At 70.4% G+C, this 230,686-nt stretch carries 185 protein-coding genes, 4 tRNA genes and 2 pseudogenes (2 of these 191 running past the window's edge); 105 read left to right on the top strand and 86 right to left on the bottom strand.

The window, feature by feature from the left end; all coding sequences use genetic code 11:
- From OHB49_RS26935 to OHB49_RS26965, 7 genes are all read left to right on the top strand, one after another.
- Window positions 1-1,176, top strand: partial view of a HAMP domain-containing sensor histidine kinase gene (locus OHB49_RS26935; RefSeq protein ID WP_329163612.1) — the 3' portion only. Its footprint begins 243 nt before the window's first position; only the last 1,176 of its 1,419 coding nucleotides appear in the window; its start codon lies off the left edge, out of view; the stop codon is at window positions 1,174-1,176.
- Between the two features lie 361 nt (window positions 1,177-1,537).
- A complete protein-coding gene (locus OHB49_RS26940) occupies window positions 1,538-3,019 on the top strand; it encodes a cellulose binding domain-containing protein (RefSeq protein ID WP_329163615.1) in 1,482 nt (493 codons plus the stop codon).
- An 814-nt stretch (window positions 3,020-3,833) separates the two neighbouring features.
- On the top strand, window positions 3,834-5,162 hold the full coding sequence (locus OHB49_RS26945; protein WP_030970881.1) for an ABC transporter substrate-binding protein: 1,329 nt from the start codon (window positions 3,834-3,836) through the stop codon (window positions 5,160-5,162).
- 209 nt (window positions 5,163-5,371) lie between these two features.
- The gene (locus tag OHB49_RS26950; RefSeq protein ID WP_030970879.1) at window positions 5,372-6,370 is read left to right on the top strand and encodes a carbohydrate ABC transporter permease; all 999 of its coding nucleotides are present in this window, start codon (window positions 5,372-5,374) and stop codon (window positions 6,368-6,370) included.
- Window positions 6,371-6,385: 15 nt separating this feature from the next.
- Window positions 6,386-7,306, top strand: a complete 921-nt coding sequence (locus OHB49_RS26955) for a carbohydrate ABC transporter permease (RefSeq protein WP_030970877.1) — start codon at window positions 6,386-6,388, stop codon at window positions 7,304-7,306.
- 169 nt (window positions 7,307-7,475) lie between these two features.
- Window positions 7,476-8,951 carry a GH1 family beta-glucosidase gene (locus tag OHB49_RS26960; RefSeq protein ID WP_329163618.1) on the top strand — a complete coding sequence of 492 codons (1,476 nt, stop codon included), beginning with the start codon at window positions 7,476-7,478 and terminating at the stop codon, window positions 8,949-8,951.
- A gap of 298 nt (window positions 8,952-9,249) precedes the next feature.
- Complete coding sequence (locus OHB49_RS26965) at window positions 9,250-10,281, top strand: LacI family DNA-binding transcriptional regulator (protein ID WP_030970874.1); 1,032 nt, start codon at window positions 9,250-9,252, stop codon at window positions 10,279-10,281.
- 121 nt (window positions 10,282-10,402) lie between these two features.
- On the opposite strand, the gene OHB49_RS26970 is transcribed toward OHB49_RS26965, so the two are convergent.
- From OHB49_RS26970 to OHB49_RS26980, 3 genes are all read right to left on the bottom strand, one after another.
- Window positions 10,403-10,475, bottom strand: a tRNA-His gene (locus tag OHB49_RS26970).
- 126 nt (window positions 10,476-10,601) lie between these two features.
- Window positions 10,602-11,204: an oligoribonuclease gene (gene orn, locus OHB49_RS26975; protein ID WP_329163620.1), complete on the bottom strand. Its 603-nt coding sequence runs from the start codon at window positions 11,202-11,204 to the stop codon at window positions 10,602-10,604.
- 10 nt (window positions 11,205-11,214) lie between these two features.
- Window positions 11,215-12,444, bottom strand: a complete 1,230-nt coding sequence (locus OHB49_RS26980) for a helix-turn-helix domain-containing protein (RefSeq protein WP_329163622.1) — start codon at window positions 12,442-12,444, stop codon at window positions 11,215-11,217.
- A 516-nt stretch (window positions 12,445-12,960) separates the two neighbouring features.
- On the opposite strand from OHB49_RS26980, the gene OHB49_RS26985 reads away from it, so the two are divergent.
- The 3 genes from OHB49_RS26985 to OHB49_RS26995 all read left to right on the top strand — a co-directional run bounded on the left by OHB49_RS26985 (window position 12,961) and on the right by OHB49_RS26995 (window position 14,689).
- Complete coding sequence (locus OHB49_RS26985; protein ID WP_329163624.1) at window positions 12,961-13,119, top strand: hypothetical protein; 159 nt, start codon at window positions 12,961-12,963, stop codon at window positions 13,117-13,119.
- A 299-nt stretch (window positions 13,120-13,418) separates the two neighbouring features.
- Window positions 13,419-13,940 (top strand): universal stress protein, encoded by a 522-nt coding sequence (locus OHB49_RS26990; RefSeq protein ID WP_030923407.1) that lies wholly within the window; start codon window positions 13,419-13,421, stop codon window positions 13,938-13,940.
- 176 nt (window positions 13,941-14,116) lie between these two features.
- The gene (locus OHB49_RS26995; protein ID WP_030970869.1) at window positions 14,117-14,689 is read left to right on the top strand and encodes an acetate uptake transporter; all 573 of its coding nucleotides are present in this window, start codon (window positions 14,117-14,119) and stop codon (window positions 14,687-14,689) included.
- Window positions 14,690-14,791: 102 nt separating this feature from the next.
- Here the strand turns inward: OHB49_RS26995 and glmS are convergent, their stop codons facing one another.
- Window positions 14,792-16,621 carry a glutamine--fructose-6-phosphate transaminase (isomerizing) gene (gene glmS, locus OHB49_RS27000; RefSeq protein WP_030970867.1) on the bottom strand — a complete coding sequence of 610 codons (1,830 nt, stop codon included), beginning with the start codon at window positions 16,619-16,621 and terminating at the stop codon, window positions 14,792-14,794.
- A gap of 44 nt (window positions 16,622-16,665) precedes the next feature.
- Entirely contained in the window at window positions 16,666-16,941 is a 276-nt protein-coding gene (locus OHB49_RS27005; protein ID WP_030970866.1) for a hypothetical protein, read from the bottom strand.
- 327 nt (window positions 16,942-17,268) lie between these two features.
- Between OHB49_RS27005 and OHB49_RS27010 the strand changes: the two genes are divergently transcribed.
- Window positions 17,269-18,903 carry a beta-N-acetylhexosaminidase gene (locus OHB49_RS27010; protein WP_030970865.1) on the top strand — a complete coding sequence of 545 codons (1,635 nt, stop codon included), beginning with the start codon at window positions 17,269-17,271 and terminating at the stop codon, window positions 18,901-18,903.
- An 88-nt stretch (window positions 18,904-18,991) separates the two neighbouring features.
- Here OHB49_RS27010 and OHB49_RS27015 read toward each other — a convergent pair whose 3' ends face one another.
- From OHB49_RS27015 to OHB49_RS27070, 12 genes are all read right to left on the bottom strand, one after another.
- Entirely contained in the window at window positions 18,992-20,767 is a 1,776-nt protein-coding gene (locus tag OHB49_RS27015) for an IucA/IucC family protein (protein ID WP_329163628.1), read from the bottom strand.
- Window positions 20,764-21,315 carry a GNAT family N-acetyltransferase gene (locus tag OHB49_RS27020; protein ID WP_329163631.1) on the bottom strand — a complete coding sequence of 184 codons (552 nt, stop codon included), beginning with the start codon at window positions 21,313-21,315 and terminating at the stop codon, window positions 20,764-20,766. The genes OHB49_RS27015 and OHB49_RS27020 overlap by 4 nt, the downstream gene beginning before the upstream one ends.
- The gene (locus OHB49_RS27025; protein WP_329163632.1) at window positions 21,312-22,589 is read right to left on the bottom strand and encodes a lysine N(6)-hydroxylase/L-ornithine N(5)-oxygenase family protein; all 1,278 of its coding nucleotides are present in this window, start codon (window positions 22,587-22,589) and stop codon (window positions 21,312-21,314) included. Before OHB49_RS27025 ends, OHB49_RS27020 begins: the two co-directional genes overlap by 4 nt.
- Window positions 22,573-24,021, bottom strand: a complete 1,449-nt coding sequence (locus OHB49_RS27030) for a pyridoxal phosphate-dependent decarboxylase family protein (RefSeq protein ID WP_329163633.1) — start codon at window positions 24,019-24,021, stop codon at window positions 22,573-22,575. Before OHB49_RS27030 ends, OHB49_RS27025 begins: the two co-directional genes overlap by 17 nt.
- A gap of 158 nt (window positions 24,022-24,179) precedes the next feature.
- Window positions 24,180-25,031, bottom strand: coding sequence for a siderophore-interacting protein (locus OHB49_RS27035; RefSeq protein WP_329163634.1), 852 nt, complete (start codon window positions 25,029-25,031; stop codon window positions 24,180-24,182).
- 136 nt (window positions 25,032-25,167) lie between these two features.
- Entirely contained in the window at window positions 25,168-26,196 is a 1,029-nt protein-coding gene (locus OHB49_RS27040) for an ABC transporter substrate-binding protein (protein ID WP_329163636.1), read from the bottom strand.
- A gap of 113 nt (window positions 26,197-26,309) precedes the next feature.
- Window positions 26,310-26,669 (bottom strand): hypothetical protein, encoded by a 360-nt coding sequence (locus tag OHB49_RS27045; protein WP_329163638.1) that lies wholly within the window; start codon window positions 26,667-26,669, stop codon window positions 26,310-26,312.
- Complete coding sequence (locus tag OHB49_RS27050; RefSeq protein WP_030970857.1) at window positions 26,666-27,307, bottom strand: GNAT family N-acetyltransferase; 642 nt, start codon at window positions 27,305-27,307, stop codon at window positions 26,666-26,668. Before OHB49_RS27050 ends, OHB49_RS27045 begins: the two co-directional genes overlap by 4 nt.
- Before the next feature lie 95 nt (window positions 27,308-27,402).
- Window positions 27,403-28,563: an acyl-CoA dehydrogenase family protein gene (locus OHB49_RS27055; protein WP_030970856.1), complete on the bottom strand. Its 1,161-nt coding sequence runs from the start codon at window positions 28,561-28,563 to the stop codon at window positions 27,403-27,405.
- An 8-nt stretch (window positions 28,564-28,571) separates the two neighbouring features.
- A complete protein-coding gene (locus OHB49_RS27060) occupies window positions 28,572-29,516 on the bottom strand; it encodes a hydroxymethylglutaryl-CoA lyase (protein ID WP_329163641.1) in 945 nt (314 codons plus the stop codon).
- Window positions 29,513-31,600, bottom strand: a complete 2,088-nt coding sequence (locus tag OHB49_RS27065; RefSeq protein ID WP_443079671.1) for an acetyl-CoA carboxylase biotin carboxylase subunit — start codon at window positions 31,598-31,600, stop codon at window positions 29,513-29,515. The genes OHB49_RS27060 and OHB49_RS27065 overlap by 4 nt, the downstream gene beginning before the upstream one ends.
- 14 nt (window positions 31,601-31,614) lie before the next feature.
- Complete coding sequence (locus OHB49_RS27070) at window positions 31,615-33,222, bottom strand: carboxyl transferase domain-containing protein (protein ID WP_329163645.1); 1,608 nt, start codon at window positions 33,220-33,222, stop codon at window positions 31,615-31,617.
- Window positions 33,223-33,331: 109 nt separating this feature from the next.
- Here OHB49_RS27070 and OHB49_RS27075 point away from each other — a divergent pair, with 109 nt between their 5' ends.
- The 5 genes and pseudogenes from OHB49_RS27075 to OHB49_RS27095 all read left to right on the top strand — a co-directional run bounded on the left by OHB49_RS27075 (window position 33,332) and on the right by OHB49_RS27095 (window position 37,317).
- A complete protein-coding gene (locus OHB49_RS27075) occupies window positions 33,332-33,934 on the top strand; it encodes an SACE_7040 family transcriptional regulator (protein WP_030970852.1) in 603 nt (200 codons plus the stop codon).
- 606 nt (window positions 33,935-34,540) lie between these two features.
- Complete coding sequence (locus OHB49_RS27080; protein WP_329163650.1) at window positions 34,541-34,888, top strand: hypothetical protein; 348 nt, start codon at window positions 34,541-34,543, stop codon at window positions 34,886-34,888.
- Between the two features lie 228 nt (window positions 34,889-35,116).
- Window positions 35,117-36,064: a hypothetical protein gene (locus OHB49_RS27085; protein WP_030970848.1), complete on the top strand. Its 948-nt coding sequence runs from the start codon at window positions 35,117-35,119 to the stop codon at window positions 36,062-36,064.
- A gap of 63 nt (window positions 36,065-36,127) precedes the next feature.
- Window positions 36,128-36,388: pseudogene (locus OHB49_RS27090) on the top strand (GNAT family N-acetyltransferase); the annotation flags it as partial.
- A 149-nt stretch (window positions 36,389-36,537) separates the two neighbouring features.
- Window positions 36,538-37,317 carry a phosphatase gene (locus OHB49_RS27095; protein WP_329163653.1) on the top strand — a complete coding sequence of 260 codons (780 nt, stop codon included), beginning with the start codon at window positions 36,538-36,540 and terminating at the stop codon, window positions 37,315-37,317.
- Window positions 37,318-37,330: 13 nt separating this feature from the next.
- On the opposite strand, the gene OHB49_RS27100 is transcribed toward OHB49_RS27095, so the two are convergent.
- From OHB49_RS27100 to OHB49_RS27115, 4 genes are all read right to left on the bottom strand, one after another.
- Window positions 37,331-38,323, bottom strand: a complete 993-nt coding sequence (locus tag OHB49_RS27100; protein WP_329163655.1) for a cation diffusion facilitator family transporter — start codon at window positions 38,321-38,323, stop codon at window positions 37,331-37,333.
- A gap of 38 nt (window positions 38,324-38,361) precedes the next feature.
- Window positions 38,362-39,237, bottom strand: a complete 876-nt coding sequence (gene tesB, locus OHB49_RS27105) for an acyl-CoA thioesterase II (RefSeq protein ID WP_030970840.1) — start codon at window positions 39,235-39,237, stop codon at window positions 38,362-38,364.
- A gap of 19 nt (window positions 39,238-39,256) precedes the next feature.
- Window positions 39,257-40,414, bottom strand: coding sequence for an acyl-CoA dehydrogenase family protein (locus OHB49_RS27110; protein WP_030970839.1), 1,158 nt, complete (start codon window positions 40,412-40,414; stop codon window positions 39,257-39,259).
- 280 nt (window positions 40,415-40,694) lie between these two features.
- Window positions 40,695-42,179 carry a PucR family transcriptional regulator gene (locus OHB49_RS27115; protein ID WP_329163658.1) on the bottom strand — a complete coding sequence of 495 codons (1,485 nt, stop codon included), beginning with the start codon at window positions 42,177-42,179 and terminating at the stop codon, window positions 40,695-40,697.
- 133 nt (window positions 42,180-42,312) lie between these two features.
- Between OHB49_RS27115 and OHB49_RS27120 the strand changes: the two genes are divergently transcribed.
- From OHB49_RS27120 to OHB49_RS27140, 5 genes are all read left to right on the top strand, one after another.
- Window positions 42,313-43,779, top strand: coding sequence for a sodium:solute symporter (locus tag OHB49_RS27120; protein ID WP_030970836.1), 1,467 nt, complete (start codon window positions 42,313-42,315; stop codon window positions 43,777-43,779).
- A gap of 178 nt (window positions 43,780-43,957) precedes the next feature.
- Window positions 43,958-44,935, top strand: a complete 978-nt coding sequence (speB, locus tag OHB49_RS27125; RefSeq protein ID WP_329163659.1) for an agmatinase — start codon at window positions 43,958-43,960, stop codon at window positions 44,933-44,935.
- Window positions 44,932-46,617, top strand: coding sequence for a thiamine pyrophosphate-binding protein (locus tag OHB49_RS27130; protein ID WP_329163660.1), 1,686 nt, complete (start codon window positions 44,932-44,934; stop codon window positions 46,615-46,617). The genes speB and OHB49_RS27130 overlap by 4 nt, the downstream gene beginning before the upstream one ends.
- Before the next feature lie 228 nt (window positions 46,618-46,845).
- The gene (locus tag OHB49_RS27135) at window positions 46,846-47,811 is read left to right on the top strand and encodes a serine hydrolase (RefSeq protein ID WP_329163662.1); all 966 of its coding nucleotides are present in this window, start codon (window positions 46,846-46,848) and stop codon (window positions 47,809-47,811) included.
- A gap of 113 nt (window positions 47,812-47,924) precedes the next feature.
- The gene (locus tag OHB49_RS27140) at window positions 47,925-51,665 is read left to right on the top strand and encodes an ABC transporter ATP-binding protein (RefSeq protein WP_329163663.1); all 3,741 of its coding nucleotides are present in this window, start codon (window positions 47,925-47,927) and stop codon (window positions 51,663-51,665) included.
- Window positions 51,666-51,673: 8 nt separating this feature from the next.
- Here the strand turns inward: OHB49_RS27140 and OHB49_RS27145 are convergent, their stop codons facing one another.
- Complete coding sequence (locus OHB49_RS27145; RefSeq protein ID WP_329163665.1) at window positions 51,674-52,159, bottom strand: hypothetical protein; 486 nt, start codon at window positions 52,157-52,159, stop codon at window positions 51,674-51,676.
- 177 nt (window positions 52,160-52,336) lie between these two features.
- On the opposite strand from OHB49_RS27145, the gene OHB49_RS27150 reads away from it, so the two are divergent.
- Together OHB49_RS27150 and OHB49_RS27155 are read left to right on the top strand one after the other, a co-directional pair.
- Entirely contained in the window at window positions 52,337-52,777 is a 441-nt protein-coding gene (locus OHB49_RS27150; protein WP_443079567.1) for a hypothetical protein, read from the top strand.
- A gap of 95 nt (window positions 52,778-52,872) precedes the next feature.
- A complete protein-coding gene (locus tag OHB49_RS27155; protein ID WP_329163667.1) occupies window positions 52,873-54,363 on the top strand; it encodes a S28 family serine protease in 1,491 nt (496 codons plus the stop codon).
- Between the two features lie 74 nt (window positions 54,364-54,437).
- On the opposite strand, the gene OHB49_RS27160 is transcribed toward OHB49_RS27155, so the two are convergent.
- Window positions 54,438-56,267 carry a glycoside hydrolase family 3 protein gene (locus OHB49_RS27160; RefSeq protein ID WP_329163669.1) on the bottom strand — a complete coding sequence of 610 codons (1,830 nt, stop codon included), beginning with the start codon at window positions 56,265-56,267 and terminating at the stop codon, window positions 54,438-54,440.
- A 201-nt stretch (window positions 56,268-56,468) separates the two neighbouring features.
- Window positions 56,469-57,377 carry a LysR family transcriptional regulator gene (locus OHB49_RS27165; RefSeq protein ID WP_329163670.1) on the bottom strand — a complete coding sequence of 303 codons (909 nt, stop codon included), beginning with the start codon at window positions 57,375-57,377 and terminating at the stop codon, window positions 56,469-56,471.
- A gap of 100 nt (window positions 57,378-57,477) precedes the next feature.
- On the opposite strand from OHB49_RS27165, the gene OHB49_RS27170 reads away from it, so the two are divergent.
- Complete coding sequence (locus OHB49_RS27170; RefSeq protein ID WP_329163672.1) at window positions 57,478-58,386, top strand: EamA family transporter; 909 nt, start codon at window positions 57,478-57,480, stop codon at window positions 58,384-58,386.
- 10 nt (window positions 58,387-58,396) lie between these two features.
- Here the strand turns inward: OHB49_RS27170 and OHB49_RS27175 are convergent, their stop codons facing one another.
- Both OHB49_RS27175 and OHB49_RS27180 read right to left on the bottom strand, forming a co-directional pair.
- Window positions 58,397-59,185: a sugar phosphate isomerase/epimerase family protein gene (locus OHB49_RS27175; RefSeq protein ID WP_329163674.1), complete on the bottom strand. Its 789-nt coding sequence runs from the start codon at window positions 59,183-59,185 to the stop codon at window positions 58,397-58,399.
- 121 nt (window positions 59,186-59,306) lie between these two features.
- The gene (locus OHB49_RS27180; protein ID WP_329163677.1) at window positions 59,307-60,371 is read right to left on the bottom strand and encodes a LacI family DNA-binding transcriptional regulator; all 1,065 of its coding nucleotides are present in this window, start codon (window positions 60,369-60,371) and stop codon (window positions 59,307-59,309) included.
- A 107-nt stretch (window positions 60,372-60,478) separates the two neighbouring features.
- On the opposite strand from OHB49_RS27180, the gene OHB49_RS27185 reads away from it, so the two are divergent.
- The 3 genes from OHB49_RS27185 to OHB49_RS27195 are packed head-to-tail and all read left to right on the top strand — an operon-like array spanning window position 60,479 to window position 63,599.
- The gene (locus OHB49_RS27185) at window positions 60,479-61,630 is read left to right on the top strand and encodes a Gfo/Idh/MocA family protein (protein WP_030970810.1); all 1,152 of its coding nucleotides are present in this window, start codon (window positions 60,479-60,481) and stop codon (window positions 61,628-61,630) included.
- A complete protein-coding gene (locus tag OHB49_RS27190; protein ID WP_329163679.1) occupies window positions 61,627-62,772 on the top strand; it encodes a dihydrodipicolinate synthase family protein in 1,146 nt (381 codons plus the stop codon). The genes OHB49_RS27185 and OHB49_RS27190 overlap by 4 nt, the downstream gene beginning before the upstream one ends.
- Window positions 62,769-63,599, top strand: a complete 831-nt coding sequence (locus OHB49_RS27195) for a sugar phosphate isomerase/epimerase family protein (RefSeq protein WP_329163681.1) — start codon at window positions 62,769-62,771, stop codon at window positions 63,597-63,599. The genes OHB49_RS27190 and OHB49_RS27195 overlap by 4 nt, the downstream gene beginning before the upstream one ends.
- Before the next feature lie 269 nt (window positions 63,600-63,868).
- On the opposite strand, the gene OHB49_RS27200 is transcribed toward OHB49_RS27195, so the two are convergent.
- Window positions 63,869-64,336, bottom strand: a complete 468-nt coding sequence (locus tag OHB49_RS27200; RefSeq protein ID WP_371796176.1) for a transglycosylase SLT domain-containing protein — start codon at window positions 64,334-64,336, stop codon at window positions 63,869-63,871.
- 442 nt (window positions 64,337-64,778) lie between these two features.
- Here OHB49_RS27200 and recD2 point away from each other — a divergent pair, with 442 nt between their 5' ends.
- Both recD2 and OHB49_RS27210 read left to right on the top strand, forming a co-directional pair.
- The gene (recD2, locus tag OHB49_RS27205) at window positions 64,779-67,079 is read left to right on the top strand and encodes an SF1B family DNA helicase RecD2 (protein ID WP_329163683.1); all 2,301 of its coding nucleotides are present in this window, start codon (window positions 64,779-64,781) and stop codon (window positions 67,077-67,079) included.
- A gap of 129 nt (window positions 67,080-67,208) precedes the next feature.
- Window positions 67,209-68,498, top strand: a complete 1,290-nt coding sequence (locus OHB49_RS27210) for a citrate synthase (RefSeq protein WP_030935925.1) — start codon at window positions 67,209-67,211, stop codon at window positions 68,496-68,498.
- A 511-nt stretch (window positions 68,499-69,009) separates the two neighbouring features.
- Here the strand turns inward: OHB49_RS27210 and OHB49_RS27215 are convergent.
- Both OHB49_RS27215 and OHB49_RS27220 read right to left on the bottom strand, forming a co-directional pair.
- Complete coding sequence (locus OHB49_RS27215; protein ID WP_329163685.1) at window positions 69,010-71,412, bottom strand: heavy metal translocating P-type ATPase; 2,403 nt, start codon at window positions 71,410-71,412, stop codon at window positions 69,010-69,012.
- Window positions 71,413-71,559: 147 nt separating this feature from the next.
- A complete protein-coding gene (locus OHB49_RS27220; protein ID WP_030977090.1) occupies window positions 71,560-71,868 on the bottom strand; it encodes a heavy-metal-associated domain-containing protein in 309 nt (102 codons plus the stop codon).
- A gap of 304 nt (window positions 71,869-72,172) precedes the next feature.
- Here OHB49_RS27220 and OHB49_RS27225 point away from each other — a divergent pair, with 304 nt between their 5' ends.
- Window positions 72,173-73,219 (top strand): zinc-dependent alcohol dehydrogenase family protein, encoded by a 1,047-nt coding sequence (locus OHB49_RS27225; RefSeq protein ID WP_329163688.1) that lies wholly within the window; start codon window positions 72,173-72,175, stop codon window positions 73,217-73,219.
- 111 nt (window positions 73,220-73,330) lie between these two features.
- Here the strand turns inward: OHB49_RS27225 and OHB49_RS27230 are convergent, their stop codons facing one another.
- From OHB49_RS27230 to OHB49_RS27240, 3 genes are all read right to left on the bottom strand, one after another.
- Window positions 73,331-73,528 (bottom strand): helix-turn-helix transcriptional regulator, encoded by a 198-nt coding sequence (locus OHB49_RS27230; protein WP_030935124.1) that lies wholly within the window; start codon window positions 73,526-73,528, stop codon window positions 73,331-73,333.
- Window positions 73,529-73,749: 221 nt separating this feature from the next.
- Complete coding sequence (locus OHB49_RS27235; protein WP_329163689.1) at window positions 73,750-74,133, bottom strand: peptidoglycan-binding domain-containing protein; 384 nt, start codon at window positions 74,131-74,133, stop codon at window positions 73,750-73,752.
- 85 nt (window positions 74,134-74,218) lie between these two features.
- A complete protein-coding gene (locus OHB49_RS27240) occupies window positions 74,219-75,169 on the bottom strand; it encodes a sugar phosphate isomerase/epimerase family protein (RefSeq protein ID WP_329163691.1) in 951 nt (316 codons plus the stop codon).
- 134 nt (window positions 75,170-75,303) lie between these two features.
- Here OHB49_RS27240 and iolC point away from each other — a divergent pair, with 134 nt between their 5' ends.
- From iolC to OHB49_RS27315, 15 genes are all read left to right on the top strand, one after another.
- The gene (iolC, locus tag OHB49_RS27245) at window positions 75,304-76,350 is read left to right on the top strand and encodes a 5-dehydro-2-deoxygluconokinase (RefSeq protein ID WP_329163693.1); all 1,047 of its coding nucleotides are present in this window, start codon (window positions 75,304-75,306) and stop codon (window positions 76,348-76,350) included.
- On the top strand, window positions 76,347-77,234 hold the full coding sequence (locus tag OHB49_RS27250) for a Cgl0159 family (beta/alpha)8-fold protein (protein ID WP_329163695.1): 888 nt from the start codon (window positions 76,347-76,349) through the stop codon (window positions 77,232-77,234). Before iolC ends, OHB49_RS27250 begins: the two co-directional genes overlap by 4 nt.
- Window positions 77,235-77,265: 31 nt before the next feature.
- Window positions 77,266-78,210, top strand: coding sequence for a 5-deoxy-glucuronate isomerase (gene iolB, locus OHB49_RS27255; RefSeq protein WP_329163697.1), 945 nt, complete (start codon window positions 77,266-77,268; stop codon window positions 78,208-78,210).
- A complete protein-coding gene (gene iolD, locus OHB49_RS27260) occupies window positions 78,207-80,117 on the top strand; it encodes a 3D-(3,5/4)-trihydroxycyclohexane-1,2-dione acylhydrolase (decyclizing) (RefSeq protein ID WP_329163698.1) in 1,911 nt (636 codons plus the stop codon). Before iolB ends, iolD begins: the two co-directional genes overlap by 4 nt.
- Before the next feature lie 20 nt (window positions 80,118-80,137).
- The gene (gene mmsA, locus OHB49_RS27265; protein WP_030977107.1) at window positions 80,138-81,637 is read left to right on the top strand and encodes a CoA-acylating methylmalonate-semialdehyde dehydrogenase; all 1,500 of its coding nucleotides are present in this window, start codon (window positions 80,138-80,140) and stop codon (window positions 81,635-81,637) included.
- A 211-nt stretch (window positions 81,638-81,848) separates the two neighbouring features.
- Entirely contained in the window at window positions 81,849-82,301 is a 453-nt protein-coding gene (locus OHB49_RS27270) for an SRPBCC family protein (protein ID WP_329163700.1), read from the top strand.
- 273 nt (window positions 82,302-82,574) lie between these two features.
- Complete coding sequence (locus OHB49_RS27275; RefSeq protein ID WP_329163702.1) at window positions 82,575-83,471, top strand: phosphotransferase family protein; 897 nt, start codon at window positions 82,575-82,577, stop codon at window positions 83,469-83,471.
- 175 nt (window positions 83,472-83,646) lie between these two features.
- On the top strand, window positions 83,647-84,465 hold the full coding sequence (locus OHB49_RS27280) for a maleylpyruvate isomerase family mycothiol-dependent enzyme (RefSeq protein WP_329163703.1): 819 nt from the start codon (window positions 83,647-83,649) through the stop codon (window positions 84,463-84,465).
- Between the two features lie 123 nt (window positions 84,466-84,588).
- Window positions 84,589-87,345: an alpha/beta fold hydrolase gene (locus OHB49_RS27285; protein ID WP_329163705.1), complete on the top strand. Its 2,757-nt coding sequence runs from the start codon at window positions 84,589-84,591 to the stop codon at window positions 87,343-87,345.
- A complete protein-coding gene (locus OHB49_RS27290; protein WP_329163707.1) occupies window positions 87,342-88,217 on the top strand; it encodes an ABC transporter permease in 876 nt (291 codons plus the stop codon). The genes OHB49_RS27285 and OHB49_RS27290 overlap by 4 nt, the downstream gene beginning before the upstream one ends.
- A 139-nt stretch (window positions 88,218-88,356) precedes the next feature.
- On the top strand, window positions 88,357-89,970 hold the full coding sequence (locus tag OHB49_RS27295) for a vWA domain-containing protein (RefSeq protein WP_329163709.1): 1,614 nt from the start codon (window positions 88,357-88,359) through the stop codon (window positions 89,968-89,970).
- A 112-nt stretch (window positions 89,971-90,082) separates the two neighbouring features.
- Window positions 90,083-90,553 (top strand): anthrone oxygenase family protein, encoded by a 471-nt coding sequence (locus tag OHB49_RS27300; RefSeq protein ID WP_329166642.1) that lies wholly within the window; start codon window positions 90,083-90,085, stop codon window positions 90,551-90,553.
- A 162-nt stretch (window positions 90,554-90,715) separates the two neighbouring features.
- Window positions 90,716-92,026, top strand: a complete 1,311-nt coding sequence (locus OHB49_RS27305) for a sensor histidine kinase (RefSeq protein ID WP_329163711.1) — start codon at window positions 90,716-90,718, stop codon at window positions 92,024-92,026.
- Window positions 92,026-92,658 (top strand): response regulator, encoded by a 633-nt coding sequence (locus tag OHB49_RS27310; RefSeq protein ID WP_030977123.1) that lies wholly within the window; start codon window positions 92,026-92,028, stop codon window positions 92,656-92,658. Before OHB49_RS27305 ends, OHB49_RS27310 begins: the two co-directional genes overlap by 1 nt.
- Before the next feature lie 506 nt (window positions 92,659-93,164).
- On the top strand, window positions 93,165-96,194 hold the full coding sequence (locus OHB49_RS27315; RefSeq protein WP_329163713.1) for a SpoIIE family protein phosphatase: 3,030 nt from the start codon (window positions 93,165-93,167) through the stop codon (window positions 96,192-96,194).
- Between the two features lie 159 nt (window positions 96,195-96,353).
- Here OHB49_RS27315 and OHB49_RS27320 read toward each other — a convergent pair whose 3' ends face one another.
- From OHB49_RS27320 to OHB49_RS27340, 5 genes are all read right to left on the bottom strand, one after another.
- On the bottom strand, window positions 96,354-96,527 hold the full coding sequence (locus tag OHB49_RS27320; protein WP_329163715.1) for a hypothetical protein: 174 nt from the start codon (window positions 96,525-96,527) through the stop codon (window positions 96,354-96,356).
- Window positions 96,528-96,693: 166 nt separating this feature from the next.
- Window positions 96,694-97,785, bottom strand: a complete 1,092-nt coding sequence (locus OHB49_RS27325) for an ABC transporter ATP-binding protein (RefSeq protein WP_329163717.1) — start codon at window positions 97,783-97,785, stop codon at window positions 96,694-96,696.
- Complete coding sequence (modB, locus tag OHB49_RS27330) at window positions 97,782-98,639, bottom strand: molybdate ABC transporter permease subunit (RefSeq protein WP_030977129.1); 858 nt, start codon at window positions 98,637-98,639, stop codon at window positions 97,782-97,784. The genes OHB49_RS27325 and modB overlap by 4 nt, the downstream gene beginning before the upstream one ends.
- A complete protein-coding gene (modA, locus tag OHB49_RS27335; protein ID WP_329163720.1) occupies window positions 98,636-99,466 on the bottom strand; it encodes a molybdate ABC transporter substrate-binding protein in 831 nt (276 codons plus the stop codon). Before modA ends, modB begins: the two co-directional genes overlap by 4 nt.
- Window positions 99,466-99,588, bottom strand: coding sequence for a hypothetical protein (locus OHB49_RS27340; protein ID WP_267881603.1), 123 nt, complete (start codon window positions 99,586-99,588; stop codon window positions 99,466-99,468). Before OHB49_RS27340 ends, modA begins: the two co-directional genes overlap by 1 nt.
- Before the next feature lie 184 nt (window positions 99,589-99,772).
- Between OHB49_RS27340 and OHB49_RS27345 the strand changes: the two genes are divergently transcribed.
- Window positions 99,773-100,237 (top strand): molybdopterin-dependent oxidoreductase, encoded by a 465-nt coding sequence (locus OHB49_RS27345; RefSeq protein WP_329163724.1) that lies wholly within the window; start codon window positions 99,773-99,775, stop codon window positions 100,235-100,237.
- 187 nt (window positions 100,238-100,424) lie between these two features.
- Here OHB49_RS27345 and OHB49_RS27350 read toward each other — a convergent pair whose 3' ends face one another.
- Together OHB49_RS27350 and OHB49_RS27355 are read right to left on the bottom strand one after the other, a co-directional pair.
- Window positions 100,425-100,820 (bottom strand): TOBE domain-containing protein, encoded by a 396-nt coding sequence (locus OHB49_RS27350; protein ID WP_313937349.1) that lies wholly within the window; start codon window positions 100,818-100,820, stop codon window positions 100,425-100,427.
- A 175-nt stretch (window positions 100,821-100,995) separates the two neighbouring features.
- Window positions 100,996-101,520 (bottom strand): hypothetical protein, encoded by a 525-nt coding sequence (locus tag OHB49_RS27355; RefSeq protein ID WP_329163726.1) that lies wholly within the window; start codon window positions 101,518-101,520, stop codon window positions 100,996-100,998.
- 858 nt (window positions 101,521-102,378) lie between these two features.
- Between OHB49_RS27355 and OHB49_RS27360 the strand changes: the two genes are divergently transcribed.
- The 7 genes and pseudogenes from OHB49_RS27360 (at window position 102,379) to OHB49_RS27390 (ending at window position 108,551) form a co-directional block, all read left to right on the top strand.
- Window positions 102,379-102,723 (top strand): hypothetical protein, encoded by a 345-nt coding sequence (locus OHB49_RS27360; RefSeq protein ID WP_329163727.1) that lies wholly within the window; start codon window positions 102,379-102,381, stop codon window positions 102,721-102,723.
- A gap of 222 nt (window positions 102,724-102,945) precedes the next feature.
- Window positions 102,946-103,143 carry a hypothetical protein gene (locus OHB49_RS27365; RefSeq protein WP_030977141.1) on the top strand — a complete coding sequence of 66 codons (198 nt, stop codon included), beginning with the start codon at window positions 102,946-102,948 and terminating at the stop codon, window positions 103,141-103,143.
- Window positions 103,144-103,207: 64 nt separating this feature from the next.
- Window positions 103,208-103,972, top strand: a complete 765-nt coding sequence (thyX, locus tag OHB49_RS27370; RefSeq protein WP_051878126.1) for an FAD-dependent thymidylate synthase — start codon at window positions 103,208-103,210, stop codon at window positions 103,970-103,972.
- A 30-nt stretch (window positions 103,973-104,002) separates the two neighbouring features.
- Window positions 104,003-104,563, top strand: coding sequence for a TIGR00730 family Rossman fold protein (locus OHB49_RS27375; RefSeq protein ID WP_030977143.1), 561 nt, complete (start codon window positions 104,003-104,005; stop codon window positions 104,561-104,563).
- A 17-nt stretch (window positions 104,564-104,580) separates the two neighbouring features.
- The gene (locus OHB49_RS27380; RefSeq protein ID WP_329163730.1) at window positions 104,581-105,630 is read left to right on the top strand and encodes an isopenicillin N synthase family dioxygenase; all 1,050 of its coding nucleotides are present in this window, start codon (window positions 104,581-104,583) and stop codon (window positions 105,628-105,630) included.
- Window positions 105,631-105,689: 59 nt separating this feature from the next.
- Window positions 105,690-106,925 (top strand): ATP-grasp domain-containing protein, encoded by a 1,236-nt coding sequence (locus OHB49_RS27385; RefSeq protein ID WP_329163731.1) that lies wholly within the window; start codon window positions 105,690-105,692, stop codon window positions 106,923-106,925.
- A gap of 115 nt (window positions 106,926-107,040) precedes the next feature.
- A pseudogene (locus tag OHB49_RS27390) lies at window positions 107,041-108,551 on the top strand (uracil-xanthine permease family protein).
- A 79-nt stretch (window positions 108,552-108,630) separates the two neighbouring features.
- Here OHB49_RS27390 and OHB49_RS27395 read toward each other — a convergent pair.
- The gene (locus OHB49_RS27395; RefSeq protein ID WP_329163733.1) at window positions 108,631-109,680 is read right to left on the bottom strand and encodes a LuxR family transcriptional regulator; all 1,050 of its coding nucleotides are present in this window, start codon (window positions 109,678-109,680) and stop codon (window positions 108,631-108,633) included.
- Between the two features lie 250 nt (window positions 109,681-109,930).
- Window positions 109,931-110,983, bottom strand: coding sequence for a helix-turn-helix domain-containing protein (locus OHB49_RS27400; RefSeq protein WP_329163735.1), 1,053 nt, complete (start codon window positions 110,981-110,983; stop codon window positions 109,931-109,933).
- A 142-nt stretch (window positions 110,984-111,125) separates the two neighbouring features.
- Here OHB49_RS27400 and OHB49_RS27405 point away from each other — a divergent pair, with 142 nt between their 5' ends.
- The 6 genes from OHB49_RS27405 (at window position 111,126) to OHB49_RS27430 (ending at window position 117,742) form a co-directional block, all read left to right on the top strand.
- Window positions 111,126-112,418 carry an ATP-grasp domain-containing protein gene (locus OHB49_RS27405; protein WP_329163736.1) on the top strand — a complete coding sequence of 431 codons (1,293 nt, stop codon included), beginning with the start codon at window positions 111,126-111,128 and terminating at the stop codon, window positions 112,416-112,418.
- 75 nt (window positions 112,419-112,493) lie between these two features.
- Entirely contained in the window at window positions 112,494-113,690 is a 1,197-nt protein-coding gene (locus OHB49_RS27410; RefSeq protein WP_329163739.1) for an MFS transporter, read from the top strand.
- Between the two features lie 48 nt (window positions 113,691-113,738).
- Window positions 113,739-114,995, top strand: coding sequence for an ATP-grasp domain-containing protein (locus tag OHB49_RS27415; protein ID WP_329163741.1), 1,257 nt, complete (start codon window positions 113,739-113,741; stop codon window positions 114,993-114,995).
- Window positions 114,996-114,999: 4 nt separating this feature from the next.
- Entirely contained in the window at window positions 115,000-116,286 is a 1,287-nt protein-coding gene (locus tag OHB49_RS27420) for an ATP-grasp domain-containing protein (protein WP_329163743.1), read from the top strand.
- Window positions 116,287-116,405: 119 nt separating this feature from the next.
- Window positions 116,406-117,131, top strand: coding sequence for a 2OG-Fe dioxygenase family protein (locus OHB49_RS27425; protein ID WP_329163745.1), 726 nt, complete (start codon window positions 116,406-116,408; stop codon window positions 117,129-117,131).
- A gap of 170 nt (window positions 117,132-117,301) precedes the next feature.
- Window positions 117,302-117,742, top strand: a complete 441-nt coding sequence (locus OHB49_RS27430; RefSeq protein ID WP_329166643.1) for a PPOX class F420-dependent oxidoreductase — start codon at window positions 117,302-117,304, stop codon at window positions 117,740-117,742.
- An 81-nt stretch (window positions 117,743-117,823) separates the two neighbouring features.
- Here OHB49_RS27430 and OHB49_RS27435 read toward each other — a convergent pair whose 3' ends face one another.
- Together OHB49_RS27435 and OHB49_RS27440 are read right to left on the bottom strand one after the other, a co-directional pair.
- Window positions 117,824-118,096, bottom strand: a complete 273-nt coding sequence (locus OHB49_RS27435) for a hypothetical protein (RefSeq protein WP_329163747.1) — start codon at window positions 118,094-118,096, stop codon at window positions 117,824-117,826.
- A gap of 380 nt (window positions 118,097-118,476) precedes the next feature.
- A tRNA-Arg gene (locus tag OHB49_RS27440) sits at window positions 118,477-118,549 on the bottom strand.
- Window positions 118,550-118,867: 318 nt separating this feature from the next.
- Between OHB49_RS27440 and OHB49_RS27445 the strand changes: the two genes are divergently transcribed.
- From OHB49_RS27445 to OHB49_RS27460, 4 genes are all read left to right on the top strand, one after another.
- Window positions 118,868-120,511 carry a dynamin family protein gene (locus OHB49_RS27445; protein ID WP_329163749.1) on the top strand — a complete coding sequence of 548 codons (1,644 nt, stop codon included), beginning with the start codon at window positions 118,868-118,870 and terminating at the stop codon, window positions 120,509-120,511.
- 5 nt (window positions 120,512-120,516) lie between these two features.
- Window positions 120,517-122,532, top strand: coding sequence for a YfjP family GTPase (locus OHB49_RS27450; protein ID WP_329163751.1), 2,016 nt, complete (start codon window positions 120,517-120,519; stop codon window positions 122,530-122,532).
- Between the two features lie 93 nt (window positions 122,533-122,625).
- Window positions 122,626-123,225: a single-stranded DNA-binding protein gene (locus OHB49_RS27455; protein ID WP_329163753.1), complete on the top strand. Its 600-nt coding sequence runs from the start codon at window positions 122,626-122,628 to the stop codon at window positions 123,223-123,225.
- A gap of 191 nt (window positions 123,226-123,416) precedes the next feature.
- The gene (locus tag OHB49_RS27460) at window positions 123,417-124,871 is read left to right on the top strand and encodes an LAETG motif-containing sortase-dependent surface protein (RefSeq protein ID WP_329163754.1); all 1,455 of its coding nucleotides are present in this window, start codon (window positions 123,417-123,419) and stop codon (window positions 124,869-124,871) included.
- 310 nt (window positions 124,872-125,181) lie between these two features.
- Here the strand turns inward: OHB49_RS27460 and OHB49_RS27465 are convergent, their stop codons facing one another.
- Both OHB49_RS27465 and OHB49_RS27470 read right to left on the bottom strand, forming a co-directional pair.
- Window positions 125,182-126,279, bottom strand: coding sequence for a CU044_5270 family protein (locus tag OHB49_RS27465; protein ID WP_329163756.1), 1,098 nt, complete (start codon window positions 126,277-126,279; stop codon window positions 125,182-125,184).
- Window positions 126,276-127,022 (bottom strand): RNA polymerase sigma factor, encoded by a 747-nt coding sequence (locus OHB49_RS27470; protein WP_329163758.1) that lies wholly within the window; start codon window positions 127,020-127,022, stop codon window positions 126,276-126,278. The genes OHB49_RS27465 and OHB49_RS27470 overlap by 4 nt, the downstream gene beginning before the upstream one ends.
- 281 nt (window positions 127,023-127,303) lie before the next feature.
- Between OHB49_RS27470 and ettA the strand changes: the two genes are divergently transcribed.
- From ettA to OHB49_RS27485, 3 genes are read left to right on the top strand one after another with little or no spacing between them, the layout of a single operon-like run.
- Window positions 127,304-128,968 (top strand): energy-dependent translational throttle protein EttA, encoded by a 1,665-nt coding sequence (gene ettA, locus OHB49_RS27475; protein WP_329163760.1) that lies wholly within the window; start codon window positions 127,304-127,306, stop codon window positions 128,966-128,968.
- 5 nt (window positions 128,969-128,973) lie between these two features.
- Window positions 128,974-129,396 (top strand): acyl-CoA thioesterase, encoded by a 423-nt coding sequence (locus OHB49_RS27480; RefSeq protein ID WP_030921448.1) that lies wholly within the window; start codon window positions 128,974-128,976, stop codon window positions 129,394-129,396.
- Entirely contained in the window at window positions 129,393-130,091 is a 699-nt protein-coding gene (locus OHB49_RS27485) for a hypothetical protein (RefSeq protein ID WP_329163763.1), read from the top strand. Before OHB49_RS27480 ends, OHB49_RS27485 begins: the two co-directional genes overlap by 4 nt.
- 37 nt (window positions 130,092-130,128) lie before the next feature.
- Here the strand turns inward: OHB49_RS27485 and OHB49_RS27490 are convergent, their stop codons facing one another.
- The 4 genes from OHB49_RS27490 to OHB49_RS27505 form a co-directional block, all read right to left on the bottom strand.
- Window positions 130,129-131,091: an ABC transporter ATP-binding protein gene (locus OHB49_RS27490; RefSeq protein ID WP_329163765.1), complete on the bottom strand. Its 963-nt coding sequence runs from the start codon at window positions 131,089-131,091 to the stop codon at window positions 130,129-130,131.
- Window positions 131,088-133,913 (bottom strand): FtsX-like permease family protein, encoded by a 2,826-nt coding sequence (locus tag OHB49_RS27495; RefSeq protein ID WP_329163767.1) that lies wholly within the window; start codon window positions 133,911-133,913, stop codon window positions 131,088-131,090. The genes OHB49_RS27490 and OHB49_RS27495 overlap by 4 nt, the downstream gene beginning before the upstream one ends.
- 1 nt (window position 133,914) lies before the next feature.
- The gene (locus OHB49_RS27500) at window positions 133,915-137,235 is read right to left on the bottom strand and encodes an ABC transporter permease (protein WP_329163770.1); all 3,321 of its coding nucleotides are present in this window, start codon (window positions 137,233-137,235) and stop codon (window positions 133,915-133,917) included.
- Between the two features lie 210 nt (window positions 137,236-137,445).
- Window positions 137,446-137,850: a globin gene (locus tag OHB49_RS27505; RefSeq protein WP_030977190.1), complete on the bottom strand. Its 405-nt coding sequence runs from the start codon at window positions 137,848-137,850 to the stop codon at window positions 137,446-137,448.
- Window positions 137,851-137,961: 111 nt separating this feature from the next.
- On the opposite strand from OHB49_RS27505, the gene OHB49_RS27510 reads away from it, so the two are divergent.
- Complete coding sequence (locus OHB49_RS27510; protein WP_329163773.1) at window positions 137,962-138,954, top strand: methyltransferase domain-containing protein; 993 nt, start codon at window positions 137,962-137,964, stop codon at window positions 138,952-138,954.
- A 9-nt stretch (window positions 138,955-138,963) separates the two neighbouring features.
- Here the strand turns inward: OHB49_RS27510 and OHB49_RS27515 are convergent, their stop codons facing one another.
- The 4 genes from OHB49_RS27515 to OHB49_RS27530 all read right to left on the bottom strand — a co-directional run bounded on the left by OHB49_RS27515 (window position 138,964) and on the right by OHB49_RS27530 (window position 145,502).
- Entirely contained in the window at window positions 138,964-140,082 is a 1,119-nt protein-coding gene (locus OHB49_RS27515; protein ID WP_329163774.1) for an FHA domain-containing protein, read from the bottom strand.
- 97 nt (window positions 140,083-140,179) lie between these two features.
- Window positions 140,180-141,541 (bottom strand): vWA domain-containing protein, encoded by a 1,362-nt coding sequence (locus OHB49_RS27520; RefSeq protein ID WP_329163776.1) that lies wholly within the window; start codon window positions 141,539-141,541, stop codon window positions 140,180-140,182.
- 83 nt (window positions 141,542-141,624) lie between these two features.
- Window positions 141,625-143,058, bottom strand: a complete 1,434-nt coding sequence (locus tag OHB49_RS27525; protein ID WP_329163778.1) for a PP2C family serine/threonine-protein phosphatase — start codon at window positions 143,056-143,058, stop codon at window positions 141,625-141,627.
- Window positions 143,059-143,060: 2 nt separating this feature from the next.
- Window positions 143,061-145,502: a tetratricopeptide repeat protein gene (locus OHB49_RS27530; RefSeq protein ID WP_443079672.1), complete on the bottom strand. Its 2,442-nt coding sequence runs from the start codon at window positions 145,500-145,502 to the stop codon at window positions 143,061-143,063.
- Here OHB49_RS27530 and OHB49_RS45865 point away from each other — a divergent pair.
- Window positions 145,462-145,776, top strand: a complete 315-nt coding sequence (locus tag OHB49_RS45865) for a hypothetical protein (protein WP_420706703.1) — start codon at window positions 145,462-145,464, stop codon at window positions 145,774-145,776. The genes OHB49_RS27530 and OHB49_RS45865 overlap by 41 nt on opposite strands.
- Before the next feature lie 105 nt (window positions 145,777-145,881).
- Here OHB49_RS45865 and OHB49_RS27535 read toward each other — a convergent pair whose 3' ends face one another.
- The 10 genes from OHB49_RS27535 to OHB49_RS27580 form a co-directional block, all read right to left on the bottom strand.
- On the bottom strand, window positions 145,882-147,207 hold the full coding sequence (locus tag OHB49_RS27535) for a hypothetical protein (RefSeq protein ID WP_329163780.1): 1,326 nt from the start codon (window positions 147,205-147,207) through the stop codon (window positions 145,882-145,884).
- Between the two features lie 50 nt (window positions 147,208-147,257).
- Window positions 147,258-148,289: a glutamate ABC transporter substrate-binding protein gene (locus OHB49_RS27540; protein ID WP_329163781.1), complete on the bottom strand. Its 1,032-nt coding sequence runs from the start codon at window positions 148,287-148,289 to the stop codon at window positions 147,258-147,260.
- Window positions 148,290-148,300: 11 nt separating this feature from the next.
- Window positions 148,301-149,695, bottom strand: a complete 1,395-nt coding sequence (locus OHB49_RS27545) for a hypothetical protein (protein WP_030977203.1) — start codon at window positions 149,693-149,695, stop codon at window positions 148,301-148,303.
- Between the two features lie 325 nt (window positions 149,696-150,020).
- Window positions 150,021-151,004 carry an N-acetylglucosamine kinase gene (locus tag OHB49_RS27550; protein WP_329163782.1) on the bottom strand — a complete coding sequence of 328 codons (984 nt, stop codon included), beginning with the start codon at window positions 151,002-151,004 and terminating at the stop codon, window positions 150,021-150,023.
- Window positions 150,995-152,260, bottom strand: coding sequence for a 6-phospho-beta-glucosidase (locus tag OHB49_RS27555; RefSeq protein WP_329163784.1), 1,266 nt, complete (start codon window positions 152,258-152,260; stop codon window positions 150,995-150,997). The genes OHB49_RS27550 and OHB49_RS27555 overlap by 10 nt, the downstream gene beginning before the upstream one ends.
- Before the next feature lies 1 nt (window position 152,261).
- On the bottom strand, window positions 152,262-153,164 hold the full coding sequence (locus OHB49_RS27560) for a carbohydrate ABC transporter permease (protein ID WP_030921393.1): 903 nt from the start codon (window positions 153,162-153,164) through the stop codon (window positions 152,262-152,264).
- Window position 153,165: 1 nt separating this feature from the next.
- Window positions 153,166-154,134 (bottom strand): carbohydrate ABC transporter permease, encoded by a 969-nt coding sequence (locus tag OHB49_RS27565; protein WP_329163785.1) that lies wholly within the window; start codon window positions 154,132-154,134, stop codon window positions 153,166-153,168.
- 7 nt (window positions 154,135-154,141) lie between these two features.
- Entirely contained in the window at window positions 154,142-155,479 is a 1,338-nt protein-coding gene (locus tag OHB49_RS27570) for an ABC transporter substrate-binding protein (protein WP_329163786.1), read from the bottom strand.
- Between the two features lie 101 nt (window positions 155,480-155,580).
- Window positions 155,581-156,804: an ROK family transcriptional regulator gene (locus OHB49_RS27575; protein WP_329163788.1), complete on the bottom strand. Its 1,224-nt coding sequence runs from the start codon at window positions 156,802-156,804 to the stop codon at window positions 155,581-155,583.
- 195 nt (window positions 156,805-156,999) lie between these two features.
- Complete coding sequence (locus OHB49_RS27580) at window positions 157,000-158,067, bottom strand: mechanosensitive ion channel family protein (RefSeq protein ID WP_329163790.1); 1,068 nt, start codon at window positions 158,065-158,067, stop codon at window positions 157,000-157,002.
- 364 nt (window positions 158,068-158,431) lie between these two features.
- Between OHB49_RS27580 and OHB49_RS27585 the strand changes: the two genes are divergently transcribed.
- Entirely contained in the window at window positions 158,432-158,968 is a 537-nt protein-coding gene (locus OHB49_RS27585) for an HNH endonuclease (protein WP_018552807.1), read from the top strand.
- Window positions 158,969-159,021: 53 nt separating this feature from the next.
- Here OHB49_RS27585 and OHB49_RS27590 read toward each other — a convergent pair whose 3' ends face one another.
- From OHB49_RS27590 to OHB49_RS27605, 4 genes are all read right to left on the bottom strand, one after another.
- Entirely contained in the window at window positions 159,022-160,362 is a 1,341-nt protein-coding gene (locus OHB49_RS27590) for an FtsX-like permease family protein (RefSeq protein WP_329163792.1), read from the bottom strand.
- On the bottom strand, window positions 160,352-161,095 hold the full coding sequence (locus OHB49_RS27595) for an ABC transporter ATP-binding protein (RefSeq protein ID WP_052189412.1): 744 nt from the start codon (window positions 161,093-161,095) through the stop codon (window positions 160,352-160,354). Before OHB49_RS27595 ends, OHB49_RS27590 begins: the two co-directional genes overlap by 11 nt.
- Window positions 161,092-161,652, bottom strand: coding sequence for a PadR family transcriptional regulator (locus tag OHB49_RS27600; RefSeq protein ID WP_030970016.1), 561 nt, complete (start codon window positions 161,650-161,652; stop codon window positions 161,092-161,094). The genes OHB49_RS27595 and OHB49_RS27600 overlap by 4 nt, the downstream gene beginning before the upstream one ends.
- Before the next feature lie 113 nt (window positions 161,653-161,765).
- Window positions 161,766-164,759, bottom strand: a complete 2,994-nt coding sequence (locus tag OHB49_RS27605) for a beta-N-acetylglucosaminidase domain-containing protein (RefSeq protein ID WP_329163795.1) — start codon at window positions 164,757-164,759, stop codon at window positions 161,766-161,768.
- Between the two features lie 311 nt (window positions 164,760-165,070).
- Between OHB49_RS27605 and OHB49_RS27610 the strand changes: the two genes are divergently transcribed.
- The 5 genes from OHB49_RS27610 to alc all read left to right on the top strand — a co-directional run bounded on the left by OHB49_RS27610 (window position 165,071) and on the right by alc (window position 170,144).
- Window positions 165,071-165,301: a hypothetical protein gene (locus tag OHB49_RS27610; RefSeq protein WP_030970019.1), complete on the top strand. Its 231-nt coding sequence runs from the start codon at window positions 165,071-165,073 to the stop codon at window positions 165,299-165,301.
- Window positions 165,302-167,611 (top strand): 4-alpha-glucanotransferase, encoded by a 2,310-nt coding sequence (gene malQ / locus OHB49_RS27615; RefSeq protein WP_329163797.1) that lies wholly within the window; start codon window positions 165,302-165,304, stop codon window positions 167,609-167,611.
- Window positions 167,612-167,631: 20 nt separating this feature from the next.
- Window positions 167,632-167,862: a hypothetical protein gene (locus tag OHB49_RS27620; RefSeq protein ID WP_078852643.1), complete on the top strand. Its 231-nt coding sequence runs from the start codon at window positions 167,632-167,634 to the stop codon at window positions 167,860-167,862.
- Window positions 167,863-168,006: 144 nt separating this feature from the next.
- On the top strand, window positions 168,007-168,927 hold the full coding sequence (locus OHB49_RS27625; protein ID WP_329163799.1) for a LysR substrate-binding domain-containing protein: 921 nt from the start codon (window positions 168,007-168,009) through the stop codon (window positions 168,925-168,927).
- Window positions 168,928-168,992: 65 nt separating this feature from the next.
- A complete protein-coding gene (gene alc / locus OHB49_RS27630) occupies window positions 168,993-170,144 on the top strand; it encodes an allantoicase (protein WP_329163800.1) in 1,152 nt (383 codons plus the stop codon).
- Window positions 170,145-170,237: 93 nt separating this feature from the next.
- Here the strand turns inward: alc and pepN (OHB49_RS27635) are convergent, their stop codons facing one another.
- Window positions 170,238-172,814 carry an aminopeptidase N gene (pepN, locus tag OHB49_RS27635; RefSeq protein ID WP_329163802.1) on the bottom strand — a complete coding sequence of 859 codons (2,577 nt, stop codon included), beginning with the start codon at window positions 172,812-172,814 and terminating at the stop codon, window positions 170,238-170,240.
- Between the two features lie 103 nt (window positions 172,815-172,917).
- Between pepN (OHB49_RS27635) and OHB49_RS27640 the strand changes: the two genes are divergently transcribed.
- On the top strand, window positions 172,918-173,142 hold the full coding sequence (locus tag OHB49_RS27640; protein ID WP_030921349.1) for a ribbon-helix-helix domain-containing protein: 225 nt from the start codon (window positions 172,918-172,920) through the stop codon (window positions 173,140-173,142).
- Window positions 173,135-173,482, top strand: a complete 348-nt coding sequence (locus tag OHB49_RS27645; RefSeq protein ID WP_030970032.1) for a type II toxin-antitoxin system PemK/MazF family toxin — start codon at window positions 173,135-173,137, stop codon at window positions 173,480-173,482. Before OHB49_RS27640 ends, OHB49_RS27645 begins: the two co-directional genes overlap by 8 nt.
- A gap of 96 nt (window positions 173,483-173,578) precedes the next feature.
- On the opposite strand, the gene OHB49_RS27650 is transcribed toward OHB49_RS27645, so the two are convergent.
- The 4 genes from OHB49_RS27650 to pepN (OHB49_RS27665) form a co-directional block, all read right to left on the bottom strand.
- Entirely contained in the window at window positions 173,579-174,607 is a 1,029-nt protein-coding gene (locus OHB49_RS27650) for an aspartate-semialdehyde dehydrogenase (protein WP_030921345.1), read from the bottom strand.
- Between the two features lie 185 nt (window positions 174,608-174,792).
- Window positions 174,793-178,092: a S8 family serine peptidase gene (locus OHB49_RS27655; protein WP_329163803.1), complete on the bottom strand. Its 3,300-nt coding sequence runs from the start codon at window positions 178,090-178,092 to the stop codon at window positions 174,793-174,795.
- Window positions 178,093-178,260: 168 nt separating this feature from the next.
- Window positions 178,261-179,316, bottom strand: a complete 1,056-nt coding sequence (locus OHB49_RS27660; RefSeq protein ID WP_030970036.1) for a hypothetical protein — start codon at window positions 179,314-179,316, stop codon at window positions 178,261-178,263.
- A 249-nt stretch (window positions 179,317-179,565) separates the two neighbouring features.
- Window positions 179,566-182,187, bottom strand: coding sequence for an aminopeptidase N (pepN, locus tag OHB49_RS27665; protein ID WP_329163804.1), 2,622 nt, complete (start codon window positions 182,185-182,187; stop codon window positions 179,566-179,568).
- 131 nt (window positions 182,188-182,318) lie between these two features.
- Between pepN (OHB49_RS27665) and OHB49_RS27670 the strand changes: the two genes are divergently transcribed.
- Window positions 182,319-182,969: a mycothiol-dependent nitroreductase Rv2466c family protein gene (locus OHB49_RS27670; protein WP_030970041.1), complete on the top strand. Its 651-nt coding sequence runs from the start codon at window positions 182,319-182,321 to the stop codon at window positions 182,967-182,969.
- Between the two features lie 248 nt (window positions 182,970-183,217).
- Here OHB49_RS27670 and OHB49_RS27675 read toward each other — a convergent pair whose 3' ends face one another.
- On the bottom strand, window positions 183,218-184,036 hold the full coding sequence (locus OHB49_RS27675) for an NAD(P)H-binding protein (protein WP_329163805.1): 819 nt from the start codon (window positions 184,034-184,036) through the stop codon (window positions 183,218-183,220).
- Window positions 184,037-184,115: 79 nt separating this feature from the next.
- On the opposite strand from OHB49_RS27675, the gene OHB49_RS27680 reads away from it, so the two are divergent.
- Complete coding sequence (locus OHB49_RS27680; RefSeq protein WP_329163806.1) at window positions 184,116-184,694, top strand: TetR/AcrR family transcriptional regulator; 579 nt, start codon at window positions 184,116-184,118, stop codon at window positions 184,692-184,694.
- A gap of 6 nt (window positions 184,695-184,700) precedes the next feature.
- Here the strand turns inward: OHB49_RS27680 and OHB49_RS27685 are convergent, their stop codons facing one another.
- The 5 genes from OHB49_RS27685 to OHB49_RS27705 all read right to left on the bottom strand — a co-directional run bounded on the left by OHB49_RS27685 (window position 184,701) and on the right by OHB49_RS27705 (window position 188,257).
- Window positions 184,701-185,540, bottom strand: a complete 840-nt coding sequence (locus tag OHB49_RS27685; RefSeq protein ID WP_329163807.1) for an MOSC domain-containing protein — start codon at window positions 185,538-185,540, stop codon at window positions 184,701-184,703.
- Window positions 185,537-186,196 carry a CatB-related O-acetyltransferase gene (locus OHB49_RS27690; RefSeq protein WP_329163808.1) on the bottom strand — a complete coding sequence of 220 codons (660 nt, stop codon included), beginning with the start codon at window positions 186,194-186,196 and terminating at the stop codon, window positions 185,537-185,539. The genes OHB49_RS27685 and OHB49_RS27690 overlap by 4 nt, the downstream gene beginning before the upstream one ends.
- A gap of 195 nt (window positions 186,197-186,391) precedes the next feature.
- Complete coding sequence (locus OHB49_RS27695; protein WP_329163809.1) at window positions 186,392-187,123, bottom strand: DUF2071 domain-containing protein; 732 nt, start codon at window positions 187,121-187,123, stop codon at window positions 186,392-186,394.
- Window positions 187,120-187,458, bottom strand: coding sequence for a metalloregulator ArsR/SmtB family transcription factor (locus OHB49_RS27700; protein WP_030970052.1), 339 nt, complete (start codon window positions 187,456-187,458; stop codon window positions 187,120-187,122). Before OHB49_RS27700 ends, OHB49_RS27695 begins: the two co-directional genes overlap by 4 nt.
- A 157-nt stretch (window positions 187,459-187,615) precedes the next feature.
- Complete coding sequence (locus OHB49_RS27705; protein ID WP_329163810.1) at window positions 187,616-188,257, bottom strand: superoxide dismutase; 642 nt, start codon at window positions 188,255-188,257, stop codon at window positions 187,616-187,618.
- A 339-nt stretch (window positions 188,258-188,596) separates the two neighbouring features.
- Between OHB49_RS27705 and OHB49_RS27710 the strand changes: the two genes are divergently transcribed.
- Both OHB49_RS27710 and OHB49_RS27715 read left to right on the top strand, forming a co-directional pair.
- A complete protein-coding gene (locus OHB49_RS27710) occupies window positions 188,597-188,830 on the top strand; it encodes a hypothetical protein (RefSeq protein WP_329163811.1) in 234 nt (77 codons plus the stop codon).
- Window positions 188,827-189,459, top strand: a complete 633-nt coding sequence (locus OHB49_RS27715; RefSeq protein WP_030970057.1) for a histidine phosphatase family protein — start codon at window positions 188,827-188,829, stop codon at window positions 189,457-189,459. Before OHB49_RS27710 ends, OHB49_RS27715 begins: the two co-directional genes overlap by 4 nt.
- On the opposite strand, the gene OHB49_RS27720 is transcribed toward OHB49_RS27715, so the two are convergent.
- Complete coding sequence (locus OHB49_RS27720; protein ID WP_030970059.1) at window positions 189,449-190,891, bottom strand: amino acid permease; 1,443 nt, start codon at window positions 190,889-190,891, stop codon at window positions 189,449-189,451. The genes OHB49_RS27715 and OHB49_RS27720 overlap by 11 nt on opposite strands.
- A gap of 159 nt (window positions 190,892-191,050) precedes the next feature.
- Window positions 191,051-192,442 carry an amino acid permease gene (locus OHB49_RS27725; protein WP_030970061.1) on the bottom strand — a complete coding sequence of 464 codons (1,392 nt, stop codon included), beginning with the start codon at window positions 192,440-192,442 and terminating at the stop codon, window positions 191,051-191,053.
- Between the two features lie 262 nt (window positions 192,443-192,704).
- On the opposite strand from OHB49_RS27725, the gene OHB49_RS27730 reads away from it, so the two are divergent.
- Window positions 192,705-193,298 carry a biotin transporter BioY gene (locus OHB49_RS27730; RefSeq protein ID WP_313937276.1) on the top strand — a complete coding sequence of 198 codons (594 nt, stop codon included), beginning with the start codon at window positions 192,705-192,707 and terminating at the stop codon, window positions 193,296-193,298.
- Window positions 193,299-193,746: 448 nt separating this feature from the next.
- Here the strand turns inward: OHB49_RS27730 and OHB49_RS27735 are convergent, their stop codons facing one another.
- The gene (locus tag OHB49_RS27735) at window positions 193,747-195,216 is read right to left on the bottom strand and encodes an amino acid permease (protein WP_052189414.1); all 1,470 of its coding nucleotides are present in this window, start codon (window positions 195,214-195,216) and stop codon (window positions 193,747-193,749) included.
- A 250-nt stretch (window positions 195,217-195,466) separates the two neighbouring features.
- Between OHB49_RS27735 and OHB49_RS27740 the strand changes: the two genes are divergently transcribed.
- Complete coding sequence (locus OHB49_RS27740) at window positions 195,467-195,955, top strand: ribose-5-phosphate isomerase (RefSeq protein ID WP_030970066.1); 489 nt, start codon at window positions 195,467-195,469, stop codon at window positions 195,953-195,955.
- Between the two features lie 81 nt (window positions 195,956-196,036).
- On the top strand, window positions 196,037-196,846 hold the full coding sequence (locus tag OHB49_RS27745) for an Fpg/Nei family DNA glycosylase (RefSeq protein ID WP_329163812.1): 810 nt from the start codon (window positions 196,037-196,039) through the stop codon (window positions 196,844-196,846).
- A 181-nt stretch (window positions 196,847-197,027) separates the two neighbouring features.
- On the opposite strand, the gene OHB49_RS27750 is transcribed toward OHB49_RS27745, so the two are convergent.
- The gene (locus OHB49_RS27750) at window positions 197,028-198,263 is read right to left on the bottom strand and encodes a GNAT family N-acetyltransferase (protein WP_329163813.1); all 1,236 of its coding nucleotides are present in this window, start codon (window positions 198,261-198,263) and stop codon (window positions 197,028-197,030) included.
- A 105-nt stretch (window positions 198,264-198,368) separates the two neighbouring features.
- On the opposite strand from OHB49_RS27750, the gene OHB49_RS27755 reads away from it, so the two are divergent.
- Window positions 198,369-199,514 (top strand): PP2C family protein-serine/threonine phosphatase, encoded by a 1,146-nt coding sequence (locus tag OHB49_RS27755; protein WP_329163814.1) that lies wholly within the window; start codon window positions 198,369-198,371, stop codon window positions 199,512-199,514.
- A 101-nt stretch (window positions 199,515-199,615) separates the two neighbouring features.
- Window positions 199,616-200,122 (top strand): HD domain-containing protein, encoded by a 507-nt coding sequence (locus tag OHB49_RS27760; RefSeq protein ID WP_030970073.1) that lies wholly within the window; start codon window positions 199,616-199,618, stop codon window positions 200,120-200,122.
- A 4-nt stretch (window positions 200,123-200,126) separates the two neighbouring features.
- On the opposite strand, the gene OHB49_RS27765 is transcribed toward OHB49_RS27760, so the two are convergent.
- Complete coding sequence (locus OHB49_RS27765; protein ID WP_030970075.1) at window positions 200,127-201,281, bottom strand: acyltransferase family protein; 1,155 nt, start codon at window positions 201,279-201,281, stop codon at window positions 200,127-200,129.
- A 480-nt stretch (window positions 201,282-201,761) separates the two neighbouring features.
- On the opposite strand from OHB49_RS27765, the gene OHB49_RS27770 reads away from it, so the two are divergent.
- Complete coding sequence (locus OHB49_RS27770; RefSeq protein WP_030921275.1) at window positions 201,762-201,956, top strand: hypothetical protein; 195 nt, start codon at window positions 201,762-201,764, stop codon at window positions 201,954-201,956.
- 75 nt (window positions 201,957-202,031) lie between these two features.
- Here OHB49_RS27770 and OHB49_RS27775 read toward each other — a convergent pair.
- Window positions 202,032-202,105 (bottom strand) — tRNA-Gly (locus OHB49_RS27775).
- Window positions 202,106-202,264: 159 nt separating this feature from the next.
- Between OHB49_RS27775 and OHB49_RS27780 the strand changes: the two genes are divergently transcribed.
- The 5 genes from OHB49_RS27780 (at window position 202,265) to clpX (ending at window position 206,937) form a co-directional block, all read left to right on the top strand.
- Window positions 202,265-202,341: transfer RNA gene (locus OHB49_RS27780), tRNA-Pro, on the top strand.
- A 150-nt stretch (window positions 202,342-202,491) separates the two neighbouring features.
- The gene (gene tig / locus OHB49_RS27785) at window positions 202,492-203,880 is read left to right on the top strand and encodes a trigger factor (protein ID WP_030970078.1); all 1,389 of its coding nucleotides are present in this window, start codon (window positions 202,492-202,494) and stop codon (window positions 203,878-203,880) included.
- A 264-nt stretch (window positions 203,881-204,144) separates the two neighbouring features.
- Window positions 204,145-204,750: an ATP-dependent Clp protease proteolytic subunit gene (locus OHB49_RS27790; protein WP_018551584.1), complete on the top strand. Its 606-nt coding sequence runs from the start codon at window positions 204,145-204,147 to the stop codon at window positions 204,748-204,750.
- A gap of 47 nt (window positions 204,751-204,797) precedes the next feature.
- Window positions 204,798-205,481 (top strand): ATP-dependent Clp protease proteolytic subunit, encoded by a 684-nt coding sequence (locus OHB49_RS27795; protein ID WP_030921266.1) that lies wholly within the window; start codon window positions 204,798-204,800, stop codon window positions 205,479-205,481.
- A 157-nt stretch (window positions 205,482-205,638) separates the two neighbouring features.
- Window positions 205,639-206,937: an ATP-dependent Clp protease ATP-binding subunit ClpX gene (gene clpX, locus OHB49_RS27800; protein ID WP_030970081.1), complete on the top strand. Its 1,299-nt coding sequence runs from the start codon at window positions 205,639-205,641 to the stop codon at window positions 206,935-206,937.
- 76 nt (window positions 206,938-207,013) lie between these two features.
- Here the strand turns inward: clpX and OHB49_RS27805 are convergent, their stop codons facing one another.
- Window positions 207,014-207,994, bottom strand: coding sequence for a hypothetical protein (locus tag OHB49_RS27805; RefSeq protein WP_329163815.1), 981 nt, complete (start codon window positions 207,992-207,994; stop codon window positions 207,014-207,016).
- A 138-nt stretch (window positions 207,995-208,132) separates the two neighbouring features.
- On the opposite strand from OHB49_RS27805, the gene OHB49_RS27810 reads away from it, so the two are divergent.
- The 11 genes from OHB49_RS27810 to OHB49_RS27860 all read left to right on the top strand — a co-directional run bounded on the left by OHB49_RS27810 (window position 208,133) and on the right by OHB49_RS27860 (window position 223,523).
- Window positions 208,133-210,754 carry a valine--tRNA ligase gene (locus OHB49_RS27810; protein ID WP_329163816.1) on the top strand — a complete coding sequence of 874 codons (2,622 nt, stop codon included), beginning with the start codon at window positions 208,133-208,135 and terminating at the stop codon, window positions 210,752-210,754.
- Window positions 210,755-210,884: 130 nt separating this feature from the next.
- Window positions 210,885-212,408: a bifunctional tetrahydrofolate synthase/dihydrofolate synthase gene (gene folC, locus OHB49_RS27815; protein WP_030970086.1), complete on the top strand. Its 1,524-nt coding sequence runs from the start codon at window positions 210,885-210,887 to the stop codon at window positions 212,406-212,408.
- Window positions 212,409-212,412: 4 nt separating this feature from the next.
- Window positions 212,413-212,754, top strand: coding sequence for a DUF4233 domain-containing protein (locus OHB49_RS27820; RefSeq protein ID WP_329163817.1), 342 nt, complete (start codon window positions 212,413-212,415; stop codon window positions 212,752-212,754).
- A gap of 200 nt (window positions 212,755-212,954) precedes the next feature.
- Window positions 212,955-213,368: a nucleoside-diphosphate kinase gene (gene ndk, locus OHB49_RS27825; protein ID WP_037698740.1), complete on the top strand. Its 414-nt coding sequence runs from the start codon at window positions 212,955-212,957 to the stop codon at window positions 213,366-213,368.
- A gap of 292 nt (window positions 213,369-213,660) precedes the next feature.
- Window positions 213,661-214,680, top strand: a complete 1,020-nt coding sequence (locus OHB49_RS27830; RefSeq protein ID WP_030970092.1) for a rod shape-determining protein — start codon at window positions 213,661-213,663, stop codon at window positions 214,678-214,680.
- A gap of 108 nt (window positions 214,681-214,788) precedes the next feature.
- A complete protein-coding gene (mreC, locus tag OHB49_RS27835; protein WP_030970094.1) occupies window positions 214,789-215,814 on the top strand; it encodes a rod shape-determining protein MreC in 1,026 nt (341 codons plus the stop codon).
- An 11-nt stretch (window positions 215,815-215,825) separates the two neighbouring features.
- Window positions 215,826-216,488, top strand: coding sequence for a rod shape-determining protein MreD (gene mreD, locus OHB49_RS27840; RefSeq protein ID WP_030970097.1), 663 nt, complete (start codon window positions 215,826-215,828; stop codon window positions 216,486-216,488).
- 61 nt (window positions 216,489-216,549) lie between these two features.
- The gene (mrdA, locus tag OHB49_RS27845; protein WP_030970099.1) at window positions 216,550-218,724 is read left to right on the top strand and encodes a penicillin-binding protein 2; all 2,175 of its coding nucleotides are present in this window, start codon (window positions 216,550-216,552) and stop codon (window positions 218,722-218,724) included.
- Window positions 218,724-219,914: a rod shape-determining protein RodA gene (rodA, locus tag OHB49_RS27850; RefSeq protein ID WP_030970101.1), complete on the top strand. Its 1,191-nt coding sequence runs from the start codon at window positions 218,724-218,726 to the stop codon at window positions 219,912-219,914. Before mrdA ends, rodA begins: the two co-directional genes overlap by 1 nt.
- 61 nt (window positions 219,915-219,975) lie before the next feature.
- A complete protein-coding gene (locus OHB49_RS27855) occupies window positions 219,976-221,517 on the top strand; it encodes a CYTH and CHAD domain-containing protein (protein WP_329163818.1) in 1,542 nt (513 codons plus the stop codon).
- 50 nt (window positions 221,518-221,567) lie between these two features.
- On the top strand, window positions 221,568-223,523 hold the full coding sequence (locus OHB49_RS27860; RefSeq protein WP_030970105.1) for a TIGR03960 family B12-binding radical SAM protein: 1,956 nt from the start codon (window positions 221,568-221,570) through the stop codon (window positions 223,521-223,523).
- A gap of 80 nt (window positions 223,524-223,603) precedes the next feature.
- Here OHB49_RS27860 and OHB49_RS27865 read toward each other — a convergent pair whose 3' ends face one another.
- Entirely contained in the window at window positions 223,604-224,281 is a 678-nt protein-coding gene (locus tag OHB49_RS27865) for a GAP family protein (RefSeq protein WP_329163819.1), read from the bottom strand.
- Window positions 224,282-224,813: 532 nt separating this feature from the next.
- On the opposite strand from OHB49_RS27865, the gene OHB49_RS27870 reads away from it, so the two are divergent.
- The 3 genes from OHB49_RS27870 to OHB49_RS27880 all read left to right on the top strand — a co-directional run.
- Window positions 224,814-226,043: a hypothetical protein gene (locus OHB49_RS27870; protein WP_329163820.1), complete on the top strand. Its 1,230-nt coding sequence runs from the start codon at window positions 224,814-224,816 to the stop codon at window positions 226,041-226,043.
- 123 nt (window positions 226,044-226,166) lie between these two features.
- Window positions 226,167-226,949, top strand: coding sequence for a TIGR03936 family radical SAM-associated protein (locus OHB49_RS27875; RefSeq protein WP_329163821.1), 783 nt, complete (start codon window positions 226,167-226,169; stop codon window positions 226,947-226,949).
- Window positions 226,950-227,181: 232 nt separating this feature from the next.
- Window positions 227,182-230,686, top strand: the 5' portion of a protein-coding gene (locus tag OHB49_RS27880; RefSeq protein WP_329163822.1) for an Rne/Rng family ribonuclease. The gene runs 524 nt beyond the window's last position; 3,505 of the gene's 4,029 nt are visible here — the first part of the coding sequence; its start codon is at window positions 227,182-227,184; its stop codon lies off the right edge, out of view.

Consider the following 230,686-nt stretch of genomic DNA (forward strand, 5'->3'; position numbering starts at 1 on the left):
TCCGAGGAGTCGGACAGCCGGCCGGTGGAGATCGGCACCCGGCGCGCCACCCGCAAGGACGTGGAGACCGTACGCACCTCGGGGCGCGCCTCGATCAGCGAGGTCACCGGCGGTTCCGCACTGCTCCAGCCGACCGCGCTGGGATCCGGGGGCATCGCCGTCGTCGAGGTGTTCGTACCCGAGGGCGAGGAGTCCAACGGGGTCGCCACCGCCTGGCTGATGCTGGCGGGCGTCGGCATCGCGCTGATCGTCGGCTCGGTCGCGGTCGCCGACCGGCTCGGCGTACGGATGGTGAAGCCCGCCCAGCGGCTCGCGGGCGCCGCCCACGACCTGGGGGAGGGCCGGCTGGGGACCAGGGTCCGCGAGGAGGGGCCGACGGAACTGCGGTCCGCCGCCGTCGCGTTCAACTCCATGGCCGACCAGGTCGTCCAGCTCCTCGCCAACGAACGGGAACTGGCCGCCGACCTCTCGCACCGGCTGCGCACCCCGCTCACCGTCCTGCGCCTCAACGCCGCCTCGCTCGGCGAGGGCCCGGCCGCCGAGCAGACCCGGACCGCCGTCGAGCAGCTGGAGCACGAGGTCGACACGATCATCCGCACCGCCCGCGAACAGCGCCCGCAGACCCAGGGACTGAACAGTGGGCCCGGGGCCGGCTGCGATGCCTCCGAGGTGATTCGCGAGCGGATGGACTTCTGGTCGGCGCTCGCCGAGGACGAGGGGCGCGAGGTGCGCCTCGCGGGAGTGGACCGTACGGTACGCATCCCTGTCGCCCGGCCCGAACTCGTCGCCGCACTCGATGCGTTGCTCGGCAACGTCTTCCGGCACACCCCGGAGGGCACCGCCTTCGCCGTCGACGTGCACCACAGCGGCGAAGCCGTGATCGTGCTGGTCTCGGACGCGGGCGGCGGCATAGCGGACCCCAAGGCGGCGCTGGCGCGCGGCGGAAGCGGTGGGGGAGGTGCGCGGGCCTCGGTGGGCTCGACCGGGCTCGGGCTCGACATCGTCCGCCGCGTCGCGGAGTCCACCGGTGGCGATGTGCGGATCGGACGGTCGGTGCTCGGCGGCACGGAGGTCCGCATCTGGATCTGGCTCGACGGGCGTGGGCCCGGGCAGGGCGGCCGCCGCCGGCGGGTGGGCCGGCAGCGCCGCCGCCTCCGGTCCGCGGTCCGGTCTTAGACCGACCGGCAAATGGAGGGCGGCGTCGCGGGGCTGGGCACGCACTCCCCCAACGCCTTATGGGCCAGGGGGGACCCCCTCCCGCGTTGTCGTCAGTCTTCCCCAAGCTCTCGGCTTCGCTCGAGCAGGGGAGACCCCATTCGCGCTCCGCGTTGACTCCCTCCTCCGCCTTGCAGCTGCACGCACCCGGCCCCGCTCCTTCTTCCACCCCCATTTGCCGGTTGGTCTTAACCAGCACCGATGCGTCCCTTAAGCGAACCCTAAGAACATCAACTCGTGCCCGGTACAGCCTATTTGCCGGTTTCGGGGCCGCTAGCGTGCTCCCGCACCCACACCCCCGTACGACAGAGGCAGGCACGCAATGGGCACCAGTACGCACCGGCGCACGGCGAGCACCAGGACCAAGGCGATCGGCGCCGTTGTCGCCGCGGCAGTGATCGGCTCCGCGGTCTTCGCCCTCACGGGCACGGCACAGGCCGCCTCGGTAGGCGCCGCGTACACCAGGACCAGCGGCTGGACGGGCGGCTACACCGGGCAGTACGTCGTCACCAACGACACCGACAAGGTGCAGACCGACTGGACACTCGAATTCGACCTGCCCGCGGGCACGAGGATCAGCTCCCTCTGGAACGGCGAACACACCGTCAGCGGCAACCACATCACCGTGAAGCCCGCCGGCTGGAACAAGGAGCTGGCGCGCGGCAAGTCGGCCACTGTCGGCTTCGTCACCACCTCGGACGGCACGGCGGCGGACCCGACCGGCTGCCTGATCAACAACGCCAAGTGCTCCGTCGACACGGGAGCGACTCCGGAGCCCAGCGGACGCCCGACCGGGACCTCGACCCCGACTCCCACGGCCACCCCCACGGCCAAGCCCTCGCAGACCGCCACAGCGACCCCCACGCCCACCCCCACACCCACCGCGACCGAGGGCGGCGGCGGTACGGCGGGCGGCGCCGGCTTCGCCCCGTACGTCGACACCTCCCTCTACCCGGCGTACGACCTGGTCGACACCGTGACCAAGACCGGGGTGAAGGAGTTCAACCTCGCCTTCATCACCTCCGGCGGCAGTTGCGCCCCGCTCTGGGGCGGCGTCACCGCCCTCGGCGACGACCACGTCGCTTCCCAGATCGGCGCGCTGCGCGCCAAGGGGGGCGACGTCCGGGTCTCCTTCGGCGGCGCGGCAGGCTCCGAACTGGCGCTCAACTGCACCTCCGCCGCCGACCTCGCCGGCGCGTACGGCAAGGTCATAGACACGTACAAGCTCACCAAGGTCGACTTCGACATCGAAGGCGGCGCGCTGCCCGACACGGCGGCCAACTCCCGTCGCGCCCAGGCGATCGCGCAGCTCCAGAAGTCCCACCCGGACCTCGATGTGTCCTTCACCCTGCCGGTCATGCCCGAGGGCCTCACCCAGCCGGGCGTGGACCTGATCGCCGACGCGAAGAAGAACGGCGTCAAGGTCGGCGCGGTCAACATCATGGCGATGGACTACGGCGCCTCGTACAGCGGTGACATGGGCTCGTACGCGATCCAGGCGGCGACCGCGACGCAGGCCCAGATCAAGGGCGTGCTCGGGCTGTCGGACGCGGCGGCGTGGAAGGCCGTGGCGGTCACCCCGATGATCGGTGTGAACGACGTCAGCACCGAGATCTTCAAGGTCGAGGACGCCACGCAGCTGGTGAAGTTCGCCCAGGAGAAGGGGCTGGGCCGGCTGGCCATGTGGTCGGGCACGCGGGACAAGGCGTGCGCGGGCGGGGCGAAGCCGTCGGCGGATGCGTCGTGCAGCTCGATCGTGCAGGAGCCGCTCGCCTTCACGAAGGCGTTCGGCGCGTACAAGTAGCTCTCTCCACCCGCAGACCGCCACCCCCTGCGCGCACCCCGGCCGGCCCCACACCCCCCACATCCGGCCGGGGTGCGCCCCCTTTCTTCGGCGAACCGTTCCGTCCTCGGTCGCCGGGCGGGGCTGATCGGCCGGCCCGTCCGGCGATCGCGGACCACGCGTGGCCGCAGTCCGCGCCGTGGTGGCGGGCGACGCGGAGTCGGCCGGCCGGGCCCCCGGACCGAACCGGAGACCACGCTGAGCCGGCTGCGCACGGCCTGAGCCCACTTCGGCGACCGGTGGGCCCCAGCGCGCCGCTTCGCCTCGGCCGCACGGTTCGGAGGGAGAACGCGGATGCGGCCCAACATGCCCCCTGGCTCCGCACCCTGTTCACCTTCCGGTGGGCGGACGAGCAAAATCCGGCCGTGGTGGAACCGGCCCGATGGCGCACGCCAAAACAGCGCGCCTGGTCTGCTTCCGCCGGATCCCTGCATCTTGTCCCGCCCCAGCACCTCGCCGGCCTGGGTGTATTCATGAGCGCGCGCTGTCCAGGGGTGGCGCCCGAACGCTTAGGCAAGGCTTCGACCGGACACGGTCGCGTGACTTGCAGGACACACTCGGGCAACGGAACCGTCTTCAACTCTTGACACCCACCCCCTTGAGGCAGCAACCTTCCGGCATCGGCGCATGGGAGCGCTCCCACATCGCACGGGAAATTCTCGTGCGGACGGCACTGCCCGTGTCTTCCCCCCTGCACCATCTGGCACTTGCAGTCACCTGCGCGTATGGCGCGCAGTCAGAACGCCAGTCCCACCCTGGAACAAGGAGTAGTGGAATGCGTATCACCCGCACCGTCGCCGGCCGGCGTCGCAGAGCCGCGCTGGTGGCCACCACGGGCCTGACGGCCACCGCCCTGTTGCTGACCGGATGCAGTGACTCGGACTCATCGGACGCCGGCGGGAGCTCCGACGCCAACGGGAAGATCACGTTGACCGTCGCCGACTTCGGGCAGTTCGGTTACAAGGAAGCCGGTCTCTTCGCCAAGTATCACGAGCTCCACCCGAACATCACGGTCAAGGAGGACGTCACCGCCGACGAGAAGGTCTACTACCCCAAGCTGCTCCAGCAGCTGAACTCGGGCAGCGGGCTGGCGGATGTCCAGGGCCTCGAGGTCGGCCGGATCAAGGAGCTCGTCGACACCAAGGCGGACCAGTTCGCCGACCTCAGCAAGGTGATCAACGTCGGCGACTGGGTGTCCTGGAAGGAGAAGCAGGCCACCACGCCCGACGGAAAGGTGATCGGCGCCGGTACCGACATCGGACCGATGTCGCTCTGCTACAACACCGACCTCTTCAAGAAGGCCGGTCTGCCGACCGACCGCGAGGAGGTCGCCGCGAAGGTCGCCGGGGGCTGGGAGGACTACCTCAAGCTCGGTGAGGAGTACAAGAAGAACGCCCCCAAGGGCACCTTCTTCATGGACTCCGCCAGTGCGATGTACAACGCCGTGGTGAGCTCCAACCCGAAGCAGTACTACGACGAGAGCGGCAAGCCGATCTACAAGGAGAGCCCCAGCGTCAAGCAGGGCTGGGACCTGGCGGCCGAGGCCGCCGACAAGAAGCTGAGCCAGGGCCTCGCCCAGTTCAGCCCCCCGTGGAATGCCGCACTGCGCAAGAGCACCATGGCCACCGTGGTCTGCCCCGCGTGGATGGCCGGTCAGATCTCGGTCAACGCCGGTGACGCCAACAAGGGCAAGTGGAACATCACCACCGCGCCCGGGACGACCGCCGCCAACTGGGGTGGCTCGTTCCTCGGCGTGCCCAAGTCGGGCAAGAACGTCGACGAGGCCACCAAGCTCGTCAAGTGGCTGACCGCCCCCGAGCAGCAGGCCGCCGTCTTCAAGGCGATCGGCAGCTTCCCGTCCAACAAGCTCGCGTACGACCTGCCGGACGTGAAGACCGCGAAGCTGCCGTACTTCAACGACGCCCCGATCGGTGAGATCTACGCCGGCGAGGCCAAGTCGATCCCCGAGACCGTTCTCGGCCCGAAGGACGGCGTCATCAAGGACACCATCTCCACCCAGATCAACAACATGGAGCAGCGCGGCACCAGCCCGGACGACGCCTGGAAGGCCGCGACCACCGCGATCGACAAGGCGATCGGCTGACGGTCGCAGCAGCGGGCGGCCCCCGGCCGCCCGCACCTGCGTGTCCCCACCCGCGGGGCACCGGGGCCGCGCACAGCCTGTCTCCCGAGGGGCGTGCACGGGGCGGCCGGGTATCTCCCCGGCCGCCCCGTGCGAGCCCACCGCACGCGCCTTCGGCCCATCCAGCCCCGTACCCGGGTAACCAGCAATCCAGGGAAGGACTCCCGCCCGTGGCCACCTCGACTCCCACCCGGGATGCATACGCCCCGCCACCCCGCGGTTCCCAGCAGACACCGGCGAACGCTCGTCGACAGACGTGGCGGAGCCGGATCTGGCGGTTCGACGACAAGGCATCGCCGTACGCCTACATAGCCCCGTTCTTCCTCGTCTTCGGTGCTTTCGGGCTCTATCCGCTGGTCTACACCGGCTGGATCGCCCTGCACCGGGTGGAGATGACCGGGCTGAACCAGATGGAATGGGTCGGCTGGGACAACTTCGACAAGATCCTGCACGACTCGGAGTTCTGGACGGCCGTCAGCAACACCTTCCTGATCGGCGTCATGTCGACGGTTCCGCAGCTGCTCGTCGCACTGGGCCTGGCCCATCTGCTGAACTACAAGCTCCGCGCCAGCACCTTCTGGCGGACGGTCGTCCTCACCCCGTACGCCACCTCGGTGGCCTCCGCCGCCCTCGTCTTCGCCCTGGTCTTCCGGGCCGACGGCGGTCTGCTGAACTGGGCGCTGCACTTCGTCGGCCTCGGTGACACCAACTGGGTCAACGGGCACTGGACGTCCAAGATCGCCATCTCGGTCATCGTGATCTGGCGCTGGACCGGCTACAACACCCTGATCTACCTGGCCGCGATGCAGGCGGTACCGACCGATCTGTACGAGGCGGCCTCGCTCGACGGAGCCTCGCGCTGGCAGCAGTTCCGCAAGGTGACCATTCCCTCGCTGCGGCCCACGATCCTCTTCACGATCGTCATCTCGACCATCGGTTCCATGCAGCTGTTCGGCGAGCCCCTGCTGCTGGAGGGCGGCACCCTCGGTGCGACCGGAGGCAACGAGAATCAGTACGAGACCCTCAGCGTCTACCTCTACAACTACGGCTGGAACCTGGGGCATCTCGGTCCGGCCGCCGCAGTGGCCTGGGCGATGCTCGCCCTCCTGCTGATCATCGCCGCGGTCAACTGGCTCATCGGCCGCTTCGTACGCAAGTCCGCGGTCTGACCGGGAGCGATATCCATGACCATGACCAGCCCCACCAAAGTCCCGGAGCTCGGCCTCCCGGCACGTTCCGCAGACCGCCTTCCGAAGCGCCCGAGCCGCTTCAAGCCCGGCGCCGGCAAGCAGCTGCAGGGCGGTCCGTTCGCCTACATCGCGCTGGCCGTCGTCGGTATCGGCTCGCTGCTGCCGCTGTACTGGACCCTGGTGGCCGCGTCCCACACCCAGGACGAAGTGCTGGCCTCCACTCCGCCGTTCCTGCCGGGCGGCCGGCTGCTGCACAACCTCGACGCCGCCTGGAGCCAGGCCAATCTGGGCAAGGCGATCGTCAACAGCATCATCGTCTCCAGCTGCATCACGGCGGCGACGCTCTTCTTCTGCACCCTGGCCGGATACGCCTTCGCCAAGATGCGGTTCCGGGGCCGCGGCGCGCTGATGACCGGAGTCATCGCCACCCTGACCATCCCGCCGCAGCTCAGCGTCGTCCCGCTGTTCATGATGATGTCCGACATCGGCTGGGGCGGGAACCTCGAGTCGGTGATCTTCCCGACGCTGGTCAGCGCGTTCGGCGTGTTCTTCATGCGCCAGTACCTGAGCGAGGCGCTTCCGTACGAGCTGATCGAGGCCGCCAAGATCGACGGCGCGAACAACTTCCGCATCGTGCGGAGCCTGGTGCTCCCGGTGGCCCGCCCGGCGATGATGGTGCTCGGGATGCTCACCTTCGTACAGGCGTGGAACGACTTCTTCTGGCCCTATCTGGCCCTTAACCAGCAGAACCCGACGCTCCAGGTGGCCCTCGGCCAGCTGAGCGCCTCCTACACGCCCGACCAGAGCATCGTCATGGCCGGTGCGCTGATCAGTACGCTGCCGCTGCTCGTGGTGTTCGTGATCTTCGGCAAGCAGATCGTCGGAGGGATCATGTCCGGCGCCGTCAAGGGCTGACCGGACGGCACCCGGTCCGCCGGGTGATGCGCCGTCACCCGCCGCCCTCCGTCCCGGACGTCCCGTACGGCCTGCCCCAGACCGCAGGCCGTACGGGCCCGGAGCCCCACTCCGTACCTTCTCTCCCTCCCCCTGCCTCTGTTCCGTCCACAAATGGGAGCGCTCCCGCATGACTGCCGTACGAACTGACATCACCCCGAAGCCGGCATCCGAGGCGACGAACTCGCCGGCACTCTTCCCGACGGGCTTCGTCTGGGGGGCGGCCACGGCCGCCTACCAGGTCGAAGGCGCGGCTGCCGAGGGCGGCCGCACCCCATCCATCTGGGACACCTTCAGCCACACCCCCGGCAAGGTTCTGGCAGGTGACACCGGCGATGTCGCCGCCGACCACTACCACCGATACCAGGACGACGTGGCGCTGATGAAGGAGCTGGGGCTGAAGGCCTACCGCTTCTCCGTCTCCTGGTCCCGGGTGCAGCCCACCGGCCGCGGCCCCGCCGTCGAACGCGGCCTGGACTTCTACCGCAAGCTCGTCGACGAGCTCCTCGAAGCGGGCATCACCCCCGTCGCCACCCTCTACCACTGGGACCTTCCCCAGGAGCTGGAGGACGCGGGCGGCTGGCCCGAGCGGGCCACCGCCGAGCGTTTCGCCGACTACACCGCCATCATGGCCCGCGCCCTCGGCGACCGGGTCCCCGTGTGGACCACCTTCAACGAGCCGTGGTGCTCGGCCTTCCTCGGTTACGGCTCCGGCGTGCACGCCCCCGGCCGCACCGAACCGGCGGCCACCCTGCGCGCGGCACACCATCTCAACCTCGCCCATGGACGGGCGATCGAGGTACTGCGCGGTCAACTCCCCGCTGGAGCGCAGACCTCGGTCACCCTCAATCTGCACCAGGTCCGCCCGCTGACCGACAGCGCCGCCGACGTGGACGCCGCCCGCCGGATCGACGCCGTCGGCAACCGGATCTTCACAGGCCCGATGCTGCGCGGCGCGTACCCCGAGGACCTGATCGCCGACACCTCGCACGTGGTGGACTGGTCGAAGCTGGTCCACGACGGCGACCTGGCCGCCATCTCCCGCCCCGTCGACGTGCTGGGGGTGAACTACTACACGCCCACGATCGTCTCCATGCCGGAAGAGGGCAGGGGCGACTCCCGCGACGACGGCCACGGCAACAGCGACCACTCCCCGTGGACCGGTTCCGAGCAGGTCGCCTTCCACCTCTCCGAGGGCAAGAAGCGCACCGCGATGAACTGGGCGATCGACCCCGACGGGCTGTACGAACTGCTCATGGACGTCACCCGCGACCACCCGGGCCTGCCCCTGATGGTCACCGAGAACGGTGCGGCCTTCGATGACCAGGTCTCGCCCGACGGCCGGGTCGACGACCCGGAGCGGATCGAGTACCTGCGCGGCCACCTCGACGCCGTCCAGCGGGCCGTCGCCGACGGCGCGGATGTCCGCGGCTACTTCCTGTGGTCGCTGATGGACAACTTCGAGTGGGGGTACGGATACTCCAAGCGCTTCGGCGCGGTCTACGTCGACTACGAGTCCCAGCGCCGCATCCCCAAGGCGAGCGCCCACTGGTACGCCGATGTGATCCGCCGTCACGCGCTTCCCCCGGCCCCCGAACTCCCCTGACTTTCCTGGGGGCTGTCCCGCGGGCAGACACGCGTGACAGACGACGGAGACCCGGCCCCGTGCCGGGTCTCCGTCGTTTCCGCAGCTCCCGTTGTTCCGGCCGGCTCCCGGATGTGCATCCGCAGATCCGGTACCCCATGGCCACCTGCACCGGGCGCCGCCATCCCGTAAGGTGGGAGCGCTCCCATAGTTGGGGCCCGGCAGGCCTTCCGAGGTCGGACAGGTGTCACGGGGTCCAACAGGTGGACTTGGTTTGGTTATCTGACTATGAGAAGTTGACCGCGAACGGGAGGCAGCCATGGCGGCAGCGCGAGTACGGAGCGGCGGGCGGCCCACGCTCGAAGAGGTCGCGGCACGGGCCGGAGTCGGGCGTGGCACGGCCTCACGGGTCATCAACGGCTCGCCGCGGGTCAGCGAGCACACCCGTGAGGCGGTCGAAGCCGCCGTCGCCGAGCTGGGATACGTACCCAACCGCGCGGCCCGCGCACTCGCCGGAAACCGCACGGACGCCATCGCCCTCGTCGTACCGGAGCCCGAGACCCGGTTCTTCGCCGAGCCGTACTTCTCGGACATCGTCCGCGGGGTCGGCGCGGCCCTGGCCGACACCGAGATGCAGCTGCTGCTCACCCTCGTCGGCAACGACCGCGAGCGGAAGCGGCTGGCCCAGTATCTGACCGCGCACCGCGTCGACGGCGTGCTGCTGGTCTCCGTGCACGCCGACGACCCGCTGCCCGACCTGCTGGAACAGCTCGGCATGCCGGCCGTGATGAGCGGCCGCAGATCCGCCTCCGAGACGCTCGCCGCGGTCGACTCCGACAACTTCGAGGGTGCCCGCGGCGCCGTCGACCATCTGATCTCCCGCGGGCGCCGCTCCATCGCCACGATCACCGGGCGCCTCGATGTGTACGGCGCGCAGCGCCGCCTCGACGGCTACCGCAAGGCGGTCGCGGCGGCCGGTCTCGGCCCGGACGAGCAGCTGATCGCCCCCGCCGACTTCACCGAGGAGGGCGGCGCCCGTGCCATGCGGGAGCTGCTCGCCCGCCGCCCCGATGTGGACGCGGTCTTCGCCGCCTCCGACGTGATGGCCGCGGGCGCCCGTCAGGTACTCCGCGAGGCGGGCCGGCGCATCCCGGACGATGTGGCGCTGATCGGCTTCGACGACTCGGCCGTGGCCCGTCACATGGACCCGGCGCTCACCAGCGTGCGCCAGCCGATCGAAGAGATGGGCCGGGTGATGACGCGGGTGCTGCTCCAGGAGATCGCGGGCGAGAACGAGGAGCGCCCGCAGATCGTGCTCCCGACGGAACTCGTCGTCCGCGATTCGTCCTGACGGCCGCCCCGGGCCGGAAGCCAGGGGTGATGACCGTCACATAGGGGCCTCGTGAGGGAGGCTCAGTCGCACGGGCACACGAGAAGGGCCCCGGTCCGAAGACCGGGGCCCTTCCCTTCAGGGTGAGTAACGGGACTCGAACCCGCGACATCCTGGACCACAACCAGGTGCTCTACCATCTGAGCTATACCCACCATGTCCGGTCTTTTTCTGACCGGCCGAGAAAAAGTGTACAGGGTCCGAGAGGGTGCTCGCGCCCTTGTTGTTGAGCCGCTGATCCCAGGCCTTGAAACACTCGTGACCAGCGGCTTCCCAAGATCCTAAGCCGACTGCTGCGTCAGGCGTGTCGCAATGGCCTTCGCCTGCTCGGAGTCGGGCCCGGGCTGCGGTACGAAGACCGCTTCCCGGTAGTACCGCAGCTCCGTGATGGAGTCACGGATGTCCGCGAGCGCCCGGTGGTTGCCGTTCTTCTCCGGGCTGTTGAAGTACGCCTTCGGGTACCAGCGGCGGGCCAGCTCCTTGATCGAGGACACATCGACGATCCGGTAGTGGAGGTAGCCCTCCAGAGCCGCCATGTCACGGGCCAGGAAGCCACGGTCGGTACCGACCGTGTTTCCGCAGAGCGGGGCCTTGCCCGGCTCCTTCACGTGCTCGCGCACGTAGGCCAGCACCTGGGCCTCGGCGTCGGTCAGGGTGGTGCCGCCGGCCAGCTCGTCGAGGAGGCCCGAGGCGGTGTGCATCTGCCGCACCACCTCGGGCATCGTCTCCAGGGTCCTGTCCGGCGGGCGGATCACGATGTCCACCCCTTCGCCGAGCACGTTCAACTCCGAGTCGGTGACCAGTGCGGCCACCTCGATGAGTGCGTCTTCCGTCAACGAGAGCCCGGTCATCTCGCAGTCGATCCACACCATGCGATCGTTCATACGCCCCACCCTACGGGGCCCTGCGCTGCCCCGGCAGGGTCGGGCGCCCCGTGGCGTACGCATCGGACCCCGGCTTCCCGTGCTCCGGCTGACCCGTACCGACCGCCGTGGAGGCCGCGGCGCCCGACGGGGTCCCCGTCGCACCGGGCCGTCGGCTCGCGGACGTGCCCTGTGCGGGCACGACCGTCTCGATCGCGGTCGCCACCGGGTCCAGCGCCCCGGCCTGCGGACGGCGGGCCCGGTAGGCGGCCCGGTACGCGGCCGGGGAGGAGCCCAGCTGGCGCCGGAAGTGTCCGCGCAGCGCGACCGGCGAGCGGAAGCCGCAGCGGCCCGCGACCTCGTCGACCGAGTAGTCGGACGTCTCCAGCAGCCGCTGCGCCTGCAGCACCCGCTGGGTGATCAGCCACTGGAGCGGTGCGCTGCCGGTGAGCGAACGGAACCTGCGGTCGAAGGTCCGCCTGCTCATGTAGGCGCGCCCGGCCAGCGTCTCCACGTCGAACTGCTCGTGCAGATGCTCCAGCGCCCAGGCCACGACCTCGGCGAGCGGGTCGGAGCCGATCTCCTCGGGTAAAGACCTGTCGAGGTAGCGCTCCTGACCGCCACTGCGCCGCGGCGGGACCACGAGCCGGCGGGCCAGCGCACCGGCGGCCTCCGTGCCGTGGTCCGTGCGGACTATGTGCAGACAGAGGTCGATGCCGGCGGCCGTCCCGGCGGAGGTGAGCACATCACCGTCGTCGACGAACAGCTCACGCGGATCGACATGGACCGACGGATAGCGCTTGGCCAGCGTCGGTGCGTACATCCAGTGCGTGGTGGCCGGGCGGCCGTCCAGCAGGCCCGCGGCGGCGAGCACGAACGCCCCGGTGCACAGCCCGACGATGCGGGCCCCCTCCTCGTGGGCACGGCGCAGCGCGTCCAGCGCCTCGGCGGGCGGCGGAGAGGTGATCGAACGCCAGGCGGGCACCACGACGGTGCCTGCCCTGCTGATCGCCTCCAGCCCGTAGGGCGTGGTGAGTTCGAGTCCCCCCGTGGTCCGCAGCGGTCCCTCTTCCCCGCCGCAGACAAGCAGTCGGTAGCGCGGAACTCCCGCGTCCTGGCGGTCGATTCCGAACACGGAGAGCGGGATGGAGCTCTCGAAGATGGGGCCGCCGCTGAACAGCAGCACGGCGACGACTTCCCGACGTCGTCGTCCGCTGAGCTTTCGTACAGCCTCCGTTGCGGCGGCGGAGTCCTGGCTCATGACGCTAAGCCCCCCTCGGTGTTCGCGTCTCCCTGGTCCTTACGGGCCTGTCGCTCCTGCACATTTCCCCTCGGTCTTGCGCGAGTCCCCAGTCTTCGGCACCCAAGATCGAATCTACTGCGTCCCGCGGTGCCGGCGTGACAAGTTGACCAACCAGGACTATGTCGACAAGGCAACTTGGCGGGAAGCATTCGATCACGAAGCGTTTCACTCAGAAGCCGTGCAGGGAAGTACGCCTCGCATTCGTGGCCCGTCCCCGTCGGGTGGAAGCGTACCGCCTGGTCTCTTCTTGCCTGGTGGCAAGGGGGTTGATCGGCCAATTCCCCAAGGAATGGGCAGGGGTGAGAAGTTGGCTGAAAATATACGGTTGCGCAAGTCTGAATCCGTCGTTTGACCGGCGCACAACCCCGACGATACGACTGCGCCCGTACGCCCCCGTGGTCCGGTGGGTGCGGCGGGATCCGGCAGGCCGCGAGGGGGGACGGCGGAACCGGCACGGATGGCGGCATCCGGTCGGTGGGTGTACCGGCGGACGGGTCGGCGGATGTGCCGAACGCCACGCGGGCGACCGGCGCCGGTGAACAGCTGAACACCGCCGCGGCGACGGTTTCCGGCATCGCTCCGCCGTGGCGCCCCCGGGTGCTGCTCTTCGGTGCGGAGCGTGCGGTGCCGTAACTCTGCGGCGCCGGCGTGTGGCCGATGGCGCCCTCCTACCCGCCGGTCGCCGAGTGCGGTCTCCTGCTCACGCAAGCTTCGATGTACTACGCAACCGGCATTGCCATACGGGGCCGCCTCGGGCATGCTCCCTGGAACGTCGCACGCGCTTTGCGGGGGTCTGGGCAGTGGAGGAGTGGCGCCGTACCCTTGGGGGTAAGGGGTTGGGAAGATGATTCCCGGACACCACATCACCGCCCGCTGATACACCTTCCCCAAGCCGCTCACTCCTCACGAGGACTCTCTTCGCCGAGACACCGATGGCCGGTCACGAAATCCCCGAACCCGCGGACCGCAAGCAGGTAGCCGACCCTCTGTCGGACCAGCAGGCGGTCGAAGAAACACGTCATTCCTGCGATCCCGCCTTCCGGCATGGGGTCGTGGTCGGCTTCGACGGCTCCACGTCCAGTGAGCGAGCCCTCGCCTATGCCATCGGAATGGCCCGGAGATCAGGTTCCGGTCTGATCATCGTCCATGTCGCCAACCGGTTGCCGACCACGGTCTGGGCAGGCTGTGAGCCGCCCGTCTTCGTCGACGTTCCCGACCACCGCACCGAGGTCCTCGGGCTCGAGCTCGCCTGTGCGGACTACCTCTCCGAGGTGCCGTGGGTGCTCGTCGAGCGGGGCGGCGACATCTGCCACGAGCTGGAGGACGTGGGCCGGGAGTACTCGGCCGACGCGATCGTCGTCGGCTCCACGCACGGCATCGTCGGCCGGATCTTCGGCTCGGTGGCGGGGCGGCTGGCGCGGCGCGCGCAGCGCCCCGTCGTGGTCATTCCCTAGCGCGGGCTCCTGGCGGACCCTCGGTGATCGCTCGCTGCACCCTCGTTCTCCGACGTGGCGTCAACTCGCCGTTGGAAACAGGCAATCTACTCGCCCGTAGAGGTGGATTGTGCGCTTGTGAAGGGTACATAAAGGTCGCTGGGAAACAGCATCACTGCCTTTGAAGGGAGCCCGCCGTGGACAATGACGTCTCTGCGGGGAACAGCAGCACCTCCACCCTCGGCCATCTCGCCCTGGGACTCACCCTGTTGGCGTTCGGTATCGGTCACACCGGGGTCATCGACGGTGTGACGGCGGCCGACGCCGTCTCGCTCGCGCTGTATGTCGGCGGTATAGCCCTGTTCGTCGCCGGACTGCTGGAGTTCCGCGCCGGCAGCGGTTTCACCGGCACGGCCTTCGTCGGACTCGGCGCCTTCTGGTTCACCTGGGGCACCGGTGCCGATGCCCAAGTCTCCAGTCATGCGGCGGGCCTGTTCCTGCTGCTCTGGGCGCTGTTCGCACTGAGCCTGGCCCTCGGGTCGGCCGGCGGCGGTCTGCTCGCCCAGGGGACGTACGGACTGCTCTTCCTGGGGCTTCTGCTCCTGGGCGTCGGGCAGTTCGCCGACAGCGACGGGCTCGGCAAGGTCGGCGGCTGGCTCGCCGCGGTGGCCGGTCTCGCCGCCTGGTACGGGGCGACGGCGGCACTGGCCAAGTGGCCGACGGTGCTCCCGAAGCGCGCTGCCGGCCGAGGTGTGACGGCCACCGGCTGAGGCAGCCGTCGGCCGGTGCGACCGACCGACGCGAGAGAGCGGCCCCGTACCCGTGGTGGCGTGGTGCGGGGCCGCTGTCTGTCCGGCGTACTGCCGCGCGTGCTACTCGACCGTGACGGACTTCGCGAGGTTCCGCGGCTTGTCGATGTCGCGGCCCATGGCCAGCGCCGTGTGGTAGGCGAAGAGCTGGAGCGGGATACCCATCAGGATCGGGTCCAGCTCGTTCTCGTTCTTCGGTACGACGATGGTGTGGTCGGCCTTCTCCTGCACCTGGTGGGCGACCGCGAGGATCCTGCCGCTGCGGGCCTTGATCTCCTCCATCGCGGCGCGGTTCTTCTCCAGCAGCTCGTCGTCCGGCACGATCGCGACGGTCGGCATCGCGGGCTCGATCAGGGCCAGCGGGCCGTGCTTCAGCTCGGACGCAGGGTAGGCCTCGGCGTGGATGTACGAGACCTCCTTGAGCTTCAGCGAGGCCTCGCGGGCGACGGGGTAGCCGCGCACCCGGCCGATGAACATCATCGACTTGGCGTCCGCGTACTCCGCGGCCAGCTTCTTGATCTCGTCCTCGTTCTCGAGGATCTCGGTGATCTGGGCGGGCAGCTTGCGCAGACCCTCGATGATCCGCTTGCCGTCGGCGACCGACAGGTCGCGGATCCGGCCGAGGTGCAGGGCGAGCAGCGCGAACGCGACCACCGTATTGGTGAAGCACTTGGTGGAGACGACGCAGACCTCGGGGCCCGCGTGGACGTACGTACCGCCGTCGGCCTCCCGGGCGATCGCCGAGCCGACCACGTTGACCACGCCGAGGACGCGGGCGCCCTTGCGCTTGAGCTCCTGGACGGCGGCCAGTACGTCGTAGGTCTCACCGGACTGGGAGACCGCGACGTACAGGGTGTCGGGGTCGACGACCGGGTTGCGGTAGCGGAACTCGGAGGCGGGTTCGGCGTCCGCGGGGATGCGGGCCAGCTCCTCGATCAGCTGGGCGCCGATCTGGCCCGCGTGGTACGAGGTGCCGCAGCCCAGGATCTTGATCCGGCGGACCCCGCGCGCCTCGCGGGCGTCCAGGTTGAGACCGCCCAGGTGGACGGTGGAGAACCGGTCGTCGATCCGGCCGCGCAGCACCCGGTCGACGGCGTCGGCCTGCTCGGAGATCTCCTTGTGCATGTACGTGTCGTGGCCGCCCATGTCGTACGACTCGGCCTCCCACTCCACGGTGGTCGGCGTGGCCGTCGTGCGGGAGCCCTCGGTGGTGTACGTACGGAAGTCGTCGGCCTTGAGGGTGGCCATCTCGCCGTCGTCGAGGGTGACGACCTGGCGGGTGTGGGCGACCAGCGCGGCGACGTCGGAGGCGACGAACATCTCCTTCTCGCCGATGCCGAGGACGACCGGGGAGCCGTTGCGGGCGACGACGATGCGGTCGTTGAAGTCGGCGTGCATGACGGCGATGCCGTATGTGCCCTCGATGGAGCGCAGGGCCTCGCGGACCTTCTCCTCCAGGGTGTCCGCCTGCGCGCGGGCGATCAGGTGGACCAGCACCTCGGTGTCGGTCTCGGAGAGGAAGACGACGCCGTCGGCGACGAGCTTCGCACGGAGCTCGGAGGCGTTGTCGATGATGCCGTTGTGGACGACGGCGACCTTGTGGTCGGCGTCCAGGTGCGGGTGCGCGTTCTCGTCGCTCGGGGCGCCGTGGGTGGCCCAGCGGGTGTGGGCGATACCGGTGGTGCCGGTGAAGCGCTTGGGGATACGGGCCTCCAGCTCGCGGACCCGGCCCTTGGCCTTGACCATCTTCAGCGCGGCGGGCTTCCCGGCCGTGGCCTTGCCTGTGACGACGATGCCCGCGGAGTCGTAACCCCGGTACTCCAGCCGCTGCAGTCCTTCCAGCAGCAGCGGAGCCACGTCACGCTTCCCGATGTATCCGACGATTCCGCACATATGGTCTCTGCCCCTCCATCGACGTACTGGTGAGTGCCCGTTGTTCAGCCGTAGACGATGCGGCGCAGCTGACGGAGCGACAGCTCCGGTGGTGCGACCGCCCGGTGCGGCAGCTCGGCCGCGATCCGTTCGAAGATCTCCGCGTTCACCAGGCCGCCGGACTGCAGTTCCCGGTGGCGGCGACGCACGAATTCGTCGGTCGTCTCGTCGAAGTACGCCAGCACGTCGAGGATCACCCGGGCTGCTTCTCCGCGCTGAAGCGTGGTGGAGCGCACGAGGTGATCGATGAGGTCGTCATGTGACGGGCGGCGTTCGAGCACTCGTTGATATTGCGGTGAATGGAGGCCGTACGCAACAATTCTGCCCGATATCGGGCAGGGATGAGTGCGATTGCACTCTCCGAGGGGTCCGGGGTAGCACCCGAGGCGCCGTTGAGTCGCTCCACGTGATCGAAGCATCGCTCAGCGTCGCTTCAGGATCCGGGCCCCGTCCCGACCGGATGATTTCCGCTGTACGTCAGATTCCGTCGGCCGCAAAAGGGGGAAGTGGTCTACACCTTGACCACGCGTGGGCCGCACGATACGCATGGTGATGGTTCGTTTCTCAGGAGATCCGCAGGTGTGAACCCGTCGAAAGGGACCCGGCTTGTGAGACTGCACAGGACACAGCGCACCGCCCTTCCCCGTCTTCTCGGCTCGCTGCTGCTCGTCACGGCGGCCGGTATCTCCAGTGCCGGCGCGGCTCCGGGAGCGGCGGCGGCGAGCATCGGCCCGGCCGCCGCCGCGCCCCGTCCGCTGGGGCAGATCGTGCCCGCCCCCGCCGAAGTGAAGGCAGGCGGATCCCCCTACGTCATCAGCGCGGGAACGAAGATCCGCGTCGACCACGACTCCCGCGAGGCGCGGAAGATCGGCGACTATCTGGCGGGCGTGCTGCGCCCCTCCACCGGGTACGCCCTGCCGGTCACCGGCAGCGGCGGCAGCGACGGCATCCGGCTGCGGCTCGGCTCCCACGACAGCAAGTTGGGAGCGGAGGGCTACACGCTGAAGTCCGGCCACGGATCCGTCACCATCACCGCACGCGGCCCGGCAGGGCTCTTCCACGGCGTTCAGACGCTGCGTCAGCTGCTCCCGGCCGATGTGGAGAAGAAAAGCCGTCAGGCGGGCCCCTGGAGGGTTGCGGGCGGCACGGTCACGGACGCGCCGCGCTATGCGTACCGGGGCGCGATGCTCGATGTCTCCCGGCACTTCTTCTCCGTCACCGAGGTCAAGCGCTACATCGACCAGCTGGCCCTCTACAAGATCAATAAGTTCCATCTGCATCTCTCCGACGACCAGGGCTGGCGCATCGCCATAGATTCCTGGCCGCGGCTCGCCACGTACGGCGGGCAGACGGAGGTCGGCGGCGGAGCCGGCGGCTACTACACGAAGAGCGACTACAGGGAGATCATCCGTTACGCGGCCTCGCGCTATCTGGAGGTCGTGCCGGAGATCGATCTGCCGGGCCACACGAACGCGGCACTCGCCTCGTACGCCGAGCTGAACTGCAACGGCGTCGCGCCGCCGCTCTACACCGGCACGAACGTCGGTTTCAGCTCGCTGTGCGTGCCGAAGGCCGTCACATACGACTTCGTGAACGACGTGGTCCGTGAGCTGGCCGCGCTCACCCCGGGCAAGTACCTCCACATCGGCGGCGACGAGGCGCACTCCACCAGCCACGACGACTATGTGGCGTTCATGAACAAGGCGCAGGCCGTCGTCGGCAAGTACGGCAAGACCGTGGTCGGCTGGCACCAGCTGACCGGTGCCACGCCGGTCGCGGGCGCGGTCGCGCAGTACTGGGGTTACGACGAGACGGGCGCCGCCGAGCGCAAGCAGGTGGCGGACGCCGCGAAGAACGGCACGAAGCTGGTGCTGTCCCCGGCGGACCGGGTCTACCTCGACATGAAGTACAACAAGGACACCGCGCTGGGGCTGGCCTGGGCCGGCTATGTCGAGGTGCAGCGTTCGTACGACTGGAACCCCGGCACGTATCTCGAGGGCGCCCCGGAGGGCTCGATCCTCGGTGTCGAGGCGCCGATCTGGTCGGAGACGCTGACCAACAGCGACGAGATCGAGCAGATGGCGTTCCCGCGGCTGCCGGGCGTCGCGGAGCTGGGCTGGTCGCCGGCGTCCACGCATGACTGGGACGCGTACAAGGTGCGGTTGGCCGCTCAGGGGCCGAGGTTCTCGGCGCTGGGGATCGACTACTACCGGTCGGCTCAGGTGCCGTGGCCCGCGAAGTGAGGTGACCGGGCGGTCCGGCTGACGCCGCTGTCCCCGATCGCCGGACGGGCTTGATTCTTCAGGCCCGTCCGGCGATCGGGACGACGATCTAGAACCCCGCGATCGGGTTCCTCAGGGTGCCGATCAGTTGCAGTGCTCCCGACGGGTCCGTGAGGTCGACCATCTGCTTGTTGTTGCGCAGCTGCAGCCGGTTCAGGCAGGACAGCGCGAACTCGTCGGTGAACATGTCGTACTGCTTGAACTTGTCGGCGAGCTGCGGCATCGACTCCTGGTAGCCGGACACGCACTCGGCGACCGTCCGCCAGAAGGTGTCCTCGTCGAGGATCGACTCGGTGGCGAGCCCGGCGGCCAGGAAACGGAAGAAGCAGTCGAAGACGTCGGTGAGGACCGACAGCAGTTTCATGTCGTCGGGGACCTCGGCGCGGATCCGCTCGACCTGCGGGGGCAGTACCGCGTCCGGGTCCATGACCGCGATCTCCTCGGCGATGTCCTTGAACACCGTGCGGGTGACGACCCCGTTTTCGACGACCAGGATGACGTTCTCGCCGTGCGGCATGTACACCAGGTCGTACGCGTAGAAGCTGTGCAGCACCGGCACCAGATAGGCGTCCAGGTAGCGTCGCAGCCACGCGGCGGGTGCCAGTCCCGATTCGGCGATCAGCGCGCCCGCGACGGAGTTGCCTTCATGGTCGGTGTGGACGAGCGAGGCCATGGTCGCGACCCGTTCGCCGGCCGCCAGGCCCGGCACCGGGCTCTCCCGCCAGAGGGCGGCGAGCATTTTCAGGTACGGGGAGCCCTTGGCGGTGGCCGCCTCGTACGCCCGGTGGTGGTAGCCGATGGCTGCCCGCTCCCGGATGATCGAGAACCGGGCCGCGCGCAGCACCTCGTCGCGCTCGATCAGCCCGGCGAGCCAGTCGTTGATCGCGGGCGTCGCTTCCATGTACGCGGCGGAGAGCCCGCGCATGAAGCCCATGTTGAGGACGGACAGCGCCGTTTTGACGTAGTGCTTGTCAGGGTTGCTGGTGTTGAAGAACGTGCGGATCGACTGCTGGGCGAGGTAGCTGTCGTCGCCCTCCCCGAGGCAGACCAGATGGCGCTGGGCGAGTTCTCCGGCGAAGGTGACGGCCAGCTTGTTCCACCACTGCCAGGGGTGGACGGGGATCAGCAGGTAGTCGTCGAGGTCGAGACCGAGGCCGGTCATCGTGGCGGCGAACCGGGCCCGGGTCTCCTCGCTCAGTTCGCCGTCGATCAGCGTGGAGTAGTCGAGCCCGGCGCCCGCTGTGAAGGTGGCGCGGTCGCGGCGGGCGGCGAGCCAGACCAGCCGGGTCTCGCTCGCCGCCTCGGGGGCGTACGCGCGGTACTCGTCGACACCGAAGCCGAGCCGCCCGTTGTTGGCGACGAAGCAGGGGTGGCCCTCGGTCATGCCCGTCTCGATCGCCTGGAAGCCGGCGGCGACGAGCTCGGCGGAGGTCACCGGCTCCTTGGTCAGTTTGTACGCGGTTCCGGCCAGCGTGGAGGAGATCTCCTCCAGGTAGACCGGCAGGATCTCGGCCGAGAGGCCGAGCGCCTCGCGCAGTTCGATGAAGAACTCCAACGCGTCCAGGGGGAGTTCCTGGCCGTGCCGGTGGCGGGTCACGGAGGCCGCGTCGACCTGCCAGTGGTCGAGCGCGAAGCGCCGGGCGTCGAAGCGGTACTCGGTCGCCATGTCGTCGCTGCGTACGGCGTAGCGGTCGCCCCCGAGCGGTTCGGGGGTCAGCAGCCGCTCATGGGCGAACTCGGCGAGGGCTTTGCGGACGAGCTGCCGGTTGGCGGTGGCCCAGTGCGCGGGGGTGAGGTGCGCGACGGCATCGGTGGTCGTGGTCATCGGGCGGCTCCTTCGCGTCGTGCGGCCTCGAACTGCTCCCGGGTGCAGACGCTGAGCAGCGCGGTCTTCTCCGGCTTGACGATCTCCCGGAGGACCTCGAAGCCCACGGCCTTGTTGAGCGCGTGCACCGCGCTGTTGCCCACGTCCGGCTCGACGACGACACGGCGTACCGACGGGTCGGCGAAGAGCGCCTCCATCACGGCGGTGATCACGCCGCGTGTGAAGCCGTGCAGCGGGGTGTCGGACGGGGCGACCAGGAAGTGCATTCCGATGTCGCCGGGCTCGGCCTCGTACAGGCCCTTGAGCTCCACCTCGGTGGGGTCGTACCGCTCCATCAGAAAGGCGGGCTCACCGTCGTGCAGTCCTATGAACGCGTCGTGGTGCGGGTGGGCGGCGATCGCCATGTACTCCCGCTCGACGTCCTGGAGCCTGGCGTCGCCCATCAGCCAGAAGGAGGCCTTGGGGTGGGTGACCCAGCCGTGCACCACCTCTGCGTCGCGAAGAGGGTCGAGGGCGCGGACCGTGAAGGTGCCGAGGTCGGTGGTCATACGGCGAACTCCTGGAAGGCGATGGACTTCTCGACCGGGTAGTACTCACGGCCGAGCAGCTCGCCGATGATGTACGCGTTGCGGTAGGCACCCATGCCCAGGTCGGGCGAGGTGATCGAGTGGGTGTGCGTGCCCGCGTTCTGCAGGAAGACGCCGCGCCCGGTGGTGTCGATGGAGTAGTTGCGGGCCACGTCGAAGCGGCCCCGGCTGTCGTGGCGCAGCCGGTCGGTGATCGGCTCCAGGAAGGCCGGCGGGGTGTAGCGGTAGCCGGTGGCGAGGATCAGGCCCTCGGTGCTGAGGGTGTAGTCCTTGCCCTGCTCCTCCTGGCGCAGGGCGAGGGTGTACGTACCGCTGGCCTCCTCGTAGCTCGCACTGTCCAGAGCGGAGTTGGTCAGGAGCCGGGTGGGGACGGGGCCGGACAGGTTCTTCTGGTAGAGCAGATCGAAGATCGCGTCGATCAGCTCCGAGTCGATGCCCTTGAAGAGGCCCTTCTGGCCGGACTCCAGCGCGTAGCGGGTCTGCTCGGGCAGCGCGTGGAAGTAGTCGATGTACTCCGGGGAGGTCATCTCCAGCGTCAGCTTGGTGTACTCCAGCGGGAAGAACCGGGGTGAGCGCGTCACCCAGTTCAGCCGGTAGCCGTGCACATCGATCTCGGAGAGCAGGTCGTAGTAGATCTCCGCCGCGCTCTGCCCGCTGCCGACGAGGGTGATGGATCTCTTCGCCTGAAGGGCGGCTTTTCCGTCCAGGTAACGGGAGTTGTGCAGGAAGTCGCCGCCCAGGTCCTGGCAGGCCTCCGGGATGTACGCGGGGGTCCCCGTACCGAGCACCAGATGCCGGGCGCGGAAGACACCGCCGTCGGCGGTGGCCACGGTGTAGAGGGCGGTGCTCTCGTCGTACGTGACGGACTCGACGGTCTCGTTGAAGCGGACGCTGCTCAGTTTGGCGGCGGCCCACCGGCAGTAGTCGTTGTACTCGGTCCGCAGCGGGTAGAAGTTCTCCCGGATGTAGAAGGAGTACAGCCGACCGCGTTCCTTCAGATAGTTGAGGAAGGAGTACGGCGAGGTGGGGTCGGCCATCGTCACCAGGTCCGACATGAACGGCGTCTGGAGATGGGCGCCTTCGAGGAACATCCCGGCGTGCCACTCGAAGTCCGGCTTGGACTCCAGGAACACACCGTTCAGTTCGTCGATCGGCTCGGTCAGGCAGGCGAGGCCGAGATTGAACGGGCCGAGGCCGATCCCGATGAAGTCGTGGGGGTCAGGAAGCGCGGTCAAGGGAGTCTCCCAGGTACTGCTCGGCGTGGCCGGCGATCAGGTCGAGGACCGCGGCGATGTCCCGCGCGGTCGTTTCGGGGTTGAGCAGGGTGAATTTCAGGTACTGGCGGCCGCCCACCTTCGTCCCGGCGACGACGGCCTCGCCGGAGGCGAAGAGCGCCTTGCGGGCGTAGAGGTTGGCCCGGTCGATCTCGGCGGGTGCGGTGACGGCGGCCGGGATGCAGCGGAACACCAGCGTGGACAGCTGCGGCTCGACGACGACGTCGAAGCGCGGGTCGGCGGTGAGCAGCCGCCAGCCCTCGGCGGCCAGGTCGCAGACCTCGTCGAAGAGCTCGCCGATGCCGTCGGCGCCCATGACGCGCAGGGTCATCCACAGTTTGAGGGCGTCGAATCTGCGGGTGGTCTGCAGAGACTTGTCGACCTGGTTGGGGATGCGCTCCTCGGCCATCCGCTGCGGGTTGAGGTACTCCGCGTGGTACGTGGCGTGCCGCAGTGTCGCCCGGTCCCGGACCAGCACGGCCGAGGAACTCACCGGCTGGAAGAAGGACTTGTGGTAGTCCACGGTGACCGAGTCGGCGTGCTCGATGCCGTCGAGGAGGTGACGGCGCCCGCGTGAGGCCAGCAGGCCGCAGCCGTACGCGGCGTCGACATGCATCCAGGTGGAGAACTGCTCGCAGAGCGCGGCGATCTCGGGCAGCGGGTCGATGGAGCCGAAGTCCGTGGTGCCCGCGGTGGCGACGACCGCCATCGGGACGGCTCCCTCGGCGACGCACTGCTCCAGTGCGCGGGCGAGGGCCATGGCCTGCATGCGCTTGTTCTGGTCGACGGGGACGGAGACGACGGAGTCCGGTCCGAGGCCGAGGAGTTTCGCCGACTTCTGGACGCTGAAGTGGCTGCACTCCGAGGTGAAGATGCGCAGTCGGTTGAAGTGCTCCGGGCGGGACTTGGCCTCTTCGCGGGCGAGCAGCAGGGCCTGCAGGTTGGATTGCGTGCCGCCGCTGGTGAAGATGCCGTCGGCCGCCGGTCCGAGGCCGATCCGGGCTGCGGTCCAGTCGATCAGCCGGCGCTCGATGAGGGTTCCGCCCGCGCTCTGGTCCCAGGTGTCCAGCGAGGAGTTGACGGCCGAGAGCACGGCCTCGCCGAGGACGGCGGGGATCACCACGGGGCAGTTGAGATGCCCCAGGTAGCGGGGGTGGTGGAAGTAGACGGCGTCACGGAGGTAGACGCGGTCGAGCTCGTCGAGGGCGGCGGACGCATCGCCCAGCGGCCGGTCCAGATCGATCGCGTCGACGATCGGGGAGAGCTCGTCGACGGAGATTCCGGTGAACGGCCGGTCGGTGGCGGCGAGTTTGGCTGCGACCCGTTCGACTCCTGCGGTGACGGAGCGACGGTAGTGCTCCGCAGTTGTGTCATTGAGCAGGTGCGAACGCATGAAGGGGTCCTCCCGGATGCGGGGAACTTCATCGGGCCCTCAGGACAGAAGAGGGGGGCGAGGGCGCGATGCCGAAGTAAGGTAAGCCTAACCTAACTTCACGTCGCGTTGTTCCCTCGCCCCCCGTGGGACGCAGAAGTTGTCCGAATCACATGCCCTTACGCGTCCTCGGTGGCCGCTTCCGCACGCAGCTGCTCCTCGCTCAGTCCACGGCGCCAGTAGCCGACGAACGTGATGCGCCTGCGGTCGAACTGACGCTCCTGCACGAGATGGCGGCGCAGTGACCGTACGTTCGACGACTCGCCGGCGATCCAGACGTACCCCGTCCCCTCGGGCAGCTCCGCGGCGCGCACGGCGTCCACGGCCGAGGGTGCGCCCTCGTCCCGGACGAGCCAGCTGATCCGGGCGCGGGCCTCGGTGTTGAGGGCCTGGCGGTCTTCGGTGTGCTGGACCTCCAGCCAGACCCGGGCCCGCATGCCGGCCGGCAGCCACTCCAGGGCCGCGGACGCGGCGGGCAGGGCCGTCTCGTCGGCCCAGATCAGCACCCAGTCGGTGTCCTGAGGGGGCCGGAAGCGGACGGCCGTGTTGTCCTCGACGGCCGGTCCGAGCGCCTTGAGGAGATCGCCAGGGGCGGCGCCGGCGGCCCAGCGGCAGGCCGGTCCGCCGTCCTCGTGCAGCGCGAAGTCGATATCGATTTCGGCCGAACCGTCGGGGCCGCGACGCTGCGCGCGGACCGTGTACGAGCGCATGACAGCCCGGACATCCTCGGGCAACGCCCGCCAGGCGGCGAACCAGTCGCCGTTCTCATCGACCGGAACGACTGGTTCCGACTGGCCGGGGTGCGGCAGGAACAGCGACAGGCTCTGATCCCGGCCCCCGGCGGCGAAGCCGTCGAGTCCCGGCCCGCCGAAGGTGATCCGGAGCATGGACGGCCCCAGCCGCCTGGTCCGGACGACCGTCAGGCCGAAAAACCGGAAGGGGGCGATGGGGGGAGCGGCGGCGGTCGTCATACGAGGGCTCCTTCCAGGAACCGGGAAGCGTGGGTGACGCGGCCCGGCCCGGCCGGGAAGATCCCGGCCGGGCCGGGCCGGTGCTGGGTTGCTGCGATGAGCGGTTCCGGAACGGCTCCGGAGCGCTTCCGGTGCGTCAGCCGGCCTTCTTGGCGCCCTCGATGGCCTTCGCGAGGTCCTCGAGGATCGGCGCGCACTTGTCGTACGAGTAGATCGGCTCGGTGGTGCGCGGGATGACCTGGCCGGCCTTCACGGCGGGCAGCTGGGCCCAGGTCGGCTTGGACGTCAGGGCGTCGGGCTGCAGGGCCGAGGAGCGGTTGTCCATCATGATGATGTCGGCGTCGTACTTGTCGACGTTCTCCCAGCTCAGCTCCTCGAAGAAGCCTGCGGAGTTGACCTTCGGCTCGACGAACTTCACGCCCAGTTCCTGGAAGTACAGGGTGTCCGCGGACATCTTGGCGAGCGAGACGTAGAAGAGGTCCTGGCTGGCCGAGCCGATCATGACCTTGATGTTCGGCTTGGACTTGGCGGCGGCGCGCAGCCGGGCCGCGGCCTTCTCGAAGCGGGCCTTGGCGGCGGTCACCTTGGCGGCCTTGACGTCGGCGCCCAGGGACGCGGCGAGGTCCTCGTGGCGCTGGATCGCCTTGGGGACGGTGGTCTGGGCCGCCCACAGGGCGACGCTGGGGGCCAGCTTGAGGATCTTGTCCTTGGACTCGTCCGGCACGTACCAGAGGGCGTCCTTCTCCCACATGGCGGTGACGAGCAGCTCCGGCCCGAGCGCCGCGTACTTCTCGACGTTGAATTCGCCCCAGACGTTGCCGAGGATCTCGACCTTGCTGATGTCGAGGTCGCCGGCCTGTACATCGGGCTTGCCGTCCTTGGTCTTCGTCGGGCCGAAGACGCCCTTGACCTCGATGCCGTAGTCGTGGAGCGCGGCGGCGACACCGATGAAGGCGACGATGTTCTTCGGGGTCGACTTGGCCTTCGCGGTCAGACCGCGGTCGTCCTTGAACGTCCACGGGCCGGACTTCTCGGAGCTCGAACCCGAGCCGGAGCCTTTCGAGTCGCTGTCGCCGCAGGCTGCGAGCACGGCGCCGAGACCGACGGCGCCGCCGGCGGCCAGGAGGCCGCGACGGGAGAGGGAGGTGGTCCGGACCTTGGGCATGGGTGTGTCTGCTTTCGTACGCGCCGGTGGGCGCCCGCTGACGAGTTCGAAGGTAGGTTAGCCTAACCTCAGCAACTGTCCAGAGGGCACCCCGCCCGTGGCCGCCGGCCCGACTACCAGACGAGGACTCCGCCACCCACGTCCTGGGCCCGCCGGGCCGCCGCGGTGATGTTGGCCAGCCGCTCGGCCACATAGCCTTCGCGGTAGCCGCAGTGCGCGTCGAGTGCCGCCGCGTGCGGGCTCAGCAGCTCGCACTCGGCGAGGAACTCCTCGACGTCCTCCGGCTCGACGTACAGGTCGTAGGACGCGAGCTCGGGCAGGAACCGGGCCCCGAGCGCCCGGACCCGCTGCGACCCCCACAGATCGGTCCTACAGCTCTCGAACCCGGCCATGTCGCTGCCGTCCGGGGGGTCGTCGAGGAGGTGCGGCCTGCCGCTCCGGCCCCGCACGAAGGTGTGCACGAGGAGCGTCATCCGCCGAAGTCCTTCCGGCACGCGTCGAGTCCCTCGATCCGCACGTCGACGGTGCGGTGCTCCTCCCAGCGGTCGCGGTCGATCCGCAGCCGCTGCAGGGTCACGGGAGCGCCCCGGAGGGCGGCCACCTCGAGACCGTCCGGCAGATAGCCGAGCCGGCGCGAGACGCCCAGCGAACGCGGGTTGTCGGTCATCGCCGACGAGGTCGCGGTCCGGGCGCCGAGACCGGCGAACGCCAGATGCAGCACGGCGGCCCGCATCTCGGTGCCGATGCCCTGCCCCTGGTGCGCCAGCCCCAGCCACGAACCGGTGCTGACCTCCCCGGTCACCGCGAAGTCGGCCGCCCCCAGGTCCTGCCGGCCGACCACCTTGCCCTCGTGCAGCACGGCGAGGCTCAGCACCCAGTTCCGCACGGACCAGTTGGCGACGGTGCCCAGCACGTGCTGGTACACGGCCCGGCCGCGTTCGGCGGGCGGGCCGTCGGTCCAGGGGACGGTGAACGGCATGCTGTCCGGAGCGTGCACCCCGTCGGCGGCGACCGTCGAGAGGTCGTCGAGCAACTCCAGGTCCGGAAGCCGGAGTTCCAGGCGGGGTGTGCGGATGCGGAGCCCGCAGAGGGGCCAGTGCCGGGGGTCCATGAGCAGACTCTGCCGGGGCGGGCCCGGCCGTGTCGAACGAATTGCCCGCCGACAGGAATCCGGCAGCCGCACTCCGGGGGCCCGCCCGGCACCCCTCAGGCCGGCAGCCCCAGCTCCCGCGCGATCAGCATCCGCTGCACCTCGCTCGTTCCCTCGCCGATCTCCAGGATCTTGGAGTCGCGCCACATCCGCGCCACCGGGTACTCGTTCATGAAGCCGTAGCCGCCGTGGATCTGCGTCGCGTCGCGCGCGTTGTCCACCGCCACCGTCGACGAGTACAGCTTGGCGAGCGCCGCCTCCTTCTTGAACGGTTCGCCGTGCACGAGCCTCGACGCCGCGTCCCGCCAGCCGACCCGGGCCATGTGCGCCCGCATCTCCATGTCCGCGATCTTGAACTGGATGGCCTGGTTGGCGCCGATCGGCCGGCCGAACGCGTGCCGCTCCTTGGCGTACTTCACCGACTCGTCCACACAGCCCTGCGCCAGGCCCGTGGACAGCGCGGAGATCGCGATCCGCCCCTCGTCCAGGATCCGCAGGAACTGCGCGTACCCGCGGCCCTCCTCACCCAACAGGTTCGCCGCCGGGACCCGGACGTCGGCGAAGGACAGCTCGCGCGTGTCCGAGGCGTTCCAGCCGACCTTGGAGTACGGGGCGGCGACCGTGAAGCCGGGGGTGCCGGACGGCACGATGATCGACGAGATGAGCGGGGCGCCGTTGTCCTTGCGGCCGGTCACCGCCGTGACGGTGACCAGCGCGGTGATGTCCGTACCGGAGTTGGTGATGAAGCACTTGGAGCCGTTGATCACCCACTCGTCCCCGTCGCGCACGGCCGTCGTCCGGGTGCCGCCGGCGTCGGACCCGCCGTCCGGCTCGGTCAGCCCGAACGCGCCGAGCGCCTCGCCGGAGCAGAGCCTGGGCAGCCACTGCTGCTTCTGCTCCTCCGTACCGAAGTGGTACACCGGCATCGCGCCGAGCGAGACCCCGGCCTCCAGGGTGATCGCCACGGACGAGTCGACCCGGGCCAGCTCCTCCAGGGCGATCCCGAGGGCGAGGTAGTCGCCGCCCATGCCGCCGTACTCCTCCGGGAACGGCAGCCCGAACAGGCCCATCCGTCCCATCTCGCGCACGATCTCGTACGGGAACTCATGGCGCTCGTAGAAGTCGCCGATCTTCGGGGCGACCACGTCGTGCGCGAACTCCTCGACGGTGCGGCGCAGTTCCTCGTGCTCGGTGGTCAGCCGGTGGTCCAGGGACATGGCGGGGGTCACTCCTTGTGGGAGAGGGCTCGGACAGTGCGGGATGGGCTCGGTCGGCCCAGTTGTTCGGCGAGCCACACGCTGGTGGCGGTGAGCGCGTCGAGGTCGACCCCGGTTTCGATGCCGAGGCCGTGGAGCATCCACACGAGGTCTTCGGTGGCGAGATTTCCGGTGGCGCTCTTCGCGTACGGGCAGCCGCCGAGGCCGCCCGCGGAGGCGTCCACGGTGGTCACTCCGTGCTGGAGCGCGGCGAGGGTGTTGGCGAGGGCCTGGCCGTACGTGTCGTGGAAGTGCACCCCGATGGTGTTGGTGTGCACGCCCTCCTCGTTCAGCTCGGAGAGCAGGTCCTGCACATGGCCGGGGGTGGCGACGCCGATGGTGTCGCCGAGGGAGAGCTCGTCGCAGCCGAGGTCCATCAGCGCCTTGGCGACCCGGACGACCTGGTGTACGGGGACGGGCCCCTCCCACGGGTCGCCGAAGCACATCGACAGATAGCCGCGGACATGCACCTTGTCCGCCTTGGCGCGGGCGACGACCGGCTCGAACATGGCGAGCGACTCGTCGACCGTGCGGTTGAGATTGCGGGCGGCGAACGCCTCGGTCGCCGACCCGAAGACGGCGATCCGGCGGGCACCGAGTGCGATGGCCCGGTCGAGCCCGCGCTCGTTCGGTACGAGGACCGGGAGCGCCACCCCCTCGAGGTCGCCGAGGCGGGGGAACAGGTCCTCCGCGTCGGCGAGTTGGGGCACCCACTTGGGGTGGACGAAGCTGGTCGCCTCGATGGTGGTCAGACCGGCCGCGGCGAGGCGGTGGATGAACTCCGCCTTCACCTCGGTGGGTACGACGGTCTTCTCGTTCTGCAGCCCGTCGCGGGCGCCGACCTCATGGATGCGTACCCGGGCGGGCAGATCCGGTGCGGGCACCGTCATGGGCAGGGTGCGGGCGGTGGTCATGCGTCCTCCCCGGGTTCGGCCGCGGGCGCCACCACGGCCAGTACCTGGTCCATGGCGACGGTGGCGCCGGCCGTGACATCGAGCTCGGTGACGGTCCCGGCGTGCGGGGCGGAGATGACGTGCTCCATCTTCATCGCCTCCACGACGAGGAGGCTCTGCCCGGCGACGACCTCGTCCCCGACGGCCACCTTCACCACGGTCACCGTGCCGGGCATGGGTGCGGCGAGCGTGTCGACGCCGGAGCGGGCGGCTCCGGTGAGCGACGCCTCGACGGGATCGTGGTCCTGGACGTGCCAGGTGTCGCCGTCGCGGCCCAGCCAGGTGCCCTCCGGAGAGGCGGCGTGGGTGAACGTGTGGGTGACACCGGCGAGTTCGAGGACGAGGCGGTGCGGCGACCGCTCGATCAGTCTGGCCGTTTCCCTGCCGCCGGGCAGCGGGGCCAGCGGGCCGCAGGTGCCGGTCGGGGGCTCCGGCGGCTGCGCGCCCTCCCCGACGTGGCCGAACGTCAGCTCGGTGCCCGCCGGGCAGGCGCGCAGCGATACCTGTACGGGGTCATGGCCCGGCAGCCGGAAGTCGCGCACGGTCCGGGCGGGGGTGCCGCCCAGCCGCCAGCCGCTCGCCACCGAGAACGGGTCCACCCAGCCGGAGGGGTCCACGGGGGAGGCGCTCACCGGGGAGGACTGCCGCAGCAGCGCCGCTGCCGCGTACACCTCCTCCGGAACCCCGTCGGTCACCAGCCCGTCCACCTCGCGCTCCACCAGCCCGGTGTCCAGCTCGCCCGCCACCACCTGCGGGTGGGCGAGCAGCCTGCGCAGGAACCCGGCGTTCGTCGGAACGCCCAGGATCACCAGCTCCGACAGGGCCGCGCGCAGCCGCCGCAGCGCCGTTTCCCGGTCCGGACCGTGGACGATGACCTTCGACAGCATCGGGTCGTACAGACTGCCGACCTCGACCCCCTCGCTGAGCCCCGAGTCGGTCCGTACGCCGTGGCCGTTCGGCTCGTGGAGGGAGAGCACCGTACCGCCGGAGGGCAGAAAGCCGCGGGCCGGGTCCTCGGCGCAGATCCGGGCCTCGATGGCGTGGCCGGTGAGCGTGATGTCCTCCTGCCTGTAGGGCAGTTGCTCGCCGGAGGCGACCCGCAGCTGCCACTCCACCAGGTCCAGCCCAGTGATCAGCTCGGTCACCGGGTGCTCGACCTGGAGGCGGGTGTTCATCTCCATGAAGTAGTACGAGGCCGGGTCGTTGCCCGGGACGATGAACTCCACCGTGCCCGCGCCCACATACCCGCAGGAGCGGGCCGCCTGGACGGCCGCATCGCCCATCGCCGTCCGGGTCTCCTCGTCGAGCAGGACGGACGGCGCCTCCTCGATGATCTTCTGGTGGCGGCGCTGCAGCGAACACTCGCGCTCGCCGAGGTGCACCACATTCCCGTGCTCGTCGGCCAGGACCTGGATCTCGATATGACGCGGCCGGTCGATCCACCGCTCGACGAGCAGGGTGTCGTCCCCGAACGAGCCACGGGCCTCGCGGCGGGCGGCCGCGATCTCGTCGGCGAGCAGCGCCTCGTCACGCACCAGCCGCATGCCCTTGCCGCCCCCGCCGGCCGACGGCTTCAGCAGCACCGGCATCCCGATCCCGCGCGCCGCGTCCGCCAGCTGCGCGTCGCTGAGCCCGCTCCCGGACGACCCGGGCACGACCGGGACCCCGGCCGCGGCCACCGTCTCCTTGGCCCGGATCTTGTCTCCCATCAGCGAGATCGCCGACGCGGGCGGCCCGATGAAGACGAGCCCTGCGTTCGCGCAGGCCTGCGCGAACCCGGCGTTCTCGGCCAGGAACCCGTACCCGGGGTGAACGGCCTGCGCGCCGGTGCGGCGGGCAGCATCCAGCAGCGCGGGCACGTTCAGATAGCTGGCGGAGGCGGGTGCGGGACCGATCCGTACCGCCGTATCGGCCTCCCGCACATGCCGGGCGTCGGCGTCCGCGTCGCTGAAGACGGCAACGGACCGCACACCCATGTCACGCAGGGTCCGGATGACCCGGACCGCGATCTCGCCGCGGTTGGCGACAAGAACGGTGTCGAACATCGTCATCTGTTCCCTCACATCCGGAAGACGCCGAAGCCGGGCTCACCCAGCGGGGCGTTGGCACACGCGGTCAGAGCGAGCCCCAGCACCTGCCGGGTCTCCAGGGGGTCGATCACACCGTCGTCCCAGAGCCGGGCGGTGGCGTAGTACGCATTGCCCTGCGTCTCGTACTGCTCGCGGATCGGCGCCTTGAAGGCTTCCTCGTCCTCGGCGCTCCAGTCGTCGCCCAGCTGGTCGCGCTTGACCGTCGCGAGGACGGACGCGGCCTGCTCACCGCCCATGACGGAGATCTTGGCGTTGGGCCACATCCACAGGAAGCGCGGTGAATAGGCCCGCCCGCACATGGAGTAGTTCCCGGCCCCGTACGACCCGCCGACCACGACGGTCAGCTTCGGCACGCGGGTGCAGGCGACGGCTGTGACCATCTTGGCGCCGTGCTTGGCGATGCCACCGGCCTCGTAGTCGCGCCCCACCATGAACCCGGAGATGTTCTGCAGGAAGACGAGCGGGATGCCGCGCTGGTCGCACAGCTCGATGAAGTGCGCACCCTTCTGGGCGGACTCGGAGAACAGGATGCCGTTGTTGGCGACGATGCCGACCGGATGTCCGTGGATCCGGGCGAAGCCGGTGATCAGCGTCGTCCCGTACTCCGCCTTGAACTCGGCGAACCGCGACCCGTCGACGACCCGGGCGATCACTTCCCGTACGTCGTACGGCGTCCGTGAGTCGACCGGCACGACCCCGTACAACCCGGCGGGATCGACCTTCGGCTCCTCCGCGGGCTCCACGGACCAGGGCAGAGCCGCACGCGCGGGCAGCGTCGAGACGATGTTCCGGACGATCCGCAGCGCGTGCGCGTCGTCCTCGGCGAGATGGTCGGTGACGCCCGACGTACGGGAGTGGACCTCGCCGCCGCCCAGCTCCTCCGCCGTGACCACCTCACCGGTCGCGGCCTTCACCAGCGGCGGCCCGCCGAGGAAGATCGTCCCCTGGTTCCGTACGATCACGGCCTCGTCGCTCATCGCGGGGACGTACGCCCCACCGGCCGTACAGGACCCCAGCACGGCCGCGATCTGCGGAATCCCGGCCCCTGACATCCGCGCCTGGTTGTAGAAGATCCGCCCGAAGTGCTCCCGGTCGGGAAACACCTCGTCCTGCATCGGCAGGAACGCCCCGCCCGAGTCCACCAGGTAGAGACAGGGCAGCCGGTTCTCCAGCGCCACTTCCTGGGCCCGCAGGTGCTTCTTCACCGTCATGGGGTAATACGTGCCGCCCTTGACCGTGGCGTCATTGGCGACGATCACGCACTCCCGGCCGCTGACCCGCCCGATCCCGGCGATCACTCCGGCCGCCGGAGCCGCGCCGCCGTACAGCCCCTCGGCCGCCAGTGGTGCCAGCTCAAGGAAGGGTGACCCGGGGTCCAGCAACGCGTCCACCCGGTCCCGGGGCAGCAGCTTGCCGCGCGCCACATGCCGGGCGCGGGCCTTCTCACCCCCGCCCAGCCTGGCCACGGCCAGCCGCGCCCGCAGCTCGTCGCCGAGCGTGCGATGCGCCTCCTCGTTGGCCAGCCAGCCCTGAGACGCGGGATCGGCCGCACTCGCCAGCACCGGTGCCTGCTGCATCCGTCGAGCCCCCTTGCCCGGTCGGCCGGTCCGGCCGACTCGGTTAATGAGCGTTAACACGTTTCCTTCAGGTTAACGCTCGCTAACCCGACTGTCTAGAATCGAATCCATGACCACCAGGACGGACGCCCCGACACGCCGTGAGCAGATCCTCAAGGAGGCCGCCCGCCTCTTCGCCGAGCGCGGTTTCCACGGCGTGGGCGTCGACGAAATAGGCGCTGCCGTGGGGATCAGCGGCCCCGGTCTCTACCGCCACTTCCCCGGCAAGGACGCGATGCTCGCCGAACTCCTGGTCGGCATCAGCGAGCGCCTCCTGGCCGGCGGACAGCTGCGGGTCACCGAGGACGCGACCTCCGGCGACGGCTCCCCGGAGACGCTGCTGGACGCGCTCATCGAGGGCCACATCGACTTCGCCCTCGACGACCGCCCCCTGATCACCCTGCACGACCGCGAGCTGGACCGCCTCCGGGACACCGACCGCAAGCGAGTGCGCCGGCTCCAGCGGGAGTACGTGGAACTCTGGGTCGAAGTGGTCCGCGCCCGCTACCCCCTCCTGCCCGAGAGCGAGGCCCGCGCCACCGTCCACGCGGTCTTCGGCCTGCTCAACTCGACCCCCCACCTGGGCCGCCCCGGCGCCCTCCCGGGCCGCACGGCGACGGCCGCGCTGCTGCACCGGCTGGCGCGGGGGGCGTTCGAGGCGGCTGCGTCCTAGCGAGGCCGGTTCGGTCGGCATGCCGTGCAGCAGGCCGCGCCGGTGGTGCCCGTCGGGGCGGTCTCCTGGCTCGTCGAGCGGTGTCTGCTCGCGGCCGTGGATGGGAGGGGCTCGTCGTGACCGAGGTCCCTTCTGCTGTGCCACATCAGGTAGGCGTTCCCCAGCCAGGTGGCTGCGGGCGTCGGTGTCGGCCGGAACCGGAGAGTCGCAGGTCATCCACCGTCAAGAAGACGCCAATGTCTGCGGCCACTCCTGCCATGACGCCTGTGACGCCCTCCCCGACCTGGCTCGTGGCAATCCGCACGAGGCCGGCATCGGCCACTGATGCCCTCACCGTTCTCCTTGTCCCGAGCCGGAGGACATGGAATGGAACCTGATCCACCACAGCCTGTCCAGCGTTCGAGAACTCCGGTTGCTCAAGGCCCTGCGGCACGCCCGAAAGCGACGAACCAGGCAGCGGCCGCTGCCGGGCGCCCCGCGATCCTGCAGGCGACGGTGGGTCATGCGTCCGCCGATATCGGGCAGTCCGGCGTCATGTGCACCCGTCACTCGGTCGTCGGTGCGCAGCCGACCCCCTGCGGAGCTGTCGTACGTACTCTTGGCCGCATGGGTGAGTTCTTGCCGTTCCTCGTGGTCACCGGTGCGCTCGCCGCGGTCATGGGGTTTTTTGCCTGGCTGGCATCCCTGGTCCGTCGCCGCGGACTTGCCGGCGGAGCTGTCCGCGCCGCCATGGCCTCCTACGACGAGGCATTCCGTGTGACGGCTCACGACGCGCACTACGAGATCCAGGCGCAAGCAGATCGCAAGGTGCCGATGGCGTTGCCGGGCGATCCGTGGCGGCCGATCCGTGGTGAGGGTGGTCCGGCGGGTGAGCGCGGCCCGCTGCAGCGGCGCCCTCGCCGGCTGTGGCGAGGCCTTCGCGGCAGGCTGCGTCGGTCCGGGCGCGAGGGCTGAAGTCGCGGATACCAGGTGCCCCACGTCCGGGGCGCTGAAGAGGAGATCGGCACGGTGGTCCGGTCGGACGACGCGCAGTGCAATCCCTACGTGTCCGGTTCACCTGTCGGCCGCACGGTATTTGTACGGAGGATCGTCCTGCGCGTGAGGGTCGAACCGGCTGGCCGGAGCGGAGCACTGCCCCGCAGCCCGATCGACTTCTGCTCAAACGGCTCTGCAGGGGAAACAATGCACGTACGGACCAAGATCGCTTCAGGAGTCGCGGCTTGCCTGGCCGCGGCGACGCTCACGATGGCCACCGGTTTCGAGTCCGCCGAGGCCTCGGTGCAGGCGCTGCCGAAGGCGGCTGTCTCCGCCCCGGCGACGTACTCGGCCACGCTGAAGCAGACGTTCGACGCGTTCGACGCACGGCAGGGCGTCGCCGTCGATGGCAAGTACTTCTACGCGGTCAACAACCAGACCATCACCAAGCATGACAAGGTGACCGGCAAGCCGCTGCTCCAGTTCGTCGGCGACAGCGACGGCCCGATCATCCACATGGACAGTGCCACGGTGGTCGGCCACAAGCTCTACGCGGCGACGTCGAACTACAACGTCACGCCCGAGAAGAGCTCCGTCGAGGTGTTCGACACCCGAACGATGAAGCACATCGACACCTTCAGCTTCGGCATCTACCGCGGCTCACTGACCTGGCTGGACCGCCACGACGGTGCGTGGTGGGCAGCCTTCGCCAACTACGACAAGCCGCCGGCGGGCTCGACGGAGCCGTACGGCAAGACCGACAACACCCAGATCGTCAAGCTCGACGACCACTTCCAGGTCACGGAGTCCTGGACGCTGCCGCAGGAACTCCTCGACAAGGTGCGGCCGATGAGCAATTCCGGCGGCTCGTGGGGGCCCGACGGCCGCCTGTGGATCACCGGCCACGACTACGACGAGGCCTACGTGATGGACGTCCCGTCCGAGGGCTCGGACCTGCGCTGGGTGGCCACCGTCAAGATTCCGAACGTGGAGGGCCAGGCCATCGCGTGGGACCGGTCGACCAGGTCCCCCGAACTCTGGACGATCAAGCGGTCCACCGACCAGGTGCTGGTCTTCAAGGCTCCCTACACCTCGATCCAGGACCCGCACACCCAGCAGTGGAAGGTCGTCGGCCCCGGCCACTTCGTGCAGTGACGCCGACGACGCCGCGCCGCGCTCCCCCTGCGGACGCCGGCGCGGCGTCCGTGACAGGGCCATGTGGCGGACGGTTCCGCCGAGCTCGGACACCGGATCGCCGAGAAGAGCGCCGGGCAGGGGCTGGCCACGGCCGCCGTGCGTGAGATCTGCGGCCGTGCCACCGCGGAGTACGGTCCGACCGCGCTGCGGGCCGTCACGACCCTCGACAACGCCGGGTCGCGAGCCGTGCCGGCCCGAACGGGATTCGTACCCACCGGTGAGATCCAGCTGGGCGGCCGCCCGGGCCTTCGTTTCGTACGGAATCTGCGGGAAGCCCCGGGGCCGGGAGGGCGGGCTGACCGTCCCGGCTGTAGGTGCGGCGCACGCGGCAGCCCCGCGACGCGGTGGCCCGAGTGCCCCGCAGGCGTGCCCCGACGTCCGCCGTGCAAGACGACCGGCACACTGCGCACACCTGACGGCACAATGGGTTCATGCCGATACCCAGCCGCGCCGCCCTCGTCGAACACCTCGTCCGTACGCGTATCGCCGGAGATGTCGCCACACCCCGCGACAACAACCTCTCCCACTACCGCAAGCTCGCCAACGGCGATCGCCACTACTGGCTGGGTCTGGAGCTCGGCGACCGGTGGGCCGATGAGCAGGATGTGCTCGCCGTGATGGCCGAGCGCTGTGGGGTCAGCGATGATCCGGAGCACCGGCACGGGCAGGACACCATCGATCCCGAGCTGACGGTCGACGCGCTGGAGCGGATGGCGGCCCGGCTGCGCAAGGCGGCTGCGGGCTCGGAGCGGGTGCTGTTCGCGACCGGGCATCCGGGTGGGCTGCTGGATGTGCACCGGCAGACCGCGGACGCGTTGCGGGCCGCCGGGTGCGAGATCGTGCGGATTCCGTCCGGGCTGATGGCGGACGAGGGCATGGTCTTCCAGTTCGCCGATGTGGCCGTGATGGAGCGTGGGGCGACGCTGTGGCACACGCACTCCCCGGCGCCGATGGCGGCCGTCCTGGACGGTCTGGAGCGCGAGGGACGGCCGATGCCGGATCTGGTCGTCGCCGATCACGGATGGGCGGGGTGCGCCGGGCAGCGGGGACTCGACTCGGTCGGGTACGCGGACTGCAATGACCCGGCGCTCTTCCTCGGGGAGGCGGAGGGCACCCTTCAGGTCGTCGTGCCGCTGGACGACCATGTGCTGGACCCGCGGTTCTACGACCCGATGACGGACTATCTGCTGGATGCGGCCGGGCTGATCTGAGCGCCCGTCGTCCTCAGACGCCGGGCGGGTCCGAGCCGGCGGCCCCGCGCCCCACGACCAGCCCCAGCCCCGGCGTCGGGTCCAGATACACCCGGCGGATCGCCGGATACCGCTCCTGCAGCTGCTCCTCCGCCTCCTCGCACGCCCACTCGATCTGCGCCGCGGTCGACGCGTCCCGGAAGTCGATCTTCGCGGCGACGAGGATTTCCGTCGGTCCCTGGATCAGGGTGGTGAGTTCCAGGACCTCGATGATGTGCGGCACGGAGAGAAGCTCCTCGCGGATCCCGGCCCGCATGGCCTTCGGCACCGGGCGGCCGATCAGCAATTGGGCGTTGGACCGGCCCAGCACCCAGGCCACGTACACCAGCAGTGCGCCGATCAGGAGCGACGCGACGCCGTCCCAGACGCCGGAGCCGGAGAGCTGACCGCCGAGCAGGCCGCCCGCGGCGAGGACCAGGCCGACCAGCGCCGCCGAGTCCTCCATCACGACCGCCTTGACCGCGGTGTCGGGGGTGTGGCGCAAGTAATGGGTGGCGGGCGCGCCCAGACGGGCGGCTTCGCCGCGGACCTGACGCAGGCCCGTGCGCAGGGAGAAGCCCTCCAGGAGGAACGCGATACCCAGCACGATGTACGAGACCAGCGGGTCGCCGAGCTCCTCGCCCTGGACGAGGGTGTGGATGCCGTCGTAGAAGGCGAACACCGCGCCGCCGACGAACGTGGCGACCGAGGCGAGCAGCGCCCAGATGTAGCGCTCCGGGCCGTAGCCCAGCGGGTGTTCCTCGTCGGCGGGCTTCTCACTGCGCTTGAGCGCGGTGAGCAGCAGGACCTCGGTGACCGTGTCGGCGACCGAGTGCGCCGCCTCGGAGAGCATCGCGCTCGATCCGCTGATCAGCCCCGCGATAGCCTTCGCCACGGCGATACCCAGGTTGGCGACGGCCGCGACGACGACCGTGAACGTGGACTCCCCACCAGGCGCGCTGTTGTCGGTGCTGTTCTCGGCGCTCATGGTGGGGAGTATCCATGACGGGGCGGGCCGCGGCCCGTTCAGTCCCGCGGGACCCGGACCACGCCCTCCTGGATGACGGTGATCGCCAGCCGGCCGTCCTGCGTGTAGATACGGGCCTGGCCGAGTCCGCGCCCGCCGGACGCGGACGGCGACTCCTGGTCGTACAGCAGCCATTCGTCGGCCCGGAACGGCCGGTGGAACCACATTGCGTGGTCCAGGCTCGCGCCGACCACGTCGCCGACCGCCCAGCCGCCGCGCCCGTGCGCGAGCAGCACCGAGTCGAGCAGCGTCATGTCGGAGACGTAGGTGGCCATGCAGACGTGCAGCAGCGGGTCGTCCGCGAGCTTGCCGTTGGTGCGGAACCACACCTGGGAGCGGGGCTCCTGCGGGGTGCCGACGTTGGCGAACGGCGGGGCGCCGACATAGCGCAGGTCGACGGCGGCCCGTGCCTCCAGCAGCCGGTCCATGACACCCGGGTCGGTGAACACGTCCGCGTACCGCGGGAGCATCTGTTCCGCCGTGGGCAGCGTCTCCGGGTCGGGAGCGGGCGGCATGTCCGCCTGGTGCTCCAGGCCCTCCTCGTACGTCTGGAAGGACGCCGAGAGATGGAAGATCGGCTGCCCGTGCTGGACGGCCACCACCCGGCGGGTGGTGAAGGAGCGGCCGTCGCGGATCCGGTCGACGCTGTAGACGATCGGCGCGCCCGGGTCGCCCATCCGCAGGAAGTAGGAGTGCAAGGAGTGGGCCGTGCGTTCCGCGGGGACGGTGCGGCCCGCGGCAACGAGTGCCTGAGCCGCGACCTGGCCGCCGAAGACCCGGGGCACGACCGCCGAACGGCTCGTACCCCGGAAGATGTCCCGCTCGATCTGCTCGAGGTCGAGCAGATCGAGCAGGGATTCAAGTGCTGCGCTCATGGAGAAGAACGTAACCGCTCTACAGGCCCATGGACTTGGCGATGATCGACTTCATGACCTCGCTGGTGCCGCCGTAGATGCGGTTGACGCGGTTGTCCGCGTACAGGCGGGCGATCGGGTACTCGTTCATGTAGCCGTAGCCGCCGTGCAGCTGGAGGCAGCGGTCGATGACGCGGTGCGCGACCTCGGTGCAGAACAGCTTGGCGGAGGCGGCCTCGGCGGGCGTGAGCTCTCCCGCGTCCAGGGCCTCCAGGGCGCGGTCGGCGACGGCCTCGGCGGCGTCCACCTCGGCCTGGCAGGCGGCCAGCTCGAACTTGGTGTTCTGGAACGAGGCGACCGGCTTGCCGAAGACCGTGCGCTCCTGCACGTACTGCTGGGCGAACCGGACGGCGGCCTTGGCCTGCGCGTACGCGCCGAAGGCGATGCCCCAGCGCTCGGACGGGAGGTTCTGGCCGAGGTAGTAGAAGCCCTTGTTCTCCTCGCCGAGGAGGTCCTCGACGGGCACCTTCACGTCGACGAACGCCAGCTCGGCGGTGTCGGAGGTGCGCAGTCCGAGCTTGTCGAGCTTGCGGCCGATGGAGTAGCCCTCGGACTTGGTGTCCACGGCGAAGAGGGAGATACCGAAGCGGCGGTCGTCCTCGCGCGGGGCGGAGGTGCGGGCGCACACGATCACGCGGTCGGCGTGCACGCCACCGGTGATGAAGGTCTTGGCGCCGTTGAGGACGTAGTGCGTGCCGTCCTCCGAGAGCTTGGCGGTGGTCTTCATGCCCGCGACGTCGGAGCCGGTGCCCGGCTCGGTCATCGCCAGCGCCCACATCTCCTCGCCGGTGACGAACTTCGTCAGGTAGCGCTTCATCTGCTCGTCGGAGGCGAGCATCTTGATGTACGGCAGTGCGAGCAGCACGTGCACGCCGGAGCCGCCGAAGGAGACGCCCGCGCGCGCGGTCTCCTCGTAGAGCACGGCCTCGAACTTGTGCGTGTCCAGCCCCGCGCCGCCGAACTCCTCGGGCACGTTGATGCCGAATATGCCCAGCTCGCCGAGCTTGTCGTAGAAGTCGCGCGGTGCCTGGCCCGCGGCGAACCACTCGTCGTAGACGGGCGCGACCTCGGCCTCGATGAAGGCGCGGATGGTCTCCCGGAACGCCTCGTGGTCCTCGTTGAATACCGTACGGCGCACGGGGGTGCCTCCTCTGTCAGCTTCGGTCAGCGGTGAGTGAGCTTCGGCCAGGGCTGGCTAAGCGCTTGCTCAGTTCTGGTCAAAAGTTACCCGGCGGTCACCGGGGCTGTCCAGAGTTGGCCGACGGTGGTCGCCCACATCACAGCCGACGCTCACCGCCGGACCGGCCGGCCCCGATCACCGCCGGTCCGGCCGGCCCCGATCACCGCCGGTCCGGCCGGCCCCGATCACCGCCGGTCCGGCCGGCCCCGACCGCGCCGCAGGACCGGTCGGCGCGGCCTCACTGCTGCCGCAGCGCGAACCAGAGCTCCGTCCGTACGTCCATGTCGTCCAGGTCCGCGTCCAGCAGCGTCGCGCAGCGGGCGATGCGCTGGCGGACCGTGTTGCGGTGGACCTGGAGGGCCGTGGCCGTGCGGTCCCAGCTGCCGTGGAGGCTCAGCCAGCAGCGGAGCGTCTCCGCGAGCGTGGGGGTGAGCGGAGCGAGCAGGGCGCGGGCGTGCGCCTCCGCCTCGGCGCGCGGGACGAGGGCGGCAAGGCCCCGGCCGGTGTCGATGTGGTGGTGGGCCAGCGGGGTACGGGTGGCCACGGCGCGGCCCAGCGCGCGGGCCGCCTGGCCGTCGGCGAGGTCCAGTGCGGTGATGGGGGCCGGGGCGGAGGTGCCGAGTGTCCAGCCGGGCTGCGGGGTGACCCGGTCGCCGCCCGGGACCAGGACCTTGACCGCGTCGCCACCCCGGCTCGCGTCGACCAGGGCCGACCCGAGGGCGGCGCCCAGCGCTCCGGCGGTGAGCGGGTCCACCGGGCCGCCACCGCTGCGGCGTGCGTGCACCACCGTCCAGAGTTCGGCGCCGCCGAGCAGCGGGGCGACGGCCACCGGGTCCGCGCCGAGCAGCAGCCGCACGAGCGCCGCCGACCGGCCCGCGGCATCGGCGCCCTGGTGCGGGGCGGCCAGGAGGGAGAGGAGGACGACCGCGATGCCGGTGACCGTGTGGTCGCCCGCCTCGCGCCGGCCCGTCGCCAGCGCCAGGACGAGCCCCTGCCCGCCGCCGAGCGCGTACGCGAAGAGATGCGTGTCGCCGAGGGTGTCGGTCGCGGACGTCGGGGCCGGGGAGGCGGGGGCGGCGTCGGGGGAGACCACGCGGGCCAGCCGGGCCAGGGCCGCCCGTACCTCGGGGGCCGGGCGGCGGCCCGCCGCGTGCAGTTCTTCGCCGGACGCGGAGAGCAGCATCGCCCGGCCCGCCAGCTGTGCGGCCAACTGGTGCAGCACCGCGGGCACCGGGTCCGGCCGGGCCGCCGCCGTCGCCAGCGCCTGCTGGGCGCGCGTCACCCGGCGCAGCTCCCGGTGCCGGGCCTCCGCCATCAGCCGCCACACCGCCCGCGCGATCGCCGTGAACGGCGTCGCGGGCGGCACCTCGACCAGCGGCAGCCCGTGCCGGTCGCACGCCTCGATCAGCGCCTGCGGCACCGCGTCGTGCACCGGGGTGACCCCGAAGCCGAGCGCCGCCGCCCCCGCCTCCACCAGCCGGGCGACATACGTGTCCGGCTCCTTGAGCAGCACCCCGGCGCTCAGCAGCAGCTCACCGCCGAGCAGATACGGGTACGGGTCGGCCATCTCCGAGGTGTGCACCCACAGCAGGTCGACGTGGGCCGGGCCCGCGATCAGGCGCAGCCCGAGGTCCTCGCGGGCGAGCAGTTCGGCCAGCGGGATCGGCGGGGTGGGCGGAGCCGACCCGGAGGGGACAGAGGGCCCGGTGGGAGTGTCCGGCATGGACGGTCCATCCATTGGCTACGGCGAGATTGGATAAAACGTACACTTCAGCGCCGCCTGCGGGCCACCTACCGTCTTCACGAACCACACAACCCCGCAATGACCCGCAACGTGACTGAGACGGAGGAAGCCCATGGCTGTCGACTACGCGGTGATCGTCGTCTATCTGGCGGGCATGCTCGCCATGGGCTGGTGGGGCATGCGCCGCGCCAAGTCCAAGAGCGAATTCCTGGTGGCGGGCCGCCGCCTCGGCCCCTGGATGTACTCCGGGACCATGGCCGCGATCGTCCTCGGCGGCGCCTCCACCATCGGTGGCGTCGGCCTCGGCTACCAGTACGGGCTCTCCGGCGCCTGGATGGTCTTCACCATCGGCCTCGGGCTGCTCGCCCTGTCCATCTTCTTCTCGGCGCGCATCGCCCGGCTGAAGGTCTACACCGTCTCCGAGATGCTCGACCTGCGCTACGGCGGCCGGGCCGGCCTCATCTCCGGCGTCGTCATGTGGGCGTACACGCTGATGCTCGCGGTCACCTCGACCATCGCGTACGCCACCATCTTCGACGTCCTCTTCGACATGAACCGGACCGTCGCGATCATCCTCGGCGGCGCCATCGTCGTCGCGTACTCGACGCTCGGCGGCATGTGGTCGATCACGCTCACGGACATGGTGCAGTTCGTCGTCAAGACGATCGGTGTGCTGCTCCTGCTCCTGCCGATCGCGGTCATCAAGGCCGGCGGCTTCAGCGAGATGAAGGCGAAGCTGCCCACCGAGTACTTCGACCCGCTGGGCATCGGCGGCGAGACGATCTTCACCTACGTGCTGATCTACACCTTCGGCATGCTGATCGGTCAGGACATCTGGCAGCGTGTGTTCACCGCACGCACCGACCGGACCGCGCGCTGGGGCGGCACCGTCGCCGGTACGTACTGCCTGGTCTACGCGCTCGCCGGAGCCGTCATCGGCACCGCGGCCAAGGTCATGTACCCGAAGCTGCCCAGCGCGGACTCCGCCTTCGCGACCATCGTCAAGGACGAACTGCCGGTGGGTGTGCGAGGGCTGGTGCTGGCCGCCGCACTCGCCGCGGTGATGTCGACGTCGTCCGGTGCGCTGATCGCCTGCGCCACCGTCGCCAACAACGACATCTGGTCGAAGCTGCGAGGCGTGGTCTCGCGCGGCCGGGGCGACGAACACGACGAGGTGAAGGGCAACCGGGTCTTCATCCTCATCATGGGTGTGGCCGTCATCGTCATCGCCATCGCGCTCAATAATGTGGTGGAAGCGCTGACTGTCGCGTACAACCTGCTCGTCGGCGGTCTGCTGGTGCCGATCCTCGGCGGTCTGCTGTGGCGCCGGGGCACGGCGGCCGGTGCGCTGGCCGCGGTGGCGGTGGGCGGCGTCGCCGTGATCGGCCTGATGGCGACGTACGGAATCCTCGCCAACGAGCCGGTCTACTACGGGCTGCTGGCCTCGCTCGCGGTGTACGTGATCGTCTCCTTGGCGACGAAGCCGACCGATGCGGCGGTGCTGATCGCCTGGCGCGAGCGGCTGGCGGGGAAGGGTGCCGACTCGGACGAGACGGCCCCGGAATCCGTGACCGTCTGACCACTTGTCCTCAACGCCCCCCATCGCCTCAACGGCTTGGGAGGTGCCCCATCGACGGGCTCGATCCTGGCCCTGTCGTCCTCAATCGCCGGGCAGGCAATCCGAGCCCGTCCGGCGATTGGGGACGCAACCCGTTGTACCCGCACCACCCCGCGTCATCAGAAGAAAGGCACTCCCCATGAGCAGCAACGAAACGCCGCGCGGCCCCATCGACTCCTCCCGCGTCCCGCGGTACGCCGGGCCAGCGACGTTCGCGCGGCTGCCCCGCCTCGACGAGGTCGGCACCGCCGATGTCGCCGTCGTCGGCGTGCCCTTCGACACGGGTGTCTCGTACCGCCCCGGCGCCCGCTTCGGCGGCAACGCCATCCGTGAGGCGTCGCGCCTGCTGCGCCCGTACAACCCGGCACAGGACGCCTCGCCGTTCGCCCTCGCGCAGGTCGCCGACGCCGGTGACATCGCCGCCAACCCGTTCAACATCAACGAGGCCGTCGAGACGATCGAGGCCGCGGCCGACGATCTGCTCGGTACCGGCGCCCGCTTGATGACGCTCGGCGGCGACCACACCATCGCGCTGCCCCTCCTGCGCTCCGTCGCGAAGAAGCACGGCCCCGTAGCCCTGCTCCACTTCGACGCCCACCTCGACACGTGGGACACCTACTTCGGCGCCGAGTACACCCACGGCACGCCGTTCCGCCGGGCCGTCGAGGAGGGCATCCTCGACACCTCCGCGCTCTCCCACGTCGGCACGCGCGGTCCGCTGTACGGCAAGCAGGACCTCGACGACGACGCCAAGATGGGCTTCGGCATCGTCACCTCCGCCGACGTCATGCGCCGCGGTGTCGACGAGATCGCCGACCAGCTGCGCCAGCGCATCGGCGACCGCCCGCTGTACATCTCCATCGACATCGACGTCCTGGACCCGGCGCACGCGCCCGGCACCGGCACCCCCGAGGCCGGCGGTCTCACCTCCCGCGAGCTCCTCGAGATCGTCCGCGGCCTGTCCTCCTGCAACCTGGTCTCCGCCGACCTGGTCGAGGTCGCCCCCGCGTACGACCACGCGGAGATCACCTCCGTCGCCGCCTCCCACACGGCGTACGAACTCACGACGATCATGTCCCGCCAGATCGCGGCGGCGAAGGGGGCCGAGGGCAAGTGACCCACGACCACCACGACGAGCGCCCGCAGCTCACCCCCGAGCAGATCGCGGCCGCGCTGAACCCGTCGGCCGGGCGCAACGGCGGCGACCTCGTCGTCGAGACCCTCCAGGGCCTCGGCGCGACCACCGTCTTCGGCCTGCCCGGCCAGCACGCGCTCGGCATGTTCGACGCGCTGCGACGCTCGTCCCTCTTGTACGTCGGCCTGCGTGTCGAGAACAACGCGGGCTTCGCCGCCGACGCGTACGGCCGGATCACCGGGGAAGTCGCCCCTCTGCTGCTCTCCACCGGCCCGGGGGCCCTCACCTCCCTCGCCGCGCTCCAGGAGGCGGCGGCCGCCTCGGCGCCCGTGCTGGCCATCTCCAGCCAGATCCCGACCGCGGGCCTGGGCGGCGGTCGCCACGGCTATCTGCATGAACTCCGGGACCAGAAGGCGTCGTTCCGAGACGTCGTGAAGTCCGTCCACACGGTCCGTACTGCGTCGCAGATCCCGTCCGCGATCGCCGCCGCCTGGGAGTCCGCGCTGACGGCCCCGCACGGCCCGGTCTGGATCGAGATCCCGCAGGACGTGCTCCTCGCCGAGACCACCCTGCCGGCGGTCACCGCGATGGACGCCACACCACGGCCGCTGCACGCCCGCCCCGAACTGACCGCCGTGGCGGCCCACCTGCTGGCGAACGCCGAACGGCCGGCGATCATCGCGGGCGGCGGGGTCGTACGCTCCGACGCGTCCGGCAAGCTGCTCGCCCTCGCGGAGAAGATCGACGCCCCGGTCGTCACCACGTTCGGCGGCAAGGGCGCCTTTCCCTGGGAGCACCCGCTCTCGCTCCAGTCCTGGCTGGAGGACCGTCACACGACGGACTTCCTCGAAGCGGCGGACGTCCTGCTGGTCATCGGCTCCGGACTGGGCGAACTCTCCTCGAACTACCACACGTTCAGCCCGCGCGGCCGGGTCATCCAGATCGAGGCGGACGCCGGGAAGCTGGAGTCCAACCACCCCGCGCTCGGCATCCACGCCGACGCCCGCGAGGCCCTTGCCGACCTCCTCGAAGCGGTCGACCGCCGCGAGGACCCGTCGGCCGCGGACCGCGTCCGTACGGTGCTCGAAGCGGTACGCGAACGGATCGCCGGCCAGGACCTCACCCTGGAACAGCAGCTCATCGCCTCGGTGCGCGAAGCGCTGCCCGACACGTCCCCGAGCTTCTGGGACATGACGATCCTCGCCTACTGGGCCTGGTCCGCCTTCGACGCCCGCCACCCCAACACCATGCACTCGGCGCAGGGCGCGGGCGGTCTCGGCTACGGCTTCCCGGCCGCGCTCGGCGCGGCGGCGGCCGACCGCACGAAGCCGGTCCTGGCGGTCTCCGGCGACGGCGGCGCGATGTACTCGATCGCGGAGCTGGCCACGGCCCGTCAGTACGACCTTCCGGTCACCTGGTTGATCATCGATGACGGCGGCTACGGCATCCTGCGCGAGTACATGACGGGCGCGTTCGGCGAGGCCACGGCGACGGAACTGTCCCGCCCGGACTTCGTCGCCCTCGCCGAGTCGTTCGGCGTACCGGCGGTCCGCACGACCCCGGAGACGCTCGCCGACGACCTGACGAAGTCCTTCGCGGAGCCCGGCCCTTCGGTGGTCGTGCTCCCGGCGCTGCTGAGGATGTTCGAGCCGACACATCTGTAGGCTGCGGCTCCACCGAGGTTCCGGGGCGCGGACTCGGAACCTCCCCTCGTCCGCGAGGTCTTCACCGACCTCGCGGACGAGTCGGTCGCTCGCCCCGAAGCCGGTGTCCCCTCGTCACAACCCGGCATTCCGGGCCGGGAGCGTACAACTTTTCGGCCGTTCAGGAGTCTTCTGTGTGCCAGGTGTGCAGGGGGCGCACCACGCAGACCACTCAGGGGGAGACGTCTCATGACGGACCGGCCTCGTATCCACCGCCGCGCACACACCGCGCTCGCCGTCACGCTCGCCGCAGGCGTGCTCGCACCCGTGGCCCTCGCCGCCACGCCGGCCGCGGCCGCGACACCGACGGTGAGCTGTACCTCCGGCAAGGCGGGGCTCGCCGCCAAGCTGTCGAAGGACATCACCGCCGCACTCAAGGGGCGCTCGTCGACCACGGCGATCGCGCTCTACGACCGGACCACCAAGACGTCGTGCACGATGCGGTCCACGAGCAAGTACGACTCCGCGAGCGTCGTGAAGGCGACCGTCCTCGCGACGCTGCTCTGGGACAACAAGAAGCACAACCGCTACCTCACGCAGCGTGAGGTCAACCTCGCCACCGCCATGATCACCAAGTCCGACAACGACGCGACCACCAGCCTGTGGAAGCAGCTCGGCGTGACCAAGGTGAAGGCGTTCCTGAAGGCCGCGGGGATGACGCACACCGTGCCCGGCTCCGGCGGCTACTGGGGACTGACCCAGATCACCGCGCAGGACGAGCTGCGACTGCTGTCCCTGCTGACCGCGAAGAACTCCGTGCTCAGTGACAACTCGCGCGCGTACGAGCTCGGCCTGATGCACAAGGTCATCTCCTCGCAGCGGTGGGGGACGCCCGCCGGTGCCCCGTCCGGGGTGACCGTCCAGGTCAAGAACGGCTGGCTGCCGCGCGCCACGCACGGCTGGCGGGTGCACAGCATCGGCGCGTTCACCGGGAAGGGGCACGACTACGGGATCACCGTGCTCACCCAGGACAACAAGACGATGAACGACGGCATCAACACCATCCAGGCGGTCGCCCGGGCCATCCACAAGGACCTGAACCCGGCCGCCACCGCGCAGACGACGATCGCCCCGCCCGCGAAGCCGCAGGAAGCGGTTCCGGCGGTGCCCGGTGCTTCCGCGGTGCCGATGGTGACGGCCACACCGCAGTCGTAGTTCCTCGCGGGTCCCGGCCTGGGCCGAACGGACCATCTTCGTAACGGCGGGATGAAATCCGCAGCTGACCGCGTTGGTGCCTTCCGGTAGATCAGGTCGAACGGGAGGCACCGGTGACGGACGCAGGCACGGACGCGGAGCGGCAGGGCTGGGCTCGGCGGCTGGGCGGCTACGCATGGCGCTACCGGCGCAATGTGCTGCTGGCACTCGGCTCGTCGCTCGCCGGGATGGCCGTGCTGGCGCTCGTCCCGCTGATCACCAAGGTGATCATCGACGATGTCGTCGGCAACCACACCCGCTCCCTCGGAGTCTGGACCGGCCTCCTGATCGCCGCGGCCCTGCTGGTGTACATATCGACGTACATCCGCCGCTACTACGGCGGCAGGCTCGCCCTCGACGTCCAGCACGATCTGCGTACCGAGATGTACGGGACGCTCACCCGGCTCGACGGGAAGCGGCAGGACGAGCTGTCCACCGGGCAGGTCGTCGGGCGCGCCACCAGTGACCTTCAGCTGATCCAGGGGCTTCTGTTCATGCTCCCGATGACCATCGGGAACGTGCTGCTCTTCCTCATCTCCCTGGTGATCATGGCGTGGCTCTCGCCGCTGCTGACCCTGGTCGCGATCGCCGTCGCCCCCGCCCTATGGTTCATCGCCCGTCGCTCCCGCTCCCGGCTCTTCCCCGCCACCTGGTACGCCCAGGGCCAGGCCGCCGCAGTCGCCGGAGTGGTCGACGGGGCGGTCTCCGGGGTCCGGGTCGTCAAGGGGTTCGGGCAGGAGGAGCAGGAGACCGGCAAGCTGCGCGAGGTGGGGCGGAAGCTGTTCGCCGGGCGGCTGCGCACCATCCGGCTGAACGCCAGGTACACCCCCGCTCTCCAGGCCGTCCCCGCGCTCGGCCAGGTCGCGATGCTGGCGCTCGGCGGCTGGCTCGCCACCCGGGGCGAGATCACGCTCGGCACGTTCGTGGCGTTCTCCACCTATCTCGCCCAGCTCGTCGGTCCGGTCCGGATGCTCGCCATGGTGCTCACCGTCGGGCAGCAGGCCCGCGCCGGTGTGGAGCGCGTACTCGAACTGATCGACACCGAGCCCACCATGAAGGACGGCACGGTGGAGCTCCCGGCGGACGCCCCCGCGCGCGTCGAGTTCGACGACGTGCGGTTCGGCTATGACCCCGAGCGGCCGGTCCTCGACGGGTTCTCGCTGACCATCGAGCCCGGTGAGACCGTCGCCGTCGTCGGTGCCTCCGGCAGCGGGAAGTCCACCGTCTCCCTGCTGCTGCCCCGCTTCTACGACGTGTCGCACGGCGCCGTCCTGGTCGGCGGCCACGACGTCCGCGAACTCACCCAGGACTCGCTGCGGGCCGCCATCGGCCTCGTACCGGAGGACAGCTTCCTCTTCTCCGACACGATCCGCGCCAACATCGCGTACGGACATCCGGACGCCACCCAGGACCAGATCGAGCAGGCCGCCCGCGCCGCCCAGGCGGACCGTTTCATCGCCGATCTGCCCCTCGGCTACGACACCAAGGTCGGCGAGCACGGCCTGACCCTCTCCGGCGGCCAGCGCCAGCGTGTCGCGCTCGCCCGTGCCATCCTCACCGACCCCCGGCTGCTTCTCCTCGACGACGCCACCTCCGCCGTCGACGCCCGCGTCGAGCACGAGATCCACGAGGCCCTGGCGCAAGTGATGGCGGGCCGCACGACCCTGCTGATCGCCCACCGCCGCTCCACCCTCGGCCTCGCCGACCGGATCGCCGTCCTGGAGGAGGGCCGGCTCGCCGACATCGGTACGCACGAGGAGCTGGAGCGCCGCTCCTCGCTCTACCGGCGTCTGCTCACCGACCCGGACGAGCTGGGCGGCACCTCACCGGGCCACCAGCCGGTCCTGGCCGACACGGCCGCCGAGGACGACCGGGCGCTCCAGGAGGAGCTGGAAGCCGACTTCGACGCCGAGCGCGGCATCAGCCCCGGGCTGTGGGTCCGCAAGGAGGAGCCCCGCGACACCGGCGCCGCCGGCATGCCCGCCACCCCCGAGCTGCTCGCCCAGGTCGAGGCGCTGCCCCCGGCCACCGACATCCCGGACATCGACGAGGCGCGCGCCGTGCGCCCCGAGGAGTCGTACGGGCTGCGCCGGCTGCTGCACGGCTTCGGCCTGCCGCTGCTGGTGAGCCTGATGCTCGTCGCCGTCGACGCGGGCATGAGCCTGCTCCTGCCGGTGCTGATCCGGCACGGCATCGACCAGGGCGTCACGCAGATGGCCATCGGCGCGGTCTGGGCAGCCTCCGCGATCGCCCTGCTCGTCGTACTGGCGCAGTGGGCCGCGCAGATCGGCGAGACCAGGATGACGGGTCGCACCGGCGAACGGGTGCTCTACTCACTGCGACTGAAGATCTTCGCGCAGCTCCAGCGGCTCGGCCTCGACTACTACGAGCGCGAGCTGACCGGCCGCATCATGACCCGGATGACGACGGACATCGACGCGCTGTCCACGTTCCTGCAGACCGGTCTGGTCACGGCCTTCGTCTCCGTCGTCACGTTCTTCGGCATCATGGTCGCGCTGCTCGTCCTCGACGTCCAGCTCGCACTCGTCGTCTTCGCGACGCTGCCGGTGCTGGTCATCGGTACGTTCTTCTTCCGCCGCAAGAGCGTCAAGGCGTACGAACTGGCCCGTGAGCGGATCAGCGTCGTCAACGCCGACCTCCAGGAGTCCGTCTCCGGGCTCCGGATCGTGCAGGCGTTCCGCCGCGAGCGGGACGGCGCCGAGCGGTTCGCCGACCGCAGCGACCACTACCGCGAGGCCCGGGTGCGCGGCCAGTGGCTGATCTCGGTCTACTTCCCGTTCGTGCAGCTGCTGTCGTCGGTGGCCGCGGCCGCCGTACTGATCGTGGGTGCGGGCCGGGTCGACAACGGCACACTCACCACCGGTGCGCTCGTCGCTTATCTGCTCTACATCGACCTGTTCTTCGCGCCCGTGCAGCAGCTCTCCCAGGTCTTCGACGGCTACCAGCAGGCCACCGTCTCGCTCGGCCGCATCCAGGAGCTCCTCCGGGAGCCGACCTCCACCGCCGACTCCGTGGAGCCGCTGGACGTGCTGTCGTTGCGCGGCGAGATCGCGTTCGAGGACGTGTCCTTCGCGTACGGCGCCGACGACGAGGAGGAAGAGGCCCTCACCGGCATCGACCTGCGGATCCCGGCCGGCCAGACCGTCGCGTTCGTCGGCGAGACCGGCGCCGGGAAGTCCACCCTCGTCAAGCTCGTCGCCAGGTTCTACGACCCGACGGGCGGCCGCGTCACGGCGGACGGCACCGATCTGCGCCGCCTCGACCTCACGGCGTACCGGCACCGGCTCGGCGTCGTACCGCAGGAGGCCTACCTCTTCGCGGGTACGGTCCGTGACGCCATCGCCTACGGGCGGCCGGACGCCACCGACGCACAGGTGGAGGCAGCGGCCCGGGCGGTCGGTGCCCACGACATGATCGCCACGCTGGACGGCGGCTATCTGCACGAGGTCGCCGAGCGGGGCCGTAACCTCTCGGCCGGCCAGCGCCAGCTGATCGCACTCGCCCGCGCCGAACTGGTCGATCCGGACATCCTGCTGCTCGACGAGGCGACCGCCTCCCTGGACCTCGCCAGCGAGGCGCTGGTCAACCAGGCGACCGACCGGCTCACCGGCCGCCGCACCACCCTCGTCGTCGCCCACCGGCTGACCACGGCCGCCCGCGCCGACCGGGTCGTGGTGATGGACCACGGCCGGGTCGTCGAGGACGGCACGCATGACGAACTCCTCGCCGAGGAAGGGTATTACGCCGTGCTGTGGCGGACCTTCATCGGGGAGGACGAGCCCGCGGGGGTCTGAAGCAGGTCTCAGCGGATGCCGGAGATCTTGCCGGTCCGCAGGTCCGACTGAACCGTCAGATAGGTGTACGTGGGGTGCTTGCCGCCGCTCCAGGTGAGCCGCACCTTCGACCAGGTGTGACCGGCGCCGCTGTCGCCCGCGGTGACCTTGAAGGCGAGCGGGGTGTTCTGGGCGCGCAGGACACCGTCCGCATGGTTGCGCGACTCCCAGGTGCGCAGCTGCGAGCGGAGCGCGGGCGTGAGGTAGAACGCCCGGAGCGCGGTCGTGAGCGTGCCCCCGCCCCCGGTGCCTGCGGCGTCGATGTAGGCGCCGTAGAAGTGGGCGACCTGCTGGTAGGCCGGGGCCGAGGCGGCGCTGCCTACCGTCGCCGGGGCCGCGGGGCCCCGCGGTGCTGCTGCGGCGGCCGGGACCACAGCAGCAGCGGCGAGCAGAGCGGTGATGAGAAGGGTGCGGCCTGCGGTGTGGCGGCCGGGCGCGTTGCGGAGGTGGATCACGGCAGTTCCTTCCTTTCGTGTGGCTCTGCCCCGTTGGACACGTGTTGTGGTGATTCGGTTGCGTCGGATGCGTAGCCCGCCGGGTGCAACCTCCGGACGGCCTCTCGCGTCGTACGCATGTACGCGTATGTGGCACGTTTGGCGAGAGTGTTCGATGAAGCGGATGGGGTAGCTGGGGTGACGGGTCTGCTGGGGATCAGAGGAATCGGAAGGACGGCAAGGGGGAGCGGCGGCGGGGGTCGGCAGGCGCTGGTCCAGCTGCTCGTCCTGGCGCTGGTGAGTGCCGTCGGGCTGGTGCTCGGCGGTACCGGAGCGAGCAGCGCCGAAGCCGTGTCGGCGTGTGTCGGACGGCCCGCGAAGACGGTGAAGTTCGCGACCGGCGAGCTGCGGGTCTACAGGAGCCGCGCGTACGCCTGCGCGGTCACCGTCGCCAAGAACCCGGGCAAGCGCCGCCAGATGTCCGTCCAGCTGCAGGCACGCGGTGCCCGGCCCGTCGGAGACAGCGGCAGATACACCACGCGGGCGGGCCCGGTGACGGTGCCCGCGCTGCACCGGTGCATACGGGCCACGGGCTCGATCTCCGGGACATCGGGCTCCACGGGCTGGATCCTCTGCTGACGCCGCCCGACTGAAGCCGGGACAACAGGGTCTGGCGGGCCGGGTGTTGCCCCCGCTAGGTTCACGACGAATGTTGTGAATCAAGGGGAGGGTGTATGCGCAAGGCGCTCAGAGGTTTTCTGTCGCTGGCGGTGCTCATAGGCACCGTGACCGCGACGGGTGCCTCGGTCGGTGCGGCCACCGCCGCTGAACCGGCCGCGTTGGACTCCGTCCAGGCCGCTGCGGGCAGTGACAGCGGTACGAGCACGGACATCAAGGACCGCATCCTGGCCATCCCGGGGATGAGTCTGATCGAGGAGAAGCCGTACGCGGGCTACCGCTACTTCGTCCTCAACTACACCCAGCCGATCGACCACCGCCACCCGTCCAAGGGCACGTTCCAGCAGCGGATCACCCTGCTGCACAAGGACACGTCCCGTCCGACGGTCTTCTACACCAGCGGCTACAACGTCTCCACGAACCCCAGCCGCTCCGAGCCGACCCGGATCATCGACGGCAACCAGGTCTCGCTGGAGTATCGCTTCTTCACCCCGTCCCGCCCGGCACCCGCCGACTGGTCGAAGCTCGACATCTGGCAGGCCGCCAGCGACCAGCACCGCGTCTTCACCGCGCTGAAGCAGATCTACTCCAAGAACTGGCTGACCACCGGTGGTTCGAAGGGCGGCATGACCGCCACGTACTTCGAGCGCTTCTACCCCAAGGACATGGACGGCGTCGTCGCGTACGTCGCGCCGAACGACGTGGTCAACAAGGAGGACTCGGCGTACGACCGGTTCTTCCGGAACGTCGGCACCGAGGAGTGCCGCGACCGGCTGAACGATGTGCAGCGTGAGGCGCTGATCCGTCGGGAGCCGCTGGAGAAGAAGTACAAGGAGTACGCCGCCGAGAACGGCTACACCTTCAACACCGTCGGCTCGCTCGACAAGGCGTACGAAGCCGTCGTCATGGACTACGTCTGGGCGTTCTGGCAGTACAGCCTGCTCGCCGACTGCGATGCCATCCCGGCCGACGCCAAGACCGCTCCCGACCAGGCGATCTGGGACTCGATCGACGGCATCTCCGGCTTCTCCTTCTACACGGACCAGGGCCTGAACACGTACACGCCGTACTACTACCAGGCGGGCACGCAGCTCGGCTCGCCGGACATCAAGCAGCCCTGGCTGGGCAACCTCAGCCGGTACGGGTACCAGCCGCCGCGCAACTTCGTGCCGCGCTCCATCCCGATGAAGTTCCAGCCGTCGGTGATGCGTGACGTCGACAGCTGGGTGAAGCACCACGCCCACCACATGCTGTACGTGTACGGCGAGAACGACCCGTGGGGCGCGGAGCGCTTCCGCCTCGGTGCGGGCGCCCGTGACAGCTACGTCTACACGGTGGCGGGCGGCAACCACGGCTCCAACGTGGCCGGTCTCGCCGCCGACGAGAAGGCGAACGCCACCGCGGCCATTCTGCGCTGGGCGGGCGTCGCCCCGGCCGCCGTGCAGTCGGACCCGGCGAAGGCGAAGCCGCTCGCTCCGTACGACGCGCGCCTCGACAAGAAGGAAGTGACGAGCGAGCGCAGGCAGGGCTCCGCGCTGCGGCCGTAACAGGCAGGCACGGCGTGATGGGTGCCGGGCCCGAACCGTGAGGTTCGGACCCGGCACGCGCGCAGCCCCTCCGGTCAGTACGTGAGCCCGTAGCCGACCGGGTACAGCACCTGCGTCGGGTCGCCCGCCCGCTGCACCGGTACCGGCAGCCTGCCCTGCGGCTCGGCGCGGCCCGCGATCACCCGGGCGGCCGCCCGCAGTTCGACGTCGGTCCAGGAGTAGGCGGCCAGACTCGCCGCGTGCGCCGGCAACTGGGCGATGTCGTACGGGTTTCGGATCGCGAGCGTGATCACCGGGACGCCGGTCGCCACGAGGGCGCCGACCAGGGTGCGCTGCGAACTGGTCGCCGAGACGTTGTACGTCCCCACGATCACCGCGTCCTTGCCCCGCGCCGCCGCCACCGCCTCGGCGATCTTCGCCTGGGTGGGTGCGGTGCCGGTGGACAGCGCGGTCGCCGCGTAACCCAGTTCGCCGAAGGCGGTGGCCAGGGTGGTGGTCGGCGGCCCCGTGGTGCCGGACGGGGAGGCCGGATCGGCGCCGACCACCAGAAGGTTCTTGTGGGATCGGCGGGACAGCGGCAGCACCGCACCGTCGTTGGTGAGCAGGGTGGTGGTGTGCTCGGCGATCCGGTCGGCGGCGGCGAGGTGCGCCCGGGTACCGACGGCACGATCCACGCCCCGGTGGGTGACGAAGGGGTCGTCGAACAGCCCCAGCTTCATCTTCAGCCGCAGGATGCGCAGGATCGATTCCTCGATCCGGGCCTCACTGATCTCGCCGCTCTTCACGGCCGCAAGGAGCGCGTTCCAGGAGACATCGAGGTTCGGCGGGTTCAGCAGCTGGTCCACGCCCGCCTGCAGGGCCAGGACGGGCACGCGCTCGTCGCCGTACTTCGTCCGCACGCCCTCCATGCCGAGCGAGTCCGTGACCACGACACCGTCGTAACCGAGCTCCTCGCGCAGGATACCGGTGAGGATCGGCCGGGACAGCGTGGCCGGGTCCTCGGCCGGGTCGAGAGCGGGGACGACGATGTGCGCGGTCATGATCGCGTCGATGCCGGCGGCGATCGCGGCCCGGAACGGCGGGGAGTCCAGCTCGGCCCACTGCTCGCGGGTGTGGTGGATGTACGGCAGACCGGTGTGGCTGTCGGTGTTCGTGTCACCGTGGCCGGGGAAGTGCTTGGCCGTCGAGGCGATCCCGGCGCTCTGATAACCCTTCACCTGGGCGGCGACCATCGCGGCCACGGCCTGCGGATCGGCGCCGAAGGAGCGTACGCCGATGACCGGGTTGGCCGGGTTGACGTTGACATCGGCGTCCGGGGCGTAGTTCTGGTTGATGCCGATCGCGGCCAGCTCGGTGCCTGCGATCTGCCCGGCCCGGCGGGCGTCGGAGGACGAACCGCCCGCACCCAGCGCCATCGCGCCCGGCATCAGTGTGGCGGGTTCGCCGACGCGGCAGACGATGCCGTGCTCCTGGTCGGTGGAGATGAGCAGCGGCAGGGGAGTGGGACCGGCGAGACCGGCGCGCTGGATGCCGTTGGAGAGATCGGCGATCTGGTGCGGGTCGCGGGTGTTGTGCGCCCAGGCGAAGTAGATGATGCCGCCGACGTGGTACTTGGCGATCAACTCGGCGGCGGTACGGACCCCGATCTCGGCCAGGTTGGCGTCGATGTCGGCCTGGTCGGGTTCGGTGGCGGAGTGCCCGTACACCCGCATCACGAAGAGCTGGCCGACCTTCTCCTCCAGGCTCATCCGGGAGATGAGCTGCTTGAGGCGCTTGGTGGCGGAGGCGGAGGAGGAAGCGGAGGCTGCGGCGGCCCCGGGAGCGGAGACCGCGCCGGTCGCGGCCGCTGCGACAGTCGCGGCGGTGGCGGTGAGGAGGGTGCGTCTGGAGGTGCGGTGGTGCACGTGAGCTCCTTCGGCCGTTCTCGGTGACGAGGGGGTGGTGAAAGAAACTTCCAATGGTCACGGATATCCAGAAAGTAACTACCGGTCAAGGGGACAGCCCAAACTGAGCCCATCCGGCGAACGAGGACGGACGCGGGCGCATCCCGCACACCCCGTTCCCCTTGCGCCCCTTTCCCCTGAACCCCCGCACAGGCCCCGCCCCTACGCCAGCCCCACCCTCGCTCCCCGCCCCTGAAGGGCCGTCACCGCCGCCGTGATCGCCGGTCGCCGAGCCGCCTCCGTACGCCACACCGCGTACAGCCTCCGCACCGGCACGGGATCGAGACGCACCGCCACCACCCCGGCCGGCAGCGGCCCGCGCCCCAGCCGCGGGATCATCGCGACGCCGAGACCGGCGGCGAGCAGCGCCAACTGGGTGTGGTTCTCCTCCGCCTGGTGCCGGATGTCCGGCTCGTAACCCGCCGCCCGCAGCGTCCGTACGAGCCAGTCGTGGCAGACCGTCCCCGGTGGCTGGCAGATCCACCGCTCCTTCGCCAGCTCCTCGCGCCGCACGTCGTCCCGCCCGGCGAGCCGGTGGCCCTCGGGCACCAGCAGATCGCACCGGTCGTCGCCGATCACCGCCTGCGCCACACCCTCCGGGGCAGGCAGCGGGGCGATGTCCCAGTCGTGCGCGACCGCCAGGTCGATCACGCCCTTGGTCACCAGATCGACGGACAGATGCGGATCGACCTCGGTCAGCCGGACGTCCAGGGCCGGGTGGTCCTGCTCCAGCTCGGCCAGCACAGCGGGCAGCAGACCACGCGCCGCGGAGGCGAAGGCGCCGATCGACAGCCGCCCGGTGGGCAGCCCGCGACGCTCCTCCAGCGTCGTCTCGGCACGCTCGACGATCGCCAGCAACTGCTGGGCAGTGGCGGCGAGATGGAGCGCCTCCTCGGTGAGCGCGACACCGCGACCGCGCCGTTCCAGCAGTGTGGTGCGGGTCTCCCGCTCCAGCTTGGTGATCTGCTGGGAGACCGCCGACGGGGTGTAGCCGAGAGCTGCCGCGGCGCCCGCGACGGAGCCGTGGACGGAGATGGCGTGCAGGGCGCGCAGTCGGGACAGATCGAGCACCGGAACCCCCCGGACCTTGCCGATTCATTAGCGAAGCTCAATTCCACCATGAAGAAGTCCGCGCTGGTGCTACATGGTCCGGGCAGGTGATCCTCGGTCCATGCGTCCCCTTCACATAGCCCTGGCCGCCCTGGTGGCTGCCGTCTGGGGTGTCAACTTCGTCGTCATCGAGGTCGGTCTCGGCCACTTCCCGCCGCTGCTCTTCTCCGCTCTGCGGTTCCTGGTCGCTGCCCTGCCCGCGGTGTTCTTCGTCGGACGCCCCAAGGTCGCCGTGAAGTGGATCGTGGGCGTCGGACTCGTCCTCGGAGTGGCGAAGTTCGGGCTGCTCTTCATCGGCATGGACCGGGGGATGCCCGCCGGACTCTCTTCCCTGGTGCTTCAGGTCCAGGCGGTCTTCACGGCCCTGTTCGCGGCGCCGGCACTCGGTGAACGACCGGGCAGGGTAAGGGTGCTGGGTATGGCGGTGGCGCTCGCGGGCATCGGGGTGGCGGCGGTCGACGAGGGTGCGAGCGGCCCCGTGCTCGCCTTCGTCCTGGTGATCGCGGCGGCGGCCTGCTGGGGCGTGTCCAACGTCCTGACCCGCAAGGCCGCCCCGCCGGACTCCCTCAACTTCATGGTGTGGGTCTCGACCGTGCCGGTACTGCCGCTGCTCGGTCTCTCCCTCCTCTTCGAAGGCTGGGACCGCGACGCCGACGCGCTCGCCGCGCTGGACTGGAGCGGCGTCGGCATCATCGTGTACGTCGCCTGGATCACGACGGTCTTCGGCTTCGGGGCGTGGGGCTTCCTGCTACGTCACCACCCGGCGTCGTCCGTGGCGCCGTTCACCCTGCTCGTCCCGGTGTTCGGGATGTCATCGGCGGCGCTGCTGCTCGACGAGTCGGTGAGCCCACTGCGGTGGTGTGCGGCGGCGCTGCTGGTGGGCGGGGTGGCGCTGACATCTCTGGCGGGGGCTCGCCGGCCGCGTCCCGCGACGACGGAGACCGCGGAACCGCAGCCGGCGGGTGCCTGAACCCGGGCACCTACTCCTTCGGCGCGCCCAGCCGCAGCAGATGGTCGCGTCCCGCGCTCAGCAGCCCGGGCAGGTCGGCCGCGCCCGGGTGCCAGCGCTTCTCGTACTCCCAGCAGACCCAGCTGTCCGGTTCCAGGGTGTCCAGGCACGCCCGGAGCGGCAGCACCCCGGCGCCGAGGGGCAGCGGAGTGAGATCGTCCGCCGACGCGATGTCCTTCACCTGTACGTATCCCAGGTGCGGGGCGAGAACCGCATGGCTCGCGACCGGCTCCTCGCCGGCCAGCCAGGTGTGCATGATGTCCCACAGCGCACCGACCTGCCGGTGCCCGACCGTCCCCACGACACGGGCCACGGCGGCCCCGGCCCGGTGTGAGTCATGGGTCTCCAGGAGGATCCGTACGCCCAGATCGGCGGCGTGCGGAGCGGCGGCGCCCAGCCGACGGGCGGCGTTCGCATCGGCCGTGTCCGGGTCCAGCCCGCCACCCCCGGGGAAGACCCGGACATTCGACGCGCCGATATCCCGTGCCAGCTCCACCAGGCCGGCGAGCTCGTCCAGCACCGGCTGGTCGTCTCCCTCGGCGGCGACCCGGACGTACCCGGCGACGGTCAGGATCTCGACACCGCCCCGCTTGAACCCATCGGCCACATCGGCGCGTTCGGCCGACGAGAGCCCCGGGTGCACCGGCTCCTCGGGGTGGGCGCGCAGCTCCACCCCCTGATAGCCGTGCTCGACGGCGAGCCGGATGACGTCGGCGACCGGCATCCCCGGCACTCCGAGGGTCGAGAAAGCGAGCTTCACGTGCGTTTTCCTTCCGTCGGTACGTGCCCCTGCGCCGTACGGACCGGACAGTGGTCCGCACATCATCGGCCCACGGCACGCAGTACGCGTACCCCCGACCCGGCGGCGGAACCCGGCCGGGTCACTTCCGCGGTGGCGCCGTCGACCCTCGGACCATCAGCTCCGCCGCGATCGTCGCGATGCCCCCCGGCGGCGGGGTCTCCTTGCCCATCGCCAGCCGGCCCGCCCGTGCCCCCGCCTCGAACAGCGGCAGTCGTACGGTCGTCAGCGCGGGAACCGCGTCCACCGAGAACGGCAGGTCGTCGAAGCCGGCCACGGAGATGTCCTCGGGGATGCGGAAGCCGCGGTCCCGGATCGCCGCGCTCGCGCCCAGGGCCACCGTGTCGTTGGCGGCGACGATCGCCGTCACCTGCGGTTCGCGGCGCAGGAGTTCGAGCGTCGCGTCGTAACCGGACCGGCGGTCGTACGGGCCGTGCACGGTGAGGCGCTCCTCGTCGCCGCCCAGCCCGGCATCCTGCATCGCCTCCTGGTGACCTTCCAGCCGGTGACGGGTCGTCGTCCGCTCCAGGGGGCCCGCCACATACCCGATCCGCCGGTGGCCGAGCGAGAGCAGGTGCTCGGTGAGGCGCCGGCCACCGCCCCGGTTGTCGAAGGCGAGCGCCGCCACGATCGCCTCGCCCTCCGGCAGCGGCGGCCGTCCGCACAGCACCACCCGGGTCCCCGCGTCCGCGAGTTTCGCCAGCTTCGCGTTCATCGCGGCCTGGTGCGCCGGGTCCTCCACGGCGCCGCCGGTGAGGATGACGGCTGCGGCGCGCTGGCGCTGGAGCAGAGTGAGGTAGGTGAGTTCGCGTTCGGGGGAGCCGCCGGTGTTGCAGACGACGGCGAGCTTCTCGCCCCCGGCCCGCCCGGAGCCGTCGCCCGGCCCGCCGATCTCGGTCTGCGCCGCCCCGGCCATGATTCCGAAGAACGGGTCGGCGATGTCGTTGACCAGGATGCCGACCAGGTCGGACGTGGCGGCGGCGAGCGAACTGGCCGGTCCGTTCAGTACGTAGTCGAGGTCGTCCACCGCGCGCAGCACCCGCTCCCGGGTGGATGCCGCGACCGGGTAGTTGCCGTTGAGCACGCGGGACACGGTGGCGGGCGACACCCGGGCGCGGGCCGCCACATCCGCCAGGGTGACTGTCATCGCATCCTCCGAGGGTTTTGGACCGGGCCCTCTTGTCCAGGCCGCTGTCGGCAGGCTAGCGTCATACCGCATAGAAAGCGCTTGCTACCGCTGTATGGAGGAACTTCGTGACACGCAGGACAGTGCGCATCGCCATGAACGGCGTCACGGGGCGCATGGGATACCGGCAGCACCTGGTGCGCTCGATCCTCGCGATCCGCGAACAGGGCGGCCTCGACCTCGGCGACGGCGAGGTGCTGTGGCCCGAACCCGTCCTCGTCGGCCGCCGCGCCCACGCGCTGGAGGAACTCGCCGCTCAGCACGGTCTGACCGAGTGGTCGACCGACCTCGACGCGGTCCTCGCGGACGAGTCGATCGACATCTACTTCGACGCCCAGGTCACCTCGGCCCGCGTCGAAGCGATCAAGAAGGCGATCGCCGCGGGCAAGCACATCTACACCGAGAAGCCCACCGCCACGGACGTCGAGGGTGCCCTGGAGCTGGCCCGTCTCGCCCGCGACGCCGGGATAAAGCACGGTGTCGTCCAGGACAAGATCTTCCTGCCGGGTCTGCTGAAGCTGAAGCGCCTCATCGACGGCGGCTTCTTCGGCGAGATCCTCTCCGTGCGCGGCGAGTTCGGCTACTGGGTCTTCGAGGGCGACTGGCAGGAGGCCCAGCGCCCGTCCTGGAACTACCGGGCCGAGGACGGCGGCGGCATCGTCGTCGACATGTTCCCGCACTGGGAGTACGTACTCCACGAGCTGTTCGGCCAGGTCAAGACCGTCCAGGCACACGTCCAGACGCACATCCCGCAGCGTTGGGACGAGCAGGGGAAGCCGTACGCCGCCACCGCCGACGACGCCGCCTACGGCATCTTCCAGCTGGCGAGCGGCGCCGTCGCCCAGATCAACTCCTCCTGGGCCGTGCGCGTCAACCGCGACGAGCTCGTCGAGTTCCAGGTCGACGGAACCCACGGCTCCGCCGTCGCCGGACTCCGTAACTGCCGCGTCCAGCATCGCTCGGCCACCCCCAAGCCGGTCTGGAACCCCGACCTCCCGGTCACCGAGCCGTTCCGCGACCAGTGGCAGGAAGTCCCCGACAACGCCGTCTTCGACAACGGCTTCAAGGCCCAGTGGGAGCTCTTCCTGCGCCACATCGTGCTCGACGAGCCGTACACCTGGGACCTGATGGCCGGCGCCCGCGGCGTGCAGCTCGCCGAGCTCGGGCTCAAGTCCTCCGCCGAGGGCCGGCGCCTCGACGTACCGGAGCTGACGCTGTGACGATCCACCTCCCGCAGGGCCCGTACGAACCCCGCACCACCCCGCTCGACCTCGCTCCGGGCGGGTCACCGCTCGTCTCCCGTACGGTCTTCTCCGCCGCGCATGTCGTCGCCGACCCGTACGCCGACGTCAGCCCCGACGGCCCCGCTGCCGTCGACTGGGACGCCACCCTCGCCTTCCGTCGCCACCTCTGGTCGCACGGCCTCGGTGTCGCCGAAGCCATGGACACCGCACAGCGCGGCATGGGCCTGGACTGGACGGGCGCCGCCGAACTGATCCGCCGCTCCGCCGCCGAGGCGAAGGCGGTCAGCGGCCGGATCGCCTGCGGCGTCGGCACCGACCAACTTCCCGCCGGCCCGGCCACGCTCGCCGAGGTGAAGGCCGCGTACGAGGAACAGCTCGCCCTGGTCGAGGAGAGCGGCGCCCAGGCCATCCTGATGGCGTCCCGCGCCCTCGCCGCCGCGGCGAACGGCCCCGAGGACTACCTGGAGACGTACGCACACCTGCTGCGCCAGGCCTCGGAGCCGGTCGTCCTGCACTGGCTCGGCCCGATGTTCGACCCGGGTCTGGAGGGCTACTGGGGTTCGACGGACCTCGACGCCGCCACCGACACGTTCCTGAAGGTCATCGCGGAACACCCGGACAAGGTCGACGGCATCAAGATCTCGCTCCTCGACGCCGAGCGTGAGATCGACGTACGCCGCCACCTTCCCGGCGGTGTGCGCTGCTACACCGGCGACGACTTCAACTACCCCGAGCTGATCGCGGGCGACGACCGCGGCTTCAGCCACGCGCTGCTCGGCATCTTCGACCCGCTCGGTCCGCTGGCCGCCCACGCGGTGCGCGTCCTGGACACCGGGGACGTCCAAGGCTTCCGTGAACTCCTCGACCCGACGGTCGAGTTGTCCCGGCACCTCTTCCGGACGCCCACCCGCTTCTACAAGACGGGCGTGGTCTTCCTCGCCTGGCTGGCCGGCCACCAGGACCACTTCACGATGGTCGGCGGCCTCCAGTCCGCCCGCTCGCTGCCGCACCTGGCGAAGGCGTACGAACTCGCCGACCGGCTGGGCCTGTTCCCCGAGCCGGAGCTGGCCGAATCCCGGATGCGCGCCCTGCTCACGGTCAACGGAGGTGTCCGATGACGGACCTGTCGCGTCTGAGCATCAACCAGGAGACCATCAAGCAGTGGTCGCTGCCCGAGCTCACCGAGGGCTGCGTCAAGGCGGGTATCGACAAGGTCGGCCTGTGGCGTGCCCCTGTCCAGGAGTACGGAGTCGAGCGCACCGCCCAACTTCTCACCGACGCCGGGATCTCCGTCACCAGCCTCTGCCGGGGCGGCTTCTTCACCGCACTCGACCCGGCCGAACGGGCCCGCGCCCTGGACGACAACCGGGCCGCGATCGACGAGGCGGCGGCCCTGTCCACCGACACCCTGGTCCTGGTCTCCGGCGGCCTCCCGGCGGGCAGCCGCGACCTCCACGGCGCCCGTGAACGCATCGCGGAAGCGCTCGCCGAGCTCGGCCCGTACGCGCAGGAGCAAGGCGTCCGCCTGGCGATCGAACCGCTGCACCCGATGTTCGCCTCGGACCGTTGCGTCGTCTCCACCCTGTCCCAGGCCCTGGACATCGCCGAGCGCTTCCCGGCGGAGCAGGTCGGCGTGGTCGTCGACACCTACCACATCTGGTGGGACGACCAGGCGGCCGCACAGATCGCCCGGGCCGGTGCGGGCGGCCGTATCCACTCGTTCCAGCTGGCGGACTGGATCACCCCGCTCCCGGCGGGCGTACTGGTCGGACGGGGCCAACTCGGCGACGGAAGCATCGACTTCCGCGCATTCCGCGAGATGGTCGAGGCCACCGGCTTCACCGGGCCGATCGAGGTGGAGATCTTCAACGAGGGCCTGTGGGCGCGGGACGGCGCCGAAGTTCTCGCGGAGGTCGCGGCCCGGTACGTCGAGCACGCCTGCTGAGAGCGGGTGCGAGGCGGCCGGGCAAAGAGATCGCAAAGGCGTGCAACCCTTCGGTGGCCTGCCGGGTCGTATCTTGCGTCGGGCGCTTCCGGGGAGGGATCCGGGGGGATCGGGAAGCCCTGATGAGGGTGGGGGAAAGCGAGAGGGGCCCGGTCTTGGACCGGGCCCCATTTCGCTTTACCGGGCCTGTTTCGCCGGCCTCCGGCAACCGGCCGGCCTGGACCGGGGCGGTTCGGCAGCCGTCGTGGGCCGTCTTCGGCGCCGGCTGATCAGTAGGCCGAGTTGACGTTGTCGATCGAGCCGTAGCGGTGGGCCGCGTAGTTGCAGGCGGCGGTGATGTTGGCGACCGGGTCGTAGATGTTCCACGAGGTGCCGGGGACGTGGTACGTCTTGAAGGTCGGATCGATGACCTGGAGCAGGCCCTTGGACGGTATGCCCTTGGCGGCGTTGGAGTCCCAGTTGTTGATGGCGTTGGGGTTGCCGCTCGACTCGCGCATCAGGTTGCGGTAGATGCCGTTGTAGGAGCCCGGGATGCCCTTGGCGTGCATGATCTCCAGCGACTGGTTGATCCAGGTGCTGACGTTGCCGGTGGACTGGGCGGGGGTGGCTGCCGAGGCGGCCGGAGCACCGGCGACGGTGCAGGCGGCGATCGCGGTACCGGCGGTGACCATGCCCAGCGTGATCTTCTTGATCTGGGTCATGTGAGCGAACTTCTTGGACATCGCGGGGATCTGCATCGGAATTACCTCTCCCGTGGGGATGCCAAGAATTGTTAAGCGAGTTCAAACTTCCGGTCAATGACCCTCTTTACTATCTGAATACGTACAGGGATTGGGTAACAGTGGACAAAATCGCCGCAAACAGGCCATGAAGCGCGATCTTTGTCCTACTAAGTCGCATCATGGTGACGCGCATCATATCGCCCACATCACACGACAGAAGTATCAAATCGTCCTAAAACGGACATGGGTATATCGCCCCTGAACCACACAAAGAAACCCCGCTATTCGCCCCGCGTAATGAATGGAAACGGGGAGTAATGAAAGTCGGTCGGCCTATTCGGAGTGACCGGGGGGAGCGCGCGCGGGACGCAGGGGCGCGCGACTGGCGGCGCGGGGAGGGGCCCGAAGCCGGTGACTGCGCGTGTGGAGTGTCGGTGGCGCCCGATACCGTCGGCTCATGTCCAACATGGCCGTCCTCGAAGGGGTCCTGGAGCGGATCACCTATGCCAACGAGGAGAACGGGTACACGGTCGCCCGCGTCGACACGGGTCGGGGCGGCGGTGATCTCCTCACGGTGGTCGGCTCGCTGCTCGGCGCGCAGGTCGGGGAATCGCTGCGGATGGAGGGGCGCTGGGGTTCGCACTCCCAGTACGGCAAGCAGTTCACGGTGGAGAACTACACGACCGTGCTGCCCGCCACGATCCAGGGCATCCGCCGCTATCTCGGCTCCGGGCTGATCAAGGGCATCGGCCCGGTGATGGCCGACCGGATCACCACCCACTTCGGCGTCGACACGCTCGACATCATCGAGCAGCAGCCGAAGCGTCTCGTCGAGGTCCCCGGGCTCGGGCCGAAGCGGACGAAGATGATCGCCGCCGCCTGGGAGGAACAGAAGGCGATCAAGGAGGTCATGGTCTTCCTCCAGGGTGTCGGTGTCTCGACGTCCATCGCCGTCCGCATCTACAAGAAGTACGAGGACGCGTCGATCTCCGTCGTGAAGAACCAGCCCTACCGGCTGGCCGCCGACGTCTGGGGCATCGGCTTCCTCACCGCCGACAAGATCGCGCAGGCGGTAGGTATCCCGCACGACAGCCCGGAGCGGGTCAAGGCCGGTCTGCAGTACGCGCTGTCGCAATCCACCGACCAGGGTCACTGCTTCCTCCCGGAGGAGCGGCTGATCGCCGACGCGGTCAAGCTGCTCCAGGTCGATACGGGGCTGGTCATCGAGTGCCTCGCCGAACTGGCCGAGGATCCGGAGGGGGTTGTACGGGAGAAGGTGCCGTCGCCCGAGGGAGGCGAGCCGATCACCGCCATCTACCTCGTACCGTTTCACCGTGCCGAGGTCGCCCTCGCCGCCCAGGTGCAGCGGCTGCTGCGGACGCCCGAGGACCGGATGCCCGCCTTCCAGGACGTGGACTGGGGCAAGGCGCTGACGTGGCTGGCGGGCCGTACAGGGGCGACGCTCGCCCCCGAGCAGGAGGCCGCCGTCCGGCTCGCGCTCAGCCGGAAGGTGGCCGTGCTGACCGGCGGACCCGGCTGCGGGAAGTCGTTCACCGTCCGCTCCATCGTCGAGCTGGCCCGTGCCAAACGCGCAAAGGTCGTTCTGGCCGCGCCCACCGGGCGGGCGGCGAAGCGGCTGTCCGAGCTGACCGGGGCCGAGGCGTCCACCGTGCACCGGCTGCTGGAGCTCAAGCCGGGCGGGGACGCGGCTTATGACCGGGACCGTCCGCTGGACGCCGACCTGGTCGTCGTCGACGAGGCGTCGATGCTCGATCTGCTGCTGGCCAACAAGCTACTGAAGGCCGTGGCACCCGGTGCCCATCTGCTGCTCGTCGGAGACGTCGACCAGCTGCCGTCGGTCGGCGCGGGGGAGGTGCTGCGCGATCTGCTCGCCGAGGGCGGCCCTGTCCCGGCGGTCCGGCTGACGACGATCTTCCGCCAGGCCCAGAAGTCCGGCGTCGTCACCAACGCGCACCGGATCAACTCCGGAGTGCCGCCCCTCACCCAGGGCCTCGACGACTTCTTCCTCTTCGTCGAGGACGAGACGGAGGACGCGGGCGTGCTCGCGGTGGACGTCGCGGCGCGCCGTATCCCGGCGAGATTCGGCCTCGACCCCAGGCGCGACGTGCAGGTCCTCGCGCCCATGCACCGCGGCCCGGCCGGTGCCGGCCACCTCAACGGCCTGCTGCAACAGGTCATCACCCCGGGCCGCCCCGATCTGCCCGAGAAGCGGTTCGGAGGCCGGGTCTTCCGTGTCGGCGACAAGGTGACCCAAATCCGCAACAATTATGACAAAGGGGAGAACGGCGTCTTCAACGGCACGGTCGGCGTCGTCACCTCGCTCGACCTGGACGAGCAGAAACTGACGGTCCTGACGGACGAGGACGAGGAGATTCCGTACGACTTCGACGAGTTGGACGAGCTGGCCCATGCGTACGCGATGACGATTCACCGCTCCCAGGGCAGCGAGTACCCGGCCGTCGTCGTCCCCGTCACCAAGAGCGCCTGGATGATGCTCCAGCGAAACCTGCTGTACACGGCTGTGACGAGGGCCAAGAAGCTCGTCGTGCTGGTCGGCTCACGGCAGGCGATCGGCCAGGCGGTCCGGACAGTTTCCGCAGGCAGACGCTGTACGGCGCTGGATCACCGGTTGCGCGGAGGGTCCGGCGGAGGATCCCCGGAAAAAATGATCGATCAAATCGGTGGGAAACATCACGGAGGCCTTCCGGAACCGGAGTCAAGGGGGCAGGATGAGTAAGTTCGCGGCACTGAGTGCCGTGAGTAGGTCCAATGGACGACCCCGAGTGCACTCTCCTGAGCCAAATGGGGGAGGGTGGAGACAGTCAGGGAACCTCGAAGAAGAGGCACTACGTCGGTGAGGGATGACGTGAGCGACAACTCTGTAGTACTGCGGTACGGCGATGACGAGTACACCTACCCGGTGATCGACAGCACCGTCGGCGACAAGGGCTTCGACATCGGGAAGCTCCGTGCAAATACCGGCCTGGTGACGCTGGACAGCGGATACGGCAACACCGCCGCATATAAATCCGCCATCACCTATCTCGACGGTGAGCAGGGCATCCTGCGGTACCGCGGCTATCCCATCGAGCAGCTCGCCGAGCACTCGTCGTTCCTCGAGGTCGCGTACACGCTCATCAACGGTGAGCTTCCCAAGGTCGACGAGCTGTCGACCTTCAAGAACGAGATCACCCAGCACACGCTGCTGCACGAGGACGTCAAGCGGTTCTTCGACGGCTTCCCGCGCGACGCCCACCCGATGGCCATGCTGTCCTCGGTCGTCAGCGCGCTGTCCACGTTCTACCAGGACAGCCACAACCCGTTCGACGAGGAGCAGCGTCACCTCTCGACGATCCGTCTGCTGGCCAAGCTGCCGACGATCGCCGCGTACGCGTACAAGAAGTCGATCGGGCACCCCTTCGTCTACCCGCGCAACGACCTCGGGTACGTCGAGAACTTCCTGCGCATGACCTTCTCGGTCCCCGCCCAGGAGTACGAGCTGGACCCGGTCGTCGTCTCCGCGCTCGACAAGCTGCTCATCCTGCACGCGGACCACGAGCAGAACTGTTCGACCTCCACCGTGCGCCTGGTCGGCTCCTCGCAGGCGAACATGTTCGCCTCGATCTCCGCCGGTATCTCGGCGCTGTGGGGCCCGCTGCACGGTGGCGCCAACCAGTCGGTGCTGGAGATGCTCGAGGGCATCCAGGCCAACGGCGGCGATGTCGACTCCTTCATCCGCAAGGTGAAGAACAAGGAGGACGGCGTCCGGCTGATGGGCTTCGGCCACCGCGTCTACAAGTCCTTCGACCCGCGCGCCAAGATCATCAAGGCCGCGGCCCACGACGTGCTGTCGGCGCTCGGCAAGTCCGACGAGCTGCTCGACATCGCGCTCAAGCTGGAGGAGCACGCGCTCTCCGACGAGTACTTCGTCTCGCGCAACCTCTACCCCAACGTGGACTTCTACACCGGTCTGATCTACCGGGCCATGGGCTTCCCGACCGAGATGTTCACCGTGCTCTTCGCGCTCGGCCGGCTCCCCGGCTGGATCGCCCAGTGGCACGAGATGATCAAGGAGCCGGGTTCCCGCATCGGCCGCCCGCGCCAGATCTACACCGGCGAGGTCCTGCGCGACTTCGTCCCGGTCGAGGGTCGCTGAGCTACGTAGCGCCCCCAGAACCACCCCGGCCTCGGCGGCCGGCTGCCTTCGCCCCGCGTACCGCGCTTCGCACAGAGCGCGGTGTCCGGGGCGATTTGCTTGCCCGGGCCCGCGAGCCTGCCCCGGTCCGGCGGGCATCCGTACAGAATGCGAGAAGCGCCCCGCCATCGATCCCCCCACGGGTCGACAGCGAGGCGCTTCCCATATCCCGGAGCGGATTCCCCCCACGGGATCCGGCCGGGCGTCTGCGGGAGCCGAAGCTCCTGGGTGTTCCTCGTCGTACCACTGCGCTGTACCGCTGTTTCTCATGGCGGTCCGCCGGGGTACGTACGCACGGGAGGGCCGCTCAAAGCTCCCCGGTGCACGTGCCCCGGCCAACGCTTGCCTGAAGCGTCCCCCAAGACGCTTCGCCGGACGTCCCCCAAGACATCCTTGGCATCGCACTCTAAGACTCTCGAACCTGCTGAATGGTTACCCCAAAACCAATGTGATCTAAATCTCTTTGTGGAAATCATGTGAAGGAGCGCAGTCGCAGGCTGTTCGTCACGACGAAGACCGATGAGAACGCCATCGCCGCTCCGGCAATCATAGGGTTGAGCAGGCCAAATGCCGCAAGGGGCAGGGCGAGGACGTTGTAGCCGAAGGCCCAGAAGAGGTTGCCCTTGATGGTGGCCAGTGTCCGCCGCGACAGCCGGATGGCATCGGCGGCCACCTTCAGATCTCCACGAACGAGGGTGAGGTCGCTCGCCTCGATCGCGGCGTCCGTACCGGTACCCATCGCCAGCCCGAGATCCGCCGTGGCGAGCGCCGCGGCGTCGTTGACGCCGTCGCCGACCATCGCGACCGAACGTCCCTCGGCCTGCAGCCGCTCGATGACGTGCACCTTGTCCTCGGGCAGCACCTCGGCGTAGACCTCGTCGATGGAGACGGTACGGGCCACGCTGTCCGCCACGGCCCGGTTGTCACCGGTCAGCAGCACCGGCCGCAGGCCGAGAGCCCGCAGTTCGGCCACTGCTGCCGCGCTGGAGTCCTTGATCGCGTCGGCGACCCCGAGGACACCGCGCGCCTCACCGTCCCAGGCGACGGCGACGGCCGTACGACCCCGGGCCGCCGCGTCCGCGAGGGCGGCGGACAGCGCCTCGGGGACGCCGATTCCGGCGTCGGTGAGCAGCTTCGGGCGCCCGACGAGGACCTGATGGCCGTCGACGGTGCCGCGCACCCCGAGTCCGGGGACGTTGACGAAGTCCTGGACGGCGGGCAGTGTCGCTGCGGTCCGCTCGCGGGCGCCGGTGGCGACGGCCTGGGCGATGGGGTGCTCGGAGGCGTGCTCCAGGGCGCCTGCCAGCCGCAGCGCCTGCGACGTGTCGGTGCCCGCCGTCACGTGGATGTCCTGGAGGGTCATCCGGCCGGTGGTGACGGTACCGGTCTTGTCGAGGACGATCGTGTCGATACGGCGTGTGGTCTCCAGGACTTCGGGTCCCTTGATCAGGATGCCGAGTTGCGCGCCGCGGCCCGTGCCGACCATGAGGGCGGTGGGCGTGGCGAGGCCGAGGGCGCACGGGCAGGCGATGATCAGTACGGCGACGGCGGCGGTGAACGCGGCCGTCACGTCGTTGGTGAGAAGCAGCCAGACGACCAGGGTGACCAGCGCGATCAGCAGGACGACCGGGACGAACACCGCCGAGATCCGGTCGGCGAGGCGCTGCACCTCGGCCTTGCCGTTCTGCGCATCCTCGACGAGCTTCGCCATCCGTGCCAGCTGGGTGTCGGCGCCGACCCGGGTGGCGCGCACGACGAGGCGGCCCGAGACATTGACGGTGGCGCCGGTGACGGCGTCCCCGACGTTCACATCGACCGGCACGGACTCGCCGGTGAGCATCGACGCGTCCACCGCCGAGGCGCCCTCGGTGACGGCGCCGTCGGTCGCGATCTTCTCGCCGGGACGGACGACGAAACGGTCGCCGACGGTCAGCCGGTCGACAGGGATGCGCACCTCCGTGCCGCCCCGGAGGACGGCGACGTCCTTGGCGCCGAGATGCATCAGCGCGCGGAGGGCGGAACCGGCCTTCCGCTTGGACTTCGCCTCCAGATAGCGGCCCAGCAGGATGAAGGTGATGACCCCGGCGGCGACCTCCAGGTAGATCGTGGAGGAGCCCTCGGTGCGCGAGACGGTGAAGTCGAAGCCGTGCCGCATGCCGGTCATGCCGGCGTCGCCGAAGAACAGCGCCCAGAGCGACCAGCCGAAGGCGGCAAGGGTGCCTATCGAGACCAGGGTGTCCATGGTGGCCGCGCCGTGCCGGAGGTTGGTCCAGCTGGCGCGGTGGAAGGGCAGGCCACCCCAGACGACCACGGGGGCGGCGAGGGTGAGGGAGAGCCACTGCCAGTTGTCGAACTGGAAGGCGGGGACCATGGCCAGGAGGACGACGGGGGCGGCGAGGACGGCCGAGACGATGAGGCGCTGACGCAGCGCGGCGAGGGCGTCGGCGGCGTCGGTGTCCGCGGCGTCCGCAGTCTCTGTGGGGCGTGCGGGGGGTGTGGCGTCCACCGTGTCCTCGGTGTCTGCGGCGTCGGTGACTGCCTTTTCGGTGAGGCCCGTGTCGTCGGCCGGAGGCGTCCGCTCGGTCGCGGGTGGCGGTACAGGCGAGGCGGGCGGCGTCGGTGCGGGCCGCTGCAGCGGCTGCGCCGTGTAGCCGGTCTTCTCGACAGTCGCGATCACGTCGTCGAGCCGGGTTCCGGCACCGAACTCGACGCGGGCCTTTTCGGTCGCGTAGTTGACGGTGGCGGTGACGCCGTCCATCCGGTTGAGCTTCTTCTCGATGCGGGCCGCGCACGAGGCGCAGGTCATCCCGCCGATCACGAGCTCGGCCTCCGAACTCGCGGCTGCCGGGGCCGCGGCCTCTGTTGCGCTGTACATGTCCGAACTCCTGAAATGCCGACCGGGCCGTGCCTGCCAGTATCTGCTGGTCGGTCCGGCCCGGCGGTAAAGGGTGGCGCGGGTGGTGAGATTGATGCGGGGTTGCGCGGGTCTGCCGCAGGAGTGCTGAGGGGGCCGGGGCGGTATTCAGGCCTGGCCGACGAGTTCGTAACCCGCCTCGTCGACCGCCGCGCGCACGGTGTCCTCGGTCAGTGGCGTCTCGGAGACCACGGTCACCTGGCCGGTGGCGGCCACGGCCTTCACCGAGGTGACGCCCTCGATACCGGAGATCTCCTGGGAGACGGCGCCTTCGCAGTGCCCGCAGGTCATGCCGGTCACCTGGTAGACGGTGGTGACCCCGCCCGTCGTGGCCTCGGTGCCCGTACCGTCGTGGCAGGAGCCGCTCGGCGAGCAGCAGGAGCCGGTGGCCTGGGTGAGCTGGATCTCGGTGGTCATGGTGTTCTCCTCTTCGACGCGTACGTCTCGGTGTGACGCCAGGGGCTCCCGGGAATGCTGGTGCACCCCACACTCATACTTTATACCCCTAGGGGGTATGAATGCGAGATGGGCGCGTTTTCGGGCGGGTGGCGTCGGCCATCCGGCGGAATCCAGCAGGCGGCGTCGACGACCGGCTTCGACGCGACGGGCGGGCCACAAGATCACCGCCGGGGCGTAGATTCGGCGACCTGATGGCCGGCCCGGTGGGCGGTCCGAGGGAAGGCCGGGCGAAGGCCGGTGGGCGGGACGAGAGGCGGGGCCGATGCGGGCTGTGGTGTTCGAGGAGTTCGGGAAGACCGCCGGGGTGCGGGACGTGCCGGATCCCGCACCCTCCGGCCAGGGCGTCGTGGTCCGCGTCGAGGCGACCGGGCTGTGCCGCAGCGACTGGCACGGCTGGATGGGTCACGACCCGGACATCACCCTGCCGCATGTGCCCGGTCATGAACTCGCCGGTGTGGTCGAGGCGGTCGGGAGCGCAGTCGTCAACTGGCGACCGGGCGACCGCGTCACCGTTCCCTTCGTCTGCGCCTGCGGCCGCTGCTCCGCCTGCGCGGCCGGGGCCCAGCAGGTCTGCGAGCGGCAGACCCAGCCCGGTTTCACCCACTGGGGTTCGTTCGCCCAGTACGTGGCGCTGGAACAGGCCGACGTCAATCTGGTCGCCGTGCCCGAAGAGCTGTCGTTCGCGACGGCGGCAGGTCTCGGCTGCCGGTTCGCCACGGCGTTCCGGGCCGTCGTCGGTCAGGGGAGGGTGGGTCCGGGCGAGTGGGTCGCGGTGCACGGCTGCGGCGGGGTCGGGCTGTCGGCCGTCATGATCGCGGTGGCCTGTGGGGCGCGGGTGGTCGCCGTCGACGTCTCGGCTCGCGCGCTCGAACTGGCGCGGACGTTCGGAGCGGTGGAGTGTGTGGACGCGTCCGCCCATCCGGGCGGCGCGGGCGAAGCGGTGCGCGAACTGACGGGTGGCGGTGCCCATCTGTCGCTCGACGCGCTGGGCTCCCCGGTCACCTGCGCCGCCTCGGTCCGGAGCCTGCGGTGGCAGGGCCGCCATGTGCAGGTGGGTCTGCTGCCCACGGCGGCCGGTGACCCCGTCGTCCCCATGTCGCGGGTGACAGGCCTGGAACTGGAGATCCTCGGCAGCCATGGAATGGCCGCGCACGACTACCCGCCGATGATGGACATGGTGCGGGCCGGCACCCTGCGCCCGGACCTGCTGGTGACCTCCACCATCGCGCTGGACGCTGCCCCGGCGGCGCTCGCCGCGATGGGAACGGCCCTCGGGGCAGGAGTGACGATCATCGAACCGGCGCAGTAGCCGCGCCCGCCCGGACCCGGCGAAGACGGAGGCCCCGTACGGCGTCGGCGGATCACGGAGGCCGATCGCCGGACGGGGCCGGAACGGAAACGGGGCGACAAGGAGGAGGTGTCAGTCCCTGCGGCCCCGGTTGCCCGGGCGTGACGCGACCCAGGCGCGGACGGTGTCCGCGTACCAGTAGGGCTTACCGCCCTCCACATGGTCCGGTGCGGGAAGCAGCCCGTGTTTGCGGTACGAGCGGACCGTGTCCGGCTGCACCCGGATGTGCGCTGCAATGTCCTTGTAGGACCAGAGCCTTCTGTCCGTCATGAATGACACCTCTCTGCACCGCAGCGGCAGTCGGGGGGTCGTCGGGGGAGCCGCGGTGCGCACGACGCCGACGATCACTCGGCCTGTGTTCGGTGAACGACGCGGAGTGAGCGGCGGAGAGGGGCTGTCGAGCGCCTGTGACGGAAGACCCGCGTAACGGAGACATGTGTGACGAGGAGGTGATCTTTGTGACAGAAGGCGTGCATTGGGGTCGAATTCGACTAAGCGTTCCAGAGCGCCGACCAGGTTCGCGGTCCGACCAGGCCGCTCGGAATGAGCGGCGGGTGGTCCGCCTGGAAGCGTTGGACAGCGGCGAGGGTCGTCGGCCCGAAGGTGCCGTCGACCTCACTCCACGGCAGATAGCGGCGGTTGGCCAGCAGGCACTGCACCTCCGAGGCCCGGTCGCCCTGATCGCCGTAGAAGGTCGGCTCGTTGCCGAAGTAGAACGCGCAGACCGCGCCGGCGCCGGGCGGTGCGAGCGGCGGTGCCGGCTCCCGCCCGGCGGCCGAGGCGGCCGGGGCTGCGACGAGGGCGGCGGCGAGGGCGAGTGCGGCCAGGGCCGAGGCCCCGGCAGTCCTGGGGGTGCGGAACGCTTTTCGGATCACGGTGAGTTGCTCCTTGTCCGGTCGAGGGGTGCGGTGGGGCCGCACCCTCCTCTCGCCGAGAACAACACCGCAATCCGCCCCCACGTCACTTCCCCGGGCGGTTCGGCGTGTCGGGTGCCCGCACCGGGGTGCCGCAGGAGCGGAGGAAGTCACGGGTGCGGCGGGCGATCGGGAGGGGCTTGTCGGGCGGGCACGGGTACATGTCCTGCTCGACGATCGCGAACAGATCGACGTCCAGCCGGCGGGCGGCGTCGAGCACGGGCTCCAGGGCGGGTACGCCGTTCGGCGGTTCGCACATCACCCCGCGCGCCACGGCGGGTCCGAACGGCACCTCGTCCGCCACGACTTGGGCCAGGATCTCCGGGGCGACCTGCTTGAGGTGCAGATAGCCGATCCGCTCGCCGAAGGTCTCGATCAGCTTGACGCTGTCACCGCCGCAGTAGGCGTAGTGACCGGTGTCGAGACAGAGCGAGACCAGGTCGGGGTCCGTGGCGTCGAGGAACCGGCTGACGTTCTCCTCGCTGTCGACATGGGTGTCCGCATGAGGATGGACGACGATGCGCAGCCCGTACCGGTCCCGTACCTCGCGGCCCAGCCGCTCCGTCTGGGTGGTGAGGTCGCGCCACTGCTCCGCGGTGAGCGTGCGGTCCTCCAGAACCTCACCGGTCTTGTCGTCGCGCCAGAACGACGGGATGACCACCAGATGCTCGGCGCCCATGGCCCGGGTGAGCGCCGCGATGTCGGCGACATGCGCCCAGGTCCGGTCCCAGACGTCCGGTCCATGGTGCAATCCGGTAAAAACGGTGCCCGCGGAGACGGTGAGACCGCGGCGTCGGGTCTCGTCCGTCAGGCGGGCCGGGTCGGTCGGGAGGTAGCCGTAGGGGCCCAGCTCGATCCACTCGTAACCGGCCTCGGAGACCTCGTCGAGGAAGCGCTGCCACGGCACCTGCTGCGGATCGTCGGGGAACCAGACCCCCCAGGAGTCGGGTGCCGAGCCGATACGGATGCGGGCCGGAGCGGATGCTGAAGAGGTCATATCGCTCACACTCCCGGCCTCGGGAGACGGGTGTCAAGGCTTCGTCCTTATGTCCGGACAAAATGTTGACAGGGTTCCCGAGAGAGGGCTAGACCTGGGGGCAGCCGCTCCGGTCGCCGGTCGAAGGGACGCGTATGCCTGAGATGTACGACGTGATCACCATGGGGCGGATCGGGGTTGACCTTTACCCGCTTCAGACCGGTCTGCCGCTGGCTCAGGTCGACACGTTCGGAAAGTTTCTCGGTGGCTCACCGACCAATGTGGCCGTCGCGGCGGCCCGGCTCGGCAGGCGGACGGCGGTGGTGACACGCACCGGCCGGGACGCGTTCGGGGACTATCTCCACCAGCAGCTGCGGGAGTTCGGGGTGGACGACCGATGGGTGACGTCGGTCGACGCGTATCCGACCCCGGTGACCTTCTGCGAGATCTTCCCGCCGGACGACTTCCCGCTCTACTTCTACCGGCAGCCCAAGGCGCCCGACCTGGAGATCCACGAAACGGAACTCGACCTGGACGCGATCCGCGCGGCCCGGGTCTTCTGGATGACGGGCACCGGCCTGTGCGCGGAACCGAGCCGCACGGCCACGCTGGCGGCGCTGCGCGCCCGGAGCGAGGCCCGGGAGCGGTCGGCCGGCGGGCAGGGACCCGGCCCCCTCACGGTCTTCGACCTGGACTGGCGCCCGATGTTCTGGACCGACGACCCCGGCCACCCCATCGCGGACCACCCCGGCCACCCCATTGCCTCCGCCCGCTACCGCGAGGCCCTTGCGCACGCCACCGTCGCCGTCGGCAATCTCGACGAGTGCGAGATCGCCACCGGGGAGCGCGAGCCGTACCCGGCCGCCCGCGCCCTGCTCGCCGCCGGGGTCGAGCTCGCCGTCGTCAAGCAGGGCCCCAAGGGCGTCCTCGCCGTCCACCGCGACGGCACCGTCGCCGACGTCCCGCCCCTGCCGGTCGAGGTCGTCAACGGTCTCGGCGCCGGAGACGCGTTCGGCGGTGCGCTCTGTCACGGGCTGCTCGCCGGCTGGGAGACCGAGCGCGTCATGCGGTACGCCAACGCCGCCGGCGCCATCGTCGCGTCCCGGCTCGCCTGTTCGCCGGCCATGCCGTTCCCGTACGAGGTGGAAGAGGCGCTCGTCCGGGGCGCCGTCACCGCCGGTGAACCCGGGGCGGGCTCATGACGCCCGCGGCCTCCTCCGTCTCCGACCTCGTCCGGCTGCGTGTGCGCCACCCCGAGGCCGTCACCGAGGCCGCCGCCCGGCGCCGAAGGCGGCCCCTCGTCGGCGACAGCGGCCGCCTGATGATCATTGCCGCGGACCACCCGGCCCGCGGCTCCTTCGCCGTCGGCGAGCACGAACTGGCCATGGCCAACCGGTTCGAGCTGCTGGAGCGGCTCTGCCTCGCCCTCTCCCGCCCCGGCGTCGACGGCGTCCTCGCCACCGCGGACATCCTCGACGACCTGCTGCTTCTCGGCGCGTTGGAGAACAAGGTCGTCGTCGGCTCGATGAACCGCGGCGGACTCGCGGGCGCATCCTTCGAACTCGACGACCGCTTCACCGGCCACCGCCCCGACGACCTCGCCCGGCTCGGTTTCGACGCGGGCAAGCTGCTGCTCCGTATCGACTACGACGATCCCGGTTCCCTCGACACGATGCATGCCACCGCCCGCGCGATCGACGCCATGGCCGCGCACCGGCTGCCGGTGTTCGTCGAGCCGTTCCTCTGCCGCCGTGTCGACGGCAAGGTCCGCAACGACCTCGGCGCGGCGGCGGTGACCACGTCGATCGCCATCGCCTCGGGGCTGGCCGGCACCTCCGCGTACACCTGGCTCAAGGTCCCCGTCACCGAGAACCCCGACGACATGGCGCGCGTGATGGAGACATCGACGCTGCCTGCCGTGCTGCTGGGCGGCGAGGTGGGCGGCGACCAGGAGGGTGCGTACGAGAAATGGCGCAGGGCGCTCCGACTCCCCACCGTCCAAGGGCTGGTGGTCGGGCGGTCGTTGCTCTATCCGGTCGACGGCGATGTGGCCGGAGCTGTCGACACAGCCGTGGCGCTGCTGTAGCGAGAGAGCAGGGACGGGTATGGGAGAGGGCATGACTACGGACAACGACGAAGGCGTACACGACCGGCCGTCGCACGAGCGGCATCTGCCCGCCGGCAGCGCGGCCGACGGACCGTATGCCCTGGACATCGACCCGAAGCGGGCCGGTTGGGACCGGTCGAGTCTGCGCGTGGTGGAGCTGCCGCCAGGTGGTGTTCACACACTGGCCACCGGGGAGAGTGAATGGATCATCCTGCCGTTGACCGGTGGCTGTACGGTGCACACCTCAGGTGAGATCTTTGAACTGCTGGGCCGGGAAAGCGTGTTCAGTGGGGTCTCCGACTTCGCGTACGTACCGCGTGACGCCCATGCCCAGATCTCCTCCGGCGCCGGAGGCCGCTTCGCCCTGGCAGGAGCGAAGTGCGAGCGACGACTCCCCGCTCGCTACGGCCCCGCGCCGGAGGTACCCGTCGAGCTGCGCGGCGCAGGGAACTGCTCGCGGCAGGTCAACAACTTCGCCGCTGCCGACACATTCGACTGCGACCGGCTGATCGCCGTCGAGGTCCTCACCCCCGGCGGCAACTGGTCGTCGTACCCGCCGCACAAGCACGACGAGTACCGCCCCGGCGCCGAGTCCGTCCTCGAAGAGATCTACTACTTCGAGATCGAGGAGAACCGGGGCCGGCCCGGCCTCGGCTACCACCGCGTGTCCCCGTCCCGGCCCGGCGGTACGGACGTCCTCGCCGAAGTCCGCAGCGGTGACGCCGTGCTGATCCCCGACGGCTGGCACGGCCCCTCCATCGCCGCTCCCGGCCACACCCTGTACTACCTCAATGTGATGGCGGGCCCGGGAGAGCAGCGGGAGTGGCTGATCAGCGACCACCCCGACCACGGCTGGATCCGCGACACCTGGCCCGCCCAGCCGGTCGACCCCCGGCTGCCGCTCCACGGACTCTCCGGAACATCCGGACTCTCCGCTCAGGAGGCACCTCGATGAGCACCCGCAGGCTCACCACCGCCCAGGCCCTGGTGTCCTTCCTCGCCCGCCAATACACCGAGCGCGACGGCCGGCGACAACGTCTGATCAGCGCCACCTGGGGCATCTTCGGCCACGGCAACGTCGCCGGAATCGGCCAGGCGCTCCTGGAGACGGGGGCCGCCGCGCCCGGGTCCGTATCCGCCCGGCCGGCCATGCCCTACCTCCAGGGCCGCAACGAGCAGTCCATGGTGCACGCCGCCGTCGGCTACGCCCGCCAGTCCGGCCGTCTCTCCGCGCACGCCGTCACCACCTCCATCGGCCCCGGCGCCACCAACCTCGTCACCGGCGCCGCCCTCGCCACCATCAACCACCTCCCCGTCCTCCTCCTCCCCGGCGACATCTTCGCGACCCGCCCCGCCGACCCCGTGCTCCAGCAGCTCGAAGTCCCGTCCGCGGGCGACCTCTCCGTCAACGACTGCCTGCGCCCCGTCTCCCGCTACTTCGACCGCATCACCCGCCCCGAAGCACTCGTTCCGGCCGCCCTCCAGGCCATGCGGACCCTCGCCGACCCGGCGGAGACCGGCGCCGTCACACTCGCGCTGCCGCAGGACGTGCAGGCGGAGGCGTACGACTGGCCGGAGGAGTTCTTCGCCGAGCGCGTCTGGCACGTACGCCGCCCCGCACCCGACGCCCACGAACTGGAACGGGCGGTAAGGGCCGTGCGCACCGCCCGCCGGCCGCTGATCGTCGCAGGTGGCGGGGTCCATCACAGCGCGGCCGAGGAGACCCTGGCCGCACTGGCCGCCGCCACCCGGATCCCCGTCGCCTCCACCCAGTCCGGCAAGGGTTCGCTGCGCCACGACCACCCCGCCGACGTCGGCGGCATCGGACACACCGGCACCGCGACCGCCGACGAACTGGCCCGTACCGCCGACCTGATCATCGGCATCGGCACCCGCTACTCCGACTTCACCACCGCCTCCGCCACCCTCTTCTCGAACCCGGCGGTCCGCTTCCTCAACCTCAACATCACCGGCTTCGACGCCCACAAGCTCGCCGCGCTCCCGCTCGTCGCCGATGCCCGCACCGCCCTCGAAGCGCTGACCGAGGCCCTGAACGAGCGCAACTACCGCGTCGACCCGGCCTACGAGACCGAGTACACCGACGCCAAGGAGCGCTGGGAGCAGCGCGTCGACACGGCGTTCGCCGCGGACGACCCGGCTGCGCGGCCCACCCAGGCCCAGGTCCTCGGTCTGCTCGACACCCTGGTCGACGACGACGACATCCTGATCAACGCGGCGGGCTCGCTCCCCGGCGACCTGCACCAGCTGTGGCGGACCCGCTCCCGCAGCCAGTACCACGTCGAGTACGGCTACTCCTGCATGGGATACGAGATCCCGGCTGCGATCGGCGTACAGCTGGCCGCTCCCGGCCGGCCCGTCTGGGCGCTCGTCGGCGACGGCACCTACCTCATGAACCCCACCGAGATCGTCACCGCCGTGCAGGAGAACCTGCCGGTCAAGGTCGTCGTCCTGCAGAACCACGGCTACGCCTCGATCGGCGGACTCTCCGAGGCGGTCGGCGCCGAAGGCTTCGGTACCGCCTACCGGCAGCGCGCCGCCGACGGCAGCTTCACCGGCCCCCCGCTGCCCGTCGATCTCGCGGCCAACGCCGGCTCTCTCGGCATGCGGGTGTTGCGCGCGAAGACCGTGCGTGACCTGCGCGAAGCCCTCGCCGTCGCGCGGGCCTCGGACCGCCCCACTTGTGTCTACGTCGAGACCGAAACGGCAGACACAGTGTCGGGCCCCCCTCCGGCGCAGGCGTGGTGGGATGTTCCTGTAGCCGAAACGGCCACCCGCCCGTCGGCGGTCAAAGCCCGGGAAGACTACGACCGGCAAGTCGCAGCCCGACGCCGCCACCTCTGAAGGCCTGAAGGAGTTTCGTAATGAAGACTGTCAACCACTGGATCGGTGGCAAGACCGTCGAGGGCACGTCGGGCAACTACGGCCCGGTCACCGACCCGGCCACCGGCGCCGTCACCACCCAGGTCGCACTCGCCTCCCTCGAAGAGGTCGACGCCGCGGTCGCCGCCGCGAAGGACGCGTACGCGACGTGGGGCACGTCCTCGCTGGCTGCCCGCACCGCCGTCCTGTTCCGCTACCGCGCACTGCTCGACGCGCGCCGTGACGACATCGCCGCGCTGATCACCGCCGAGCACGGCAAGGTGCACTCCGACGCGCTCGGTGAGGTCGCCCGCGGTCTGGAGATCGTCGAGCTGGCCTGCGGCATCACCACCCAGCTCAAGGGCGAGCTGTCCACCCAGGTCTCCAGCCGGGTCGACGTCTCCTCGATCCGCCAGTCGCTCGGTGTCGTCGCGGGCATCACGCCGTTCAACTTCCCGGCGATGGTGCCGATGTGGATGTTCCCGCTGGCCATCGCCTGCGGCAACACGTTCGTGCTGAAGCCGAGCGAGAAGGACCCGTCGGCCGCCAACCTGCTTGCCGAGCTGGCCGCCGAGGCCGGACTGCCGGACGGCGTCCTGAACGTGCTGCACGGCGACAAGGTCGCCGTCGACGGACTGCTGAACCACCCGGACGTTGCCGCGGTCTCCTTCGTCGGCTCCACCCCGATCGCCCGCTACATCCACACCACCGCCTCCGCCAACGGCAAGCGCGTCCAGGCGCTCGGCGGTGCGAAGAACCACATGCTGGTCCTGCCGGACGCGGACCTCGACGCCGCCGCCGACGCCGCGGTCTCCGCCGCGTACGGCTCCGCCGGTGAGCGCTGCATGGCCATCTCCGCGGTCGTCGCGGTGGGCGCCATCGGTGACGAGCTCGTCGCCAGGATCAAGGAGCGCGCCGAGAAGATCAAGATCGGCCCCGGCAACGACCCGACGTCCGAGATGGGCCCGCTGATCACCGCGGCCCACCGCGACAAGGTCGCCTCGTACGTCACGGGCGCGGCCGCCCAGGGCGCCGACGTCGTCCTCGACGGCACCGGCTACACGGTCGACGGCTTCCAGGACGGCCACTGGATCGGCCTCTCCCTCCTCGACCACGTGTCCACCGACTCGGACGCGTACAAGGACGAGATCTTCGGCCCGGTGCTGTGCGTCCTGCGCGCCGAGACGTACGAGGAGGGCGTCGCCCTCATGAACGCCTCGCCGTTCGGCAACGGCACCGCGATCTTCACCCGCGACGGCGGCGCCGCCCGCCGCTTCCAGCTGGAGATCGAGGCCGGCATGGTCGGCGTCAACGTGCCTATCCCGGTGCCGGTGGGCTACCACTCCTTCGGTGGCTGGAAGGACTCGCTCTTCGGCGACCACCACATCTACGGCAACGACGGCGTGCACTTCTACACCCGCGGCAAGGTCGTCACCACCCGCTGGCCGGACCCGGCGGACGCTCCGGCGGGCGTGGACCTGGGCTTCCCGCGCAACCACTGATCCGTATCCCACCCGCACCGGGCCCCGGCCGCAACCAGCGGCCGGGGCCCGGTGGTTCTTCGACGGCGGGCCGCCCGGCGGGGCGCGGCGTTCCGGAACAGTCCGCGGCGCCGGCCGGGAAGAAACCCCAGCAGAACCGATGAGTCTCAGCGTCCACGGGTGTCTACAAGTGCGACAGTCCCGACCAGGCACGAAAACGAGGAGACGAAGCATGAGCACCGAGCAGACCACCCCGGCCAACGGCTTCTCCTACAAGTTGACCCGAACGCTCGACGCCTCCGCGGTGAAGGTGTGGCGGGCGTGGACCACTCCCGAGCAGTACGCCCGGTGGGCCTACGCCGTTGCCGGCTCCGTCGAGATGGACGTACGGCCGGGCGGAGTGTGGAAGGCCACGATGGCCACGCCCGACGGCGGACAGTTCCCGCTGACCGGCTCCTATCTTGAGGTCGCCGAGAGCCGCCTCCTGGTGGTCGGCATGGACGTACCCGGCAAGCCCGCGCCCGTAGCCATGACCGTGGAACTGGACGAGCAGAACGACCACCACACGCAGATCGTGCTCCACCAGACCTGCGACACCGTCGAGGAACGCGACATGGCCGAGCAGGGCAGCACCATGCTCCTCGACAGCCTGAGCGCCTTCCTGGCCGATGAAGCGGGTAACTGACCCCGCTCAGAACTTCTGCACCCGGCCGACGTGCAGTTGGATCTTCTCCGTGACCAGGACGGGTATTGCTGCTGAAGGGGCCACCGAACCGACCAGGAATCTCTTTGCGAAAAGGGTTGTGAGCACGGCGTGACGTGAGTCGTCAAGGCGCGTTCACAGCCCCTTTCGGTGCTTGAAGAGAGGCCATCCGCGCCGTTGCGGGCCTGGTCGGCGACCGCACGGCCACTCGATGACCACCGCTGACGTCGTGTGGTCGATTGGTATCGTCCGCGAATGACCAGTCGCAGCCGCGACCGCGTCGTCGCAGACGTCCGCAGCGTCGTGATTGCGCACATGCCCGACTACCAGGTCGACTCCGTCGTGCAGCTCGGCGAGGGCCTGGACAACCTGGCGTACGAGGTGAACGGTGAGCTGATCGTGCGCTTCGGTAAGGAGCCCGACCTGGCACGGCGGGCCGCCCTGCTGAACCACGAGGCCCGCGTGCTTGCTGCCGTCGCCGACGTTTCGCCGCTGCCCGTGCCCCAGCCGACGTTCACGGTCGCGGAGCAGGGTTGTCTGGCCTACTTCAAGCTTCCCGGCGTGCCACTGGTGGATATGCCGCGGCACCAGCGATCGGCTCACGGCACGTCGATCGGCGCCACGCTTGGCGAGCTGCTCACTGCCCTGCATGCTGTTGCGATCGATCGGATGGCCGTGGAAACGGACCACCAACCGGTGGCCGAGTGGCGACATGAGGCCACGGAGAACTATGTGACGGTGGCCGGACGGGTACCGGCGGCGCAGCGCCGATCCGTCGAGGCGTTCCTGGACGCCGCACCACCGCACGATGGCTGCACCCCGACGTTCTCCCACAACGATCTGGGGATCGAACACGTTCTCGTCGACCCGGTCGCGTGGACGGTGACCGGCATCATTGACTGGAGCGATGCCGCCGTCGTCGATCCCGCCTGCGACTTCGGGCTGCTCCACCGCGATCTCGGCCCCGCGGCCACCCGCGCCGCCATCAGCACCTATCGAACCGACACCAACGACGTCGCGGCTCTCAGCGAGCGCGCCGTGTTCTATGCCAGGTGCAGTGTCTTCGAGGATCTGGCATACGGCATCGAGACGGAACAAGACAAATACGTCGACAAGAGCCTTGCCGCGATGGAATGGCTGTTTCCGTCATAGCCGCCTCATCTCGACCGAGCCGCCAGGGACATCAACCCGCCGGGAGAGAACCTGCACCCCCAATGAACCCGCCCCGGTGGCTGCTCCCACCGACGCGGCCTGGCATCCTGCACGGATCCGCCGGACCTTCGGCCCTGGAGGTCGGCTCATGGCAGCGGGACAGAGGGAGACAACCGTGGAACCAACGCCTGCCCGGGAACGGCGAGACGCGCTTCCCGAGGGACTTGCCGAGGCGATACACGACACCGCCGAGGAGATAGCGGCGTTGCTGCGCGGCCGGACGGACACGGGCATCCCGGTCCCCGGATCCACCTGGACCCTCGGTGAGGCGGCGGCCCACCTGGCGCAGGCCAATGAGCTGATGGCCGATATCGCGGCCGGCCACGACCGCCCGTACGGGGACGGTACGCCGCAGAGCCTGGCGGCGGCCAACGAGCGCTCCCTCGCCGGGTTCGGCGAGCGTGGGGCCGATCCGCTCGCCGAGATGATCGTGGCGCAGGCCGACGCCTTCCTCGCGGCGGCGGAGCAGCGCCCGTTGGACGAGACCGTGATCACCCCGCTGGGCTCGATGGATGTGGCCATCCTCGGCTCGTACCTGCTCACGCACATGCTCGGCCACGGCTACGATCTCGCCCGCGCGGTGGGGCGTCCGCACATGCTCGACGGCGCCCGGGTCGAGCTGTCCCTGCCCTTCATGATCACCAGCATGCCGCGGGTGGTCGCCGCCGCCGCTGCCGGGCTGAACGCGCGCTTTGCGATCCGCCTGCGGGGTGGACAGCGCTTCGGCGCGACCTTCACCGACGGAGCGCTGACCGTCAGCCCGGGGCCGTTGAGCCGCCCGGACTGCACCATCCTCATCGAACCGGTCACCTTCCTGCTGATCGCTCTCGGCCGCTGCGATCCGTGGGGCGCCATGGCCCGCGGCCGTGTGCTGGCCTGGGGCCGCAAGCCCTGGATGGCCCCTCGCTTCCCGGCCTTGTTCACGGCGCCCTGAGAGACACGCCTCCGGCATACCGCGTACGGAGTACGGCGGGGGAGGAGCGTACGTCTCAAGGAGGCTCGGCAGTTCCCCCTTTCGGCAGCCCGGGAGCGCGGGACGGGCGCTTAGGGTCGAGACATGCAGACCCCTGACTCCCGATGGCGCCGATGGACCCGCGGACGCGGCCGGTGGGCGGCGGCCCTGGCCGCGCTCGTCGTGCTGGCGGGCGCCGGCACCTGGACCGCGGCGGCCGACGACAGCGCGCCCGCGGTGCACCGCGAGGACCGGATGATGCGGGTGGACGGGGTGTCGATCGACACCTCGTACTTCACGTCCGGGGGTTCGGAGCGCCGGCCCGCCGTGCTGATAGGGCACGGCTTCGGCGGCTCCAAGGACGATGTGCGGGCGCAGGCCGAGAAGTTGGCCGGTGCCGGTTACGCCGTCCTGACCTGGTCGGCCCGCGGGTTCGGAAAGTCCGGCGGGGAGATCTCGCTCAACGCACCCGGCCGCGAGGTCAAGGACGTGTCCGGGCTGATCGACTGGCTGGCCCGCAGGCCCGAGGTGCAGCTGGACGGCAAGGGCGACCCGCGCGTCGGCGTCACCGGCGCCTCGTACGGTGGCGCGGTCTCGCTCCTCGCCGCCGGGCACGACAAGCGCGTCGACGCGATCGCACCGGTGATCTCGTACTGGAACCTCGCCGACGCGCTCTTCCCCGACGGGGTCTTCAAGAAGCTCTGGGCGGGGATCTTCATCACCTCGGGCGGCGGCTGCGACAAGTTCGAGAGGCAACTGTGCGACATGTACGAACGGGTCGCCGTCTCCGGGAAGCCGGACGCCGCCGCCCGTGCCCTGCTGACCGACCGCTCCCCGGCCGCCGTCGGCGACCGCATCAAGGTGCCCGCGCTCATCGTGCAGGGACAGACCGACTCCCTCTTCCCGCTCGGTCAGGCCGATGCCATGGCACACACCATCAGCGGGAACGGCGCACCCGTCTCCGTCGACTGGATCGCGGGCGGGCACGACGGCGGGGACCTGGAGAGCGGTCGGGTCGAGAACCGGATCGGGTCATGGTTCGACCGGTACCTGAAGGAGGACAAGGGCGTCGACACCGGGCCCCGCTTCCGCGTCACCCGTACCGGAGGCATCGACTCCACCGATGGGGCCGCCCTCCAGCGCGGTGCGAGCAGCGACCACTACCCGGGACTGTCGAGCGGCGGCCGGCAGATCGCGCTCACGGGCACGGGAGGCCGACAGGAGATCACGGGCCTGGGCGGGAGCAGCAGTCGGGGCGGCACTCAGGACGACGCGAACGGTGGCGCACAGGACGGCGCCTCCGCCGGTCTGCGGACGCAGACCTTCCGGAACCCGGCCGGCGCCAACCCGCCCGCCATCTCCGCCGTCCCGGGCGTCGGCGGCGGACTCGCCCAGCTCTCCACCCTCGGCGTCGGACTCTCGCTCGACTTCCCCGGCCAGTACGCCCGCTTCGACTCCGCACCCCTCGGCACATCGATGCGCATCACCGGATCACCCACCGTCCGCGTGAAGGTGACGGCCGGGCATGGCGATGCGGTGCTGTTCGGCAAGGTGTACGACGTGGCGCCGGACGGGCGGCAGCAGGTGCTGCCCGCCCAGCTCGTCGCCCCCTACCGGATCACACCCGCGCAGCAGAACAAGACCGTCGAGCTGACCCTGCCCGCCGTCGACCACGCGCTCGACGCCGGACACCGGCTCCGTCTGGTCCTTTCCGCCACCGACCTCGGCTACGCCTCACCGGCCGAGCCGACCTCGTACACCGTCTCCCTCGTCGGCCCGCTGACCGTCCCCACCGCACCCGCGGTGAGGACCGCGTCGGCCGGGCTGCCGTGGTGGACCTGGGGACTTCCCGCCGCGGCCGCCGTCATCGCTCTCGCGCTGCTGCTCACCGCACGCCGCCGCACCGCGACCCCGGCCCCGGACCCGGCGCTCGCCGACGTCCCCCTCCAGATCACCGGCCTGTCCAAGAAGTACGCCAGGTCCGCCGACAGGTACGCGGTCAAGGACCTGTCCTTCCGCGTCGAGAAGGGCCAGGTCCTCGGGCTCCTCGGACCGAACGGGGCGGGGAAGACCACCACCCTGCGCATGCTGATGGGCCTCATCGGCCCCGACGGCGGCGAGATCCGCGTCTTCGGACATGCCATCCGGCCGGGCGCGCCCGTGCTGTCCCGGGTCGGGGCGTTCGTCGAAGGGGCGGGCTTCCTGCCGCATCTGTCCGGGCGGGCCAACCTGGAGCTGTACTGGCAGGCCACCGGACGCCCCGCCGAGGACTCGCACATCGAGGAGGCCCTGGAGATCGCCGGACTCGGCGACGCGCTGGCCCGCGCGGTGCGGACGTACTCGCAAGGCATGCGGCAGCGGCTCGCCATCGCCCAGGCCATGCTGGGCATGCCGGACCTGCTCATCCTCGATGAGCCGACCAACGGCCTCGACCCGCCCCAGATCCGCGAGATGCGCGACGTGATGATCCGGTACGCGGCCGGGGGCCGGACCGTCATCGTCTCCAGCCATCTCCTCTCCGAGGTCGAACGGTCCTGCACCCACCTGGTGGTCATGGACCGCGGCCGGCTCGTCCAGGCGGGCCCGGTCGCCGAGATCACCGGCTCCGGCGACACGCTGCTGATCAGCACCGCGGCAGAGGTCGCCGAACCGCTGGTCGACAAGGTCGCCGCGCTGCCGGGCATCGGCTCCGCGGTCCGTACCGACGACGGGCGCGGGCTGCTCGTACGGCTCGACGGCGACACCTCGTCCTCCGTGCTGATCGCCGAACTCGTCCGGCTCGACGTGCCGTTGACCGGTGTCGGACCGCACCGCCGCCTGGAGGACGCGTTCCTCACCCTGATCTCCGGAGGCTCCGCATGAGTGCCGCAGTCGATGTCACCGACGCCGCCGAAGCCCGCGGATACCGGGCGCGGCGCACCCTGCCGCTGCGCGTCGAGGCCGTACGGCAGCTGCGCAGGCGCCGCACCCTGCTGATGGGCGGGGTGCTGGCGGCCCTCCCGTTCATCCTGATCATCGCGTTCGCGATCGGCGGCACCCCGGACTCCCGGGGCGGCGGCGACCGCCTCACGCTGATGGACACGGCGACCGCGTCCGCCGCGAACTTTGCCGCGACCTGCCTGTTCGTCTCCGCCGGATTCCTGCTCGTCGTGCCGGTGGCGCTGTTCTGCGGGGACACCGTCGCCTCGGAGGCCAGTTGGTCGTCGCTGCGCTATCTGCTGGCGGCGCCCGTCCCCCGGGCCAGGCTGCTGTGGAGCAAACTCGTCGTGGCGCTCGGCTTCGGCCTGGCCGCGATGGTGCTGCTGCCACTCGTCGCTCTGGCCGCGGGAGCCGCCGCATACGGCTGGGGGCCGCTCCAGCTCCCCACCGGGGGCGCGCTGGCGACCGGCGACACCGTGCCCCGGCTCGCGCTCGTCGTCGCGTTCATCTTTGTGTCCCAACTGGTCACCGCCGGACTGGCGTTCTGGCTGTCGACGAAGACCGACGCCCCGCTGGGCGCGGTCGGCGGCGCGGTCGGGCTGACCATCGTCGGCAATGTGCTCGACGCCGTCACCGCACTCGGTTCCTGGCGTGAATTCCTCCCCGCGCACTGGCAGTTCGCCTGGGCGGACGCACTCCAGCCCGACCTGGAGTGGGGCGGCATGGCAAAGGGCGCGGCGATCTCGGTGACGTACGCCCTGATCCTGTTCGCGTTCGCCTTCCGGGGGTTCAGTCGTAAGGACATCGTGTCCTGACCTTGATGTTCCGAGGCGATTCGCGGCCTTCGCGCCCGCCGTTGCCGCATCGAGATTCATCCGCAACGTCTTCGTCTGCTCCTTGACGCCGTCCCGCACGTCACATTCACAAGTGCTGACACGACGTTGGGGGCAGGGAATGGAACGCCGGACGTACAGAGGGACATACGCAAGGACGCTGGGTCTGCTTCTGGTGGGCGGTGTGCTGCTCACCGGCTGCGGGGGCGGGGGGAGCACGAACGACTCGGCGGTCGACCGCGCGAGCGGAAAGCGAGGGACGAGCGAGGGCGGGCAGGTCGCGCCCGCGCCGGCCCCCGGTGCGTCGGACGACGGCGCGCAGAACGCGGAGGACGGGCGGCAGAAGCCCGTGGCGCCGGACTATCTGTCCACGTTCGCGCTGGACGTGGACACCGCCAGTTACGGGTACGCGCGCCGCAAGCTCGCCGACGGCGAACTGCCGGGAGCGGAGACTGTACGGCCCGAGGAGTTCGTCAACAGCTTCCGCCAGGGCTACCGGCGGCCGGCCGGCAACGGCTTCTCGGTGACGGTCGACGGAGCCCGGACGGACACCGGCGGAGGAGACGGTGCGCGGGCCGGCGACTGGTCGCTCGTACGCGTCGGTCTGGCCACCCGGGTCGCGGAGGAGCACGGCGAACGCCCGGCCGCCGCGCTCACCTTCGTGGTCGACATCTCCGGATCGATGGCCGAACCCGGCCGCCTCGACCTGGTGAAGAGGTCCCTCTCCCTCCTCACCGACGAACTCCGCGACGACGACTCCGTCTCCCTGGTCACCTTCAGCGACGAGGCGAAGACCCTGCTGCCGATGACCCGGCTGCGGGACCACCGCGGAAGGATCCATGACGCCGTCGACTCCATGGAACCCACCGACTCCACCAATGTGGAAGCAGGCGTCCGGCGCGGTTACGAGGAGGCGGTCGACGGCCACCGCGAAGGCGCCAACAACCGGGTCGTCCTGCTGTCCGACGCCCTCGCCAACACCGGCGAGACCGACGCCGACGCCATCCTCGAGCGGATCGACGCCGCCCGCCGCGACTACGGCATCACCCTCTTCGGCGTCGGCGTCGGCAGCGACTACGGCGACGCGCTGATGGAACGCCTCACCAACAAGGGCGACGGCCACACCACGTACATCGCTGACGAGGCCCAGGCGCGAAAGGTCTTCGTCGACCAGCTCCCCGCCCACATCGAACTGCGGGCGCGCGACGCCAAGGCCCAGGTCGCCTTCGACCCGAAGACCGTCCGGCAGTTCAAGCTCATCGGCTACGAGGACCGGAAGGTCGCCGACGACGACTTCCGCGACGACAGCGTGGACGGCGGCGAGATCGGCCCCGGCCACACGGTGACGGCGCTCTACGCCGTACGGCTCCGCGACGGCGCAGCCGGACATGTGGCGACCGCGACGGTGCGCTGGCTGGACCCGAAGACGCGGGCGCCGCACGAGCGGTCCGGATCGGTCGAGACCGGCGCGATCGACGGCAGGCTTTGGGGCGGCGACAGCGGCAGGCGGCTCCAGGTGGCCGCGGTGGCTGCGTACTTCGCGGAGGATCTGCGTGGCAGCAAGCTGCCGGGTCAGCCGGGGCTCGGTGAACTCGCCGATCGAGCGGCGGAGTTGGCGACCGAAACGGAGGACAGCTCGGTCCGGAAGCTGGCGACCGCGATCGCCCGGGCGGACGGGCTCAAGGGCGGCAGCGGATCGGACGGCGGGGGGCAGCAGGAGGGCGAGATGGACTGACCGCGGGAGAGCCCGGAGGGCAGCGAGCCGGGGTGGCCAAGTGGTGGACAAGGGGGTGGGGCTGGGCGGCGGCCTTGCGGAAATGGCACCGCACAGCCCGCCCCGCCACGCCATGATGTGGGCCATGGCCTCCCTGCTGCTCGCACTCGCCGCCGCCACCACCGGCCTCTACGCCGGCTTCCTGTTGTGCTTCCTGACCGGGATCATGCCCGGCCTCAGACCGCTGCCGGACGACCAGTTCGCCGCCGCCATGCGCAGCTTCAACGAGAAGGTGCCGAGGCCGGTGTTCCTCGTTCTCTTCCTCGGGGTGATCGCCTTCCCGGTCGCCGCCCTCGTCGTACCGGTCGATGGCCGGACCTCCGCCGAGGGCGGTCTCGTCGTGGGCGCTCTGGCCTGCGCGGTGCTCAGCCATCTCGTCACCGTGAGCGGCAACATCCCGCTCAACTCGGCACTCGCGGCAGCCGAGGACGGCGACGACAGCGCGGCCCGCCGGGCCTTCGAGTCCCGCTGGAACACCCTCCACCGGATCCGCACCGTGCTGTCGACGGGTGCGTTCGCGCTGCTGGTCGCCGCGGCCGTGTAGGGCAGGCCCCGGGGCCGTCCGGCGGATCAGGGCCGGGGCCGCGGCGTCCGGAACATCCCCCAGGTCATCCGATCCCCCGCAGCGGAGGTAGGGCCGGCCCTACCTCCGGGACTCCGGCAGCACGGATGGTCCGGACGGATCGACGTCTTCTACGGTGAGGCCATGCGCCCCCGGAATGTGTGGCAGGCCCTGGCGAGCCCCCGCTATCTGCTGTCGTCCTGGCCCTGGCGGTCGGCCGGATACCTGCTGAGCGGGGCCCTCGCAGGCATCCTCGTACTCGTCGTGATCACGCTTGGCGTGGTGCTCGGCGGCGTGCTCTCCCTCGTGGCCGTCGGACTGCCGCTGCTGGTCCTGACGGCTCTCTGCGGTATTCCGGTGGGAGCCATGGAGCGGGGCAGGCTCCGCCTGATCGACCGGTTCCCGACGCCCGATCCGCACCGGCGGCCGGCCGAGCCGGGCCTGTGGAGCTGGCTGACGTACCGCTACCGGGAACAGGCCACCTGGCGGGAACTCGGATACGCGCTGCTGCTCGCCGTGGTCCTCTGGCCGCTCGACGCCCTTGCGCTCGCGGCCTGTGCGGCCGTCCCGCTGTCGCTGATGTCCACCCCCGCGGTGATGCAGCTGTACGGGAACGGCGAAGAGGCCCGCGTGGTGAAGCAATGGACGGTCACCGGCTGGCCCGAAGCCTTCGCCACCGCGGCGGCCGGTCTCGTACTCCTCGCACTCGGCTGCTGCGTCCTCGGCCTGCTGGCCGGAGCGCAGGCCGAACTGACCCGGCTTCTGATCGGCGACCGTCGAAGCGAGTTGGGTGACAGGGTCACCGAACTCACCAGATCCCGCGTCCGGTTGGTCGACGCATTCGAGGCGGAGCGCCGCCGCATCGAACGCGACCTCCACGACGGGGCCCAGCAGCGCATCGTCGCACTCACCATGACCCTCGGACTCGCCCGCCTCGACGCCCCGCCCGGCCCTCTCGCCGACCAGCTGGCCAAGGCTCATCACGAGGCGGGCCAGGCGCTCGCCGAACTGCGCGAGCTGATCCACGGCATCCACCCCAAGGTGCTGGCCGACTACGGCCTGGAGGCGGCTGTCTCCGACGCAGCCGACCGCTCGCCGACACCCGTCGACCTGGACCTGGCCCTGCCCGACCGGTACCCGGAAGCCGTCGAGGCGGCCGCGTACTTCGTGGTCTGCGAGGCCTTGGCGAACATCGCCAGGCACAGCGGCGCGAGCCGCGCCGAAGTGACGGGCGGCCACACGGCGGGCCGGCTGTTCCTGGAGGTCCGCGACGACGGCCGCGGCGGGGCACGCACCGGCAGCGGAGGAACGGGACTCACCGGCCTCGCCGACCGGGTGTCCGTACTGGATGGCAGACTTGCGCTGTCCAGCCCGCCCGGCGGCCCGACCCTCTTGCGCGTGGAGATTCCTTGCGTTCCCTGCCTTCCCTGCGAGCGGACCGATCACTCCGTGTAGTGCTGGCCGAGGACAGCGTGCTGCTGCGCGAGGGCCTCATCGGACTGCTCACCCGCTGCGGCCATGAGGTCGTCGCCGCCGTCGGTGACGCGGAAGGGCTCCTCGCGGCGGTCGCCGCGCACACGCCGGACGTTGTCGTGACCGATGTCCGGATGCCGCCCGGCTTCCAGGACGAGGGACTGCGAGCGGCGGTGCGGCTCCGCGCCGAGCAGCCCGCTCTGCCGGTACTGGTGCTCAGCCAGTATGTGCAGCGTACGTACGCCGCCGACCTCCTCGACTCGGGCGACGGCTCCGGCGTCGGCTATCTGCTCAAGGACCGGGTCGGTCAGGTCGAGGAGTTCGTCGACGCCCTGCGGGAGGTCGCCGACGGCGGCACGGTCGTCGACCCGGAGGTCGTACGCCAACTCCTGCGCCGCCGCCGCGATCCGCTGGAGCGGCTCACCGCCCGGGAGCGGGAAGTACTGGCCCTGGTGGCCCAGGGCAGGTCGAACGGGGCGATCGCCGCAGAGCTGGTGGTCTCCGAGGCCGCGGTGGGCAAACACATCGGCAACATCCTCGCCAAGCTGGACCTGCCACCGGCCGACGAGACGCACCGCAGGGTCCTGGCGGTGCTGGCGTTCCTGCGCGCGTGACCCGACCCCTGGCCGGACCGGTTCGCCCGGCGACCGGGAAAGCGCGCCCACCAGGTCAAAGCGGCTCGCGTGCCCAGCAGTTGCGAAGCCCTTCGGCTTCCCGTTCGCCAACTCCTGCGTCCACCACTACTTGGGCCACCGCGACTGCACAGCGGCCGGGACGGTCGGCACCGACAAGGCCCGCGGCGGGAGCGCCTCCTGCGCCGACCTCGAGCGGGCTGCGCGGCGTACCCGGGTGCCGGGAGCTGCTGCGACGCGACGGCCCGGACCTGCTACCGGGCCGTCGTCAGCCCGGCCGCACGACAGCGGCCGACGCCGCGTAACCCTCGCGGAGGTCGTCCCGGTGAGGGGCGGCGCGGCCTCGCAGCAGGCGGTGCCGCCCATCGGCGTCTTCGGCGGGGAGATGGCTCAGCGGTACGCATGGGCGACTCGTCAGTACACTGAAAAGGAAATACCACTCAATCCGGGTGTCCTGCCCTACGCGGGTTCGCGGAGGGAAGTGAGCGATGGCTGAACAGCTCCTCATGGACGAGGCCGGCGCGGCGCGACTTCGGATGATCATTGAAGCAGGTGCGGAACTCAGGGGTGCCGATCTGCTGAATTTCGCGCTGGAACACGCGGTGACGGAGGCGGGTGGCCTGGGCGGAATGGTGCATGTGCGGGGCCCCGGAGGCCGGGGGCTGCTGCTGATGGCGAGCAGCGGACTGGTCCGCACCGTCGCCCAGGACTGGGAAGAGATCGAGGAGCACGGCGAGACCGCGCCCGCCCGGGCGGTGACCGGCGGCGTATCGGTGTGGACGCCCGCAGCCGATGAGGACCGGGGCCGTTCCCCGGAAGGCTCCGCGGCCGAGCCCGGCACGCAGGGCGACTCACCGGACAGCACACACGAATCGGCCCCCGGAGACACTGTCGGCCACCACCCCCACGGCTCCGCCCCCTGGTCCCCCACCTCCGCGCTGCCCGACGGCAGTGGGCTGCTGGCCGTTCCGCTGCTCACCCCGGGCGGGGCGGCCGGCGCACTGTCCGTGCTCACTGTCGGCAAGGGGCAGCCCACGCCGTGGCAGCGCGGGGCCGTCGAGGTGCTGGCCGCCTGGGCCGCCCTGCGGCTGCGGGACCAGTGGACGGGGTCGGACCGGACCGAAGCCGGTCGGCTGCGCGAGAGGCCGCCCGGCTCGCGGCTGAAGGAGCCGTCCGCCACCCTGCTGCGGCAGGCGCTGGAAGCTCTCAAGATGGGTTCCTGGGAGTGGGACCTGGCCACCGGGGAGCAGGTGTGGGACGAGTCGACCCTCACCATCCTCGGCATGGAGGGGGAGTCCACGAAACAGACTTTCGAGACGTGGACCCAACTGGTCCACGCCGACGACCTGCCCTGGCTGCTCGTCGAGATCGAGCAGGCGATCCGCAACCGCCGGGTGTCCGCTGTGGAATACCGGATCTGCCGCTCGGACGGGACGGCGGGCTGGGTCAGCTCGCGGGGCCGGGTCCTGCCGGGGGAGGACGGCCGGCCCGCCCGCATGGTCGGCACGGTGTGGGACACCACCGAGAGCCGGATCGCCCGGGACTCGGTGAGTCGCGCGCTGCTGCACATGAGTGAGGCGTTCTTCGCGGTGGACAGCGGGTGGCGGATCACCTTCGTCAATGTGGAGGCGGAGCGGTTCCTCGGCGCCTCGCACGACCTCCTCGGCCGGATCCTGTGGGACGCCCTCGCCGGGATCGGCGTCGACGCCGTGGAACTCGGCCTGGAGGCGGCCTACCGGCGGGCCGCCGAAAGCGGCACACCGGGCGGGTTCGACGTGCGGTGGCCGACCAACCGGCGCTGGTACCACATGCGGCTGGTCCCGGTGCCGGACGGCCTGACGGTGTACGCCGCCGATGTCACCGAGATCCGGTCGCAGGAGGCGGAGTCCGCCACGGCGGAACGCGTCTCGGCCGACCGCACCGCCCGCATCACCGAGCTGACCAGCGCGCTCGCCGAGGCCCTGACCATGCAGGACGTCGTGAACGCCACCGCCGCGCGGGTCATGGCGCCGTTCGGCGCCTCCGGCCTCGTCTTCCATCTCATCGAGGACGAGATGGTGCGGGTCGCCGGGGCGGTCGGATACCCGCAATCGTTTCTCGACCGGGTCGACGGGGTGCCGGTCATCGACATCACCCCGGTCGACGAGGTGCACCGCACCAGGGCGCCGACCTTCATCGACACGGCGGAGGAGTACGTCGAGCGCTATCCCGACAGGGTCGACTCCCCCGCGGCGATCAACAAGTCCGCCTGGGCCTTCCTGCCGCTGATCGTCTCCGGACGTTTCATCGGGTGCTGCGTCATGTCCTTCACCGAACCGCGCCACCTCAGCGGGGAGGAGCGGGCGCTGCTCATCACGCTCAGCGGGCTGATGGCGCAGGGCATCGAACGCGCCCGGCTGTTCGACGCCGAGCACACCAGGGCCCAGGAGCTCCAGCGAGGTCTGCTGCCGGTGGTTCTGCCCACGCTTCCGGCCGTGGCCGCCGCCGCCCGCTATCTGCCCGCCAACGAGGGCGTCGAGGTCGGCGGCGACTGGTACGACGTGATCCCGCTGTCCGGCGCCCGGGTGGCGCTGGTCATCGGCGATGTGATGGGACACGGCCTGTCCCAGGCGGCCACCATGGGCCGGCTGCGCACCGCCGTGCACACGCTCGCCGATCTCGACTTCGCGCCCGAAGAGCTCCTCAACCGCCTCAACGACGTGGTCAACGACCTCGGTGACGACTTCTACGCGACCTGCCTGTACGCCGTGTACGACCCCGTCACCCGCACGTGCACGTTCGGCTCCGCCGGACACCCCCCGCCGGCGGTCGTGCATCCGGACGGCACCACCGAGTTCCTCACCCGCCCACCGGACCCGCCGCTGGGCGCCGCTCTGCCGCCGTTCGAGACCACCGAAGCGGTCCTGGAGGAGGGCAGTCTGCTCGTGCTCTACACGGACGGGCTGATCGAATCCGCAACCCGGGACATCGACCGGGGCATGTCCCACCTGACGAAGGCGCTGGCCACCGCCGCTGCCGCCGTGCAGGACCAGGACGAGGCGGCATCACTGGAGCGGCTCTGCGACGACATCCTGGCCGAGCTGCTGCCGGGCCAGCAGCTCACGGACGACGCCGCGCTGCTCGTCGCCCGCACCCGCGCGATACCCGCCGAGTCGATCGCCGGCTGGGTCCTCTCCGACGGCCCGATCGCCGCCCAGGAGGCCCGCAACCACGTCCGGGACCAGCTGGCCGACTGGCAGCTCGACGAGCTCGCCATGACCGCGGAACTCCTGGTCAGCGAGCTGGTCGGGAACGCCGTCCGGTACGGCCGAAGCCCCATCGGACTCCGGCTGCTGCGCGCGGAGGGCCTGATCTGCGAGGTCTCCGACGGCAGCCTGACCACGCCCCGCATCCGGCACGCCACCGAGACCGACGAGGGCGGCCGCGGCCTTCAGCTGGTCGCCGCGCTCGCACAGCGCTGGGGCGCCCGCTACACGGCCACCGGCAAGTGCATCTGGACCGAACAGCCGGTGCCCTGACCGCCGTTCCTTCAGTCGGGCGCGGGCCTGCAGCGATCCGACCTTCGAACGCAGGACGCCTTCGAACGCAAGAACGCCCCCGAGGGGGCCCGTACCGTGGCCCCTCAGGGGGTGCGCCGACACCGCGGTCTCCGGGTGGCGGTCGACCGCTGGAGATGATCAGTTGTGGCCGAACTTTCGCTGCTTCCTGTGGGACACCGGCTCCGATATCGAGCGCACCGTGTCGGGCGTGACCGTCGTCTGCGGCTGCTGCTCCTTCGTCTCCGCAGCAGCGGTGCGTTCATGGCCGCCACTGCGGGCACCACGGTTCTGCCGGCTCTGTTTCTTGCTCACGATCGTGCCTCCTGTTAGCGGCTGTCGTTCTCGGGAAATAGGCCACTATCAGATTCGCATGTAAGTACGAACGTCGCATTTCGGGCACGGCTGTGCGCCATGCCGGCGGGCCGGTCCGGATCACCACCGGATGCCGTCGGGCGGCCCCATCGAGGCTGCGCCGTGGTCAGGCGGGATAGGCGTGTGTCTGGGCCGCTTTGACCGTTGCCCAGACCGTGGCGCCCGGGTGGAGGTCGAGCTCGGCCGCGGCGACCGTGGTCAGGTCGGCGGCGAGGGGGAGTTCGCCGGTGAGGTCCGCGCGGATCTGATCGCCGTGGGTTTCCAGGCCGGCCACCTCGCACCGCCACAGGTTGCGCGCACTGGAGCCGGTGGGGCGGTCGCGGTACAGAGTCACGGCGCCCGGCGGGAAGGCGACGAAGGCGGGGCCGGTGAGGTCCTCCGTGGTGGTGATCGCGGGTCCCGCGTCGAGCCGTACGGTGTGGCCTTCGGCCCGCCCCTTGTAGAGGTTCAGGCCGACCAGCTGGGCGATGTAGTCCGTACGCGGATGACGGGCGATGTCGGAGGGGGCGCCCTCCTGGACGATGCGGCCGTGCTCGATGACGACGAGCCGGTCGGCGAGGACCATGGCGTCCAGCGGGTCGTGCGTGACCAGCACGGCGACTGCCTCGAACTCGGTGAGGTGGCGGCGCAGTTGAGCGCGCACATCCAGACGGGTGCGGGCGTCCAGTGCGGCAAGCGGTTCGTCGAGCAGCAGCAGCCGGGGGCGGGTGGCCAGGGCGCGGGCCAGGGCGACGCGCTGGGCCTGGCCACCGGAGAGGCGGCGGGGTCTGGCGCCGGCATGGTCGGCGAGGCCCATGCGGTCCAGCCACTGCGCGGCCTGCGCGCGGGCCTCGGCCTTGGACGCGCCCTGGCAACGGGGGCCGAAGGCGACGTTGTCCAGGGCGGAAAGGTGCGGGAAGAGGAGATAGTCCTGGAAGACCACGCCGACCGGGCGGGACTCGGGCGGCGTACGGTCCAGCGAGGCGCCGTCGAGGCGCAGATGACCGCCGGTGAGCGGGGTGAGCCCGGCCAGCGCGCGCAGCGCGGTGGTCTTTCCGGCACCGTTGGGCCCGAGCAGCGCGACGACGTCACCGGGCGCGGCGGTCAACGCCACGTCGAGCCGGAAGGAACTGCGCTCCACGACGAGACGGGCGTCGAGGCCGTCGCCGCGTACGGCGTCGGACACGGGGCCGGCGGTGGCGCTGTCGATGTGGGTCATGACGCCGTCATCCAACGGTCCCGCAGCCCGGCCAGCACCGCGATCGACACGGCCAGCAGCACCAGACTGAGCGCGATCGCCGCGGCCGGGTCGCTCTGCAACGCCAGGTAGACGGCCAGCGGCATCGTCTGTGTACGGCCCGGGAAGTTGCCCGCGAAGGTGATCGTCGCGCCGAACTCGCCCAGCGCGCGCGCCCATGCCAGCACCGAGCCGGCCGCGATGCCGGGGGCGATCAGCGGCAGGGTGACCCGGCGGAACGCGGTGAAGCGGGAGGCGCCCAGGGTCGTGGCGGCCTCCTCGTAGCGAGGGTCGGCCGCCCGCAGTGTGCCCTCCACGCTGATGACGAGGAACGGCATCGCGACGAACGCCTCCGCGACCACGACCCCGGCCGTGGTGAACGGCAGAGTGATGCCGAACCAGGAGTCCAGCCACTGTCCCACGACGCCGTTGCGGCCGAGGGCCATCAGCAGCGCCACACCGCCCACCACCGGGGGCAGGACGAGCGGCAGGGTCACCAGGGCGCGTACGAGGCCGCGTCCGGGGAAGTCCGTACGGGCCAGCAACCAGGCCAGCGGCACACCGACGACCAGGCTCACCGCCGTGGCCGCGGTGGCGCAGACCAGGGACAGCTGCAGCGACTGCCAGACCTCCGTACTGGTCAGCTGGTCGGGCAGGCTGCGCCACGGCGCCCGTACGAGCAGCGCGACCAGGGGCAGCAGCAGGAACGCCAGGCCGATCAGCGCGGGCACCAGCAGCGGAAGCGGAACCCCCGCGCGGCGGCGCCGGACGCGCCCGCGCCGCGGCCCGCCCGGGAGGGGCTCGACCGCGGCGTCGGACTTGTCGAGCGAGGTCACGGCTTGAGGAACCCGGCCTCGGTCAGGACCTTCTGGCCCTCGGCGGACTGCACCAGTTCGATGAACGCCTTTGCCGCGTCCGCGTTGGGCGCGTCCTTGAGCAGGGCGATCGGGTAGTCGTTGACGGCGTCGGCCGACTCGGGGAACTCCACGCCCTCCACCTTGTCACCTGCCGCCTTCACGTCCGTCTTGTAGACGACCGCGGCGTCGGCCTCCTTCAGCTCCACCTTGGTCAGGGCGCTCTTGACGTCCTGCTCGTACGAGACGGGGGTGAGCTTCAGATCGCTGGCGTCGAGGGCCTTCTGCGCGGCGGCGCCGCACGGCACGGTCTTGTCGCACAGGACGACCTTGAGACCGGCCTTGGTGAGGTCCTTGAGGGAGGAGACCTTGTCGGGGTTGCCCGGCAGGGTGGCGATCTCCAGCTGGTTGCGCACGAAGGTGGCCGGGGTGCCGGACGCGTCCTTCGCGTCGGTGACGATCGCCATGGTCTTGGGGCTGGCGGCGGCGAAGACGTCGGCCGGGGCGCCACCCGTGATGCCGGCGGCGAGGGTGTCGCTGCCGCCGAAGTTGAAGGTGACCTTCGTGCCGGGGTGTTCCTTCTCGAACTCCTCGCCCAGGGTCGTGAAGCTTTCCTTGAGCGAGGCGGCGGCGAACACCGTCACCGTGCCGGACAGCTTCTTCGACGAATCCGTGGGCGCCGAGGCGGACGAGTCCGACTTGGACGACGGCTCGTCGGACGAGGAGCAGGCGCTCAGTGCCAGCAGCGCAGCAGTACCTGCAACGGCCACCTGCAGGGTCCGGCGGGTCCGGCGTGCGGAACGGGTCATCACGGGTCCACTCCCTCTGATTCTTCTCTGTCCGGTCCGAGGATGATCCGGCGGTCCGGCTCGGCGTGCAGCCTGCCGCCGCCGACCCGGCGCCCGAGCGCGTCGTCACCGACGCCCGTCAAGGCAGCCGCCTCCCCGTCCGGTGGGCATGCACATGGGGATGATACTGCCGCAGATGCGAGGGGGAAGTCTCCTGTTGCATTGCATGAGCTGGACCGTTTGTGGACAGGGTGGGCATGTGCGTTTGTACGGGGCTGCGGTCCGGGTACCGTCATCCGGGGGAGGTGATGGCCAGTGAGCCGGCCCTTGACAGAACGGGTTGCCGATCCGGTGGCGGAGCTCGCCCTGACCGGCGACCTTGCGCGCCCGGCCCGGCTGACCGTGTCCGACCTGCTCGCCTGGCCCCAGCATCGCGCGCGGGTCAGCTTCGAGTGCGCCACCAGCGGCATCCAACATCACGGCTTCACGGGACCGCTGCTGCACGACGTCCTGTCCACCGCCGGCCCCGTTTTCGACCCGGCCCGGCGCAAGGACCGCCTTCGTTTCCTGATCGCCGTGACGGGCGCGGACGGTCACCACGCCCTCCTCTCCTGGGCGGAGATCGACCCGGACTTCGGCCGTGCCGCCGTCCTGCTCGCGGTCAGCATCGACGACGCCCCGCTCGACCGTGCCGGACCTCAGCTCGTGCTGCCTCAGGACCGCTGCGGGGCCCGGCACATCAGCGGCATCAACGCGATTCGTGTGGACGGTGGTTACACCTCGTGGACGTGACACCGCGAGAGGAACTCGGCTCGTGGACGTGAGACGGGCGAGAGGAGCCCGGCGAGCCCGGCCGATCCGGTGGGCGTCCTGGTCGCGGAGCACGTACCGCAGGAGGCACGCGGGGCGGGTGCACGTCACCCGGGCGGCCTCTGCTTCGTGACGGCGTGGTCCACGGGGGCCGCCCGTGAGCGCCGCGTCAGGCGCGGTCGATGTGCACGTTCGTCGACTTCACACGGGCGGTGGCCTCCATGCCGACCTCCAGGCCCAGCTCCTCCACGGCCTCCCGGGTCAGCAGCGAGACCAGCCGGTGCGGACCGGCCTGGATCTCCACCTGCGCCGCGATGTCACCGAGCTTCACGGCGGTGACGATGCCGGGGAAGGCGTTGCGGACCGAGGTGTACGAGGCGTCCTCCTCGCCACTTCCGGTCCTGGCGAGCTCCACGGAGAAGGCGGCCAGATCCTTGCCGTCGATGAGCCGCCGCCCGCCCTCGTCCCGGTGGGTCGCCACTCGGCCGGCATCCGCCCACCGCCGTGCGGTGTCGGGACTCACGCCCAGCAGCCGGGCGGCCTGGCCGATTGTGTAGGACTGCATGTGCGCCAACATAGGTGCACTCACCCGTGGGACCCAAACAGGCCCCGGGGTGCGCCGATCGGGCGCCGGATCTGTGATGTTGTCGCCGAGCAGCGATCCGCCCCGTCGACGGCCCCGGAAACCGGCTCCCTCCGTGGGGGCAATCGGACACCGGCCGCGCTGATCGTCCCGCACATCACCAGCTTGTCCCGGAACCTCGCCAGGTCCTGCGGGGACTGGCCGGGCAGGCCCGGACGAGCGCGGCGGTGTCGAGGTCGCCCTCGTTGAGTGCGACCACCCGGTCGGGGGCGCCGAAGAGTGCGGTCAGTGTTGCGGCCGCGGCGCTGACCTGGCCGAAGTCGTCGGTGGCGGTGACCTCGACGACGCCGGCGGCGGCAGGCGGCAGCGAGGACCAGCCGAGCTCCGTGGTCACGTAGGTGACCCGGTGGGTGGTGTGGTCGATGTAGTTCTCGTACGGGGCGTGCTCGTCGCGCCGGCGGTGCACGACCAGGATGTGCGGGCGGGTGTCGACGGCCGCGTGGTGGGTGGTGGTGCCGGGCGCGCGGCGCTGCCCCGTACGGCCCGTGCAGGCGGAGTCCTCGACCGGATCGCCTGTCGGGACGGTCGCCGGATGGATACGGAAGCCATCGGGTCTGCGACCGGCCGTCGAAATCGTCGTAGCCAACATCTGCGGGGTGAGCGTCACCCTTTGCTCCGCCATGGTTCCTCCCGGTTCGTGAAGGGTCCGCCTCGGTCGGAGGTGACTCTTCCGTCGGCTCCAGAGGATCGGAACCATCAGAAATATGACGCCGCACAGTCATGAAGGCAGCGGCCGGTTCAGATCCCTGCAGTTGCAAGCTTGTGACCCTTTCGAGGCCCGACCACCCGGCGCAGAGTCGTTCTGGGCAGCACAGCCCGACGGAAAACGACCGCGGACAGGCGACTGTGGGGAAGGCCGGCATGACCAGAACAGCCGTGGTGACAGGGGCGAGCAGCGGGATCGGTGCGGCCTTCGCCCGACGCCTCGCCAAGGACGGGACCGAGGCCCGCCGTCACGGTCCGCGGACCGCAGGTCGGCGGCAGAACTCGGATCGCTCGCCGCCGACTGGTCGCGTCGCGGCACACGGCCGAGCACTTCCGCGCACTGCTCGACGAATGCTGCACCGGCGGTGCGCGGGACACGCTGGTGCGGAGGGCGGCGCCCAACTGCGCGCCGGCGGCGCTCGTGGCCAGCGCCTGGCTGCAGGGAATCAGCTCGCCGGCCGGGGCCGACGACCCCGCCGTTCTCCCGGCCGGCCGGCAGCGGGGCGCCCGAACTGCCGCAGCGTGCCCTCGGCATGGATCTGAACCGATGGTTCCTCACCGTCCCGCTCGACATCGATGAGCTGCCCGCCACCTCTCCAAGCCGGTCGGCGGTGCCGCGGTGCGGTTCCTCACCCCGCAACGGGGACAGGTCCGCGCGGTCGAGGTGGCCACCGAGCGAGGCGGGTCCCACAAGGGGAGACACCGCTGGTCTTCCTGACCGACGAACCGACCGACCGACGAACTGATCGGCCCACACCGTTGAAGGAGAAGAGAGTTGGAAACCAACGAGCACACCCTGAGCGCCGCCGCGCTCCTGGAGACCGCCCACAAGGCCGTCTCGCAGGGCTATCCCTGCGACGACCGGCTGGCACGCGCCGCGCTGCACCTCATCGAGTGCGCCACGGACGTCGTCATACGTCTGCCCGACCGTGACATCGACTCGGCGCGGGAGGCGCTCGGGCTGGCCCGCGCCGCGGTGGTGACCGCAACCTGTGCCGTACGGGAGATCCACGCACAGGCCCGGGAGACGTCCGAGCCGGTGTCGCTGCCCACCCCCGGGAGGCCGCCGGCCGGGTCCGCGCGTGGTCCGGGCCGGGTCTGCTGCGGCCTCGACCGGTAGCCGGGCGACCGTTCCGCCCAGGTCAGGAGCCCTGTCCCGTCCCCTCGAAGCCCCGCTGCCGCACCGCGGCAGCGGGGCTTCGGCGTGGGGGCGCATGTTCGTGCACTTGGTTTCGTACTTACGCACTGCACAAGTCTGACCTTATTGGGGGCCGCCTGTTTTCGAAGAATAGAGATGTGAGCGGGGGAGCCGCCCACAAACAACGAGAAGAGGAATCGAATTATGCGTAGCAACACGTTCCAGATGAAGCTTTCCACCACTCGCCGTGGGATTCAGTCCGCCCTGGTCGCTGCTGCTTCGGCGGTACTCGTCGCCACTGCGGTGGGCGTCGCGACCGCCGGTTCCGCCGTGGCCGACACGACCACTACGACGACCACCCCCACCACGAGCGCCTCGCCCGACGATCACGGCTGGGACTGAACAGGCATATTCCAGAAGCACAATATCGAGCACCGCTGAACAGAATCCATCGGAGGAACGTACGATGACGATCAGCCCGGCCCTTGAAGTCCACGCCCCCGACGCACCCGTCTTCGGTCCCGAAATCGAACTGCGCAGCCAGATCACCGTCGAGCTCGTCGACCACACCGCCTCCGACCTGGGAGTCGTACGCGCGGCGCGGGTCTCCACCGCCGGCGAGGCGGCGCACCGCGAGGAGCGCGGTGACGCGTATATCGGAGGTCTCATCCGGTATTTGATGCGCAGCCGTCACGGCAGCCCTTTCGAGCACAATTCGATGACCTTCCTGGTGCACGCGCCGATCTTCGCGATCCGCCACATGATGCGTCACCGAATGTGGTCCTTCAATGAGGAGAGCGCCCGCTACAAGGACCTCAAGAACGTGTTTTACGTGCCCGATCGCGATCGGGCGCTCAAACAGGAGGGGAAGCCCGGTCACTATCAGTACGTGCCGGGCAGCGAGGAGGACTACGAGCTGCTCTCCACCGCCACCAGTGAGGCGTACCGGTCCGCCTTCCGCGAATACCAGAAGATGCTCGATGCCGGAATCGCCCGCGAGCTGGCCCGCATGGTGCTCCCCGTGGCCACCTTCTCCACCGTGTACGCCACCTGCAACGCCCGCTCGCTGATGCACTTCCTCGGCCTGCGTACCAACCGCGCCGACGCCGCCTATGTGTCGCACCCGCAGCGGGAGATCGAGGTGGTGGCCGAGCAGATGGAGGACGAGTTCGCCCGGCTGATGCCGTTGACCCACGAGGCCTTCGAGAAGTTCGGTCGCGTCAGTCCCTGACCGGATCGCGATCCGACGGAGGTTCCTGCCATGAGAATCACGGTCTACGCGGGCTCGGCCCTGGGGAACCAGGCCATCTACCAAGAAGCCGCCGCGGCCTTCGCCAAGCAACTCGTCGCCGAGGGGCACGAGATCGTCTACGGCGGGGGAGCGGCCGGCCTCATGGGGGTCGTCGCCGACTCCGCCCTGGCGGCCGGCGGCCGGGTCACCGGAGTGATCCCGAAACACCTGGTCGACGCCGAGGTCGCCCACCAGGGCCTGACCGAACTGCACATTGTCGACACCATGCACCAACGCAAGCAGATCATGGCCGACCTGGCGGACGCCTTCGTGGCGCTGCCGGGCGGGGTGGGCACCGTCGAGGAGATCCTCGAAGCCTGGGCCTGGCTCATTCTCGGCCGGCACGGAAAGCCGATGGCGCTGCTGAACGTGGACGGCTACTGGGACCGGCTTCTGCGGATGATCTGCCGCATGTCCGCCGGCGGATTCCTGCGCGAGCAGGAGCTGGGCACCCTCGCGTCCGTCGGGGACGCGAACGAATTCCTCGACCTTGTAAGCCAGTGGGAGCCCCCGCCGCCGCGATGGGGCTGAGATCGGGAGTAGGAGCGATGTCGGTACTGAATGTGGAGAGTGCGGCCCCCGAGGCCGCGCAGGTCACCGTGGTGGACGGCTATGTCCCGGTGATCGACCTGAGTTCCGCACGGTCGGGCGGGGCGGCGGAACGGCAACTGGCCGCGGTGATCGACGAGGTCTGCCGTACCAGCGGCTTCCTGGTGATCGTCGGCCACGGCGTGCCCGAGCGCACGATATCGGAGATGTACCGGGCCACCCGGGAGTTCTTCGCGCTGTCGGCCGAGACCAAGGCGGAACTGCTCGCCGTCCCGGCCGACCCGCTGATGCGGGGATTCGGCCGCCAGGGCAGCCTCGCGGCCTCCAACGCGGAGGCCGAGGTCGAGCAGGAGCGGGCGCTGCCGGACATCTCGGAGACCTTCACGGTCAACCGCCTGGGAGAGCCGGATGCCGACCGGGCGCTGCCCGCCGACGCCGACCCGGCTCTGCGGACCCCGAACCGTTGGCCCGAACTGCCCGGCTTCACCGAGGCGTACCGGTCCTACTACGCGGCGATGGAGGTGCTGGCCGCGGACATCATGCGGCTGTTCGCCCTTGCACTCGATCTGCCCGAGGACTGGTTCGAGGACAAGATCGAGCAGCACATGACCAATCTGACCGCCAACTTCTACCCGCAGCAGCCGGAGCCCCCCGCACCCGGGCAGCTCCGCAAGGGAATGCACAGCGACTGGGGCAGCCTGACCATCCTCTACCAGGACGACGCCCCGGGCGGCCTGCAGGTCCTCGACAAGGCCGGCCAGTGGCTCGACGTGCCCGTCATCGAGGGTTCCTTTGTTGTCAACATCGGTGACCTGATGGCCATTTGGACCAATAATCGATGGGTGAGCACCGTCCACCGGGTGGTCAATCCGCCGCGTGAACTGGCTGGAAAGGAACGCTACTCGGTCCCCTTCTTCCACCAGCCGGCCTACGACGCCCTCATCGAGTGCATCCCCACCTGCACCGGTCCGCTCAATCCGCCGAGGCACCAACCGGTGCGCTCGGGCGACTACATCATCGGTAAGTTCAGCAGAGCGTATGGCGCGTAAGTCCGGGGCGAAGAGTTCCGCGAACTACGAGATGCCGTCGAAAGCGAGGTGAGAACACCATGGCCAGAGCAGTTCTGCTGCTGGGTGCCGAAGGCGCCGTGGCCGAGCAGCTGGTGGGAGCGGCCCAGACCCTCGAGATCCACCTGCACATCGCGACCCACCGGGAGTTGTACCGGAGCTGTCCCGGCGAACTGCGCAAGCAGCTCGCCGGAACCGTCTTCACCGACTTCCGCAGCACGGCGTACGCCGTCGACCAACTCGCCGAGTACTGCGCCCAGGAAGGCATCGGCGGAGTGGCGGTCGGCCGGGAGACGCTGTCCCCGGTCGCCGCAGCGCTGACAGACCGGCTGGGACTGCCTGGCCATGATCCAGCCACGGCGCGGTCCGCCCGCGGCAGGTGGCAGATGGCGCAGACCCTGCGGACGCGCGGCGTGCCCGGGCCGCGCACGGTGGCGGTCGTCTCCCCCGAGGCCGCCGAGGAGCGGCTGCGGTCGGCCGGCCTTCACTACCCGGTAGTCGTCAGACCGGCCGAGGGCTCGGGCAGTATCGGGCTGACCCTCGTCGAGACGCCGGACGAACTGCCCGGCGCGGTCCGGCGCGCCCTGAAATGGCGCGAGGACATCACCTACGGAATCCGCTTCGACGCCGTCGCGGTGATCCAGGAGCACCTGAAAGGCGCCGAGTACAGCGTGGAGACCGTGCTGCACCGCGGCGGCTGCACGCACCTGGCGATCGTCCGCCGGATCTCCACCGGCGGCCGGAACAGCGAGGAGCTCGGCCGTACTCTGCCCGCCGACGTGGACGAGCTGAGCCGGATCACGATCCTGGCCACCGTGGAGCGCGGGCTCGCGGCCCTCGGGCTGCGGGACGGCATCGCGCACAGCCATCTGAAGATGACGGCAGAGGGTCCCCGGCTCATCGAGGTGGGCGCGGGCCCGCCCGACGGACCCGTCATGGAGATGATCGAGCACGCCACCGGCGTCGGCGTGGCCGCGGCCTATCTCCAGGCCGTCCTCGGCGAGCTGCCCGACACCCGGCCGACCCGCAGCGGTGCGGTGGCGCTCCGGTTCATCAACACCCCGCGGCACGGTGTCTTCCGCGGTCTGAGCGGCCTCGCCGCCAGCCCGCACGTCATCGCCGTCCGCTCCTACGCGGAGCCGGGCGACCTGGTGGGCAGCACCCACTCCAAGTACACCCGTCTCGGCCACGTCATCGTCCTGGCCTCGGGACCGGACCAGGCCGACGCCCGCGCCGACGAGGCCATCGCGGGCATCTCCAGCTGCATCGAGAGCTGAGCCCCTCCCGGAGAGACCGGCTGTCTCCACTCTCCGCACCCACCCCTTGAACGGCACCGCCGTGCCGCCGCCCCGGCGGTGCGGCGGCCTGCCCATGACCGGAGGAACGAGAACCATGAAGGGAACACAGAGTCCGAGTCCGGCACGCCGGGCCCTCGGTGTCGGATGGCGACTGCACGGCGACGGCCGGGCACCGCAACCGGGCGCCGCGGTGATGCCGGACGAGCGGCTCTCCTGGCCGCGCACGGTGGGCCTCGGAGCCCAGCACGTGGTGGCGATGTTCGGTGCGACATTCGTCTTTCCGGTGGTCATGGGGCTCGACCCGAACCTGGCCATCATGATGTCCGGAGTCTCGACCGTTCTGTTTCTGCTGGTGGTTCAGGGCCGGATCCCCAGTTACCTCGGCACGAGCGCCTCATTCGTCGGCGCGGTGGCGGCCATCCGGGCGGCCGGCGGCACCACGTCCACCGTCACCGGCGCGATCCTCGTCGCGGGGCTGGTGCTCGCCGCGGTGGGCCTGATCGTCCACTTCGCCGGGCCCGGATTGATCAACAAGGCGTTCCCGCCCGTCGTGGCGGGCGCGGTGGTCCTGCTCATCGGGCTCAACCTGGCGCCGGTGGTGGCCGACATCTACTGGCCCCAGGACCAGTGGGTGGCTCTCGCGACCATGTGCGTGGTCGTCGTCACGGGCGTGCTGCTGCGCGGATTCTGGAGCAGGCTCGCGGTCTTCGTCGGCCTGGTCTTCGGATACGTCCTCTCGTGGGTGCTGGACCGGACGGCGGGCCCGATCACCGCGCCCGGGGCCACCGGCGAGGTCACCCGCCATCTGCGGGTGCAGCTCTCGGAGGCCGCCTCGGCCCCGTGGTTCGGCCTGCCGACCATGCACGCACCGACGTTCACCGCGTCCGCCGCGCTCCTCGTGCTGCCGGGCGTGATCGCCCTGGTGGCGGAAACACCGGACACATCAAGGCGGTGGCCGAGATGACGGGGTCCGACCTCGACCCGGTGCTCGGGCGTGCCATCCTCGGCGACGGACTGGCCACGGCGGTCTCCTCGGCGGTCGGCGGCGCGCCGACCACGACCTTCGCGGAGAACATCGGGGTGATGGCCGCGACCCGGGTCTACTCGACCGCCGCGTACTGGATGGCGGCCGCCGCGGCCCTGCTGTTCGGCCTGTGCCCCAAGTTCGGCGCGCTCGTCGCGGCCACCCCGGGCGGTGTCCTCGGCGGCATCACCGTCGTCCTGTACGGGATGATCGGGCTGCTCGGCGCCAAGATCTGGATCAAGTCATCGGTGGACTTCGCGGACCCGGTGAACCTGGTCCCGATCGCAGCCGGCGCGGTGCTGGGCATCGGCGGGGTCTCGCTCAAGGTGACGGACACCTTCTCGGTCAGCGGCATAGCCCTGGGCACCCTCGTCACCCTCCTCGGCTACCACGTACTGGCGGCCCTGCGGCGTCCTGCCGCCGAGTCGGCTCCGGAGTCCCGTCCGGCAGCCGTCGCGCAGACGCGCGAGGCCGCGCCCACTGCGCCGGCTCCCGCCGCCCGGCTCGTGCCGGCCCCGGTCCAGGAGCCCGCGCCCGCCCTCCTCGAGCCCAGCCCGACTCCGGCGGTCACGGCCTCCTAGACCAGGACAGCGAAACGCATCAGCCGACCGTCGCTACGGCGCAACTGCAGCCGGGGTGTGAAGTGATCCCAGGGTCACTTCACACCCCGGCTGTTTCGCCTGCTTCGGGAGACGGGCCGCCACTGGCCAACTGGCCGAGCCGGTATCCGAGTTGGAAGCGGCTCTCGGCCTTGAGGTCGGCCTTGAGTTTGGCCAGGTGGGTGGCGTACGCGCGGGTGCTGAGCCCGATCCTCTTGGCGATGGCATTGTCGCTGTCCCCATGGATGAGGCACCTGATAATGGTCTCGCGTAACACGGCGCTGATATGGCTCGATTCATTCGGAGTCCGGGATCCCTGAAAGGGCTTGGCGCGCTGCCAGTTGCGCTCGAACACCTCGGTGAGAAAACGCACCACGGCCGGTTCCCTGATAATGACGGCCTGGTCCCGCTCGGTGTCGGCAGGGACGAATGCCATGCTCCGGTCGACGATGATCAATCGGTCGAAGAACTCGTCGAGGGTGCGGACCTGGGCGCCCAGCGAGGTCATTTCGGTCACGTATTCACGGGTGGGCCCGTCGTGCCAGGCGGTGTGCTGGTAGAGCGTCCGCACCTCCACCCCGCGGTCGAGCAGCTCGGCGGTCTGCTGGCGGATCTGCTCGAGCGTGGCCTTGGGCCGGCCGCCCCCCGGCTGGGCGGTGAACAGCGCCGAGGTGCTCTGCTGCACACTCTCGTTGACGATGGCGCTGATCGCGGCCTTGCCCTGGATGCGGACGATGGACTCGCCGCCCTGCGGCCCCGCGGTGTGCCGGGAGTCGACGATGAGGGGTCGCAGCAGGTCCGTGAGGTTCCGGGCCTCCTCCAGCATGGTCAGCGCGGAAGAGCGCAGCAGCGCTCCGATCCGGGCCTCCACGATGCCGGGCTCCACCGCGACGAAGCGCGAGGGGGAGGAGGCGTCCTCGCGGACCATCCCCATGGCCAGGAGCTCATCCATGAGCTCGCGATCCTCGCGGATTCCGTCCTCAGGGCACTCCGACGGGCCGCCCGACTGCTCCTGCTCGGACTGCGCACCCGAGTCCTTCCGGAGGAGTTCGACGTACGTAGCGCGCGCCTTCGTGCTGGGTATGGGCACCACTGGCTTTGCCGGATACATAGCCAACTCCGTTGAGAGTATTGGTGATCACGCAGAAGGAGGCGGACTGTAGCTTCCACGGGCCGAGCCGATGGTGAGCCGAATCCGCCGCCGACAGAGCGGGGTTGTGTGCCTGCTGCATGGGCATTGTGCCTGTTCGTCCGCGGAGCGGTGAACAGAACGCGCCTATTTCACAGAGATGTCAAATAGCCGTCGGATGCCGGCCAGGAGTGAAGCCGTGAGCCGCCGGCCCGCCGGAACCGCCGGCGCGTCAATCCGTCCCGGATGTGCCGGGATCGTCGCTTTCTCCCAGTGAAATCCCCAATTGCCACGCGCGGAAACCGGCTTGGAAGCGGCTCTCGACCCCCAGCTCGTCGGTGATGTCCTTCACGTGCCGACGGAAGGTCCGGGTCGCCATCCCCAGCCGCTTGGCAATCACCTCGTCCTTGAGGCCGGTCGCCATCAGGCGCAGGATCGAGGTTTTCAACTCCTCTGTGGATGGCTGGAATTCGGCCTGATGGGCGTCAAAGGGCCGGCCCGACTCCCAGAGGCTCTCGAACATCCGGTACAGGAAACCCACCACCGTCGGGTCGGTGACCACCGAGGCCCCCTGCGGCCGGCCCGCGGCACGGGGCTGAGGGACGAAGGCCGTCTCCCGGTCGAAGACGATGATCCGGTCGAACGCCTCGGCGGTGGTGCGGATCCGGGCCCCGGCCACGGAGACCGACCGCACATAGGCCTGCGTCGAGAGGCTCGCCCGGGCGGTGTGCTGGTACAGGGTGCGCAGCCGCACTCCCCTCTCCAGCATCGACAGGCTCTCCGCGACGATCGAGCTCAGCGTGTCGGGGTCGCGGCCGCCGCCCGGCTGGATGGAGACCATCTCTTCGGTGCACAGCCGGGTCATCATCGACAACTCACGGCGCACCTCGGCGGGATCGTCGAAGGAGCGCAGCCCGTCCGAGGTGCGCCCGGCGCGGCTGTGCTCCGCGAACAGCGGTGCCAGAGGCCGAAGTTGGGCGTGCATGCGGGCCAGTTCCTGCTGCCGCTGCCGGATCTCCTGCTCCAACGGTGCCCGGGCGAGCATCTCGGCGATCGCCGGGTCCGCCGGCAGCAGTTCGCCGCCGTCGGTACTGGACACAAGCAATCCGAGTTCCAGTAGGTTGTCGCGCGCAAGAGTCAACTCGCCCATGGGCAGGCCTAATTCGGCCGCAGCGTCGTCGGTGTCGCGGAGTCCGCCGTTCCGCAGCGCCCATTCATAGACGGACAGCGAGACTGGCTCGAGAATGAGCGCCGAGGCGCCGCGTTGTGTCCCTGAACGCGCCATTTGTCGAGATCCTCTTCCGGTCTGGCCAGCTTAGGACACCGAGTATCTCTCCAACTGAGCCGCTGTTGCTGGCAAAGTCTTCATATCGCGCTGTACAGCACGGTCGATCTGAACGACCGAGGTTCCCCGGAAGGGTGAAACAATGCGCCGAATCGCATTCCTGCGATCCATTGAGATTCAGCAGACAAAGCCTTTTCTCACAGCCCTTGAGGCACGTCTCCAGCGGGAGGACACCGAAGCGAAACTCTTCTACACGGACGGCGAGTGCGGACCCGATGACTTCCCCGGCGAATCGGAGAAGATAGCCGGTGACATATCCGCCGACGAGCTCACCAAGAAGGTCATCGGCTGGGGCGCCGACGGGGTGATCTCCCTTTCCATCGCAGACGAGAACGCTCTGCGTGACTCGGTGGTGCGCCGCCGCCTGGAGACCGTGGGAATTCCCATGGTGGCGCACAGCCTGGCCGCCACGAGCCTCACCGCCAACAAGTGGGAGACGAAGCGGCTGCTGGAGGAGCACGGATTCGACATTCCGCCCGGGGTGCTGGTGGACAGCGATGTACTCGCCGGTCGCGGCCTGCGCATTCCCGCGTACGTCGACTCGATCCTGATCCAGACCGCCGACATGGGATATCCCGTGCTCAGCAAGCCGCTCTGGGACTGCATGGGCGCCGGCATGGTGCCGCTGGCCGACGAAGCGGAACTGGAACGGCACTTGACCGAACCGCACAGCGGAAATTTCATCCTGGAACGCTGTGTTTCCGGTGAGATCTGCTCGGTGGAAGTGGTCGGGGCCCGCGGACAGTACGTGGTCCACCCGGTGGTGTGGCAGGGTCCGGCGGAGACCGGCCCGGTCTTCAACTTCGGCCGGCTGCGCTATGTGGCACCGCGCCGGGAGGCGGATCTGGCATTCGCCCCGGTGGCCGAGAAACTCAAGAAGCTCGCGCGGGCCCTCGATCTGCACGGCGCGGTCGGTCTGGACATGATTTACGAGGACGGAATCTACCGGATTCTCGAGATCAACCCCCGGGTCACTGGAACGACCACCCCCTGCATAGCCTCCACCGACTTCAACACGTACGACTGCCTGCTCTCCATCCTGGACGGGACCTGGCCGGACGAGGCGGACCACGGGCACGGTCTCCAGCGGGTGTGCCTGCAGTTCCCGGTGCGCGAACTCTCCCCGGAATTCGTGCACGATGTGACCGGCGAACTCGATGTCGTACGGACGCAGTCGCTCAATATCGACGGCATCGACCATCCCAATGTGATCATCACCTGCGAGCTCGACGACCGGGCGGAACTCCCGGCGAAGCTCGAATCGCTCTGGCAGCGCCACGAATTCACCGACCGGTCATTCCTGCGGCAGATCGCGGCGGCCGTAGGGGTGGCCGATGCGGAGGCGGCGGCGACGACCGCCGTGGCAACGGTATGACGAAAACCGAAGTGTGGGAGAAAGAGATGAAGGAAACGGCAGGCAGCCATGCGGATTGACGGCTATCGCAAGGTCGTGAGCCAACCAGGTATCGGCCTGCTCATGCTCCTCGGGTTCTTCTCGAAGATCGCGGTGGTGGCGATCCCCGTCGTGATGAACCTCGGCGTCGTGTTCGGCCTCGACCGAGGCTTCGGCGCCGCCGGCCTGGTGATCGCGCTGTGGACGGTGGGAGTGGCGGTCGGCGGTCCGGTGCAGGGCCGCATGATGGACAAGTACGGCGTACGGCCCGTGCTCATCGTCTCGTTGACCGGCCAGGCGCTCTTCTGGGGGATCGGCCCCAGCATGTCCTACGGGGTGCTGTCGGTGGCCGCCGTCGGCTGCGGACTCCTCAACCTCCCGGGGTTCGCCGTCGTGCGGTTGAGGCTCGCCGTCGCCATCCCGGAGGAGCAGCGGCACACCGCCTTCGCGCTCGACGCCATGACGTCCAACATCTCGTACATGGTGGGCCCGGCGCTCGGTGTGACCGTGGCGACCGCCGTCTCCAGCGACGTCTCGATGCGGGGCCTCGGCCTGATCGTCGCCCTCGCCGGGGCGGGCCTTGCCCTGCTCAACCCCCAGGTCCGCGACTCCGCCAAGGAGACCGGCAGCGAGCCCGCCCCCCGCATGAAGTTCCGCGAGTGGTTCAAGCCCGCGCTCGTCCCGGTCCTCGTGGCCACCACCGCCACCACTCTGGCGACCGCCGGCTACGAGACGGCGATCGTGGGCGGGCTGCGCGACTCGGGCCAGGTCGAATGGGCCGGCCTCGTCCTCACGGTCTGCGGGTTCTGCTCGTTCATCGGCGCGCTCCTGTACGGCACGTTGAAACGGCCGCCGCACTTCGCCGTCGTCTCGGCACTGGTGGGCCTCACGACCGTGGTCGGCGGCTTCGCCACCGGCGACTGGCGCCTGCTGTGCCTGGCCATGGTGCTGCCGGCCGCTCTCTGCTCGCCCTCCTTCGCGGCGACGGGCGGCGCCGCGAGCGGGCTGGCCCCGGCCGGGGCCCGGGGCGTCGTGATGGGCATCTACAGCGCCTCCCTCACCCTCGGCAACAGCATCGGTGCCCCCCTGTCCGGGGCGATCCAGGACGCCAGGAGCCCACTCTGGGCCTTCGTGGTCATCGGCCTCACCAGCGCCGCCCTCTCCGGGGTCGCCCTCGGCTGGACCGCCTGGCTGGCCCGCAGGCCGGCCGCCGAGCCGCAGAACACACCGGTCCTCGCCGACGCCGCCGCCTGACGGCAGACACCTCATATCACCTTTCATGCACAGCAGTTGGAGACCTGAATGGACACCAAGGGTTACGTCGTCATCGTCGACGCATTCGCCCCGGCCCGGTTCTTCCCGCCGGAGTTCCACGAAGCGGGCTACGCATGCGTGCGGGTGCAGAGCACCCCTGAGATCCCGCCGGCCTTCGCCGGCTCCCTCGACCTGACGCTCTACGCCGACAACATCGTCCACACCGGGGACCTCGAAGAGACCGTACGGGCCGCCGGCGCGTACGAACCGGTGGCGGTCTTCGCCGGTAGCGAGTTCGGCGTCGAGTTCGCCGACCGGCTGAGCGAGGCCATGGGCCTGCCGACCAACGGCACGGAGCTCAGCGCCGCCCGCCGCGACAAGTTCACGATGATCGAGACGATCAAGGCCGCCGGAGTGCGCGGAGCCAGGCAGCTGCTCGCCACAAGTGCCGACGAACTGGCCCGATGGCACCAGGAGTTGGGCACCCGCGTCGTGGTCAAACCGCTCAAGAGCGCGGGCAATGACGGCGTCAGGTTCTGCGCCACCCCCGAGGAGAGCGCGGCCGCCTTCCTCGAACTCACCGGCGCGGAAAATCTGTTCAGCCAGCGCAACGAGGGCGTCGTCGCCCAGGAACATCTCTTCGGCGGCGAGTACATGGTCAACACCGTCAGCCGCGACGGCAAGCACCATGTGACCGACATCATCGCCACCACCCGCATTTCCGTGAACGGCGTTCACGACATCAGCAACTCCTGCTATCTGCTGCCCCGCCACGGTGAGGCACAGGACCAGCTGGTCCCGTACGCGTTCGAAGTCCTTGACGCGCTGGGCGTGCGGCACGGCCCCTCGCACATCGAGCTGAAGCTCACCCCCTCAGGGCCCGTACTCATCGAGATGGGCGCCCGCATCTGCGGCGGAGACCTGCCGCACTATGTGCAGCTGGCGACCGGCGAGTCCCCCTTCGACTGGACCGTCGACGCCTTCGTGCGGCCGGACCGCTTCCACGAGCGCCACGACAACGACTACGAGATCCAGCGGTACTTCGCCTCGGTCGGCCTGGTCTCCGCCAAGGCGGGGCGGCTGGAGTCGCTGCGCCACCTCAAGGAGATCGAGGAGCTCGAAAGCTTCCACGACCTGTCGCAGTTCGTCCCGCTCGGCGGCACGGTCGTCCCCACGGTCAACGACAGCACCTACGTCGGTTTCGTGCGGCTCTTCCACGAGCTCGAGGAAGTCGTCATGCGTGACATCAACACCATTCACTACCTGGACGGCGACGGAATGTACGCACTCTCCGAGGAGTCCTGACCCCATGAACGCGAACAACGCCGCCCAGCCACACATTGTCGTCATCAACCGCTGGCGCGAGCAGTACGCCCGCTATGCCGAATACCTCGACCACACCACCCACCAGGTCTCCTACATCACCACGGAGGTGGGACTGCCGTCCGTACCCGAGGCGGCGGGCGACATCCTGGTGGTGGACCGGACCGACAACCTGGAGGCCGTGCGCGCCGCACTCAGGGTGCTCGCCGTGCGGCACGGACGCCCCGAGGCGATCGTCGCCCTCAAGGAGGACGATCTCCTGATCGCCGCCGAGCTGCGCGAGGAGTGGAACTGCCCCGGCCAACGGGTGGGCCACCTGGCCCGCTTCAGGGACAAGTACCTCATGGCCACCGCCGTCGCGGAAGCCGGCCTCGACCTGCCGGACTTCACCCTCGCCGGCGACGGGACATCCATCCTGGAATTCGGCGCGAAGCACGGCTGGCCGCTCATCCTGAAGCCGGTCATGGGCAGTTCGAGCGAAGGTGTCGTCAAGCTCGACGGCCCCGAGGACGTCCTAGCCGTCGACCTCGCGGACACGCCCATGATGGTGCAGACCTTCAACCCCGGCCGGATCTACCACGTGGACGGCGTCTTCACCGGCCGCGAGATCCAGCACTGGCGCGCCTCGCGTTATGTGAACACCTGCCTGGGATTCCGCTCGGGCGACTTCCTCGGCTCCGTCGAGGAGGACGACGAGGCGGTCAACAGGGCCATCGGCGAGAGCACGGCCGACTACCTCCGGGCGCTCTCCGGCGACCCGCTCGTCTTCCACCTGGAACTCTTCGTCAACGACACCCCGGACGGCCCCCGCTGCAGCTTCCTGGAGGTGGGCGCACGGGTCGGCGGCGCCGAGATCCCCTTCGTCTGGCGTGAGCTCCACGGTTACGACCTGATGGATGCCGCATTCCAGCTCCAGCTCCAACGCCCCGTTCCCCGAGGGCAGATGGGCAGTCCCGAGGAGATCGGCGGCTATCTGCTGATCCCGGCCCCAGGGGCGCGGCCGTGCCGCATCACCGAGGTCACCTCGATGGTCGGCAGCACCCCGGGACCGTACGCCGAGGCGCTCCTGGAGGTCGGCGACATCCTGCCGCTGGCCGACGCGTACTACGAGCACGTCGGCGGCCGCTTCCGCTTCCGGGGTGCGACCAGCCGCGACGTGGAGCAGGCCCTCGTCGCAACCGCCGCGGCGTTCCGGGTCTCCGGCGTCCCGGCCACCCCCACGGACCAGGCCGGCGCGCCCCAGGGTCAGCTGGCCGGCGCGAGCAGGGGCTGACCGGGCTCGCCGCTCCCCGTATCCGGTTGCCGAAGCCGCAGCGGCCGGAACACCTCCACCAGTCATCGCCGCACCAGAGGTCTGTTCAGCCAGAACAGTCACGAAGAGGAGAGCTCACCATGTCCGCAGTAGCCACCATCGCCCCCGCCCCCGCGACCGCCACCGGGACGACTCCGTTCCGCCACTTCTCCGCGACCCTGCTCCGCCGAGCCCTGGCCCGGCACGCGGAGTGGGAGCGCAAGGAGTTCACCTCGTCCTGGGAGGACCTGCCGGTCGACGCATATCTCAAGGACGGGGCGACGTTCCGCCGCCGAAGGTACAGCCAGTTCCACCTGGCCGACGACCGCCTGGTGCCCAGCGGACAGATCGTGTTCGAGCAGTCCAAGGAGGTGAACTCGCTGTTCGGTGGCGTCCAGCGGCACTTCGAACCGCTCCGTGAGGACGTGGCGGCCTCCGCGTTGCTCGAGACGGTCGTGTTCACCTTCCTGGACAACCTGCCAGGGAAGATCGACCGGTCCGACGCCGCCATAGGCGTCCACCAGATCCGGATCACCGCAGGCCGCGACGAGGCCTCGCTGCCCGCCCCGGAGGGCATCCACGAGGACGGCCACCACTTCGTCGCCCAGGTGCTGATCAATCGCGAGGGCGTCACCGGGGGCGAGTCGCAGCTGTACGACCGCGACCGCAACCCGATCTTCCGGACCACACTGCTCGATCCGCTCGAGTCGATCGTCATCGACGACCGCCGGGTCTTCCACGGCGTCTCCGGCATCACCCCGGCCCCCGGAGCCACGGAGGGCATCCGCGACATGATGCTGATCGACTTCTTCCCGCTCGCAGACTGACCGGGACACCCCGACCGAATGCTCCGCCGAGGCAATGGACTCCTCCCCAAGTCCTCAGCCCCCGGCGGAGCTTCGGCGCGCCCGCGGTGCGCGGACACCGATCAGGTCAAGCTCAGGAACCGGCCCGAACAGAGTTGAGAGAGCAGAGGAGCGTCCCATCCATGCAGTCCATGTCCGAGGCCGAGTGGCGTGCGTTCGCCCTCTCCGGCACCCGAACGGCGAAGCTGGCGACTCACCGTAAGGACGGCCGCCCCCATGTCACACCGGTGTGGTTCCTCCTCGACGAGGCCGAGGACGCCGAGACCGGCCGGCCGCAGGTCCTCTTCACCACGTGGCACGAATCCCTCAAGGCGAAGTCCCTGCGCAGGAACCCCCGGTTCGCACTCTGCATCGACGACCAGGAACCGCCCTACGCATACGTCATGCTCGAATGCACCGCCACCTTCACCGAGGACCCGGCCGACCTCCGCCACTGGGCCACCAGGATCGGCGCCCGCTACATGGGCGCCGACCGGGCCGACCGGTACGGACAGCGAAACTCGGTCCCGGGGGAGTACCTGATCCGCGCCACGATCGACCGGGTGACCGCCTTCACGGGCATCGCGGACTAGATCCTGTCCGAGTCCTGTCCGATGGGCCGGGACCCACCTCCCCCGCGGCGGCCGCGCTGACGTACGCCGACAGGGAGGCGGTCACGACGGCGGGTTGGCCGCCATCCGGCAGGCACCGTTCGCGGCGCCGCCCGGGACGCCGGCCCCGGTCAGGGCACTCACACAGCCTTGCAGGTCGGCGTGCACACCTTGGGTGCATGCCGTTCTGACGGTGTCCGAGACTTCGACGCCCGTCTGCTGGACCATGTTCGTGCAGGCCGGGATGTCCGCGTGGGCGGCGGGAGCGACAAAAATGCCGCCCAGTGCGAGGGTCAGACCGGTGAGGACTCCGGCTGTTCGGGCCGACGTGCGCATGGGAGCCACCTGCTCTCAAGGGTTGGTCGGGGACTCGCGGATTCCAAGGCGCCGAGCAGCGGAAGCGGCCGGTGTACAAGTGTTGTCCCGGGCCCCCGCTCCCGTCGGCTCGGCAGGACCGCCCCTTCTCCGTTCGACGCTAGAACAGTCCACCGCCGCGCGCACTCCGGCCCGGTGGCGGGCGCGACTCTGGAAGCGCCACCGTGCATCCACCGTGGCCCCCCGCAGAAACCCGGTGACAGCCGGACCGCGCCGGACCCGCCCCGCCGTGACCTGGGGTCGGTCCGGCGTTTATGCGTTCGCTACGCGGCCCTCGCTACGGTGCTGTGACCTGCTGAAAAGGCCCTCCCGAGGGAGGGCCTGGCGCGGTGCGGACTGTGTGCCCCCGGCAGGACTCGAACCTGCGGCCAAGCGCTTAGAAGGCGCCTGCTCTATCCACTGAGCTACGGGGGCCGGGTGGTGGCCTCGGCGGCCTGGAGCCCTGGGACCGGGCCGGTCCGTGACCTTGCCGGGACAAGGATAGGGCTCCGATCGCCTCGACCCGGTTGCTTCACCTGCGTGGCACGATGTGGAGGTTCGGTGAAGCGAACCGATAATCGCAGGTGGGTGCGGATCTTGCACTGCTTTTGACGCCTGACGCCCCGGGTGTTGTGCACTCGTTATGCCTGCGCCCCACTCGTCCCCTCTGTCCCGACGGCGTAACCGGCGCGCAGAGACGGCTATACGCTTCAAAATGGCGCCAAAATTGGGCATTCTTCGCATGTGGTGACCATGGACGTACGGCCTCAGCTCATCGACGCACTTTCCGCCCTGCGCGACCGTGTCGCTGCCGTGCGTCTGCCACTCCCGCTTCCTGGGGCGGCACGTGCCCGTCAGACCAGGGTCGAGCTGCTCGCACAGCTCGACGACTACCTGCTTCCCCGGCTGAAGGATCCTGAAGCGCCGCTGCTCGCGGTCGTCGGTGGATCCACCGGGGCCGGGAAGTCGACGCTCGTCAACTCGCTCGTGGGGCGACGGGTCAGCGAGGCCGGGGTGCTGCGGCCGACCACCCGGACCCCTGTCCTTGTCTGCCATCCGGATGATCATCACTGGTTCGCCGGGGTACGCGTACTGCCGCAACTGACCCGGGTCTGGCTGCCGCCACAGGAGTCCGCGGATCCCGGCCTCTGCGACGACCGCGACGGGCTCCGCGAGGACGAGCAGGAGGACGGGACCGCGCTGCGGATCGAGACCGCCGCGAGTCTGCCGCGCGGACTCGCGCTGCTCGACGCCCCGGACATCGACTCGCTCGTCGTACGGAACCGGGTGCTGGCAGCCGAACTCGTCTGCGCCGCCGACATCTGGGTCATGGTCACCACCGCTTCCCGGTACGCCGACGCGGTGCCGTGGCAGATGCTGCGTACGGCAAAGGAGTACGACGCCTCCCTCGTCATCGTGCTCGACCGGGTGCCGCACCAGGTAATCGCCGAAGTGTCGCGGCAGTACGGAGCGCTGCTCACCAGGGCGGGTCTCGGTGAGGTGCCCCGCTTCACCATCCCGGAGCTGCCCGAGTCGGCGGGCGGCGGCAGCGGGCTGCTGCCCACCACAGCGGTCGCACCGCTGCGCTCCTGGCTCGGCCACCGCGTGCACGATCCGGCGGCCCGCCAGCAGGCCGTGGGGCGTACGGCGACCGGGGTCATCGACTCGCTGGACGTACGCATGCCGGAGCTGGCCGGGGCCGTTGCCGCGCAGTACGCGGCGGCCGTGCGGCTCACCGGCGTGGTCGAGGACGCGTACCGGAAGGAAGGCACCCGGGTGCAGCGGCGGCTGCAGAACGGTGGTGTGCTCGCCGGGGACGCCCGCACCCGGTGGCGCGGATACCCGCTCTACAGCTCCTCCGAGGAGCTTCTCGACGCACTGGTGGAGAGCCTGGCCGCGCTCCTGCAGTGCGCTGTCGCCGCCGCCGACGAACAGATCCGCACGACCTGGCGGCACGAGCCGGCAGCCGGTGTCCTCGGGGCCGAGGCCGTCGGCCGTCAGGCCGGGGGGTGGGGGCCGGCCGAGGACATCCGGGGCCGGATCGCCATGGCCGTACGACGATGGCGGCGGGTGCTGGAGGAGCTGGCCGAGGAAGAGGTGCGCCAGCTGGAACGCAGCGCCGCGCCCGACGCCGAGACGGTTGCCGCACTGCTGGCCGCCGCGCTGCTCGGCGGACGCCGGGCCCGCAGCGCCGGGGAACAGCTCGCCGAACGCATCGGCGTCCAGGGGGCCCTGCGACTGCGCGACAAGGGCGGCGCGCTGCTGACCACCTATCTCGACCGGGTGCTGAACGGTGAGCGTGACCGGCGGCTCGCGCCGCTCGACGCGCTCGATGTGACCCCGGAGCCGCAGGCAGAACTGATTGCCGCGCTGTCCGTACTGCAGAAGGAGAGGTGACAGCGTTGACTGTCGTCACTGACCAGGACCACAGCCAGGAACAGGGCCGGGTGCCGGGTCCGGATCCGGACCGGGACATGGACCGCGAGCCGGGGCAGGGCCGCAGTGCGGAAGTCGCGATCCGCAGCGTCCCCGAGCCCGTCGGGCGCTGGGACGACGGGCTCATCGCCCGACGTGCCGCTGCCGCCTCCAAGGAACCCTCCGGGAAATCCGGACCCGGTCCCGATCCCGGCCGCGAGGCCGCCTCCGACGACGTACGGCCCCAGGTCGAGGCGTACGTACCGTCCGGCAGCCCGCTCGGGCCGCGGCTCGACGCGCTGCGTGAGCTCGTCGGACTGTCCAGGGCCCGGCTCGACCAAGCCACCCTCGCCGAAGCGGGGCGCGTACTCGACGAGGCTGCCGCCCGGCAGCGGCTCTCCTCGCGGCACACCGTCGTCGCCATTGCCGGTGCGTCAGGCAGCGGCAAGTCGACCCTCTTCAATTCCCTCGCGGGCGCGCAGATCTCCGACACCGGGCTGCGACGGCCGACCACCGCCGCGCCCATTGCCTGCTCCTGGACCGACGGCGCCGCCGGGCTGCTGGACCGGCTCGCCATTCCCGGACGGCTCAGGCGCAGGCCGTACCAGGGCGGTACGGAAGCGGACGAGGCGCTTCAGGGGCTCGTTCTCGTCGATCTGCCCGACCACGACTCGGCGGCGACCGGGCACCGCGAGCAGGTGGACCGGGTGCTTGCGCTGGTCGACGCGGTGATCTGGGTCGTGGATCCGGAGAAGTACGCGGACGCGGCTCTGCACGAGCGCTATCTGCGGCCGCTGGCCGGGCACGCGGAGGTCACGTTCGTCGTGCTCAACCAGGTGGACCGGCTGCCCGGCGACGCCGCCGACCAGGTTCTCGACGACCTGCGCCGGCTGCTCGACGAGGACGGCATGGCGCTCGGCGAGCACGGCGAACCGGGCGCCACCGTGTTGTCCCTGTCGGCTCTCACCGGCGACGGGGTGGGCGAACTGCGCGAGCTGCTCGGCCGGTTCGTCCAGGAGCGCACGGCCGCGGCGCGCCGGCTCTCCGCCGATGTGGACGCCGTGGCGGCCAGACTGCGGTCGGCGTACGTCGCCGAGGGGCGGCCGGGGCTCGGTGAGTGTGCCCGTGAGGAGTTCGCCGACCGGCTCGCCGAGGCCGTCGGCGCGGCCGCGGCAGGTCAGGCCGCCGAGCGTGAGTGGCGCAGGAACGCCGGGCGGGCCTGCGGGACGCCCTGGCTGCGGCTGTGGCGCTGGTACGAGTCCACCAGGCAGCCGGGAACCATGGACTGGGCAGCAGCGCTGCCCGCGCCGCCGGAGGAGCAGCTCACCGCCCGGCAACGCGTCGAGCAGGCGGTCCGCACGGTGGCGGACGCCGCCGCCGACGGGCTGCCCGGCCCCTGGGCGCAGGCGGTCCGCGAGGCCGCGATGAACGGGGCGGAGGGGTTGCCGGAGGCGCTGGACGAGCTGGCGCAGAAGAGCGGCACGGCGGCGGAGGGCCATGGCAGGGCCGTGGGAGAGGACGAGCGTGCGGGCGAGGATGCGGGGCCTGGCGCGGCGCCCGTCGATGCCGACGGCGGGGCTGCGGTCGCTGCCGCGACTGGATCCGGTGGGGCACACAGCGGGCGGGTGGCCGGCAGGCCGCCGCGGCCCGCGTGGTGGCCCGCCGCCGTGCTGGCACAGGTCTCCATGACGCTGCTTCAGATCTTCGGCGGCCTCTGGCTGATCGGCCAGATCGTCGGCGTGGTCGAACCGGGGCTGCTCACCGCCGCATCGGTGATGATGGCCGGCGTCGTCGGCGGGCCGCTGGTCGAGTGGTCGTGTGCGGCCGCCGCGCGTGGGCCCGCACGGCGGTACGGGCTGGAGGCCGAGCGACGGCTGCGGGAGGCGGCGGCGGCCTGCGGCCGGGCGCGGGTACTCGATCCGGTGGCGGCCGAACTGGTGCGGTACCGCGAGGTGCGGGAGCGGTTCGTGGCGGTGACGGAGTTTTCCACAAGCGGCCGGTAGTCCACAGCCCCGAGCAGGATCCCCGCCTCCCCTTCAGTATGAGATCAGTGACCGCGCGGCAGCGGTCACGGGCGACGAAGGGGAGGCGGAGGCATGAACGAGACCGTGGTGACACTGGTGGGCAACGCGGCGACCGGGGTGGAGTTCCGGGAGACCGTGACCGGCGGAATGGCGCGATTCCGCTTCGCTGTGACGGCCCGCCGTTGGGACCGGGAGAAGCAGTCCTGGACGGACGGGCACACCAGCTTCTACACCGTGTGGGCGTGGCGCACGCTGGCCTCGAATCTCGCGGGTTCGGTCGCTGTGGGAGAACCATTGGTCGTGCACGGTCGGTTGAAGGTGCGCGAGGAGGAACGGGACGGGCAGCGCCGGACGTTCGTGGACATCGAGGCGCTGGCGGTCGGACACGATCTGACACGGGGGACGGCGGCGTTCCGGCGGGTGGTGCGGGGTGATCCGACGCTGACGGCCGGCCCGGGCAGGCGGGGCGGTCCGGCGGAGGAAGAGGAAGAGGGGAAGTCCGGCGGGTTCGGGGGGCCGGTCGAACGGAGGGAGCCTGTTGTGCGGTCCGCGAAGCGGGCGCAGGGGGCGCAGGGGGACAGGGGGGTACAGAGTGAGCGGGGCGCGCGGCGTGGGCAGCGTGGACAGACGGTGCGTCAGGAACAGATCCCAGAGCTGGCGTCGGCGCTGTGACCGGGCCTGTGTGTGCGGAAGTTGTCGGCGATAACGATTCCGAGTCGGAATGGTTGTACGACGGTATGACGGGGGAATACGCATCGCCGTTTCCTTAGGATCTCCCAGTACTCACAGGGCACTTGAGTCGGCTGGCGGGACAAACCCCACACGCGCACCAAGCGCGAGGATCCCGCCCGGAGGGGACATCCGTGTTTTCTGCTTCTTCAGCGACCGCTTCGGCATCCAGTGCGGGGACGAATCCCCCACGGAGACCGGGCATATCCCGGTTGGCCGCATCGGCGGTGGCATCCGGGCTCGTCATAGCCGCCGCTCTCGTCGGCGCAGGCAGCGCGGCCGCCGACGAGGCGCCCCAGCACCAGGGCGGCGCGACCGCTGTCCTGGACGGGTTGAAGACCTACGACCGGGCCGTGCTCCACACGGACGGCAAGAAGCAGGAGCTGGCCGCAGGGCTCTTCGAGATGACCGTCGACGGCGGCGGCAAGCTCAAGACGTACTGCATCGACATTCACAACCCCACCCAGGACCAGGCGAAGTACCTGGAGACCCCCTGGAACCAGACGTCGCTCGGCGCCAACAAGAACGCGGGCAGGATCCGCTGGATCCTGCAGCACTCCTACCCGCAGATCGACGACCTCGCGGCGCTCGCCGAACAGGCCGGCACCGGGCCGCTGACCGAGCAGACCGCGGCGGCGGGCACCCAGGTCGCCATCTGGCGCTACTCGGACAACGCCGATGTCGACGCCTCCGACCAGCAGGCGGAGAAGCTCGCCGACTGGCTGGGAGAGCACGCCGAGGACGTCGCCGAGCCCAAGGCGTCCCTCGCCCTGGACCCGGCAGCGGTCTCCGGTCTGTCCGGTGAGCGGCTCGGGCCGGTCACCGTCCACACCGACGCCGGCCAGGTCTCGGTGACCCCGCCCGCCGACTCCGCCAGCGGCGTCAAGGTCACCGACAAGAGCGGCAAGCCCGTCACCGCCGCCGTCAACGGCGCCGAGCTCTACTTCGACGTCCCGGCGGGTGCCGCCGACGGCACCGCCTCGCTGACCGTGCAGGCCACCACCTCGGTGCCGGTCGGCCGGGCCTTCGCCGGGGTGACCAAGAGCCAGACCCAGATCCTGGCCGGCTCCAGCGAGTCCACGGTCTCCGCGACCGCCACCGCGACCTGGGCCAAGAAGGGTGCAATCCCCGCGATCACCGCGAAGAAGAACTGCGCCAAGGGCGGCGTGGACGTCACCGCGAGCAACGAGGGCGACGAGCCGTTCACCTTCGAGCTGGCCGGTGCCGAGCACACCGTCGAGGCCGGACAGACCGAGACGGTGACCGTCCCGGTCGCCGAGGACCAGGCGTACGACTTCACGATCACCGGTCCCGGCGGGTTCACCAAGACGTTCAAGGGCGTCCTGGACTGCAAGACCACCGGCAGCGGTACCGGCGGCCTCGACACCCAGACCGCCGACCAGCCCGCCCCGGCCACGGCCGGCGGCAGCTCGACCGGGACCGGTGGCGACCTCGCCGAGACCGGCAGCTCCAACGCCACGCCGATCATCGCGGGCATCGCCATCGCACTCGTCGTCATCGGTGGCGGCGCGGTCTTCCTCCTCCGCAAGCGGAAGGCGCCGTCCGCGGGGCAGTCGACCGAGGGATGAGCGGAACGTGACACCTGAGCGGCACATTGTCACGGTGTGCTGCTGACAGCCCCGGTACGCCCACGCGTACCGGGGCTTTCGCGTAACAGAAGCCCCCCGGGCGCCGTCGCAGGTTGCCTAGGCCGTCCTACGTGACAAGGGTGGCCTGCTGCTCCGGCCAGGGCCTGACCTCTGCCAGGCCCTGCACCTCCTCCAACATCTCCTGGTCACCTGGACCGGCACCCGCCGCAGCTGCCGACAACCCACCCCATGGCAGCCCACGGCACCACGCCCCACGGCACCACCGCCCACGACACCATCTGACAAAGCCCTACTGGTCCTGCGGCCGGACCCCGCCCTTGTTCACCACGGACCGCTTCAGTACGGCGTCGGCGCCGAGCAGGGCGCCCTTCTTGCCGATCTCCGTGTTCTTCGTCAGGAAGGTGCGCGAGCCCAGGAAGGAGAGCCCCTTCGGGTTGAAGACCCACTCCGAGCGGGTGGCGTGCCGGGTGTCCTCACGGGCGATGCCCACCCCGTGGCGGCCCAGCGCGTCCACCGCGTCCGGGGCCTCGGTCACCCCGGGGATCAGCGCCGCGGCCTTGTACAGCGCCGCGGCGGTCTCCGGCGGCAGCACGGTCTCTCCGATCAGGTACCCGATCTGCTCGAACACCGCCTGGGCGTGCTCCTGGCCCTCTTCCTTCGGGGTGAGTGCGGTGAGGTGCTCGAGCAGCTTCTGCGGGTCGGTGGGCAGGGCTGCCAGCCAGCGGTAGGTGGGCCGGGTCAGGCCCTCGCGGGTGCCGTCGGTGTCCCCGAACTCGGCGTTGATGGGGAGGGTGTCCCCGTCCTCGCGGATGTAGCCGAGCTTCTTCAGTGGGCCGGGCTTCTGGGCGTACCAGATCTCCCGTTCCTTCAGCGGTCCCGTCACCAGCTTCCCGCTGGTGAGGTCGCTGTCCTGGACCTGGCTGCGCACGTACACGAACTGGTCGTCGCCGACCGGTCCGGCGTCGCTCTTCGCCGCCGCGTCCGAGATCCGGTTCAGCACCAGGGCGACCGGCTGGGCGTTCCCGGCGCGCGCCGAGGCGTTGCCGCCCGCCTCTACCGCCTCCGGTCCGGCGGACGGGTCGTCGCCCCGCGCGGTGTAGCCCGCGATCAGCGCACCGGCCAGGGCCAGCGCCGTGACCGGGGCCAGGAAGGACGGGCGCAGGAGGCCCGGGCGGGCGGGGCGGTCGGCACGGGCCGCGCCCTCCCGGGCCCGGTCCTTGCCTCGGTTCTCGGAGCGGTCGGCGTCATCGTCGATCAGGTTCATCAGGCGTTCCCTGTGGTGCTCGTGGCGGCCCGGCGGAAGGTCGAATCCGGTGGCGGGCGGCAGCAGCCGCGCCAGCTCGGCGCGCTCGTCCCGGCCGTCGTCGGTACCCGTCGTCGCGGTCATCGCGATCCCCCCTCGTTGGGCAGGGCGACGAATGCCGCCCTGCCTCCTACCTCTCCGCGACCGGCCCCGGGTTCCTGCCCGGTTTCCCGCCGCCCCTCCGAAAGCCGGTCCTCCGCGAGCCGTTCGCCTGCCAGCGAGCGCAGCCGGGCCCGGGCCCGGGAGAGCCGGGAGCGTACGGTGCCGACCGGGACGTCCAGCGCGGCCGCCGCCTGGGTGTAGTCCAGCCCGGCCCACACGCAGAGCGCGAGCACCTCGCGCTCGGGCTGCCGGAGCCGGTCGAGCACCTCGCGTACGGCCGCCAGCTCGCGCTGGTGGTCCAGGCGTTCGGCGGAGGTCTCGGCGAAGTCCTCGGTCTCCTTCGGCTTCGGCTGCCGGGCCAGGAACGCGAGGCGGCGGCCGACCCCGCGCCGGTGGTTGCGCGCCCTGTTGGTGGCGATACCGAGGAGCCAGGGGCCCAGCGGACCGCCCTCCGGATCGACCTGGTCGCGGGTGCGCCAGGCGACGAGGAAGGTCTCCGACATGACGTCCTCGGCGGCCGAGAGGTCGCCGGTGAGGCGGCAGGCGTGCTGGTAGACGGTCCTGGCGTAACGGTCGTAGAGATCCGCGAAGGCCTCCCGGTCGCCCGTGCGGATCCGTTCCCGTACGCCGGGGTCTGCCGATGCCCTCAGGTCGTCCGGGGCGGCCCGGTCGCCCGAGTCGCCCGGTGGTTGCGCCGGTCGTGCCGGCTGTTCGATGTGCTCCACGCCCTGTACCTCTCCGCGACCCGCACCGGGTTCCCGTGGCCCGCGTCACAGGGGCGGGGGCCGGGTCCCGCCCGGTGGACGATCCTGCCAACCACCGCTCCGGCCGCCGAAACGGGGGCAGCGTCGACCAGCGACGACCGACAGCGACCGCCCCTCCGGGCTTGATCGTCCGTGCCGCCCTGATCAGGGGGGCTCCGAGGTTCCCGTTTCCGTCCTGGGGTGGACGTCAGGCAAGATGGGGTGTATCTGCCCACACCTCTATTGCTGCCGGACGGTTTCTCTTGGCTGAGTTCATCTACACCATGCGCAAGACGCGCAAGGCGCACGGCGACAAGGTGATCCTCGATGACGTCACCCTGAACTTCCTGCCCGGCGCGAAGATCGGTGTCGTTGGCCCCAACGGTGCCGGTAAGTCCACGGTGCTGAAGATCATGGCGGGCCTGGAGCAGCCGTCCAACGGTGACGCGTTCCTGTCGCCCGGCTTCAGTGTCGGCATCCTCATGCAGGAGCCGCTGCTCGACGAGTCGAAGACCGTGCTGGAGAACGTCCAGGCCGGCGCCGCCGAGATCATGGGCAAGCTCACGCGCTTCAACGAGGTCGCCGAGCTCATGGCGACGGACTACTCGGACGCGCTGATGGAGGAGATGGGCAAGCTCCAGGAGGACCTGGACCACGCCAACGCGTGGGACCTGGACGCCCAGCTGGAGCAGGCCATGGACGCCCTGGGCTGCCCGCCCGGCGACTGGCCGGTCGTCAACCTCTCCGGTGGCGAGAAGCGCCGTGTCGCGCTCTGCAAGCTGCTGATCGAGGCCCCGGACCTGCTCCTGCTCGACGAGCCCACCAACCACCTCGACGCCGAGTCGGTGAACTGGCTGGAGCAGCACCTCTCGAAGTACGCGGGCGCCGTCGTCGCCGTCACGCACGACCGGTACTTCCTGAACAACGTCGCCGAGTGGATCCTCGAGCTGGACCGCGGTCGCGCGCTCCCGTACGAGGGCAACTACTCCACGTACCTCGACAAGAAGGCCACCCGCCTCAAGGTCGAGGGCCGCAAGGACGAGAAGCGCGCCAAGCGGCTCAAGGAAGAGCTGGAGTGGGTCCGCTCCAACGCCAAGGGCCGGCAGACCAAGTCCAAGGCACGTCTCGCCCGGTACGAGGAGATGGCGGCCGAGGCGGACAAGATGCGGAAGCTGGACTTCGAGGAGATCCAGATTCCGCCGGGCCCGCGGCTCGGTTCCATCGTCGTCGAGGTCAACAACCTCTCGAAGGCCTTCGGCGACAAGGTCCTCATCGACGACCTGTCGTTCACGCTGCCGCGCAACGGCATCGTCGGCGTCATCGGTCCGAACGGTGCGGGCAAGACCACCCTGTTCAAGATGATCCAGGGCCTGGAGACGCCGGACTCCGGCGCCATCAAGGTCGGCGAGACCGTCAAGATCTCCTACGTCGACCAGAGCCGCGCCAACATCGACCCCAAGAAGACCCTCTGGGCGGTCGTGTCGGACGAGCTGGACTACATCAACGTCGGCCAGGTCGAGATGCCTTCGCGGGCGTACGTCTCCGCGTTCGGCTTCAAGGGCCCGGACCAGCAGAAGCCGGCCGGTGTCCTCTCCGGTGGTGAGCGCAACCGCCTCAACCTGGCGCTCACGCTCAAGGAGGGCGGCAACCTGCTGCTCCTCGACGAGCCCACCAACGACCTCGACGTCGAGACCCTGTCCTCGCTGGAGAACGCACTCCTGGAGTTCCCGGGCGCCGCAGTGGTCATCTCCCACGACCGCTGGTTCCTGGACCGCGTCGCCACGCACATCCTGGCGTACGAGGGCGAATCCAAGTGGTACTGGTTCGAGGGCAACTTCGAGTCGTACGAGAAGAACAAGGTCGAGCGCCTCGGCGCGGACGCGGCCCGCCCGCACCGCGCCACGTACAAGAAGCTCACGCGAGGCTGATCGTCTTGGCTCGTCACATCTACAGCTGCCCGCTGCGCTGGTCGGACATGGATGCCTTCGGCCACGTCAACAACGTGGTCTTCCTCCGCTACCTGGAGGAGGCGCGCATCGACTTCATGTTCCGGCTGGCGCCGGGGGACGGCTCGCCGTCCTTCGCGGGCGGGTCCGTCGTGGCCCGGCACGAGATCGACTACGTGCGCCCGCTGGTCCACCGGCACGCGCCGGTGACCGTCGAGTCGTGGGTCACGAAGATAGGTGCCGCGTCGCTGACGATCTGCTACGAGATCAAGGACCCGGACCAGGTGTACGTGCGGGCCTCGACCGTCGTCGTCCCGTACAACCTGGCCGAGGAGCGGCCGCGGCGGATCTCCGCGGAGGAGAAACACTTCCTCCAGGAGTTCCTGGCCGAGGAGCCCGCCGCCGCATGACGGTTCCCGTGCAGTTGCTGGAGTTCGCGGACGCGAGGGAGGCGGCGGATCTTGCCGCCTTCCTCGGCCGGCTGCTCCACTACGACCGGGCGGCCGCCGTCCGGCTGCAGGCGGGCGGCGGTGCGCTGGCCGTGTTCGGCAGGCCGCCGTCGTTCGAGGTCCTCGCCATCCGGACGGCGCGGCTGCGCGGCACGCACGACTTCGACATCACCGTGTCCGCCGGTGAACTCCTCGAATCGCTCGACATCGACGGCGGCACCCGCGAGGCACACGGTGCGGGCTCCCTGCCCGCGCCCGTCACCGGGCCGCCGTGGACCGGGGTCCTCCCGCCGCGCGGCGGCTGGTACGAGCAGCCGGGGCTGCCCGACCCCGTCTCCCTGCGCGTCGAGTTGAGCGCAGCGGTGGCGGAGTTCCGCTCCCGCGACGAAGCGCTGCCCGCGGACCGCCGCACCAGGGCGGAACGGGACCTGATCGGCCGTGAGATCTGGTCGCGCACGGTCGGGAACACGGAACTCCCGCTGCGCGCCGTCCACGCCGCCCAGTCCCTCGGCTTCCTCCGCCCGGCCCCGGACTTCCCGGTCGCCCTGCTGGCGTCCGGCCCCTGGCTGCGGCTGCGCACCCCGTTCGGCTCGATCGCGCTGCGCGGTGCGGGCGGCGGCCTCGGCGACCTCGGGGTGTCGGTCGGCGTCCGCTGACGCCGCGTCCCGAGCGGACCCGCGGGTGGGGCGCCCGCTATCCGCGCTGCTGGTCGTCCGGCCACACCCCGATGTGGTCCTGCTCCAGTTCCAGCATCACGCGGTGCTCCATCCCGAGCGTCTCCGTGTACTCGGCGGGCAGTTGCAGCCGCCCCGCGCGGTCGAGCATCGCGTACTCGCGGGCCACTTGGGACTCCTGGCCCGTCGCCGCGTCCACCTCCGTACGGCGCAGCACCTCGGACGACGTACGGCCGTCGCGGATGGCGACCGTACGGCGGACCTCGCCCGCCACCGCCTGGTCGTGGGTGACGATCACGATCGTCGTGCCCAGCTCCTCGTTGGCCCGGCGGAACGCGGCGAAGACCTGCTCGCCCGTCGCCGAGTCCAGTTCGCCGGTAGGTTCGTCGGCGAGCAGCACCGAGGGATTGTTGGCGAGCGCGACCGCGATCGCGACCCGCTGCTGCTGGCCGCCGGACATCTGCGGGGGCCGTCGGTCGCGGCAGTCCGCGACGTCCAGCATCTGCAGCAGCGACTCGGCGCGCGCGGCGCGTTCGCGGCTCCGGCCGCGGCCGCGCAGCTGCATGGGCAGCGTGACGTTCTGGACGGCGGTGAGATAGGGGAGCAGGTTGCGGGCCGTCTGCTGCCAGACGAACCCGACGATGTCCCGGCGGTAGCGGAGCCGTTCCTTCGGGCCCATCGACAGCAGATCGCAGCCCGCGACCTTCGCCGACCCGGCCGTCGGTACGTCGAGGCCCGCCAGAATGTTCATCAGGGTCGACTTGCCGCTGCCGGACGCCCCGACGAGCGCCATCAACTCGCCCTCGGTGACCAGCAGATCGAGGCCCTGGAGGGCCTGCACCTCCACCCCGTCCGCGCTGAAGATGCGGACCAGCCGATCGCAGGCGATCAGCGCGTCGTGCCCGTACGAGGGCCGGTCGCGGCGGGCGGCGGCCCGCTGTTCGAGCTCCGCCAGAGTGGTCTCGGTCGTCGTCGACGTCATCGGGTGTCTCCTGCCCTGAGTTCGGTGATCGATCCACGGCGCCCGGCCCACCAGGCCTGTACGGCTGCCACGGTGGCGGCGAGGGCGACCACGCCGAGCGCCGGCAGCGCCAGCGACCACGGGTCGGCCCGCAGCGGAGCGGTATCGAGTGCGTCGGATCCGGTGCCGCTGGACAGCGCCAGCTGTACCAGGTCGACGCCGGGTGCCAGCAGGGCGATCGTCGACCAGCCGACGAGCAGTCCGCCGACGGCGGCCAGCAGTGCCTGTGGCATCGCCTCGAGGCCGAGGAGCCGCCGGCCCTGCCGGAGAGTTAGGCCCATCGTCCGCAACCGGGCCAGCAGTGCGGTGCGTTCAGGTGCGGTCTGCAGCAGCGACAGCAGTACGGCGAGCAGTGCGTAGCCCGCGCCGGCCGCGATCGCCGCCGCGTAGATCCGCTCGGCGCCGGACTGCATGGGGGTGTCGACGAACGCCGCGCGCTCCTCGGACCGCAGCTGTACGGAGAACGTCGAGCCCGCCCGGTGCGCGGCCGCGCGCAGTGCCTTCGCGTCCGGGGAGCCGCCCGTGACCAGCAGGGTGGTGGTCTGCCGGTGGGTGAGGGACGCGGCGTCGACGATCAGGAAGCCGGCGCTGTCGACCGCCGGTGTGCGCGTCACCGTTCCGACGACGCGCACCTTGAAGTCCCCGGCCTGCGAGTTGATGTCGCGCGGCCGTCCGCCGAGCCGCTCGGCCACGGCCGGTGAGGCGAGGACGGGCAGCACCCGGTCCTTCGACGGCAGCGTGCCCTTCCTGGGCGCCGCGCCGGCGGCCTTCAGCCGGTCTGCGGAAAAGGGTCCGAAACCGGTTGCGCGCGCCAGCTTCGCGTACGTCCCCGGATCGACACCGACCAGCGTGGTGCCCTTCGCGTCCTCGATGCCGGCGTCGTTGGACGGCAGCGGTACGCCGTACTCGATCTGGATCGGCGCCACGTCCTGTACACCGCCCGCCTTCCGTACGTCCCGGACCAGCCGGTCCGGCAGCGGCATCGCATCGCCCTCGCCGCTGATCCGGGCGTCCGCACCGGTGGCCCGCACCGCCGCATCGTCCCGGGCGTCCGCGACGCCCGCCAGCACCGAGCCGCCGAACGCCGCCGTCGTCAGCGCGACCAGCAGCGCCAACAGGGCCGGTGCGCCGCTCACCGACGCGCGCCCGGCACGGGCCAGGGCGAGGAAGCCGACCGCGCCGCGCAACCGCGCGACGGTGCGGGAGGCGAGCCGCAGCGGCAGCGGGTACAGGCGGGCGAGGAGCAGCGCCGCGATCAGTCCGACCAGCACCGGAGCGGCGCTGACCAGGAAGTCCGTACCGCCGCCCGCGGCCGTACCGCGGCGGCGCAGCGCGGCGACCGCGCCGACGGCCAGCACCAGCACGGTGAGTTCGGCAACCGTGCGCCGCCGCGACGGGCGGGCGGTCATCATGTCGTCGCGGGCGCCGTGCAGCTGTGGTCTGCGGTGAAGGAGCGTCGTACCCAGCGGCAGGGCGACACAGACCAGGACGGCGACGGCGGCGGCCCCGACGACCGCGGGCCACAGCCGGGCAGGGCCGACGGCGGCGACGGCGAGCAGAAGACCGAGTGCCGCCGCGGGCACCACCGTCACCGCGGTCTCCGCGAGCAGCCGTCCGCCTATGCCGCGCAACGATCCGCCTCGTGAGCGCATCAGGGCCAGTTCGCCGTGGCGGCGGGCGGCGAGCAGGCCGCCGGTCATCAGCAGCACGACGGCGGCGACGGCGCCGATCCCGACGGCGGCGACCGTGACGACCGGACTGATCGCCGAACGCAACGCGTCGTACCGGTTGAGGACCACGTCCAGATCGGTCGTCAGTGTCGCCGCCGGTCCGGCCAGCGCACGGAGCTTCAGCAGCTCCGGGCCGCTCTCCAGAGAAGCCACCCGGGAACGGAGCCGGTCCACCTCGAGCGCGGTGAGCCGGGAGGCGTCCGGCGCGATCCGCCAGTACGGCTCGGGCGCACCGGTCGTGGAGAGCAGCGCGGGCGCCGCGTCCGGCGGCAGCAACAGGGCGGCTATCCAGTAGTAGAGCGGGGGACCCTTGGTGTTCGTCGGGACCAGCGCCGGGGTACGCAGCAGGCGCTCGAACGACCAGTAGGCGGCATCCGGAAGCTTCGGGGCGACTATGCCGGTGATCCGTACGGTCAGCGGCTCCTCGCCCCGGGTCGGTACCGCGATCGTCGAACCCACCTTGAGCCCCAGGGCCTTCGCGGTCCCTTCGGTGACCGCGGCCTCGACCTCCGTGGCGGTGGTGGTGACCTCGCCGTGGACGGTGGGCCAGGCGCCGTCGCGCAGCGTGGCGTGGGACGGCAGGGCCGAGGGGGTGGCGTACGTCAGCTTGGGATCGAGCCCATAGGGCCGGGGCAGCCATTTCTCCCCGGCGGCGATCGGCTCCGTCGTGCGGATGCCGTACGAGGACTGGAAGGCGTCGGCGCGCACCGGTTCGGGCAGCCCGGCCAGCACCTTGCGGTGGACCGCGCCGAGCGTCGCCTTGCGCACCGCGGCCGCGCGCTCCGCCTCTACTCCCAGGGCGGGCGGCGGAGCGGTCAGCTCCAGGACGCTGCGCCGGGGGTCCTCGACGACCAGGTCGTGGCGCAGCCCTTTGCTCTCGTACGTGTCGACGGCACGTGGGAACGCGGCGGCGAGGAACGCTGTGACCAGCACCAGCAACCCGAGCGCGCAGGCGGCCGCGGGCGCGGTACGCAGCCGGGTCCGGACCCACGGGGCACAGGCCGCGGCCCGGGCGACGCCTGCGGAACGGCCTCTGTCGGAACGTGAGCTCATGTCAGTTGTCCCCCTGGTGGCGCAACGAAGTCACCGGGTCGGCGCGGCGCAGGGCGATCGCCGCCACGATCAGCAGCGGCAGCGCGGCGACGCCCGCCAGCAGTGCGGCGACCTGCCCGGCCGGCAGCTGCACCAGTACGGGCGGCACCGGCTGGGCGGCCTGCCCGGTCAGCACGATGAGTGGCACGACGGCCCTGGTCAGTACGGCCCCGAGCGCGAACCCGACCAGCAGCGCGATGGCGATCAGCACGCCCTGCTCGGCGGCGATCATCCGGGCCGGCCCGCGGCGCGGTGCCCCCAGCGCCCGCAGCACGGCGAATTCGGCGGACCGTTCGCGCTGCGATCCGACAGCGCTCACCGCGAAGCCGACCGCTGCCAGCGCGGCGGCGACGACCGCCACAGCGAGCAGCGCGGACTGCGGCCCGGCGCCCAGCGGGTCGCCCAGCAGATCCCGGGCCACCTCGTCGCGGACGAGGACCTGCGCGGGGTCGGTGTCGGGCTGCGCACGGAGAGCGGCGGCGACCTTCCCGGCCTGGCCCGGGTCGGTGCTCAGCCACCATTCGGTGGCGGTGAGGACCGCGTCCGGGCGGTCTGCGAAGACCTGGCCGAGGGCCCTGAGGTCGAGCAGCAGCGCGCCGCCGTCCCGGAGCCGGGACGTCTCGGCGGCAGCGGCGGTGGCGACGCCCGGCCCGGTGGTGGGCAGCTGACGGGCCGTCCGCACGATCTTCACCCGGACCGTTTCGCCGGCCAGCGTGACATCGACTTCCTGCCCCGGCTTCGCCCCGGACGCCTTCAGATAGGCGTCGGTGGCGACCCCGCGGAGCGGCGGGGCCTCGGCGCGGGGCGCAGCGGCCCGCAGATTGAGGGTCGGCACCCCGTAGCCCGTGTCCTCGACCGAAACGGACCCGGTGTCGTATCGGAGCGTCAGCGGGTCCCGGTCGGAGGCGGTCGCGTGGACGGCGGCGCCCGGCTGCGTCTCGTTGAGCAGACTGGTGGTCAGGGCACCCTGCCAGTCGAACCCGGCCGGAACGGGGACCGGCCGCTCGGTGCCGTCCGCGGTCAGGGTCCGCAGCCGGCTCACGGTGAGCAGGTGCGTCTCGGCATGCTCGACGGGCTGCCTGCTGTCCAGCTCGAACCCGGTCACGGCCAGCTCACCGGCGGCCGCCACCGCGAGCGACAGGGGATGCGCCCGGCCGTCGGCCGGTACGGGGCCGACGAGCACCTGGTACGGCAGGCCGTAGCGGTCCTCCAGCTCCACGGTGACCAACGGGACCATGCCGGACGGCGACGCCCGGTGCGGTGCGGAGGGCACGGTGATCCGCAGGTCGAACCGGATCTCCCTGCTGCCCTTCGGCAGCAGCAGACCGGTCCGGGCGGTCTTCGGCGGTTCGAGCGCGCTGAGCAGCCGGTCCACCGGTTCGCCGGCGAGATCGTCGCGCATCAGCATCCGCTCGTCGGCGTGCGCGGTGTCCAGAGCGACCACATCCGCCGTGCGGTCGCCGGACAGATCCACCTTCGTACGGAACGCGGGCGCCGCCTCCCGTACCCCCGGCAGCTGTGCGTACGCCCCGGCCTTCGCCGGATCGCCGTTGATTCCGCCGACCATGCGCACCGACGTGCCGGTCCTGAAGTCGGCCTGGTCGCCCTGCGAACGATCCCAGGAGGCGCTCTGCCCGATCGCCAGCATCCCCATCGCGGAAGCCAGGACCAGCAGCAGCACCGGTCCGGCGCCGCGCAGCGGACGGCGGCTGAACTGCCAGCCGGCCAGCGCGGTGGACAGCCCCCGACCGCCCGCCGCACGACGTTCCGCCAGCCTGGCCGCGGGCGGCAGCAGCCGCAGCGTCAGCACGGTGCCCGCGAGCAGCAGCAGCGCGGGTGCGGCGACGAGCAGCGGGTCGACGCCGAGATCGCCCTCCCGGTCACCGCTGAGCGCACCGCTGCCGGAGCTCCCGGTCTGCCGGTCGAGCTGCCAGTACGCCACCGCAGCGATCAGCAGCAGTCCGATGTCGGCGCCCGCGCGCACCGGCCCGGGCAGCGCGGCGGCCCGGGTGCGGCTGCGCGCCCCCGCGCTTGCGGCCAGCGCGGGGGCGACGACGGCCAGTGCACAGGCCAGCGCGACGGCGGCGGCCACCAGCCACACGGTGCCGGTCGCGCCCGCGTCGAGCCGCAGCCCGAGCCGGGTCAACTCACTGCGGTCCGCCAGCAGCCGGGTCAGCGGCCCGGCCAGCAGCGGGGCGATGACGGCGGCGGGCAGCGCCAGCAGCAGCGCCTCGATCGCGGCGAGCGAGGTGATCCGTCCGCGCGAACCGCCGCGGGCCCGCAGCAGTTCCGTCTCCCCGCCGCGCTCACTGCTCAGCAACCGGGCCACGAGCAGCAGCGCATAACCGGCGAGCAGCACCAGCTGCACGGCGACGATCATCAGGGTCGAACGGGACACCAGCAGCGCCCGGTCGATCTGGTCGAGGACGGTGGGCAGCGAGGTCTGCGCGAGGGCCCCGTCCTTGAACTCCGGGGAGGCGAGGAGCGCCTTCGGGCCCCTGGTCGATGCGGTGTGCAGCGCCTGGATGCGGTCCGTGGTGACGGTACGGAAGTCTGCGACGGCCAGCCACGACATCTCGCCCGAGCTGATCCGCCCGGAGTCGAGCACGGCGGGATCGGTGAGCAGCGGACCGTATGTGGTGAAGACGACCTTGCGGATGCCGCGCCCGCCGAGCTCGTCCAACTGCCAGTACGGGTCGGCCTGGTCGGCCGCCTTGTAGAGGCCGGTGATCAGGACCGGCAGCCTGGCGCCGTCGGCGAGCCGGTCGGTGAGCGTGAGTCGCGCGCCGGGCTTCAGCTTCAGGACATCGGCGGCGACGGAGGGCAGGGCCACCTCGACGGGGGCGCCGCTCCTCCCGCTCCCGGCGCCTGGCATGCGGCCGGCGGTGAGACGGACGCGGCTGCGGTCGAGCGAGGCGAACCGGGTGAGATCCGGATCGCCGCGCCGGGCCGCCGGAGCCTGCAGGCTGCGCGGCAGGGCGTACGGCCCCGAGGCCTTCAGCGTCCGTACGGTCACCGCCAGCCCGTCGAACGTCTCACGGGCGGCCTTGCGCGCGGTTGCGTCGGCCGCTTCCTGCTGCTCGCGCTCCACCTGCGCGGAGATGACGAGCGAGGCGGACGCGGCGGAACGGTGGGTGAGCGTGTGGCGCAGGGCCGCGTCGCCGATGGAGCCGGAGAAGGCGGTGAGTGCCGCCAGCACGGATGTGGTGAGCAGGACGGCCAGCACGGCTGCGGCGAGAAGGAGCCGATGCGCCCTCACCCGCAGAAAGACGAACCCCGTCACCTGGCCCCCTCGACACTGTCACCCCGCACGCCCCCCGACGCTCCCAGGATGCTTTCAGAGCGCACCCACCTCTGGAAACCGCTTGCCCGTGCACCTTGATGGGATCGTGACCGTTATGCGGTGGCGGAGCACCGCATTCCGCACAGCACATGGGTATAAGAGGGGGAGAAAGGTACGGGACGGTAGAAAAGGGAGAACGGGGCTGGACCGTCAGCCCTCGGTGTTCACCATCGAGGCAGCGGCGTACGTGAGGTAGTCCCACAGCTGCCGCTCATGCTGCGGGGACAGCCCGAGCTCATCGAGAGCCACCCGCATCCGGCCCAGCCAGGCATCGTGCGCGGCCCGGTCCACCCGGAACGGGACGTGCCGCATCCGCAGCCGTGGGTGACCGCGCTGCTCGCTGTACGTCCGGGGGCCACCCCAGTACTGGATCAGGAACAGCGTGAACCGCTCCTCGGCCGGCCCCAGATCCTCCTCCGGATACATCGGCCGCAGCAGCGGGTCCTCGGCAACCCCCTGGTAGAAGCGGTGGACCAGGCGCCGGAAGGTCTCCTCGCCGCCGACCTGCTCGTAGAAGGTCTGCTCCTGAAGCGTGTCGTGCGGATTCTCTGTCACCCGTCCATGGTCGCAGACGCACCGGCCGAGGACCTGGGTCCTAGGACCCGGGCCCGGACAGCCGCTGTGCGCCTCGTCGCTTCCGGGGGGCGCGAGCGGGAGAGTGGAGGCATGGGCCCATACCTGGATCAGTTCTCGGAGGCCGGCGCCGAGGCCCGGTGGGCGATGGTGCGGGAAATGGTCGCGCGCGGTGCGTTGAAGGACCCCGCCTGGCGTGCCGCGTTCGAGGAGGTGCCGCGCCATCTGTTCGTGCCGTACTACTTCGTTACCGGGACCGGCGGGCCCCAGCGGCTCTGGCGCGAGGACCCCGACCCGGCCCGGCGGGCCCGGTGGCTGCACGGGGCATACGCGGACGAGGCGCTGGCCACCCGGATCCGGGACGGTGAACTCGTCTCGTCGAGCAGTCAGCCGTCGCTGATGGCCCGGATGCTGGAGGAGCTGGAGATGACGGACGGCATGACCGTCCTGGAGATCGGTGCGGGCACCGGCTACAACGCCGCGCTGCTCGCCCACCGCCTCGGCGACGACGCGGTGACCACCATCGACCTCGATCCGGAGATCACGGAGTCGGCCCGCCGACATCTCGCGGCGGCCGGCCACCACCCGGCGGTGATCACCGGGGACGGGGCGCGGGGCTGCCCCGAGCGGGGCCCGTACGACCGGATCATCGCGACCTGCACCCTGCCGTCCGTACCGCAGGCATGGCTGGCGCAGTGCCGGCCGGGGGCGCGGATCCTGGCGCCGTTCGCCACCGGTCTGATCCTGCTGGGGGTGCGGGAGACTCCGCACGGGAGGTGTGCCGAGGGGCGGTTCCTGTACACGCCCGCGTTCTTCGTGCCACTGCGCGGGGCGGTGCCGCCGGTGCGCCACCCGCACACCGCAGGACTGCCGAGGCGGGTGGCCGAGGACGAGTTGTTCCTGTTCATGCTGACGCTGACCGGGTCCACTCTCGACCCGCGCGAGGCCCTCTCCCTCTGGCAGCGGGAGGGGCGCCCCGAGCGGGCGAGGTTCGGCGTCACGGTCCGGGACGGGCGGCAGTGGGCCTGGCTGGACGACCCGGAGGGGCCGTACGCCTGGCCACTGCCCGCCGACCTCACGGACTGAGCGTTCCGGTCAGCCGCGCCGGATGGTGATCGTCGTCCATGCCCCGACGTGCACCTGGTCGCCGTCCTGGAGCGGAACGGGGACGTAGGGCTGGATCGGGTCCTCGGCGCCGTTCAGCGTGGTGCCGTTCGTGGAGTTCTGGTCGACCACGGCCCAGCTTCCGTCGGGCTGCTGCACCAGCACCGCGTGCTGGTGCGAGACCCCCGGGTCCTCCGGCGGCACGGACAGATCGACATCGGGGGACTCGCCGGTGCTGTGCCGACGACGGCCGATGGTGACCTGGTTGCCGGTGAGTGGAAGGCGCTGCTCCGGGGAGTACGCGGGCAGGTTGAGCCCGGTCGCCTCGGGGCCGCTGCGCTGCATCATCGCCAGGAAGTACTCACGGTCCGGGGCGATGACCGCCGTCCAGTTCGCGGGAGCCTGGTTCGGGACCTGGCTCTGGAAGGGCGGCGGCTGCTGCTGCCTCGGTGCCTGCGGTGCCTGCGGTGCCTGGGGCTGCGAGGGCGGCGGCAGCATCCAGTCGTCACCGCCCGGCTGCTGGACCTGTGGCTGCGGCGGCGCGGTCTGCTGCTGGAAGGACGGCGGAGGCGGCGGACCCTGCCGCAGGAACGGGTTCGGCGGCTGCTGCGGACCCGGTCCAGGAGGACCCGGGTGGCTGCCGGGACCGGACAGCGGCTCGGCCGGACGGTTCACCTGGGACGGCCGCGAGCTCTGGTATTCGAACGGATCGCGCTGCTGCGGCGGCGGAGGCGGAGGGCTTTGCTGCGCCTGGAAGCCGGGCGGCAGGTTCAGACCGGGCACCGGTCCGCCGGCACCCGGGCCACCTGGACCCCCGTGCTGCGGGGCCAGCGGGGTGTACGACGTCGCCGTGTTCGTGAGGAAGTTCCACCGGCACTCCTCGCAGAACGGCGCCATCGCCTCTCGCGGGGTGCGGCACTGCGGGCAGAGCTCCGCCTGCTGCGTCGCATCGGGGCCGGGGCCCTGCGGGTAGCCGTAACCGGGTGCGGGCGGCGGGGGAGGCGGCGGTGGGACTGCGCCCGCAGGCGCGCCCGCGCCGGCCATGCGATGGCCGCAGACCTCGCACCAGTCGTCGGAACCCGACTGGTGTCCGTTCGGGCAGGTCGGCATGTCGGCGCTTCCCCCTCTCCTCGTCCGGCCCCGGGGGCCGTCGTCTCTGTTGCTTCGCCAGGTCGCAGAGCCGGCCGGCTGCCGGTCGGCCATCAGGTCACTTCTTCACGCGGACGGTCTTGGTGGAGCGCGTTTCGAGGGTCATCTCGTCGGCCTCCGCCACCTTCGCCTTCAGTCGCACAGTACCTGTCGCCGCGTCCACGACGTCCACCACCTTCGAAAGCAGTTTCGCAGTGTCAGCGTTCCCGGAGGCCGATGCCAGCTGCACCGCGCGGCCCAATTTCGCCGTCGCTCCGTCGAAATCTCCCGACTTGCGCGCATCGAGCCCCTGTTGGATGACTTGCGCCAGTTCCGCCTGGCCCGTGTAGTGCGCGACCTGCGGATTGATCGAGGTGGACGCCACCATGTCGTCGGTCCACACCGCCCGCACCAACCCGTGCGAAAGCGTCTGCGGAGCCGCCGTCCCCGACGGGTCGGGGAGGATCAACGAGACGCGGGCCGCGAGCATTTCCTGCCCGATCCCGGCCTCCGGCACCTGTACACACACGTGGTAGTCGCGGGACTCGTCGCCCCAGGACCCGGTCGGGTAGTCCCCGGCGCGCGGGCCCACCTCGGTGCGGCGGTCGGTCAGATCGGCGACCGTCGGCGCGACCTGCTTCACGAACTTGATCTCGACTCCGACGGGCGTCCAGAGCCGCAGCGCCACGTCCGCGACCTCCTTGCCCATCGCGTTCTCCATCATCTGCGTGAAGTCCGCGGCGAGCCCCGCCGGATCGGCGACGATGTCCACGGTTCCGAGCAGCGCGGAGGCTATGGCTGTGACTTCTTTCACCTCCCAGTCGGTGCCGACGCCGCGCGCGTCACAGGTGAAACGGCCCGCGCACGCCTCGAGCGCGTCCGCCAGGTCCTGGGGCGACTCGTGCTCGTTGCGGCCGTCGGTGAGCAGGATCCCGTGCCGGATGTCCACATCGGCGGCGCCGAGCAGCCGGTCGGCCAGCCGCAGCCAGGTGCCGATCGCCGTACCGCCGCCCGCACTGAGCCGACGAAGTGCCTCCTTCGCCTGGGCCCTGGTCTGTGCGTCGGCGGTGGCGAGGCGGCCGTTGCCCGGGTAGACCTCTTTGGCGACGTGCGTACCGCCGACCACGGCGAACGACGTACCGTCGCGCAGGGTGTCGATGGCCGCGGCCGTCGCGTCGCGGGCGTTGCGCATCTTCGTCGGCGGATAGTCCATCGAACCGGAACAGTCCACCATGATCACCACGGCGGCGTTCGGCCCCCGCCCCGGCACATGGACGGGCGAGGCGGTCGCACCGGTCAGCGGGACGCCACCGGTGGTGCCGCCACCGGTCGACGTGACCGTGACGATCGCGTTGACGTCGCGGCCGCCCTCCGGCAGATATTCGTTCTGGTACACCTCGACGGAGAACTGCGGCACGTGGGACTTGGAGAAGTTGGCCATCTGATCGGCTCCTGGCGAAGGTGGCAGAGCTGGCAAAGGTCGCAGTGCGCGAGCGGACGGGACGGAACCGGACTCAACAGGACTCAAGCGGTGCTGTAGGCCGATCCTGCCCCTTGCGGAGGTACGGCGAACGGCAGCAGAGCCACTGTTACGTTGTCGTGGCCCCCACCGTCGAGCGCGTGACCCACCAGCACCTGGGCTCCGTGCAGCGGTCGTTCGTGCGCGTCCGGGGGGACGACGGCGGCCATTTCGGCGGCCGACTCCGCGTAGTTCCACAGCCCGTCCGTGCACACCACCACCAGACCCGGCCGGTCCGGTTTGAACGAAGCGGTGTGCGGCTCCAGTTCGTACGCATCGGCGCCGAGCCAGCCCGTGATGGCGTGGGCGCGTTCGTCCGCGTACGCCTCGGCCTCGTTCATCAGGCCCGTCGCCACCATCTGCGCGGCCCAGGAGTCGTCCTCGGTGAGCCGGGCGGGCGGGGTGGTGCGGTCGTCCGGCACCCAGTAGACGCGGCTGTCGCCGACCCAGCCGACGACCAGCAGGCCGCCCGCCATGACCGCGCCGACCAGCGTGCAGGCCGGGGCGTTCTGATGGTGGTGCGGATCGTGCTCCTGGGCCCGGCCGTCGTCGTGGGCCAGCGAGTTGACCGACTCGGCGGCGGCGACGATCGCCTCGTGCATCGCCTGCTGCGGGTGGGCGCCGCGCGGCAGCGACTCCAGCAGCGACTCGTTGGCGGCGATCGCGGCGGCGGCGGAGGCCTCGTCGGGGCGGCTCGCGGAGGAGACGCCGTCGCAGACGATCGCGACGACGGCCGGTGAGCCGTCCGGCAGGGCGGTCGTCGACACCGCGAACGAGTCCTCGTTGCGGTGATGGCGCAGCCCCCGGTCGCTGACGGCGGCCACCGAACCGAGCTCCTGCTCCATGTGGTCGCGCTCGCGGGGCTGGGCGTGACCGCAGTTCTCGCAGTAGCCGTCGGGGTCGACATGACCGGCGCGGCAGGCGACGCACAGCTTGGTGCCGTCCGGCGGGGTGAGGGCCGGCTCCGGGAAGGCGGCGCCCGCGGAGGTACGGGGGTCGGGGGCGACGGGAGCCGCCAGCTCGAAGTCACCTGAGCCGGAGCCCGGGCCGGAGACCGAGGCGGCGCCTGAACCGGAGCCCGAGTCGGAGCTCAGCCCCGCGCCCGAGGCGTTCGGACGGTCGAAGCGGACCCCTGCGGGAGCATGAACCGGTGCACCGCCCGGCGCGGGCGGCTCGGACCGGCCGGTCACGGGGCCGGCCGACCACTCGACCGAACCCGAAGTCGCCGCGGTGGGCGCGCCCGGCCCGGAGGCCGCCGTGCCTCCCGGCGCACCGCCCTCCACGGGCGCGGCCATCGCGATCGTCGGGTGGTCCTCCGGCGGCGCCGGTACGACCGACAGGTCGTACCCGCACGCACCGCAGAACAGGTCGCCCGATTCCAGCGGCTCCTCGCAGTTCGGACACCTCGACAAGGCGGTCTCCTGGTGCATCTGCGACATCTTCACACCCACGTCCGGGGGCGGAAGCGGTTGGCCCGCTCCACCAGTTCGATCCTCTCGTCGCCACGCTGCGCAAGCCGGGCGAGCATCCGGTACGAACGCTCAAGACCGAAACGCAGCCCGCGTTCGTCCACCTCGCTGCCGAGCAGCATCCTCGGTCCGGCAGGAGCTCGGTACTGCGGGGAGTCCGGCCGGTCCATGGGGCTTCCGGAGAGTACCCAGTCCAGCGCCGTCCCCAGCACCTCGGTCGACAACTGCTCACGGCGCACCGCGTCCAGTCCGAAACTCTGCAGCCCGGACACCTGGTCGGCGGCGGCCGTCAGATCGGCGATCAGCGGCTCGTGCGGGGCCCGTTCACGCAGCCGGGCCCGTACGGCGGCGACCCGGGCGGCCGTGTAGTGGATCGAGGCCTCGGGCACGGACTCCAGCGTCCGTACGGCCCCGGCCCGGTCCCCGGCCGCCATCTGCACCCGGGCCAGGCCGAACGCGGCGCTGACGAAGCTCGGGTCCGTCGTCCACACCAGGCGGTAGTACTCGGCGGCGTTGTCCAGCTGGCCGAGGACCTCCGCACAGATGCCCAGCGCCAGCTTGGGAGCGGGCTCACCGGGGAACGCGTCGTAGACCGCGTCGAACGACAGCGCGGCGGTCTCGTTGTCACCCGTCACCAGCGAGGCGATCCCGCGGTACCAGACGACCCGCCAGTCGTCCGGGTACTGCGCCTCCAGACCGGTCAAGGTCTGCCCGGCGGCGCCCAGTTCGTTCATCTCCAGGCGGGCGCGCAGTTCCCGAAGTCTGGTCTCCAGCGAGGCGGCGGGTACGGCCTGCAATGCGGCAATCAGTTCGGCGGGTGCGGATGCCATCAGTCCGGCGAGGAAGCCCGCATTGGGGTCGCTCGCGTCCACCCGCGGTACGGGCAGCGCGAGCGAGGTGGCCCGCGCGTCGAGCCCGGCCAGCCGTGGCACGCCCGGAGCGGAGGTCCCCGGCAGCGCGCCGGGGACGACCGGTGCGGGAGCGACCCGGGGCGCCGGAATGGCCGCCTGCGTCTGTGCGTACGGGGCAGGGGTGCCGTTGCCGCCCCGTACGTGCGTGGCGGACGCCGGCAGCGGTGCGGCCCCCTGAGCCGACTGCCCGGGAACGAACGGCGACGCACCGGGCGCCACATGCCCGACCGTCGCCGGCGGGGCCACCGGAACCCCGCCGAACGCCGCAACCGGACTCCGGTCCCTCCCCCTGCGCCGCCCGGTCGGCTCCGTCCGTACCCCGAGCCGCGAGACATCGTCCGTCAGCTCGGCGAACAACTGCGTGTCCGTGACCCGTAGTTCCGTGCCGAACAGCGTCGAGAGCGCCGGTCGCGGCCGCCCCGTCTGCAGCGCCACGACCTCCCGCAACACCCCCGTCAGCTGCTCGGCCATCTCCGATGCCGAGGCGAACCGTCTCGCCGGATCCGGATCCGTGGCCCGCACCAGCAGCCGGTAGAACGACTCGTACGTCCGGAACACCTCGATGTTGTCCGGGTCCGGCAGCGAGTCCACGAAGACGTTCGTGTAGCCCTGGAAGTCGAAGGTGAGCACCGCGAGCGTCCGCGCGACCGTGTACAGGTCGGAGGCGACCGACGGGCCGACCTCCGCGACCTCCGGCGCCTGATAGCCCACCGTGCCGTAGATGGCCGACTCCTCGTCGTCCATCCTGCGCACCGCACCCATGTCGATCAGCTTGAGCTGGTCCTCGGTCTGGATCGCGTTGTCGACCTTGAAGTCGCAGTACAGCAGGTTGCGGCTGTGCAGATGGCCGAGCGCCTCCAGCGCCTCGATGCCGTAGGCGCAGGCCTGCTCGACCGGCAGCGGATCCCGCTTCCCGGAGGGGGTACGGCGCTCGTTCGCGATCTCCTTGAGCGCCTTGCCGCCGACGTACTCCATCACGATGTAGCCGTCGAGCGAGCCGGTGCGCTGGTCGAGATGCTCGACGAAGTTGTAGATCCGGACGATGTTGGAGTGCTCGATCTCGGCGAGGAAGCGGCGCTCCGAGATCGCGGCCGCCATCGCGTCCTGGTCGCCGGTGTCCAGCAGGCCCTTGAGGACCACCCAACGGTCCGAGACCGCACGGTCCACCGCGAGATAGACCCAGCCGAGCCCGCCGTGCGCCAGACAGCCCGCCACCTCGTACTGGCCGTGCACGATGTCGCCGCCGTGCAGCTTCGGTACGAAGGAGTACGGGTGGCCGCACTTGGTGCAGAACCCCTCGGTCCGGCCCGGCCGTTCACCACGGGACCGGCCCACCGGGGCCCCGCAGTCGGAGCGCGAACAGAACCGTTTCCGCTCCGGCACCTCCGGGTTCTCCATCACCGCTGAGCGCGGGTCGGGGCGCGGCACGTCCGGCACCTGCACCAGACCCGCTCCCAGCCGGTTGCGCCCGGACGCCCCCGTCGACGTACCGGAGGAGCGCACCGACACCGAGCGGGACGTGGCGCTGCCCGACAGGGAGCGCGACAGCCGCCCCGACACCGAACGCCGCGAGGTCGACGAGCGGGCCGAGGAGCGCGCGGAGGCCCGGGACGACGCCCGCGAACCGCTCCGCGCCGAGCTGCTGTTGCTGCCCTTGCCGCTCGCACCGCCGGCCGCGATGCCGGTGGGCGGCGAGCTCAACATCCCCGTCGGCGAGACGACCGGAGCCAGACCGCAGGTGTCGCAGTACAGCTCACCGCCGCCCATGTCCTCGTAATTGCCCTCGCACGAGGGGCGCTGGCACTGCGTACTCATGGTCTGTCCCCCTGTTCGCCCCGCCGCAGCAGCGGCCCGTTCGCCCTGCCCGTACTCGTACGCCTGCTCATCGGCGGTCCTCCGGTGCGAACGGCCGGCGCGGGTTCAGCAGCTCCGCCACCGCCTCCTGGTACCGCAGCACCGCCTGCGCGGCGACCCGCAGATCGCACGGCGCGCTCCACAGCATGCGGCGCGCCGCGTCGTACCGCTCGATCAGTACCGGGTCCTCCGCCAGGCCGTGCCGGGCGACCTTCGCCTTGTACGCGTCCAGCCGGCCGCGCAACTCCGCCCGGACCGCCAGCGGCGCGGTGACCGCGGTCAGCGACTCGCGGGCGCGCAGCAGTTCGTCCTCGGCCTCCCGCTCCAGAGACTCCAGCAGCGGTGAGAGCCGGTGCCACTGGGCGTGCCTGCGGTACTCCGACGCGGCGGCCAGCCGCTCCTGGAGGGCCGTCGGCGGGCCACTGACCGCGGGCACCTCGGAGGCGGCGATCTTCGCCAGCACCTCGCCGCGCGCCGAGCGGGCCTCGGCCAGCGTGCGGTCCGCGCGGGAGAGCACGTCGCGCAACTGGACGAGGCGCTGCTCGGCGTCCTGCCGGACCGCAAGGACCGCCTCGATCTCGCGACGCACGTCGTCCAGGGCACGGGCCGCCCGGTCGTAGCGCGCGGTGTCCGGACGGCCGCCGCCGGGCGCCGCGCTGCCGGGGCCCGGCAGCCAGAACGCCAGCGGATCGGAGATCACCTGCACCCGCAGAGTGGTCAGCTCATGGGTGATCGACTCCAGGTCGTCGCCCGCCGGATGCTCTCCGGGCCGTACGCCGACGGAGTGCGCAAGCGAACGCGTACGGCGCAGCTCGGCGGCGAGCAGATCTATCCGGGCGGGCAGCGCGGACCAGACGGAGTCGGAGGCGACGACCATGTCCAGCGAGCGTGCGTACAGATCGTTCATCCGGGCGACCAGCTCCTCGAGCGAGAACCGCTCGGAGAGCTTGGCCGGGCCGGTGATGGACGGGTCGGCCCGGGTGGCGGTGGACGCCATCGTGACGCTCTGGCCGCGCAGCAGTTCGGTCAGCGCCAGCAGGTCGTCATGGTTGGGGGAGCGCCGCCTGGCCCGGATCTCACGGGCCTGCTCGATCGCTGCGGCGTAGGCGTCGAAATACCCCCACAGCAGCGTGATCGACTGCTCGGTGGTGGCCCAGCGCTCCTTGGTGACACCGGTCAGGTCGGCGCCCTCCAGGAGCCGGCGGCCGGCATGGTCCTGCAGGGCGAGGAGCGAGGTCTCGATCGCCTCGTGCTCCGCACCGAGCCGGGCCAGCGCACGGTCCGCCTCGTCCCGGTCCAGGACCGGGCCGGGGGGCTTCCCCGCATAGCCGGGGAAGGGGCCCGCGACGCCCATCGATCACCTCTCTGCTCTCCCTGCCGGGCCGGGCCCGGCAGGATCAAGGACTAGTTGCTCCGGTACTTGGGCGCAGGCGGCGCCGATATCCCGGGCAGTCCGCTCGCCAGCCACTTCCGGTACGACACCATCCAGGGGCTGTCCTCGCCCCCCTTGCGGTAGTCGACCAGCACCTGATTGACCCGGGCCACCAGGTCGTCCGCTCCGTGCTTCGTGGCCACGCCGTAGTACTCGGTGGTGAACGGCTTGTCGCCCTTGAGGACGACGGCCGGGTCCTGGGCGGCCTGGCCCGCCGCCAGCGCGTTGTCGGTGACCACCGCGTCGACCTCGCCCAACTGCAGCCGGACCAGGCAGTCCAACTGGTTGGGGACGGTGAGCTGGTCCTCGTCCGCCTCGGTGCCGTCGTGCAGGTCCTTGAACTTGGCGCCGAACGACTGCTTCTCCAGTGCCTCGTACGCGGTGGAACCCTCCGCGGTGCAGACCCGCTTGCCGGCCAGGGACTTGTCGTACCCCGTGATCGGCGAGTCCTTCGGCGCGAGGACCTGCTGACCGGCCTGGAAGTAGGCCGTGGAGAACGAGACCTGGTCCAGTCGGCTGCAGTTGATCGTCATCGTCCGGACGACGACGTCGACCTTGTCGTTCTCCAGGGCGGCGATGCGCTGGTTGGTGGGGATGGCACGGAAGATCACCTTGTCCGGGTCGCCCAGGATGTTCTGTGCGATGGCCCGCACCAGATCGATGTCGAACCCTTCGAGCTTCCCGGTCTCCGGGTTGCGGTAGCCCCAGCGGAAGCTGTTCTGGTCGACGCCGGCGATCAGCTTCCCGCGCTCCTTGATCTTCTCGATGCCCGGCCCGTCGTCGCTCGACGGCTGCAGGCTCGCCTCCGGGTCCGTGCAGTCGTCGGCGCTGGCCGGCACCGCCGTGGCCGTACCCGGCCCGGAGACACCGATGCCGAACGGCCCGGAGCCGCCGTGCGAGAGCGGCAGCAGGGTGAGCGACGCCGTGACCGCGCAGGCCACGGCCATCCCCGTCACCCCGCCCCAGCCGCGCAGCCTGCCCCGGGTGGAAATGGTCCTGGTCATCGTTCCCCCTCTCACCGGTACTCCGACAGTCTGCGGTTGACCCCGACGATCGCGGCGACCGCGGCCAGTACGGCGAGAGCCGCCGCCCCGATCGGCAGCCCGCCCAGCGCCCCGCGCCCGTCCTCGGCGGCCCGGGTGAACTCGCCCTGCTCATGGGCGAGTGCCTTCTCCAGCGCCTCGTCCACCCGGTTGAAGGACTCCCCCGTGGAGTTCCTGGGCCCGATGATCTGCTTCAGGGCGCCCTCGTAGTCGCCGTTGTCGTCGGTCGTGCGGGCGGTCCGGTGGCGGCCCTGCCACTCGGAGACACCGCTGATGGCATCCGCCACCGGCCCGCTCCCCTGGGAGTCGTCGGCGAGCTTCCTGGCCGTCCCCAGCTCTTCGCGGAGGGCCTTCATGCCCGTGGTGTAGTCGGTCTGGTACTTGTCGTTCTTGCCGTCCGCCGTCAGCACGGCGCCGCGGGCGACGAGGGTGAGGTTCTCATTGGCGCGCGCCTTCAGTGAGTTGATCCGCGCGTGATTGAGCACATCGAGGGACTGCTGCCCGTGCACATTGGCGTCCTGCAGTTCGGACCGCGCGACCGTGTGCCCCACGCCCAGCCACAGCAGCAGCACCGTCGACGCGGCGGTTGCGGCGAGCAGCCCGTGGTTGAAGACCCGGTTCGTCCTGCGGTAGTTGCGCCGCTGCGCCCAGAACAGCGCACCCAGCGCCACGACACCGAGGCCCAGCGAGAGGAACGGCCACGCTCTCGCGGAGTCGTTGTCCTGGTCGAGCCGGCCGGTCTCGGCCGTGTACAGCCGCTCGGCGGCCGGCAGCAGCTCGGTGGACATCTTCTGGTTCGCGTACCGGAGATAGGCGCCGCCCAGAGGCAGCCCCTGCCGGTTGTTGGCGCGGGCACGCTCGATCAGGCCGGTGTACCGGGGGAGTTCTTCGTTGAGCTTGGTGATCTCCTGGCCCGACGGCGACGACGCGTCCGTGGTGGACGCCGCCTTCACGAGCAGCCTGGAAGCGTCCTTGATGTCCTTCTCGTACCGCTCGTGGACATCGCGCGGCTCCTGCGCCCCCGCGAGGAATCCGCTTGCCGCCGCAGTGTCCGCATCGGCCAGCGAACGGTAGATGTTCGCCGCCTCGGCGCTCAGTGGCTGGCTGCGGCTCACCACGTCGTCGGTGGCGGCCGCCCGGCCGGAGATCTCGAACGCCGTCACGGCCCCGAACGCGATGACGAGTACGGCCAGCGCGGCCCCGATGATCTGGAGCCTGCCCGGTTCGGTCGTCGCCGCGGCCCTCAGCCGCGCCGTCGACCCGGACCAGGCGCTGCGACGCGGCGCGGGTACCGACGCAGGTACGGGCGCGGGCGGTTGGGCCGACGCGTGCTCCGGCGCCGTGCGCACATTCGGCGGGTATGTCACGTGACCTCCCCCTCGGTCGCTGACGGTGGCCCGCCCCCCGGCCGATCGGAGGACTGGTGCCCGGCCAGAAGTATGGCCGCAGGGACTGACATCCACACCAGGAACACCTGGATCCTGCACCGGGCCACGGATGCACACGCATTCGATCAAGGACGGCGCCGTCGATCAAGACGATCGGCGGAGCAGTCCCCGAAGCGGACCGATCTCCCCATCCATGAACACGTTCGGGACAACTGATCGGTTCCCGTACGCAAGGGGCGTCCTGCAGCACAATGGCCACAGGACGCCCGTCCGCGTTCGAGATGTTCCCGATGTTCCCGGTGCGTCAGCCGTACTGCGCACGGAGCCGGTTGTGCACCTCCGGCGCCGCCCCCGTCCGGTCCAGGCCCAGCAGTCCGGCGCCCAGCACCGGCGGCTCCGCCACCACCCGGATCACCGCCTTCGGGGCGCGTACCGCGAGGAGTTCGGCGATCGCGTCGTCCAACTGCGGGTGACGGGCCGCCAGCACGCTGCCGCCCAGCACCACCGGTGCCTCCTCGTCCAGCAGCCCGAGGCGGGTCAGCGCGACCGCCGCCATCGCGACGACCTCCTCCGCGAGCCGGTGCACCAGAGCACGCGCCACCGGGTCCCCGGCGGCACCGGTCGCGAACAGCACCGGCGTCAGCTCGTGCCGGCGCTCGAGCTCGATGTGTCCCAGGTGCACCGCCTCGATCAGCGCGTACATCGAGTCGAGCCCGAAGTGGGCGGGGAGTGTGCGGGCCAGCTCCGTCGGCTCCCCGCGCCCGTCCTCGGACCGCGAGGCGAACCACATGGCCTCCTCGGCGAGACCCGAACCGCCGCCCCAGTCGCCGGAGATCCGGCCGATCGCGGGGAAGCGGGCGGTCCGCCCGTCCGGCACCATGCCGACACAGTTGATCCCCGCGCCGCAGACGACGGCCACGCCCCGGGGCTCGTCGACACCCGCGCGCAGGATCGCGAAGGTGTCATTGCGGACCTCGACCGTGCCGCCCCAGCCACGGTCCCGCAGCGCCTCGGCCAACTCCCGTTCCTCGACCGGGAGATCGGCATTGGCGAGACAGGCCGACACATGGCCGACGGAGTCGACGGGGCCGGCGCTCTCACGCGCTTTCGCCAGCGCGTCGTCGAGCGTCGCGCCGAGGACGTCCACTGCCGCCGCGACGGAGACGGCCTGCGGCTGGAAACCGCCCCCGCGCGCCGTGCTCAGCACCGTTCCATCCGGTCCGATCAGTGCCACATCGGTCTTGCTGTTCCCCGCGTCGATGGCGAGGACGGCGGCGTTCACGCCCACGCGAGGTGCTCCCGGTTGTGTGCGATCAGCTTGTCGGTGAGTGCCTCGGCGTACTCGAACTGGCCGATCAGGGGGTGGGCGAGGAGTGCCTTGAAGACCCGGTCCCGGCCGCCGCGCAGGGCGGCTTCCAGGGCGAGGTCCTCGTACGCCGTCACGTGGGAGATCAGGCCGGCGTACAGCGGGTCCAGCTCGGGTACGGCGAGTGGTGTGGCGCCGGTGCCGTCGACGCGGGCCTGTACCTCGATCACGGCGTCGTCGGGCAGGAACGGCAGCGTCCCCTTGTTGTAGGTGTTGACCACCTGCACCGCGGAGCCGCCGGAGCCCAGCAGTGAGGACGCCAGGTCCACGGCCGCCTCGGAGTAGAACGCGCCGCCGCGTCTGGCGAGCAGCGCGGGCTTCTCGTCCAGTGCCGGGTCGCCGTACAGGGCGAGGAGTTCCTTCTCCATCGCGGCTACCTCGGCCGCGCGGGACGGCTTGGTGCCGAGCTCGCGTACGACCTCGTCGTGTGCGTAGAAGTACCGCAGGTAGTAGGAGGGGACGACGCCGAGCCGGTCGACGATCGCGCGGGGCATGTGCAGATCGTCGGCGATCGTGTCGCCGTGCTCGGCGAGCAGCTTCGGCAGCAGGTTCTCGCCGTCCGGGCCGCCGAGCCGGACCCCGAGTTCCCACGTCAGGTGGTTGAGCCCGACGTGGTCGAGGTGCACTTCGCCGGGGGTGACGTCGAGCAGTGCGGCGAACTTGCGCTGGAAGCCGATCGCCACGTTGCACAGGCCGACGGCCTTGTGGCCGGCTTGGAGCAGGGCCCGGGTCACGATGCCGACCGGGTTGGTGAAGTCGATGATCCAGGCGTCGGGGTTGGTGCGGCGGACGCGTTCGGCGATGTCGAGGACGACGGGGACGGTGCGCAGGGCTTTGGCGAGGCCGCCGGCTCCGGTGGTCTCCTGGCCGATGCAGCCGCACTCCAGGGGCCAGGTCTCGTCCTGGTTGCGGGCGGCCTGGCCGCCGACGCGCAGCTGGAGCAGGACCGCGTCGGCGTCGGCGACGCCCGCGTCGATGTCCGAGGTGGTGACGATGCGGCCCGGGTGGCCCTGCTTGGCGAAGATCCGGCGGGCGAGGCCGCCGACGAGTTCGAGGCGGTCGGCCGCCGGGTCGACGAGCACCAGCTCCTCGACGGGGAGTGTGTCCCGCAGCCGGGCGAAGCCGTCGATCAGTTCAGGTGTGTAGGTGGACCCGCCACCAACTACTGCGAGCTTCATGTCAGCCCTTCACTCCGGTCAGTGTGACGCCCTCGACGAAAGCCTTCTGAGCGAAGAAGAAGACGAGGATCACGGGGGCCATGACCAGTGCGGTCGCGGCCATGGTCAGGTTCCAGTCGGTGTGGTGTGCGCCCTTGAAGGACTCCAGTCCGTAACTGAGCGTCCAGGCGGCCGGGTTCTCGGAGGCGTAGATCTGCGGCCCGAAGTAGTCGTTCCAGGCGTAGAAGAACTGGAACAGCGCGACGGCGGCGATGCCCGGCCTGGCCATCGGCACCACGACCTTCAGCAGGGTGCGCAGTTCGCCGCAGCCGTCGACCTTCGCCGCGTCGAGGTACTCGTTCGGGATGGTCAGCAGGAACTGCCTCAGCAGGAAGATGGAGAACGCGTCACCGAAGGCCATCGGGATGATCAGCGGCCAGAGCGTCCCGGACATGTCCAACTGCTTCGCCCAGAACAGGTACATCGGGATGACGACGACCTGCGGCGGCAGCATCATCATCGAGATGACGAGCATCAGCGACAGCTGCCGGCCGCGGAAGCGGAATTTGGCGAGCGCGTAGGCCACGGGCAGCGACGACACGACCGTGAGGACGGTGCCGAGCCCCGCGTACAGCAGGGTGTTCTTCCACCAGGTCAGGAAGCCCGGGGTGTCGAACACCCTCCGGTAGTTGCTCCACTCGAAGGGGTGCGGCCACAGATCGCGGGTCAGCGCCTGCTGGTCGCTCATCAGCGAGGTGAGGAACAGGAAGACGAACGGCAGCACGAAGAAGAGCGCGGCCGCGACGCCGAGCGTGTGCACGGCGATCCAGTTCAGCAGCGCCTTGCGGCGTGCGACGCGCTCGGCCGGGGTGACCGGCCCGGCGGACGGGTCGGCGGCCTTGAAGGTGTCGAGAGCCTGCGCCACGTCACTCACCTGCCTGGATCAGCCCGCTGCGGCGCCGCATCAGCAGTGCGGTGAACGCCATGGCGAGTACGAACAGAACGAGCGCGACCACACAGGCGGACCCGTAGTCGAAACGCTGGAAGCCGAGGTTGTAGACGAGCTGCGGAAGCGTCAGTGTCGACTTGTCGGGATAGCCCGGTTCGAACTGCTGCCCTGATCCGCCCATCACACCCGAGGCGACCTTCCCCGCCACGAGTGGCTGGGTGTAGTACTGCATCGTCTGGATGATCCCGGTGACCACGGCGAACATCACGATCGGCGAGATGTTCGGCAGCGTGACGAAGCGGAACCGCTGGAACGAGGTCGCCCCGTCCAGCTCCGCCGCCTCGTACTGCTCCTTCGGTACGTCGAGCAGCGCGGCCATGAAGATCACCATCAGGTCGCCCACCCCCCACACCGCGAGCGCGGTCAGGGCCGGCTTGGACCAGGCGGCGTCGGTGAACCAGCCCGGCGTGGGCAGCCCCAGATCGCCGAGGATCGAATTGACCGGCCCCGTACCCGGGTTGAGCAGGAAGACGAAGCCCAGGGTCGCCGCGACCGGCGGAGCCAGATACGGCAGGTAGAACAGGGTGCGGAAGACACCGGTACCCGTCTTGATCCTGGTGATCAGCAGGCCGACGCCGAGACCGAAGACGACCCGGCAGCTGACCATCACCACGACCAGCCAGAGGGTGTTGCGCAGGGCGGGCCAGAACAGCGGGTAGTCGTTGAAGACGTACGACCAGTTCTTCAGCCCGTTGAACTCCGGTGCTGCGAAACCGTCGTAGTGGGTGAAGGAGAAATAGAGCGTGGAGATCAGCGGGTAGGCGAAGAAGACGCAGAACCCGATCAGCCACGGCGACATGAAGGCCGCCGTCCGCAGTGCCGCTTTTCTGCGCTTCGCGACAAGGGTCGCCGTGCGGCGCTTCGAACGGAGTGTGTACGTGGTCATCGCGGTGCTACTTCGCCTGTGCGATGGCTGCGTCGATCTCCTTGGCGGTCTTCTCCAGACCCGCCTTGATGTCCGTCTGCTTGCCCTTCTCGATGTCGAATCCGAGGTTCTGCAGGGACACCAGGTACGCGCCGCCGTTCACCGAGGGCGGGGTGGTGGTGCTGTCGGGGTTCGCGGCGATGTCCAGGAAGGTCTTGAACCGCGGGTCGTACTTCAGCTTCGGCGACTTCAGGGCTGCCATCGTCGACGGCACATTGTGAATGGCGTTGGCGAAGGCGACCACCGCGTCGGTGTCGGTCGTCATGAACTTCACCAGCTCCCACGCCGCGTTCTGCTGGGTGGAGGTGGACGCGATACCGGCGATGGTGCCGGTCAGGTAGCCCTTGCCGTACGTGTCGGCCTCGTCGTCGGCGACGGGCATCGGGGCCACCCCGATCTCGAACTTCGGCTTGGTGTCCTCGGCCATGCCGAGCCGCCACTCACCGTCCAGCTGCATGGCCACCTGGCCGGTGTGGAACGGGTGCTTGGCGCCCCACTCGTCACCGAACGAGGTGCGGTACTTCTCCAGCTTCGCGTAGCCGCCCAGGTCGTCGACCAGCTTCTTCTGCGTGGTGAGCATGGACGCGAAGGCCGGGTCCTCGGCGATGTTCGACTTGCCGTCTGCGTCGAAGTACGTCGGGTTCCAGCCGCCGAGGTAGTGCTCGGTCGTCGACTCGTAGCCGTGGTAGTTCGGCATGAAGCCGAGCTGCTCGTACGAGTCGCCCTTGCTCTTCGTCAGCTTCTTGGCGTCCTCGGCCAGTTCCGACCAGGTCTTCGGCGGAGCGGTGATCCCGGCGGCCTTGAACGCGTCCTTGTTGTAGTACAGCCCGTACGCGTCACCGAGCAGCGGCAGCGTGCAGCGCACCCCGTCGTACTGGGTGTACTCGTTCATCGCCTTCGGGAACGTCTTGTCGGGGTCGATCCCGTCCTTCTTGAGGAAGGAGTTCAGATCGACGAAGGCCTTGGACGAGCAGAACTTGCCCACATTGTTCGTGGTGAACGAGGAGACCACGTCGGGGGCCTTCGAACCGCCCGCCCGCAGAGCCTGGTTGATCTTGTCGTCGGTCATGTTGCCGACGACCTTCACATGGATGTTCGGGTGCGCCTTCTCGAAGGCGTCGACGGTGGCCTGAATGGCCTTGACCTCACCCGGGGCACTCCAGCCGTGCCAGAAGTTGATGGTCGTCTCCTTGGACGGATCATCACTGGCGCCGTTGCTGCTCTGACCGGTACAGGCAGAGGCGAAGAGGGATATCGCGGCGGTCGCGGCGAGCGCGACGGCCGTCTTCCGGCGGTTTCCGGACATGGCAGTGTCTCCCGATGGGTTGGGGCGGGGAAGAGGCTGGGACTGCGAACGTGCGGGTCTGTGAAGGTGCGGGTCCGCGTGCGGACGGCCGCGGCAGGGGATCAGCGTGAGGTGTCGAAGACTTCGTCACGGGTCGTGGCGAGGGCGCTCTCCAGCGCTCCGCGCAGTACGGGCCGCTGGGTCACGGCGCCGGTGATCAGCCGGGGCCGGGAGGCCGCCAGCTCGGCGAGTTCCGCCTGCACCCGCTCGCGCAACGGTTCGCCACCGACCGTTATCAACTCGCCGGAGAGCACCACGAGTTCGGGGTCGAGTACGGCGATCATGGAGGCCAGTCCGGTCGCGAGCCCGGTGGCGAACAGATCGAGGAGGCGGGGGTACGGGCCGTCCTCGCCGCGCTCCGCGGCCTCGGCGGCCCGGGCGATCAGGCCGGCCGCGACCTCATGGTGGGTGCCGTCCGCGCGGCTCAGCTCGTCGTCTATGCCGAGCTGCCCGGCCAGCCGGGACAGTACCTGCGCGCCCGCCAGTTCCTGGAAGCCGCCCGAGTTCGCCTTGGTGACCTGGCGGACCAGCGGGGCGCCGGGCACCGGCAGGAAGCCGACCTCACCGGCGCCGCCGGTGAAGCCGCGGTGCAGCCGTCCGTTGATGACGAGGGCGGCGCCGAGCCCCTCCTCGTTCCACAGCAGGACGAAGTCGTCGTGTCCACGGGCCGCCCCGAGCCGCTGCTCGGCCACGGCGACGAGGTTCACATCGTTCTCGTACTCGACCGGCATCGGCAGGAACGCGGCCAGCTCGTCGAGCAGTGTGGGGGAATGCCAGCCGGGCAGGTGGGAGGCGTACCGCAGCCGTCCGGTGCCGGGGTCGAAGGCGCCCGGTGTGCCGATGACCACCCGGTGCACCTCGGCGCGGGTGAGCCCGGCGTCCTTGACCGCGCCGTCCAGCGCCTCGGTCACCTGCCGCACCACGCTGTCGGCGCGCCGGCCGGGGGTGCGCAGCTCGAACTCACCGACCGTCTCACCGGTCACATCGGCGACGGCGGCGACGATCCGCTGGGCGTTCACATCGAGTCCGGCGACATGGGCAGCCCGGGCGTTCACCGCGTACAGCTGGGCGTTGGGTCCCGGGCGTCCCGCGACGGTGCCGGTGGCGACGACCAGACCGGCCGCCTCCAGTCGGGCCAGCAGCTGCGAGGCGGTGGGCTTGGAGAGGCCCGTCAGCTTGCCGATCCTGGTCCGGGAGAGGGGGCCGTGCTCCAGCAGCAGGTCGAGGGCGGCCCGGTCGTTCATGGCCCGCAGGACGCGGGGGGTACCCGGTGTTGTTCCGGCCATGAGCACCTGCCCTCTGTTAGGAAACTTTCCTATTCGGTGAGAGGACGGTATGGCGCACGTCACCAGCCCGTCAATGGGCAGGGCTCCGCTGGCAACCAAAGCGTTACCTGGGGGGCCGGTCAAGGCGCTTTCACGCCGAAGGGCGCCCGGCGTGGCTCCTTGCGGGCCGGGCCGGACGCCCTTGGATCCGGGGTTCTACTTGCCCGGGCTCGACGGCGGGGTGATCGGCGACGTGGCCAGCGACTGCGGCGACGTCGTCGACGAGTACGCCGACGGGGCAGCCATTGCGGCCGTCGGGTCCGCCGCCGACGCCTCGTCCGGCTGTGCCGGTACGCCGCCGACCATCCGGATGCCCGCCTCGTCGAAGGCCCCCTTGATCCGCCAGCGCAGCTCGCGCTCCACGCCCAGGGACTTGCCCGGCATCGTCTTCGCCGTCACCCGGACCGTCATCGAGTCGAGGAGCACGGAGTCCAGGCCGAGGACCTCCACCGGACCCCACAGGCGCTCGTTCCACGGGTCCTCCTTGGCCATCCGCGCGGCCGCCTCGGTGATCACCGTGCGTACCCGGTCGAGATCCTCCGTGGGGCGCACCTGCACGTCGAGCCCGGCGGTCGACCAGCCCTGGCTGAGGTTGCCGATCCTCTTCACCTCGCCGTTGCGGACGTACCAGATCTCGCCATTGTCACCGCGCAGCTTGGTGACCCGCAGCCCGACCTCGATGACCTCGCCGGAGGCGACACCCGCGTCGATGGTGTCGCCGACGCCGTACTGGTCCTCCAGGATCATGAAGACGCCGGAGAGGAAGTCGGTGACGAGGTTGCGCGCGCCGAAGCCGAGCGCCACGCCGGCGACACCGGCGGAGGCGAGCAGCGGGGCCAGATCGATCTGGAACGCCCCCAGGATCATCAGGGCGGCCGTACCGAGGATCAGGAACGAGGCGACCGACCGGAGTACGGACCCGATGGCCTCGGAGCGCTGACGGCGACGTTCCGCATTGACCAGCAGCCCGCCGAGCGCGGTGCCCTCGACGGCCTGGGCGCTGCGGTTCATCCGCTCGATGAGCTTGCTGAGAGCACGACGGATCGCGATGCGCAACACGATCGCGATCGCCGCGATGAGAAGGATGCGAAGACCGGTGTTCAGCCAGGTGGACCAGTTCTCCTCCACCCAGCCCGCGGCATCGCCCGCCTGCTTGGCGGCTTCGTCCAGCGAGCCGCCCGGCTCGGGCGACGGGGCAGCGGCCAGCAGCGCTGACAGAGACACGGCGGAACCTCCAAATGGGCGAGGGCTGACCAACCACACTAACGGGGCATCCGGAGTGCTCCGTTGCCGTGACGGAGGGGAGAGACCCGTTTGGACCGGGGATACAGAAGGTGTGGGGGCCGGAGCCGAATCAGGGCGCCGGGCCGGGTGTGGCCGATCGCACACCGGGCCGGAGCCGCCGCGGCGGCGGCCCCGAACCGCCTGATCCGGGGTCTTCGGGGGGTGCGCGCGACAGCGGGCCGGGGAAAATCCTTCCGGCCCGTTACTCGCACGTGGTGGCGCTTCCACCAGGCAGGAGGAGAGACTGAGATCGGATCGTCCCGGCGCGAGCCACGCGCCGCCGGCGTACAAGGAGGCATCAACCGTGCCGCATGTCCTGGTTCTCAATGCGTCGTACGAGCCGCTCGGCGTCGTACCGCTCCGCCGCGCGCTCGTCCTCGTCCTCGAGAACAAGGCCATCTGCCTCGAGGAGTCCGGCGCCTTCATGCACAGTGCCACCCGTGCTGTACCGGCACCCAGCGTCGTCCGCCTGAAGCGGTTCGTACGGGTCCCCTACCGGGGGCCCGTTCCACTCACCCGCCGGGCGCTCTTCGCCAGGGACGGCGGCCGCTGCATGTACTGCGGCGCCGCCGCGACCAGCGTCGACCATGTCATTCCACGCAGCCGTGGTGGCCAGCACGCCTGGGACAACGTGGTGGCGGCCTGCCGCCGCTGCAACCACGTCAAGGCCGACCGCCATCTGCCGGAGCTCGGCTGGCGGCTGCACCAACAGCCCGCGCCGCCGACCGGTCTCGCGTGGCGCATCATCGGGACGGGGCACAGGGACCCGCGATGGCTGCCGTACCTGCAACCGTTCGGCGCGGACGACGCAATGGCCCGGATCGATGGCATTTCAGCCTGACGATCCGGGCTTCTGCGTCTCCAGAGGGGTGCGGATCCGCGGAGCGCCACGCGCTACGTGAACCGCAGCTCCGCGGGGTGCGCCGCGCGCCGCAGCAGCGGCAGCGATGTCGCCGCGGCCAGCAGGCATGCGGCGTACACCACCACAGGTACGAGCAGCGGGAGCATCGAGGGCACGGAGCCGGGTGCAGCGAGGGCGGCGTACGCGAGGTGGACCGCCATGCCCCCGATGCCTGCGAGCAGGACCGCGGGGGCCAGTGGGAGCGCGGTCTCCAGGAGGAGAGTCCTGGCCAGCACCGCGTGCGGTACTCCGGCCGCGGCCTGGGCGGCGAGTCCTCTACGGCGAGTGGCAAGGGACTCGGCGGTGCCCACGGCGAGGCCGAAGAGGCTGATGACCAGGGCCACCAGGACGGCGGCCCCGGCGAGGTCGATACCGGTGGTGTAGAAATCGAGGTCGTCCGCCGAGTAGTCGCCCCCGCGCAACCCGGCGAGCAGCACTTCCCGTACCCCCACGAAGGCCACGCCGACGACGGTCACCAGCAGCAGTGCGGCATGGGTACGCGCGGCGGCCCACGGGTCGTCCCTGAGGCGGCCCGCGGCGATCAGTACCGCGGGACTTTTCGCACGGACCGTCAGCCGTCGGCCCATGAAGGCGGCCGAGGCCCCGGCCGCCCAGACCGCACCGGCTCCGGTGAGGAACACCACGGCGAACACCAGCAGCGGGAACGACGCCGCGTCGAGGCCGCTGCCCTGGAGGACGAGGAGGAAAGCCGCCGCGGCGATCAGCACCGTCGGAATCAGGAGCGCGAGCAGCGTCCGGTGCCCGCGCTCCGGCCGTACCCGGCGTACCCAGCCGAGCGGCGAGGCGACGACGCGGCGCAGTGCGAGCGCGCTCACCAGTGCGGCGACCACCGGCACGACGACAACGACCACCACGAAAGCCGCCCAGGCCGACGGGGGCGGTGTGTGGCCGGAGCCGGTGAGGACTGCGGCGAAGACGGCGAATCCGCCGACCGATCCCGCCAGACACGCCAACGCGGACTCCAGTGCGGAGATGCGCCGCACCTGCGCGGGTGACGCCCCGGCGAGCCGCAGCCCGGCCATCCGCCGGTCGCGGTGCACGGCGCCGATGCGGGCGCACTGGCCGAGGAAACCGAGCACTGGGACGAGCAGGAGCAGCAGCGTGACCACCACACCGGCGCGCTGGCCGGGCTGGTTCAGCAGGCCGTGCCCGTACGGGATGGAGACCTGCCCCGAGACAGCGGCGACTGCGATCGCCGCGAGGGCGAAGCCCGTGGCGAGCAGGGCGCCCACCGCGGTGAGCGAGATCCGCCACCACTCACGGCGGTCGGAGCCGCGCGTCAGGATCCAGGCGATGCGGGCGTCAGCCTTCATGGTGAGCGACCTCCTGGGCGGTGAACTGCGCCGTGCCGGAGTGGACGGCCCCGTCCCGCAGCCACACCTCCCGGTCCGCGTACGCCGCGATCTGTGCGTCATGTGTGATCAACAGCACCGCGGTGCCGGACTCGCGGGCGGCGTGCACCAGAGCGGTCATCACCTGCTCCCCGGCGAGCGAGTCGAGCGCGCCGGTCGGCTCGTCCGCGAAGACGGCCTTCGGCCCCGTCACCAACGCCCGTGCCAGTGCGACCCGTTGACTCTGGCCGCCACTCAGCTCGCCCGGCCGCAGACAGGCCTGTTCGCGCACGCCGAAGCGCTCCAGCCACTCGTCCGCCCGACTCTGCGCCTCGGCGCGTGCGGTCCCCGCGAGCAGCAGGGGCAGCGCCACGTTGTCGAGCGCGGTGAGCTCGGGGATCAGCTGCCCGAACTGGAACACCACGCCGAAGTCGGTTCGCCGCAGCTCGCTGAGGCGCGCCTCCGGCATCCGGTCGAGCCGCTCCTGTCCGTACGAGACCGAACCCTCGTCGGGACGGACGATCCCGGCCAGGCAGTGCAGCAGCGTGGACTTTCCGCTGCCGCTGGCGCCGGTGACGGCGAGAATCTCACCTGCGTGGAGGTCGACCGACGCGCCGCGCAGCGCCTGGGCGGCTCTCCCGTACGACTTCTTCAGGCCTGTGGCCGTGAGCAGGGGCGCTGTCGCCCGGGAGGGCTGCTCGGGTTGCGTACTCATGCTGTGTCGACCTCCGCGGTCAGGGTGGCGAGACGGGTCGCTGTGGTGGTCATCCACCGCACGTCGGCGTCCAGATGGGCGAGGGCGTAGTCGGCGGAGAGCACCGTGCTGAGGTCGGTGCCCGGCGTTGTCTTGAGTTCGGTCAGTTCGCGCATGCGCGCCATGTGGGCGGCACGCTGGGCCTGGAGGTACGCGGCTGCGTCGGACGTGCGGTCACCGCCACCGGCGGCAGCCGCGACCAGGATCGAGACGACGACCTTGGCGAAGATCTCGTTCGTCACGAAAGGCGCCGGCGGGGTGACCTCGTCGGCCCACCTGGCGAGTTCGCGTGACCCTTCGGCCGTGGAGCGGTAGAGGGTGCGCTCGGGGCCACCGTCGGAATCGGTGCCTTCGACGGCGGCCAGACCGTCACGCACCAGGCGTTGCAGGGTGGTGTAGACCTGCCCGTAGGCCAGTGGGCGGGCCTGCGGGAAGCGTTCGTCGTACCGCCGTTTGAGGTCGTAGCCGTGTCTGGAACCTCCGGCGAGCAGTCCCAGAAGGACATGGCGGGTGCTCATGAGGCGGACTATATACTCGGTATATGTACTGAGTGAATACTTGACGGTGGGCAACTACCGCAGGAGTGGTGAACCACTCGTGTTTCAGGGGAGTTCGTGCCGGACGCGTGCGGCTACTCCGCGACGGCGTACGCCTCCACCGACCAGAGCGAGTAGCCGAACTCGGTGCCCCGGCCGTCGCCCTGAATCCTGAGGAAACGGGTGTCCTTCGCGTCCATCCGGACGGACTCGCGGCCGCCCTTGCCGTCCCGGACGGTCGCCGCCGTACGCCAGGTGCGGCCGTCCGCGGAGACCTGAACGCGGTAGCGGGAGGCGTACGCGTCCTGCCACTGCAGCACCACCTGGCCGATCCTGGCGGGCTCCGCCAGCTCCGCCTGCCACCAGGCGCCGTCCTCGGCCGGGGACGACCAGCGGGTGGTGGGATCGCCGTCGGAGGCGGCCGTGGCCGGGAAGTCCGGGGTCTCGTCGCCGGACGAGGAGGCGGTGGCGGTGCGGACCAGGTCGGGGCCGGCGGTGCGCGGGTAGGCCCGGACGGTGAGGGTGCTCTCCTCGCCACCGAATCTGAAGGGCACCTCGTACTCGCCGGCCGGGGTGTTCGCCGGGACCGTGATCTCCACCGGGACGTCGGTACGGGACCCGCGCGGCACCGTCGTCCGACCGGGGACGGACACCTTGATGCCCTTCGGGGCCTTCGCGGTGAGTGCGCCGCGCACCGCGGTGGGGCGGCGGGCGGCGAGCCGTGCCTGGACCCGCTGCGGCCTGCCGCCGATCTCCGCGTCGGTCTCGCCGCGTACGAGATCGAGCCAGGCGGCGGGTTCGTCGCCGAACCACGGCACGAGGGCGCGTACCCGGGGGGCTTCGGGTGCGGTGACGGTTCCGGAGACGATCGGCGGCAGCGTGCCCGCGCTCGCGCCCGGGGCCGTCGCCAAGGAGCCCGTGGGCCAGATCAGCCGGATCGCGTCGGTTCTGAGGCCCTCGGCCGCGGTCTGGGTCCAGCCGGTCCGCGACACCGGGCCGAGGCTGCGCCAGCCCTCGCCCGGCACATGGGCCTGCAGCGTCGCGTCCGCCCCCACCCCGGGAACGGTCATCGCGGTCACGGCCTCCATCGGGCGCGCGCGTTTCAGCCGGACCGTATAGCTGCCCGGGGCCTCGGTCACCGTTCCGGCGTCCCGGTCCGCGCCGGTCCACGCGTCGGCCTCCTTGCGCACCCGGTCCAGGAACGGATCGAGGACACCCTTGCCGACCGTCGCGCCGCTCGCCCCGGTGGCCTTCTGCAGCGGCTCCAGCGCCAGCGACGCCTTCCATGCGGCCGCGCCGTCGCCGCGCGCCTGGGCCTGCAGCAGATCGACGGCGAGCTCGCCCGCCCGGCCGTACCGGGCCAACTGCTCGGTCCACGGCCTTACTTCGTCGTCGAGTCGCCCGTCCGCCGGGCCCTTCAGCCGCTGCGGTGCCTCGCGCATCACCGTGAACGCGGCCCGCAGCTCGCGCGCCGCGTCCGCCTGTGCCGTCGCGTTCGTCGTCGTACGGGACTTCCAGAACGCGGCCAGAAGCGGCTGCAGATACGCCGACTCGTCGCCGCCCAGCACGGACGTCGCACTGTTCCGGGCCAGCGCACGCAGCGCCTCCCGGGCCCCCGCGTCATCGCCCGCCAGATCGTCGATCGCCGCCTGCCAGGACTCCTGCGGCAGGTAACCCTTCGGGTTCCAGGCGAAGTCGGCCGCGGTGAACAGCGGGATGCGGGACGCGGACGGCTGCTCCATCGCATTGGCGAGCAGCGCCGCCGAGCCCATCGCGACCGCAGGGTCCCGGCCGGTGTACGGGCCGAGGAAGATACGGTCCTGCGCGTAGTCGTTGACCGGGTAGTTGTCCATCGTGACGAGCGGATGCCGGAACGTGGCGCGCGCACCGGCCAGTTCCCGGCCGGTGATGGTCCTCGGTACGACGCCGACCCCGGTCCAGGCGATCTGCACCCGGTCGTCCAGCTCCTTGGCGAGCGCGGTCCGGTAGTCCGTGGCCCCGTCCTGGTAGAACTCCGTCGGCATCACCGACAGCGGCTCCGAGCCCGGATGCCGCTGCGCGAGGTGCCGGGCGACCTCGCTGGCGACCCGCGCCTGCGCCCTCGCCGCCGCCTCCGGGCCGCTGCCGAACGTGGCGGCGTCGTTGTCGCAGTGCCATTCGCTGTAGCTGACGTCCTGGAACTGGAGCTGGAAGACGCGCACGCCCAGCGCCCACATCGCGTCGATCTTCCGGGTCAGCGCCTTCACATCGCCGTCGGAGGACATGCACATGGCCTGGCCGGGGGCGACCGCCCAGCCGAGGGTCACGTGCCGGGCGCGGGCCCGTTCGGCCAGCGCCCGGAAGTCGGCGCGCCGCTCGGCAGGGTACGGATCGCGCCAGCGGGCCTGCCGGTACGGGTCGTCGCCCGCCGCGTAGAGGTACCGGTTCTGCTTCGTACGCCCCATGAAGTCGATCTGCGCGAGCCGCTCCTCGCGCGTCCACGGCTGCCCGTAGAACCCCTCGGTCATTCCGCGTACGGCGGTGCCCGGCCAGTCCCGCACGGAGACCCCGGCGACGCTCCCGTTCCGGACCAGCTGGCGCAGCGTCTGCACGGCGTGGAACAGGCCGTCGTCGCCGACACCGTCCAGGGCGACGGTGGAGCGGCCCGCGACCGTGCCGACCGCGATCCGGTAGCCGCCGGACGGCAGATCGGCGCGCTCGGGGGCGCGCAGCGTGCGCAGGGCGTCCTGCGCGCCGTCGCCGCCGAGCCGGATGACCGGCCCGCGTCCCGGCAGCGCCTCGTGCACGGTCCGCACGCCCGCGTCGCGCAGCACCTGCCTGGCGGCGTCGACGGCGTACGGATCGGCGTGCGCGCCGGCGACGAGGGTCACCTCGGTGGAGAGCGGTACGGCCGTCCCGGCCGCCTTGATGGTCTGTGGCCGCGGCCACACGGTGGGCAGCGCGTCCTCGTCGGTACGGTCGGGTGTGGTGACGGCGGGGGAGCCGGGGTCCGACGGCGCCGCGAAGGCGGCCGGGGTCCCGGTGGAGAGCAGTCCGCCGAGCACGGCGACAGCGACGGCCGTCGCGTGCTTTCTGTGCCTGAGCCGCATGCCGTACTCCCTCGCTCCCACCGATGGGCTCCGAGCCCACCACCCCACGCGCGAGGGTGTCAATGTGTGTGGCCGTTGTGCCGTATTTGCCCGTTGTGGCGGATGGGGCGGGGTGTCGGGGGCGAACGGCGGGGCCGCAGCAGAGACGGCGTCGAATGGCCGAATACGGCGGACAACTTGCGGGTAACTGGCCGCTGGGGAACGGAATGTGACCCGGAGCACGTTGAAGTCGTTGTCGTAACGCCTATGTCTGCGGCTGCGTCCGCTGGGTAGGCCTGCTGTGTCCAGTTCTCCACGGCCAGGAGGCCGCCATGCCCGCTGCCGCGCAGCTTCTGCTCTCCGCCCTGTCCAAACAGGTGCCGGGCCCCGGACCGTTGACCGGTGAGCCCGCGTTCGCCGACGCCATACCCCTGACGAGCGAGCCGCCGCTCGCCGATGCCGCACCCCTGACCAGCGAGCCGCCGCTCGCCGTCATCGCCCCACTGACCAGCGAGCCGACCGCCCCCGGCGCTGCGCGGGGCACGGAGTCCCCAGGAGTCTGAATGGGCTTGTCCCGGCTCGCCGCACTGCACGGCGTCGCCACCTCCTACGCGCCGTCCGCGGATGTCACGGTGTCAGTTCCCGACGACACGGTCGTCGCCGTGCTCGCCGCGCTCGGCGTGGACGCCGCCACCCCTGAAGCGGTGCGGGAATCGCTTGCCGCCGCCGAGGCGGTGGCCGCCTCCCGGCTGCTCCCGCCCACCCTGGTGGTGTGGTCGGGGGAGCCGCTGCCGGCCGCCCTGACCGCCCTGCGGCCCGGCACGACGCTGGAGATCGAGCCCGAGGACGCCGCCGGTTCGTCCCCCACGCCGCGGATGCGGGTGCCGAGCGGACGACCGGATCCGGCCGTTTCGGCGACGGCCGGCACGGTCGTCGGTGCTGCCGCCGACCCGGTCTCCGCCCGAGCCTTCGACGCGGCCGCCCTTGGGGCGGCGCCTCCTGGGACGGCCCCCGTCGGGACGGCTGTCGGAACCGGCAAACCCGGTTCCGCTCCCGGTGCACCCGCCCCGACCCCCGCCTGGTGGACCGAACCCCCGCTCGGGGTGCACCGGTTGACCGCCCGTGCCCAGGACGGCCGCACCATGACCACCACCCTGATCGTGGCCCCGGCCCGGGTGCCCCAGCCGCCACGGCGCACCCACGGCTTCCTCGTCCAGCTCTACTCCCTGCTCTCCGGCCGCTCCTGGGGCATGGGCGACCTCGGTGACCTCGCCGATCTCGCCGCCTGGTCGGGGCGGACCCTCGGCGCCGGGTTCGTACAGGTGAACCCGCTGCACGCCGCCGTGCCGGGCACACCCACCGACCCGTCGCCGTACCGTCCGTCCTCGCGCCGCTTCCCCGACCCCGTCCATCTGCATGTCGAGTCGATCCCGGAGTACGGGCACGTACCGGACCGGGCGGCCCTCGACGACCTGCGGCAGAGCGCTGAAACACTGAGCGACACCGTCTTGAACAAGGGCGCGCTGATCGACCGGGACGCCGTCTGGGAGCTCAAGCGTCAGGCTCTCGAACTCGTACGGGAGGTGCCGCTGACCCCGGGCCGGCGCGCCGCGTACTGCGACTTCCTCGCCGCCCAGGGGCAGGCCCTGGAGGACCACGCCCTGTGGTGCGCCCTCGCGGAGGTGCACGGCTCGGACTGGCACGCCTGGCCGTCCGCACTGCGCGACCCCCGCTCCCCGCAGGTCGCCCGCGCGCGTGCCGAACTGCTCGACCGGGTGGACTTCCACTGCCGGCTCGCCTGGCTGACCGACGACCAGCTCGCCGCGGCCCAGAGCGTCGCGAGGGACGCCGGGATGGCCGTCGGCATCGTCCACGACCTCGCCGTCGGCGTGCACCCCGGCGGCGCCGACGCCTGGGCCCAGCAGGACGCCTTCGCGCACGGCATGTCGGTCGGCGCGCCCCCGGACGCCTTCAACGCGCGCGGTCAGGACTGGGGGCTGCCCCCGTGGCGCCCCGACGTCCTCGCCGCGTCCGGCTACGCCCCGTACCGGGGGCTGCTGCGCGGCCTGCTCGCCCACGCCGGCGCCCTGCGCATCGATCACGTCATGGGCCTGTTCCGGCTCTGGTGGGTCCCCGAGGGAAGACCGCCCACCGAGGGCACGTACGTCAGCCATGACGCCGAGGCGATGCTCGCCGTCCTCGTCCTGGAGGCGCACCGGGCCGGTGCGGTCGTCATAGGGGAGGACCTCGGCACGGTCGAACCGGGCGTACGCGAGTCGCTCGCCCGGCGCGGAGTGCTCGGCACCTCCGTGCTCTGGTTCGAGCGCGACTGGACGGGCACCGGCCGCCCGCTGCCCCCGGAGCGCTGGCGGGAAGGTTGCCTCGCCACCGCCACGACCCACGACCTGCCGTCCACCGCCGCCCGGCTGACCGGCGACCATGTGACACTCCGCCACCGCCTGGGACTGCTCACCCACACCCTGGAGCAGGAACAGGCCGAGGACGCCACCGACACCGCCACGTGGCTCGGCCTGCTCGCCCGGCTCGGCTTGCTGCCGGAGGGCGAGGGCGACGAGGAGGGGGCGGTCCGCGCCGTCCACCGCTTCCTGCTGCGCACCCCTGCCCGCATGGTCGGCGTCTGGCTCCCGGACACGGTCGGCGACCGCCGGCCGCAGAATCTGCCCGGCACCTGGGACCAGTACCCCAACTGGCGGCTGCCCGTCGCGGATGCGGAAGGTCACCCGGTCACTCTGGAGGAGCTGGCGTCGTCGCCGCGTCTGCACCATCTGATGGAGGTACTGAAGCCGGTGGACGGACACCCGAAAGAACAGTCGAAGCCTCGTACGGCACCCCCGGGCGCGCGCCGCTCCTAGACGTTCGCTACGTTTGCACCGTGGACAAGAAGAACGCAATGCGCGCCGGCGCCGTGGCGGCCGGTACGACGCTGATGATGCTGCTCATGTCGTCCCCCGCGCTTGCGCTGACCCGTGACGACGGTGACGACCCGGGCCCCGGCCTGAGCGTGATGGACACGATCGGCCTCTACGTCGTGGCACCCATCGCCCTGTTCGTGATCATCGTGGGCCTGGTCATGCTCCTGGACAAGTCCAAGAAGCAGGCCTGACCCTCCCGCTGCGCGGCGCCGGGCCCGCGTAGTTCCACCAGCGCTTTTTTCAGGGCGCCCGAAGTGCGTGAGCACTTCGAGGCGCCCTGCTCCGCGTTCCGCTGCCGGACGGGCGGGGCCTGCCTCGGCGGCTAATGTGCGGACATGACCGAGTGGGACATCAAGAAGCTCAGGATCCTGCGCGTGCTGAGCGAGCGCGGGACCGTCACGGCAACGGCCGAGGCGCTGCTGATGACCCCCTCGGCGGTGTCCCAGCAGCTCTCCAACCTGGCCAAGCAGCTCGGCGTGCCCCTGCTGGAGGCCCAGGGCCGCCGGGTCCGGCTCACCGACGCCGCACATCTCGTACTCCGCCACGCCGAAGCGGTCTTCGCCCAACTGGAACGCGCCGAAGCGGAGTTGACGGGGTATCTGCGGGGCGAGGCGGGGGAGGTGCGGGTCGGTGCCTTCTCGACGGCCGTGCCCGCCCTCGTCGTACCGGCGGTCCGGCTCCTGCGCGCCGACGACCGGCCCGGACCGTCCGTGCGGGTACGGGAGGCGGAGGCCGCGGAGGCGTACGAACTCCTGTCGGCCGGCGACGTCGATCTCGCGCTCTCCCTCGCCGCGCACGCACCGACCGCCCACGACCCGCGCTTCACTCTCCTCCCTCTGCTCGCCGACCCGCTCGATGTCGCCCTCCCCGCCGGACACCGGCTGGCCGACGCCCCCGGGTTGCGGCTGGCCGACCTCGCCGCCGAGCCGTGGATCTTCGGCGGTTCGGGCCCGTGGTCGGAGATCACCACGGCCGCGTGCGAGGCCGCCGGGTTCGTGCCGGAGCAGGCGCACAGCGCCTCCGGGTGGACCGCGATCCTCGCCATGGTCGAAGCGGGCATGGGTGTCGCACTGATCCCGCGGATGGCGTCGGCGGAGCGCCGTACGGGTGTGGTGATGCGTGTTCTGGAGGCGGACCTGCCCCGGCGCCATGTGGTCGCCGCCGTACGGCAGGGCGCGGAGGGCGGGCCGGCGGTGGCCCGGGTCCTGTCCGCGCTTCAGCAGGTCAGTGCGGCCCGCGAGGAACCATTTAACTGAACTGAAAGAATTGTACGAAAACTTTCGATGGACCTGATGGGTCATTCGGTACCACAGTTCCGTACATGACCTCCGACGTGAACGAGAACCCTGCCGAGGACAACGACCCCCACGCCAATGACGCGGCCCCGTACGGCGGCGGCGACCCGTACGCCGACTACCGCGCCGGCGACTTCCCCTTCACCGACCTGGTGGACCTCGCCGACCGCCGCCTGGGCGCGGGCGTGGTGGCCGCGAACGACGAGTTCTTCGCCGAGCGCGAGAACCTCCTGAACCGCGAACGCGCCGTGTTCGACCCCGAGCGCTTCGGGCACAAGGGCAAGATCATGGACGGCTGGGAGACCCGGCGCCGCCGCGGCACCGACGCCGCACACCCCTTCCCGGCCCCCGAGGACCACGACTGGGCCCTCGTCCGGCTCGGTGCCCCCGGCATCATCCGCGGCATCGTCGTCGACACCGCCCACTTCCGCGGCAACTACCCGCAGCGCGTCTCGGTGCAGGCGACATCGGTCGAGGGCTCACCCAGTCCCTCGGAGTCGGAGCTCCTTGCCGACGACGTGAAGTGGGAGGAGATCGTCCCGCCCACCGCCGTACGCGGCCACGCCGCCAACGGCTTCGAGATCACCGGCGGCCGCCGCTACACCCACATCCGCCTCTGCCAGCACCCCGACGGCGGCGTCGCCCGCCTCCGCGTCCACGGCGAAGTGGTCCCCGACCCCGCCTGGCTGGCGACCCTCGGCACGATCGACCTGATCGCGGTCCTCAACGGCGGCGCGTACGAGGACGCCTCGGACCGCTTCTACTCCTCACCGACCCAGATCATCCTGCCCGGCACCTCCCGCAAGATGGACGACGGCTGGGAGAACCGCCGCCGCCGTGTCCGCGACACGAACGACTGGGTCCGCTTCCGCCTGGTCGCCCAGGGGGCGGTCCGCGCGGTCGAGATCGACACAGCCTGCCTCAAGGGCAATGCGGCCGGCTGGATCGCCCTCCAGGGCCGCAACGGCGAGACGGGTGAATGGTTCGAGATCATCCCCCGCACCAAGCTCCAGCCCGACACCCTCCACCGCTTCCCGCTGCACGCCCGGGCGGTGGTCACCCACGTCCGCCTCGACGCCTTCCCGGACGGCGGAGTGGCCCGCATGCGCCTGCACGGCACACTCACGGAACGGGGCGCCGCCGAACTGGCCGACCGCTACGAGGAGTCGGGCGTGTAATCCCTGTTGCCGCCGCCCGGCGAACAGCCGCGGAACAGGAGTGCCCCGGACCGTGCGGACGGTCCGGGGCACTCCTCCGCACGTGGGCAGAGGCTACGCGGTTGCCGCGGCCGCGTCCGCAGCCTGGGCCTTCAGCGCGCGCTCCACGCCTGCCCGCGACTCGGAGACCAGCCGGCGCAGCGCCGCGCTCGGCTCCGCCGAGTCCAGCCAGGCGTCCGTCGCGTCCAGGGTCTCCTGCGAGACCTGGAGCGCCGGGTAGAGGCCGACGGCGATCTGCTGGGCCATCTCGTGGCTCCGCGAGTCCCAGACGTCCTTCACCGCTGCGAAGAACTTCTCGGTGTACGGGGCCAGCAGTTCGCGCTGGTCGGTCTGGACGAAGCCGCCGATGACCGCCTCCTGGAGGGAGTTCGGGAGCTTGTCGGACTCGACGACGGAGGCCCAGGCCTCCGCCTTCGCCTCGGCCGACGGGCGCGCCGCGCGGGCCGTCGCAGCGTGACGCTCGCCCGCGGCCGTCTTGTCGCGCTCGTACTCGGCGGCGATCTCGTCCTCGTCCAGCAGGCCGACCGCGGCCAGCCGCTCCACGAACGCCCAGCGCAGCTCGGTGTCGACGACGAGGCCCTCGACCGCCTCCGCGCCGTCCAGCAGCGCCCGGAGCAGGTCCAGCTGGACGGGGGTGCGGGCCGTCGCCGCGAAGGCGCGGGCCCAGGCCAGCTGGTGGTCGCCGGCCGGCTCCGCGGCGCGCAGGTGCGCGAGCGTCGCCTCCGTCCACTGGGTCAGGCCCGCCTCGCGGAACTCCGGCGCCGCGTACAGGTCCAGGGCCAGCTTCACCTGGCGGTGCAGCGACTGGACGACGCCGATGTCCGACTCCTTGCCGATGCCGGACAGGACGAGCGAGAGGTAGTCGCGCGTCGCCAGTTCGCCGTCGCGGGTCATGTCCCAGGCGGATGCCCAGCACAGGGCGCGCGGCAGCGACTCGGTGAAGTCGCCGAGGTGCTCGGTGACGACCCGCAGCGACTCCTCGTCGAGCCGGACCTTCGCGTACGACAGGTCGTCGTCGTTGAGCAGGATGACCGCCGGACGGGCGGTGCCCGCCGGGAACGGGACCTCGGTGCGCTCGCCGTCGACGTCCAGCTCGATCCGGTTCGTGCGGACCAGCTTTCCGTCCCCGTCGAGGTCGTAGCAGCCGATCGCGATCCGGTGCGGGCGCAGCGTCGGTTCGCCCTTGGCGCCGGCGGGCAGCGCCGGGGCCTCCTGGAGGACGGTGAACGAGGTGACGTGACCGTTCCCGTCGGTGGTGACCTCCGGGCGCAGGATGTTGATGCCGGCCGTCTCCAGCCACGCCTTCGACCAGGTCTTCAGGTCGCGGCCGGAGGTCTCCTCCAGTGCGCCCAGCAGGTCGGACAGGCGGGTGTTCCCGAACGCGTGCGCCTTGAAGTACGCCTGGACGCCCTTGAAGAACTCGTCCATGCCGACGTACGCCACGAGCTGCTTCAGGACCGAGGCGCCCTTGGCGTACGTGATGCCGTCGAAGTTGACCAGGACATCGTCCAGGTCACGGATGTCCGCCATGATCGGGTGCGTCGACGGCAGCTGGTCCTGGCGGTACGCCCACGTCTTCATGGAGTTGGCGAACGTCGTCCAGGAGTGCGGCCACTTCGAGCCCTCCGCGTACGCCTGGCAGGCGATCGACGTGTACGTGGCGAACGACTCGTTCAGCCACAGGTCGTTCCACCACTCCATGGTGACGAGGTCGCCGAACCACATGTGGGCCAGCTCGTGCAGGATCGTCTCGGCCCGGGTCTCGTACGCCGCGTCCGTCACCTTCGAACGGAACACGTACTGGTCGCGGATGGTGACCGCGCCCGCGTTCTCCATCGCGCCCGCGTTGAACTCCGGGACGAACAGCTGGTCGTACTTGGCGAACGGGTACGCGTAGTCGAACTTCTCCTGGAACCAGTCGAAGCCCTGCCGCGTGACGTCGAAGATCGCGTCCGCGTCGAGGAACTCGGCGAGCGACGGGCGGCAGTAGATGCCGAGCGGAACGGACTGGCCGTCCTTCTCGTAGCTGCTGTGCACCGCGTGGTACGGACCGACGATCAGGGCCGTGATGTACGTCGAGATGCGCGGCGTCGGCTCGAAGACCCAGACGTCGTCCTTGGGCTCCGGCGTGGGGGAGTTCGAGATGACCGTCCAGCCCGCCGGCGCCTTCACGGTGAACTGGAAGGTCGCCTTCAGATCAGGCTGTTCGAAGCTCGCGAAGACCCGGCGCGCGTCCGGGACCTCGAACTGCGTGTACAGGTACGCCTGCTGGTCGACCTGGTCGACGAACCGGTGCAGACCCTCGCCGGTGTTGGTGTAGGCGCAGTCCGCGACCACCCGCAGCACGTTGGAGCCCGCGTGCAGGTGCGGCAGCGCGATCCGCGAGTCGCGGAAGACGGCGGCGACGTCCAGGGTCTTGCCGTTGAGCTCGACCTCGTGCACGGCCGGGGCGACCAGGTCGATGAAGGTCTCCGCACCGGCTTCGGCGGAGTCGAAGCGGACAGTGGTCACGGACCGGTAGGTGCCGCCCTCCTGCGCTCCGGAGAGGTCGAGATCGATCTCGTACGCGTCCACGGTCAGCAGGCGCGCCCGCTCCTGTGCCTCTTCGCGGGTCAGATTCGTGCCAGGCACGCGGTCATCTCCTTCGATGGTGACGTTTCCGGTCATCCTTCCACGTCGATCGCCGGGAGAAGCGGAGTAGCCACTGTTTGCCTACTGCGGTAGCATTGGTGGTATGAAGATCAGTGTGAGCTTGCCGCAGGAGGATGTCGCCTTCGTCGACGAGTACGCCATGAAGACCGACGCGGACTCCCGGTCCGCCGTGATACACGCCGCCATCGAGCTGCTGCGTGTCGCCGGACTCGAGGCGGAGTACACGGAAGCGTTCGAGGAGTGGGACGCGAGCGAGGACGCCGCGCTCTGGGACCGTACGGTGGGGGACGGAATCGCCGATGCGTAGAGGCGATATCCATCTGGTCGATCTGGAGCCGTCCAGGGGCAGTGAGGCCAACAAGGTCAGACCGGCCGTGATCGTGTCCAACAACGCGGCGAACCAGTCGGCGGAGCTCAGCGGGCGAGGTGTGATCACCGTGGTGCCGGTGACGTCGAACATCGCGCGTGTTCTCACGTTCCAGGTCCTTCTCAGGGCTGACGAGAGCCGTCTGCTGAAGGACTCGAAGGTCCAGTGCGAGCAGGTCCGTGCAGTCTCTCCGGACCGTGTCCTGAAACGGATCGGCACCGTCCCGCGCCCGCGCATGGCCGAGATCGACGCCGCCCTGCGACGTCACCTCGCCCTCTGACACATGCGGACGCCGGAGCCCGCACACGCTCTCCGGCGCATGCGAAAGGGCGGCCACCGAGCACCGGTGGCCGCCCTCTCACGTGCTTTGCGGGTGTCAGCCGTTCAGCTCGGCAGCGACCAGTTCCGCGATCTGCACGGCGTTCAGCGCCGCGCCCTTGCGCAGGTTGTCGCCGGAGACGAAGAGCGCCAGACCGTTCTCGACGGTCTCGTCGGCCCGGATGCGGCCCACGTACGACACGTCCTGGCCGGCCGCCTGGAGCGGGGTGGGGATCTCCGAGAGCTCGACACCCTCGGCACCCTCGAGCAGCTCGTAGGCGCGCTCCACGCCGATCGGGCGGGCGAAGCGGGCGTTGATCTGGAGCGAGTGACCGGTGAAGACCGGGACCCGGACACAGGTGCCGGACACCTTGAGCTCCGGGATCTCCAGGATCTTGCGGGACTCGTTGCGGAGCTTCTGCTCCTCGTCCGTCTCGAAGGAGCCGTCGTCGACGATCGAACCGGCCAGCGGCAGCACGTTGAAAGCGATGGGCCGCTTGTAGACGGCCGGCTCGGGGAACTCGACGGCGCCGCCGTCGTGGGTGAGCTTGTCGGCGTCGGCGACCACCTTGGACGCCTGTCCGTGCAGCTCGGAGACGCCGGCCAGACCGGAGCCGGAGACCGCCTGGTAGCTGGTGACGACCAGCGCGTCGAGACCGGCCTCGTCGTGCAGCGGGCGCAGCACGGGCATCGCGGCCATCGTCGTGCAGTTCGGGTTGGCGATGATGCCCTTGGGGCGGTTCTTGATCGCGTGCGCGTTGACCTCGGAGACGACGAGCGGGACCTCGGGGTCCTTGCGCCATGCGGAGGAGTTGTCGATCACCACGGCGCCCTGGGCGGCGACCTTCTCGGCGAGCGCCTTCGAGGTGGCGCCGCCGGCCGAGAACAGCACGATGTCGAGACCCGTGTAGTCCGCGGTGGAGGCGTCCTCGACGGTGATCTCCTGGCCCTGCCACTCGATGGTGGAGCCTGCGGAGCGGGCGGAGGCGAAGAGCCGCAGCTGGTCGGTCGGGAATTTCCGCTCGGCCAGGATCCTGCGCATGACTGTGCCGACCTGACCGGTGGCGCCGACGATTCCGACCTTCACAGGGACTCCTTCAAACGTACGAACTGGCACGGTTGCCGCTCCATGATGCGTATGTCCACGGCTTCCTTGTCCAATCCATTGTCCGGCAGACGGACAGTGTCCCGGCGCGGGCCGGGCAGAGCAGTGGGGCGGGCGCTCCACGGAGCGCCCGCCCCACCGTCGTTACCGACAACGCATCCGGGTCGTTACGGCGTGACCTTCTCGATCACGACGCTGCCGGTGCCCGCCGCGGTACCGCGGCTGTTCACCAGCTGCACCTCGCCGAAGAACTGGCGTCCCTCGGGAGCCGCACCGCCGACCACGACGTCCGCGCCGACCTGCGCCGAAGCGCCGCTGGCCAGGTTCACGGCCTTCGACTCGTCGACCTTGAGCGTGCCGAGCGACGGGGAGTAGTACACGTCACGGTAGTCGTACGTGGTGGTGCCGGCCGGAACCGAGTAACCGTCCACGACGATCGTGTACGTACCGGCGGCGGGGGCGGCCAGACTGACCGATTCCTCCGCACCCGCGCTCGTGGACGAACCGACCTCGGTGCCGTCCGCGTCGAGCACGTACAGGTCGATGTCGGCGTTGGCGTCCGAGGTGCCGCCGACGGCGACGTCCAGCTTCTCGACGCCCTCACCGATGGTGACCGTGGTGACCTGCTGGTCGCCCGTCTTGATCGACGGGGTGGCAACCTTGGCCGAGCCCAGCGAGCCGCCCTTGAGCTTGCCCGCCAGGTCGCCCGCGGAGTTGGTGACGGTCCAGTTCACCGCGGTCGGCGTGCCGACCTTCGCCTCGGGCAGCGTCTGCACGGCCGGGTCGAAGGACGCGCCGAGCAGGCTGACATCCAGCTTGAACGGGTTGTCCAGCAGCGGCGACGTACGCCGTGCCTCGACCTCGATCTCCCAGACACCGGCCTGCGGGTCGGCGTACGAGCGCACGTCGGGGCGGCAGGTGTTGGTCGGGTTGTCGTAGTTCGGGTAGCAGAACGGCGTGCCGCTGTCCTCCACCGCCACCCCGTACGGGTGGATGGAGATGAAGCGGGTCTGGCTGCCCGAGCGCAGCGCGCTCATCGCGACCTCAAGAGTCTTGGCGCCCTCCGGCACGTTCACGAAGTACGACGTGGTGCCGTTGCGCTGCACCGAGCCGGACGCAGCGAACGCGTAGGCGGGCTTCACCAGGTCCTTGGCGACGACGACCGTGGCGAGGATCTGCTGGTCCACACCGGAGGTCTTCGCGTCATCGACCTGCAGGATCGCGCTGTGCACGCCCGCGCTGCCCGGCTTCGCCTGGACCTTGACGGTCACCGGCTTGCCCAGCGGCAGCGAGACGGTGCTGCTGCCGGTCAGCGTGAAGGTGCCGTCGTTGTTCTTCCAGGACAGCTTGTGCGCGACGGCCTTGTCCGGGCCCGTGGTGCGGGTGACCGTGACGTCGTACGACTTCTTCTGGCCGGCCTTCAGGCCGCCCTCGCGGTCGTACAGGCCGGTGCCGAAGCCGGGGGTCTTCAGCGCGAAGTCGATCGCCGTGTCGACCGGGGCCTTCACGGAGTACTCGTGCGCCGGGGAACCCTGCTTCTCGATCTGCTTCCAGGCGCCCACGATGTTGATCAGGCCGGAACCCTGGGCGTGCGCGGGCACACCCTGGATATGGGTCGCGGTGCTGGTCAGCGCGGTACGCAGGTCGGCCGGGGGCAGCTCGATGTGCTTCTGCTTCGCGGCGGACAGCAGCAGCGCGGTCGCACCGGCGGCCTGCGGCGAGGACATCGAGGTGCCCTGCAGCATGGAGTAACCGGCCGGAAGCGAGTAGCCCGCCTCCTTGACCGGGCCGCCGGGCAGCCAGGTCTGGGTGGTGTTGATGGAGGCGCCGGGCGCGGTCAGGATCGGCGCGAAGCCGCCGTCCTCACGCGGACCACGGGACGAGAACGGCAGCATGTCGTACTTCTTGGTGACATTGGAGCCGTAGTTCGCGGCCCAGGTCTCCTTGGAGATGGACGCGCCGACGGAGATGACGTGGTCGGCGAGGCCGGGGTCACCGATGGTGTTCACACCCGGGCCGTCGTTGCCGGCCGAGATGACCAGCTGGACGCCGTAGGTGTCGATGAGCCGCTTGTACAGCACGGCGCGGGCGTTGTTGCCGTCGTTGAGCGGCGGCAGGCCGCCGATCGACATGTTGACGACATCGACACCGCGGTTCACGACGAGGTCGGTCATGCCCTCCATGAGCGCGATGTTGGTGCAGCCGCCGGACCAGGTGCAGGCGCGCGAGGAGACGATCTTCGCGCCGGGCGCGGCGCCGTTCATCTTGCCGCCGAAGAGCCCGTTGGCGGAGGTGATGCCGGCGACGTGGGTGCCGTGCTCGCTCTCGATGACACCGATGTTGACGTAGTCGGCCTTGTCGCCGGCCGCGTTGTACACGACGTCCTTGCGCGTCTCGACGACGAACGGGATGCGCTCGACGACCTGGGTCCGCGGGTCGTCCGTGCCGAAGTAGGAGACCTGGTGCTTCTCCTTGTACGGCTTCATGACGGCGTCGTCGGAGAAGTTGGCGTCGTTGTTCAGGTCGACACGGGTGGTGCCGGTGACCGGGTCGTAGAGCACGGCCCAGGTGTCGGTGGTGTCGCCGTCCCGGTTCAGGTCTCCGGCCATGTCGCCGCCCTTGGTGGCGGCCTCGGAGAAGAGCTGGATCTTGTACGAGCCGGCCGGTGCCGAGTAGGTGCGGCCACCGATCGTGAAGACGGGGCCGGTCACCGAGGCGGTCATCCGCAGCCAGGTACCGTCGCCGTCGCTGACCGGGTCGGTCGCCGTCACCCAGTCGACGATCTTGCGCTCGCCGGTGGTGGTCTTCTGCAGCGCCGGGTGACCGAGGTCGACACCCGAGTCCAGGATGCCGATGGTCACGCCGCGGCCGTCGGCCTTCGGGTGCTGCTGGACGAAGTCGACCGCGCCCGTCTCGAAGGACGGGTTGTACGGGTTCTTCGCCGGCGTCTTCTTGCCGGGCGCCGGGTAGGTGCCCGTGGTCTGCGTCTTCGCCCCGGCGGCCCGGTCGCCCGCGGGCGTCGGGTCGTCGAGCATGATCTCCTGCTTGAGATCGATGCCGTAGACGGACGTCAGCTTCGAGGCCGCCTTGATGGTCGCCTCGGCGGTCGCGGTCGGGACGGTCGCGCGTACGTAGCCGAGCTTGTCGTACGTACGACCCAGCACGGACCCCTTCACGGCGTCCAACTGCGCGGCGACCTGCTCGGTCGCACCGGGCGTGGTGGCGACCATCATGGTGACGTTCTTCTCGCCCTTGGCCTTCGCCTTGGTCAAGAGGTCGGCGTCGGCAGCGCCGAGCTTGTCGCTCGTGGCGGCCGCCTTCACCGGGGTGTCGGCCGGGTCGTCGGCGGCGAAGACCGGGGCCGCGCCGGAAGCGGCCAGTGCGGCCACCAGACCGGCAGCGGCCGCGACTCGGGCCACGCGTCTCGCCCCGGATATGGAGCTGGGGGATTCGGAGGTCATCAGCATCCCTGTATGTGAAAGAGAAAGTCCGGAATTCGGTACCGGATGACCGCTCAGCCTTTCGCAAATGACCTGGGTTTGTGGAGGGTTGAGGGAGGCGAGATGCGGTCATGGCGTACTCCCGCCACTGGGGCTGATGCGTCATGAGGGACGAAAGGGTCGATAACTGCCCTGTCACCGGGGAAGGATGACCACATAAGCGGCGGGTTCGCGGTCGGCCGCCGCCATCAGCGCGGTACGCACCACGGTCGCCTGCTGCTCAGCCGCGACGCGCAGCTTCCTCGGCGTGACGTGGACGACGGTGACCCCGAGCCGTTCCAGATGCTCCCGCTCGGCGGCGCAGCCGGACCAGTCGGCGTCGTGCCCTTCCGGGCTCCGGTCGCCGTCGAGCGTGCTGTGCAGGGGTGCGCGGCTGTCGAGTTCGACAGCAACGGCCTGGTCGGGCCAGTAGGCGTCCACCCCACCGAGGTGGGGGCCGCCGGGCAGCCGCAGGTCCACGTTCCAGAGCGGCTCCGGCAGGTCATAGGTCCGCACCATGTCGTACAGCCGCCTCTCCGCCAGCGCCCGCCCCTCGGCGAGCAGCGAGTCGACGGCGTTCACGATGTGGGGCCGGTCCAGCAACTTGCTGCGGCTCAGCTCGCTCACGACCGCGCCGGGTTCGCAGTGTCCGCCGCGGACCGCCTCGGTGAGCAGCAGCCGTACGGCGTCAGTGTCCCCGAGGCCGGTGACCGCATCCGCGAGTGCCCGTGCCACGGGGGCCACCGGCAGGCCGGCGAGTTGCTCGGGGCGGGGCAGTTCGGTCGTTCGCACCACGTGCACGTACCGGACGGACCGCAGCCGCCGGGTGCGCGGCACCAGCACGTCGATCCGGTCGAGCGAACTCGTCGGCGGTACGAGAGAGAACCCGTGGAGGGCGAGCGCGGCCCGGCCGGTGACCATGGCCTCGCCGTAGCCGGTCGCCGGCGCCGCGCCGCCCTGCGCGGGGACGGTACGTCGTCGCCCGACGTACAGCAGGGCGGACCGCAGCCGCTCCTCGCCGGTGGGCGGACCCGGGTGCAGCACATACACACCGGGCAACGGCTGCTGCCACGGACCACCGGCCCGGCACTGCGCGGCAGCGCGCGCGGGGGACACGCCGAGTGTCTTCAACTGCTCGACGGACAGCACGCGTTGCCGTTCGCCGACGGGGTGGCGGAAGTGACAGGGGGAGAGAGGGGTGTTCTGGGTCATGCTCCGGGGTATGCCGCAGGCCGCGGTGCGGCTAACCCCTGTTACACGCCCGTCGACAATTCAGGACAACGGCGTCCTAAAGTACGAACGTTCGACAACCGAAAAGGGTGATCCCGTCGGGGATTGTGCGTCCCGTCAGCCCACGCGGGCCACTCCGGCCCGCTGCCGACCCCGGCGCCGGACGGGCCGAAAATCAAGCCCGTCCGGCGGCTGGGGACAACACCGCCGTGCTCGCCCCGGGGCGCCCCGTCAGAGGCCGGCCGCCGCCCCCGTGTCACACGCCTGCGCCCGCAAGGCCCGCGCCAGATCGTCCCGCGCCTCCAGCACCAGCCGACGCAACGCCGGCGCCGCATCCCCATGCGCCTCCAGCCAGGCATCCGCCGCCGCCAGCGTCGCCGGGTCGTCCTGCAGCGCCGGGAACAGCCCCCTCACCACGGACATCCCGATCTGGATCGACCGCTCGGCCCACACCCGTTCGATCGCATCGAAGTACCGGGCTGCGTACGGCGCCAGCAACTCCCGCTGCGACGACTGCCCGAATCCCGCGATCGTCGCCTCCACCAGCGCGTTGGACAGCGCGTCCGACTCCACCACGGCCGCCCACGCCTGCGCCTTGACCGCCGCCGACGGCCGCGAGGCCAGGCACCGCACCTGGTGCCGCTTGCCGGACGCCGTGTCGTCCCGGCCCAGTTCGGCATCGATCACCGGCTCGTCGGCGACCCCGTGTGCGGCCAGCGCGGACAGGAACGCCCACCGCAGCTCCTGGTCGACCTCCAGCCCGTCGATCCGCGCGGACTCCCCCAGCAGTGAGGACAGCAGCTGGAAGTCCGATTCCGAGTCCGCGACCGTCGCGAAGAACCGCGCCCACGCCAGCTGGTGCTCGCTCCCCGGCTCGGCGATCCGCAGCTCCCGCAGCGCACCCTCGGCCAGCGCCCGTCCGCCCTCCTCACGCCACCCCGGGGCGGCGTAGTGGACGAGCGCGGTCCGGGTCCAGGCGTGCAGCATCTGCAGGACACCGATGTCGGACTCCTGGCCGGAGAAGGCCAGCACGAGCGAGATGAAGTCCTGGGCCGGCATCAGCCCGTCCCGCGTCAGGTTCCACAGCGCGGACCAGCACAGCGCCCGCGCCAGCGGGTCGGTGATGTCCCCGAGGTGCGCGCGCAGGGTGGCGAGGGACGCCTCGTCGAAGCGGACCTTGCAGTACGTGAGGTCGTCGTCGTTGACGAGGATCAGCTCGGGCCGCTCGACACCGGTCAGCGCGGCGACCACCGTGCGCGGCCCCGCCACATCCACCTCGGCGCGCGCGTACCGGACCAGGTCGCCGCGGGTCGTGCGGCGGTACAGGCCGACCGCGACCCGGTGCGGCCGCAACTCGGGGTGCGAGTCGACGGCCTCCTGGAGGACCGCCAGCTCGGTGATCCGGTCCGCCGCGCCGTACGTCACCACCGGCGTCAGCGAGTTGACGCCGGCCGTCTGCAGCCACGACCGCGACCAGGTGACCATGTCCCGCCCGGACGTCTCGGCCAGCACCGACAGCAGGTCGCCCAGCTGCGTGTTGCCGTACGCATGCTTCTTGAAGTAGCGCCGGGCCCCCTCCAGGAACGCGTCCCGTCCCGCGTACGCCACCAGCTGCTTCAGCACCGACGCACCCTTGGCGTACGTGATGCCGTCGAAGTTCAGCTTGGCGTCCTCCAGGTCACGGATGTCGGCCGTGATCGGGTGCGTGGACGGCAGCTGGTCGGCGCGGTACGCCCAGGACTTGCGGTTGTTGGCGAAGGTGATCCAGCCCTCCTTGAAGCGGGTCGACTCCACCATCGCGAAGACGCCCATGAAGTCGGCGAACGACTCCTTCAGCCACAGGTCGTCCCACCACTGCATGGTGACGAGGTCGCCGAACCACATGTGCGCCATCTCGTGCAGAATGACGTTGGCGCGGCTCTCGTACGACGCCTGTGTCACCTTGCCGCGGAAGATGTACTCCTCGCGGAACGTGACACAGCCCGGGTTCTCCATCGCGCCGAGGTTGTACTCGGGTACGAACGCCTGGTCGTACTTCCCGAACGGGTACGGGTAGTCGAAGTTGTCGTGGAAGAAGTCCAGGCCCTGCTTGGTGACGAGGAAGATGTCGTCCGCGTCGAAGTGCCGGGCGAGCCCCTTGCGGCAGAGCGCGCCGAGCGGGATGTCCAGCGTCGTGCCGTCGTCGAAGGTACGGCTGTACGAGTCGGTCACATGGTGGTACGGACCGGCGACGACCGCCGTGATGTACGTCGAGATCGGCTTCGTCTCGGCGAACCGCCAGACCCCGCCGTCCCGGGACTCCTCGGCCCCGTTGCTCCAGACCGTCCACCCCTCGGGCGCCGTCACCTCGAAGCGGAAGGGGGCCTTCAGGTCGGGCTGCTCGAAGTTCGCGAAGACACGCCGCGCGTCGGCCGGCTCGTACTGCGTGTAGAGGTAGACCTCGCCGTCCTCCGGGTCGACGAACCGGTGCATGCCCTCGCCGGTCCGGCTGTACGCGCACTGCGCGTCGACCACCAGGACGTTGTCGCCCTCCGGCAGACCGTCCAGCGTCACCCGCGTCCCGTCGAAGACGACGGCGGGGTCGAGCGCCTGCCCGTTCAGGGTCACCGAGGTCACGCTCGGCGCCAGCAGATCCGCGAACGTCGACGCCCCCGCCCGCGCGGAGCGGAACCGGATCGTGGTCACCGAGCGGAAGGTCCGGGGATCGACGGCCGGCCGGTCCCCGCCGTCCCCGCCGCCGCTCTCGGGATCACCGATCGCGGACCGCAGGTCGAGCACGACGTCGTATCCGTCGACGGTCAGCAGCTCGGCCCGCTCGTGGGCTTCGTCGCGGGACAGGTTTTGACCGGGCACTGGTGCACTCCTTTGTGTCACGTTCGAACAGTTTGATCCTCCCATGTGCCTCGCGGCCCGGGCGCGCGGGAATGGCAGGGCCGTTCAGCGGTGTTCTCGCGCACAGGTGCGATCGCCTCTTGAGGAGAGACATGTCTGAGAACGCCACGGTGAACGGCAAGACGCCCGCCGATTTCTGGTTCGACCCGCTCTGTCCCTGGGCGTGGATGACCTCCCGCTGGATGCTGGAGGTGGAGAAGGTCCGTGACGTCGAGGTCCGCTGGCATGTGATGAGCCTTGCCGTCCTCAACGAGAACAGGCTCGACGAGCTGCCCGAGGAGTACCGCGACATGCTCGAGACCAAGGCCTGGGGCCCGGTCCGCGTCGTCGTCGCCGCCCAGCAGAAGCACGGCGACGACATCGTCGGCCCGCTGTACACCGCGCTCGGCACCCGCTTCCACAACCAGGGCGAGGGCCCCACCCGTGAGGCGATCGTGGCGGCGCTCGAAGAGGTCGGTCTGCCGGCCGAGCTCGCGGAGTACGCCGACTCGGACACGTACGACGCGGAGCTGCGCGCCTCCCACCAGGAGGGCATCGACAAGGTCGGCCAGGACGTCGGCACGCCGGTCATCGCCGTGCCGGGCTCCGACGGCGAGCAGATCGCCTTCTTCGGCCCGGTCGTCACCCCCGCCCCGAAGGGCGAGGACGCGGCGAAGCTGTGGGACGGCACGCTGCTGGTGGCGTCGATCCCCGGCTTCTACGAGATCAAGCGGACCCGGACGCAGGGCCCGATCTTCGACTGACGTACCCACCGGTGCGGGTTCCGGCCATGGTCCGGAACCCGCACCGTGGTGCGTCATGCGTACAGCTGGGTGGGCTTCGGCAGCCGCCCGGCCACCCGGTGCAGCATCCGGACGGGTCCGGCAATCGACTCCGAAGGTGCAACAGCCGGGCGGTTAGGCGGAGTTCGTGGCAGTCCGCCCTCCGGGCCGTGATCGGCCACGCCGTGGCGCTCGATCTCGAGGCCGGCGAAGTTCGCCGCGCACCGGTCTCACCGGAAGGAGTCCGCGGCGCGTGCGGCCCAGTCGGCGAAGGTGCGCGGCGCGCGGCCGAGGATCCGCTCGACGTCGGGGCTGACCTTCTGCTCCGCCGCCAGCGGCTCGCCGAGGATGCCGAGCGTGCCCTCCACCACCGGCGCGGGCATGAACTGCAGCATCTGCGCGCGGGCCTCCTCGCGGGTCTGCTCGACGAACCGCACCGGAGTGCCCAGCGCGTCGCCGATCGCCTCGGCCCGTTCCCGCTGAGTGACCGTCGCGGGACCGGTCAGTTCGTACGTACGGCCCGCGTGGCCGGCCTCGCGCAGGACCACGGCCGCGACCTCGGCGACATCCGCCGGGTCGACGGTGGGCAGCCCGACGTCGCCGAAGGGTGCGGCAACTGTGCGCTGCCTACGGATCGACTCGGCCCACGCGAAGGTGTTGGAGTTCAGGCCGCCGGACCGCAGGACCGTCCATGCGAGGCCCGGCCGGCGGACGGCGTCCTCGAACGCCCCCGGGTGACGGTAGGCCTCCGGCCGCGTCCCGACGCCCAAGGAGGAGAGCAGGACGACGCGGCGCACACCGCCGGCCGCCGCGATGTCGAGAATGTCCTGCGGGTCGTCGCCCGCGACGAGCAGGAACAGCGCGTCGGCGCCGTCCAGTGCGGTGCGCAGGCTCTCCGGATCGGCGAGATCGGCCTGCTGGTGCCGTACGCCGTCGGGCAGATGCGCCGGAGGCCGCCGGGAGACGGCCGTCACCTGCTCACCGGCCGAGGCAAGGATCCGTACGAGTTCCCGTCCGACGTTTCCGGTCGCGCCCGTTGCAACGATCACGAGATCCCCTGTGTTAGTTAGTTAACTGACTTAGATGCGACGATAGCCGGTCTCCCGGCGCGCGTCTATAGTTAGTCAGGTGACTCACTCAAAAGGTGTCCGGCAGCCGCCGGGCAAGCGCGAAAGGCTGGCGGCCGCCGCGGCCCGGGTTCTTCACGAGCAAGGCGTCGAACAGACCACGATCGCCGACATCGCACGAGCGGCCGACGTCCCGTTGGGTAACGTGTACTACTACTTCAAGACCAAGGATCAGCTCGTCGAGGCGGCGATCGACGCGCATGCGCAGAGTCTGAGGTCGATGATCGGCGTGCTCGACGAGCTTCCCGCGCCCCAGGACCGGTTGAAGGCACTCCTGAACGGCTGGATCGAACAGCGTGAGCTCACGGCTCGGTACGGCTGTCCGACCGGGACCATGGCTTCGGAACTCGACAAGCGCGCCGACGGCCTCGACCAGTCGGTCGCCAAGGTCATCCAGGTGCTGCTCGACTGGGTCGAGCAGCAGTTCCAGGCGATGGGACGCGGCGACTCCCGTGAACTCGCGGTCGCTCTGATCGCCGCCTACCAGGGGATCTCGCTGCTCACCAACACCTTCCGGGACCCCGACCTGATGGCCGCCGAAGGGCGCCGGCTGGAACGCTGGATCGACTCGCTCGGCTGACGGGGTTCACGCGTCGAGCCGGCTCGTGATCTCGACCGCGTCGCCGACGGCCACCACACCCTCGCGGACCACCGCGTTCTTCACGCCGAAACTGACCTTGTTGCCGTAGTCGGGTTCGCGGCGGTACGTCGCCAGGGTCCGGACCGGCTCCGGGCCCGCCCGGCGGCCCGTCGACTGGTCCACCAGCGGGACGTTGCATCGCATCGCCCTCACGGAGTAGGCGAGTTCGGCCGATCCGATGGTCATCCGGCGTACCCGGTCCTCGAAGTGCGGCTCGTCGTCACCGGACAGGACGATGTTCGGACGGAAGCGGTCCATCGGTACGCCGGCCGCGTCGCCGCGGGCCTCGATGCGGGCGTTGAGGCCGGCCAGCGACGCGGTGGAGGCGACCAGCACCGCATGGGCGTCGGCGAAGGCGACCTTGCCGGGGGTCTCGCCCCAGCCGTCGCGGTCGAAGCCGGGTGCCACCCGTACCAGCCGGGACTTCGCACCGAGCGCCTCCGAGAACCACTCGGCGACCGCGTCCCCCTGGTCGCACGCCTCGCCGAGCGGACGGTCGAACATGCTGACCGCGCAGCGCGGGCCGTCCGGGTCGACGGTCAGCTCCAGGGCCTCCAGGCCCGGCACGGCGAGGGCCAACATGGCGCCGCCGTCCAGGACTTCGGCTTTGATCGCAGCCATCGCGGGGTGTGTCCGCTGACTGCGGAACGCGCCGTCCTCGGCGTCCACCACCATGAACGTGCGGTCGTGCACGAGACCGGTCCCGGTGATCTCCGCCCGGTCGACCGGAACCGCGCCGCAACCCTTGACGGGGTAGTACGCCAGTCCCTGAACGGTGATGGTCATGACGTCCCCTCCTGGGCAGCCGCTTCGAGTGCTTCGACGCTGCCGGACATGATCGTGCGGATGTGCCGGGTGATGAGCTCGATGGGCCAGTCCCACCACGCGACGGCGAGGAGCCGGGCGACGGTCTCGTCGTCGTGGCGGGTGCGGATCAGCCGCGCCGGGTTGCCGCCGACGATGCCGTAGTCCGGGACGTCGCCGACGACGACCGCCCCGGCACCGATGACGGCGCCGTGCCCGATCCGTACGCCCGGCAGGACCATCGATCCGTACCCGAACCAGACGTCGTTGCCGACGACGGTGTCGCCCCGGTTCGGCAGCCCGGTCAGCAGGTCGAAGTGGTCGGCCCAGGAGCCGCCCATCGTGGGGAACGGGAACGTGGAGGGGCCGTCCATACGGTGGTTGGCGCCGTTCATGAGGAACCGCACCCCGGTCCCGAGCGCGCAGAACTTTCCGATGACGAGCTTCTCCGGGCCGTAGTGGTACAGCACGTTGCGGGTTTCGAACGCGGTCGCGTCATCGGGGTCGTCGTAGTACGAGTAGGCGCCTACCTCGATCAGTTCCGATGTCACCAGGGGCTTCAGCTGGACCACGCGGGGCTGTCCGGGCATGGGGCGCACAGCGGTGGGGTCGGCGGGGGCGGCGGGGACCGGACTCATGGCGCCATCATCGCATTCACCCCGAAGAGCACACGTTTCCTGGGAGGCTCGCTCTATACCGAGCGATGCCATGACGCCGGCGCAAGGTGCGCGGCGGGCGCCGGTTGACCAAGCGGTCGCAGCCGGGCCGCCGGGCGCCACCGCGGTACGGACCGTCGATGCCAAGGGGCACGACGGGCCGACGGCCACTGCTCGTCAGCGACGGGCCATGGGTCTCGCCGGTAGCGGGCGCCAGCGGGCGGCGACGTCGCGCATGACCAGGACGCTGTCCAGGGTCGCGGTGCCGGGCGGGAAGCGGTCCGGGTCGTCGAAGAAGGACGACCGCGCGGATCGGATCCGCCCGGCTGCCACCTGCCACGCGTCCGTTTCCAGCTCCATGGCGTCGAGACGGCGGCCCGAAGCCGCTGGCGACAGGCCCCTGTTCCCGGCGCGGAAGAAGTCCGATGCCTCCTGGAGATCGGTGAAGAGTTCACTGCCGCGCAGTTCGTCGGTGACCTCGGCCGTGACGTCGACCCGGATCTCGCCGTCCCGGGTGGCGAGAGCGACCCGTACCTCGTCGGGCGTCTCGTGCACCGTGAAGTCGGCGCGGCCGTGCTCACCGGGAAAAACCCGCCCGCCCGCCCAGGAGTTGATCCGTGAGCCGGTGTCGCGGCGTGTGATGTAGACGCCGGTCTCGACGCCGTCGGGGCCGTCCCACTCGACGGAGATGCGGTGCGCGGCGTTCTCGCTGCGCAGACCCACCGGCGGCGGCGCCCATGTGGGGCGTGCGGAGCCCAGGCGCAGGAGGCAGATACCGGCGACGGCGTGGCCGCGTACCAACTGGGGCCGCAGGCCGGCGGGCAGCAGGCGGGCGGCGGCGTCCGGGGTGACCCGGTAGTTCACCAGGAGGCGCCGCTCGATGACGCTGGAGAGTCGGGGCTGGATCACGATGTGCCGCCTTCCTCTTGCGTGGCGGACCGCCACTTGGTGTGGCGCAGGACGATCTGCTCGGGGCAGACGGAGCTCAGGAACCGTCCGATGCTCGTCGCCAGCCGGTCCTCGGCCAGCGAGTAGAGGATGCGGTTGCCGTCGCGGCGCTCGGTGACCAGCCCGGCGCCCTTCAGTACGCCGAGGTGACGCGAGATGGACGGTGCGCTGATCGCGAACCGGGCCGCGATCTCCCCGGCCGCCAGTTCGCCGCCGCGGAGGTCCTCCAGGATCTGGCGCCTGGTCGGATCGGCGAGGGCGCGGAAGGCGCTCGCCTCGTCATCGGTCGTTGCCATGTCAGATGTTTAGCACATGAGCTAATTAGCAAACAAGCTAAATGCGAAGCAATGGGGGAGCCCCCGCGAGTCACGTCCTCGCGGGGGCTCCCCGTTCATCCGCCTGCCGGTGAAGGTTGAGAAGACGATCACGAGGCAGGACGTCCGTGTGCCCGGGTCAGGGGGCGAGCAGCAGAACGCCGGCGCGCTCCTTGGCGGCCGCGTACCGCTTCGCCACGTCCTGCCAGTTGACGACGCGCCACATGGCCTCGATGAAGTCGACCTTCTGGTTCTTGTACTGGAGGTAGAAGGCGTGCTCCCAGGCGTCGAAGACCAGGATCGGAACCGAGCCCTGGCCGACGTTGCCCTGGTGGTCGTAGACCTGCTCGACGATCAGCCTGCCGCTGAGCGGCTCGTAGGCCAGCACCCCCCAGCCGGAACCCTGGGTGGTGGCGGCGGCCTTCGTCAGCTGGGACTTGAAGCCCGCGTACGAGCCGAAGGAGTCGGTGATGGCGTCCGCGAGGTCGCCGACGCCGTCCGCCGCGCGGGGCTCGCCGCCACCGTCGCCGCTCATGTTGTGCCAGTAGATCGAGTGCAGGATGTGGCCGGAGAGATGGAACGCGAGGTTCTTCTGCAGACCGTTGACGGCTCCCCAGGCCTCCTTGGCGCGTGCCTCTTCCAGCTGCTCCAGGGTGTCGTTGGCGCCCTTGACGTAGGCGGCGTGGTGCTTGTCGTGGTGGAGCTCGATGATCTGCGGGTTGATGACCGGTTCGAGCGCCGCGTAGTCGTACGGGAGTTCCGGGAGCGTGTACGTGGCCATGGGGCGAACCCTCCAGCTGCTGTCCTGTTGTTATTGCAAACCATATGCAAGAGCAGGCTAACAGCAGTAAGGGGGGAGTGTGATCGGCCCTTCGGCTCAGAACCGCAGGCGCATGGTGGCGGTCGGGCTCATCGCGGCCGGACGCCGGATGCGTGCGCAGCGTGGTTCGCCCCCGGTGCACAGCCCGTCGGATCGTGGGATTCGGCGCTCGGCGCGACCCCGGTCCTCGAGGGGGTCACCGCGTCGCCGCTCGGGTACCGTACCGATGTGGTTTTCAACTACCGTTTCCTGGAAGGAAGTTGGTTGCCCGGCGGGACGTCGGGCGGTGGCGGAGGGGCGTTGACCGCCGCATTCTCCGGACGGGTCCCGGCGCGACCGGACGCCTCGGCCCGTGACCATGAGACGCCGGCAGCGGGCCACATGGTCAGAATCCGGCTGGTCCTGCGCCCGGACCCGGCGCGCACCGCCCGCCACACCGCGCCGTACCCCAAGCTGGTGGACGAACTGGAACGGCGGGGCCGATGGCCCGGGGCGCTCGCCGCCCACGCCCGGGCCCGAACGGAGAGCCGATGACCATCTTCCCCACGACCCTGCTCCTCGCCCGGCACGGACAGACCGTCTGGCACTCCGAGAACCGCTACGCCGGGGTCAGCGACGTCGCACTCACCGACGAGGGCCGCCACCAGGCCGAGCAGCTGGCGGACTGGGCGGCCCGGCATCCGGTCGACGCGATCTGGACGTCGACCGTCCCCCGCGCCATCGAGACCGCCGAACCCGCCTGCCGGGCGCTCGGCCTCGTACCCGGGCGCGAACACGATCTGCGCGAGTGCGACTTCGGGGCGGTGGAAGGGCGCACCCTCGCCGAATTCGCCGCCGAGGACCCGAAATGGGCCGAGGCATATGTCGCCGACCCGGTGACCCATCCCTTCCCCGGGGCCGAGGACCCGCGCACGGCGGCGGCCCGGGGGACGGCCGCGCTGCGCCGGATCGCACACTTCCATCCGGGGCAGCGGGTACTGGTCGTCGCGCACAACACGCTGCTGCGGCTGGTGCTGTGCGAACTGCTGTCGATCCCGCTCGGCGCCTACCGCCGGGTCCTTCCGCAATTGCGCAACGCGGCGGTGAGCGAGGTGCAGCTGGGGGACGAGGGCGGCGCGCTGCTCTCCCTCAACGTGCCGTGCGCCCCCGACGTCAGTTCTTGACGGCCGCGGCCCGCCGCTGGCGTACGACACCGATGACGGCCAGTACGACGGTCAGCGCACCGGTCGCCAGCAGCTGGTCACGCGTGCCGGGCTCGCGCAGCATCAGCAGGAAGATGCCTGCCATGGCCGCCAGCGCGACCAGCGTCCCCACCGGGAACAGCCACATCCGCACGACCAGCTTCTCGGGTGCCTCGCGCTCCAGCCGTCGGCGCAGGAGCAGCTGCGACACCGCGATGAAGATCCAGACGACCAGGATCACCGCGCCGATCATGTTGAGCAGCCAGGGGAAGACATCGTCCGGCCGCCAGTAGCTCAGCAGCACGCACAGGAAGCCGATGACGGACGAGACGAGCACGGCGGTACGCGGCACGCCGGAGCTGACCCGGCCGAGCCGCTTCGGACCCTGGCCGCGGGCGACCAGCGAGCAGGCCATCCGCGAGGCGCCGTAGATGTTCGCGTTCATCGCGGAGAGCAGCGCGATCAGGATGACCACATTCATGATCTCCGCGGCGCCGCTGATGCCCAGGTGGTCGAGGGTCGCGTAGAACGGGCCGACCGTCGCGACCTTCGGGTCGTCCCACGGCACGAGGGTGACGATGACCGCCATCGAACCGACGTAGAACAGCGCGATCCGCCACATCGCCGTCCGGACCGCCTTGGCGACGCCCCGCACCGGGTTCTCGGACTCGGCCGCGGCGATGGTGACCGTCTCCAGACCTCCGTACGCGAAGACGGAGGCGAGCAGTCCGATGATGAAGCCGTTGGAGCCGTTCGGCAGGAACCCGCCGTCACCGCGGAGATTGGCGCCGCCCGGGGCGTCCGTGCCGGGCAGCACCCCGAGGATGGCCAGCACACCCAGCACCAGGAAGAGCGTGATCGCGGCGACCTTCAGCGAGGCGAACCAGAACTCGAACTCGCCGAAGTTCTTGACGGCGGCCAGGTTCGTGCCGAGGAAGACCGCCATGAACAGCGCCACCCACGCCCACTCGGGAGTGCCGGGCAGCCAGCCGGTGACGATCTTCGCGGCACCGATCCCTTCCAGCCCGACGGCGACGCAGAGCAGCACCCAGAACGCCCAGCCGGCGGTGAACCCCGCCCACGGCCCGATCGCCCGTTCCGCGTGGACGGAGAAGGAACCGGAGGCCGGATTGGCCGCGGACATCTCGCCGAGCATGCGCATCACGAACATGACCAGCAGCCCGGAGATGGCGTAGGCGATGACGATCGAGGGCCCGGCGGAGGCGATACCGGCTCCGGAACCGACGAACAGCCCGGCGCCGATGACACCGCCGAGGGCGATCATCGACAGATGGCGTTGCTTGAGTCCATGGGTGAGGGCGGAGTCGGCCTTGACGGCGGAGACGTCGGAGCCGGCCGGGACTGCGGAGACTTCGGAGCCGGCGGTGGGGGGAGACGCGGAGGTCCGAGACATGGACGTGCTCTGTTCGGTAGCTGAGACTGGGACGAGCCCATAGTCTGTGCGCGCCTCCCGCTGACACGGAACATGTGTCCGCTATACGGGCACCAGGCTCACACAAGGTGAACACCTGCGTACATATGCCGGGTACACACCCCGCCACGGGTCCGCCCGTCAGGCCCGTCGGCGGTCCCGCAGCTCCCGCGCCCCCGCCACGAGCAGCACCAGACCCGTCGCCCCCGCCGACCACAACACCTGTGGGCGTGCCACGTCATCGGTCAGCATCAGCACCAGTACGGCCACGAGCGCGGCCAGCGTCACCCAGGTCAGCCATGGGAAGCACCACATCCGCAGGGTCAGAGCCTCGGGTGCCTCGCGCTCCAGCCGGCGGCGCAGCCGCAGCTGTGACGCGGCGATCAGCCCCCAGACGAACAGCAGCACCGCGCCCACCGAGTTGAGCAGATAGAGGAAGACGGAGTCGGGCCATTTGAGATTGAGCAGTACGGAGACGAAGCCGAAGGCGACCGAGGCGAGGACCGCCCGCCGCGGCACCCCGCCCCCGCCCACGCTCCCCGACACCTTGAGCAGTCCGCGCGGCCCCTCGCCGCGCTCGGCCAGTGAGAAGACCATCCGGGACGCGCCGTAGAGATTGGCGTTGAGCGCGGAGAGCAGCGCCACGAACACCACGATGTTCATGATCTGCCCGGCCGACGGCACCCCGATCGCGTCCAGGACCTTGACGTACGGGCTCAGTCCGGCCCGCTGCGCGGTCCACGGCAGCACCGTGACGATCACCAGCATCGAGCCGACGTAGAAGAAGAGGATCCGCACGACCGCGCTGCGCACCGCACGTCCCACCGCGCGCGCCGGGTTGTCGGTCTCGGCCGCAGCGATCGTCACGACCTCCAGGCCGCCGAACGCGAAGACGACGGTCAGCACACCTGAGACGACGCCGCCCCAGCCGTTCGGCAGGAAGCCGCCCTGCCCGGTGAGATTGGTCAGCCCCACCGGATCGGTGTCCGGGAGCAGACCGAAGACGGCGAGCAGCCCGAGCACCAGGAAGATCACGATCGCGGCGACCTTGAGAGCGGCGAACCAGAACTCGAACTCGCCGAAGTTCTTCACCGCGGTCAGATTCGTGACGGTGAACACCACCATGAACGTCAGCACCCACGCCCACTGGTCCACGCCCGGCACCCAGCCGTGGGCGATCTGCGCGGCGGCCGTCGCCTCCACGGCGAGGACCACCACCAGCAGGAACCAGTAGAGCCACCCCACACTGAACCCGGCCCAGCGGCCGAGCGCCCGCTCGGCATGGACGGAGAAGGCGCCGGAGGCGGGTATCGCGGCCGACATCTCGCCGAGCATCCGCATCACCAGCATCGCGAGTGCGCCGGCGATCAGATACGACACGACGATGCCCGGTCCGGCGACCGCGATCCCGGCGCCCGAACCGACGAAGAGTCCGGCGCCGATCACCCCGCCCAGGCCGAGCATGGTCAGATGGCGCTGCTTCAGTCCGTGCGAGAGCGGTTCCTGCTGCGTGGGGGGAGGGGCGTCGTGCATGGGGGTGCGGGTCACTCTCGGATATTTTATGGGGAACCTACAGTCTCACGCTGCGAGACCCGGTCCGTCAGGCGGCCCCTCCAGGCCCCCACCTCAGTGACGAGCATCACGCCGTCACATGATTGCGTACCGGTCTTTGTCCGAACCCCACCAACCCGCCAACCGCCGCTTTGTGGGCGGCTGATGGTGATCGAGCGTTAACCCGTGGGCTAACGTCAGCCTCAGTCTGTCCCCCACCTGCCCTCACCACCGCGGAGTCCCGATGAGCACTGCTGCCGCCCCCGTCCGTACCGGAGCGGTCCTCGCCGACCTGCTGCCCGCCGCCAGGCACCGTTACGCCGTCGACACGGCCCTGGTCGTCGGCGGCGCCGCGCTCACCGGCATCGCCGCGCAGATCGCCGTCCCGGTCCCCGGCTCCCCGGTCCCCGTCACCGGGCAGACCTTCGCCGCGCTCCTCGTCGGCACCGCGCTCGGCGCCCGCCGCGGCTTCCTCTCCCTCGCCGTGTACGCGCTCGTCGGCATGGCGGGCATGCCGTGGTTCGCCGGCGGCAGCTCCGGCGCGGGCGGCGCCTCGTTCGGTTACGTCCTCGGCATGCTCCTCGCCGCCACCGTGGTCGGCGGTCTCGCCCGCCGCGGCGGCGACCGCTCCGTGCTGCGCACCGCCGGCACCATGGTGCTCGGCTCCGCGATCATCTACGCGGTCGGTGTCCCGTACCTGGCGCTGTCCACCGGCATGTCGGCGAGCGCCGCGATCGCGGCGGGACTGGTTCCGTTCCTGCTCGGTGACGCGCTGAAGGCGGCGCTGGCGATGGGCGCGCTGCCCGCCGCCTGGAAGCTCGTCGGCCGCCGCGGCTGACGGAGGCTCACGCGTCTCACGCGCTTGCGTGAACCGTTCCGAAGAGGCTCGCCGGGTCGCACTGCGACACCAGACCGGCGAGCCTCTTCCGTGTCCGCTCGTCGTGATGCTCCGGTACGGTCCCCGCCGTCCGACAAGAAGTTCGGCGGCCGGCCCACGGGCAGTGGCTGCAGGAGCCGGACAGCGTCGGGCTATTCGCGCCCGGCGGGGTACACGACGGCGGCCCGGACCTCGTCGGCATCGGTGACGCCGACGAGGTCCGGGCCGGAGCGTAGAACCTGTCTGAAAGCCGGCCAGTTCCTCCGCATGTCCGGGGGTCGCCGGGGCGGAGGGTGATCTGGGCAGGCAGCTGGTGGTTCCAGGAGAGGCTCTCCGTTCGCCCGGTGTGCGGCAGGGGAGAGCCTCCCCGGTGTACCTGACATCGACCGTCAGGTGGGGATGGGCGCGGTCAGGCGTCCGCGGACGCGTCCGCCGTGACCGCGGCCGCTCCGGACTTGCGCTGACGGACGTCACGTACCAGGGAGATCGCCACCACGATCGCCGCGACGAGCAGCGAGAGCAGCACCTGCTCACGGCCGCTGTCGTCGGTCAGCATGTAGACCAGCACGAACGAGATCATGGCGATGGTCGCCCAGGTCAGGTACGGGAAGAGCCACATCCGCACGACCAGCTTCTCCGGCGACTCGCGCAGGATGATGCCGCGCATCCGCAGCTGGGTGAAGCAGATGACCAGCCAGACGAACAGGGCGACGGCACCGGAGGAGTTCAGCAGGAACTGGAAGACGGTGTCCGGCCACTGGTAGTTGAAGAACACGGCGACGAAGCCGAAGACGACGGAGGACAGGATGGCCGCCCGCGGCACGCCCCGCTTGTTCGTCCGGGCGAACGCCTTCGGCGCGTCGCCGCGCTCACCGAGCGAGAACGCCATCCGCGAGGCCGTGTAGAGGCCGGAGTTGAGGCAGGACAGCACGGCCGTCAGCACGATGACGTCCATCACCTGTCCGGCGTGCGGAATGCCGATCGAGTTCAGGGCGGCGACATAGCTGCCGTCCTTGAGGATCGACGCGTCGTTCCACGGCAGCAGCGTCAGCACGATGAAGATCGAGCCCAGGTAGAAGACGGCGATCCGCCAGATCACGCTGTTGGTGGCCTTCTGGACGGCGCGCTGCGGGTTCTCCGACTCGCCGGCCGCCAGCGTCACGATCTCGCTGCCCATGAACGAGAAGACGACCATGAGCACACCGGTGAGGATGGCACCCGGCCCGTGGGGGAAGAAGCCGCCACTGTCGGTGAGATGCGCGAGCCCCGACCCCGGGTTGTCCGAACCGGGCAGCAGCCCGAAGACGGCGAGCAACCCGACGACCACGAACGCGGCGATCGCCACGACCTTGATTCCGGCGAACCAGAACTCGAACTCTCCGTACGAACTGACCGAGACCAGGTTCGTCGCGGTGAGCACCACCATGACGATCAGCGCCCATGCCCACTGCGGGACGCCCGGCACCCAGCCCTCCAGGATCTTGGCACCCGCCGTGGCTTCGACGGCGAGCACCACGACCCAGAAGAACCAGTACAGCCAGCCGATCGAGAAGCCGGCCCAGCGGCCGAGGGCGCGGTCGGCGTAGGCGGAGAAGGAGCCCGAGCTGGGCCGGGCCGCGGCCATCTCGCCGAGCATCCGCATCACGAAGACGACCATGAGGCCGACCAGCGCGTACGAGAGCAGAATGGCGGGTCCCGCGGCGGCGATACCGGCACCGGAACCCACGAAGAGGCCCGCGCCGATCACTCCGCCGATGGCGATCATCGAGAGGTGACGGTTCTTGAGACCGGCCTGGAGCCCGTCCGCGGAGCCCGGCTTGTCCGCCCGGCCCGGCTCGCCGGGCTGGTGGCCCGGCCCTGCCAGAGTCGTTTGCGTCATGGATCGAATCCTTACGTTCTGGATCACTCGGTTCCGTGGCTGTGCCGCTGCACGGTGGTGGGCGGCGAGTCTCAGGCATTGAAGCCGCAGAACCCCGGAATCGGAACCCCCTCTTCCGGATCATTGTCCGGATCGTTGCCGGTGTGGGTTTGCGCACACACGCTCCGCACAAAGGCTCCGCACGGGGTAGGCCCGGAGGGTCCCGACCCCGATGACGGCTACCCCGTGATCCGCATGCCACACTCGACCCATGCGCGTGTACCTCGGCTCAGACCATGCCGGTTTCGAACTCAAGAACCACCTCGTCGAGTGGCTCACGGCCCAGGGCCACGAAGCCGTCGACTGTGGCCCCCACATCTATGACGCCCAGGACGACTACCCGCCGTTCTGCCTGCGCGCCGCCGAGAGGACGGTCGCGGACGCGGGCAGCCTCGGCATCGTGATCGGTGGCTCCGGCAACGGCGAGCAGATGGCCGCCAACAAGGTGAAGGGCGTACGTGCCGCACTCGCCTGGAGCGAGCAGACCGCCGCTCTCGGCCGCGAGCACAACGACGCCAACGTGGTGGCCATCGGTGGCCGCATGCACACGGTGGAGGAGTCGACGAAGTTCGTCGAGATCTTCCTCGCCACGCCGTACTCGGGCGAGGAGCGTCACACCCGCCGCATCGCGATGCTGACTGCGTACGAGACGACGGGCGAGCTTCCCCCGATCCCGGCCCACCACCCGCAGCAGGGCTGATCGCCCTACCCCCCGTGCCGCCGGCCCGCCCGGCGGCACAGCCATTTCCCGTATCCCACGTCACTCAGGAGAGCTGCCGCCGTGCCCGAGGGACACACCATCCATCGCCTGGCCGCGGACCATCGCGACCGGTTCGTGGGCGGGCCGGTGCGGGTCAGCAGCCCGCAGGGCAGGTTCTCGGACAGCGCGGCGCTCCTCGACGGCCGTGGGTTCACCGGCGTCGACGCGCACGGCAAGCACCTGTTCCTCGGCTTCGAGGACGCCGGATGGATCCACATCCACCTCGGCCTGTTCGGCAAACTCCACTTCGGTACGACACCGGTTCCGCCGCCCACGGACACCGTCCGTCTGCGCCTGGCCAACGACGACCACCACGCGGACCTGCGCGGCCCGACCACCTGCGCCCTCATCACGGAACCCGAGAAGCGCGCGATACACGACCGGCTGGGCCCGGACCCACTGCGTACCGACGAGGACGGCGAACGCGCCTGGTGGCGGATCTCGCGCAGCCGCATCACGGTGGCGGCGCTGCTGATGGACCAGAAGGTCATCGCGGGCGTCGGCAACGTGTACCGGGCGGAGGTCCTGTTCCGGCACGGCATCGACCCGTACCGCCAGGGCAAGGACCTCACCCGTGCGGAGTGGGACGCGATCTGGGCGGACCTGGTGACACTGATGCGCGCGGGTGTACGGAACAACCGCATCGACACGGTGCGTCCGGAGCACATGCCGGAGGCGATGGGGCGGGCGCCGCGGGTGGACGACCACGGGGGCGAGGTGTACGTGTACCGGCGGGCTCGGCAGGGGTGTCACATCTGCGGCACGGAGATCCGTGCGGCGGACCTGGCGGCCCGCAACCTCTTCTGGTGCCCGACCTGCCAGCGCGCCTAAGAGTTGTCCTCACGCCGGGCGCGCTTGATCCTGCGCCCCGGCGCGCCTTCCGCACCGCCCCGCGAACGTCCTCGATCGCCGGGTGGGCCCGATTTCCCCGCCCGCACGCGCTCTTGGAGGCCGCGTGTCCTCTCCGAGCCCAAAACGCCCGGCCGGGCGTCCCCGGCAATGTCACTCCCGGCTAGAACCCTCGCGGAAGCCAAGGCTCCACCAACTCCGAGAACCCCGAGGCCGCCTCCGCCACCGCACCCGGCCGCAGCTCCTGTACCCGCCCGGCCCGCGCCAGTGAGACCAGCGATTCGCCGCCCAGGTACACCGACCCCAGCTCCCGTACGGAAAGCGCCAGATCCGCCGGATCATCCGTCCGTTTGCACGACGCGCCCCCCTTCGTGTCGGCCGTGAGCCGCCAACGCCCCGCGTTCCACGGGCAGAACGCGTCCTCGACCTCGAACACCACGTCCACCGCCGCCCGGTACGCCCGCGCCTCCAGCGCCGCGCCCAGCTCCACCAGCCGTACGTACAGCGAGTCGCGCAGCTTGATGTTGCACCGGCGCACGTCCGAGACGAGATGCAGGACCGCATCGTCGACCGGCCGGTTCCGCGCCTCGACCGTCGACGTCAGGTCGATCTCGAAGAGGAACCGCCACAGCGCCGCGTACGCCGCCGGGTCCAGCGCCGACAGGTCGTCCACGGCGATCCGGCCCTTGGGGCCCGCCGCGTCCCAGGCCGGCTTGATGCGGAACGTCGAGTACCCGACGACCTCGCCCGCACGCTCCGCCAGCAGGCACTGCAGCGGCGACGCCCCCTGCCGGGCGCTCGCCGGGTCGATCAGCGCCCTCCGCTCCCAGCCGGGACCGTGCGCCGGCGTCCCCGGCCGCCCCGCCACCAGCTGCTCGTACACGCCCTCGCACGCGGCGGTCGCCTCGTCCGGCTTGGCGTACCGCAGGCGGACCTCGTCCGTGCCGTCCGGCACCGCCAGCCGCACCCGGTCCGTGTCGATCTCCAGGGACATCTGCCTCGTGGCCGCTCCGTACCCGAACCGGCCGTAGATCGCGGGTTCCGAGGCCGTCAGCACGGCGAGGGGTTCACCCAGCGCCCGTACGTCGTCGAGCTGACGCCGCATCATCGAGGTCAGCAGTCCGCGCCTGCGGTGCGTGGCCGCGACACCGACCATCGTCACACCGGCCGCGGGCACCAGGACGCCGCCGGGCACGGCCAGCCGGAAGCTGAAGGCCCCCGCCGTGCCGACCACGTCCGGGCCGTCCCAGATGCCGATCGACCGCTCGTGCTCGGTCAGCGCCTCCCAGAGCTCGCGCTCCTCCGGAGAGTCGGTGACGACGCCGCCGAACGCGAGCTCCAGGCTCCGGAACCATTCGTTCCATTCGGACGGACGCAACACCCGCAGCTCAGTAGTCATATGCCATGCCTACCAGGGGTACGGCAGACGGGCGACCCATTTTCGAACGCATTGTCACAGGGGTCCCCCTGCACCCGAGGCGCTCGTGTGGATAAGGTCCCCGCAATGGCCCGTCGCGCAGGAGCAGACTCGTACCCGGCCCGATTGCAGAAATCGGCGCACCGGGCGCGCATAGCGCTGCGCAAATCCGGCGTCGACTACTTCCGCGGTGACGGCTCCGACTGGATCGCCCTGGCAGGCCTGCTGTTGACCGTCCCGGCCATCACCTGCGGCACACTGCTGAACGCGGTGTGGTGCGCACCGGCCGCGCTCGTCCTGCCGATCGTCGCGGGCGGTCTGCTGCTGCGACCGGCCAGCCTGCTCGGGCTGTACGCGACCGCCGCCGCAGCCCTGATCGTGGAGTCGATCGCGCTCGGCCCGTACTCGGAAGGGCCGGCCCGGGTGACCCCGGGCACCGTCCTGGTGGTCGCGGCCTGCGGCTTCTTCGGACTGATCCTCGCCCAGTTCCGGGCCAGGGTCGGTGTGCCGTGGCGGCGCGGCGGCACCATGCTCTTCGACCTGCGCGAACGCATCCGGGTGCAGAGCGCCCTGCCGCGGCTGCCGGAGGGCTGGCACCGCGAGATGGCGCTGCGCCCGGCGGGCGGCCAGTCGTTCTCCGGTGACTTCGTCGTCGCGGCCCGCACCAACGGCGGCCGCACCCTGGAGGCGGTGCTCACCGATGTCTCCGGCAAGGGCATGGACGCGGGGTCCCGCGCCCTGCTGCTGTCCGGCGCGTTCGGCGGCCTGCTCGGCTCGCTCCCCCCGCACGGCTTCCTGCCCGCGGCCAACGCCTATCTGCTGCGTCAGGACTGGGACGAGGGCTTCGCCACCTCCATCCATCTGGTGCTGGACCTGGACTCGGGCGATTACGAGCTCCTCTCCGCGGGCCACCCACCGGCCCTGCAACTGCACGCGGGCAGCGGCCAGTGGGAGGAGAAAGCGGCGGAGGGCCCGCTGCTCGGGGTGTACGACGGGGCACAGTTCGACGCGGTGAAGGGCTCACTGGCCCCCGGCGATGTGCTGATGCTCTTCACGGACGGTCTGGTGGAGGCGTCCGACCGGGACATCGCGGAGGGCATCGACCGGCTGACCGGCGAGGCCGACCGCTATGTCGCCACCGGCTTCGACGGCGCGGCCTGGCATCTGATCGAGGCGTGCGCGAAGGACGTCAACGACGACCGGGCGCTGCTGCTTCTGTGCCGCCGGCCCTGAACCGTACGGAACCAGGGCCGGGCAATCGGCGCCCGGCCGTCATGACGATGCCCGTCCACGCGGCCCTGCGCCGGACGACCGCCCGCCCGTAGAGTCGTCCCATGCCCACGCCACGCGCACCCCTGCCCCTGACGGAAGTCGAGGCGATCGCCCGCAACGCGCACGCCGGCCAGCGGGACAAGGCGGGACGCCCGTACGCCGAACACCTCGCCGCCGTCGCGGACGGTGTGCGTGCCAGGGGCGGCAGCGACGACCAGATCGCCGCCGCCTGGCTGCACGACGCGGTCGAGGACGACGCGCTGTCCGCCGAGTGGCTGGCGGCCGCCGCGCTGCCGCAGCAGGTCAAGGACATGGTCCTCGCCGTCACCAAACGGGACGGCGAGGGTGTGGCGGCGTACACCCGGCGCATCCTCGCCACCCCGGGCGCCTTGTTGATCAAGGAATCCGACCTTGCCCACAACGCCGACCCGACCCGCCTCGCGGTCCTGGACCCGGCGACGCGTACCCGACTGACCGCGAAATATGCGCAGGTACGCGCGCTGCTCGGACTCAGCGCCGCCGAATCGCCCACCGAACAGCCGGATCCGGCCAACACCACGGAGGGCTGATCCACTAGAGCCTGGCGGCGTCCCGCCGGAACGCCCAGTCCATGTCCGGCTCGGTCACGAAACGCAGCACCCGTCGTACCGGCGGCGTGCACAGCAGCGTCACCGCGCCGGCCGCGACCAGCGAGACGACGATCAGCCCGCCCGGCGAGGCCAGCCACTCGTACCGGTCGAACAGCCCGACGTAGCCGGCCCCCTTGACCAGGAAACCGTGCAGCAGATAGCCGCAGATCGTCCCGGCGCCCAGCACGGTGAACCACATGTGGCGACGCGGCACCCATGCCAGGAACCCGATGGTGAGCAGCAGTGCGCAGCCGAACATCAGCAGCGTCATCACCGCACCCGACCACCACGGGGCGCCCATCTCCGGGGCGCTGTTGCTGCGGTAGAACCAGCCCAGCTGCATCCGCGGCGCCGCCCAGTACGCGAAGAGGGCGGCCCCGGCGAACAGCGGCAGCGCCAGCAGCCGCACCTCACGCCGACGCATCAACTGGAAATGTTCAGGCTTCAGTTGGAGTCCGAGCACGAAGAACGGCAGGAACTGCAGCACCCGCTGGAGATCGAGATCGTCGCCGATCGTGGGGGAGAACGACGCGAGCACGGCAATGACGAGCGCGACCGGCAGCGGGTGGCGCAGTGCCTGCCAGACGGGCGTGGTGAGCCGCCAGATGAACAGCGCGGCCAGGAACCAGGTGAGGAACCAGGGGTCGATCAGGCTGATCGGATGGTCCGGCGAGTCGTCCGCGTACCGCTTGAAGAGCGAGTACGCCGTCTCGAAGACCACATAGGGCACGGCGACGCCGGTGACCAGGCGTTTCATCTTCTTGGCGCTCATGTCGAACGAGCGTGAGAAGTAGCCGGAGATGATGATGAAGGCCGGCATGTGGAACGTGTACGCGACCATGTACAGCGCGCGGGCGGTCCGGCTCCCGTCCATCACCGGTACCCACGCGTGCGCCACGGCGACCAGCACGATCGCCAGATATTTGGCGTTGTCGAAGTAGGCGTCACGCCGCTTCGTCGGCGCGGCCGTCGAAGGCTGGTTCACCACCGGTTCGGGGCGCGTCGCGGTGATGGTCGTGCCGCCCTGGCGTCTGGGCTCCGACTCCCGGGTCGCTGGGGGGAGCGGGGCCCTCTGAAATGTGTTCGGAGCGTGGAACATCTAAAGCACCTTAGACGCCTCGATTGGAATTCGTAAAACCGTCCGCAGGTATTGCGTGTTCCCGCCCAATCGAAAGTGAAACTACCGAAAACCGCCCCCTATCACCCGATTGATCCTCCTTAAATGGTGCATATCGCCAGGCGGTTGGGTGTAGTGAATTTCATCGCATCGGGCGTGGCGAAACGCGTGTGAACGACCTGTGTGGATATGGAAACGATCACTGTCCCGGGCTTTTGGGCCGACGCCCACGGAAGTTGCCCGCGCCGCCGGCCGCCTTCCGGGCGGAGCCCCGGAAGGGCCGGTCGACGGGTCTGTCCGCCCCCGCGCACGCGGGGCGTGAGGATGGCGCGATCCCGACAGTTCGATTCGTCACCTGGCAGCAACCACAGGGGAGTTGGTGGCACGATGGACGCAACGGAGGAGTGCCCGGGCGCACGCTTCCGGGCCGGCAAGGCGGACCGACCAAGGGTGTGATCAGTCGTGGCCATTTCACTGTCTGTGGTGCTTCTGTTGGCGATCATCCTGGTGGTCCTGATCCGAGGCGGCTCCATCAAGGCCGGACCCGCGATCGTCGCGGTGCTCTTCGGCTTCTTCCTGGCATCGACCGGCATGGCGCCGTCGATCAACAGGTTCATGAACTCGATAGCGGAGACCATCAACCACATCAGCTTCTGATCCGTACCGCAGAAGGCGGACGCGGAACGCAGAAGGCCCGGTCCGACGAGCAATTCGCCGAACCGGGCCCACGCATGGAGCGGGCGACGGGAATCGAACCCGCGTAGCTAGTTTGGAAGACTAGGGCTCTACCATTGAGCTACGCCCGCAGGCGCCGCAGGTCCTCGGACCGCGGCACGAGGAGCATCGTAGCGGGTCGCGGACGTTGTCCGCACACCTCATTGCGGCACCGGGTGCCGCAATCCACGCCGCCCCCGTAAAGCGGCCTGTGCACTGCCGGTCTCCATGTACCCTACGTGTCGCACCGACGGGGTGTGGCGCAGCTTGGTAGCGCGTCCGCTTTGGGAGCGGAAGGTCGTCGGTTCGAATCCGGCCACCCCGACCACAGTCAAGATCGCATTGTGGGAGTCATCCCCCTTGCCGTTACTATGCAAATTGCGTGCCCGTGTGTCTGATGTACCGGGCTCGATCCGCGGAGCCGCTGTCCGGTGGCCGAGCAGAACCCCAAGAAGTCAGCCACCAAGGAGACCGAACCGTGAAGAGCGCCGTGGAGACCCTGAACCCGACTCGGGTTCGGCTCAGCATCGAGGTGCCCTTCGAGGAGCTCAAGGACAGCCTCGACGCGGCGTACAAGAAGATCAACCAGCAGGTCACGGTGAAGGGCTTCCGTAAGGGCAAGATCCCCAACCGCGTCATCGACCAGCGGTTCGGCCGTGGTGCTGTGCTGGAGGAGGCCGTCAACGACGCCCTCCCGAAGTTCTACACCGAGGCTGTCAACGAGGGTGAGCTCAACGTTCTGGGCCAGCCCGAGGTCGACATCACCGAGCTGAAGGACGGCGAGCTGCTGGCCTTCACCGCCGAGGTCGACGTGCGCCCCGCGATCGAGATCCCGGACTACTCCGGCATCGAGGTCACCGTGGACGCCCTCGAGGTCAGCGACGAGGACGTCGAGAAGGCCGTGGAGCAGCTCCGTGGCCGCTTCGCCTCCACCAACCCGGTCGAGCGCGCCGCCGCAGAGGGCGACGTCGTCACGATCGACCTGCAGGCCAAGGTCGACGGCGAGGTCCTGGAGGACGGCGTGGCCGAGGGTGTCTCGTACACCATCGGTTCCGGCGAGCTCCTCGACGGCATCGATGCGGCCGTCACCGGCCTGGAGGCGGGCGGCGAGGCCACCTTCACGTCCGAGCTGAAGGGTGGCTCGGCCGAGGGCAAGGAGGCCGAGGTCACCGTCAAGGTCACCGCCGTCGCCGCCCGTGAGCTCCCCGAGCTGGACGACGAGTTCGCCCAGATGGCGAGCGAGTTCGACACCCTCGACGAGCTGAAGGCGGACAGCCGCAAGCGCCTCGAGAACACCAAGCAGTACGACCAGGCCACCCAGGCCCAGGAGCGCGTCCTCGACGAGCTGCTGAAGCTGGCCGAGGTCCCGATCCCCGAGAAGCTGCTCGCGGACGAGGTCCAGACCCGCAAGCACAACCTCGAGCACCACCAGCTCGGCCAGATGGGTCTGACCCTCGAGAAGTACCTGGAGATCCAGGGCAAGACGCTCGAGGAGTTCGAGGCCGAGACCTCCGAGCAGGCGGTCAAGGGCATCAAGACCCAGTTCATCCTGGACGAGCTCGTCAACAAGGAGAAGCTGAACGTCAACCAGGAGGAGCTCACCGAGCACCTCATGCGGCGCGCTGCTTCCTCCGGCATGAGCCCCGACCAGTTCGCCCAGGCCGTCGTCGAGGGCGGCCAGGTGCCGATGCTCGTCGGCGAGGTCGCCCGTGGCAAGGCGCTCGCCGTGGTCGTCGAGGCCGCCAAGGTCGTCGACACCAACGGTGAGCTCGTCGAGCTCGAGGACGACGAGGAAGAGGCCATCGAGACGGTCGAGGCCGCCGAGGGTCACACCGAGGACGCCGCCGAGGAGAAGACCGAGGCCTGAGCCTCGCGCTGAACCCGTACGACGGGCTCCGGACGCTCAGCGCCCGGAGCCCGTCGTCGTATCCGTGGCCAACCCCCACAACCCTTGTGCGCACTGCTCAGCTTGCGCTCCCAGCGAACAGTTGCGGAAGCGGGATGGCGTTGTCCTACCTGCGCGTTAGGGTCCATGAATAGGAAGGGTGGGGGAGCCCCCGCCCGCCCGGTACGAAGACGCTGAGACGGCCGGAGCCGTCAGAGACGAGCAGGTGGATACGTGACGAATCTGATGCCTTACGCCGCCGGAGAGCCGTCCCTCGGTGGTGGCCTCGGCGACCAGGTCTACAGCCGACTGCTCGGCGAGCGCATCATCTTCCTCGGTCAGCAGGTCGACGATGACATCGCCAACAAGATCACGGCGCAGCTGCTTCTCCTTGCCGCGGAGCCGGACAAGGACATCTACCTCTACATCAACAGCCCCGGTGGCTCGGTGACGGCCGGCATGGCGGTCTACGACACCATGCAGTACATCCCGAACGACGTGGTCACCATCGGTATGGGCATGGCGGCCTCGATGGGCCAGTTCCTGCTGACCGGTGGCACCGCGGGCAAGCGCTTCGCGCTCCCGAACACCGACATCCTCATGCACCAGGGTTCGGCCGGCATCGGTGGTACCGCGTCGGACATCAAGATCCAGGCGCAGTACCTGCTCCGCACGAAGCAGCGGATGGCGGAGATCACCGCCCGCCACTCCGGTCAGACCGTGGAGACGATCATTCGCGACGGTGACCGCGACCGCTGGTACACCGCGGAGGAGGCCAAGGACTACGGCCTCATCGACGAGATCATCACGATCGCCTCGGGCGTTCCGGGCGGCGGCGGCACCGGGGCCTGAGCCCTGTCCGTCCAGCCCGCAGCCCCAGCCCCCAGAACGCCACCAGGATGGTGAACACCCACATGAACAACTTCCCCGGCGCCTCCGCGAGCGGTCTCTACACCGGCCCGCAGGTGGACAACCGCTACATCGTGCCGCGCTTCGTGGAGCGCACCTCGCAGGGTGTGCGTGAGTACGACCCGTACGCGAAGCTCTTCGAAGAGCGCGTGATCTTCCTCGGCGTCCAAATCGACGACGCCTCCGCCAACGACGTCATGGCGCAGCTGCTGTGCCTGGAGTCGATGGACCCGGACCGCGACATCTCGATCTACATCAACAGCCCCGGCGGCTCGTTCACCGCGCTCACCGCGATCTACGACACGATGCAGTTCGTGAAGCCGGACATCCAGACGGTCTGCATGGGCCAGGCCGCTTCCGCCGCGGCCGTGCTGCTCGCAGCCGGTACGCCCGGCAAGCGCATGGCACTGCCCAACGCCCGTGTGCTGATCCACCAGCCGTCCTCGCAGACGGGCCGTGAGCAGCTGTCCGACCTGGAGATCGCAGCCAACGAGATCCTGCGGATGCGCACCCAGCTGGAGGAGATGCTGGCCAAGCACTCCACCACGCCGCTGGAGAAGATCCGCGACGACATCGAGCGCGACAAGATCCTGACTGCCGAGGACGCCCTCGCCTACGGTCTCGTCGACCAGATCGTCTCCACCCGCAAGAGCGCGGCCGGAGCGATGGCCTGACGTCGGTCTTTACCCCTTGGCACGGTCGGTTCACACGGTCGTGACCGCGTGAACCGTGCCAAGGGGGGCCCGAACGGGGGGCCAGGCAAGGTACCGTCGGATAGAGGCACCAGGAGCCGCTGCACCAAGCTGCTCCCAGGCGAAGGGGAAGCACCTCGTGGCACGCATCGGTGATGGCGGCGACCTGCTCAAGTGCTCGTTCTGCGGAAAGAGCCAGAAGCAGGTGAAGAAGCTCATTGCGGGACCCGGTGTGTACATCTGCGACGAGTGCATCGATCTCTGCAACGAGATCATCGAGGAGGAGCTCGCGGAGACCTCGGAGGTGCGGTGGGAGGAACTTCCCAAGCCGCGCGAGATCTACGAGTTCCTCGAGGGGTACGTCGTCGGTCAGGAGCCCGCGAAGAAGGCCCTCTCGGTCGCTGTGTACAACCACTACAAGCGGGTCCAGGCGGGCGAGAACGCCGGCGCGCAGGGCCGGGACGACGCCATCGAGCTGGCCAAGTCCAACATCCTGCTGCTGGGCCCCACGGGCTCCGGCAAGACGCTCCTCGCGCAGACGCTGGCCCGCATGCTCAACGTTCCGTTCGCCATCGCCGACGCGACGGCGCTGACGGAGGCCGGCTATGTCGGCGAGGACGTCGAGAACATTCTGCTGAAGCTGATCCAGGCCGCGGACTACGACGTCAAGAAGGCCGAGACCGGGATCATCTACATCGACGAGATCGATAAGGTCGCCCGCAAGAGCGAGAACCCGTCGATCACCCGTGATGTCTCCGGCGAGGGCGTCCAGCAGGCCCTGCTGAAGATCCTGGAGGGCACCACCGCCTCCGTACCGCCGCAGGGCGGCCGGAAGCACCCGCACCAGGAGTTCATCCAGATCGACACGACGAACGTGCTGTTCATCGTGGGCGGTGCCTTCGCCGGCCTGGAGAGGATCATCGAGTCCCGGGCGGGCGCCAAGGGCATCGGCTTCGGCGCGACGATCCGCTCCAAGCGCGAGATCGAGGCGAGTGACCAGTTCCAGGAGGTCATGCCGGAGGACCTGGTGAAGTTCGGGATGATTCCCGAGTTCATCGGCCGCCTCCCCGTGCTGACCTCGGTCCACAACCTGGACCGCGAGGCGCTGCTGCAGATCCTCGTCGAGCCGCGCAACGCACTGGTGAAGCAGTACCAGCGGCTGTTCGAACTCGACGGTGTGGAGCTGGACTTCGACCGCCCGGCGCTGGAGGCCATCGCCGACCAGGCGATCCTGCGTGGTACCGGCGCGCGTGGTCTCCGGGCCATCATGGAGGAAGTCCTGCAGTCCGTGATGTACGAGGTGCCGTCCCGCAAGGACGTCGCCCGCGTCGTCATCACGGCGGACGTGGTCCGCAACAACGTCAACCCGACGCTGGTCCCGCGCGAACCGCGCACGATCGGCAAGAACGACGGCGGACGGCACGAGAAGTCCGCGTAGCGGCAGCGACACGTACGCGAAGGGGCGCCCGGACAGGTGACTGGCCGGGCGCCCCTTTTCAGTGCCGCGCGAAGTGCTACTTGACCTCGACGCGGACGTCGTTGCGGAGCTTGGCCGCGTTGTTGGCGGCGCTCTCCACCGACATGCTCTTACCGGTCATCATTGCGGCCATGTCCATGTCGATGACCACGGCAACGGTGCTGTGGTCGCCCCAGATGCAGATGGGCATGGACGTGGGCTTGGCCGATCCGCTCTCGCCCGAGATCTTGGTTTCCTGGCACTTCAGGATGCCGTTCTCGAACCCGGCCGGGGTGTAGGTCTTCGGACTGCCCACCAGTTCGCCGGTGGACTCCTTGTCCTTGGCGGCTTCGGTCTTCATCTTGCCGAACATGGCGTCGACGACAGCGGCGGGATCCTCGATCTCGCCGTACACCCCGCTGAACGACAGCATCTTCTGGGCGGCCGCGTCGCCGGAGGTGTAACTGCCCGCAGCACTCTTGGGGTTGTCCACCCCGTACTGCTCGAACTCCTTGAGGTCGTCGTCCGTCATCTTGTCTTCGGTGCTGTTCGGTGCCTTCTTGTACGTGCCCCCGAGCACCGTCGCCGGCGTCGTCAGCTTGTACGTCTTGCCGTCGTCCGCGACCGACGTGCTGCCCCCGCCCGACGTCAGGAAGTACGCCCCGCCCGCGATGACCGCCAGCGCCACGACCACAACGCCGATGATCAGACCCGTCTTCTTCTTCGGCGCGGCCGGCGGCATCGGGACCTGGCCGCCGTAGGGGGCCTGGCCGTACGGGGCCTGGGGCTGCTGGCCGTACGGGCCCGGCTGCTGGGCCTGCGGGTAGCCGTAGCCCGGTTGGGGCTGCTGCGGAACACCCTGGGGGGCCTGCTGCGGGTATCCGTACCCCGGCTGGCCGCCCTGCGGCGGCTGACCGCCGTACGGGCCCGGCTGCTGGCCGTACGGGCCGGGCTGACCCTGCGGCGGCTGGCTGCCGTACGGTCCGGGCTGGCCCTGCGGCGGCTGGCCCCCGTACGGGCCCGGCTGGTTGTAGCTCATCTGCGCTGTCCCCTCCACAATGCTTATGCGTTCCGAACATCCTGTCGGAAGCCCCGCGGACATGGGGCGGCGGGAGCCACACCGTTACTGAACAAACCGGTTTCAGTGCATGACTGTGACGGCCCTAAACTGTCCCCCGTGACCGAGAACACTCAGCAGACGCCAGCCAGCAACCCCGAACTGCCGACCCAGTACGCACCGGCCGAGGTAGAGGGGAAGCTGTATGAGCGCTGGGTAGAACGTGGTTACTTCGAGGCCGACGCGACGAGCGACAAGCCTCCGTTCACCGTCGTCATCCCGCCGCCGAACGTCACGGGCAGCCTCCACCTGGGGCACGCCTTCGAGCACACGCTGATCGACGCCCTCACCCGCCGCAAGCGGATGCAGGGCTACGAGACGCTGTGGCAGCCCGGCATGGACCACGCCGGTATCGCCACGCAGAACGTTGTCGAGCGTGAGCTCGCCAAGGAGGGCAAGTCCCGCCACGACCTGGGGCGCGAGGCCTTCATCGACCGCGTCTGGCAGTGGAAGGGCGAGTCCGGCGGGCAGATCTCCGGGCAGATGAAGCGCCTTGGTGACGGTGTCGCCTGGTCGCGTGAGCGCTTCACCATGGACGAGGGTCTTTCCCAGGCCGTCCAGACCATTTTCAAGAAGCTCTACGACGACGAGCTGATCTACCGGGCCGAGCGCATCATCAACTGGTGTCCGCGCTGTCTCACGGCCATCTCTGACATCGAGGTCGAGTACCAGGACGACGACGGCGAGCTCGTCTCCATCCGGTACGGCGAGGGCGAGGACTCCATCGTCGTCGCGACGACCCGTGCCGAGACGATGCTGGGCGACACGGCTGTTGCCGTTCACCCGGAGGACGACCGCTACAAGCACCTGGTCGGCAAGGAGATCGAGCTGCCGCTCACCGGCCGCCGCATCCCGGTCGTCGCCGACGAGCACGTCGACCCCGAGTTCGGCACGGGCGCCGTCAAGGTCACGCCCGCGCACGACCCGAACGACTTCGAGATCGGCCGGCGGCACGGTCTGCCGAGCCTTGCCGTCATGGACGAGCACGCGATCATCACGGCGCACGGTCCCTTCCAGGGCCTGGACCGGCTGGAGGCGCGCAGCGCCATCGTCGGCGCTCTCCGCGCCGAGGGCCGGATCGTCGCCGAGAAGCGCCCGTACGTCCACTCCGTCGGCCACTGCTCGCGCTGCAAGACGACGATCGAGCCGCGGCTGTCCATGCAGTGGTGGGTCAAGGTCGGGCCGCTGGCCAAGGCGGCCGGCGACGCGGTCCGCGACGGCCGGGTCAAGATCCACCCGCAGGAGATGGAGAAGCGGTACTTCGACTGGGTCGACAACCTCCATGACTGGTGCATCTCGCGTCAGCTGTGGTGGGGCCACCGCATCCCCGTCTGGTACGGCCCGGACGGGGAGATCGTCTGCGTCGGCCCCGATGAGCAGCCCCCGAGCGGCGAGGGCTGGACGCAGGAGACCGATGTCCTGGACACCTGGTTCTCCTCCGGTCTGTGGCCGTTCTCGACGCTCGGCTGGCCGGAGCAGACCGAGAGCCTGGCGAAGTTCTACCCGAACTCCGTCCTGGTCACCGGCTACGACATCCTCTTCTTCTGGGTCGCCCGGATGATGATGTTCGGCCTGTACGCGATGGACGGCACCCCGCCTTTCCACACAATCGCTCTGCACGGCATGGTCCGCGACCAGTTCGGCAAGAAGATGTCCAAGTCCTTCGGCAATGCGGTCAATCCGCTGGACTGGATGGACAAGTACGGCTCCGACGCGCTGCGCTTCACCCTGGCGCGCGGCGCCAACCCCGGTGTCGACGTCCCGATCGGCGAGGACTGGGTCCAGGGTTCGCGTAATTTCGCCAACAAGATCTGGAACGCCACGCGCTTCGCGCTGATGAACGGTGCCACGATCGAGGGCGAGCTGCCCGACCCGTCGCAGATGTCCGCGACGGACCGCTGGATCCTGTCGAAGCTCAACAAGACCGTCGCCGAAGTCGACGCGTTCTACGACGATTTCCAGTTCTCCAAGCTCAGCGAGGCGCTCTTCCACTTCGCGTGGGACGAGGTGTTCGACTGGTACGTCGAGCTGTCGAAGACCACGTTCTTCGCCGGCGGCGAGCAGGCCAAGGTCTCCGGCCGGGTCCTCGGTGAGGTCCTCGACGTGATGCTGCGGCTCCTGCACCCGGTCGTCCCCTTCGTCACCGAGACGCTCTGGACCTCCCTGACCGGCCGTGAGTCCGTCGTCATCGCCGACTGGCCGAAGGACTCCGGCTTCCGTGACGAGGCCGCCGAACAGGAGATCGAGCTCGTCCAGCAGGTCGTCACCGAGGTCCGCCGGTTCCGCTCCGACCAGGGTCTGCAGCCCGGCCAGAAGGTCCCGGCCGAGTTCACCCTGACCGGCACGGCGCTGGCCCCGCACGAGGCGGCCATCCGCCAGCTGCTGCGCCTGCAGCCCGCCGGGGACGGCTTCCACGCCACCGCTTCGCTGCCGGTCGCGGGAGCCACCGTCGCACTCGACCTGTCCGGCACCATCGACGTGGAGGCCGAGCGCAAGCGGCTGACGAAGGATCTGGGCGCCGCCGAGAAGGAGAAGGCCCAGGCCAACGCGAAGCTCGGCAACGAGGCGTTCCTGGCCAAGGCCCCGGACAACGTGGTCGACAAGATCCGTACCCGGCTCGCCAAGGCCGACGCGGACATCGCGAGGATCACCGCTCAGCTGGCGAACCTGCCGCAGAGCTGATGACCTGAGTGCGAAGCCCCCGTGCCCCTGACCGACCAGAGGCACGGGGGCTTCGCCGTACGGGCGCCCATTCGTGCCCATTGCCCGGGCGCTGCGCCGGATGTCCGTCCCGGTCCGTAGACTGGGCCCCGTGAGTGAGCCCCGCCCTTCCGACCGGCACGACGCGTCCGAGTCCGACGACACCTTCGCGGAGATCGTCGACGAAGCGACCCAACGCGACCCCGACCTGGCGGTGATCGAGGCCGGCAGCCGCACCCTGCGCACCGCCTCGGGACCGGTCCCGGACGACGAGGTCCCCTCCCGCCCCGCCGACCCGGAGGTGGACAAGGCGCTGCGCGCGGTGGAGCAGGAGCTCGCCGGCCGCTGGGGCGAGACCAAACTCGAGCCCTCGGTGGCGCGCATCGCCGCACTGATGGACGTGCTCGGCGAGCCGCAGCGCGCGTACCCCTCGATCCACATCACCGGCACCAACGGCAAGACGAGCACGGCCCGCATGATCGAGGCGCTGCTCGGCGCCTTCGACCTGCGCACCGGCCGCTACACCTCGCCGCACGTCCAGTCGATCACCGAGCGGATCAGCCTGGACGGTGCGCCGATGGACCCCGAGCGGTTCATCGAGACGTACCAGGACATCAAGCCGTACGTCGAGATGGTCGACGCCCAGCAGCCGTACCGGCTCTCCTTCTTCGAGGTGCTGACCGGCATGGCGTACGCGGCCTTCGCCGACGCGCCGGTCGATGTCGCGGTCGTCGAGGTCGGCATGGGCGGCAGCTGGGACGCGACGAACGTGATCGACGCCTCGGTCGCCGTCGTCACCCCCATCTCGCTGGACCACACCGACCGGCTCGGCACCACGCCCGCCGAGATCGCCGGTGAGAAGGCCGGGGTCATCAAGCAGGACGCCACGGTCATCCTGGCGCAGCAGCCGGTCGACGCCGCCCAGGTGATGCTGAAGAAGGCCGTGGAGGTCGACGCCACGGTCGCCCGCGAGGGAATGGAGTTCGGCATCGTCTCCCGCGAGATCGCGGTCGGCGGGCAGCTGCTGACCCTGCGTGGCCTCGGTGGCGAGTACGAGGAGATCTTCCTCCCGCTGTACGGCGCCCACCAGGCGCACAACGCGGCGGTGGCGCTCTCCGCGGTCGAGGCGTTCTTCGGTATCGGTGCAGAGCAGCCCGGCTCGCTCGACCACGACACGATCCGCCGGGCCTTCGCCTCGGTGCGCTCGCCCGGCCGCCTCGAAGTCGTACGGAGCAGTCCGACCGTCGTCCTGGACGCCGCCCACAACCCGGCGGGTGCCCGCGCCACCGCCGACGGGCTGTCCGAGGCGTTCGGCTTCTCCCGGCTGATCGGCGTGGTCGGCGCCAGCGACGACAAGGACGTACGGGGGCTCCTCGAAGCCTTCGAGCCGATCTTCGCCGAGGTCGTCATCACACAGAACTCCACCGGCCGCGCGATGAACGCCGACGAACTGGCCGCCATCGCGGTCGAGGTCTTCGGCGGCGACCGCGTCCAGGTCGAACCGCGCCTCGACGACGCGCTGGAGGCGGCGATCACCCTCGCCGAGGAGGAGGACGAGTACGCGGGCGCCGGCGTCCTCGTCACCGGTTCCGTGATCACGGTCGGCGAGGCCCGGCTGCTTCTGGGAAGGCACTGACCCTGTGCGTACGCTCTGTGCATCGACGCTGATCGGCGAGTTCTTCGTGATCGGCTTCGCCGGACTCGTCGCCATGAAGTCCGACGACCTGTCGAACGCCACCGTCTGGACGGTCTGCGGCATCGGCATGCTGCTGTCCGTCCTGCTCTGCGGCGTGATCACCCGCCCCGGCGGCGTGCAGCTCGGCTGGGCGCTGCAGATCGCGCTGGTCGCCGGCGGGTTCTTCATCCCGATGATGTACATCCTCGGTCTGCTCTTCGGCGCCCTCTGGTGGGCCTCGGTGCACTACGGCCGCAAGATCGACGAGGCCAAGGCTCGCTGGGCGGCGCAGGAAGCGACCAGCTAGGGCGGGCGTTCGGACAACGCGGCGAGGTGCCGTAGCTGTCGTCGCGCGTTGTCCGAACGCCCGCCAGGGATCACGGGACGGCCCTCAGGGCCCCCGCGGCCGGCTGAAGCCCGTGACGGCGGGCAAACCCGGCCGCCGGCCCGTCCGCGTAGCCCTGTAATCTCGCCTCACCGCACCCGCATGCCTTCAAGGAGCCGCACATGACTCAGCGCACCCTCGTCCTTCTCAAGCCCGACGCCGTCCGGCGTGGGCTGATCGGCGAGATCGTCGGCCGGATCGAGCGCAAGGCCGGCTGGCAGGTCACCGCGCTGGAGCTGCGCACGCTGGACCGTGCGACCCTGGAGCAGCACTACGCGGAGCACGTCGGCCGCCCGTTCTACGAGCCGCTCGTGGAGTTCATGCAGTCCGGCCCGGTCGTCGTCCTGGTCGCCGAGGGCGAGCGGGTCATCGAGGGCGTCCGCGCCCTGGCCGGTCCGACCGACCCGATCGCCGCCGCGCCCGGATCGATCCGTGGCGACTTCGGGACGATCACCCGCGAGAACCTCATCCACGCCTCGGACTCCGAGGAGTCCGCAGAGCGGGAACTGAAGCTGTTCTTTCCGGGACTTTCCTGACCTCGGATCAGCCGAACAGCGCTGATGACCTGGGGCGACCGAAGTAATTCGGTCGCCCTTCGGCATATGACCGCCGATCGGGGGAACGCATCCCTCCGACGTAGCGTCACCATGAGTGGAACGGCCACCCGTTCCGCCCACACTGGCGAAGGCCCCTCGCGCGGTGTCCGTGCGTACGGCACTACGATGGAATCTTCCACGCCCGCAGCGCTCACTTCGCCTACCAAAAACAAGCCATCATCGCTTTCTTGGGAAGGCCCGACGCATCCTCATGGGGAACAAGGGGAACTCAATGTCGTTCATCGGCCGTGACATGGCTATCGACCTCGGGACTGCCAACACGCTGGTGTACGTCAGGGGGCGCGGCATCGTTCTGAACGAGCCGTCCGTCGTGGCCATCAACACCAACACCGGCGGCATCCTGGCAGTCGGTTCCGAGGCCAAGAAGATGATCGGGCGGACGCCGGGCAACATCGTTGCCGTGCGCCCCCTGAAGGACGGCGTGATCGCCGACTTCGAGATCACGGAGCGGATGCTCCGCTACTTCATCCTGAAGATCCACAAGCGCCGCTACCTGGCCCGGCCGAGGGTCGTCGTCTGCGTGCCCTCCGGCATCACCGGGGTCGAGCGGCGCGCCGTCATCGAGGCGTCGACGCAGGCCGGTGCGCGCCAGGTGCACATCATCGAAGAGCCGATGGCCGCGGCCATCGGCTCGGGCCTCCCGGTCCACGAGGCCACCGGCAACATGGTCGTCGACATCGGTGGCGGCACCACCGAGGTCGCGGTCATCTCGCTCGGCGGAATCGTCACTGCCCAGTCGATCCGGGTCGCCGGCGACGAGTTGGACAACGCGATCATCCAGCACATCAAGAAGGAGTACTCGCTCCTCCTCGGTGAGCGGACCGCCGAGCAGATCAAGATCACCATTGGTTCGGCGTACGAGATCGACAAGGACGAGCACACCGAGATCCGCGGTCGCGACCTGGTCTCCGGACTGCCCAAGACCGTGGTCATCTCCGCAGCCGAGGTCCGCAAGGCCATCGAGGAGCCGGTCAACGCGATCGTCGACGCCGTGAAGACGACGCTCGACAAGTGCCCGCCGGAGCTGTCCGGTGACGTCATGGACCGCGGCATCGTCCTCACCGGCGGCGGTGCGCTGCTGCGCGGGCTGGACGAGCGGCTGCGCCACGAGACCGGCATGCCGATCCATATCGCCGAGGACCCGCTGGACTCGGTGGCGCTCGGATCCGGCAAGTGTGTCGAGGAGTTCGAGGCGCTCCAGCAGGTGCTGGACGCCCAGCCCCGCAGGTAGTACCGGGGCGACAACACAGCGGTCCGCCGTACGGGCGCTGCCGCCCGTGCGGCGGATCGTTGATATACAGGCACGAACATTCCGACGAGGAAGGCACGGCCGCCGCACGTGAGGGACACACGAGAGAGCCGGCTGCTCCTGGTGCTGCTGATCGCCATCGCATTCGCACTGATTACGGTGGACATCCGCGGCGGCGAGGAGTCACCGGTGGACGGCGCCCGGCAGGCCGCCGCAACGGCCTTCGGGCCGGTCGAGAAAGGCGTCGCGGCAGCCGTCGATCCGGTGGGCAACGCCATAGGGGCGATCCGTGCATCCGGTGCACGACACGACCGGATCGCCGTCCTGGAACAGCAGAACGCCGCCCTGAAGGCGAAGCTCGGCAGCGACGACCGCAACCGCAACCGGGTCCGCGAACTCGACAAGCTGCTGAAGAAGTCGTCCGCCGGACAGTACGGCATCAAGGCTGCCGAGGTCATCGCCATAGGAGCGGCCCAGGGCTTCTCCTGGACCGTCACCATCGACGCCGGCTCCGACGACGGCATCAAGCGCGACATGACCGTCATCAACGGCGACGGGCTCGTCGGCCGGGTCACCACCGTCGGCCCGGACACCGCGACGGTGCTCCTCGCCAACGATCCGGACTTCACCGTCGGCACCCGGATGGAGAAGACCGACGAGCTCGGCTTCGCCACCGGCCAGGGCGACCGTCCGCTGTCCGTCCAGTTCCTCAACGGCAAGGCCAAGGTGAAGAAGGGCGACCGGCTGGTCACCTTCGGCTCCAGCAAGGGCAAGCCGTTCGTGCCGGGCGTCCCGGTCGGCGAGGTCGTCCGCGTCGACCCGTCGGGCGGTGACCTCACCCGTACCGTCTACGTCCGCCCGTACGCCGCCTTCAGCAAGCTCGACATCGTCGGCATCGTCGTCCAGGCACCGCGCGAGGACCCCCGCGACATGGTCCTGCCGAAGAAGGCCGAGAAGCCGAAGCCCACCCCCACCCCGACGGTCACCGTCACGATCTCGCCCAACGGCGACATCGTCGACACCAACGGCAAGGTGGTCGGGAACGTCAACGGGACCCCCAGCGGGAGTCCGAGCCCCACCGGATCCACCGGCAACACGGTCAACGAGCAGAGGTAGAGCTGATCCCCATGCGCTTCAACCGGACTCTGCTCTCCACCGCACTGGTCGTGATCGCCCTGGTCGTCCAGGTCTCCGTACTCGCCCGACTGCAGCTCCCCGGGGCCGTGCCCGACCTGCTGCTCCTCGTCGTCCTCGGTCTGGCCTTCGTGTACGGACATGTCGCCGGTGCCCTGATCGGTTTCGGCGCGGGACTCCTCGCCGACCTGGCACCGCCCGCCGACCACGCCGCCGGACGGTACGCCCTGGTCCTCTGCGTCATCGGCTACTGCGCGGGACTTGTCCGGCCGGACAACGGCCGGCTCAAGTCCGCGTTCGTCCCGATGGCCGCCGTCGTGGCCGCGGCGATCGGATCGACCCTGCTGTACGCCCTCGTCGGCGCCCTCGTCGGCGACACCGCCGCCCGTCATGTCGGCCTCGGCAGCCTGCTGTTCACCGCAGCCGTCTACGATCTTCTCCTCGCGCCGTTCACCGTTCCACTGATCATGGCGCTCGCCAGACGCACCGAGAACGACCCGCTCTCCGACTCCTCCAGCGGCGGCGACATGGCCGCGGGCTGGCTGTCCTCCGGCACCGGACTCAGGATCGGCGGCCCGCGCGGCGGACTGCGTTTGAAGGCTGCCCGCAGCCGAGCGGCACGGGCGGGACGGATCAAGGGAGTCAAGCGACTGTGAGGCTGAACCTCGCCGGGGACACCCCCCGGACCCCCGGCCCGACCACTACCGGGGGCGCCCCGTGAGCAACATCCCGGAGACGGGCCGGACCCAGCGGGTCCAGATCCGGCTCATCATCATCCAGGTTCTCGTCTTCTCCCTGCTGCTGACGCTCGGTGGCCGCCTCTGGTACCTCCAGATCCGCAACGGCCAGGAGTACACCGACGAGGCGAAGAACAACCACGTCCAGCAGGTCGTCCAGCCCGCGGTCCGCGGCTCCATCCTCGACGCGCGGGGAGTGCCCCTCGCCGACAACGAGACCCGCCTCGTCGTCTCCGCCGACCGCACCGATCTGATGAAGATGGACGACGACGGCAAGGGCGTCCTGACCCGGCTCGCCGATGTGCTCGGCATGAAGCCGAAGGACGTCTTCGACAAGATCCGGCTCTGCGACTCGGAGACGCCGCAGCCCTGCTGGAACGGTTCGCCGTACCAGCCGATCCCGGTCACCGACGAGGCCACCACCCAGCAGGCCCTCCAGATCCGCGAACGTGCCGAGGACTTCCCCGGCATCACCGCCGAACCCACCGCCGTACGCCGCTACGCCGCACCCGGCAAGGCCAACACCGCCCAGGTCCTCGGCTACCTCTCTCCCGTCACCGACGAAGAGATCACCAAGGCCAAGGACACCGAGTCGCCGTACCTCCGCTCCGACCAGGTCGGCCGCTCCGGCCTGGAGCGCACGTACGACAAGGAACTGCGTGGCAAGGCCGGCGTCACCCGCTACGAGGTCGACAACCTCGGCCGGGTCATCGGCCAGGCGAAGGACGACAAGGCCGAGCCCGGATCGAGCGTCGTCACCTCCATCGACGCCCGGGTCCAGGCCGTCGCGGAGTACGAGCTGAACGATGCGATGAAGGTCGCCCGCACCCAGTTCGACAAGAACACCAACGAGAACTACAAGGCCGACTCCGGTGCCGTCGTCGTCATGGAAGCCAAGACCGGCCGCGTCGTCGCGATGGCCTCCCTGCCCGACTACGATCCCAACGCCTGGGTCGGCGGCATCTCGGGCAAGGACTACGCCCGGATGACCAGCAAGAAGTCCAACTATCCGCTGCTCAACCGGGGCATCCAGGGCCAGGCCGCACCGGGCTCGATCTTCAAGGTCGTCTCGACCGCGGCATCCGTCCAGGCGGGCTACCCGTTCGACGGCCACTACACCTGCGGCAGCTCGTACACCGCCGAGGGCCATACCTACCAGAACTTCGAATCGCAGAGCCACGGCCCGATCACCCTGGGCCAGGCACTCGAGGTCTCCTGCGACACCGTCTTCTACGGCCTCGGCTACCAGCAGTGGCAGAAGGACGGCGGAATGAAGCCCAAGAAGAACCCCAAGGACTGGTTCTTCAAGACCGCCCACCAGTTCGGCCTCGGCAAGGAGACCGGCATCGACCTCCCCAACGAGGTCACCGGCCGCGTCCCCGACCGCCAGTGGAAGAAGGACTTCTGGAAGGCCAACAAGGACACCTGGTGCGAAGAGGCCAAGAAGTGGCCCAAGAAGAAGGACTTCAACACCGTGCTCGCCCACGAGAACTGCCTCGAGGGCATGAAGCTGCACGCCTATGACTCGATCAACTACTCGATCGGTCAGGGCGACACCCTCGTCACACCGATCCAGATGGCGACCATCTACGCCGCCATCAGCAACGGCGGCACGCTCTACGACCCGACCGTCGGCAAGGCGATCGTCAGCCCCGACGGCAAGCAGGTCAGCATGATCGGGCCCAAGTCGCACGGCAAGCTGCCGGTCAGCGCCAAGACCCTGAAGGAGATGGAGGGGGCGCTGGCGGGCGTCGCGACCCGCGGTACCGCCGCCTGGAGGTTCGGCGGCTGGCCGCAGGACAAGATCCCGATGCACGCCAAGACGGGCACGGCCGAGGTCTACGGCAAGCAGACGACCTCGTGGTTCGCCACGTACACCAAGGACTACTCGATCGTCATGACGATCTCCCAAGGTGGTACGGGCTCCGGCGCCTCAGGGCCTGCCGTCCGCAACATCTACGACGCGCTCTACGGACTCGACGACTCCGGCAAGCAGGACCTCAAGAAGGCGCTGCTGCCCCACCCGCAGAAGTCCCTGCCCAAGATCCAGCACGACGGCTCGATCGACGCCCCGACGATCAAGCCCTATGACCCGGACTCGCAGAAGGTCCCGGCGGAGCAGACACTCGCCGCGGTGCTCGGGAGGCGTGACTGATGTCCGGCTTCTCCGTCTCCCGGTACGCCCCCAAGCGCTCCGCCTGGGGCCGGCTCACCGCCCGCGACTCCGTCGTACGCCGGCTCGACTGGCCGCTCCTCGGCTCCGCCATCGCGCTCTCCCTCATCGGCTCCGCCCTGGTCTACTCCGCGACCCGCGGCCGTGACGCCCTCACCCACGGCGACCCGTACTACTTCCTGCTCCGGCACGCCCTCAACACGGGCATCGGATTCGCCCTGATGGTCGGCACGATCTGGCTCGGCCACCGCACCCTGCGCGGCGCCGTCCCGATCCTCTACGGCCTCTCGGTGCTCCTGGTCGTCGCCGTGCTCACCCCGCTCGGCGCCACCGTCAACGGCGCCCACGCCTGGATCATCATCGGCGGCGGCTTCTCCCTGCAGCCGTCCGAATTCACCAAGATCACCATCATCCTCGTCATGGCGATGGTCCTCGCCGCCCGCGTCGACGCGGGCGACCAGGTGCACCCCGACCACCGGACCGTCGCCAAGGCGCTGGGCCTCGCGCTCCTCCCGATGGTGATCGTCATGGGAATGCCGGACCTCGGCTCCGTCATGGTCATGGCCGTCATCGTGCTCGGCGTGCTCCTCGCCTCCGGGGCGTCGAACCGCTGGATCTTCGGCCTCCTCACCGCCGGCATCGCCGGAGCCGTCGCCGTCTGGCAGCTCGGCCTGCTCGACGACTACCAGATCGCCCGTTTCGCCGCCTTCGCCAACCCGGCACTCGACCCGGCGGGCGTCGGCTACAACACCAACCAGGCCCGCATCGCGATCGGCTCCGGCGGACTCACCGGCACCGGCCTCTTCCAGGGCACCCAGACCACCGGCCAGTTCGTCCCCGAGCAGCAGACCGACTTCGTCTTCACCGTCGCGGGCGAAGAGCTCGGCTTCCTCGGCGCCGGACTGATCCTCGTCCTCCTCGGCATCGTCCTGTGGCGCGCCTGCCGGATCGCCCGCGAGACCACCGAGCTGTACGGCACGATCGTCGCCGCCGGGATCATCGCCTGGTTCGCCTTCCAGGCGTTCGAGAACATCGGCATGACGCTCGGCATCATGCCCGTCGCCGGGCTCCCCCTGCCCTTCGTGTCGTACGGAGGGTCGTCCATGTTCGCCGTCTGGGTGGCCATCGGACTGCTCCAGTCGATCAGGATGCAGCGGCCGATAACGGCCTGAGCAGGTGCCCCATCCGCCGGGCCCCCTGCCGGACGGCGGCAAACGCGTCTAGATTCGGTGCATGGCGGACTCGAAGCGCGAAATCGAGCGGAAGTACGAAGCCACCGTCGAAACCCGGCTCCCCGAGCTCACCCGGGTGGCCGGGGTCGCGGCCGTGGACCACCGCGGCGTCATGGAACTCGACGCCGTCTACTACGACACCGAGGACCAGCGGCTCGCCGCCGACTCACTCACCCTGCGTCGCCGCACCGGCGGTGACGACGCGGGCTGGCACCTCAAATTTCCCGTCGCCTCCGGCATCCGCGACGAGATCCGGGCCCCGCTCTCGGACACCCTCCCGGGCAGCCTCGCCGCACTGGTGCGCTCCCGGGTCAGGGAGACGGAACTCGTCCCCGTCGTCCGGCTGCACTCCTCGCGAGACGTCCACCATCTGCTCGGCCCCGACGGGTCGCTCCTCGCCGAACTCAGCGTCGACGAGGTCCGGGCCGTCCGGATCGCGGGCGGCAGCGGCACAGCGGCCTGGACCGAGATCGAGGTCGAACTCGCCGACGACGGCGATCCCGCCTTCCTCGACGCAGTCGAACACCGGCTCCGCAAGGCTGGTGTGAGGCCGTCCGCATCGGCCTCCAAACTTGCCCGGGCCCTCGCCGAGACAGCCCCGGGAAGCCGGACGGCCCCGAAGAAGCAGCGCACCGCGAAGAAGACCGCAGCACGGCCCCGGACCGCGGGCGACCACGTCATGGCCTACGTACGCGACCAGATCACCGCCGTCGTCGCCCTCGACCCCGCCGTACGCCGCGGCCTCCCCGACTCCGTGCACCAGATGAGGGTCGCCACCCGCAGACTGCGCAGCGCCTTCAGGACGTACCGGAAGATCCTCGACCGCACCGTCACCGACCCCGTCGGCGACGAGCTGAAATGGCTGGCGGCCGAGCTCGGAATCGACCGCGACCAGGAGGTCCTCGACGAACGTCTGCGCGCCCGGATCGCCGACCTGCCCGGCACCCTGGTCCTCGGCCCCGTCCGCAGCCGGCTCCGGATCTGGTCCGTGGCCCGCCGGCACGGCTCCCGGCGCCGGTCCGTCGGCGTACTCGACGGGAAGCGCTACCTGGCCCTCCTGGAAAGCCTCGACGCGCTCCAGGCCGCGCCGCCGCTGCTGCCCGCCGCGGCCCACGCCCCCGAGGACGCACTGCCCCGCGCCCTGCTCCGGGACTACGAGCGCCTCGCCACCCGTATCGGCCACGCCCTGGAACTCCGGCCCGGCCCCGACCGCGACCTCGCCATGCACGACGCCCGGAAGGCGGCGAAACGCGCCCGGTACGCGGGGGAGGCGGCGACCGCCGCGCTGGGCCGTCCCGCCAAGAAGTTCGCCCGGCGGATGAAGGCCGTGCAGACATTGCTCGGCGACCACCAGGACAGCGTCGTCGCCCGCGGCGCCCTGCGCACACTGGCCGCCCAGGCGCACGCCGCGGGGGAGACCGCATTCACCTGGGGACTGCTGTACGGGCACGAGGAGGCGACCGCCGCCGCCCGCGAACAGGAGCTTCCCGAGGTGTGGGAGCGGGCGTCCCGGCCGAAATTGCGGGCGGCGCTGGAAGGCTGAGCACCGGGGTACGCTGGATGGTCACCCCTGCCGGCTCTCGAAAGTTCGCGATGTCTGTCGAATCGGTCTTCCCACAGCTCGAAGCTCTGCTCCCGCATGTGCAGAAGCCCATCCAGTACGTCGGCGGTGAGCTGAACTCCACCGTCAAGCCGTGGGACGAGTGTGACGTCCGCTGGGCGCTGATGTACCCGGACGCGTACGAGGTCGGACTGCCCAACCAGGGCGTCATGATCCTGTACGAGGTACTCAACGAGCGCGACGGCGTCATGGCCGAGCGCACGTACAGCGTCTGGCCGGACCTCGAAGAGCTGATGCGCGAGCACAAGGTCCCGCAGTTCACCGTGGACAGCCACCGCCCGGTGAAGGCGTTCGACGTCTTCGGGCTGAGCTTCTCCACCGAGCTCGGCTACACCAACATGCTCACCGCCCTGGACCTCGCGGGCATCCCCCTCGACGCCCGGGACCGCGGCCTCGACGACCCGATCGTCCTCGCGGGCGGCCACGCCGCCTTCAACCCCGAGCCGATCGCGGAGTTCATCGACTGCGCGGTCATCGGCGACGGCGAGCAGGCGGTCCTGGAGATCACCGAGATCATCCGCGGCTGGAAGGCCGAGGGCCGCCCCGGCGGGCGCGAGGAGGTGCTGTTCCGGCTCGCGAAGACCGGTGGCGTCTACGTACCGAGGTTCTACGACGTCGAGTACCTCCCGGACGGCCGCATCGGCCGCGTCGTGCCGAACAAGTCGGGCGTGCCGTGGCGGGTCTCCAAGCACACCGTCATGGACCTCGACGAGTGGCCGTACCCGAAGCAGCCCCTGGTCCCCCTCGCCGAGACCGTCCACGAGCGGATGTCCGTCGAGATCTTCCGAGGCTGCACCCGCGGCTGCCGTTTCTGCCAGGCCGGCATGATCACGCGTCCCGTACGGGAGCGAAGCATCACCGGCATCGGCGAAATGGTCGAGAAGGGTCTCAAGGCGACCGGCTTCGAGGAGGTCGGCCTGCTGTCCCTGTCCTCCGCGGACCACAGTGAGATCGGCGACATCGCCAAGGGCCTCGCCGACCGGTACACCGAGGACAAGATCGGCCTCTCGCTGCCCTCCACCCGCGTCGACGCGTTCAACGTCGACCTGGCCAACGAGCTGACCCGCAACGGCCGCCGCTCGGGCCTCACGTTCGCCCCCGAGGGCGGCTCCGAGCGCATGCGCAAGGTCATCAACAAGATGGTCTCGGAAGAGGACCTCATCCGGACCGTCGCCACCGCGTACGGCAACGGCTGGCGTCAGGTGAAGCTGTACTTCATGTGCGGCCTGCCCACCGAGACCGACGAGGACGTCCTCCAGATCGGCGACATGGCGGTCAACGTCATCGCCAAGGGCCGTGAGGTCTCCGGGCAGAACGACATCCGCTGCACCGTCTCCATCGGTGGCTTCGTACCCAAGCCGCACACCCCGTTCCAGTGGGCCCCGCAGCTCAGCGCCGAGGAGACCGACGCCCGCCTGGAGAAGCTGCGCGACAAGATCCGCGGCGACAAGAAGTACGGCCGCTCGATCGGCTTCCGCTACCACGACGGCAAGCCCGGCATCGTCGAGGGCCTGCTCTCGCGCGGCGACCGCCGCATCGGCTCCGTCATCCGCGCCGTCTACGAGGCCGGCGGCCGCTTCGACGGCTGGCGCGAGCACTTCTCGTACGACCGCTGGATGGCCTGCGCCGAGAAGACGCTCCCCGGGTTCGGGGTGGACGTCGACTGGTACACCACCCGTGAGCGCACGTACGAGGAGGTCCTGCCCTGGGACCACCTGGACTCCGGTCTCGACAAGGACTGGCTCTGGGAGGACTGGCAGGACTCGCTCGACGAGACCGAGGTCGAGGACTGCCGCTGGACCCCGTGCTTCGACTGTGGCGTGTGTCCGCAGATGGACACGTCCATCCAGATCGGGCCGACCGGCAAGAAGTTGCTGCCGCTGGCGGTCAAGAACGCTGCCCCTGCTGCCGGCGGGCACGCGCACTGAGGCGCGCGAGGCACTCGGTCGGGTGAGTCACGTCCTCGGGGGCAAGTGATGACGAGGTGGCTGCCGCTCCGGCAGCCACCTCAAGAAGCGAGGACGCTCACGCCGTCCCCGACCAGCTTGAGCCCGAGAACCAGGAAGAGGACGGCCATCACCGCGACGTTGTGCAGGACGGCCCAGTCGCGCCAGTTGCCGAGCACGTTCTTCGCCCGTTCCCCCATGAGCAGGTAGACGCCCAGCGGTGCGAGCACGCCCAGCGACCCGATGAGGACGAACACGGCGAGTGTCGCGATCTGCTGCGGCACGGGGATTCCGGCAGAGCTGATCGAGGCACCTGCGGCAATGGTCAGGGGTGCGTTCTTGGCGTTGGCCGCTGACAGCGCCAGCCCCAGCGCGAGGATCTTGACCGGGGTGAAGCTGTCGATCGCGGCCATCCACTGCGGCAGTTGCGCTTGAGCGGCGTCGGTGGGGCGCCGACGCCACTGGCGGGCGCCGAACAGGACCAGCAACACGCCCAGAGCGAGCTTCAGTGCCCCTACCCAGGTGGCGGGGTGCTTGTCGGTGGACCCGCCACCGGAGCCCCCGACCACCAGCATGATCGCCCCCAGTACCGCCAGCCCCAGGATCCAGCCGATGGCCAGTAGCGGTCCGTTGAGACGGCCGCGCGGAGTGGCCAGGACCAGGATCATCGCGACGATGGGAAGCGGGCTGACCGCGACACCGGCCGCCAGGCCGAGCACATCGCCTACTGCGTGTCCCAAGGGGGCCTCCGCGAGGGTGGATCGGGCTGCCCGAGGCGGGCGAGTCACACGCCGGGGGAGATGTCACGTGAAGGGGTGTGTGTTCCACCCGTCCCTCTGCCCCTCTGCACATTGTCGGACGGCATCGGCTGCGCGGCGCGGTACGGGCGTCGAACGGGTGAGGGCTGAGGCCGGGGTGTCCGCAGGCCCTTCAGCCCGCGCCCCAAGTCCCGCCCGCGCCTGTCGTGATCCGAGGTGGGTGCGGCGGCAACCCTGAGCACCGGCGCGGCTTGTCGATCCGCCGCCGGGTACGGACGAGGTCAGATCCTCGCCAAGTCCCTTGCCTGCTCGATGAATTGCACAGCGCCCCCCGCCGGGCGCGCAGACCACATGGCCTCGCGGCCGGAATGGCCGAGCGGTTGCGGGTCCGTCGGTGAGTGGCCCCGACGGACACTCAGTCCCGGTGACACCGCACGTCACGGTTCGGGTGACAGCTCGATGACGAAGACCCGGCTGGGGAAACCCTGGGCCGGGTCTTCGCGTCCTGTCCGGCATGGACCAGGAGAAGCAGCTCCGCGCCAACGGCAACCATCAGGCGCCCGCGCACTACGAGTCCGGCGACGGCTGTCTGACCACGCTCATCAGGATTCCGGTACGGATCGTGGTGCTCGTGATCGTCCTGCCCGTACGGATGGTCTGGGACGCGCTCGTCGCCACCTCCCGCGCCGCCGACCGGATGCTGCTGCGCCCCGCGGGACGGGCGCTGGCGTGGCTGTGCCGGGTCCTCGTGGTGATCCCGCTGGTTTGGCTGTACGAGTCGGTCCTCACCCCGCTGGGGCATGGACTGCGCCGACTGGCCGCCGTGGTCGGCCGGAGCGTGCGGTGGCTGGGCGCGGCGGTCTTCGTGTGGCCGTGGGTGGCGCTGTGGCAGTACGTGGTCGTGCCCGTGGTCCGGTACGGCATCGTCGCGCCGGCCGTCCGGATCTACGTGTCGCTTCTCACCCCGCTCGGGCACGGACTGCGCCGGGTGTACCGCTCACTGCTCACCCCCGTCGGACGGGGCGTCGCCGCCGCGACGGTGTGGGTACTCACCGCTCTCTTCGTCCGGCCGGTGGTCGGCGCGTGGCGGTACCTGCTGGTGCCGCTCGCGCTCGCCCTCGACCGGCTCGTGAAGTACCTGATCGTCGCGCCGCTGGCCTGGGCGTACCGGGCACTTCTCACCCCGCTCGGCCACGGCATCGCGTGGCTGGCCGACGTGGTGGCGAGCGGCGTCGTCGCGGTGGGCCGGGGGCTGGGCACAGCCGTCGCCTGGCTGGTCATGACGGTGCTCGTCACCCCTGTGAGGTGGTTCTGGCAGCGGGTCCTCACCCCGGTCGGCCGGGAGGTCGCCGCCGCGATCGGTGTCGCCTGGCGCATTGCCGGGTATCTCTCGCGGGCCGTCGGCCGCGCTCTCGCCTGGCTGGCGTGGCACCTCATCGGCGCCCCGGTGGCCTGGACCTACCGCACCGTGTGCACGCCCGTCGGGCACTTCGTACGCGACATGGTCTGGGCCCCGGCCAGAAGTGCCGCCGCAGAGGCGGGACGCGCGGCCCGCGGCGCCCTGCGCACCGCACGCGAGACCGTGCGCCAGGCCCGCCGCGACGCATGGCGGGCACTGGTCGGCGGGGGCCCGGCCCCCGAGCCCCGGGAACCGGTGGCCCCCCTTGCGCGTACTCTGGGTAGTACAACGACTGTGCCCAGCGCGGCGCCCGAACCAGAGATCTCCCTGCGAAAGCAGGGGTGAGCCGGACCGGACACCCCCGGGCCACCCGTATTTCGAGGGCGGCGTGCCACCGCGTCCGCTCCGCACCGAGGAGAAGAACCACTGGGCAAGCGACAGCCCGAAGGCCCGCCGCCCGCACCGGCAGTGCAGCGCATCCGACTGCGCTACACGAAGCGCGGCCGCCTCCGGTTCACCAGCCACCGCGACTTCCAGCGCGCCTTCGAGCGGGCGCTGCGCCGCGCCGAGGTGCCCATGGCCTACTCGGCGGGCTTCACCCCGCATCCCAAGGTGTCGTACGCCAATGCCGCACCCACCGGCACGGGCAGCGAGGCCGAGTTCCTGGAGATCGCCCTCACCGAGGCGCGGGACCCCGACACGTTGCGCGACCTGCTCGACGCGTCGCTTCCGGACGGCCTCGACATCACCGACGCCGTGGAGGCCCGCACCTCGGGTCTCGCCGAGCGGCTGACTGCTTCCGTCTGGGAGATGCGGCTCGACGGGGTTCCGATCGAGGACGCCGAGAAGGCCGTCGCCGGTTTCCTCGGCGCCGAGAACGTCGAGGTCCAGCGCCGCACGAAGAACGGCATGCGGACCTTCGACGCCCGTGCCGCTGTCGCGGATCTGGAAGCCGTCGATCCTCAGGCTGATAGGCCGGGGGACAAGCCCTGTGCGATACTGCGGCTGGTTGTTCGGCACGTGACACCTGCCGTGCGACCTGACGACGTCCTGTCCGGTCTCCGCGTTGTGGCCGACCTGGCGCCGCCGGTCCCCGCAGCGGTGACCAGGCTGGCGCAGGGGCTCTTCGACGAGGAGTCCGGCACGGTGACCGACCCGCTCGCGCCCGACCGCGAGGCAGCCCCGACCGTGCTACCCACGGCCACCGGGACCGCCGTCGCGACGGCGCCGGAAGGTGCAGGTTCCGCGTAAGGCGGTCGTTGTAGCGCAGTCCTCGGACTCGGGAGCCACCTGGGTCGGGCAGCGCGCTGACCCATAAGACTTTCGCCAGGCCGTGCGTACATCGCGTACGGAACCGGCGAGCCAGACATTCAGCTCCCGTGCGGCGCCCGCGCCCCGGACGGCGGTACCGCGTTTCCCATGCGGACCGTGCCGGACCGGAATCAGGCGTGGCGCCCGGGAGCGTGACGGGAGAACCGCCCGCATGCTCGAACCGAACGAGCCCGGCACGACCGGGAACGCCGAAGAGAACAACACCCCCGGGGACAAGCTGCCTCCGCGCCGCAGGCGCCGTGCCGCTTCCCGGCCGGCCGGCCCGCCGTCGGGCGCCGCCGGCTCGGAGGCTGCAGCGCCGGCCATACCGGCCGTTGACGCCGCAGTGTCCGACACCACCGCCGTCGCCGCCGACGAGGCGGAGACCGCGCCGCCGGCGCGTACCCGTCGCCGGGCGGTCCGCAAGGCGACAGCCCCCGCGGGTGCGCCGGAGACCGCCGAGGTCGTGGAGACCCCCACGAGCGCTGCCTCCGCGGAGACCGCGGAGGCCACTCCGGCCGCAGAGACCCCTGAGGCCGCGGAGGCGCCGCGTGCGCGTCGCCGGGCGACCCGTAAGGCGACCGCTCCGGCTGGTGCGCCGAACGCCGAGAAGACCACCGAGGCCGCTGAGACCGAGACCGCCCCGGCCGCAGAGACCCCTGAGGCCGCGGAGGCGCCGCGTGCGCGTCGCCGGGCGTCCCGCAAGGCCACCGCTCCGGCAGGTGCTCCGGCGGCCGCCGAGGTCGTGGAGGTCGTCGAGCCCACCCCGGCCGTCGAGACCGAGGCGCCCGCGCAGCCCGCCGTCGCCGAGCCCGTCGTGGCCGAGGCGCCCCGCGGCCGTACCCGCCGCCGCGCATCCGCTCCGGCCGGTACGCCGCAGACCACGCCGGCCGACACCGGCGCCGCTGAGACCGTGGAGGCCGCACCGGCCGCCGAGGCCGCTGAGCCGGAGGCCCCGCGCGGCCGTCGCCGTGCGGTCCGTAAGGCGACCGCTCCGGCGGGTGCGCCGCAGGCCGCCGAGGCCGTTGCCCCTGTCGAGATCGTCACCGAGACCCCGGTCGAGGCGGCTGCCGCCGAGGAGCCGGCCGCCGAGCCGGAGGAGGCGGCCGAGAGCGCCGCGCCGCGTGGCCGTCAGCGCCGGCGGGCGACCGCCGCCGCGGGGAGGCCGGAGTTCACCGGAAAGGTCGAGGAGCCGGCCAGCAAGAGCCGTCGCGCGACGCGCCCGGCCGTGGCCGTCTTCCAGGCGCCGGTCTTCGCCGAGCCGATGTTCCAGACCCCGGAGACCGCCGCAGCCATGGCTGCGGCCGCCGGCACCCCCTCGCGCTACGACGAGGCCGAGGAAGAGATCGAGACGGTCGAGGAGACCGCCGCGACCGACGAGGCCGCTGCCGAGGCGGCCCCCGTCGCCGAGGCCGCGCCGCAGGGCGGCTCCCGTCGTCGTCGCCGCCGTCGCGGTGAGGCCGCCGAGACCGAGGCGGCCGCCGAGCGGACGCCCGCCCCCGCAGCCCCGGCCGAGGAGCCGGCCGAGGACGAGCACGAGCTGGAGGCCGACGGCGAGGCCGAGCACGAGGCCGAGCACGAGGGCGACGAGTCGGACGAGTACGGGGACCGGCCCTCGCGCCGTCGCCGTCGCGGTGGCCGTCGTCGTCGCCGCGGTGAGTCGACCGAGGCTGAAGAAGCCGCGGAGCAGCACGCCGACGAACACGCCGCCGACACGTCCGAGGACGAGCACGAGCGCGCTCACGAGGCCGACGAGGAGGAGGAAGAGGACCACGAGCTGTCCGCTTCCGGCTCCAGCAGCAGCCGTCGCCGGCGTCGTCGCCGTCGTCGCAGCGGTGACGCCTCGCCCGAGGCCGAAGCCGGTACGGACGACCCGGAGCGCACGGTCGTCAAGGTCCGTGAGCCCCGGAAGAAGGAAGCCGAGCGCGAGCCCGGCACCGGCTTCGACGAGGTCCAGTCCATCAAGGGCTCGACCCGCATGGAGGCGAAGAAGCAGCGCCGCCGCGAAGGCCGTGAGCAGGGCCGCCGTCGCGTCCCGATCATCACGGAGGCGGAGTTCCTGGCCCGCCGCGAGGCCGTCGAGCGCGTGATGGTCGTCCGTCAGAACGGCGAGCGCACCCAGATCGGCGTCCTCGAGGACAACGTGCTCGTCGAGCACTACGTCAACAAGGAGCAGGCCACCAGCTACGTCGGCAACGTCTACCTGGGCAAGGTGCAGAACGTACTGCCGTCCATGGAGGCTGCGTTCGTCGACATCGGCAAGGGCCGCAACGCCGTCCTGTACGCCGGTGAGGTCAACTTCGAGGCGCTGGGCATGGCCCATGGGCCGCGCCGGATCGAGACCGCGCTGAAGTCCGGCCAGTCCGTCCTCGTCCAGGTGACGAAGGACCCGATCGGCCACAAGGGCGCCCGCCTGACCAGCCAGGTCTCGCTGCCCGGCCGCTACCTGGTCTATGTGCCCGAGGGCTCGATGACCGGTATCAGCCGCAAGCTGCCCGACACGGAGCGCGCCCGGCTGAAGACCATCCTCAAGAAGATCGTCCCCGAGGACGCGGGCGTCATCGTGCGCACCGCCGCCGAGGGTGCGAGCGAGGACGAGCTGCGCCGCGATGTCGAGCGGCTGCAGCAGCAGTGGGAGGACATCCAGAAGAAGTCGAAGAGCAACGGCAGCGCCAACGCGCCGACGCTGCTCTACGGCGAGCCGGACATGACGGTCCGAGTCGTCCGCGACATCTTCAACGAGGACTTCTCGAAGGTCATCGTCAGCGGTGACGACGCGTGGGAGACCATCCACGGTTACGTCGCGCACGTTGCCCCCGACCTGACGGACCGTCTGTCGAGGTGGACCTCCGAGGTCGACATCTTCGCGACCTACCGGATCGACGAGCAGCTGATGAAGGCGCTGGACCGCAAGGTCTGGCTGCCCAGCGGCGGCTCGCTGGTGATCGACAAGACCGAGGCGATGGTCGTCGTCGACGTCAACACCGGCAAGTTCACCGGTCAGGGCGGCAACCTCGAGGAGACCGTCACCAGGAACAACCTGGAGGCGGCCGAGGAGATCGTGCGCCAGCTGCGGCTGCGCGACCTCGGTGGCATCGTCGTCATCGACTTCATCGACATGGTCCTGGAGTCCAACCGGGACCTGGTGCTGCGGCGTCTGCTGGAGTGCCTGGGTCGCGACCGTACGAAGCACCAGGTCGCCGAGGTCACCTCGCTGGGCCTGGTCCAGATGACCCGCAAGCGGGTGGGACAGGGTCTGCTGGAGTCCTTCTCCGAGACCTGTGTCCACTGCAACGGGCGCGGCGTGATCGTGCACATGGAGCAGCCGACCACGGTCGGTGGCGGCGGCAACGGCAAGCGTGCGAAGAAGCGCGGCCGCGGGGGCGCCGGTGAGCAGCCCGAGGCTCTCGTCGAGCACGAGCACGAGCACGAGCACGTAGAGGCCGAGGTGGAGACCGAGGCCGAGGTGGCTGCCGAGGTCGCCGCTCCGGTGGCGCTTCCCGAGCCGGAGTTCGTACCGGACGAGGAGCTGTACAGCAGCCCGGCCGAGGCCGAGGCGGCCGCTTCGCGCGGCCGTGGCCGTCGGCGCGCGACCCGCAAGGCATCGGCCCCGGCCGGCGCCCCGAGGACGGCGCCTGAGCCCACCCCGGTCGTGGAGCCGGAGCCGGTGACCGAGC

This window comes from Streptomyces sp. NBC_01717 (assembly GCF_036248255.1).
Classification (GTDB): Bacteria; Actinomycetota; Actinomycetes; order Streptomycetales; family Streptomycetaceae; genus Streptomyces.

Excerpts from the sequence above, each read along its gene's own strand:
- OHB49_RS26980 (WP_329163622.1), bottom strand. The coding sequence starts at position 12,444 with ATGAGCCAGGACTCCGCCGCCGCAACGGAGGCTGTACGAAAGCTCAGC.
- OHB49_RS26965 (WP_030970874.1), top strand. The coding sequence starts at position 9,250 with ATGGCGGCAGCGCGAGTACGGAGCGGCGGGCGGCCCACGCTCGAAGAG.
- OHB49_RS27220 (WP_030977090.1), bottom strand. The coding sequence starts at position 71,868 with ATGACCACCGAGATCCAGCTCACCCAGGCCACCGGCTCCTGCTGCTCG.
- OHB49_RS27805 (WP_329163815.1), bottom strand. The coding sequence starts at position 207,994 with ATGAGCTACAACCAGCCGGGCCCGTACGGGGGCCAGCCGCCGCAGGGC.
- OHB49_RS27070 (WP_329163645.1), bottom strand. The coding sequence starts at position 33,222 with ATGCAGCAGGCACCGGTGCTGGCGAGTGCGGCCGATCCCGCGTCTCAG.
- OHB49_RS27420 (WP_329163743.1), top strand. The coding sequence starts at position 115,000 with ATGAACGCGAACAACGCCGCCCAGCCACACATTGTCGTCATCAACCGC.
- OHB49_RS27595 (WP_052189412.1), bottom strand. The coding sequence starts at position 161,095 with ATGAGTACGCAACCCGAGCAGCCCTCCCGGGCGACAGCGCCCCTGCTC.
- OHB49_RS27490 (WP_329163765.1), bottom strand. The coding sequence starts at position 131,091 with ATGACGTCGACGACGACCGAGACCACTCTGGCGGAGCTCGAACAGCGG.
- OHB49_RS27350 (WP_313937349.1), bottom strand. The coding sequence starts at position 100,820 with ATGCAGTCCTACACAATCGGCCAGGCCGCCCGGCTGCTGGGCGTGAGT.
- OHB49_RS27325 (WP_329163717.1), bottom strand. The coding sequence starts at position 97,785 with ATGACCCACATCGACAGCGCCACCGCCGGCCCCGTGTCCGACGCCGTA.
- OHB49_RS27525 (WP_329163778.1), bottom strand. The coding sequence starts at position 143,058 with ATGTCGCAGATGCACCAGGAGACCGCCTTGTCGAGGTGTCCGAACTGC.
- OHB49_RS27035 (WP_329163634.1), bottom strand. The coding sequence starts at position 25,031 with ATGACGACCGCCGCCGCTCCCCCCATCGCCCCCTTCCGGTTTTTCGGC.
- OHB49_RS27685 (WP_329163807.1), bottom strand. The coding sequence starts at position 185,540 with ATGACCATCACCGTTCAGGGACTGGCGTACTACCCCGTCAAGGGTTGC.
- OHB49_RS27380 (WP_329163730.1), top strand. The coding sequence starts at position 104,581 with ATGTCGGTACTGAATGTGGAGAGTGCGGCCCCCGAGGCCGCGCAGGTC.
- ndk (WP_037698740.1), top strand. The coding sequence starts at position 212,955 with ATGACTCAGCGCACCCTCGTCCTTCTCAAGCCCGACGCCGTCCGGCGT.
- OHB49_RS27750 (WP_329163813.1), bottom strand. The coding sequence starts at position 198,263 with ATGACTACTGAGCTGCGGGTGTTGCGTCCGTCCGAATGGAACGAATGG.
- OHB49_RS27455 (WP_329163753.1), top strand. The coding sequence starts at position 122,626 with ATGAACGAGACCGTGGTGACACTGGTGGGCAACGCGGCGACCGGGGTG.
- OHB49_RS27075 (WP_030970852.1), top strand. The coding sequence starts at position 33,332 with ATGACCACCAGGACGGACGCCCCGACACGCCGTGAGCAGATCCTCAAG.
- OHB49_RS27720 (WP_030970059.1), bottom strand. The coding sequence starts at position 190,891 with ATGTCTCGGACCTCCGCGTCTCCCCCCACCGCCGGCTCCGAAGTCTCC.
- OHB49_RS27640 (WP_030921349.1), top strand. The coding sequence starts at position 172,918 with ATGAAGATCAGTGTGAGCTTGCCGCAGGAGGATGTCGCCTTCGTCGAC.
- OHB49_RS27135 (WP_329163662.1), top strand. The coding sequence starts at position 46,846 with ATGACGGACCGGCCTCGTATCCACCGCCGCGCACACACCGCGCTCGCC.
- OHB49_RS27065 (WP_443079671.1), bottom strand. The coding sequence starts at position 31,600 with ATGTTCGACACCGTTCTTGTCGCCAACCGCGGCGAGATCGCGGTCCGG.
- OHB49_RS27870 (WP_329163820.1), top strand. The coding sequence starts at position 224,814 with ATGGACCAGGAGAAGCAGCTCCGCGCCAACGGCAACCATCAGGCGCCC.
- OHB49_RS27600 (WP_030970016.1), bottom strand. The coding sequence starts at position 161,652 with ATGAGCACCCGCCATGTCCTTCTGGGACTGCTCGCCGGAGGTTCCAGA.
- OHB49_RS27315 (WP_329163713.1), top strand. The coding sequence starts at position 93,165 with ATGGCTGAACAGCTCCTCATGGACGAGGCCGGCGCGGCGCGACTTCGG.
- OHB49_RS27270 (WP_329163700.1), top strand. The coding sequence starts at position 81,849 with ATGAGCACCGAGCAGACCACCCCGGCCAACGGCTTCTCCTACAAGTTG.
- OHB49_RS27015 (WP_329163628.1), bottom strand. The coding sequence starts at position 20,767 with ATGACCACGACCACCGATGCCGTCGCGCACCTCACCCCCGCGCACTGG.
- glmS (WP_030970867.1), bottom strand. The coding sequence starts at position 16,621 with ATGTGCGGAATCGTCGGATACATCGGGAAGCGTGACGTGGCTCCGCTG.
- malQ (WP_329163797.1), top strand. The coding sequence starts at position 165,302 with ATGGGCTTGTCCCGGCTCGCCGCACTGCACGGCGTCGCCACCTCCTAC.
- OHB49_RS26960 (WP_329163618.1), top strand. The coding sequence starts at position 7,476 with ATGACTGCCGTACGAACTGACATCACCCCGAAGCCGGCATCCGAGGCG.
- OHB49_RS27365 (WP_030977141.1), top strand. The coding sequence starts at position 102,946 with ATGCGTAGCAACACGTTCCAGATGAAGCTTTCCACCACTCGCCGTGGG.
- OHB49_RS27740 (WP_030970066.1), top strand. The coding sequence starts at position 195,467 with ATGCGCGTGTACCTCGGCTCAGACCATGCCGGTTTCGAACTCAAGAAC.
- OHB49_RS27705 (WP_329163810.1), bottom strand. The coding sequence starts at position 188,257 with ATGGCCACGTACACGCTCCCGGAACTCCCGTACGACTACGCGGCGCTC.
- OHB49_RS27100 (WP_329163655.1), bottom strand. The coding sequence starts at position 38,323 with ATGAGCGCCGAGAACAGCACCGACAACAGCGCGCCTGGTGGGGAGTCC.
- OHB49_RS27285 (WP_329163705.1), top strand. The coding sequence starts at position 84,589 with ATGCAGACCCCTGACTCCCGATGGCGCCGATGGACCCGCGGACGCGGC.
- OHB49_RS27605 (WP_329163795.1), bottom strand. The coding sequence starts at position 164,759 with ATGCGGCTCAGGCACAGAAAGCACGCGACGGCCGTCGCTGTCGCCGTG.
- OHB49_RS27655 (WP_329163803.1), bottom strand. The coding sequence starts at position 178,092 with ATGCTGATGACCTCCGAATCCCCCAGCTCCATATCCGGGGCGAGACGC.
- OHB49_RS27590 (WP_329163792.1), bottom strand. The coding sequence starts at position 160,362 with ATGAAGGCTGACGCCCGCATCGCCTGGATCCTGACGCGCGGCTCCGAC.
- OHB49_RS27355 (WP_329163726.1), bottom strand. The coding sequence starts at position 101,520 with ATGGCGGAGCAAAGGGTGACGCTCACCCCGCAGATGTTGGCTACGACG.
- OHB49_RS27760 (WP_030970073.1), top strand. The coding sequence starts at position 199,616 with ATGCCCACGCCACGCGCACCCCTGCCCCTGACGGAAGTCGAGGCGATC.
- OHB49_RS27725 (WP_030970061.1), bottom strand. The coding sequence starts at position 192,442 with ATGCACGACGCCCCTCCCCCCACGCAGCAGGAACCGCTCTCGCACGGA.
- OHB49_RS27570 (WP_329163786.1), bottom strand. The coding sequence starts at position 155,479 with ATGTCCGGAAACCGCCGGAAGACGGCCGTCGCGCTCGCCGCGACCGCC.
- OHB49_RS27555 (WP_329163784.1), bottom strand. The coding sequence starts at position 152,260 with ATGAAGCTCGCAGTAGTTGGTGGCGGGTCCACCTACACACCTGAACTG.
- alc (WP_329163800.1), top strand. The coding sequence starts at position 168,993 with ATGACCTCCGACGTGAACGAGAACCCTGCCGAGGACAACGACCCCCAC.
- OHB49_RS27405 (WP_329163736.1), top strand. The coding sequence starts at position 111,126 with ATGCGCCGAATCGCATTCCTGCGATCCATTGAGATTCAGCAGACAAAG.
- OHB49_RS27565 (WP_329163785.1), bottom strand. The coding sequence starts at position 154,134 with ATGACCACGTACACACTCCGTTCGAAGCGCCGCACGGCGACCCTTGTC.
- OHB49_RS27115 (WP_329163658.1), bottom strand. The coding sequence starts at position 42,179 with ATGCCGGACACTCCCACCGGGCCCTCTGTCCCCTCCGGGTCGGCTCCG.
- OHB49_RS27230 (WP_030935124.1), bottom strand. The coding sequence starts at position 73,528 with ATGACGGACAGAAGGCTCTGGTCCTACAAGGACATTGCAGCGCACATC.
- OHB49_RS26945 (WP_030970881.1), top strand. The coding sequence starts at position 3,834 with ATGCGTATCACCCGCACCGTCGCCGGCCGGCGTCGCAGAGCCGCGCTG.
- OHB49_RS27445 (WP_329163749.1), top strand. The coding sequence starts at position 118,868 with ATGGACGTACGGCCTCAGCTCATCGACGCACTTTCCGCCCTGCGCGAC.
- OHB49_RS27375 (WP_030977143.1), top strand. The coding sequence starts at position 104,003 with ATGAGAATCACGGTCTACGCGGGCTCGGCCCTGGGGAACCAGGCCATC.
- OHB49_RS27295 (WP_329163709.1), top strand. The coding sequence starts at position 88,357 with ATGGAACGCCGGACGTACAGAGGGACATACGCAAGGACGCTGGGTCTG.
- OHB49_RS27180 (WP_329163677.1), bottom strand. The coding sequence starts at position 60,371 with ATGACAGTCACCCTGGCGGATGTGGCGGCCCGCGCCCGGGTGTCGCCC.
- OHB49_RS27300 (WP_329166642.1), top strand. The coding sequence starts at position 90,083 with ATGATGTGGGCCATGGCCTCCCTGCTGCTCGCACTCGCCGCCGCCACC.
- OHB49_RS27080 (WP_329163650.1), top strand. The coding sequence starts at position 34,541 with ATGGGTGAGTTCTTGCCGTTCCTCGTGGTCACCGGTGCGCTCGCCGCG.
- orn (WP_329163620.1), bottom strand. The coding sequence starts at position 11,204 with ATGAACGATCGCATGGTGTGGATCGACTGCGAGATGACCGGGCTCTCG.
- OHB49_RS27540 (WP_329163781.1), bottom strand. The coding sequence starts at position 148,289 with ATGACCAGGACCATTTCCACCCGGGGCAGGCTGCGCGGCTGGGGCGGG.
- OHB49_RS27535 (WP_329163780.1), bottom strand. The coding sequence starts at position 147,207 with ATGGGCGTCGCGGGCCCCTTCCCCGGCTATGCGGGGAAGCCCCCCGGC.
- OHB49_RS27250 (WP_329163695.1), top strand. The coding sequence starts at position 76,347 with ATGACGCCCGCGGCCTCCTCCGTCTCCGACCTCGTCCGGCTGCGTGTG.
- OHB49_RS27730 (WP_313937276.1), top strand. The coding sequence starts at position 192,705 with ATGAGCACTGCTGCCGCCCCCGTCCGTACCGGAGCGGTCCTCGCCGAC.
- OHB49_RS27395 (WP_329163733.1), bottom strand. The coding sequence starts at position 109,680 with ATGTATCCGGCAAAGCCAGTGGTGCCCATACCCAGCACGAAGGCGCGC.
- OHB49_RS27830 (WP_030970092.1), top strand. The coding sequence starts at position 213,661 with ATGTCGTTCATCGGCCGTGACATGGCTATCGACCTCGGGACTGCCAAC.
- OHB49_RS27610 (WP_030970019.1), top strand. The coding sequence starts at position 165,071 with ATGCCCGCTGCCGCGCAGCTTCTGCTCTCCGCCCTGTCCAAACAGGTG.
- OHB49_RS27735 (WP_052189414.1), bottom strand. The coding sequence starts at position 195,216 with ATGACGCAAACGACTCTGGCAGGGCCGGGCCACCAGCCCGGCGAGCCG.
- OHB49_RS27020 (WP_329163631.1), bottom strand. The coding sequence starts at position 21,315 with ATGACCACCGACCTCGGCACCTTCACGGTCCGCGCCCTCGACCCTCTT.
- OHB49_RS27465 (WP_329163756.1), bottom strand. The coding sequence starts at position 126,279 with ATGACCGCGACGACGGGTACCGACGACGGCCGGGACGAGCGCGCCGAG.
- OHB49_RS27060 (WP_329163641.1), bottom strand. The coding sequence starts at position 29,516 with ATGACCACCGCCCGCACCCTGCCCATGACGGTGCCCGCACCGGATCTG.
- modA (WP_329163720.1), bottom strand. The coding sequence starts at position 99,466 with ATGACCCGTTCCGCACGCCGGACCCGCCGGACCCTGCAGGTGGCCGTT.
- OHB49_RS27045 (WP_329163638.1), bottom strand. The coding sequence starts at position 26,669 with ATGACGCTCCTCGTGCACACCTTCGTGCGGGGCCGGAGCGGCAGGCCG.
- OHB49_RS27430 (WP_329166643.1), top strand. The coding sequence starts at position 117,302 with ATGTCCGAGGCCGAGTGGCGTGCGTTCGCCCTCTCCGGCACCCGAACG.
- OHB49_RS27040 (WP_329163636.1), bottom strand. The coding sequence starts at position 26,196 with ATGCCCAAGGTCCGGACCACCTCCCTCTCCCGTCGCGGCCTCCTGGCC.
- OHB49_RS27155 (WP_329163667.1), top strand. The coding sequence starts at position 52,873 with ATGCGCAAGGCGCTCAGAGGTTTTCTGTCGCTGGCGGTGCTCATAGGC.
- iolC (WP_329163693.1), top strand. The coding sequence starts at position 75,304 with ATGCCTGAGATGTACGACGTGATCACCATGGGGCGGATCGGGGTTGAC.
- OHB49_RS27195 (WP_329163681.1), top strand. The coding sequence starts at position 62,769 with ATGACGGACCTGTCGCGTCTGAGCATCAACCAGGAGACCATCAAGCAG.
- OHB49_RS27510 (WP_329163773.1), top strand. The coding sequence starts at position 137,962 with ATGGGCCCATACCTGGATCAGTTCTCGGAGGCCGGCGCCGAGGCCCGG.
- OHB49_RS27645 (WP_030970032.1), top strand. The coding sequence starts at position 173,135 with ATGCGTAGAGGCGATATCCATCTGGTCGATCTGGAGCCGTCCAGGGGC.
- OHB49_RS27170 (WP_329163672.1), top strand. The coding sequence starts at position 57,478 with ATGCGTCCCCTTCACATAGCCCTGGCCGCCCTGGTGGCTGCCGTCTGG.
- OHB49_RS27240 (WP_329163691.1), bottom strand. The coding sequence starts at position 75,169 with ATGACCTCTTCAGCATCCGCTCCGGCCCGCATCCGTATCGGCTCGGCA.
- OHB49_RS27520 (WP_329163776.1), bottom strand. The coding sequence starts at position 141,541 with ATGGCCAACTTCTCCAAGTCCCACGTGCCGCAGTTCTCCGTCGAGGTG.
- OHB49_RS27670 (WP_030970041.1), top strand. The coding sequence starts at position 182,319 with ATGTCTGAGAACGCCACGGTGAACGGCAAGACGCCCGCCGATTTCTGG.
- OHB49_RS27790 (WP_018551584.1), top strand. The coding sequence starts at position 204,145 with ATGCCTTACGCCGCCGGAGAGCCGTCCCTCGGTGGTGGCCTCGGCGAC.
- tesB (WP_030970840.1), bottom strand. The coding sequence starts at position 39,237 with ATGAGCGCAGCACTTGAATCCCTGCTCGATCTGCTCGACCTCGAGCAG.
- OHB49_RS27700 (WP_030970052.1), bottom strand. The coding sequence starts at position 187,458 with ATGGCAACGACCGATGACGAGGCGAGCGCCTTCCGCGCCCTCGCCGAT.
- speB (WP_329163659.1), top strand. The coding sequence starts at position 43,958 with ATGAGCAGCAACGAAACGCCGCGCGGCCCCATCGACTCCTCCCGCGTC.
- OHB49_RS27575 (WP_329163788.1), bottom strand. The coding sequence starts at position 156,804 with ATGGCCGGAACAACACCGGGTACCCCCCGCGTCCTGCGGGCCATGAAC.
- OHB49_RS26955 (WP_030970877.1), top strand. The coding sequence starts at position 6,386 with ATGACCATGACCAGCCCCACCAAAGTCCCGGAGCTCGGCCTCCCGGCA.
- OHB49_RS26990 (WP_030923407.1), top strand. The coding sequence starts at position 13,419 with ATGGCCGGTCACGAAATCCCCGAACCCGCGGACCGCAAGCAGGTAGCC.
- OHB49_RS27400 (WP_329163735.1), bottom strand. The coding sequence starts at position 110,983 with ATGGCGCGTTCAGGGACACAACGCGGCGCCTCGGCGCTCATTCTCGAG.
- OHB49_RS27275 (WP_329163702.1), top strand. The coding sequence starts at position 82,575 with ATGACCAGTCGCAGCCGCGACCGCGTCGTCGCAGACGTCCGCAGCGTC.
- OHB49_RS27435 (WP_329163747.1), bottom strand. The coding sequence starts at position 118,096 with ATGCGCACGTCGGCCCGAACAGCCGGAGTCCTCACCGGTCTGACCCTC.
- OHB49_RS27715 (WP_030970057.1), top strand. The coding sequence starts at position 188,827 with ATGACCATCTTCCCCACGACCCTGCTCCTCGCCCGGCACGGACAGACC.
- OHB49_RS27690 (WP_329163808.1), bottom strand. The coding sequence starts at position 186,196 with ATGAGTCCGGTCCCCGCCGCCCCCGCCGACCCCACCGCTGTGCGCCCC.
- OHB49_RS27305 (WP_329163711.1), top strand. The coding sequence starts at position 90,716 with ATGCGCCCCCGGAATGTGTGGCAGGCCCTGGCGAGCCCCCGCTATCTG.
- thyX (WP_051878126.1), top strand. The coding sequence starts at position 103,208 with ATGACGATCAGCCCGGCCCTTGAAGTCCACGCCCCCGACGCACCCGTC.
- OHB49_RS27095 (WP_329163653.1), top strand. The coding sequence starts at position 36,538 with ATGCCGATACCCAGCCGCGCCGCCCTCGTCGAACACCTCGTCCGTACG.
- OHB49_RS27085 (WP_030970848.1), top strand. The coding sequence starts at position 35,117 with ATGCACGTACGGACCAAGATCGCTTCAGGAGTCGCGGCTTGCCTGGCC.
- OHB49_RS27660 (WP_030970036.1), bottom strand. The coding sequence starts at position 179,316 with ATGACCCAGAACACCCCTCTCTCCCCCTGTCACTTCCGCCACCCCGTC.
- OHB49_RS27515 (WP_329163774.1), bottom strand. The coding sequence starts at position 140,082 with ATGCCGACCTGCCCGAACGGACACCAGTCGGGTTCCGACGACTGGTGC.
- OHB49_RS27415 (WP_329163741.1), top strand. The coding sequence starts at position 113,739 with ATGGACACCAAGGGTTACGTCGTCATCGTCGACGCATTCGCCCCGGCC.
- OHB49_RS27200 (WP_371796176.1), bottom strand. The coding sequence starts at position 64,336 with ATGCAGATCCCCGCGATGTCCAAGAAGTTCGCTCACATGACCCAGATC.
- OHB49_RS27855 (WP_329163818.1), top strand. The coding sequence starts at position 219,976 with ATGGCGGACTCGAAGCGCGAAATCGAGCGGAAGTACGAAGCCACCGTC.
- OHB49_RS26940 (WP_329163615.1), top strand. The coding sequence starts at position 1,538 with ATGGGCACCAGTACGCACCGGCGCACGGCGAGCACCAGGACCAAGGCG.
- OHB49_RS27425 (WP_329163745.1), top strand. The coding sequence starts at position 116,406 with ATGTCCGCAGTAGCCACCATCGCCCCCGCCCCCGCGACCGCCACCGGG.
- OHB49_RS27055 (WP_030970856.1), bottom strand. The coding sequence starts at position 28,563 with ATGTCCCTGGACCACCGGCTGACCACCGAGCACGAGGAACTGCGCCGC.
- mmsA (WP_030977107.1), top strand. The coding sequence starts at position 80,138 with ATGAAGACTGTCAACCACTGGATCGGTGGCAAGACCGTCGAGGGCACG.
- OHB49_RS27050 (WP_030970857.1), bottom strand. The coding sequence starts at position 27,307 with ATGGACCCCCGGCACTGGCCCCTCTGCGGGCTCCGCATCCGCACACCC.
- OHB49_RS27290 (WP_329163707.1), top strand. The coding sequence starts at position 87,342 with ATGAGTGCCGCAGTCGATGTCACCGACGCCGCCGAAGCCCGCGGATAC.
- iolD (WP_329163698.1), top strand. The coding sequence starts at position 78,207 with ATGAGCACCCGCAGGCTCACCACCGCCCAGGCCCTGGTGTCCTTCCTC.
- mreD (WP_030970097.1), top strand. The coding sequence starts at position 215,826 with ATGCGCTTCAACCGGACTCTGCTCTCCACCGCACTGGTCGTGATCGCC.
- OHB49_RS27860 (WP_030970105.1), top strand. The coding sequence starts at position 221,568 with ATGTCTGTCGAATCGGTCTTCCCACAGCTCGAAGCTCTGCTCCCGCAT.
- OHB49_RS27225 (WP_329163688.1), top strand. The coding sequence starts at position 72,173 with ATGCGGGCTGTGGTGTTCGAGGAGTTCGGGAAGACCGCCGGGGTGCGG.
- OHB49_RS27495 (WP_329163767.1), bottom strand. The coding sequence starts at position 133,913 with ATGAGCTCACGTTCCGACAGAGGCCGTTCCGCAGGCGTCGCCCGGGCC.
- OHB49_RS27385 (WP_329163731.1), top strand. The coding sequence starts at position 105,690 with ATGGCCAGAGCAGTTCTGCTGCTGGGTGCCGAAGGCGCCGTGGCCGAG.
- OHB49_RS27795 (WP_030921266.1), top strand. The coding sequence starts at position 204,798 with ATGGTGAACACCCACATGAACAACTTCCCCGGCGCCTCCGCGAGCGGT.
- iolB (WP_329163697.1), top strand. The coding sequence starts at position 77,266 with ATGACTACGGACAACGACGAAGGCGTACACGACCGGCCGTCGCACGAG.
- OHB49_RS27625 (WP_329163799.1), top strand. The coding sequence starts at position 168,007 with ATGACCGAGTGGGACATCAAGAAGCTCAGGATCCTGCGCGTGCTGAGC.
- OHB49_RS27215 (WP_329163685.1), bottom strand. The coding sequence starts at position 71,412 with ATGTACAGCGCAACAGAGGCCGCGGCCCCGGCAGCCGCGAGTTCGGAG.
- recD2 (WP_329163683.1), top strand. The coding sequence starts at position 64,779 with ATGTCCAACATGGCCGTCCTCGAAGGGGTCCTGGAGCGGATCACCTAT.
- OHB49_RS27120 (WP_030970836.1), top strand. The coding sequence starts at position 42,313 with ATGGCTGTCGACTACGCGGTGATCGTCGTCTATCTGGCGGGCATGCTC.
- OHB49_RS27765 (WP_030970075.1), bottom strand. The coding sequence starts at position 201,281 with ATGTTCCACGCTCCGAACACATTTCAGAGGGCCCCGCTCCCCCCAGCG.
- OHB49_RS27485 (WP_329163763.1), top strand. The coding sequence starts at position 129,393 with ATGACGGTTCCCGTGCAGTTGCTGGAGTTCGCGGACGCGAGGGAGGCG.
- rodA (WP_030970101.1), top strand. The coding sequence starts at position 218,724 with ATGTCCGGCTTCTCCGTCTCCCGGTACGCCCCCAAGCGCTCCGCCTGG.
- OHB49_RS27030 (WP_329163633.1), bottom strand. The coding sequence starts at position 24,021 with ATGCGTTCGCACCTGCTCAATGACACAACTGCGGAGCACTACCGTCGC.
- OHB49_RS27755 (WP_329163814.1), top strand. The coding sequence starts at position 198,369 with ATGGCCCGTCGCGCAGGAGCAGACTCGTACCCGGCCCGATTGCAGAAA.